Source organism: Thalassospira lucentensis (assembly GCF_050516545.1).
GTDB lineage: Bacteria > Pseudomonadota > Alphaproteobacteria > Rhodospirillales > Thalassospiraceae > Thalassospira > Thalassospira lucentensis_C.
In genome coordinates this window covers 2,145,098-2,337,500 of record NZ_CP191544.1, presented here as the reverse complement: position 1 = coordinate 2,337,500, position 192,403 = coordinate 2,145,098, and the positions used below count along the sequence as shown (strand labels likewise).

The window sequence follows — 192,403 nt, the reverse complement described above, 5'->3', positions numbered from 1 at the left end:
CGAATGATCTCGGACACCCGGCTTGGACGCGGCAACAGAATGGCGATTTGATCTGACACATAAACTGCTTCTTCGATGGAATGGGTCACGAAGATAAAGGTCTTTTTCTCTTCGGCGACCAAGGCCAGCATGTCTTCCTGAAACTTACGGCGGGTTTGTTCATCGACAGCCGAGAATGGCTCATCGAGCAGCAAAACCTGTGCATTCACCGACAGTGCGCGCGCAAGACCAACGCGCTGGCGCATCCCGCCAGACAGTTGATGCGGGAACTTGAGCTCAAATCCGGCCAGACCAACGTGAGCGATATATTTCTCGGCAATAGCCTCGCGTTCGGATTTGGCAACGCCGCGTAGTTCCAACCCGAAGGACACATTGCGCAAGACGTTAGCCCATGGCAGCAAGGCGAAATCCTGGAACACAAAGGCGCGGTCCGGACCTGGGCCGGTGATGGTTTTGCCATCAACCTCGATCGTGCCAGCCGATTGCGGCAACAAACCTGCGATAATCTTTAGCAGGGTTGTTTTGCCACACCCCGACGGCCCCAAGAGTGAGGTCAATTCACCCCGCGGAAAGTCCAGCGATAGGTCTTGTAGGGCCTGCACATCGCCATAGTTTTTGGAAACGTTGCGAACCGAAACGGCGTTGTCCACAACAGGGGCGGCCTCTTGCACGGCAGCTGAATTAATCTGAGACATAGCCACGGTTGTTCCCTTCGAACAGATAGTTTTCCAAGACTTCCAGCAGGTTCAAAAAGACCACAGCCAGAAGGATAATTGAGAAGATCGCCGCATACATGCTGGGATAATCGGCAACGGAACGGCTGAAAGAAATGATGTCACCAACACCGGTCGGTGTGATTTTCAATTCCGACAAAATGGCACCGATGAAACCTGCTGAAACCCCAAGTCTTAGCCCGGAAAAGATGACGGGCGAGGCGGCAGGAACGATGATTTTTGTAAGGATTTCGCGATCAGTGGCCATGAACGATGTTGCCATGTCCTTGATGGAAGCAGGTGTATTGCGCACCGCACTTGCTGTGTTGAGAACGATCACGGGCATTGCCATGATACAAACAACAAATACTTTTGAAGTGAGGCCAATGCCGTAAACCATGACCAAGATCGGGATCAACGCAGCAAGCGGCGCAGCCTGCATAACGATAAATATTGGACTAAAAAGCCATTCAAACCGAGCACTTAACCCGATCCAAAGCCCAAGACCGATTCCAAAAAAAGCCGAGATTGCGACTCCAACAATAAGTGGTTTTAACGTTTCCGCGTAAGCCAAGAAGATCGACCCGTCAAAAGTCATTCGCGCAAGCGCAGACATTGATTCCAAAAAGGTCGGGAAAGCGTAACTCACGGGCACACGACCAGCAATTTCCCACGCGCTAAACACGATGGCTGCCGACAGTAGCTTTAAAAGTAGGGAGCGATTCATCATAGGGTCGTTCCACATAGGTTGTAAGAAGGAAGGGGCCGCCGCCCACCTGTAGTGGGCGGCGCGCATCAGATCACTTTGCCGCAGCATCCAGCGGGGCGAAGTACCAGAAGTCTTCAGGGTTCAGCGTGGCGGGGTCGCCCTCTAGCTGGCCTGCGCCGGCATACCATTCGAGGTCAGCCTTCGCAGCAGCGCGTCCTCCTCCGTTCGGATCATAAAGACCACCTGCGACCGCATCGGTGTAGAACCCGTCAAGCTCTGCCAAAACCTCTGCCGGAAGCTGGCCGATGGGACCGTCCGGATTGGTTTCACGGCTGATAATGGTCGGGTCCTTGGCCATATCTTGCCATACGCTCGCCAGTGACTTGACGAACAGGTCCACATCGTCGGCGTTTTCCCTGATCCAGTCCAAATTGGCAAACAGAGCCTCGTCGCTTGCCTTGACTTCAAACATCGGAAGGGTATGGAAGCGATCACCAGCTTCGGCGATGATCTTGTTCTTGTTGGAAAGATCAAGAATCGTGGCTTTGGCCTGGCCTGCCAACAGGGCAACAACGCGGTTCGCCGACCCCGGAACATAGGATCGTTCGCCCAGTTTGATGCCTTCACGGTCTTCAATTACATTGGCGATGGAGTCCGTGCCACCCCCGCGCGAGTGCAGAAGGATTGGCTCACCATCAAGATCTTTCAGATCTTTGTAGTCCATCGATGTGACCGGAAAGAAGACCAGCTTGGACAGCTGATAAATAATCCGAAGGGGAGCTTTTGACCGCTGCATGGCGGCGTAAGGTGTCCCAAAGCCAATATCCATCTGGCCGCTCAAAACCGCTTGAATTGCGAGTTCTTCGTCTGCAAACGCGGTCCATTCATAGTCAAGCCCTGCTGCTTTCGCGCGTTCGAGTGCGACGAAAAATGCGGCAAGTTCATCTGATGGTGTTTCAGCAAGCGCGATGCGGATGGTATCCGCCTGCGCGGTGTTTGCAAGCATTGACCCGGTGGTCATCAGCATTGACGCAGCCAACGTCATGCCGGCCAGCTTTTTGAAAACTATCTTCATTGTATCCTCCCTGAGATATGAAATAGTATTTTGAATGACGCCGGACTGCATTTTTGTCGCCTTGTTCCGGCTGTAGTGCTTTCTTTGCTTATGTCTCCCCAAATAAGCGACTGGATACAGACAGCAGATGCGCCCTCATGGCGTCATACGCGTCCTGTGGTTGCCGCCCGACAATGGCGGCGGCAATTGCTTCATGCTGGGCAAAGCTGACGTGATCGAGCGACGGGCGAACCGTTTTACGCTCAACGTTGCCCCAGGCGACAGCACGTCGCACTTCGTTCAATTGATCAAACATCGCCATCAGCAGCAGATTGTCACAGGCTTCCGCGACGGACCGATGAAAGGCATCGTCCTCGATTTCGTATGCTTCCCACGTGGTTGCCTTGCGAGAGCGGTCAAGTGCCCGGCGCATGCCTGCCAACGTATCGCCAGAGGCATTCACAGCGGCCTCGCGCGCAATTGATGGCTCTATCGTCAGGCGCGCACGCATCATTTTGAAAGGTGTTAGCTGGCGGCCAAGCTGAACCGTTTCATTGACGGAGCGAGTCTGGCTCTTGTCTGCCATGAAAGTTCCCTTGCCAACGTGACGCCAAATCAGCCCGTCGCGCTCCAATGCATCCAGGGCTTTGCGCAACGTTGTGCGCGTCATCCCCAGTTCATCCGTCAGGTGACGTTCTGGCGGCAACTTAACGCCCTGACTAAATCCACCCTCGGTGATGTAGTTGCGAAGACGCCCGACCGGGTCGGTGAGTTTGGTTTCATTGGTTGAGCTTTGGTTGTTCATATTGGTTGACCAATTTGTGTGTTGTCTTGGGTGATTGCTTACGTTATCTGAATAAAAGTCGTCAATCAATCTTGAATTGGTTTTCATTATGAAAAATATACTCAAATTGGTTGGGATTGATCTTTCGGGATATTTATCCTAAGGTTTGCGCGAATGTCACAGATGATAAATGAGGTGCCCAATGACCGACTACGTGATTCCCCTTCCCTCCATACCGACGATACCGACGAGCAGCGGGGGGGATTTCCCTGTGCGCAGGGTCTACTGCATAGGCCGTAACTATGCAGCGCATGCTGTCGAAATGGGGCACGATCCTGACCGTGAGCCGCCGTTCTTCTTTCAAAAAAACCCGAATAACCTCGATGCATCTGGCGAGTTTCCCTATCCACCTCATACCTCAGACGTTCATCACGAGGTTGAACTTGTGATCGGGCTGAAGAAGGGGGGCACCAATATTAGTGTTGAAGATGCCCTGGACCACGTTTGGGGCTATGCCGTTTCCTTGGATATGACGCGGCGCGATCTTCAAGGCGAAGCAAAGAAAATGGGGCGCCCTTGGGAAACCGGCAAAGCGTTTGAGCGGTCGGGGCCGGTCGGTCCCCTGAAGCCGGTGTCAGAGGTCGGGCATTTGCCGCAGGGGCGAATCGAACTGAAGGTGAATGGTGAAGTTCGACAAGAAGGCGACTTGAACCAAATGATCTGGAAAGTGCCAGAAATGATCGCCTATCTGTCCGAGTATTTTGAACTGCAACCTGGTGACGTGATTATGTCTGGGACACCGTCGGGTGTAGGTGCGGTGCAGCGCGGCGATAATATGGATGCGATGATTGACGGATTGGGAGTATTATCTGTTAAAGTCGTTTAATACTTTCTAGGGTAAGTATTTACTAATTATCGCTTTACCCTGTCTTTTTGACGAAGCATGGCGGGCCCTTAGGGACCCGTCATTGCCTTTTCGATCAAATTAGGGTTGGGCGAAGCCAAACATGATCCAGTAAACCAGATAGAAGAATAGGCCCTCAATGACCGATACAGTATCGCCAGATATCATTTACACCAAGGTTGACGAAGCCCCTCAGCTTGCTTCGGCATCGCTTTTGCCGATCATTCAGTCTTTTGTGGCCCCTGCCGGTGTTTCGGTCGGGGTTAAGGATATTTCACTGGCCGGTCGCATCATCGCGGCATTCCCCGAGAACCTGACGCCCGATCAGCGCCAACCCGACGATCTCGCAGAATTGGGTGCGTTGGTGAAAAAGCCGACTGCCAATGTTATCAAACTACCGAATATTTCGGCTTCGGTGCCGCAGCTTGTGGCCGCAGTAAAGGAATTGCAGTCGCAGGGCTATGCGATTCCTGATTATCCGGCAGACCCGACCACCGATGCAGAAAAAGACATCCGCGCACGGTTTGATGCGATCAAGGGGTCGGCCGTTAACCCTGTGCTGCGTGAAGGTAACTCGGATCGTCGTGCGGCCGAGGCTGTGAAAAATTATGCTAAGGCAAACCCGCATTCGATGGGAAAATGGTTATCTGACAGTAAAACCGTCATCTCGACCATGTCGGCTAATGACTTCTTTTCCAATGAAAAGTCGGCAACCCTTAGCGTGGAGCAGGCCGGCCCGGCGCGGATTGAACTGGTTGCCGATGACGGCAGCGTCACAGTGTTGAAAGACGATGTGAACTATACGGCAGGCACCGTTGTCGATGCGACCTTCATGTCAGCCCGTGCGCTGGATGCATTCTTGAGTGAACAGATTGAGGCCACCAAAGCGGCAGGCACCTTGTTCTCCATCCACCTCAAAGCGACGATGATGAAGGTTTCTGACCCGATCATTTTCGGTCATGCCGTTAAGGCGTTCCTGCAGCCGGTTTTTGATGCGTTCGGTGACAAAATGACCGCCGCAGGCATACATCCGAATTCGGGCCTTGGTGCACTCCTGTCGCAAGTTTCCGACATGCCGGAAGGCGCAGAAATTATGGCCGCGATTGACGCTGTCATGGCAGATCGCCCGCCGCTGTATATGGTCAACTCGGACAAGGGCATCACCAACCTGCATGTGCCCTCTGACGTGATCATTGATGCCTCTATCCCGGCACTGATCCGCGCAGGCGGCAAGGGCTGGGGCCCCGATGGCAAGGCTGCTGACACCAATTGCGTAATCCCCGATAGCTCTTACGCGCCGGTTTATGACGAAGCGGTTAAGTATTTTAAAGAAACGGGTGCGTTAGATCCGCGCACTGCCGGCACAGTGCAGAACGTCGGTCTGATGGCGCAAAAGGCCGAAGAATACGGCTCTCACCCCACCACGTTTGAAATCCCGCATGCCGGGACTGTCCGCATCGTGCTGGCCAATGGCGACATTCTGCATGAACTGGCGGTTGAAGCGGGCGACATCTGGCGTTCTGCCTCGACCAAGCAGGCTCCGATCGAAGACTGGGTGCAGTTGGCGATCAGCCGCCAGAAGGCCGAAGGGTGTCAGGCGATTTTCTGGCTTGATGAGTCGCGTGCACATGATGCCGAACTGCTGAAATATGTCCTGCCGATTCTGGCCGCCAAAGGTGTGACGGACAAGTTTCAGGTTCTGCCCCCGCGGGCCGCGACCCGCCTGTCGCTGGAAACCATCCGCAAGGGTCGGGACTCTATCGCTGTTTCGGGTAATGTCCTGCGTGACTATCTGACAGACCTGTTCCCCATTCTGGAACTTGGCACCTCGGCCAAGATGCTGTCGATCGTCAAGCTGATGAATGGCGGCGGGATGTTTGAAACGGGGGCTGGCGGCTCTGCTCCGAAACATGTGCAGCAGCTGACCGAGGAAAACCATCTGCGCTGGGATTCGCTGGGCGAGTTTTGTGCGCTTGGGGAAAGCCTCAAGTTCCTGGCCGAAACCAAGAAAAATGAGAAAGTTCGCATTCTTGGCGTTGCTGTTGACCGGGCCACGCAGGGCGTGCTCGACCACAATAAATCGCCCGCGGCAAAGGTTGGCCAGACGGATAACCGCAGCAGCCATTACTACTTTGCTCTTTACTGGGCCCAGGCCCTGACCCGCCAGAACGAAGACTCTGAGCTGGTTGAGTATTTCGGGCCGATCGCCAAGGCGCTCGAAGAAAACGAAGCGACAATCCTTGCTGAACTGACCGCGGCCGAGGGCAACCCTGTTGACCTCGGTGGGTACTACCATACTGATCCGGCAAAAACGGGCGAGGTAATGCGCCCATCAGCAACGATGCTTAGCATCCTTAGCTAAGTCGGAAAGCAAGAGAACTCCCGGTTTATTGGACTTTTAGCACTTTGGTGCAGCAATATTCCGGGAGTCTCAAATAACAGGTCTGCTGTCGCGACTTTAATCCGAAGCTTGAGTACGGCGAAGCCGCCGCAGATCGCGTGCAGCCTATTACTCCTGCCTCACGATAAGCAGCAGCAGCTTGGCCTATTCGGTCTTTTAATGTCGGGTAGGCGCGTTAGATGGCCTTTAAAAAGGGATTTCTTTTTGTCCTGTGTCTATCCTTTTTCGCGGGCGAAAAAGTCGGGGCCAGTGTTGTCATAGGTAACATTTACAAATCGATATGTGATCCAAAGGTAGTGCGTCACCTACCCAAAGTATGCAAATCGAAAAGGTTTAATGAAGCAGTGGAGGATAGATGATGAATGCGACAGGGAAGTTTCTTGGTCTTGCGGGCATGATGATGGCCGCAGGTGTGGTTTTTGGTGCATCAGCACAGGCAAGTACGGTTAAGGTTACGCCGCTTGGTGCTGTGGATGGAGAATTTTGCCCACTTGACCGTGCCATGATTTTTGAAGACCCGGACGGAACGCGTATTCTTTATGATGCGGGACGCACTGTAGCTGGGCCGGATGATGCGCGACTTGGTGAGATTGATGTTGTTCTTCTGAGTCACATGCATGGGGACCATCTCGGTGATCGGCATATTGAAGCGGTCAATGCCAGTGAATGTGGAAAACCATCCTTTCCTGTTGATGTGCGCTCGATTTCAAACACCGTGCAGATTGCGAAGGCAAAAGACGCATTGATTGTGACGGGCAGTGAAATGCCACCAATTTTAGGTGGCAAGCTCGAAAGTATCGGTGGCGACCCGAAAAAATCGGTGCTGGTGCGTTTTGGTGCATCGCGCATGGTCGGGGGAGTCAAAATCACAACGGTGCCTGCCGTTCATAGCAATGGTGTTTCGGGGAGCTTCCTTGGTGGACCATTGGGAGAAATGCTCGAGAAGTCTGGGGTGACAGCCTATGCCGGTCCACCAACAGGATATGTTCTGACATTCTCAAACGGGCTTTCCGCCTATCTATCCGGCGATACCGGGATTACGGCCGAACAGGATAAGGTCGTGCGGGGGCATTATGATGCGAAACTTGTGGTGATGAATATCGGTGATACCTTCACGACCGGTCCGAATGAGGCGGCGTATGTCATCAATGATTTGGTTATGCCTGCATCGGTTATTCCATCCCATGCCAATGAATGGGCAACCGATGGTGGGATGGTGCGTGCAGGTACGCGAACAGAAGCCTTCATCAATGCCGTTGATGTTCCCGTGTACCTGCCACTAAGTGGTAAGATCATGGAATTTGATGCCGGCGGCGTTTGTACGATCGGCTGTTAGGTTTTCTATCGTCTATGACGTGTGCCGTCCTAACGTGAATTTACGTTAGGACGGCACAATACGATCAAAGTCTTTTAGCTTCGCGGTTTTAAATTCTCTAGGTCATACAGCGGTTTATAACCAACCCCGACAACTTCTAGCGGATAGATTTCATCGAAGTAAGAGACGTTTAATTTGCGACCTTCCTGACAATAATCCTATGGCAGATAGGCAAGGGCGATGTTTTGCCTATGCTCGGGCCAAAGGCGACTATGCTATTGATATAACTTCGGTCGGAAACCCTTTGCGTATGACGGGCTGTATGATCTGAGAGGCGAGGGTGCTGATATTGCAGGCATGCTTGGGAACGATGTTATCAGCGGCAGTGCACTAGACACCTTCCCATTTTACCGGAAGCGTATCCGGCATTTGTGAAATAACGTGCACATTCGTCTGACGAGAATGTACCGGCAATGAGGCCAACGTGACGCCATGTTTCTTCAAGGTTTCGTTTTTGAGCGGTTCGCATCCAGTGCTTGACCTTGGAGAACGCCTGTTCAATCGGGTTGAGGTCTGGACTATAGGGCGGGAGGAACCATGCACGGGTGCCGACTGACTTTATGACGTCACGCACGGCCCGGGATTTGTGGCTCCCGAGATTGTCCATGATAACGATATCACCAGAACGCAGAACCCGAACCAGTTGCTGTTTTACGTAAGCAAGGAAGCTGGTCCCATTGATCGGACCGTCAAAGACGCATGGGGCTGTCAGCTGGTCATGGCGCAAGGCGGCAATGAAAGTCATCGTGCGCCAATGCCCATGAGGTGCATAGCCGACAAGTCGCTGCCCTTTCATGCCCCAGCCCCGGATCGGAGCCATGTTGGTTTTGATCCAGGTTTCATCGATGAACACCAATCGCTCAGGGTCAATCCTGCCTTGCTAGGATTTCCAGCGTCGGCGCTGTCGGGCAACGCCCTCCCGAACCTGCCCAAGAGCGAACAGAGTTTTCTTGAAGCGTAGCCCCTCATCCCTGAGAAAGCGCCATACCGCCTGATGCGAGACAATCACGCCACGGTCCGCAAGAAGATCCTTCATACCATGGAGTGTCAGATGAGGTGTTTGCTTGATCTGCTCAGGGATGAAATCTCGATGTGCAACCAGCACACGCTTGCGATAACCGCCCATTTTTCCCGGCGCAACACTCCCTGTAGAGCGGTAACGTTGATGCCACTTGACCACAGATGAAACTGCGATTTCAAAACGAGCGGCGACCGCCCGGCAGCTCTCTCCTGCCTGAACTGCCGCGACAACATGGTCACGAAGATCATTCGAATAAGGTCGGGTCATGGAGGCTGGTCTCCTCATCCAGCATCCATCTTGAATCACAACTCAGCTACTTGGGAATCCCCTATCGTTTCTGATAAGGTGTGAAACGCTCTAAATGACACCCTGTCAGGGGATGCTGGCGATGATGTTCTCAATGGTGGTGTAAGGCGACGATACGCTCATCGGTGGAGATGCTACTGATACCTTCGTGTTCGGTTGGTTCGGAAAGTATTGGCAGGTCTTTCGCGTCGTCAGGCAGCGATGCAATTTGATGTAAGTTCGAGCTCCAAAGTAACAAGGGGGCTGTCCTTTTTTCAGAATCCGGGACCCTGCATGGCGGGTAGTTTGACTGGGGCGGTCGCCTCCTAAAGAGTAACGGAGGCGCGCGATGGTAGGCTCAAGCTGGTCGGACATCAGCTTAAGAGTGCAATGGCAAAAGCCTGCCTGACTGCGAGACTGACAAGTCGAGCAGAGACGAAAGTCGGTCATAGTGATCCGGTGGTCCCGCGTGGAAGGGCCATCGCTCAACGGATAAAAGGTACGCCGGGGATAACAGGCTGATACTCCCCAAGAGTCCACATCGACGGGAGTGTTTGGCACCTCGATGTCGGCTCATCACATCCTGGGGCTGGAGCAGGTCCCAAGGGTTTGGCTGTTCGCCAATTAAAGTGGTACGTGAGCTGGGTTTAGAACGTCGTGAGACAGTTCGGTCCCTATCTGCCGTGGGCGTAGGATACTTGAGAAGAGCTGTCCCTAGTACGAGAGGACCGGGATGGACGTACCTCTGGTGTACCGGTTGTTCCGCCAGGAGCATCGCCGGGTAGCTAAGTACGGACAGGATAACCGCTGAAAGCATCTAAGCGGGAAGCCCCCTTCAAGACGAGGTATCCCTATCAGATCCCTGGAAGACCACCAGGTTGATAGGCTGGGTGTGGAAGCGTGGCAACACGTGAAGCTAACCAGTACTAATTGATCGATCGGCTTGATTGATCCCTCTTGCTACTGTCTGCATACGACTTGCGCAGCGGTAAAACCAAGCAAGACCAAATACAACATTCGCAAACATCACGAATATCCGATGTTTTCATCTGCGTTTTCACGGACCGGCACAGCATTCAATTGACCATCATCAAGATTGGATTGCATCGTTGGGTTATGCTGGTTCGCATTAACAGTACATTGCTTTGATGACTCCCCAAATCGTCAATGTATTGCAGGGCTGCACACCAATTGGTGCGCAGCCCTTGTCCTCTTAAGTCATTTGTTCTGGGTCTTGTTTTATTCCGCTCGCCGACCAAGGGTATGGCGGAACTCTGTTCCGGGCGCGCCGTGCAGAAAGCCATCGGCAAAGGCCATCGGGAAGTGTAGCTTCCCAAGGCACAGCCTTAGGTTTTCCGGATCGATTTTGTGATCAAGCACCTGACGATAGAGATCAGCAACCTTGATCATATCCAGGCTGTGTGGAGACAGACGGAATGCCCCGACACCGGCTTTTTGCATTCGGATGATATTGTCGGAAAGTTCAATATAGTGGCTTGATAATGTCTGCAGCCCGTTAACCGCAAGAAATGGCGTATCGTCCAACGTCTCAACATCCATGCCGTCAAGGTGATCGCCGCAAACATACTGGCAACCATCCTTGTGCAGCCCACGCGCACGCGCTGAATAACACCGCGCCGAAATGGCCAAAGGCGCACGACCGAATACTTGCACCTCGATCTCGGCTGAGTCCTGTATGTTGGATAATGTCTTGATCGAGGACATCGGTAATTCCCACGGCAGGGCAACCCGTTTTGCCCCCCTGCTGGCAAAATAGGCAAGTGTGCTTTCATTGTAGGTGTTGATATATGGTCCTATCATATGCGGCCGATCGGCAAACAAGCGAACAACGGAAATATCATTGGCCTCGATTAGAATGTCGGGCATTTCCGCAATTTCACGTATCTGGCTTACTTCGCGGTCATTCATCACTAGGGCCAGTGTTGAAAGAACCACTTCCTTTCCGGCACGCTGAAGCCGTTCAATGACATCTGGCAGATATTTATCGAAAAACGGCATACGCTTTGCGCAAACGACTTCTCCTATATGGACAGTGTCGATGTCGGTTTCATCTGCAATACGGTTATAGAAGTCGTTCTTACGGTTCTCATCCCAATGAAAAAGAACCGGGCCCATGACCAGTCGTGATCTGCTCATTGCCAGCCTCTTCGGTATGCACCCGTTGTTTCGCTTTGACCTTCGCTCAGCATGCGGAGGTTTGATCGTGCTTCAAGTTGTCCCATCGCGATCCGGTCAAGTGACGCACGAAATGTGCTAACAACCTGAGAGATGTAAGCCTTACCACGTTGCCGACCCTCGATTTTAAGCGCCGAGACGCCTGCGTCGGCCAATTCCGGCAACATCGCGGTGACATCCAAGCTGGTGGGTTCTTCAAACAGGTAGCCTGTTTTATCCATCGCGCGAAACCGGCCTTTGCACAGGGTCGGATATCCAACCTTTTCATCACTGTCATAGATGTTGATGGTGAAATCTCCTAGCCTGGAAACTGTTCTGTCTCCGCGTTCTTCGTAATGAACATGTGCGGCGGGTGAGCAGACACCATTCATGTTCGGGCTTTCGCCCGTTGCGTATGAAGATAGTGAACAGCGGCCTTCGGCCATGACGCACATGCCGCCAAACGCGAACACTTCTGTCTCAACCGCGATACGCTGATTAAGGATACGTATCTCTTCCAGCGAAAGGACACGGGGCAGCACAACACGACGGACACCAAATTCCTGATGATAAAAGCGAATGGCTTCTTCATTCGATGCGGATGCCTGCACAGACAGGTGCAAACGTGCGTCGGGGTGATGGTCACGGGCATATCGCAGCAAACCGATATCTGCGAGGATAATGGCATCGACGCCAATCGCCATGGCGTCGTCAATCGCCTTCTGCCAGATGTCTTCAGCCCCGGCTTGCGGATAGGTATTGCAGGCAAGATAGACATGGATCCCATGCTTGTGCGCATGTTCGACTGCATCGCGTAATTCCGCACGCGAAAAGTTTAATCCCGGAAAGTTTCGCGCATTTGTGGCGTCTCTAAAACCGCAATATACGACATCAGCACCGGCTTTTACGGCGGCGTGTAAACTGGCAGGCGTTCCCGCAGGGCAAACGAGTTCCATATTGGACCTGTGACTATTTGTGGATTAAGGGGGTAGCTGGCATCGTGAAGTCATCTTTGGTCGCACCTGATGGTGCGGGCCGCGTATGACGGTTGTGCCTTTGTATTGATTTCTCAATTTTCGACAGTGTGGCGGCCTGTTCGGCTGAGCGTTTTTCCAGACCAAGCAATCGCTTTGTACTTGGTGAGGTCAATGCATCGGCGGAACGGTTCATGTCGTGTTGAAGCTGTTGATAGATCTTTTCCGTAATGCGAAGCGCAATTCTGGCAGCGGGGCCCATCAGGCCGAAGCTTTCACTGATTGCGGAACGCAGATCAATTGCCTCCCCATCCAGGGCATTGCGCAAGGCAACAACAAGTTCTGTGCGTCCTTCAATCCGCAACGTGCGCGAAAAGAATAATGCGTCCCCATCCGAAATCCCTTGAAGCAGTGCCAGCAGTGCGGGCAAAGGTCCGGATATCTTTGCGGCAACAGGTTCTTCGTCTGTCTGCCGCGCCGGGCGCAACGCGGGACGGTTTGCATCTATTCTAAGATAAAAGGGCAAATCCAGATCGGTTGGGGAAATTAGCAGAGCGAATGCCTCTTGCTCAGCCACCCGCTCGAAAACCGGCCTGTATCGCCGATGCATTGTTGCTATCGCATGGCGGCATACCCGTTCGATAAAAAGGTTCGGCGCATTTCGCACGAACGGACTTGCCAGCAAAAATGGCGTAAATGATGGATAACTTCCTGTCACGTGGTGCTCCGGTGTTTTTATACCCCGAAGTATCACAGTGTAAGGCGTATTCGGTTTTGATATCTGTCAAGTCACTGCGAGATTTGAATTACGCTTAGTTGGAATAGTCCACTAGATCTTTGCTTTGAAGGGACAAGCAGAAAAAACCGGAAGCAGCTTTTTTTCGAAAACCCATTTGACCATCGTCAATCTGCCAAATCATGAGGGTGTTATACTCCTGTCTGTTCACAGAACGTCGACCTTGGGGAGGAAACCTTTATGCAAGATGTGTTGAACACGACAGGTGTACAATTCACACCCGCTGATCTTCTTGACCAGAACTTGGGTGGTTTGATCGCCCGTTTTCCCGGTGCCACACTGGTTTTCCGGCAGCACCATGTTGGTTTCTGCTGTCATGCTGAACAGACATTGGCAGAAGTTGCTAAACGTAAGGACCTTGATCCCCGATTGATCGCCGATGACCTCTGCCAGCTTCCCAAAGGACCGGTGCCCTTACCGGATGTAAATGATACCGATGCGTTCATCGATTTCATTCTGTCACGCTATCATGAGGTGCATCGTGATGATCTGGCTGAGCTGATCGCTCTCTCGCGCGAGATCGAAATTGTACATAGTGACCATCCCGAAGCGCCAATAGGTCTGGCTGACGCATTGCTCGAAATGGCGGAGCAACTCGATATGCATATGGCCAAAGAGGAAAATGTTCTTTTCCCAGCAATGCGTGAAATGAGCCGGAGCAAGTCAAACACGACGTTGACCATGCCCATCCATTGTATGCGTGAAGATCATGAGGATCACGGCAAAGCAATCCATCGACTGCAGAAATTGACAAACAACTGTAGCTTGCCCGACGGAGCCTGTGGTTCCTGGCGCAGATTATACAGTGGGACCGCCAAGCTGATCGAAGACCTGGTTGCGCATATGTATTTGGAAAATTCGGTTCTGTTTCCACAGTTCGAATGAGGTCTGGTCAAAATTTGACCGATATGTTTTTCCGGAAGTCATCCGCCCTGCCAATCGGCAGGTTTTTTTTGGGGCAAAGTTTGGCTGGGTCTTTCTGTGTCAAACGGTATCAGTTCGGGTGAAACTTTGATGATCCCAAAGGCTGCTTGATTTGATTGATATGGAACAATTCAATCAGCGCTGTTGAATGTTAGATTTGTTCCAATGCTTAACATCAACTCCGTTTGTCCATGGAAACTTCACGATGAAAGATATTGATCGAATCTCGGGTGTTCTCCAGTCTGGGAGCTATTTTCGAAATTGGCCGCAAGACGACATTCTGGAACTGGCGTCTTTGTGTGAGTGGGTTCGATTTGATGCCGATACAGTGATGGCCCGCGCCGGAAGTCAAGCTACGGCACTGTTTCTGATTGTGAATGGACATGTTGAACTGTCCTACAAGGATGGAGACCACAAGGACGGTGTTATTGATCTGTTCGGTGATGGTCAGCTTGTGGGAGAGTGCGCACTGGCGCCAGAGGCCTGTTATGCCGTTTCGATCAAGACACTGGATACAACGACAGCCATTCGGATTGATGGTGCTGCGTTTTCTACTTTCCTTGCAGCGCATTTTGATCGTGCATTAACAATGATGTCAGTCGTGACCGAAAGATTGTGTCAGATGCTGCGACAGGCAGAAGAACTGAAATGCCGCTCTGCAGCCCAACGCTTGGGAATCTATTTGCTTGCCGATGCGGTCCCGGTTGACGATGTGCATGAAACCCCCCTTACCATCGAAAAATCAGCATTGGCACGCAAAATTGGTATGACAAGCGAGACATTTTCCCGGGCGTTAAAAAAATTGTCGGAGCAAGGTGTTTCCCAATATGCCAACGGGAACATCATCCGTATTTCGAACGCCGAGGTGCTGGCCGAATGGTGCGGTTTATCAAGTAGTGAAGTCAGGGAAGGACAGTCTGATGGTTTCAAGAACTCTGTCTAAAGCAGATCAGGACATCATGTCTAATGTGCCTTTGTTAGCGGCCCTTGGGGTACATCGGTTAAAGGGGTTGATGGAAACATGCAGGGTCGACTGTCACGCGCGGGGAGAGCATCTTTTTCGGGCTGGCGACGTTGCAGAACATTTCTATATCTTGTTGTCAGGCCATTTACGTCTTGTGAAAACCTCATCTCAGGGCGATGAAACGGTGATGCATTTCCTCAACCAGGCTGGGTCGTTTGCGGAGGCGGTTTCATTTGCCGGGCGGTCCTATCCGGTTGAATGCCAGGTTGTTGAAAATTGCGAAATCGTGGCAATTCCGCGCACCGCCTATCTTGGCATACTGAAAAGTGCGCCGGATGTTGTTGGGGACGTTCTGGCAAGCCTGTTGCGCTGGGAACGGTTCTTCCTTGAGGAAATCTACAAACTGCGACATACGAGTCCAATCCAGCGGATTGCGGCGTTCCTGATTGACTTTGAAGACCGCAATGGCGCAATGATCGACGGCACGAACGGCAAGAGTTTTCCCGGAAAGCGCCAGATTGCCAGCCGGATCGGTATAACCCCGGAAACCTTTTCCCGATCCCTGCGCAAACTCGAAGCGTCAGGTGCCATTGCTGCGGGCCCGAAACTGCAAATCCTTGATCGGGCGGCTCTTGTTGAGTTGGCGGGCTAACATTCCGGTGTTCTGAACATGGTGTTGTACCCAAGGCCCAGTCTTGCCATGCCATTCTTTGTGGGTCATTTGCGTCGTTGAAATCGCCAAGTAATGTAAATCAGTGTCGCTGTGAAACCGAAAAAGGCCATCTCCCACAGAATGGCTGAGACCATCAGAAGCTCCGTCGAAGCAACCTCCTGAAATGCGCCCATGCGCGCAAAGGCAGAGCCCAGAAGACACACATTTGAGACGCGCATTGTGACAGGAAGAGAAAGGGAAAAACGTAGGCGCTGCAATACCGTTCGGCACATAACTGTTGTCGAGAGCACAGTAAACCCGCCAATCAGTGCGTTGTGAAAGCCAACTAATCCGGAGGGCTCTTGCGCGATTGTCAGTGCCGTGTTGAAGATCAGGCCGATGGCCAACATCGCATATCCTAGGTGAAGCGACGTAAGATCGAAGGCATCTTTCACCAACCAGACACGCCATTTCCAAAGGCGACAGAAAATAACCGTTGCGGCCAGTGTACTCAGGGCAGCCGGTAGGATTGAAGGGAATTTGATCAGGTCACAGACCGCCGCGGCAATCAGGCTGACAAGGCCATAGCTTTCAAGTCGGCCTTGCGCCATGTAGGGGCGATACTTATTTTGTTTCTGAAGTGCGCCGGATGTGGCTGCGGCGATAATTCGTCCGCCCATCAAAAAAAGCAAGAGGATCAAAAGCCAGATGATCGCGCGCAACGCCGTTTCCTGAAGCACTGGAAGATGACTAATCTCACCTATTAGAAATGCGACTTCCGCCAGCAGAAGAAATAGTATGATTATTCCCGGGACGGCAGATTTCAGGCGCTTTGCCGCACGGAAAAACGCAAGTCCGGCATAAGAAAACAGCATCCCAAACACCGCAATATTGCAAACCGTACCAAGATAGGTGCCGGTTTGGTCCGGAATAAAGATCGCGACGCGCGCGCCAAGCCAAAGCACAATAAAAAGTCTGATGATTGTTTTGCCTGGCCGTGTCAGCAGATATCCACCCAGCACGGTCTGGCTGTACCCGACCAGTAATTCATGTCCATGCCAGAAAGGCCGTTCGGGCATGGGAATAAATGCAAGGATGTCTTGGACATCAGGGAGCCAGAATAAAACCTTAAGCGGCACCGCCAACAGCGCCAAGCATCCCGAGAGCAAGAATAAAAATACAAATTCCGTTCGGATGGTGCGCATGTCTTTGTTCAGGGTCCGCAAGACTGACACAGTCCCGATTAAGGACCGCACCAGCAAATATAGAGTTCAGTTGAGTTACTGAAGCTAGACCATTTTTGCACTTGGGAACTGTCCAAGCAGCTGATCTGCTTTCTCCTTGTCCATCAGGCATATCGCGGTGCTCAACCCGTCTGCCAAGGCCGCTTTGGGTGCTGTGACACTGACGGCTTGACTGCGCGTGGGTGCGGGTTGCCCTGTACGCGGATCAAGGATGTGCCCGACAAGCCCCCCCTGATCAAAGAAGGTGCCATTTGGCAATGATGTTGCCAAGGCATTGCCATGCAGCATGACTTTATCTTTACGGATGCTTGATCGGGTATCAATCGAAACTGCCCAATCTTTGCCGTTCGGGTGGCCGCCAAGTGCTGCGAATTCTCCGGTATTGATCAGAACGTTGGTCAATCCATCGTTTCGAAGCAGTGCGGCAATGCGATCGGCAACATACCCTTGGGCAATTCCGTTCAAGGTCATTGCCATATTTGATTGTTTAAAGGTCACCTGGCTTTGATCAACTAAAACCTTGTCCCAGCCCGTTCTGGATAGGGTTTCTTTGATAGATGCGTTCAGGGGAGCCTGACCTTGTGCATAGCTTTGCGCATAGAGTTGCCAAAGCGATTGAACCGTCGGGTCAAAAAGGCCGGTACTTGCCCGGTTTATGGTCCCGCAAAGTCCCAGACATTCCAGAAACTCAAAAGGCGGTGCATTAATCACACCATTGCGGTTCAGCTGCGCAAGGGTGGAATGATCCCGATAAAGGCTGAAGATATTTTCCAGTCTTTCAAGCTCCTGGGTTGCGCGTGAAAGGATCTTGTCTGCATCGGGATGGGCCAGGCTGATCGAGGCAGCAGACCCCATTGCAACCCCTTTCCATGTTCTGATCGGGTATTGTGCCAGTGACGCAAAAGGAACAGCCGCAAGCGTGCCAGCAGCAGCAAAGATGGTCAGAAACCGACGTCGTGAAATGGCGGGCATGGGAGACCTCATTCTTTGCGAAGTTTTTCAAGACGCGTGCGATAATCATCGTCATCAGGAACAACGGCCGTTTCGCGGGTATCTTTGAGTGGGGTGACAGGGGCGTTGTTTAAAATCATTGCATCACCAACCTCATCAAGGCGCATCACCTGGCCGCCATAGCGGGCGACAAATTTCCTGGCATCGTCCTGATCGGAGAAAGGTACAAGTTCCGGTGCCCCCATGCCTCCGGCCTTGCTGGAAGCCACGACGTAATATGCGGAGATAGCCGGAATCCAGTTTTCGCGTCCGACATTTTCCCAATCACGGGCCTTAGACATGTCACTGACGTAGACTGCGCTGATTTTATAGTTCTGTTCTGGCATTCGTTCATAGGCGATACCATCGCGGACCTGACTGAAGAACAAAGGGTGTGGCAAGCCTTCAAGGTGAATTTGTGCCTTGGGACCAGCATGCTCAAGAATATTCATCTGGCAGAAATGTCCAACAGCTTCCTCGGTCATTGCGATCGGAGGTGGCTGGCTTTCTTCAACCTGCTTTCGACATCCGGCCATGACCATCAGGCAGCCGGCAATTAATATGACCGGAAACGGCTTTACGGGGAATGTCATGGTGTGACCCTCCTGAAAGTCAGCCAGGCAATCGCCGAGGCAATAACCGGCCAAACCAGAATGGAGATCAGCGCATGGACTGCCGGTATGCTGTTGGCGGCTCCTGTAAGTCCGCTGGCCGCTGAGGTCGCATCTGACACAGCAAGGTTATAGATCCGAAAGGCATCTGCCGGATTGCCCAGCAACAACCAAGGGAAATACTGGGTGGTAAAGGTTCCGCCATCATCGGCAACAATGGCTGCCAGAAAGCCAAGATCATACAAAACGATCAGAACCAGCCACAGTCCGATCACCAACCCTGCTGCTGCGCCCGGCCGTCGCGCGAACGCCGATATACCATAGCCGATTCCCAGAAAAGTCGCCCCAAGAAGGAGTGAAGACCAGAACAAACGGACCAATGCAGGGAAGCCGACAAGTGCATTTGGGTCTGTTGCGATAGCGGCTATGGCTGCAATCCCGTACCCGGCGGCAACGGCAATGGCCAGTATCGCAAGATGGGCAATGAATTTGCCAAGAACCAGTTCGCTGCGGGCGATGGGATAGGTCAGAACAAGCGGCAAAGTGCCCCGTTCGATCTCTCCTGCGATGGCATCAAAAGACATCAAAAGGGCGACCAATGGCACAAGATACACTGCAAGCGATGTCAGGCTGGCCACAGTAATTGAAAGCTTATCAACGCCAAGTGCACCGGTCGGCGCGCTGCCGGCTGCTGATAACACAAGCGAGAACAGCACCATCATGCCAACAGAAATCGTAACCCAGCGGTTACGAAGGGCAATGATAAATTCGATGCGTGCCGATGCCAGAATACGGTTCATGCGTCCCCCCTTTTACTGAAATGGCTGTAAATGTCTTCCAGACTTGGTGGAATAACATCGACATCATCAACCAGCGATCCAAGTGCGGAAATGTCACCAAGGCGTGCGAGCTTTTCCTGGGAATTGCAGACCAGATCGACCAGCACGCCGTTGCTGCGTTGACCGGAAAGCTTTCGGGCAACCTCGTCTGCCTTGCCATTTTGGGCGGAAACCTGAAGTCGGATCGGCAAGGACGCCCGTCGACGCAAGTTTGCTAACGTATCGTTTGCCACCATGACGCCCGATGACAGAATGACGATCCGGTCGGTTCTGGCTTCGACTTCTGTAAGAGCATGTGAAGACAGAAGAATGGCTGTTCCTTGTGCGGCAAGTTCATCAAGAATGACATAGAACTCTCGGCGGGAAACCGGGTCCAGTCCGCTAGTCGGTTCGTCAAGGATCAAGAGTTTCGGCTGACCGATCAGTGCCTGTGCCAAACCAACACGTTGGCGCATCCCCTTGGAATAGGTGCCAATTCGTCGATTTGCCGCCGGGCCTAACCCAACCCGGTCAAGCAGCAACCTCGCCTGTTTGGGGCTCTCTTTGCGCAGTCGAAGATAATACCCAAGCTGTTCAATCCCGGTCAGGGCCGGGTGAAAAGACGCATTTTCGGGTAGATAGGCTGTCTGGGTGCGTGCATCGTGACTGCCGGGCACAGCACCAAGCACAGAAACTGATCCCCCATCAGCTGCAATCAACCCAAGGATAATTTTCATCAATGTCGATTTTCCGGCACCATTGTGGCCGAGCAATGCGACACGTTCACCAGCTGCGACATCAAAGCCAACTGCATTGAGAACGGTATTATCGTCGTAGCGCTTAGTGACTTGCGAGAGGGTCAGACACATTTTCAGTCCTTTCACGCAGCCAGACAGGATTGGCGCGAGCAGCTTTTTCAAGGGCGGCGATTTTTTCGGGAACCGGAATGTCAATTGGCGTCATTAGCGGGAAGTTATCGACAACCCCGCCGGGCAAGGTGGCGGGAAAGTGCGCCTGACTCCAGCGGATCAATTGAACCGCTGGTGATCCCAAAAGCATTCCGGCGGCAGGTTGTGACCACAGAATATGGTCCATAAGATCGTTTGGTCGGAACCGGCTGTCGGCAATACCATTGCCATCAAGATCGAATATCGGATGATCCGACCAAAAATTCCCCCGACCATCGAAACTCCATTCCACGTCACGGGTTCCGACATATTTCACCTGTGTCTGATTGGCGATAAAGGCGTTGCCAACGATGGCATTTCTTTCGGAACCGGCGGTGAAATGGATGCCGATCCCGCATCCTTCAAAACGGTTATCGCCAATCAGATTGCGATGGGCGTTATAAATAAACAGGCACTTGTCGCCGGCGCTACGCACCAGATTTCCGACCAAATCGGATTTGTTGGTGTAGTTCAGCATCAAGCCCTGATCGCGATCGGCAAGTGACATATTGTCGCGCACTGTAATGCGGTTTGAATACATCAGGGCAAAACCAAGATGATTGCCAACCGATACGTTCCCCGAGATTTCTGAATCATGTGCGTACATGTAATGCACTGCAAATCTCAGATCGCGCATCAGATTGCCGCGGAAAACCCCGTGATTGGAAGTGTTGACGAAAATCCCGTCACGGCCGTACTGAATGTCGTTCTTCTCGACCAGTATGCGGGGCGCATTCCAGACATAAATGCCATTGCCCCGTGAATTCATTCTGTGATCACGACGCCCAATGATGGTATTGCCACGAACGGTGGCATCTTTGGCCCCGTGAATATCGACCCCATAGAGATTACCAAGGATACGGTTATCTTCGACCACGATGTGCGCGGCTGTTCGGTGTAACTGAATTCCGGAATCAATCGTTTCATGTGATGATCCCGATCCTGCAATCTCCAAGCCACGGATGGTAATATCCGTTCCAGTTACCGAGATAACACTCCCGGTTTCATTGCCCTTGATCGTGGCTTGGCCCTGGCCATCAATCGTAATTGGTTTGTCCAGTTCAATCGGCCCCATATGGGATCCGGGATCAAGCAGCAGGACATCGCCAGGGGAAGACCCGGCGATGGCCGAAATCAGCGCCCCGTCAACTGACGGCACAGATTGGATTGCCGCAAGAACCTGTAGCGGCAAGGCAATCATACCCATTATCATTATGACGGGACGTAACATTACATCTTAGCTCCGCGGTTCAACAAACATACGTCCGCGCATTTCCATGTGCAGGGCATGACAGAACCACTGGCAGTAGTACCAGTAGACCCCCGGCTTGGACGCAACAAAGGTTGCCGATGCGGTTGCCTGTGGGCCCACCTCAAATGCAACGCCGTGATCGCCCATGGTAAAGCCGTGGGTCAGGTCATCGATGTCATCTATGTTGGTAACAATGACTGTGACCTCGTCACCTTCCTTAACCTTGAAGGACTCAAGGCTAAATGTTGGTGCTGAGGAACTCATATAAACACGGACCTTGTTGCCATCACGAATGACGGTGTCAGCCCAGTCATCGATATCGACACCATCGGCCTCGGCCTGTTCGCGGGTTTTGGCCCACATCGGATCCTGACGGTTCCAGACGCTCAGCGGATTGACCACGGAACGGTGCACAATGATCGAGTCATGGGGTTCGGCAAATGTCGGTCCGTCATGCATCAGAACAAGGTCATCGCCCTCCATCGAGAATAGTTGCTCGTTTTCAGGCTTGAGGGGACCGACATTAAGGAAACGGTCCTTGGAAAACTTGTTCATCGAAATGAACCATTTCCCGTCGGCTTCCAGCGTTTCCCCCATGGAAGTGGAGTTGTGGCCCGGCTGGTAATGGACGTCGACCTTTTTGATGATCGGGTCGACCTGTTCACCGGCGTAGGCCCGCACGGCTTTCTCAATGTTCCATTTGACCACCTGGCTGTCGAGGAACAAGGTTGTCAAAGCATTGCCCTTGCCATCAAAGGCGGTATGTAGGGGGCCAAGCCCCAGTTCCGGCTCGGCGACAACGGCAGAACGCGGTTCTGCCCCGTCATAGAACACAGCATCGAGCTTGGTCACATCAATTACCGAAACGGTGGGGGACAGTTTGCCCGCAATGCAAAGATGTTTCTTGTCCGGTGCCATGTTACAGCCATGCGGACTGTTGGGAACCGGAATGTAACGTGTATAATTTTTGTTCTTGCCTTTGCGGCCGTCGATGACTTTGACGCCGTTCAGTTCAATATAGTCGCCAGCGGCGATGCCTTTCTCGATCTCCTTGATGTTGAACACCACCACATGATCAAGCTCAGATGCAGTCATTTCCGCAAGGTTCATGCCCATTTCCGAATTGTAGCTGGTCGAAAAGGCATATTTTCCTTCGTAATCGGCATCGGTGTTATCGAGGTTGCCCGATACCATGACTTGCCATGCAACTTGCATGTTATCAGCGTCGATCGCTGTATAGAAGTTCACATACTGTGATGGGTCATCAAGCACCTTGCCATCATTGACCATCGGCGTTTCGTCTTCGCCATTGGCAAAGACATAATTGGTGCGTGGCCATTTTTGTGGGCGCAGGCCGTGAATGGCCTTGGCGTTCGGAATTTCAAGAATTTTGTCGGTTTTCATGACATCGCAACGCACACGCGCAACACGTGTGTTTGCCTTATCGTTCATGAACAGGAAACGTCCGTCATATTTGCCCTCGGTGAAGGACATATGGACGTGATGCAAGTCGCCGTTATCATGGATCTTCTTGCCGTTTGCAGCGAGATATTCCTTGGTTTTGGGCAGCATGTTCTCGGTAAGAATGTTCAGGCTTTCATTCGTTTGCCCCCAACCGGTTGCCGAACAGCGATTGAAAACAGGCACACGCATGAATTCGCGCATGGACGGAATGCCAAGAATACGCATTTCACCTGTCTGGCCGGATGACCAGAATCCGTAATATTCATCAAGCTGCCCCGGTGCGAGGCTTGCTTCGGATCCGGTTGAAGCTTGGGCGCTTCCGACCGAAAGGGCTGTTGCAGCACCGGTGGCACCGCCGATCATTGCAAGCCGTGCAGCACCTGCCGCACCGGCAAAAGCAGCACCACCTGCGGCAACGCCGAAAAGATCACGCCGGGAAATTCCGGTTTTCGGTGTGTTGTCAGACATCACGATTTCTCCTTGGGATTTTGCTTAGTCGTTTGGGTCCGGTTCAGCGCTTTTTGTGCGCCTTCCGTGCTCGCCAAGAGGCTTTCCTGCCGCTTGAGCTTTTTGATCACGACCGGACAAATTGTTTTGCTTTGATACAGTACTTGGCAGTGAAGGCAGTTGTGACACTCGTTCGGGTTGATTTCTCCTGTCGGATGGATGGCTTGGACCATGCATTCATGCGCGCAGTTCTGGCAGGGGCTGCCGCATTCCTTGTAGCGTTTGAGCCAGTCAAACATTCGGATGCGTGCCGGGATTGCCAGTGCCGCACCGAGCGGGCACAGATAGCGGCAATAGAAACGCTCGACGAAAAGTCCGGCACCAAGAAGCACAAGGACATAAAGAACAAACGGCCATGCCCGATCAAATTTAAGGATGATGGCGGTCTTGAAAGGTTCGACCTCTGCAAGTTTTTCTGCCTGATCAAGGGACGCCAGCATGGTGCCGAAAAGGCCAAGGAAAATGATGTATTTCAACGCCCAAAGCCGTTCATGTAGCCCCCAAGGTACGGTCCATTGCGGCACGTGGAAGAACTTGGCAATCCGGTTGGTCAATTCCTGTAGGGCCCCGAACGGGCACAACCAGCCGCAATACGCTCCGCGTCCCCAGAAAATCAGGGACGCTGCAACCGAGAACCACAAAATAAAGGTCAGCGGGTCCAGCAGGAAGGCTTCCCAGGTGAAGCCGGTAACCAGCGAATTTGTGAGCGCCATCAGGTTGACGACCGAAAGCTGGGCGTTGGCATACCACCCCAGGAACACAAGCGTCACAGTCAGGAAGCAGATACGGAACCAGAAAGTAAACTTGGCCGAGCGTGTCAGCAGTCCCTGGAAGAAGAATGCAGCGGTCAGGACAACCAGCATGATGCTGAGTACAACAATCTCGACAGCCTTGTCGCGCCAGATCCTGTGCCAAAGGGAGGTTTTGGCTGCCTGTTCGTCATTTGCGAAGTCAGCATTCTTAGATGCATCTGCCTCAGACGCTGGCGGAGTTATCTTGGTAAGGTAGTTGGCGGGCGGCTGCCAGCCGATATCAAAAGTGGTGTAGAGACGTTCAATCGCGCCAATATCACGATGGACAAGAAGTTCCAGCCGCCAAGGCTTTGTGGGTTCAAAGCCGCTTCCTGCCGGGATCTTGAACAGATCCATCTCTGTGAGTGCAGGCGCGCCCTCGGCCATGATGTCACCGACACGGCGATGATTACGGTCACGGAAACGGACCGACATGTCGCCCTGAATAAGCTGTATACGATCAAATAATCCGCCGCGGACATATCCTGATCCCTTAAAGGAATACTGCCCCCGCGCAGTCACAAGAATGGCTTCTTCGCCATCCTTCAGCCATGCCTTCAGATTGTTGTAGCCTCGCTCGCCGAGTGTAGCCTTGCCAATTGCAGGAATGCTGACAAGCGCTACATACATGTCGATAAAGGTTTCTTCGGCTGGATCTTCAATCGGTCGCTTAAGCGCTCTTGGGTCGTCCATCGCAGCAAAAGTGTCGTTAACCTGACCAACATCAAGCGACATACGACGCAGCGTGCCGTCACCAACTAGGGTGAACCAGTCTTCCGGGGCCGTTGCGTCTGTTTTGATTTCAAACTGTGGTACGTTTGAGGTTTCCGGGGCGCTCAGTCCTCCGAGGCCAAGGGAACGGGCAACTTTGATGCCTGACCGCAGAATCGAGTCATCAATGACCATAATGGTGACGGTGGCACCGGAAATGATGTTCAGGTCATGATCTGAAACATTTGTTGCCGCAGCCAAATCAAAGCCGACGTATCCCTCGGTCAATGCAGCAATGCGTGCCTCGGGGATACCGATCAGAACAATTGGCTCGGAATGCTTGACCAGTTTGACACCGATGATCCTAGCATCCTGGTCGACAGCGACCATCACATGGATCGGTTTGCCGGAATAACCGGTGGTCCCCACAAAATCAGAAGTAATGAAAGCCCAACCAATCTGGCCACCATTCTTTAGAACCGGTGCGACGGGGGCATCTTTTTGAATGGGGCCATAGCCGTCAGCACCCTCTACCAGTGATGCGGCGGGTACCTTGTCAATGAATTGTGCCAGAACAGGTTTGTTTTGTGCCAATGCCGGGGAAATGGCCAGCAGCAGCAAAAGAAGGACGGCAATTGCGAAAACCAGAAGCCTTGGCAGACTGGAAGTCGACTGGGGCGAAGGGATCTCTATCGGGACATTTGGTTGGAGGAGTGGCGTTTTCATGAATTCAAACCTTGTGCGGAGGCGCGCGTGCCGTCGCAGGTGTGATGAATGATGCACCTGTGATGTCAAATGACTGCGGAATAATGGTCAGGATGACTGTGCAGCCATGTGCGACCGCACCAATAGTGCTGGGAAGTTTGAATGCAGGTCCGGTTAAACAGTTCGTGCAAGCCGGGCAGTCGCATTGAACAGGTTTAGGAACCTGATTTCCGTTCTGATCAATCAATATCGTTTTTGGAGTTTGGTCAGCAGCACAGATCGTGATCTGGAGAATATCGCCACCGACAGAGTGCTTCGCCACTTGCGCAAAGGCCTGATCTGCGCCCGTTCCCGTCAGGGACAGTGCGACCAGAAGTGAGAGAAATATGCGAAGCATTTTTTCCATAATGCTTCTCATATTCCATTGTGGATTCCTGTTTATTGATACTGGTCAAATGGAAATGAATCTGGCGTTGTATCGATTGCGATAATTGAGTCAGTGTTAACGTTGACCCAAGTTGTTTTCTTCATATGTGGCGTGAGAGCGGAATGGAAAAGTCAGAAAACTCCGCAATCTGTGTTTCTTCCAACCGGACTGACGCAAATGTTCTGAAGCCTGAAGTCGTGTTGCCGTGAGGGACTTTGTGCGGTGGCAGCAGCCCGCAGATGCTATGAGATTAGGGTCTGGACTCAATTGGCCCAACATCTGATTGCGAAAATCCGGACCATATTAAGGAAGTTTTCTGCTGACTTTTCGTATCGGATAGTCAGCCGCCTCATATCCTTCATACGGCAGAAGAAACGCTCAACAAGATTGCGTTTGGCGTAAAGACCCGCGTCATGAGGGATAGGTTTTCCAGCATTTGCCTTGGCGGGGATCACCGGCAAGGCACCTTCATCCTCTATCTCCCGACGGATACGTGCACTGCCATAGGCCTTGTCGGCGACAATGGCCAATGGTGGTTTTGACCAATTCAGGAAGCAGTCGATCATCTTGCTGTCATGGAGTTGTCCGCCACTGATCGCAAGGCGTAACGGGCGACCGAGTACATCTACAGCGGCGTGAACTTTACTTGTCCTGCCGCCGCGTGAGCGTCCAATACCCTCTGCCAGTTCCCCTTTTTTGACCCAACCGCGGCGCGGTGAGCCTTCACTATTGAACTGTCGATAAAGACAAGCGCATCTTCATGTTCTGATGCTAGGGCCTCGAATATCTCGCGCCATATGCCGCGCTCTCCCCAGCGGACATAACGATTATAGACTGTCGTAGGCGGACCATATCTTCCTGGAAGATCCCGCCAGGGCGCGCCGGTTCGAAGAATGTAGAAGATGCCATTAAGAACTGTTCTGTCGTCGCGCCGCTTCAGCCCCCGACCGTCAACAGGAAGAAGCGGAGCAATGATCGCCCATTCTTTATCGCTCAAATCAAATCGTGCCATGTAATAACTCCCTTTCCCAAAGGATGAATCACATTCCGACTATAAATTTCAAGCGTTTCAATTGGGTTCAGACCCTAATTAGGCGTGACTGGTCAAAGGAGGAACGGATCAAAGGTACTGATACCCAAAAACACAATTTGCTAGGCGTAGATCCATATCAAGCCTCCTTACAGGCTAGCCGTGCCACAGAACACGTTCAAGACTTGGCATCTAAACTCTATCGGTTGCAAAGTGCGTAGTCTTTGTTCTTTTCTGAAAATCAAGTTTTGGGAGAATGTCACCTTTTCAGAAACCTAGTAGGTGTTTACATTCATTGACAACATTTGAGCGCGGCGACGAGGTTCAGGAACCCCATATAGTTTCTGGAAAGTTTGCCGTAACGGGTTGCAATACGTCTGAAGTTTTTGATTTTGCTGAAGAAACGTTCAATCATATTGCGCTCTTTGTAGAGTTCTCGGTCGAAAGGCCGCCATTGTGCTGTTGTGGTTCGGCGGGGTACGACAGGTTTTTCTCCGGTCGTGGGGATAGCGTTCATGGCGCATTGACCGTCATAACCTTTGTCCGCCAGCACATAATTTGCCTTCAAACCTTCGAGAAGACCTTCGAGAAGACCTTCGATTTGGGTGATGTCGTTGCGCTCACCACCCGTCAGGATGAAACGTACTGAATTGCCCAAGGCATCGGTGGCTGCATGGACTTTGGTGCTCAGTCCACCTTTGGACCGTCCCAGTGCGTGAGCTTCAAACCGATCTTCGGATTGGGGGCACTTGCACTGTGCTGATGGGCGCGCATGATGGTACTGTCGACCAGGATATACTCAAAGTCGGCATCATCGCTCAACGCTTTGAAAAGGTTCTCCCAAACCCCTTTGCGACACCAGCGATTGAAACGCTGGTAGACCGTGTGCCAGCGGCCAAACTCCTTGGGCAGAACAGGCCAATGTGCTCCTGAGCGCGCCAGCTACAGGACCTCCTCCACGAACAGGCGGTTATCCTGTCCCGTGCGTCCGAGGTCTGTTGCTTTGCCCGGTAACAGTGGAGCCATCCGATCGCAAAGCGCATCACTTAGTTCCTGTCGATCCATTCAGGCTGACCTCCATACAGCCAGAAGCTTGAATCATATTCTCGGCTAAATGGGAATCCTGAATGTAAACATCGCCTAGCATTACAGTTGCATTTGTTTCTGATCTCTGAATCAATAGAGCGTCATGATTCCGAGAAGGCTTGATGGAGCCCATTTTCCGCCTTTGGGAAAACCTATGTCTTAGCGATTGAGGTCATCGCAAGTGTGTTCGAGCTTCCGACCTTCTGCATGATATTCAAAAATCTCGCGAATGATCGTGGCTTGCTCTTCGTTAACCTTGCGCTTGTCACGAATGGGCTCGCCAAACTCGTCAAGCGCGTGAAACCAGATCGTACCTGTAAAGCTGGCCGCTTGGTACGCCGCCGCGCAAGACCGCCGCAATCACACCTCTGTGGTTTTTTCTAAAAGGTCTTTGAAATAGAGCGCATTCATCATTTTTTTTCAGGCCACTATGCAGCTCGTCAGGCCTAGTAGCTTGGTCCGAAAAGGTTCAAATCCACCCCCCGCAACCAACTTTAAATAAGCTCGCCCCAGTGGCGGACTTTTTAATGTCTGGTAGGTGGGGTAGGTGGACTTGAAACTTATGTTCAAACCAAGTAAAGCAGAGCTCTGAGCAGGTTCAGCGGAGGGGAAGCCTCTAGCTAAATCCTACAGAGAAAAAACTCAGGATGACTACGTCGCATAGTAATATTTCAGGTAGGAGTAATTAAAAAGGCAGGAATGTTCATTGCAAAACAAGCATTTACCGTCAGGTTTCCTTGACTACAGAAACCAGTTAAGTGATATGGGTATAAATATATCTTCGTGTTTTATTTGCAAAATAGAGTTGCAAGCTTATCGGGAACCTTTTCCCGCTTGACATCCTGTCTAGCAGAACAGTGGAAGAAAGAGTCTTTCATGATCGATAAACTAACCGGTCTAATTTTACGGTCAGCTTTGAGAATTAATCCTCCCCTCTATAAATCTCGTTTAGCAAGATGGGCGCAGGAAAACGATCTGCAGCGACCGGCTGTCGTTCTTTCCTTTGATTGCGACACTGATCGGGATGCTAAGGCAGCGCTTTCTTTGCAAACTGTTTTCTTCAAAGCCGGAATCCCGGCCCTTTATGCGGTTCCAGGTGAACTATTGAGGGACCATTGGAGTATTTACCAACAGTTGCCTCGCCTTGGTGGAAAGTTTATTAATCACGGTTTCCGTCGTCACGCTGCAGTGGATCCAGATACAGGGAGAGTGTATTCAACTTTAAGCTACAAGGGGTTGTCGGAGAATGCTTGGAGGGAGGATATTCGAAAAGGTCATGAAAATATTACGGAACTGACAGGTGAAGCTCCAACCATTTTTCGAACACCACATTTCGGAGAGTTTTGCCAGCCGAAACAATTGAAACTATTATACGATTGGTTGAGTAAATTAGGCTATACCTATTCGAGTTCAGTTACCCCACGTTTTGCGGTGCATCATGGCAGCCAGTATGAACCGACGAATGGGTTGGTTGAGACCCCTCTTTCAGGATGCTTAGCCAAACCAGCTCAACTGATTGATTCATGGGGGTTTGTTTCTGCGCCTGATGCATTAGGGGTCGAACAGCTTGTTCAGGCTTTGCAGCAATATCTTGATTTGTTTGAATGTGAAACTCCTCTTCTACTGAATATCTATTTTGATCCTGCAGACATTGTAGGAGAAACTCAGGTAATTGATTTATTGGTCTCTTTTGCATCTTGGGCCCAACCAGATTATCAAGCAGTGACAGTTGGGTTGAAGGAAAGATCTTTGGTTGAGGTGAAAAGAGGGTGACGCGAAAATTACTGGTCATAGGTTACTGTTTTCCGCCAACAGCGTCACCGGAGGCGTTTGTTACAGCGAAATTGCTCCATCACCTGTCTAGACAGAAAAACATAAGTGTCGACGTTATTTCTTTGGAAGCTCTTGCTGTCGCGGGATACAGTGATTTTGAGGCAGGGCGCTATGCTAAGGAACATCTAAACCATCTTGAAGAAATTGCCCAACCGCAATTGGTTAGATGGATGACGGGACTATCAAGACTGCCGTTACGCCCGGACCGCTGGGTTCTGATGCATTGTGTTGTGAAACGCAGAGCAAGAGAGATGATCTGTGCGAACAATTATGATGTACTAATAACAAGGTCTCAATATCACTCAGCCCATCTTGTAGGGTTAGACCTAAAAAAAGAATTTCCTGATTTACCTTGGATTGCGTGCTTTTCAGATCCTTGGAGCGGTGCAGACCATCAGAAGACGATCCCTTTATTTTCATCTTGGAGTACAAGGCAAGAGAGAAAAGTTCTTGAGGCGGCAGACAGGTTAGTTTTTCCAACTGACGGCTTGCGTGACTTTATGACGAATGCGTTGTTTCGACTTATAAGTAAGTCCATAACGCTTCCGCACAGTTTCGATCCTGCCCTATATGCTGTTGATGAACATTTAGCTAGGTTTGATGGAGCAGAAGAAAATCCGGTTGATGAAGTTATCAGGTTTCGACTCTTTGGCTCATTCTATGGTGCCCGTCATCCCGAGATTTTGCTCAAAGCATTAGATCACATAAAAGTACCGAAGGGTAAAAGGGTATCCTTTGAGATCTATGGAAACCCGCATGAGGCTTATAAAGGGTATAATGGACAGCGTTCATCTGCTTCTAGCGACAAGGTAGAGGTGGGCTATATGGGTATTGTGCCCCATACTGAAGCGTTGCGACTGATGGGTGAGGCTGACTTCCTCGTTACCATTGACGCTCCGCAGGACGGGGTAAGCTTTTATTTACCGTCAAAACTTGTTGATTATATTGGTAGTGGGTCGGCCTTAGTTGCTATTTGTAGTGAGGGCACCGTCGCCAGGTTAACAGAATCTGCAGGGGGCACAGTCATTAAAAACTTCGACCCCGCAGAGATCGCAGACACGTTCCAAAGATTGATTGACTTCCCTGAAGAAGGCAAAAAAAAAGTCAATGATTGATACGCATGTTTTCGAAAGTGGTAATGTTGCTAAGATGATGGCGAAGCAGATTGAAGCTCTGATACAGGATCGCATATGTTCGACATCTGTTTGATCAGAGAGCGGGAACTGGAAAAAGTTCGTCAAGCTGCATGCGATTGGGACACATGTTGGGCGTGGCATGATCCAGTACTGCAGGTTGCTAGGGCGCAATGGCGGAATACAACGGATCTTGGTTTTTTAGTTCTCGACAAGACACGTGGTGATAAAATTTTGGCGATTGTGCCGCTTGTGCTGGTGCTGCCGCATAAATTTTCTACTTTTACAGGTGGATACTTGGAAAGTACAGGGGGACCGGCAATTGACCCAAATTTACCTGCAAAAACAGTTGGGAAAACGTGGCGCACAATTCTTGCTCATTTTAAAGATACGGCGAAGAATTTTGGCAGTCGTCGGTTAGACATATCTTGTCCCCCCCTTTCTCGATCACAGTTGCTTGCCCAAAAGGCTACTGTAAATCCGCTATGTCATCTTCCTGTAAGTGACAGTTCTAGTCAAACTTGGATTCTGCAACTTGACGATAAAAGTGAAGATGACTTGTGGCGAAACCTTGAGCATCGGAGCCGAAAACAAATCAATAAGGGCCTTCGGCAAGAGTTGTCCCATGAATGGATAAAACCGTCGCCAACATTGTTAGAGACCTATATGGCTCTGCATGAACAAACCTGTAAGCGAAATAAAATCCCCTCCCATCCAGAAGAATACTTCCAGCAAATATTCGGTCGGATTTCGCTGGAAGGTTTAGCTAGAACAGGGATCATCCGGCGCAAATCAAAAGTTATTGCCATACAGAATTTTCTTCGGTGGCAGGATACCGCTTTGTACTGGACTACTGCCTGTGAAGATCAAGCTCTACAACTATGTGCCAATGATTTTGGTATGTGGCATGCAATTCTTGCGTTGAAACGTGAAGGGGTGGTTTGGTTGGAATGTGGAGAGGCCTTTCCCGGAGCACAGTCTGGTAAACTTAAAGGACTTAATGATTTCAAAAAATCTTTTGGTGGAACGCTGTATCCTTACTTTCGCGGAACAATGAACACCCGCCCAGTTATTGAGTCAATTTACAATGTCATTCGTCATGTTCGCAAAGGCTGTTAATTATGATGAGTGAGAGAAACGACGCTGCTCATTTTGATGCTCGAGCTGCAAGATATGAAACGGAGATTGGTGAGGATTATCCTCAATGGCTCAAATGGCATTTACTACAGAAATACAGTCAAAGTGGCAGTCTCGTTGCGGATATCGGTGGTGCGAGCGGCCGCCATGCAGTCAACCTCGCAGAAAGTGGACGAAAGGTTTATAGCTTAGACTTGAGTGAGGGGATGTTAAGGCAAATGCAAAAATTACCCGCATGGAAGAAGTTACCAGCTTCAAACCGTCCTCACGCGGTCGTTTGTCGAGGGCAGGATTTGCCTATTTCCGATAGTTCGTTCGATCTGTGTTGTTGTTTTGCCACCTTGCTTCTTATGTCAGACCAGACCCAAGCCATAAGGGAACTGGTACGTATCGCCCGTCCGGGGGGGTACGTCATTTTGGATGTCGGGATGAGGTTCAATATAGGCTGGCTGTATTGGAGACGGTTTTACCGTAAGCAGGGTTTTTCTGGTATTTACCCTTTGTCGATGCAACAGGTTACCAACTTAGCAAGTACAATGAATTGTGACATCGTTGAAAATGTTGCAACAGGTATGTTAAGCCAGATGCTCTATATCCCCTTTTTGGAGCAGCATACGCCATTGCGGAAATGGATACATAAAGAAGGAGATCATCCTGATTTGGATGGTCGTTGTACCCGTTTATTCCCGATGTTCGCAAACCGTCGTTATATTGTTCTGAAAAGAGCTATGGAGTAAGGATGAGAACGTCTCTTATCAAAAAAGTTTTGGCTAGTGATCTTGGCCAACGCTTTCTGGTCGAGGGACTTGCGCGTGGTACGGCATTAATGCTGGTTCCGCTGCTCTCGTGGTCCATGGGGGCGATTGCATGGGGTGGGTATAGCCAAACAATCAGTCTATCTTTTGCTTTTGTTCCGCTTGTGTCTGCGGGGCTCGGTTTTTCCTTGATTCGTAGTTTGGCTGGTGAAAGGAACAGTGTGCATGCGGTGCCTTTGTTATCCCTTTCAATCGGAATTATAACCGCATTATGCTTATTTGTAGCCGCTGCTTTATTATATTGCGGGCCGCAGCTTCTGGCGTGGCTATCCTTTCCTGACTTCTTGGTCTCTTCATTGTGGTTGGGCCTCATCGTTTTATTATCTTGGGTGTCTGCAATGGATGCGGTAATTCAGGAGTTCTTGCGGGCACAACAAAATGTTCCTTTATCGGTCAGACTGCAATTCATAACGGCAGTAGTACATTTGGGATGCCTTGCTCTGCTCTCTTTGTCGGGTAGTGTATCCATACATACTGCTATTGGTGCCTTGCTGCTGGCACGCTTTGCTACGGTGGGATACGGCCTGATGGTTGTATATCGTGTCAAATTTCCAGAGCAGAAACTGCCGGAGAATTGGCGACGATTAGCAATATCGGGTATTCCATTTATGATTGCAGGTCTCGCTGAATGGGCTAGCAATATGGGCGATAGGCTTCTAGTGGGCTATTTTTTGGGGTCAGAAGCTGTTGCGCTATATTCTGCTATTTTGCTGTTGTTATCATTACTGATCGCATGTGGTGCGCCGTTCTGGTGGTTGCTATTTCCTGCAATGGTTTCGGCAGAAAAGTCCACTGGAACTGATCTTTTGATCCAGACTGTAAAAAGGTACAGCCTTGATTACCTGTGTTTGGCGTTGGCCGTGGGGGGGCTTGTTGTTGTTGTCGCGGAACCTTTGCTTTCGTTGATGCTGGACATGAAGATATCGGGAGTGACAAGGCTTGTTCTATTGATGGCCTTGGTTTTGCTGTTGAATCAATTAACCACGGCGTGGGAATATTTTTTGGTGCTAAGAACGGGGGGCAAAAGATTGATGGCAATTGCTTTGCTCGTAAGTCTTTTGGGGCCAGGTCTTGGAATTCTAGTCGCTCCGGTTTGGGGAGTTGAGGGAATTGCCGCTGTTTTACTATTTTCTCGTTTGGTTGCTTCTGCAAGCTTTGGGGGGATTGCTTGGCAGTCAGGTTTTCGAGATTGGCCTCTTGCTAAAGGAGAAGCTTTGTTCTTGCTGCTTGCTGTGACCGTTGCTTCTGCCTGCGCACTCCTGATTTCTCTAGATACTTGGGATCCAGTCGAGTCAATTGCGTTTCGCGCCAGTATTTTTGTTGTGATTTACTGTTGTTTTCTGTTGATATGGTGGAAAATCCTTCGACAGGAGCATGTTGAGCCCGTTAATGCTTACTCCGATGAGACAAAAGACTTCACGTGATGTGCAATTTTTTTGGATGATCGTCCGTTCCCCTGCATATTCTGCCAAACCTTGACTGACTTCTTGTCTACAGGGGTGTTGAGGAAATGTTCAAAGGATGAAAGCAACCCTCGACCATCTGCTCCAGCGAGCAGTCCCAGTCCCAAATCAATAACTTCTTGGCGTTCTGTACAGTCCCTAATGATGATAACGGGAACACCAGAATACGGGGCTTCTTCTTGAAGGCCACCTGAGTCAGTGATAACCATCTGTGCTCCGGAAACAAGAGGAGCAAGTTGGTGGAATGGCAATGGATCACAAAATAGTATAGGTGACTGACCGCGATGCCCCATATGTCTGACGACAGTAGATTTAACGGCAGGATTGGGGTGCAACGGCCATACAACTTGCAAGTCGGGATAGGCAGCCATGGCTGACTTAAGGGACTGACAAAAAAGATCTAGAGCCCCATGTAACGACTCTCGGCGATGCATCGTTACAATCACCCAAGGCTTTGTTATATCAAGGCCAGGGATGTGGAGGGGTTCTGTGCTGTTTTGTTTGAGCGTGTTTACAAGACTATCAATACCGGGATTACCTACAATGTGAATGCGGTCGGCGGAAATACCCTCTTCCAAAAGATTAGTCCGAGATAACGTTGTAGGGGCCAAATGCCAAGTGGCTATCCGGGAAATCATCTGACGTAGGCCCTCTTCTGGCCACGGATTATGGGTGTTATGGGTTCGTAAGCCTGCTTCAATATGGACAATCGGAATCATGTTCAAATAGGCAGCCATGGCTCCGCCAAAAGCTGAAACTGTGTCTCCTTGCACAATGACGAGTTCTGGGCGGTGCTCCTTAAAGGCATGATCGGAAGCTGACACAACCCTTCGCTGTATTTCGGATGCGCTTTGCGCGTGGGTCATTAAGTCAAAATCATAATCTACTCGGACATGCAATGCATTTGTTGCTTGCTGCAATAGGCTTCTATGCTGCCCAGTGGAATAAACACGGACGAAATTGTCGCCAAGAAGTTGACGGATTTCTTGGATCACAGGAGCCAGCTTGATAAATTCTGGACGCGTTCCAGCGATTACTGCTATTGAGGGGGGGATGTGTCTGTCAAAGCAAGAACCGTCGTTAGAGTTGTGAACGACTGGGTGGCGGCTAGGGCCCATATTTAGGATCCTCTGAGAGTGCGCGAGCAGAAGGGTAGAAATTTTGTTCTCCAGTTTCTAGCAAATCGGCCATCGCTACTCCAGCCTTGTTTGGATCAAAATGTTCAAGCAAGGCTGATCGTGTCTGGTCGCCTAAAATTTTCATTCTTTCTGGCTCATTCGTAAGATCACGTAATATGTCCCCATATGAACGACTTGATGTTGTCCATATTATTGGTACTTGGGTTAGTTCTGGAGGAATGGCGATTGGTAGAGGATTCTGGACAATAGGCAAACCAGAAAGGCCTGCCTCTATTAAAGTTTTAGGGATTTCTGCGTAAGCCGTCCAACCCATGTAAATGTTGTAATGATCTAGTTTGCTCAGCAATTGCTCATTATGCATCTGGGGGATATGCAAAATTTGATCGAGCAGTCCATTCTTCGCTGCAAACGCTAGAACTAGAGCGACTTCAGGGCCGTCTCCAACGATCGTTAAATGCCAATTCCGTTCTTTCGCAAGGGCTGAGAGTATAGGGAATGCATTTTTGCCTGGAACCTGCCGACCAAAGGTTATGATTTTGACAGGGGGTCTATCATCAAATTGTTTTTTTTTGTGAGACTTGTTGGTCGCCACTGCGTTGGGGATGACAAAAGTTTTGTGTATATAGGATGCACTTATTGCTGCTAACGCGGGGCTGTAGACTGGTATAAGATAGTCTAGGTGCTGTTGGGCATAAATACGCGCGCGGCCCTCAAATAGATCCATTAGTCGGGCTTTTAGACCTTTATTACGGCGAGCAGGGTCAATTGTGCATGTTGTATGGATGCTGGCAACAGAGCGGCAACCTAAGATGTGCCCTAGAATTACAGCACATTTTCCAGCAAGGCCATCCCCATATGCTCGTACGGCCAAAGGTCTTTGACTGGCTATGTCTGGTGGAATGCATGCTTTCATCAATCTGCGGACTAACAGCGAGTGGAAACCACAAGTTATGAGAAGCGATAGCGGGGTAATTAATTTTGCATTTATATACTCAACCTTTTCCGTTCCAGCCAGCTTGACAAGATCTGCCTGTAACGGATTATCAGGAGCTAATCCAATTATAACAATGTGGTCAAAACGCTTGTCTGGATTAAAATAACCCGGAGTAACTTCCCCTTTGGTAACCCATTCAGATATCCGAGTTGCAAGTACAACGATCAACAGCTTCGTGGTCATCGTAGATTGAGCGATCGATATGAGTGCTTGGCTTTACTTGTCAGCATGAGTGACCTGCTTGCGTAAGGGGGTAGTTTCGTTTTTTTGGCGGCGTAGTATAGCCAGCTGTTCCGAAACTAAACCGAAGCAAAAGAAAATTATTCCTGAAACAGATAACAAAACGCTGGAACCAAAAACCCCACCCTGTTCTTTTATTTGGTAAATACCAATAGCAATCCCAACCAAGAATGTCACAAGTGCCAGCGGAAAGAAAAAACGCTGAGGACTAAACATAATCAGAATGCGCATCATGATGTTGATAAATCTAAAAAAGTCGCTCATTGGGCTGATGCCACTACTGCCGTGCTTGCGGGCTTGGATATTACTGATAGGAACATACTTAACGAAATGTCGCCCAAGGATCAGAGCCATTGTAATCGTTGTTGGATAACTGTAACGCGCCGGGAATAGATGAATGTATTCCAATAAAACCTCTTTCTTAATCGCTCGAAACCCACTTGTTAAATCGTCGATTTGATGTTGAGCAATCCAACTTCCCAAATGGTTCAGAACATAGTTCCCTAAATTGCGAAACTTAGAGGTTTTTGATTGTGTCGTTCGCGCTCCAACTGCCATATCGTACTCATCGAGATAGCTGACCAACTCGGGTATATTCTCCGGTGGATGTTGTCCATCTGCATCAATCATAACTACGACATCCCCGCTGGCATGCAGGCTTCCTGACGTAACGGATGCTCCATTCCCCAGATTATAGGCATGGCGTATGACCATAGCTCCCGCTGCTGCGGCGTTGGTGGCAGTTTTGTCGTTGGACCCGTCGTCAACAACAACAACCTCATAGTCTGGGTTCACGGTTAAAATTCGAGATACAATACCTGCAATCGTCTGCTCTTCATTCAGTGCGGGAATTACTACTGAGACCTTGTACGGATCCTGCTTCATACGCTGCGTCCAATAATGATCAATCCTGAAGCTATCATCCCAATACCAATCCACCGAACAGGCGGGATGGGCTCTTGGAATAGCAAAAATGCGACTAAAACGACCATTACATATGCACAGGCACTTACGCTAATTGCAATGTTCAACGGCGTTAAGGAAAGAGAGATGAACCAAAAAACTGCGGCCAATCCATATGACATCACACCCAAAATGACATTTGGAGAGGTCACAACATGCGACAGAACTTCCTTCTTCCAAGCCAATTCAATTTCGTCGGCCCCTCGTTTCAGAAAAATATTGCCACCAATTGTGAAGACCAAAAAAACGGTCAAAAACATAACTGATTTCATTTTTCCGGGTCCAAATTTCTGAATTGTCATGCTGAGGTTAGGTTCTGCAAGTCCTTCAGGACTTTAGCATTTTCTCAAGTGAAAGGGCAATGCCGTTGATATATATTGATTGGAAAGGTATTACCTTAAACGCGGGATAGATAGCTGTTTTGTGATTGGTGAGGCTAAGCGCTCGTATCTAAGCGTATTTTGAGAGTTCAGGGAAGGAACGACGACAGCTATGTGGAAGATCGCTTTTCCTTTCGTGGGAGACTCTGTAGGTGGATCCCATGTATCCGCTCTTTCTCTCATCCAAGCTTTGCCGACCGATAAGGTTGAAGCCCGGTTGGTCATACATGAGGAAGGTCCATTGACATCATATTGTGATCGATTGGGCTTGCCTTACGAAGTTGTGGATCTTCCGTTTGTTGGTGCAGCTGGCGGACTGAGAGCCCTCCAGCAATTGACTTTTTCAGCGCCGCAGTTGGCCTTGTGGTTGCGCAGCCGCAATATTGATCTGGTTCATGCTAATGATGGCCGAATGATCCATTCTTGGATGCCTGCTGCGGCACTGGCAGGATTGCCAAGATTGGCGCATCGCCGCACGAAATGGGCTCCATCACGAATTAGCGACAGATTATTTGGTTTTGCTGAAAGAATTGTAACGATATCTGACTTTGTTTATGAAACAGTTCCGCCGGCTCTCAAGGCAAAGACTTGTATCATTTCCAATCCTGTCGATTTTCCTGGCTTCGAGAAGGATAAGGGGCAATCTTCGTTGCGGAAGGTCACAAGAAATGATGATCCTGTAGTGATGTTCGTTGGGACCCATCAAGAACAGAAACAGCCGCATATTTTCATTGAGGCCGCAGCCAGAATTGTGGACGAGCGTCCTCGAACAAATTTTGTACTAGCGGGTAGAAAAACTGAACTGACAAGCACACTGGAGGCTCAGGCCCTCAGATTGGGGATCGGGGACCGAGTGTTCTTTACGGGATATAGTGAGCACGTATTGCTGTGGCTTGCTGGTGCGGATGGGTTGATCGCACCGGCCATAAATGAGGGCCACGGACGTTCTTTGCTTGAGGCGATGCAGGCAGGGATACCAGTAGTTGCGTCAAATTCTGGCGGGCATGTAGAAGCCCTGGGAAATGGTCGGTGGGGTGATTTAGTGGATGCCGGTGACAGCGATGCCATGGCGAAGGCTATGCTAGATCGATTGCGGTATTCTAAAGTAAATCTTGCTCGCTGTGAAATGGCAGCTAAACACGCTCGGTGTGCTTATAGCTCAGCCTGTCATGCGAGGCATATGTTCTCGATTTACCAAGAGATGCTGGTATTATGAAACAAGGCGTGACCTTTGTTGTCGAAAGTATGGGCGGTGGAGGGGCTCAGCAGGTAATTGCTCACTTGATCCGCCATTGGTCGGCTAGAGGGGTTGAAGTTGCACTGATTACCTTTCAGGGACAGGAAGAAGACAAGGTTGAATTGCCCAAAGAAATTACACGAGTTATCCTTGATGGGCAGGGTGCCATGAAAAGCAGTAATGCGTTTCAGGCTATTTTTTTCAATCTTCGACGTCTTTGGAAATTGCGTCGAGCCGTAAATTTACTTGAACATCATACCGTTTTCCCCTTTGTCGGAACAACTTTGGTCTTGACGATTTTGGCCCTATTCATGTCTGGAAAAAGGGTGGTTGCCTGTGAACGTAATGATCCGGGCCGACAGAGTTTGGGCAAATCGTGGAATGTGATGAGATGGCTTGTTACTCGCTTTGCCTGGAAAGTGACGGCAAATTCTAGAGGTGCGCTGGAATCTATGAGTGGCTGGGTTCCAGCAAGCAAGCTTGTTTGGGTCCCGAATCCTATTCGTCGTGATAACTCTAGAATGAAATATGTTTCGGACCGTCCATTCGTTCTCGCTGTTGGGCGTTTGAACAAACAAAAAGCCTATGATGTTTTACTTGAAGCCTTTGCAGAGTTTTTGACTGCAAACGCAGAATGGAATTTGGTGATTTTGGGGGAGGGGCCAGAATACTCGCATTTACAGCGCCTGATTTGTGATTTTGGACTTGAGGATTGTGTCTTCATGCATGGATATAAAGATCCATTTGCTTATTATCGAACTGCTCAAATGATGGTGCAGGCCTCTCGTTACGAAGGGTTGCCAAACACTGTGCTAGAGGCGATGAGCTGTGCCTGTCCGGTGATTGTTACGGACAGTCAGACAGGACTGAAGGGGATAGTTACAGACAGAAGAACAGGTTTAGTAGTGCCTGCAAATGATGTCGCAGCACTTGCTGAAGCTATGAAATCGCTCGCTAGTCGATCTGGTTTGGCGCAAGAAATAGGGCAGGCAGGTTGCGCGGAAGTTGCTGTATTTTCCGATGGACATGTCATGGAAATCTGGGATCAGTTGATTACGGTTGGCCCTCAGGTAGAGGAATGAAACAGGATCTTCAGGAAAATTCGTGAGCAAGTTTAGAAAGCCGAAAATTACAATTGTGGTCGGTAGCTTGGAACGCGGTGGATGTGAGACTCATCTACTACAAGTTATGCCAGCCCTTGTTGCTTTGGGATATGAAGTATCCGTCTTCCTGCTCTTTGGGGAGGGGGTTCTTGCTGACGCTATGAGGGCGAGCGGAGTTTATGTTGATGTCGGTCACCCAAAATGGCAGTCAAGGAAGGTGCTGGGGGGGCGTATAATTAAGCTAGCTTCTGCCGTGGCTCGTTTGATCAGGCATTTGGCAAAGCATCGACCTGACATCATCCATTTCTTTTTGCCGGCAAGTTACTTGATAGGAGCCCCAGTTTCCTTGTTGATCCCGGGGTTGATACGCGTGATGAGTCGTCGAAGTCTTAATAAATATATGGACCAAAAACCTTGGGTCGGAGCAATTGAGCGAAAGTTACATGGGCGTATGGATGCGATCTTGGCCAACTCGCAGGCCGTTCTGAGGGATTTAGTGGTCGCGGAGCACGTCAATCCAAGAAAGGTTGGAGTGATATACAACGGTGTTGCAAGAAGTGCTGCGGATTCAGGCCAGAATTTAAGTAATTGGCGTGCGAAAGTAGGGGCCGTTCCCGATAGTTTGTTGATCTGTCAGGTTGCCAATCTGATTCCATACAAGGGACATGTTGATCTATTCAATGCTCTTGAACGACTTAAGGACCGGGATTGGAAGCTGGTTTTGGCTGGGCGGGATGATGGGCATGGAGATTTCTTAAGAAGGCTCGCAACAAATACGGGACTAGTGGATAGGATATGTTTTGCTGGACCTGTGGAATTCATCGGCGAGCTTCTGGAGGAATCGGACATACTGGTTTTGCCTTCTCATGAGGAAGGGTTTTCCAACGCATTGCTAGAGGGGATGTTGGCAGGCCTTCCATGTGTGGCGAGTAATGTAGGTGGTAATGCGGAAGCTCTTGGCTATGGTTCAGCTGGGATATTGGTACCGCCGAAAAATCCAATAGAGCTGTCCGAAGAGCTGGGTAAATTAATGGATGATTCCAGTTTGAGAAGGTCAATTGGTGAGATGGCTAGGAGCAGAGCTCAAAGGAAGTATTCCTTGCAGGCGTGTATCGATCAATATGATGCTTTTTATACAGCAATCTGGCGCAGGGAAGATTTGCATAGATTGGAAGGGTTTAAGCATCATGTTTCTCATGAATAAACTCGTTTCAAGGCAAAGTGAATAAAGAGAAATATTGGAAAAGTTATGCGCCGGTGGTTAGGTTGCTCCATCAATTTATCACCTTTGGTTGCCGAGGAGCGGCTTCTTACCTTGTTAGGGTAATTACCAGCACACCTACCTTGCTCGAAACTATGGGACACAATTTCTATGATCCTTACGGATTTTCCTTATACCAAAGACTATCGATCCCTAAACAATAATCCAGCACGCTATGCGCGTCTTGACAAACGCTTAGAGGAATTGTCAGGCGAACTAATGCCTCTACGAATTGCCATACTGTCTAGCTACACGGCGGACGGCCTGAGACCGTTTTTGCGTGTCGAATTAGCGCGCCGGGGGCTGCTTGCAACATTGTCTGTCATGCCCTTTGGCCAATTTGAAGAGCTGATTCTTGACCCGGCTTCCTTGTTGTACCGCGAAGACCCGGATGTCGTGGTAATTTTGACGCGGCCAGAAGAGATGGCTGCAGATGGGACCGGGCAAGTTCAGGATGACCTGTTGAATGCTAACGTTGCTAGAACCCGACTCTGGATTGAAAATATTCGGCATTTCAGCGATGCTCAAATTCTTGTGTCTAGTCAATCCATTTCGACACCATCACTGTGGCATATCAGTGATGTCATGGATTGTCACTCAGGACCTGAGCTAATGGTCGCGCAAGCAAACAGGCAGTTAGCGACGATTTGTGGAACTGTCTCGGATTGTTATCTATTTGACAGCGATGCTGTGATCAAGACTACAGGTTTGCAGGAATGGTCTGACGAGAAGATGTATTATCTTGGCAGAATACCTCATTCGACGACCGCAAAAATTGCCCTGTCTAATGCTCTCGCACGACACGTTTCAGCGTTGAGAACATTGCCGAAAAAATGCCTAGTGTTGGATGCAGACAATACTCTTTGGGGAGGTGTAATTGGTGAAGATGGTTTAGGGGGAATCAGATTGGGGGGGGCATGGCCCGGCAATGCTTTCCAAAACTTTCAGCGTTACATTCTAAGGTTACGCGAAAAGGGTGTCATTCTTGCTTTGTGTTCAAAAAACAATAAAGAAGATGTCGAGACGGTCTTTTCCGATCATGAAGATTGCTTGCTCAAATTGGAGCACTTTGGTGCCATAAGAGCAAATTGGAATGATAAGGCTAGTAACATTACGGAGTTGGCAGAAGAGTTAAATATTGGTGTCGATTCAATGGTTTTTGTCGATGACAGCCCGGTGGAGTGTGGTTGGGTCCGGGAAAACTTACCTCAGGTAACGGTGGTCCAATTACCTAGTTCTCCACTGGCATATATTGCGACGGTCGAAGCCTTTGAAGCTTTTGATATCTTGCGTTTGACGCAAGAAGATAAGCACAGGGCAAATCAATATGGCGAAGAACGCCAGCGTAAGGTGGCCCGATCAGAAGCAAAATCTCTCGAAGATTTTTTGTACAGTCTAGAAATGAAGTCCCAAATTGAGCCAGTTAGTCCTAGTAGTTTAGCTCGAGCGGTTCAATTGATACACAAGACAAATCAATTCAATCTGACCTTACACAGGCACAGTGAAGCAGAGCTGTGTTCGTTGATGAACAATGGCGCGGTAGCCTTGACCCTTAGACTTCAAGACAAATTTGGGGATAGCGGCATTGTTGGTTTGGCGATTGGAGTTCCTAATGATGACAGCTTTTCGCAAAGCAGGGAATGCCGATGGCACATTGACACATTCCTTTTGAGTTGTAGGGTCTTGGGACGTGGCGTGGAGGACTTGCTGCTAGCCAGTTTAGCTAATTATATTGAAAAGCGGTTAGCGGAGGACAGTCCGTTGATTTTGATTGGCGAATTCAAATCAGGGAAAAAAAATTCTCAGGTTGCGGACTTTTATCCAAATAGAGATTTTGAAGCTGTGGATGGTGAAAAAGGTTTTTGGGTAAGGAATTTAAGTAAAGCTCCACTGGAGATACCTGCATGGTTTGATTTGGAATAGGCTTGTAAACATGGAAAGCGTTGCTCGGATACTAGGTGTTCTTAACGAGATATATGCTTTTGGCGTTGCGTCCATTTTCTTGTTTGCTGCAGGCCGCGTCTTGTCTAATATCAAAACGGCAAGGTCGGAAATTGAATCAGTCACAAATCGAAGTATAACTAGCTCGTTCGCCGGAGCTCTAATCCTTGCGGTACTTTCTGTGTTGGCGCTAACACGCGGTTCTCCAGCTAATAACGGTGCTGTTTACGAGGCCTTCAATGACTTTGGCCTCCTAGGGCTTTTGGGTTGCGGTGCTCTTGTAATTTTCGGGGCCTGTGGACTGACAATGTTTCACCGGCTATCGGGTCAGGATCCGGTGGAAGTGGTTTGTAGGGCTCCAAAATTATTGCTGATTATGTGTGTTTTGTTCGCAGTGTTGGCGGCCCTCCAACCAGTTACTGCAGCGTGGAATGTACCGGGCTGGGGAGATGCTATCTTCTGGGACCGAATTTCTCACACAATTGCACGTGGAGATGCGCCTTCCGGGCATGATTACTATCTGCCTGTTTATCAGTTTGGAACGGCTTTGTTATATAAGGTGTTTGGGCATCAGTTCTTTGTTCAACAGGTGATGAATGTTCTGTTAGCCCCATTCACCATTTTTCTGTTGGCTGCGGCTTTACGTGAACTCACCGGGAAAATACTACCCGTGTTAGGGATTGCGATGCTGGCTGCGAGTCAGGATTACTTGCGTTATGAGCCGCAAATTCAGCAAATTACCAGTTGGTATGTCCCTGCCATCGCTTTAACGATTTATTCTGTGGCTAGAGTTATCAGTCGGCCGGATCAGGTAAGCTTCATTCTGCTGGGGTTGTCGGCAGGTCTGGCTTTTTCCATTCGAAATCAGGGAGCATTCTACGATGTTTTTATTTTGCTTGCGCCTTTATTGGGGAGAAGTTTGACATCTAAAGCTGCAAAAATTCGAGGTTGCCTATTGGCTGGTCTCGTTTTCATCGTAGTTTTAACTCCATGGACCATACGGAACTACTTGGTTGATGGTCGTCTTTCCCCCACAGGGGCACAAACAGGTATCCACATGGCTCTTGGCTTGCACCCTGATGGGTTTCATGGCATCCGGAGAGACTTAGTGGATCCGGAATGGAGAAGACTTATTGGTTCAAACGCCGATTACATGGAAAAAGACGCGGTACAAAAAGAATATATAAAACAACGGCTCATGGAAGATACTGGTTACTTTTTTCAGGGGGTGTTTTGGCGTAGCATTGCCTTTTGGGGATTGTTACCAAACGGAGTTTGGGCGGGAACTGGTCCAATGGAAACAGATTGGCAGGTCAGCGGAAAGGAATGGATTCTAAGTAATGGCATTAAGATATTGTTGTTACTTTCCGTTGTGTTGAGTCTTGTCTCTATTTCTTTTTTAATCTCATGGCCTTTAGCTATAGGGGGAGCGCTCGCAGTATCTGCAAATATGATGGTAGTATTTTTTGCCGGGTTTACAGAAGAGCGGATTCATTATCCTGTATTGCCAATACTGTTTACGATCATTTTTGTAGCGCTGTCGTCCTTAGAAAATAAAAAATTGAACGGAAGAGGGTTATTGGATGTAAGCGTAGCAACTGTGGCTTCTGTTTGTGGAATAGTAATTGTATTTTCTGTAATTTATCACATCAGTATTGGAAAAAATCTGCTTTACAGTCCAATTAAAGCTCAGATTGAGAATAACACTGATGCCACCTTGATTCAGACTGATCTCGATAGATATCCTGTTTTGTCCTCAAAGATGGCACTCGGATCGCTTCGTGTGGGGGAATATGTTAGAGCGAGATTAGCGCTGACTAATCATCATCTGCCAGTGAAGTGGTATGCTCGCGAAATACAAGGTTTTCCGCTTTGGACATTGGACCCTAGTCAGCCGACTGTTTATCGCAGCTATTTCTTACCCAAAGGTGCTAGCGGCTATATTTGGGGACAATCAGAAAAAGTTGGGGTGGTGCTGGACGGGATGCAGGCGCCGCGGCAACCTCTTGAAGACGATATCTGGGATCTGATCCTGGAAATCCGCGAGGTCGAACAGACCGGCATGGTCTTTGCGCGTGCAATAAGCGGGTTACCTCGCGGTAGGGCTGAAGCCAACGAATTGCGCTAAGACCTTGAACGCGTCAGGCCTTCCCTTTAAGAAAGATTTTTGAGTATGGATGACTGGCTTCATCGCTCTGTTTGGATCGGTTTTGAGGACGAAAAGAAAGAAGCGGCATGTATGATTTTGAAAATAGGCTAAAACAGGTGATGGCGGATATCTTAGAAGTTGAAATATCTGATATTGTAGTGGATTCAAGTCCGGACACAATTGAAAGTTGGGACTCTTTGCAGCAATTAAATTTGGTGTCTGCACTGGAAGCTGAGTTTTCAATTGCTTTGACCCCGGATGACATTGCAGACATGCTGTCATATGCATTGGTCCGCGACATTGTTCAGGAACGTTTAGGTGCGTGACGATGTATGAGCTGGGGCAACGATTTACTACGGGTATCGATATTGACCATGCCCTGGTCGCAAAGTTTGCCGAGTTTTCTGGTGACTTGAACCCAATTCACGTTGATGCAGTTGTCGCGCGTGAGTTTGGTCATCCAAAACCGGTTGCCCACGGTGCAATTCTGGTCGCTATTATATCTCGTATGATTGGTATGGAGATACCAGGTCCAGGAGCCGTTTGGCTAAGTCAAAATGTAGAATGGTTGCAGCCTGTCTATGTAGGTGATCGGATTTCTGTGACGTTGGAAATCACAGAATATTCACAAGGGGCTTCACTATTAACGCTGGCAGTCTGTGCTGTAAATCATGACGGAACCAAGGTGATGCAAGGACAAGCCCGAGTTAAGCAAGGGTACAATCTGGCACGCACGCGAGAGAGAAAAATGGACAAAAAAGGTCTGGCGATTCTTACTGGAGGCTCTAGGGGGATAGGTGCAACGATCGCTGCAGTATTAGCCGAAGACGGCTACGATGTTGCATTAATCTTTCGCAGTAATAGGGAAGTAGCGAAAAAGGTTGCAGCATCGGTCCAGTCGTTTGGCAGGAAATGCCATTTAGTCCGTGCTGATTTAACCATCCCTGGCCAAGGGACAGAAGACCTTATCGCTTTAGGACCATGTAATTTGTTCGTCCATGCGGCTTCTGCTGATATTGGAACTGTTCGGATTGATGAAGGTGCATGCAGTAGTCAAGATTTGTACGACTTGCACTGGCAGGTAACCTGTAAAGCCGCTATGGAATTAGTTAGGCTTGTAATGCCCGGTATGGTGGAGGCTGGGCACGGGAGATTGATTTTCATGGGAACTTCTGCGCTGGATAGTTCGCCTCCCGTCGGGTGGTCTCCCTATCTTATGGCAAAACATGCTTTGTGGGGGTATGTTCGTAGCCTAGCCGTTGAGCTGGGGCCGAAGGGAATCACGGCGAACATGGTATCGCCATCGATGATTATTACGGATTTAACGAAAAATGTTCCGCATCGAGCAAAGGAGATTGAAGCACGTAAAAATCCCGTGCGCCGCCTTGCGCAACCTGGAGATGTGGCCGATGCCGTTCGATATCTGGCTTCCGATGGAGCATCTTTTGTAAATGGGCAAAACATTTTCCTGACGGGCGGGATTTAGGGGCAGATGTATAGTGTTGTAAGGGCGACACTAGATGATCAGGAACCGGTGATTTCTTTTTTGTTGCAACATCTTGGTGGTCAAGAAGACTCATACCGCCGTATTTTTCGCTTCAGATCACATTTAGGCATTGATGAAACTAACTGTCCTCCTCCTGGGTTTTGTATCAAGGAGGAGGATGGCTCTATCGCCGGGTTTATTGGTTTTCTGGTATCTCGTCCGGCATGGGTGACTGATCGTTGGCTGGTGAATATGACGAGTTGGGCAGTTTCGGCAAAAGCGAGAGGCCTTAGTTTAAAGTTGTTGCTAGAAGCCACACGTCAGGAAAACTGGATCATCACGAACTATTCTGCAACGGAAGCTGTGCAAGCAATCCTACCACGTTTCCAATTCCACCAGATCGACAATGCCGAAGTCTCAGTTTCTACTGTGGCCCCTAGCCTCTTCGGGGGGGGGGGGGAGCTTTGTTCGTTCGCTTGGGACAAGCGGCAATCGATCATATCTACGACGTTGATGAAAACAGAGTTCTACAGCAACACTTTGATGCAGGTGCCATCATAATGCATGTCCCGGGATCGGGCCGAAGCTATGTTTTCTTTAGAAAAAGATGGGGCCGCATGCATGCTTTGCAGTTCATGCATGCTTCTTTTGGACCAAGTCAGATTTTGCTTAAAGACTGGAAAGCGTTTGCAGCAGTAGCATTGATTAGGTTCGGAGCTGCGAGGGTCATAATGGACGAGCGCTTTCTTCCCATTGGTGTGGTTCCGGCAGAGAGAAAGCCACGAGCTATGTTTGTTAAAGGCCTAGGTGAAGGGGATGCGGTCCCTGATCGGGCGTATAGCGAGCCGATTCAGTCCCTAGGGGTCTTTTAATGTCGCGGCGGTTGGTGCACATTCAGACCGCAGGTTTTGCAACGCCAAACGGCAGGGCCTTTCTTATGCCATTGTTGTTGCATCGGCAATTGCTTTTAGATGCAGGGATCGAATTGAAATTGTTTTCAGCAGAATATGCAAAAGACGATCTTCCAGACTGCGATTATCTGATTGTTGACAGTAAGGCTTTGTCCCCTCGATGGGCCAAAGGGAAAGACCAAATTTTGTCAGAAATGCAAAAAAATCGGTCTAAAGCGGGAGCTTTGATATTCTGCGATATTTCAGATAGTGCATCTTGGGACCATGCTCACATCCTTCCTTTTGTTGACCTGTACTGCAAATCACAGCTTTTGGTTGATAGATCCTTGTATCTACAGCCACTTTACGGCCACCGTTATTACGCAGATTATTATCATCGTTTTTTTGGCATCAATGATGACCAGCACGAGAGTTCGGAGCCGGTTTCAAATCCTGATGACCTTAAAAAACTGTGTGTAGGTTGGAACTCTGGCCTCGCTGATTACAGTTTGTTTGGGCCGTTGCGTATGGCACTATATGAAAAGGCCCCTTTCAAGACTTTGCTACGCTTTCCGTGGAATTGTAAGGCCCCGTCTGTCGGGCGCCGGATGAATGCAAGTTTACGTATGGGGACTAACTACTCGCGCCGTTCTGTTGCATTTCATCGAAGGTATCTCGCGGAAATGCTCGGTTCACGCCTGCAAACAGGAAAACTGTCACGGCGGGCATATTTTAGAGAGCTTAGCCGAAGCAAATTGGTCGTATCTCCTTTCGGTCTTGGTGAAATTACTCTTCGGGATTTTGAAGTCTTTTTGGCCGGTGCGATGCTTGTCAAGCCTGATATGAGTCACATGGAAACTTGGCCAAACTTTTATATGCCGGGAGAGACGTTCCTATCCTATAAACTAGATTTCTCTGACTTTGAAGTAGTCCTTGAGACTGCACTGAGTGATGAACATAGATTGCTTGAAGTTGCTCGGGCCGGACAATCACGTTATCTAACGTATGTGTCCGGCCCGGAAGCGGGACTTCTATTTGTCGATCACTTTAAGGCTATTCTTGATCGTTGCATACTTAGGAAAGGTCATGATTGAAAAAGAAGGACGGTGGTTCTTTCATTTATCAATGTCTTTAGATCGGGTCCAGCCTTACGATGACAGGACGGTCATCTACCGGCAAGGAGGTGTGATACTCTCAGCAGACAACATGCATCCGATTATTCGTCAAACGAGTGTTGTTTTGGCTGGCCAGGGAGAGTTCGAAATATTTCTTATCGGACATCCAGCTGTTGACGATCAAATAAATGATGACGCTGTATTAGCCTTATTGCAACGGGGCCTATCATCCTCGCTTGAAGATGAGTTAGTGCGTCTTAATGGTAGTTTTGCCATTTTAATAGTTAACCATTTACAGCAGCGGATTCTAAGTATTGTTGATAGGTTTTCGTCAATACCCTTGTTCTGGCATTGGCAGAAAGGCCGACTGGATATTGCGAGTAATCTATCTGTGTTGCGGTCGGTATTACCGATGCTTGCCGTCGATGACATGGCGGCAGCAGAGTTTCTGTATTTGCGTCGTTTGATGGGGGAAAAGACACTTCTGAAAAATGCCTATTATCAGCGGAGCGCTAGTTTAGTTCTGTTTGAACCAGATAATGAACCAATTAGCAGTGTCTGGTGGTATCCAGACTTCTCCCTGCCGCCGCTGCCCGATAAGGATTTGCCTGATGTCATAGGAAGTACGTTGCAATCCGCCATGTCCCTGTATCTTTCCGACAGAAAAAAAGTAGGACTGTTACTAAGTGGGGGCTTGGATTCCCGAGCACTTGTTGCTGCATCGCCGACACAGTTATATTGCTATACGACCTGCATGCAAGAAAACAACGAAAGTGATGTTGCTAGAGATGTCGCCGCCACCGCCGGAATGCCCTTCACATTTTTGCCCCGCAAGTCGGGAATTCTAAATGACTACTTTGAGACAGCTGCATTTTTGACTGGTGGACAGCAGATATATAGTGAATGCCAGTTTATGGGCTACGGTGATAGGTTGTCTAGGCAATGCGATGTTTTACTAATCGGGCTTGGCCTTGATATTTTTTTTGGCGGGCTATACCTACCTTCCCGTCTTGGAACTTTGTTTGGTCGGCCCGTTATTCATTCACATCTTCTACCTTTGGGGAGCGATTTACCAGAAACTTATCTTAACAATGTATCCTATCGATTGAAGCAGTCGGATTTCTGGTCTCTTGTCCTCCCAAATAGTCGTCAAAGCATCGAACAGGCGTTGCTTAGGTCTGTTGGGAATATCGAGGAGCGCGGCAGAAGCTTAGGTGCGGAAGGGTATACTTTGTGGGAGTATTTTCATGGTCATAATTTGTCCCGCCACTACTCATTCCCGATGATGATGTCAGTCCGTAGCTTCATGGACTGTAGAGCCCCAGCCTTGGAAAACAATATTTTCGACTTGTCTTGGCGAATGACAGGCCGTCAAAAATTGAATGGAACAGCCTATCAAAAAGCACTTGTAAAATTGGCTCCCGAATTAATGTCAATTCGAAATGCCAACACGAACTATCCCGCAGGTATGTCGTTGTCTAGACAAACTTTCACTAAAGCCATGCAGTTTGCAAAACACAAAGTATTTGGTTCTGATATGCCACGTAGCCCATCGAGAGCAGACAGATCATGGCCGACAGCCAAATCACAGCTTGCAGCATCTCCGCGTCTTGAAGATCGATATAGATTTCTTCCTCAATCAGAAGCTCTTGCTGGCTTGTCCTTTCTGAACATGGATGCAATTTCAGAAATCGTCGCGACCCATGATCGGGGAGCACATGATCACGCTGTATTAATCAACTTATTGCTGTCGCTGGAGTGTTTTTTGCTTTCTTCGCAAGTGAAGCACTGACCGTTCCAATTTCTAAATCTTCCGAAGAGCGTAACCATAACTCTATGTTGACTAGGTGGGCCAATGGAGGCATCCCAGGGGTTTGCGAGCCCCTGCGGAAATTTTCGACCATCGTGCGCAATATCTTTTGATCAGCATATTTTCCAAGACGGGAGGAGCTTTCGGTTAGAAGGGGCAAATAACGTCCTAGTCCTTGTTCGTCTTTCAACCACTCGTCAAGCGGTAGATTAAGGCCAACCTTGCGCCGAAAGACTACATCTTTTGGAAGCCACTTGGCAGCAATCTGTTTCAACAAGGGTTTGGTTTCTCCACCAGGTACTCGTAAGCCCATTCCAATGCTATTTACGATTCTTGCCAGTGGTAAATGTGTGAATGGTACCCTTGCTTCCACACTAGCGGACATAGCCATTTTATCCTGCCGCATTAACAACGATGACAAATAACTGGTTTGGTCTACCGCCATCATACGCGTAGGGAAGTTACTGAAACGACGAGCTGTTTCTTCTCTTGCACCACCTTGCCAATTTAAGTCTGGGAACATGCTTTGCATCTGCATGAAATCGAAATAGATTGATGAAACAATTGCTGCATCGTTGCGGTGGAAGCGATGTAGGAACTTGTAGCGTTGAAGAAAAGGCCAAAGCGTTCTCGGTACAAGCTTGGCAATGCGGTTAAATTTGAGCAATTGTTGCCAGCGAGCATAACGGTCATAACCACCAAAAAATTCGTCTGCTCCTTCACCGGTTAACACAACCTTATGGTTCTGCGCCAGTTCCTTGCATAACAATTTCAGCATTACGCATCCAAAATGAGGAACTGGACCATCCATATACTTTACTGCATCTGGCAAGGCTTCGGCAAAATCCTTGCCGGTGAGGGAAATGTTTTTGTGTCGAACAGGATATTGCTGCGTAACCATGTCACGCCATTTTCCTTCGTCATAACGATCATCATCAATGCTTACAGCATAGCTATCAAGTGGTCGGTTCGCATACTTCGACGTCATGGCCAGAACAAGACTTGAATCTACGCCACCTGATAGCTGTAGAGCATATCCGACATCGCTTTGCATATGATCTTTGATCGATTGACTGATTGCGTTCTCGCATTGAGCAAGAACTGTTTCCTTGTCCAAATTTTCTCTTGGATGAAGGGTGTCGAGGGGGTCCGAAAAGACAGTTTCTGACCATTCTTTTCCACTTAGTCGAAAACGTACGAACCTACCACCAGGCAGCAATTCAATATCTTGGTAGTTTGAAAGGCGTCCGGCAGCAAAGCGATGCATAAGGAGTTCACTAAGGGCATCAGCATCAATTTCTGAACGGTTGATCAAGCGCCGCAAAGGCCGCGCTTCGCTGGCAAATGCCGTGTAGCCATCCTTGCGTGTAATATACAATGGCTTAATGCCGAAACTATCACGTGCAGCGTATCCTTGTTGCAAGTCGTGATCAATGATGACGCAGGAAAACATCCCTTCTAGACGGGCGAAAACATCGGCCCCCCAAATGATAAAGCCTTGCAATAATGCTTCAGTATCGCCTTTGGTGCGGAATACGCAACCCACCCCTTCAAGTTCGGAGCGCAAGGTTTTGTAGTTGTATATTTCCCCGTTAAAAACCAGTTCATAGCGCCCTGTTTCGTCGCGCATCGGTTGGTTGGAGTGAGCTTCGGGGTCAATTATTGCTAGCCGCCGAAAAATCAATGCACAATTTGAATGACAGATGACGCGTCCGTCATCTGGACCGCGGTGATATAGGTCACGGTCAATATCCTCAAGTAATTTGGGGCACCATTGCCCTTCCTGATTATAATTCCCTGATCCAATAATTGCTGCGAATCCACACATTAGGTACTGTCCTTACCGCAATAATGGCTAATCAAGTTTATGTATTCATTGCAAGGCATGACCATAAAGCCTTCCGCCCAAGCTTCGTCGCCGTTAGTGCTTATCCATCTTGAAGTCCATGCATTAAGACCTAATGTAAAATGTACCCAATCACGCGTTTTCATTTGCGATTTGTGAAAGCGAATATAGTTAGCTTTGTCTCGTATGACAGGTGAAATATCTGCTACTACATTGGGAATAATCGCAGAATAGACTTGATAAGCATACACTTCGCTTTCTTTTAGTACTGTCCGGGTGACTTTCCAAGCATCGTGAAATAGTTCATTTGCGTGTCGGTGGTCAGAGTTGTCGTCCAAGACAAAGGGAAGCATTAATATGTCGGGCCGAAGCTCATTGATGATGTCGATGAGGCTGTTTGCCTTCCAAGGATGTTTTCCTGCTGTATTGCGGCCAAAAAACGGTGACCATCCTACTTCTTGGCATAAGGCACGACTTTCAGTTTCGCGGGTCTCAAACTGATCTTCCCGCCCTGATGAGAGATAGAAAATTGAGATTTCGCAGTGTTGTTTTCCGGCCATCAGAAGAAAGCCACCGGGGCCGATTATTTCGTCATCTGGGTGCGGAGCAATGACGAGGATTTTACGGTTTTTTGGAATAGTAGCCGGTAGTGGGCATATATAACTTGTATAAGCCAGACTGGAGATCAGATCGCGTGCTTTTGTTAAATCTTCGACGTCTGTCAAATTGCCGATTAAGAATTTGTATCTTCGCTTGGCCCAGATCAGAGCCTCAAAGCGTGTGATCAGGTTTTTGATCTTGCGGAGCATGTGAGGCAGTCCTTGGGTTCGAAAAAGTCTTGAGCGCCTATAATATTACCCTGATTTCCGAAGTTGCATTGTCCTAGTCAAATTTAGGTCAAGACTATACAGAAACGGAAAAGGAAAATGGCTCGTTTTTTCTAACTTGAAATGCTGTTTCAGTGATTTGCTGATCTTCATGGCTGTATTACAGTGTTCCAAAGCAATGTACTTACGGTAGTCTATGTTATACCGCTTAGACATGGTCCGCTCCGAAGTAAGTTTACGCCCCAACGTCCATCCAAGACCACCTTCGCACGGAATACCAACATGGAATGCGGATTCTGGTGCGAGAATACGGTGAATTTCTTTAATCGCCTCATCCAAGAAGTATATATGTTCTAACGCGTAAATTGAAACTGCACGGGTAAAGGCATTTCCCTTGAACGGTATCGACAGGATATTTCCTTGTACAAGCAAAGCATTGGGAAAATGGTTTTTGATTTTTTCTAAACTCTCCATCCGGATATCCAAGCCGACAAATCGACTGTGATCCTTGATAAATGGCCAGTGATAACCTTGACCTGTCCCGATATCGATTGTCCAGTTGGATGTATTACTGGCTGTACTCCGGTCTTTGCCCTCCCAAGCAGCAATCTTTTTGTGTGATGATTCGTGGATCATCCGAAATACTGGGTTAGATTCGGTGAAATAAGATGACGAATCATCGAATAGGTCGCTCATTTTGAGATAATCCGGATCATTGTAGGTGTCCGGTAAGCTCTTTGATTCAGTTGGTAACATGCAAACTATGCCGTTAACTATGCGGAAATTCCGCGCGCAGCTCTTGCAACTAAGGGCATGCTCGTTGTTTTGAGCAATTTCTCCAGAGCAGTCAGGACATTTCAGGATATTGATAAAATCAGAAGATAGCATGACAAAACCGGACTAGTCTGAGCGTGTTAGGTAACAAGGACGGAGTTTTCTCCGGCCCAACTAGAAGTAATTTTCTTTACCAAAAGGATGTACTTATGTAAGAAAAGCGAAGTACGTTAAGATGTACATTAATGCAAGTATTTTTAGATTTCGTAGCTCAGGGGTAGGCACAGAAAATGAAAATCGCCGTAATCGAACCTTGTTTGGAAAATAAAAAGAATGTCATCAGGGACGTTATTTACGGTTGTTGGTGCGGAGGCAAGCGCATCGGCGGTGCTACGGTCCCGCCTTTCGAGCTGTTAACAGTAGCCACTATCTTGCAACAAGAAGGCCATGAAATTGTGTTTGTTGATGCTCAAGCTGAGCAAATTGAGATTGATGAGGTAAAGAGAAGGATTGCTGGTGCTCGTCTTGCCATCATGTCAACATCGGTGATGACAGCCAATAGTGATACAGATTATCTGCGTGAATTGAAAGCAGCCAACCCGCAGATGTTAACTGCTGTTTACGGGTCTCACCCTACTTTCCAGCCAGAAGCCACCTTAGAAAAAGGGGTGGATTTTGCAATTCAGCGAGAACCTGAGTGGGTGATCCGTGATCTGGCGCGAGCGCTCAATGATAATGACATGGTGACTGCGCGTGCAGTACAGGGCACTGTTTCACGAGATGATAATGGCGAAGTTATCAAGAATAAACGGTATGCTTACATTGAAGATTTGGATCAAATCCCACCGTTGAATGTTAATTTCTTACCCAAGGGTGTGGATTATTTCAACCCGATCGTGAAAAACCTACCTTATATCACAGTGTCTAGCTCTCATGGTTGTCCTGCCAAATGCAGTTATTGCACAGCGCCATTCTTCCATGGCACTCGCACCCGTTTCCAGTCAGCAGGAAAAGTTGTTGAGGATGTCGGCTACTATCTGGAAAACGGGATGAAGGAAATTTATTTCCGGGATGAAACCTTCACTGCAGACAGGCAACGGGTTTTCGATATCTGTGCGGGTATAGAACAGCGAGGTTACAAATTTTCGTGGATTTGTAACGCTAGGGTCGACACCGTTGATTTTGAAATGCTGAAAGCTATGAAAAAAGCGGGCTGTCACCTGATCAAGTTTGGAGCGGAGTCTGGGAACCAAGAGGTGCTGGATGCGGTTAAGAAGGGGATTACCCTTGAACAAACGCGTGAAGCATTCAAGTGGTGTAACGAAGTGGGTATAGCCACACACGGGCACTTTATGGTGGGAATGCCGGGTGAAACCTATGACACCATGGAAGAAACCCTAGATTTAGCCATTGAAATTAAACCGACAACAGCGACTTTTGGTATCTGCACGCCGTATCCGGGAACGCCTTTGTTTCGCGAAGTGAAGCGTATGGATGAGAGTATTGATGACGGTGCTAAAAATGCATCGATGGATCGGTTGCATATTCAGGGATCTTTTAACCATCTTTATTGCGATGTGGATGCCGATGATCTGAGCAAGACCGTCAAGCGCTTCTATCGTCGCTTCTATTTGCGTCCTTCCTATATTTGGCTGCAATTCACCCGGATCCGAAACAGTAATATGCTGCGCAACGTGGTGATTGGCGGCATGAATGTATTCAGCTTTGCAACCAACAAAAACAGTAGTTAAGGTCTCTTCTTATGAGGCAGTTTTTGGACCTTGCATTGGAAACAATACCGAGGGTCTTAGGGGCAACGGACAGGGATTCCTCTGCTGAAAGCTATGGAAGCTGTGACCGGCAGTACTGGCATTATCGACTACATGACATGTCGAATGCCAGACTTCAGGAGGCAGGCCTGCTGTTTGCTTTAGCCTATGGCACGGAGACACAGGACAATCCCTTTTTTCGCTCTGAGAAGTTACTAATGTGGATACAAGGAATTTGGAAGTTCTGGCTTGCTGACCGAAACAGCGACGGTTCTTGCTCGGAAGTTTACCCTAACGAGCGTAGTTTCTGTGCAACGGCCTTTTCCGCAGCAGGGTTTTGTGAAACCATTCGACTAACTGGTGGTTATGCTGGCTGGCAGCGAGAACTAATAGAAGCTAAAAAAACAATTGCGTGGCTGGCAATGAACACTAACCCGGAAGTGGCAAATCAGATGGCCGCTAGTGCACTTGCTCTCCAAGCATGGGGACAATTGACCGGAGATGAAGAATTTAGTGATGTGTCTCACCGGAGATTAAGTGACTGTATTGCGTTGCAGAAGAGTTCAGGGGTCTTTCCTGAATACGGTGGTTTTGATACTGGATATCAAACCATCACTATGTCTGTTCTTACGAACTTGCTGAAATGGCTGCCGAAGAACAGCTTAGAGTCTGAATATGTATCTTCTGCCTTGAAAAAGGCAGAGCAAGCGGTAGATAGGGTTGTAGATGGCAATGGTCGCATTGATTCTTCCGCCAGAAGTCGAAATACTGACTACCTCTATCCTCACGCATTCGCGGCTTTAAAAAGTTCTGTTTTACAACGCATAGGAGCAGGGTTGAGCGGCCGGTTTGTTCTTCGGCCGACATGGATGGATGATCGCTATTGTATCGCCTTGGCGGCGGATTATTTGTATGCCTATAGGGAAATTATGCATGTTGATGACAACATCCCGACTCATTCTACTGCGCCTGTTTAACGTCACATTGGGACGCTCAACTCTAGCGAATAAGATATTGCGCAGGGCTTTAGTTAAGATACTAATCCAAAATCAGGATCAATCAAAAAAATATATGGCTAGTTCGCGGTTTTTCAGTTTTAGCGAGCTGGAATAGAGAAAAATGTGCGGTATTGCAGGGCTTTTTGGACCAGAAGCGTCTGAGAGCGGGCTATATGGTATCATGTCGAGGATGCTTCATCGGGGGCCCGATGGCCAGGGAGTGTGGACTAGGGGCGAAGATAATATTGCTCTAGGGCACGTAAGATTATCAATCATTGACCTTGATCATGGCAGTCAGCCGATGATCAGCCCTGACGGAAGATACGTCTTCGTTTACAACGGGGAAGTCTATAATTACGCGGAACTGAGAGGTGGGTTGGAGCAGCAAGGTTGGCAGTTCCGGACGGACTCGGACAGCGAAGTCTTGATGGCTGGATTGATCCTTGAGGATATTGAGTTTCTGAGTAAAACCATTGGTATGTTTGCGTTTGCCTTATGGGACCGTCAGGAGAGGGAGTTGCTTCTGGCGAGAGATCGTATGGGTATTAAGCCTCTTTATTATACTCTTTCACCTCAAAACGGTTTGGTTTTTTCTTCTGAATTTAAGGCGTTGCTTAATTGGCTTCCTAATGGGGCTAGTCTTAACCCTGCCGCGCTTGACGATTATCTAACCCTACGTTATGTGGCTGGACCGAAAACCATGGTCGAGGGAATTCACAAATTTCCAGCGGGCCATTGGGTTCGGTTGGGTTACGATGAGTTGCTCTCAGGTTCATTCTTGCCTGTACGCTGGTGGTCGGTGCACTTCAATTCGACTGGGCCAGAGTTCACGAGAACTGAGGATGAAGAATTGGAGTTCTTGCTCGATGATGCGGTGCGGCTTTGCATGCGCAGCGACGTACCCTTTGGAGCTTTCTTATCCGGTGGTATCGATAGTGGTGTCGTTGCCGGGTTGATGGCCCGACATCATGGTCATGCCATTCGTACATATTCTATTGGGTTTAAAGGAGAGGAAGACGAGCTCACCGAAGCCGCACAGGTTGCTCGTGCGTTGAACTCCAAGCACAGTGAAGTTGTGATGAAGCCGGAAGATCTAAGGTCTTTGCCTGATATTGTACACCGGATTGATGAGCCGTTTCCTGACCCGATTATCATTGCAATGGATATGTTGTCCGCCCGGGCTGCTGTAGACGTAAAGGTAATTTTGACAGGAGAGGGAGCAGATGAGATTTTTGGTGGCTATGTCCATCATCCCCATATGCAACTTTTTGATGGTATCAGTAAAGTTTTACCGAAATGGTTGACCGGTATGGCCGGTGCCAGCGTAAATTTGATCCCGGTGGCCTTACTGGATGCGATGGTCGATTATCAGGTGAAGCCTGGTAAGCCTGCAAGGGACAGGCTTGCGAAGATTATCGTCAATTTACCAGACAAGGCCCGCCGTTATCTAACTTACGTAGGGCTCTTCTCAGAGGATTTGCGGGAGGTACTCGTTTCGTCCAATTATCATCCCGCTCAGGGAGAAGCCACATTGGATCATGTAAGTCGTACATTGTCAGTTTGTGAGCAGGATGGGATACATAGTTTTCTCGACCAGATAATGACGATGGAGTATGAAACTTGGCTAACCGATAATATATTGTTCAAGCAGGACAAAGTCCTGATGGGACATTCACTTGAGGGGAGAGTCCCGTTCTGTGATCATCGTTTGGTCGAACTCGCAGCAAAGCTTCCGTTGGAACGCAAGCTGAAGAGGGGGCGAAACAAAATTGCTCTGCGAGATATGGCTGCAAATATCCTACCAAGTTTACCTCAGATAGGTAAAAAAAAGGCATTCATGATTCCTATGAACGGTGCTTGGGGAGGAGTGTTGAGAGAAATGGCTGGCGACTATCTGTTGTCAACACAGTTTCGACAAAGCGGTATTTTTTGCCCGAAAACCATAGATAACTTGCTAAGTGGCTTTCCGTCGTCGACCTTATTGGAAGGAAAGCAGATTTTGGCATTAATGATGTTTGCCATGTGGCAGGACAGGGTACTATCTTCGTCGGCTTGAACTGACCTGACGATATGAAACCCCTCATGAAATGACCCACACAACGAAGTTTACAGCAAGGGAAGTTTTGTTGGCCTAAGTCCTAATAGTGGACTGAGAATTGTGCCATTACCCATAATCTCAGAGAACGAATTGGGTGTATGCTGGGTAATTCATTGTTCTAGGGTCTGAACCCAATTGGAACGCTTGAAATTTATAGTCGGAATGTGATTCATCCTTTGGGAAAGGGAGTTATTACATGGCACGATTTGATTTGAGCGATAAAGAATGGGCGATCATTGCTCCGCTTCTTCCTGTTGACGGTCGGGGGCTGAAGCGGCGCGACGACAGAACAGTTCTTAATGGCATCTTCTACATTCTTCGAACCGGCGCGCCCTGGCGGGATCTTCCAGGAAGATATGGTCCGCCTACGACAGTCTATAATCGTTATGTCCGCTGGGGAGAGCGCGGCATATGGCGCGAGATATTCGAGGCCCTAGCATCAGAACATGAAGATGCGCTTGTCTTTATCGACAGTTCAATAGTGAAGGATCACCGCGCCGCGGCTGGTTCAAAAAAGGGGAACTGGCAGAGGGTATTGGACGCTCACGCGGCGGCAGGACAAGTAAAGTTCACGCCGCTGTAGATGTACTCGGTCGCCCGTTACGCCTTGCGATCAGTGGCGGACAACTCCATGACAGCAAGATGATCGACTGCTTCCTGAATTGGTCAAAACCACCATTGGCCATTGTCGCCGACAAGGCCTATGGCAGTGCACGTATCCGTCGGGAGATAGAGGATGAAGGTGCCTTGCCGGTGATCCCCGCCAAGGCAAATGCTGGAAAACCTATCCCTCATGACGCGGGTCTTTACGCCAAACGCAATCTTGTTGAGCGTTTCTTCTGCCGTATGAAGGATATGAGGCGGCTGACTATCCGATACGAAAAGTCAGCAGAAAACTTCCTTAATATGGTCCGGATTTTCGCAATCAGATGTTGGGCCAATTGAGTCCAGACCCTAGTTTGTTTTTACTCTTTGATCGACTTCTCATATTCACTGCGCAGTAAACTCATCATGTATGCATCATAGTAGCGACCGTTGCGATATATTATCTGCCGCCGGACACCTTCTTTTTGAAACCCAACTTTTTCATACGAACAAACTGCCCGTGTATTCTCCGTGTTTACGCCAAGGTAAAGTGTCTCCAAGTTCAGTTTGTCAAATGCATAGCCTACTACTTCTTTAAGTGCTGCGGTGCCAAGTCCTTTCCCTAGGGCGTCTGTCTTGCCAATGAGAATACGAAACTCACCGCGCCGGCAAATCCACTGGATCAAGTATATGCCGCAGAAGCCAACACTTTCGCCGCTTACTTTGTCGTCTATGACAAAAACTACATTTTCAGAGCTGTTAGTGAAGCTGTCATATGCTGCTTCAAGTTCTTTGTCTGGGATAGGGCGCCAGCCCGTTTCCATATAACGGGTGGCTTCGGGATTTTCCATCCAACGTCTAATGTTAAGCAAATCTTCTCGTTTAACGCCACGAAGGCCAATTAGGTTGTTTTCAGCAAAATACGTCATGCACTTTCCTACCTGTCCCAAGAGGGTGCTTTTTGGCCATCGACATAACCGCGTTGCAATATTGATGGTTCCGTTTCGGCGATATCAGGGTTGCGAGATTGTCGTATTGGAAATTGCCAATCGTCACCGCTTGTTTTTAATCGCTGCTCATCTAAGTTGTCGGGCGCGGAAGCGGTAATAGCAGATTCATGTAGATTCCATGCACCCCCTACTGAGCTGCTCCATAAACTCTGGTTTCGATGCTTTTCAAGTTCTTGCATCAAGCTTGGCTCGGATATGCCGAGCCATCGGGCAAAGATGGCACTATCATCAGGGACAATGTCTTGATATTTCGCGACTTGGGAAATGCCTTGCTCTCTCGTCATGCGGCGCAAACGGATTTCTCTACTCGCATGGTCACTGACCTTTCCGTAGCCATGCTTCAACAATTTAATATAATCATGAAGCCCACTATAAAAGGCACAATCTACATGATTATAGTGATCAAACGTACGTTTTTGAGCGCCGGTTTCAAAGCCGTGACGTTGGATCATTTCTTCATGTTGGGCTTTGGAATCCCATCGGATATAGTTACCTAAATAGATGCCGCGCACTCCGACCTGATGTAACTCGTGATCATTAGGGTAGAACAAGGGAGCAAGCATACGTTCAGGTAGGCCGTCGGCTTCGTTTACAAGATCTTCAGCTTCGACCCCCATCAGATCGTGATCTTTACGATACTTCCGAGTCATCTCAACTTCATCGGTATGCGAAAACATACCGACCTGATCTAATCCTTGATGGGCACCCCAGATGATTAGGGGAATTTGGTGACGGACAGCCATTTGAACAGGAAAAACAGAATGCCCCGCAAGGCAATGCCAGTAGATGCTACCTAGTTTGTCAATTGTCTTTTCAGTGATACGCCGAAGAGATTCCTTGCCAAGTATCATTGTATGGCAATCCAAATCGAAGACGGTGCGTAAATAAGACATATTACGATGGCCTCGGTCGACCATGTAATGGGTGTTGTAGGATACGAGCAGCGGGTTGAGTTTTAACTTTCTCCGAATAGTATCTACAATAAACCACGAATCCCTTGCTCCTGAAACAGGCACTATACAATCATACTGCCGGTTGTTACGGCTTCTATAGGCATCGGTGATGCTGCGAAGACGGGCAAACCTTAAATCCCAGTCTAGCTCATCTTTTTCTTCGTGGATACGGCAACCACTACACACGCCGTCAGCGTCAAATATCAGACCAAGAGGATGATTTTCTGGATAGAGGCATCGAGTACAGAACTTCATATCATTTCTTCCGCAGGATGAATGAAGCGCGCCTGCATCAGGCTTTCTTCAGTATATTTTCTAAGTCTGCCGCGTTCTGAAAGGCAGCTTCTATTGTAACTGATTGGTAAGTCTTGACGCAGTTGGGCGTCGCTGTCTAGAAGCATGGAGCGAACGAGAAATAAGCTATGTTCGGTATAGTGGAGCATATTGCCAATAGCCGCGGCGGATACGCCATCAATTGCCAAAACATTCGCTACATCAATCGGTTGTCCTGCTCCACCCATAGCTATTACCGGAACACTAGCTCGTTTAGCCAATAATTTGAGAAGAGAAAGGTCATACCCATTTCTTCGACCATCTCTATCTACCGAATTTATAAGCAGTTCACCTGCTCCGAATTTTTGCAATTGTTCAATATACTCTTCAGGACTGAGTGGCGCGATAGATCCGTCCTTGTCGCGAATGGTATAACTCCCAGTCCTGTCTGCGACGATATCCATGGCTCCAATTACAGCTTGTTGTCCTAGCACGACTGCCGTTTCGGCTATCAGTTGCGGGCGGTCAAGGGCATGTTGGTTGATTGCCACTTTGTCCGCTCCTTCATGGACTGCTCGGATGGCGTCGTCAGCGTTGCGAATGCCTCCTGCATATCCGAGAGGAACAAAAGTTTGTCCTGCGATACGCTGGATCAAATTGAAATCCGGCCCGTTTCCGTGGTGGCGAGCGGAGATATCGACAAGGAAAATTTCGTCAGCCCCCCAGCGATAAAAATATTCTGCTGTGATCACAGGGTCCCCAACGGGAAGATAACGATTGAACCCGATCGATTGGACGGAAAGTCCGTCCTTTACTAGGATTACAGCAATCAAGCGGTTCTTAAGCATGTTCCGGAAGGCTCCCGTTCTCTGCCTCGGTGTGCAATCCATCATTGGCGAATGAGAGGAATTTTTTAACCAGTCTCAATCCGTTTAAATGGCTTTTTTCCGGATGAAATTGAGTTCCAAAAATATTATCTTTCCAGATTGCTGCCGTTACCCGTTTTCCGTAAAGAGTTGTTCCAACAACATGAGCGTCAGTTTCCGAAAACACAAAACTGTGGTCGAAATAATAATGGCCGTCAATAAAAGACAACGTCCTTGGAGCTGTATCGGGGAGCGTCCACTCTACCTCGTTCCAACCAACATGAGGTAAAGGCAGGTTTTGGATGTTTTCCATTCGCGTTACGCTTCCCTTGACCAAACCTAACCCACGGCAAGCCTGAGGCTCCATACCGGTTTCTGCAAATATTTGCATGCCGAGGCATATACCGAATACCGGAATTTTTCTCTGGTTTGCAGCGTGTCGAATTGCGTCCCCAAGACCACTTCTTTCTAGCCGCCGCATAGCTTCTTCAAAAGAGCCAACACCAGCTAGTATCAGAATTTCAGCTTTTTGAATTTGGGGGGCTGTTTCTATGATTTGGCATGGCGCTCCAAGCCTAGCAAAGGCATTGGCCAGCGACGTTATGTTTCCTGTGCCATAGTCAAGAATGGAAACGATTTTCATTGCAGGCTCCGGTTATCACTGTTGATTAGGAATCATTGGATCGATAAATAGTCTCTTTCAATTCCCATTCGCCGTGATTGTTAAGGTGCCACAAGTCCTTGTTACGATATGACGCGATCAGGGCATCAAGTTCTGATCGTGGTATTTCTAAATAATCGGCCAGTTTGCTCATATATATCTCGTTGCATTTTCCGTCATATTTGCGAACGAGCTCAATGCCCTCTTCTCGGCTGATTAGTCCGTGTCGGATCTTAACGCTTGCCTGTTGAGTGACCTTGCCGTAGCCAAGTTTTAAATACTTAAAGAATTGGTTGATATGGACAAACTCTTCATCCAAGGCATCTGCTGGATTGATAGATCCTGTCCATTCCGGGTCGGCGTCTTCAGCAATCCTCGGTTCAAGTCCGTTATTGAGAGCAAACTCGGTATTTGCGATGTCGTTGAAATCACGCATGAAATACCCGAGATATACAATACGGATGTTTGCTTTATCGAACTCCCATTCATCAGGGTAGCAATAAGGGAAAAGCTCGTTTATGCGGACCCCCGCAGGAAGCCAATCTGCGACTTTGGCCCCTCCCAGTGTATTATGGCTGCGCTGGTTGTTGGCGTCGCTGTCAAAGCTACCGACCCTGCCGCCAAAGGTAAGGCTGGGGTTCTCACCAAGAAAAATAAGTGGGATACCATAGGATATGGCTGTCTGGGGTAGGGTCGCATAAAGAGCGAGTTCTGTGGCTCGGAACAGGTTGCCGTGTTGATGTAATGAATAGTTCATTAGCTTCTTAGATACGATGGGGGCAGGCGATACTACATGCAGATCGAAGCCGCATTCGGCAAGGTTTGCTAAATTATGAGCCCCACGCTCCGTCATTTCTTCGGGCGGGTAAGTGCAGCAGACTAGAAGCGGGTTCAGGCCTAGCTCATCCCGGACATAAAATGCCTGCCGAGTGCTATCTTTTCCGCCGCTGACACCGACGATACAATCATAGTGACTGTGGCTGTGGTCCCTTCCCCATTGTCCTATACGGTGAAGTTCTTTCACCCGCTCATTCCAATCAATGTCCCCCATTGTCTCTGCTACGCGGCAGGGGAGGCATACACCTTCTTGGTCAAATACTGCATCTGGCCAAGTGTCGGGGGTTAGGCATCGTTTGCAGTAACCAATCACTTTTGCTCTCTTTATTTTTTTAAAGACTATCTATCAACGCATCAACGGCTTTGCCAACTTGGTCATCGTTGTAGCTTTCAAGATTGAGTGTATCAAATTTTCCCATGTCAATGGAGAGCTGTTCAAGAGCTGAGGCTAATTTAGCACCATCAGTGCGAGCTTTGTCCATATCTATATGCCCGTCAAATATATGAACAAGAAACTCTCGAACTTGACTCTCTCGCTTTACAGTAAGGACGTGGTCAAGAAAGTCATAATTGTTATGTAGCCCAAAGCTTATTACCGGTACTCCGGCCAATGCGGCTTCTAGGTTGGCAGTTCCCGAAATATTTGCAACGGCGTCTGCTTCTTGGGCGACTTTCCAACCTGGTTCGCGAGGGTCCATCAATTCGACATTTTTCAGCAAATCAAGAGTTCTGTAGAAGTCTCGCGGACGGCGACCGTAAGAATACACTGCTTCCTTGACAACCAACGTAACATCTGCAGGCAAATCACGGGATATTTTCGCAATAGTCTCAAGTTGATAAAAGTATTCAGGTGACATCGCTTGTAGAGAATATTCAGGTTCAGTCTGTAATGGAAAGTAAATGAATTTTCTGTTTTTTAAGTCACTTAGCGTCAAGGTATGATTTTTAATTATTTTCTTTTGCGTGCAGTAGTAATTTACGTAGTAATTTATGCGTTCAGATAGATAATATTGGCTTGAGTCGTCGTATTTTTTGTATTTGACATAAATAAATCTATGCAAGGCATTGAAAATGTTTTTTATCAGTAGTATTTCGGGCGATAATGATTTGTAGCGTGTCTTGCTTATGACGTCTTGATAGTATTGCTGGTTCATATTAACATCTTCTGATGTCTTAATCGTTTTATAATGATCTTCAATACGAGGGAACTCAATGAATTCGTTCTCCGCCCAAAAGTAAAAGTTCTTATACCTAGTGGCGTAAAAATACCTAAATGGAATACCGTGCTTACGTGCTACGACAGCTTCTACCTTAAGGTGATTGATGAATAGTGATATGTTCTTTTCTTTGATTTCTTGCTCCCAAAAATCAATAGCTTCACTGAAGGCGTGAAGTGATTGTGTCTGAGTAGCGTGCTTCGCTGCTGGAGATAGGGGGTGGTTCACACCGCCAAGCGAATATCCTAAGCCAGTTTCGCGACGATGCATGTACATGACGCCAAATGGGGTATCGTATTTTTGCTCCTGTTTTTTGGCTCTGTCTTGGACTGCTTGTTGGTTGAGGTTTGTTTTAAGGAGGTTTTTGCCAAAAACATCGTACACGACAATTTCATCAATTAAGTGGTCGTCAACATGCTTGCTATAGGATTTTACGCCTTCTGCTGTTCCTACATAGATAATTGTATAGTAGCCATAGCGCTGTTTTAGATGCCTTAGCATTGCCAAGTTCAGGCGAGAAACTTCGGCCTGCATGAACAGTGCCACTGACTTCTTGTGAAGGTGTTTGTGGGTCATTTAAATGAGCTGTGTCCAGGCAATGATCAGGGGGTGAATCGGGGCAAATCCGTATGACGATATTTTTCTTGCTGTCTAGTTTCTGTAGCACCCGATTTATCGAGGTTTCTAGAATATATAAAGGTATGGGTCAACGATTTATCTTTTACAGTGTTTGTGCCATCTAGGAACAAGATATTCAGGAAATCATCTTGGTCAAATAGGTTGAATTTGATGGCGACACTGCATATTGTCGCTGCTTATGAACAACTTGGTTTAGAGGGGCAACGTCGCCCTTGTTTCATGTGTGTTGTAACAAACATTAGATTTGAGAGTTATTTGTAATGCCGGGTACCATTACTGCCCGATTGCGGCACCTGCGCCATGGAAAGTTAAAGTTCATGTCCCCAGTTTGGCTGGTTATGGGGAAGATGTTTCGATTTGGAGTAAAGAGCTTTGCCGGTAAGGCTAAGGTTAGCCAAATGATCGGAGCGTATGGACCTTTCAAGCTGTCTGCTTATTTCGCATTTTCTAATTTTGAAGCTTGGGGAGGTGGGCATAACAATGGTTTTGTGGCCACTGTCGAAGCTTGTCGAGGTAAAACATGTTTTCTGGATGTAGGCGGACATATCGGTCTTGTTACCTTGCCGGTGGCCAGCGTTTTAGCGCCAGGAGCCAAAATATTTGCCTTTGAGCCTAGTCAGGTAAATGCAGTCTGTTTGCGGCAGCATGCTCAGTGGAATGGTTTTGATAACGTCACAGTTATTGAGGCTCTGGTTGGTGATGAAACTATGCTAATGCGCTTTTTCGAAAGCCCTGAAGTCTCTGGGCAAAATGCGCAGGTTGTGAAAAAGAATCCTGCCGCTTACCAAGAAGTAGAGCGTCAGCAGATAACGCTTGATGACTTTTGTAATGAACGTCGACTTGTTCCGGATGTCATCAAAATTGATGTTGAGGGGGCGGAAGTCAAAGTTCTCGCGGGTGCACGGGAACTACTTCGTAAGCACAAGCCAACGATCCTTTTGAGTGTACATCCTTTTGAAATAGGATTAATGGGGGAGAGTATTGAGAATCTAACGAGTCTTATTGATTCCCTAGGGTACAAATGTACAGAAATTGACGGTGCGCCTGTGCAAGAGTTTCGCCTGTCAGAATATTTGCTAACACCTGAGAAAGTTCCAGAAATTGTTTAATAGTGTTTTTTCCACCCTATCGGATAGGGGGGCTCCTGCTCTAATCCGGGCTGTGTACGGGCATTTTTACAGCCTGTTTTATCGTAAAGTATTGCGTAGGCGATTTGTGTGTCGGCCAGTCTATGATTACCGCATGTGGCTCGACCTAGAGGACAGAGGAATTTCACGGACATTGGTTTTGTTCGGTGAAAGGGAAATCGAACACAAGCGCATGCTTGAAATGATTCTCAAACCAGGTGTCAGGATTTTCGATATTGGTGCTAACATTGGCTATTATGCCATTATGGAAAGTAAGAAAATAGGAGAGGATGGGCACATCTTGGCAATAGAGCCATCTCCCTCCAATGTTAAGCTTCTAAAGCGTAATTTGGAGCTTAACGCGGTCACTCACATAACGGTCCGTGAAGGTGCCGTCTCGGATACTGTTGGTACGAAACAGTTTCACCTTGCCCATCAAAGCAATCTCAATACTTTTCACAATAGTGGTAGTGGAGTAGAGCACCTCAATGGAGAATCTATTGATGTTCAGACCTACGCGTTGCCGCAGTTGGTCGATGAGTATGGTGCTCCAGATTTGATCCGTATGGATGTAGAAGGTCATGAGGTTGCCATCCTGCGCGGATTAGTGGAAACATTGAAGGCTGGTACAGCTAAGCCTCAGGTCATTTTTGAAACTCATTTGTCACGTTATCATGGCGATAACGCCTTTGCTCCTGTGCTGCGAGAGTTGTTTGATTTGGGGTATACTGTTCCGTTGGCGGCATCGTCTTGGGAGGCGGGAAGCAAAATTGTCGATAGTAAAGGTTACAAAGCAATTGAAACTGTAAAATCTGACGCCGTTTCAAGAAATATTTACAAGGACATCTCCTGCGAGGACGCGATCAGTCTGATATGCCACGAGGGGGGCTTGCGTACGGTGTTGCTTGCTCCTTCTGCATTATAAAAAACGTTGGATCGAAAAATGTTCAATAATAAGTCTATTTTGATTACAGGCGGGACAGGGTCATTTGGCAAAAAATATGTGGAAACGATTCTAAGTCGCTATAAACCCGCTAGATTGATTGTATATTCCCGCGATGAGTTGAAACAGTATGAAATGGAGCAGCAATTTAACGACAATTGCATGCGTTATTTCATCGGAGACGTACGTGATGGCGAGCGGCTAGATATGGCAACTCGTGATGTGGATTTTATTATTCATGCAGCCGCGCTCAAGCAAGTCCCCGCTGCGGAATACAATCCGATGGAAGCTATCAATACGAATATCCACGGTGCAGAAAATGTCATCAAATCGTCGCTTAAAAATGGCGTGGAAAAAGTCATTGCGTTGTCAACGGATAAGGCTGCAAATCCAATTAACCTTTATGGGGCGACCAAGTTGGCTTCAGACAAGCTGTTTGTTGCAGCCAATAATCTGAGTGGCTTCAATGGAACCAGGTTTTCTGTTGTACGCTATGGCAACGTTGTCGGTTCAAGGGGGTCTGTGGTTCCATTTTTTCGGAAACTGATTGCGGAGAACACGGACCATTTGCCAATTACGGACAAGGACATGACGCGTTTCTGGATCACGTTGCAAAACGGGGTTGATTTTGTGCTTAAGAACTTCGAGCGGATGCATGGCGGTGAAGTCTTCGTTCCCAAAATCCCGTCTGTTAGAATTAGCGATCTAGCTGAAGCAATGGCACCAAACCTTCCCGTGAAGTTTGTTGGTATTCGGCCAGGTGAGAAATTGCATGAAGCGATGTGTCCTTTGGATGATTCTCATCTAACTCTTGAATTCAAAGATCACTTTGTCATTCAGCCAACAATCCAGTTCTATGGTTCTCCCCACGACTACTCTTTGAATAAACTAGGGGAGAAAGGTCAGCCCGTTGAGCGGAGATTTGAATATGTTTCTGGCAGCAATGACTGGTTCCTGTCAGTTGAGGAGATCGCTCAGCTGAACAAAGAGCTGAACCTATGATCCCATATGGCCGTCATCATATTGATAACGACGACATTGAAGCAGTGATAGCTGCTTTAAAAAGTGATTCTTTGACAGGTGGAGCATGGGTCGGTCAGTTTGAGGAGGACTTGGCTCGTTTCACATCCGCTCGAAATGCGGTCGTTTGTAATAGTGGCACTGCAGCCCTACATTTGGCACTCATGGCGCTGGATATAGGGGCTGGAGATGTAATAGTTGTGCCTTCTTTGACATTCTTGGCAACTGCTAATGCCGGTATTTATGTCGGCGCGGACGTCAAATTCGCTGATGTAGATCCAGAAACAGGTCTTCTTACTTCTGAAACCCTTAATGCAGCCTTGAGGGAGCTTCCTGCCGAAAGGGTTAAAGCAGTATTACCAGTCCACTTGAACGGTGCTATGTCCGATGTGCGTTCCACCAGCTTGCCTTCGGGCATGGGGCATGTCGCTATTGTAGAAGATGCTTGTCACGCAATCGGTGGTACATACTCTGGATCTGATATACTCGTTGGATCCGCGCCTTGGGCAGCGATGACCTGTTTTTCTTTTCACCCAGTAAAAACTATTGCTATGGGCGAGGGGGGAGCGATAACAACAGAATCTGACGACCTCGCAGAACGATTGCGTCTGCTGCGAAATCATGGAATGGAGCGTGATGCCGCACGCTTTGTTATGCCAGACCAAGGTGTCGATTCTGTAGGAAAACCATTTCCTTGGTTCTATGAAATGGCGACAGTTGGTTATAATTATAGAGCCAGTGATCTTCATTGTGCTCTTGGCACAAGTCAGTTGAAAAAGGCTCCGGGTTTCCTCGCAAGGCGCCGAGAACTCGCCTGTCGCTACAATGACTTGATTGGTGAGCTTGCTCCAATTGTCAAGCCAGTTCCGCGATCTGCGCCTGACGGAGATGGGTGGCATCTCTTCTCCGTCCATATTGATTTCCATGCTGTGGGAAAGCCCCGTGAACAAGTAATGCAGGAGCTACGTGAACGCGGCATCGGGAGCCAAGTTCATTACCTGCCAGTACACAGGCAACCATTCTATCAACAAAAATACGGGAAACAGCATTTACCCGGTGCTGACTCCTATTACCAGAAACAACTTTCTTTGCCTCTTTTCCCGGCAATGGAAGACACTGATGTTGATCGTGTTCTGGAAGCCCTTGCTCAGGTTTTGAATCTGCGGGCAGTCGTATGAGCGCAGTGATGGCGATTGGAACAGCGCAGTTTGGTATGGATTACGGTATTAGCAATGAAACCGGCAAGCTTTCGTCCAAGGAGACCAAAGATGTTCTTGACCGGGCAAGAGCAGCAGGTATTGGAATTCTGGATACAGCGCCTGCATATGGTGCAAGCGAACGGATTCTTGCGGGTTTTCGTCTGGACGGCTTTTCCGTCATCACAAAGACGATCCACTTGCCATCTGATGCGGCTAGCCAGTCCGAACTGGAGCTCGAGAAAATCGTACGTGCTGGTTTAGACAGATCCTTGGAGCTATTGGGGGCTGTTGATGGTATGTTAGTTCATCAATACTCTGATCTAATGGGGACCTTTGGTCCACGATTTTGGGATATTTTGACAGAGTACCGGGGAGCAGGTCTTGTCCGGAGGATTGGCATGTCAATCTATGACGGAGAGCAAATTGATCACCTGCTAAGTCATTTTGATGTCGATCTTGTTCAATTACCCTTTAACATCCTTGATCAGCGGTTGCTGCATAGCGGTCATTTGGGCCGTTTAAAAAATGCGAATGTAGAAATTCATGCAAGATCTCTATTCTTGCAGGGGTTGTTGGTTGATCTCAAAAGTCAGGAACTTGAATATTTCCGTCCATGGAGAAAGTTACTTAATGCTTGGAATAGTTTTGTCGCCGATTCTGGTCGTACATCACAAGACATTGCAATTTCTTTTGCTCGAGGTCAGGAAGAGATTGATGTTGCTGTTATTGGCGTGACTAGCTGTGGCGAACTTGAAGAGTGCTTGCAATCTTTCGAGAGGCCCGTGGTGAGTAATGCCGAAAGTTTGGCTTGTGATGAAGCACAATTGCTGAACCCCGGAAATTGGAAAATCTAATGATTGTTCGACTTGGGGTTATCGGTTTTTCAGAGGGCAATGGTCATCCTTATTCTTGGTCGGCTATTTTCAATGGATACGAACCAGAATACATGAAGGATTGTGATTTCCCGATAATCTCAAAGTATCTAGCGGAACGAAAATGGCCTGATGATCAAATTCAGTCGGGCAGAGTTACTCACATCTGGACTCAGTATCCTGTCTTATCGCGGAAAATAGCTAGATCCTCCAAAATTGATAATATTACTTCTACTCCCGAAGATATGATTGGCGAGGTTGACGCTATTTTGCTGGCTCGGGATGACGCACAAAATCATGCCAAATTTGCTGCCCCCTTTCTTGATGCGGGGGTACCTGTATATCTTGATAAACCGATGGCCCTGTCCATGCGTGATCTCGCCACCCTGCAGTCTCTGTGTAAGTTTGACGGGCAAATATTCTCATGTTCAGCACTGCGCTACGCCAACGAACTGCAACTTAGTGAGAAACAACGGAACGAGATCGGCGACTTACATCGGATCGTTGGCAGAACTCCTAAGAGTTGGGATAAATATGCAGTGCATGTCATTGAACCTGGATTGCAGATGTTGGACCCTGCTGATCAACCGATACGGCATGAGAGACGGTACTACAATAAGGATGCTGTGAGATTGACTTCTCATTGGGAGAGTGGAGTGGAAACCGTTTTCGAAAGCCTTGGTTCTGAGAGCAAAGAAGGAATAAGCTTAGAAGTTGAAGGTGGAAACGGGAAAGTAGTTCTAGAGTTTCACGACAGTTTTTCGGCGTTCCGTTCTGCGTTGCTGGCTTTTATGCGTCAGATCGAAGATCCGCAGACTGACAATAATTTCGGCCTTGTATATCGATCAGTTTCTCTGATTGAAAAGGGGCGGCGTCAATGACTGTTCTGGTTACTGGGGGAACAGGTAAGATAGGTCGGGTTCTGGTAAAGGGGCTGATTGAGGATGGATATCAGGTACTGTTTACCGGGCGTCGAAAGGACCGTGTCCGTGAATTGATATCGTCCCTTGCCGTCAGCAATGATCAAGTCAGCGGTTTAGCGGTCGACTTTACGGAACCACATGCCATTAACATAATTCTTGATTATTGCGATCTCAACAAGGTTTCGATTTCAGGGTTGGTCAACAATGCAAGAAGTCTTGAATATCTGACCATTGAGGACGACGGTAATATTCGTCGGGAAAACTTCATAGGTGAATATCTTGTTGACGTAGTTATTCCTTATGAGTTGTCTATGGCGCTAGTCCGAAAGATGCCGAATTCCCTGAAGAATATTGTAAACATTGGCTCCCAATATGGTCAAGTTGCAGCAAGTCCACGTTTGTATGATGACTATGAGCGGCAATCTCCGTTGCATTATAGTGTAGCTAAGGCAGCGCTCGCTCATTTGACCAGAGAGTTAGCTGTTCGATTGGCTCCAAAGGACATTATGGTCAATACAATTTCTTATGGCGGCATTGAAGGTAGAGTTGACCCTGATTTTCGTCAGAGATATGCGAGTCTTGTACCAATTGGTCGAATGTTGCATGAGGATGAAGTTTATGGTGCAGTACAGTTCTTACTTTCCCAACGCAGTTCTGGGATAACAGGCCAAAATTTGCAAGTTGACGGGGGCTGGACCATATGGTGAGAGCAAGGAGAGTTCTTGCCGTGATTCCTGCACGCGGTGGCTCCAAACGAATTCCTCAAAAGAACATAGTTGACTTTTTGGGCAAGCCAATGCTTGCGTGGACTGTTGAAGCAGCTCTTCAAAGCGGTTGCTTTGATAGAGTATTGGTTAGTACAGACGATCAATCTATTGCAGAAGTTGGTAGACAGGCAGGAGCTGAAGTTCCTTTCCTTCGCGCTGCTGCGGTCGATGATCATGCCCATGTATCAGAAGCTACTCTGTTAGCATTGGGGCAAGCGGAGGAATATTGGCAGGTTACATACGACCTAGTCGTGCAGTTAATGCCCAATTGCCCTCTTCGTGACGCGAAAGCTATCAACAAAGCTGTTGATAGCTTCATCCGCGGTGATCGAGATTTTCAGATTAGTTGCTTTGCCTATGGTTGGTCTAACCCTTGGTGGGCAAACACTCTGTTGGCTGATGGTAGCCCGAGACCAAAGTTTCCAGAAGCAGGTCAGTCGCGATCTCAAGATTTGCCTGAATTGTACTGTCCTACTGGCGCCATCTGGATCGCGCGGGTCCCTGCTTTTCGTAATGCGGGAACATTTTATGGGCCCGGCTACAAGTTCGAGCCTATGCCAATTTGGGCGGCTGCGGATATTGATGAGCCGGATGATTTGACTTTAGCGCGTGTTCTGGCCGCAGGCCGTGCTGCCATAGGAACAATATAAGTATGAAGCTCCCCGGTTATTTTCGGAGGGACCTGAATATGATCAGGCAACTAGTTGCGGTTGCGCCATTACGCCTGATGGTATGTGTGGGACTGTTGCTTATTGCGGGACTTGCAGAAGGTGTCGGTATCGTTGCGCTGTTACCTGTGTTGACCATTGTAACGGAAACAGGCAGTCCCAATGGTCCAGCTACGATTGTGATCAACTTTCTTGAACAAATGGGCGTTCGTCCAAGTTTGGGAGTGCTCTTGGCGATTCTAGTGACGGGTATATTGGTCAAAGCCTTTCTCTTGCTATTGTCTCAGCGTATTGTTGGTTATGCAGCAGCGGATTATGCTTATGAACTGCGCGATCGGTTGCTTAAGGCTCTAAGTTCGGCATCCTGGAGCTATTTTGTTCGTCAGAAAACGGGATCTCTGACCAATGCGCTTATAACCGAAACGGCACAGTCTGCATCTGCCTACAATGCATTGAATAATTTCTTCGCTGTATTGATGCAGGTGTTTGTTTTCGTGATGATGGCCCTTTTGTCGTCTTGGGAAGTGACTTTAGTTGGTCTTGGCGGCGGTTTTTTGATGGTGCTGATTTTAAACCGAGCTGTGGGCCGTGCAAGGGCTGCTGGCGCAAGACAAGCTAACAATATGCAGGCGCTGACTACGCAATTCGCGGACAGTTTGCTGCTGGTTAAGCCGCTGAAAGCCATGGGTATGGCCAATAGGTTGAACGAGGTGGTTAGTCCTGACAGCAAGAAAATCAACATTGCACAACGGGACTTGCTTATCGCTGTTGCATCGCTGAGTGTTTTTCAAGAACCTCTTTTCACTACTCTCCTTGCTGTGGCAATTTACGTTGCCATCAATTTTGGAGGATACGAATTATCTGAATTGTTATTCTATGGCATTTTGTTGCATCGAACCGTAGGAAAAATAGGGCAGATGCAAATCCAGTATCAGAAATTAGTTGCTCAACAACCATATTTCTCATCCCTTCAGAGTATGCTCAAGGCCACGGAAGCTCAGGCTGAGCAGCGAGGAGGGCATCTGCTTCCTCCTATTGTATCAAAAGAAATACGATTTTCTGATGTCAGCTTTGCGTACGATGTAGCTCTAGAAAAAAAATCAGTAGTTACAGTTCTGAATCATATCAACATGATCTTCCCAGCCTATAAGATCTCAATGATTTACGGTCCTTCCGGTAGCGGAAAGAGTACTGCTGTTGACTTGCTGCTAGGGCTGTCTCGTCCCCAATCGGGTGCGATTTTAGTGGACGGTCAGGATCTTGCAGATACAGACTTGCAGGCTTGGCGAGATATTATCGGCTATGTCCCACAAGATTTGTTTCTGCTGAATGATTCCGTTCGGGAAAATGTTGCCCTTGGGAACTCTGGATATAGTGACGGTGACATTTGGCAGGCTTTGAAACAAGCCGATGCGCAGTCGTTTGTACAGCAGATGCCTGACGGGTTGTACAGTTCCGTTGGTGAGCGGGGAAATCTTCTTTCAGGTGGGCAGCGACAGCGAATTTCCCTTGCCAGGGCGTTGTTGCGAAAACCCTCTGTACTGATTCTTGATGAACCTACTTCAGCTCTTGATGCGGGGTCTTCACTGCATTTTGCTGAGACGCTAGAAAAACTAAAAAATCTTGCTACTATAATCATTATCTCACATCAGGAAAGCTTGATTCAGATTGCCGATTACCGCCACGATTTTGGTGTAATGTCGCCTGTGCTGAGGGAAAAGACATGAAGGCAATCATTGTCGGCCTTGGTCGCATTGGCAGCGAGAACGATTGTACAGACTGCGGATATTCCCGAAGCCACGTCGGCGCCCTTTACTTAAATGGGGGGTTCGAATTGGTCGGGGCAGTAGAGACTAACTTTGATAGAGCCTCTGCAGCACGTCAGCAATGGTGTTGGCCCTCGGATTTTCCGATTTCAGAAAGTCTGACTACATTTCAGGGGGCTGAGCCAGAACTTGTGGTTTTGGCCACAGGTCCGAATGGCCGGGCTGATCTTGTACGACAGGCAATAGAACTTTCCCCACGCCTCATCCTCATTGAAAAGCCAGTCACAACAAGCCTAGCCGAGGCGGTTGAGATTAACCAACATCTGGAAAAGGCAGGTATTGCAAGTCAGGTGATGTTTCATCGCCACTATGATCCACGACATTTGGCCTTGAAGGCGGAACTTGGCAAAAGTAGACCTCTTTTTGTACAGGCTCGCTACAACAAGGGGCTTTTCAATTATGGTAGTCATATGCTGGATCTATTACAAAGCCTGTGCGGATCAATAACGACAGTTCGTCATATACCTATGGAACGGGACGTTTCGGAAACTATTGATCCGTCTTTGTCTTTTCATTGCAGCTTTGCAGCCGGAGGATCCGCTACGGTGCAAGGTATGGATAGAGTGCCCTATGACCAGTTTGAAATGGATTTATTTTTCAGCGATAAAGTCATTCAGGTTAATAATGGGGGCTGCGAAATCCTAACTAGGCAAGTCACTGCAGATCTTTACTATCCGGGGTATGCTCATATGGCTCATCCTGAAACTCTGCAAACTGTTGCGGACTTAACTTCAGGCCCTGTGAGAGGTTTTGACGGTCTTTATTCCGCAATTGCCAAGTTTCTTGAGTATGGCAAAAGTTTGTCTGGGTGTGATATGGGGGGCGCTGTTATTATTCAAGCAATCCTAGAAGCAGTTAAGGAGTCTGCTAGTCGGAAAGGTCAGGAAATTTCTGTTGAGGACGTTTTGCCGCCGGGTAATCATCATTTTTCGATGTGATGCGGTACAGTTCAAGCTGCTGCAGACGACTGGTAAGTCATGATACTGTGATGTCTGTACAAAGTTCATATTGGTTCAGTCTTCTTGGAATTGAGTATGAAAAAACGTATTTTTGGGCTGGTTCAGGCACGAATGGGTTCCAGCCGATTGCCTGGAAAAGTTATGAAACCACTGCAGGGGAGTCCGTTGATCGGCCATATATTTGATCGACTTGGAATGCTGCAGGGATTGGAAGGCGTCATTCTGGCTACTACGTCTGATCGACGAAACTATCCGCTTGTTAAGTATGCAATGGAACGCGGAGTTGTTGTCCATCAAGAGACAGCAGAAGATGATATTACCGGACGCCTGTATCATGCCGCACACGCCGTCGGTGCAGATGCCATTTTGAAGGTTAACGCCGATTGTCCGCTTGTGGACATTCGTATTATGCAGGACCTTTTGAACAAGTTCTTTGATCAACCGGACATACATTATGTTTCGAACAAAATAGAATGGACTTGGCCAGAAGGTATGAGTGTTGAAGTTATCGCAACTTCTGCTCTTTCTTGGTGTAATGATCATCTTAAAAATGCCGTCGATAGGGAACTGGTTTGCAACTGGATCCGTGATCATAAAGACAAGTTTTCTCAGTTTTCAGTCGTAAGTCCTTTTAATTGGTATACACAGCTTCCTTCATTGGCAGTTGACACTCCCGACGATTTTGTTCTAGTCGAGAAGTTGTTGAAACTTCACGGAAATAGGGGGGAGGCGCTCGCCTTTGAAGCCATTCCTGCTTTGTTGAAAAGAATGAATAGCAAAAACCATGAATAAGCTCAATTTGCCAGCAATTCTAGGCGGCAGCCCGATACGTTCTATTCCTCTTCCGCGTTACAACATGATTGGTGCCGAAGAGAAGGCTGCGGTGATGGATGTTCTCAATAGTGGGGAATTATCCGGTTTCGTTGCGAGTTCAGGTCCTGAGTTCCATGGCGGGGAACAGGTGCAGGCATTGGAAAAGGCCTTTTGCGAGAAGTTTGGCAGTCTGCATGCGATATCTGTAAATTCAGCGACGTCTGGTCTGCATTGCGCCTTGGCGGCCATGGGAATTGGTCCGGGAGATGAGGTTCTCGTCCCTCCATATACTATGTCCGCAAGCGCGACGACTGTACTGTTTACTGGTGCGGTGCCAATTTTTGTCGATGTTGAAGACAGTTATTTCTGTATTGACCCGAAAAGGGTAGAACAAGCGATTACAGCACGAACGAAAGGGATCGTTGCTGTTAATCTTTTTGGTCAATCTGCCAACCTGAATGCTTTGCGAAAGATAGCAGACGAACACAACTTGTTCCTAGTTGAAGACAATGCTCAGGCTCCCGGGGCGTTGCACCATGAAAAGTTCACTGGAACTATTGGCGATGCTGGTGTGTTTAGTTTTAATCGTCACAAGACCATGCAATCAGGTGAAGGTGGTGTAGTCTTAACCAATGATGGCGATCTGGCATTGCGGATGCGATTGATGCGTAATCATGGTGAAGTTGTCGTGGGGGCGATGAATATTTCAAATATTGTCAATACGGTAGGGCTGAATTACCGGATGACAGAAATGGAAGCAGCAGTAGCAAGGGTCCAAGTGTCAAGGTTAGACGCTCTGAATGCACCGAGAATAGCTCTTGCCAACAGGCTTACTGAGGGGCTTCAAACGTTAGATGGCATTATGCCTCCGCAGATTGCCGAGGGTAATACCCACGTTTACTACTTTTATCCGCTGTTATTTGATGCGTCCCAGACAGCCCTTTCAAGAGAACAATTTTGTAAGTCAGTAGAAGCCGAAGGTTTTACCCTAAGAGCCGGTTACGTTAAACCATTGTATCTTGAGCCATTATATCAGCAAAAGATTTGTTTTGGACGAGAAGGTTTCCCATTCTCCGCTAACACAGCAAACAGAGATCTAGTGTATGAAAAGGGGATTTGTCCGGTTGTCGAAGATCTTGCTGAAAACCGGTTGATGGTTACGAACATAACTTATCCGCCGCTAACGATCTCGGATATGGACGATTTCGTCGAAGCTTGCCGACGGGTTCTGGCCCATGCTGAAGAAATTATTGATGCCGGGATTACTTAATGAAACCTATTCTGTTTGTTGTTGGACAGGCTGCTACAGCCGCTTATCTGTTGCCGCTGTGGCGGCGATGGATGAGAGAGGGGAAAAACCGGGAACAAGACTTGGCATGGAACATTGTCATTAATGACGTCGTGGCCAGATACCTTGAACGAGAGAATGTCTCTGACATGCCGATTATTCTTGATCACGCGGACCTGTCCTTGCCAGAAATGTTCTCTCCAAGTGAATATTGTATGGTTATGTCTGCAAGTTTTGCCCCCATCGAACAAAAATATATAAGACGTGCTCGTAAGGAGAACATACCGGTCGCCCGGATCATTGATACTTGGTACGGATATCATCGTCGACTAGTGGAAAGCAGTGAAGAACTTTCCTCTGGGGATAAGGTTCTTGTTATTGACGAATTTGCATTCCAAGAAGCTCTGGCAGAAGGGATAGCTCAAGAATATCTTGAAATAGCGGGACAGCCTGCTTGGGAGAGCATTGTTGAAAAACCGCCCCAGAATATGCGTGATATCCTGTTTATCAGTCAACCAGTAGAACGTTTCTATGGGCAAAGCCTTGGTTACACTGAAAAAAGCGCATGGGAGGAATTTCGAAAGGCAGTCTCGGATTACCCCAACCTTTTTGACAAGGTCTATTTCGCACCTCATCCCGATGATGATATGCAGGCACCTGTGCATGACGACAGAGTTATTGTGGTAACCTCTGGTCTTCAAGCCCTCAACCATGTTGGAACTGTGGTTGGTATGTTTTCATCTTTAGTAACAGATGGCCTTTTGGCAGGGAGGAGAACTATCAGTTTTCAGCCAGATGCTACTGGACTTGATCTTTGCGCGATGGGTCGGGTAGGTATCATCACAAGGGCGACAACCACACAAGAGTTGATTAAAGCACTACAACATAGAGATAATACTCATCTGGAAAGTCTGAAGTCTGTCCTTGTTGGCAGTACAGATCGGCTAGCGGATTTTTGCCGTGAGTTCATCAAAACGGACATGAAGAAGCCATGAACAATATTGCTAACTACGATATTTCAACTATGGTTTTACGTCCGGATGGAGTGGAAGGTTTTTACTGGCCAATTCGGAACGACGAGCTGGTTATTCTTCGGGACCATTTCCTCCAAGGTCTAACTGAATTTGTGCACGGGAATAGTCTTTCGCAAGAAGAGAAAGAAATGGTGATTTGTTTTTTCTCTATCGTAGGAGAAGTAAGTAAAGTTTGGAAAACTCAAACTTTGATCCGCCGTGCAGAATCTGATGGAAAAACGCCTGTCTTTCCGAGCGTCGCAGCATTTTCAAATGCATTGAATTGCGGCCAGAAATTTCATTCAAACAGCGTCCATCAATTGCTGGTAAAAGGTCTTCCTGAACAGCCTGAATGGAAACAATGGTTGCGTTGTTTTCGCAGCATGTGGAAACGTGAACCTCTTCCCCAGTCCTGTCTTTCCTTTGTCGACCTGAAACAGGATACTGTTTCGATTGCAACGGGTCAAACCATAAGACTTCATGCCGAAAAGACTGATGAGCCGGTGAAATACTTGCCGTTGCGATATTGGTTTAGTCCGCTCACAGCACAAGAACTCAATTTTGATAATGCTCGATATAAGGACATTGCAGAATCTATTGTCAATATAGCTTCAAAGTCCTTTGAAGAAACGGGTGAAGCTCTTTCTGAGACTGGGCGTGACTACTTACTATGGTGGTTGTGTCAAGTATATGCCTATGGTCAGGGGTATCTGAACCGCATATCGCGCAAACCCGACACCATCCCTTTGAAACTCTGGCGCGGGACAGGAGGCTTGTTTTGGGGGCGTCTGTTAAGTATTGCAACACGCAGGGCAGGCGGCACGGTCACGGGGCATGATCATTCTCATGGTCAAGGAGCTTGGAAAAGTAGCAGTGATAGCTTAGTAGAATATCCATTTTGCGATGAGTTCTATGTGCATACTGATTTGCAAGTGGAAATGTCTAAGCGAAATTTGCGCGAAGAATATTGTTTCCCTGTTGTTCCTGTTCTCAAATCATTGGCGCCAAGTGTATCGGTCAATAAAGGCTACAACAAATACACGAAGCGGAACCCTTCCCCGAGGAAAGTACTGTCGGAGATTAAACATCCTAAGATTATGTATGTTGCAACGTTATATAATCCAGAGATGGTGAATTTTTCTCCTTTGGTACCTATGCAGATAATGGTTGATTGGGAAGCACGGCTTTTTGCGAAGTTTGTATCGTGGGGGTGGAGGGTTATTTATAAGCCTCATCCAGAGAGTAGTATAATGCCGTCCAATGTACTTTGGGAGCATCCCATGATTACTTTGGAAAATCGAAGATTTGAATCTGTCTGCAATGATTGTGACATGTTATGGTTCGCTCAGTCTAATTCATCTTCATTCTTACATGCTTTATACAGCGATAAACCTATTACCATAGCAAATACCGATCACAATCCTTGGCACGAAGAAGCCAAAAATTTGGTTGAGAAACGGTGTGTTCTGGCAAGCATTGACATGGATGAGAGTGGTCGCTTTATGACGGATTGGCACCGACTGCGCCAGGAGATTGAAGACAGCTTTAGTCGGACAGGTAATTTGTTCCGTGACGCGTTTTTTTTACGATAAATCAGGAAAAGATGATGACCGGAAACGGGAATGATCGCAAAAATTCATTGCTGAAAAGATTTAGCAATCAATATATTAAATCGAAAACTGGATCAGTGTTAACCACATTGCCGCCAGTGCCAAAAAACATGATGGTAGAGCTGTCAAATGCTTGCAATCATGCGTGTATTTTTTGCACTAGTCCAAACATGACCCGAAAGATTTCCCGTATCAATAGTGGGTTGCTGGACGACATTATGCGCCAAGGGCGTGAAATCGGCGTTGACGAAATCGGGTTCTATACGACGGGTGAGCCTTTCGTGCACAAGGATCTAGAAAAATTCATCGCGCGGGCTAGCGAGTTGGGATATCGGTATATTTACATATCCACCAATGGTGCCCTAGCGACACCTGACAGGGCAAAGAAAGCGATTGATGCAGGGTTGAACAGCATTAAATTCTCGATCAATGCGGGGACAAAAGAGGCGTATAAACTCGTTCATGGATATGACGACTGGGACAAGGTCATGTCCAATCTGAAGTTCATTTCATCGTATCGGAAAGAAATAGACCGTCCTTTAAATTTGTTCGTAACGTATATTGTTACCAAGCAAAGTGCCCCCCAGATGGAGGTGTTCAAAGAAGAAGTTTCCCATCTAGTTGATGAGATACTTTTTCACCCAGTGCATAATCAATCCGGCCAAATGAATGATACTAAAGATAAACTGAGCGTTGAACAGGCTCAAAAATCATTCAAAACGGACAATATATGTATGATGCCTTTTAATCGCCTGCATGTAACATGCGAAGGTTTTCTTACGCTTTGTTGTGTGGACTACCAAAACTACTTGGTCGTTGGTGATTTGCAAAAACAGAGTCTTCTGGACGCTTGGAGTAGTCCTGTTTTTCAAGATATGCGGCAGCGTCATCTGGATCAGAATCTAAAAGGAACTTTGTGTGGAAATTGCTGGCTCGGTTGCAAAGATAAAATCGATCCGGTGACACCAGAAGCCGCGACCATTCTTGAAATGCCGAACTTTTACGAGGAAACGGCGGAAAAAGTCCAGGAACGCATTGAAGGAAAATCGAAAAAATATAGCTAAAGATATTAATTAATTTGGTGAGTAGAAACATTTACTTGGTAAATCTACTCTACATATTCTTTCGGCACTGAAAAATGAGCCGGATTGTTTGGATACACAGGCAATCAGGTTTTCGTTGCTGTTTAGCAATGGTCCGTCCCAGTGGAACCATCTGAGTCCTTTGTTAAAAGGGGAAGCTACCCCAAAATCAAAAAATAGTTGTCCGGTGCTGGCTTGGCTCAAAGATTCTTTTGATGCGACATGCTTATGTAAGCCATTCACAAATTCTGTCGGTGTGATGTTCTCAGAAAAGGGCCATGTATCATCACTTCCTTTGGTGAGGTTGAGGGCCAATGTTCCTGTACGTGGGGAGATCCATACAGGTTCAGAAGTGCCTACGCAGGGATTGTGGTAATAGGAACCTGGAATAGGAGTAGCTCGACGGTCACCAGATTGAATTAGAAATGTTACACACAAAATCATTGCAACGGCAGCAACTAGTGGAATTTTCCAAGCAAAGTTTGTCGTGAACTCGCCTTCCTTTTCTTTGCCAAAGAAAACCCAAATTTGTTTGGTACCGGTAGCTACCAAAAGAGCATCTACCGGAATGGTGACAGCAAATATCCGGTTACCACCAAAAGGACTTAGGAAAGGAGAAGAAATTAAAATACCGGCTGTTGACCAAGCTAGTAGACCAAAGTGGGGGCGACGGAAATGGCGAATAGAAGACCCAATACCTACGAACCAAGCTAGAATAAAAAATGCCCTTAGTGGTGTCAGCGCTGACTGATCTTCATCGATATAATGCAGCAACAGCTGAAGATGATTAATTCCCCCTTTTATATAGTTTTGTAAAAAGGTGATCGGGTTAGCAACGATGTTGTCGATTGCGATGAGGTAAGCTGCCTTAATTGCATCGACGGTAGCGCCATTTTCAAAAATCTCCGGATGTTCGTTAAATACCCGCAAATAGTTCATCGGCGTTCCCTGAGCATTGCTGGAAAGTGCATAAAGTATATAGGAAAAATTGGACTGTGACTGTTCTACCCCCCCATCTACTAGCCAAGCAATCAATGGAATAAAGGCAAAAGCTGTAGCTATTCCTACTGTGGCTGCAGTTAACACTTTCCAGCATCTGTCAATATTAGTGGAGATCAACCATCCGATCAGTGCCGGGAAAATGAACATTGCACCGCTGCGGGCTTGCATACCAAGGCACAGTAGGAAAAAGACGAGAGCGAGGCACGAAACCTTTGGTCTTTCAGCTTGCTGCCACATTAGTGCGAAGGCGAGGCAACCCAAAATCAAACCGATGTTTTCCGTGAGAGTAAGTCCGTTGCAATACTGTGCCGCAAAAAGGAAAAGTACTAACCATGCTGATATTGTCGCGCTAGTGCCACAGCTACGCCAAATGTGTGAGGTAAAGTACATTACGGCAAGAGATAAAATCACAGCCTGAGTGAGCAATGCCGATGCAAGGTTAGTATTTGAAAGCCAGAGTAATATAGAGAGAAAGACTGAGTAGAAAGGACGCATTGTGCATGCTGGATTGATCGCATCGGAATGAATAAATTCCAGTGCACAAGTATAGTACCCACCTGCATCATTCCAAGGAATTAAGCCGGCGAGAGCATTTGGGTGACTAAACCCACTCCATGATGGGATGATTGTGGTGATTGGGAATGCAATGATCGCTATAGCGACAATCGCCAAACGTTGGGGATAGCTCTGTTCTAAGCTTAAAGCTAGTGTTTCCCGCAAGGAAATGACAATGGCAAAAATTACGCAACCCCAAGATATCAAAACAATAAATGGGTTAAGGATGTTGTCAAAATTTCCCAAGGCGCAGCACATTCGTAGTGTTTATGGTAGGAGAGATTTGATACATATCATAGAATAAACTCTAGGCAATGTGCATTTAGGAGTTCATCCAAATAATTGGTAACGTATGTGTCAATTGATTCTGTGTGTTCAATGTCTATTAAAGATAATTCGTTTTAGAGAACATACAGTTTCCATAAACATTTTACAGCGACGGAAATCATGATTACAGGAACCGAATATTACGTTTTCGATAAAAATGCGTCAGACTTCTCTCTCGACGCTGCGCTTGAGCAGTTTAAACGAGAAGGATTCGTAGTTCTCCGCAACAGCTTTCCCGCTGAGCAACTGATCGAACTGCAGCAACAGGCAGAATTGGTTATGTCACGGCCTGCTCTCAATGGCACCCGGGGATATTACTGGAAGCATCAGAAAAAGGTTTTTGATGCATTCATGTTGGGTCGCTCCGCAGTGCACGCGATTTTGAATGAAGATATCATTCATCTTTCAAAACGTTATCTTGGTAGTGAAATTAATCTAGTTGAGTGTTTTCTGAAAAGGGACGAGTCGTCAGGAGAGGTTTACTTCCCTTTCCATTCTGACTTCCATATTGGATGGAAGGCGAAGGATATTGTAGGCCCCTTGGAACAAAAAGACTTTGACAAACCGTTTGCTACAGGCGCAATGGTTTATTTGCATGATACAGTTGATGGTGCCTTTTGTTACGCAAAGGGAACTCAGCATCTGCCACCGGTAGAGCAGTCAACGCTTGCTTGCCGAACAGCTGAAGAACAACAATTCATCATGGACAATTTGGTTCGAGTTGAAGGTAAAGCTGGCGACATAGCCATTTTTGATGACCGCGGCTTTCATGGCCCTGATCAACCCTACATATCCGATAGAACTGTACTCATTTATGACTTCTACAGTCAAAATTTCTTCGGAGATTTTGTCAAAGCAGAAATGCCTATATTTGTGAGTGATCTAGGTGGTCTTTCCGACTTGCAGAAAAGTGCATTGGGCTTTGATGCCTCAGTTGCTTTTGAGTATGACGATTATCATGTCCATCTGTTCCCCCGCTATCATCCTCGCACATATAAGATGTTGACACTTGTGATGAACATCTGCAGAAAAGTGGCCCGCCTGCGGCGTCAATTTTCGTTACGCTTGAGCAGGTTGCGAAACTGAGAAAAAGAGTCCAAGCAATGTCAATGGCACGTAAGTTGTCAAAGTTTCTTCCAGCGGGAAGGCGGGAGCAATTACGCCAAAAATGGCACCGTTGGCAAGCTGACAGGAGGTATTTCCAAAGCGGTGGTACCTTTTCTCATGATGTCATTTTGCAGTGCGACATTGCTGAAAAGACAATCAGTGTTAATGGTAGGTCACTGCGTGTTTCGGGTACGGTGCGATCTGAACGCGAGCGAAAGCGCTGGATTGGTTTCGCCGAAGACAAGAATGACTTCTGTGTCGATTGGTACGGTCAGCTGTCTACGAAAAGTATGTTGTGGGATATAGGGTCTGCTAACGGTCTTGAGGGGTTTCTGGCTTGGCAAGCGAGTGGTTGTAAGGTTGTTTTCTTTGAACCTTTTACCCCGAGTATTGAGAGTATATTGAAAACGGGATCTTGGTTGGCTCGAAAATACGGTAGAGACACGCTGTTTGGGGCCAGTGGGGATATTGAAGTGGTTCAAGCAGGCGTTGCTCCTGTTAGTAAATATGACAGGATTGAAACCCACGGCTTGCCAGTTGCGGGGACAACGAACAATTCTCTGGCAGACAGTAAAGACCTATACTGTTATGGCGGTCGACAGGGTGTTAAATCCAGTGTGTGCCAATGGTTACCTTTTGTTGCTCTTGATGATATGGTTGCTCTACACGGATTTTCTTTGCCTACCCACATGAAGATTGATGTGGACGGTTTAGAGTTAGGGGTTCTAGAGGGGGCTGTCGATATTCTGAAAAGTGGCTCGATCGAGAGTTTAGTTGTCGAAGTAAATGGACGGAACAGGGAAAAGGTGCCTGAGTTTCTAGAAAGATATGGATACCACAAGACAAGCGAGTACCGCCATATTACAGGTGAATTTTATACTGCAGATTATCTTTTCGAGAGATAGTCACTGAAACTTTGCGATTTTTATTGCTGAAGCCATGTTTCAATGGTCTTGGCGACTAATGAATAACCCTCTACAGAGTAGTGCGATCCCTGAAATCGGAAAAGGCTGTCTCGGTTATCCGCTTGGCGTAATGCTGGCCGAAGGTCGAGAAGCTCAAAACCGGACTCTCGCGCTAAATTCAGTGCCAGATCATTGTTCCGTTGATGATAGCTTGGTTGTGCCTCAAATACAGTTTGCCAGCCGGGCTGATAGACAAAAACTAATCGAATGCCATGTTGTCGAGCTGTGGCAACAGCCTCGTCAAATACGCGTTTCAATAATGTGAAGTCGGGAGTTCCTGTAGGGTTGGTAGCTCCAAGTTGATACCGCAATAATCCAAGTGCAAGCATTTCACGGAAGTTAAACTCATTAATGAAGCTGTCCTTCAAGGGGGTCGTGCCTTCCTGAGCCTCTTTCGCTTGAAGGTAGCCGTCTTCTGAGAACTTCAATAGGAACTGTTGAATTGTATCCTGCTTCTGCAATAAGTTCTGTGAGAAAGAGGGGGTCTCAACATACCTTCTTAGAATTGAGTTTTGCTTCTCCCAGTTCAAATCTGATGGGAAATCGTTGCCGTCATAATACATCCATAGAGCGGTTTGGGGACGGTGGGGTACGACATACTCCTTTAGCGTAGCCAACTGCAGGAGCGGACCGTCTCCATACTGTCCAAAATTAAGAACAGATAAGCCGAAGCCACGTAACTTTCCGGCCGTTTCCTGACCGTCGGGAACACAGGAGCCTATGGTAAATGAATCTCCTACCATGGCAATATCGAGATCGGTTACAAGATAGTCTTGTTCGCTATTTCTAAAACCAAGGTGATCGGCCTCAAAGTTGATCCAGTAACCTCCTTCCCGACAAAAAACAACTTCACGATTTGCAACCCCGTTGATGGGAAGTAGTATTTCTCCTCCAATCTCAAAGCCACCGCCAGAGTTTGCCTGAGGGTACCAGTTGTAAGGGGATGCATAGCGCATCGCTGCGGGATTGGTTTTCCTTGCCCGTGCAATCGCGTCTACTGTTGTCAATCGCTCTACGCTATGTCCAAGTTGTGTATCGAGAATGTCGAACTGTTCTGTAACGGTGGTCGGACGCGCAGAGTAGCGCAAGATGTGTAAGCCGAATTCGAGGGTAAAAAGCCCTACAACAGAAAAGAATGCCACCAGAATGATGTTAATAGCGATGTCTTTCCTGCCGACAAATAAGGTTGAGAAAGCTAATAAAGAAATGATTAGAAAGACGCCAAAATTGACAAAAAAAGCGTATCCGTCAAACAGATAAATTTCTGGTTTCAACGTTGATCTGACAACAAGCAATCCTGACCAACCGATAATCGCAGCCGCAACGAATATCATTCCCCATCTTGATTTAATGTATTCAATCATTACCAATTACTTTATTGAGCCAAGCGACCGAAAACAGCTTGTAAACATTAGCTGGAAAGTCGTTAAATGTAACTTCTATACCAAATTTTTATCGTGCACTTGTGATAGGCACAAGAGATTTCTATCCACGATACCAATGGTCAGATTCTCGGGCGGCTGGCATGAGAGTGATTGATCCTTGAAACTTTCCTGTGCTGGATGGTATACAGCATCCGATTGTCAAACACCCTCCTTTATCCCATCTCATGGGATTTGCCGGAAAGTCCGTAATATGCATGAACATCAACAAGAATTCTCTAGGCATAAGGCTCCGGGCAATAGAAACTTCGGCTTTACTGTTGGCGGTATTTTTTTACTGTTGGAGGTTTGGAGATACTGGTCTTCCGGTGATGTAGATCTCTTTGGTATGTTTTTGTTGGGTATAGGCGGGGTTCTTGTCGTTGCAGCCGGTTTGGTGCCGCGAATTTTAACTCCGTTTAACCGAGCTTGGATGAGGCTTGGAGACGTTCTGTTCAGGTTTGTCAATCCAGTTGTCATGTTTCTGATGTACAGTGTTGCTATTGTACCAGTTGCGCTGATTGTGCGTTTTGCAGGTAAGGATCTGTTGAATTTGAAACGGGATGATGAAGCCAAAACTTACTGGATTGAACGGAACCCTCCGGGGCCAGAACCCGACAGCATGAAAAATCAGTTTTAGGAAAACTTGATGTCTATTCTTAAAGAGCTCTGGGCGTTCATGCGCCATCGGAAGAAATTTTGGCTTATGCCTGTGGTGCTGATCATGGTCTTGTTCGGTGGGTTGATTGTCCTTGCGAAGGGGACAGCAGTAGCACCTTTTATCTATACGTTGTTTTGATCAAGTTTGAGCCTTTGCGAGCAAGGACTGCTTTATCCTCAAGAGAGAAAAAATGAAGATACTGGGTATATCTGCATTCTATCATGACAGTGCTGCAGCCATGCTTGATAACGGACAGATCGTTGCTGCAGCTCAAGAAGAGCGGTTTACTCGGATAAAGCACGATGCAGCCTTTCCTGCAAATGCCATTGATTATTGTCTGGATGAGCTGGGCATAAGCCTCAATGAGGTGGACTATGTAGTTTTTTATGACAAACCGTTCCTGAAATTCGAGCGCTTACTGGAAACGTATCTCGCCTTTGCGCCAAGGGGGTTCCAATCTTTCAGAAAGGCAATCCCTATTTGGTTGAAAGAGAAACTCTTCCAAAAGGACTTGCTGCGTAAGGAGTTGCAGCGGCATGCTCCGGACTTTGACTGGGAGAATAAGCTGCTTTTTGGTGAACATCATCAAAGCCATGCTGCCAGCGCCTTCTATCCATCGCCTTTCACCGAAGCAGTTGTTCTGACTATGGATGGTGTTGGGGAATGGGCAACGACTTCCGTTGCGATCGGGCGCGGCAACAAATTAGAGATGATGAAGGAAATCCATTTTCCGCATTCTCTTGGTCTCCTTTATTCTGCTTTCACATACTACACTGGATTTCGAGTCAACTCTGGCGAATATAAGCTCATGGGGTTGGCTCCATATGGAACGCCAAAATATGTAGATGTGATTCTGTCAAATTTGGTGGATGTAAAAGATGATGGGACTTTCCGGTTGGATATGTCCTATTTTGATTACTGTACCGGACTAACGATGACCAATGGGAAGTTTAATGCGCTATTTGGTCGTCCCGCGCGTAAACCTGATAATGATCCACTTGAACAGTTTCATATGGATATTGCATCATCCATTCAGGCTGTTACAGAAGAAATAGTTCTTCGGTTGACGCGTGACTTGGCAAATCATTACGGGATAGAAAACCTCTGTCTGGCTGGCGGTGTAGCATTAAACTGTGTTGCGAATGGAAAGGTGCTGAAAGATCGCGCCTTCCAGAATATTTGGATTCAGCCTGCTTCTGGAGATGCCGGAGGTGCTTTGGGAGCTGCTCTGTGTGCAAACTACAGGTTCTTGGATAAAGAACGGTCAACAGTTCCTGAAAAGGACAGCATGGCAGGTAGCTACCTTGGACCTGAATGGAGTGATGAAATTATTTCTCAACGTTTAGGTGCGGTTGGTGCTGTGTTTACTCGTTTTGATGACGTCCCATTGATTGACATGACAGCGGATGCTCTTGCTGAGGAACGAGCAATTGGATGGATGCAGGGGCGTATGGAGTTTGGGCCACGTGCGCTTGGTGCGCGTTCCATCTTGGCAGATCCGCGTTCTCCGAAAATGCAAAAAATGCTGAACCTAAAAGTAAAGTACCGGGAATCCTTTAGGCCGTTTGCTCCTAGTATCTTGATTGAGGATCTTCAAGATTGGTTCGAGCTCGATACGGCAAGTCCTTACATGCTATTGGTTGCGGAGGTTAATGAAAAACATCGCAAGAATATGAGTAAGGAAGAGGAAGCCCTGTTTGGTATCGAGAAATTAAACGTGTCTCGTTCCGAAATACCAGCAATCACACATGTCGATTATTCAGCTCGTGTTCAGACTGTGCATCAAGATACAAACCCTCGTTACCATCAGTTGATTTCGGCGTTTAAGGAACGAACTGGTTGTCCCGTGTTGGTGAACACGAGCTTTAATGTCAGGGGAGAGCCAATAGTATGTACACCTGATGATGCTTTCCGCTGTTTCATGGGGACAGACTTGGACAATCTCGTTATAGGAAATTATTTCTTGAGAAAGGAAGATCAGGATCTTTCCTTGGGGTCTGATTACAAGAATACCTTTAAACTTGATTGAGCATTTTCCAATTGAACAGGATATCTAATTTACAGGGGCAATATCCCGAGAGGTTCGGCGGCCTATTGGCAACGCTGTTGCTAGTCCCCTTTTTTCAACTGACAATCAATAATGTACAATGGGACCTTTCAAGTAGCCTGCAATGGATTTTTGTGGTTGTAGTCTTGTGTCTTATTGTTGCCCCCAGCCTCCATAAGCCTGTGGACCATCGACTTGACGCTGTGACAGTGTTTTTAGTTCTGTATGCTGTATGGTTGCTGCTTACGTCCACCTTCTCTGAATATACTCAGCAGTCCCTCAAAAGAGTCTTGCTTTTAGTTGTTCCGACGGGAATTCTTTATTTGGGACTTTCCAAGTGGAGTAAATTGGAAAGAATATTCATCGGTTTTTCCTCGGGAATTATTCTTATTTCTGCCTTTAATTCAGGACTTGCGCTGTTGTTCGCCATCAAGGTTTATTCCGACACAGCCCGTGACAGTCTTGCGCTATTTGATTTTGGTTTTCTGACAATTAGTCAAATGGGGGCGGGGCGAACTTTCGAACTGGCGTCAGGGGATGAGCTCTACATCTTGCGTTTCTCGGGACTGATACCCAATGCTAACGGTTTGGGTCTTCTTTCTGTCCTTTCTCTTTCTTTATTACCTTTTTGGCCAGTCAACTGGCGGGCCTATAAGAGGTTGCTCGTGTTATTACTGTTGACTGGCGTTGTCATCAGTTTCTCACGTATGGCTTTTGTGATGGCGATTGGTATTCTAATTTATCATGGCGTTGTCCGTTTCCGGAGGCAGAGACTTCTTCATTGGGTTCTTCCGTTCATTCTTATATCCCCGCTGATTTTAGTTGTCGCATTTCAATCGAATTTGATGCCTCAGAGCGTCTTTGGTGAACATCATGAAGTCTTGCAATTTAGGGAGCGGGCTGAAACTTGGTTTCTGACACTGGGTACTATAATGGAAAGACCTTGGATTGGAACAGGCTATGGTTTGGCAAGTGATCTCCTGTTTTCTGACCAAGAGAATAGAGCCATACATTCAGTTTTTTTGAATGCGTTGGTGGAAACAGGGATTATTGGTACTATTCTTCTGATCTGTTTTTGTTTGAAAGCAATAACAAGCTCTGGAAGTAGAGATAAAAAAATATCGGCTATTATTTTTGGTTTTTTAATAGCGGAGGTGTTTGATCTAAGCTTGGGACGTTTCCACTATTTGCATATGATTTTCATAGTTCTGGCAGTTGCGAATGTTCTTACGTTTCCCAAGAAGAAACAAAACTATTTTGATGAAGGCTTGTCTTTAAAATAAAAAATTTAATAGTTATATTTTGTGATCAATTTGAATAGCCCCTGGAATTGTAGACACCCGGTTTGATCAGATTTGTCGTCTTTCGAATTCGACGGGTGACAACATCCCGTTGGTACTATGTTTACGCTTCGGGTTGTAGAACATTTCTATGTAGTCGAAGACATCCTGACGTGCCTCATCCCGTGATTTATAAACCCTGCGGCGGATACGTTCGCGTTTGAGCAAGTTGAAGAAACTTTCGGCAACAGCATTGTCATGACAGTTCCCGCGGCAGCTCATACTATGTTCCAGATTGTGCTGACGAAGGAAAGCGGCCCAGTCGATGCTGGTATATTGGGAACCCTGATCAGAATGGATCAGCACCCTGTTCTTTGGCTTTCGCCGCCACACGGCCATCAGCAAGGCTTGCAGAACAACCTCTGTATCTTGTCGCTGCTTGAATGCCCAACCAACCACCATGCGGGAATAAAGGTCAATTACGACGGCAAGATACGCAAATCCTTCCTGTGTCTTGATATAGGTGATATCGGTCACCCAAACAGCATTTGGTCTAGGGGTATCAAACTGCCGATCCAGTTTGTTGTTAGCGACGACAGCTGGTTTGCCGCCATATTTTCCGGGACGCTTCTTGTAACCGATCCGGGCGCGTATGCCTGCATTGCGGGCCAGTCGAGCCACACGGTTCGGACTGCAACGCTCTCCCATATCCAGCAGATCATCATGGATTTTGCGGTAGCCATATACCTGACCGCTGTCTTCCCATATCTGGCGAACAAGAGCGGTCTGCCTTTGGTCTTCCAGAAACCGGGCGCTGTGTGGTTTCTTCTGCCAAGCATAAAAGCCACTGGGATGAACCTGCAAACACCGGCACATGGTGCGCACCGAATGGACCCGGCGATGCTGGTCAATAAACGCGTACCTCATTTTGCATCCCTGGCGAAGTACGCGGTTGCCTTTTTTAGAATATCGCGCTCCTCGGTGATCCGAGCGAGTTCTTGCTTCAGGCGGCGTATCTCGGATGATTGTTGATCAGCTTCAGTAATCGCATCAGGGGATTTGCTGAACTTCTTCTTCCACACATACAGGGAATGTGTGCTGACACCGAGACGAGCAGAAACTTCCGCTACTGAGTAGCCTCGTTCTGTAATCTGGCGAACGGCATCAATCTTGAACTCATCGGTAAAATGACTCTTGGGCATCGTAAACTCCTTGCCTCACTTTATAAGTGATGGGGTGTCTACAATTCCAGGGGCTATTCAAAGTGCTTTCCCCAATCCCGTGACGTCGACATACATCCGCCGTCGTCCCGTTAGCCTCCTGTTCTTTCAGGATTCTGATGATTTGTTCCTCGGTAAACCTGCTCTTTTTCATTCGTCCGCCTCCTGATAACAGACTCTACTTTCTTTTGGTCGGGTTTAAAGGGCTCAGGTCATCTCGAACGGCTTTGGTTTACGTAGGGTGAAGAACAAAACACCCCCGCCCAAAAGGACGAGGGTGTTCTCATCTCAGAGCCCAAAAGCCCCAAATTTTCTTAAAGTCGCAAAGCCTTAAGCGAGATCAAACCGATCCGCATTCATCACTTTGGTCCAAGCCGCGACGAAGTCTTTGACGAACTTCTCGTGGTTGTCGTCCTGGGCATAGACTTCGGCATAGGCGCGCAGGATCGAGTTCGATCCAAACACCAGATCAACTCGGGTTGCGGTGTATTTGGTGGTGCCGATTTTGCGATCAACGATGTCATAGCTGTTATCGCCGGTTGGTTTCCAGCTATAGCCCATGTCGGTCAAAGTGACGAAGAAATCGTTGGTCAATTTGCCCGGCTGGTCGGTGAAGACACCGTGTTTTGACCCACCATAGTTGGTGCCAAGCACACGCATACCGCCGATCAGAACGGTCATTTCCGGTGCCGAGAGACCCAAAAGCTGTGCGCGATCAAGCATCATTTCTTCCGGGCTGACGGTATAGTCCTTTTTCGACCAGTTGCGGAAACCATCGGCCAATGGTTCCATTGCATCAAAGCTATCGGCATCGGTCATTTCGTCGGTGGCATCCCCACGGCCCGGTGCGAACGGAACCGTGATGTTAACGCCCGCATCACGGGCAGCCTTTTCAACCGCAGCCGACCCACCCAGCACGATCAGATCGGCAAGGCTGACTTTCTTGGCCAGACCGGCCTGAAGGTCTTCAAGGGTTTTAAGAACCTTGGCAAGACGGGCTGGTTCGTTGCCTTCCCAATCCTTTTGCGGGGCCAGACGGATACGCGCACCATTGGCACCCCCACGCATGTCCGATCCACGATAGGTCCGGGCACTGTCCCATGCGGTTGCAATCAGCTCGGCCGAGGTCAGACCGGCATTGAGCAGTTTGGCCTTAAGATCGGCGATCTCGGCATCGTTCAGGGTGTAATCAACACTTGGGATCGGGTCCTGCCAGATCAGGTCTTCTGCCGGGACGTCCGGGCCGATATAGCGAACTTTCGGGCCGAGGTCACGGTGGGTCAGTTTGAACCAGGCGCGGGCAAAAGTGTCGGAGAAATATTCCGGGTCCTTGATGAATTTCTGACAGATCGCGTTATAGATCGGATCAACCTTCATCGCCATGTCGGCATCGGTCATGATCGGCATGCAACGGATGGACGGGTCTTCAACGTCAACCGGCATGTCTTCTTCTTTGATGTCGACCGGCATCCACTGCCATGCGCCAGCCGGGCTTTTTTTCAATTCCCATTCATAGCCAAACAGAAGATCGAACCAGCCCATATCCCACTGGGTCGGGTTTTTGGTCCAGGCGCCTTCGATGCCTGATACCACGGTGTCGCGGCCAATGCCACGGCCCTTGGTGTTCATCCAGCCCATGCCCTGTGCGGTGACATCGGCGGCTTCGGGTTCGGCGCTTAGATCGGCGGCATCGCCATTGCCGTGACATTTACCAATGGTGTGACCACCCGCCGTCAGGGCAGCGGTTTCTTCGTCATCCATTGCCATGCGGGCAAAGGTTTCGCGCACCTGAAGGGCGGTTCTGGCCGGGTCTGGCTGGCCATTCACACCTTCGGGGTTTACATAGATCAGGCCCATCTGAACCGCGGCCAACGGGTTTTCCATGGTGTCGGGTTTGGAAACATCGCCATAACGGCCGTCACTTGGGGCGAGCCATTCTTTTTCGGCACCCCAGTAGGTGTCTTTTTCCGGATGCCAGATATCTTTACGACCAAAGGCAAAGCCGAATGTTTTAAGACCCGCGACTTCATAGGCAATGGTGCCTGACAAGATCATCAGATCGGCCCAGGAAATTTTGTTGCCATATTTCTTTTTGATCGGCCACAGCAGACGGCGGCCTTTGTCGGTGTTGACGTTATCCGGCCAAGAATTGAGCGGGGCGAAACGCTGATTGCCTGTTCCGCCACCACCACGGCCATCGGCCAAGCGATAAGAACCGGCAGAGTGCCAGGCAACGCGGGCAAACATGCCGACATAGCTGCCCCAATCGGCGGGCCACCAATCCTGACTTTCTTTCATCAGGGCGCGAAGATCATTTTTCAGCGCTTCGACATCAAGCTTTTTAAGTTCTTCGGCATAGTCAAAATCCGCGCCAAGCGGATTAACCTTGGTGTCGTGCTGATGGAGAATGTCAAAATTAAGGGAGTTGGGCCACCAATCGGTGACTGTGGTGCCAAGTGCGGTTTGACCGCCATGCATTACCGGACATTTCCCTGCGGTATTTTTTCCGTCCATTTTCTCTCTCCGTCGTGGCTGAGATGTTTTTAAACAGCTCTTTGATCCATATCGTGCTGCGCTAAGGCGATATGGGAACAAAATGACAAATCCCGATTGCTATTTTGTAGCGCCTTATGGTTGAGGTTCTTTGATGTCGTTGATTTAAACAAACCCGGTTTGATTGCGCCAGTATTTCTACGTGAAGCTTTCATGTTCAAGGTAATGTTCAACTTAAAGAACGCAACAAAACATGGTCACAAAATTCGATGCGCGGGTTTCCCCATCGCTTTAAAGAGGCTACCAAGTCTGAATAAATAGGGGAAATAGTTATTTTATGTATTTTTGATAGCTTTAATCGATAAGTTGACAGGGGAACTTTGTGCGGGGCATGGGGCCGTTACTTTTGTGCACAGCCAACAGGCAGTTCCGAGACATTCGAACAGCGCGGATTGACCAAGTGCCTTGCGAATAGTATGAGGAATAAAATCAAAATCGATCATGTCGATATTTAACGGTTGGGAGCCGCGTCATTTATGGAACAAAAGACCTTGCCAACATGGGTCGCGGTTGATTGGGGCACGTCCAACCTGCGGGTCTGGGCGATGGATGATAGCGCTAACATCCTTGGCACTGTTGAAAGTCCGCTTGGCATGAATGCGATTGCCGATGATCCCGAGCTTGGCTTTGAAGGCGTTCTCATCAACCTGATTGAAAGCTGGCTTGTGGACGGTGCTGCACCTTTGCCGGTTGTGATCTGTGGCATGGCCGGGGCGCGGCAAGGGTGGCTTGAAGCACCCTATTGCGAAGTCCCCGCGGCGCCTGCCGATCTGGCGATGGGGGCGGTTCATCCGGATGTGAGCGATCCGCGCATTTCGGTTTCAATCCTGCCCGGCCTTTGTCAGCGCGGGGATGCCGATGTCATGCGCGGCGAAGAAACCCAGCTGGTCGGCTTTATGGCGCAGAACCCGGATTTTTCCGGCTGGGTCTGTTTGCCCGGAACCCATTCGAAATGGGCGCGGTTATCCGGTGGTCAGATTTTGGCATTTCGCACCTATATGAGCGGCGAGGTCTTTGCCCTTTTGTCGCAAAATTCGATCCTGCGTCATTCTGTCGATGCAACCTGGGATGATGTGGCCTTTGTCGACGCCGTGCGATCGGCCAATGCCCAGCCAAGCGGTTTCTTGCACAGCCTATTTACGGTCCGCGCTGGGGCGCTTGTCGCCAAGGATGGCGCGGTTGTTCCGCCCGGCGCGTCGGTTCTTTCGGGGGCTGTGATCGGGGCTGAAATTGCCGATGTGCTCAGTCTTTTGCGCGCAGGCGACGAGATTGCCCTGATTGGCACGGGGAAGCTGGCATCGCTGTATCAGGCGGCCTTGGTGGTGCATGACCATAAGGCAACTCCGATGGACGGGGCGGCAATTACCTTGGCCGGATTGGCCCGCGCGCACAGCGTTGTTATTGGCTAGCCAACCTTCGTTGCCGTTGGGGCTGTTCCCCGATATGTTCGCAACAGATTAAAGGCCCGGTTGACGGGCATGACAGACAGGATCACCAAAATGGCACTCCCAACCCCGGTCAATTCACAGATCACGGACACCGCAACGCCAAACGGCCATCGCAAACTGATTGCGATTTTGCGCGGGGTGGAACCCCATGAATCCGCCGATATGGCGCGTGCCTTGGTCGCGGCCGGGATCACGATGATTGAAGTACCGCTGAATTCGCCTGAACCGTTTAAAAGCATTACCTTGATGAAAGACGCGGTTGGCAATGCCGCCATGATTGGCGCAGGCACGGTTTTAACTCCGCAAGATGTCGTCGATCTGAAGGCTGCATCGGGTGAATTTGTCGTCTCGCCCAATTGCGATGTCGAAGTGATTGCCAAGACCAAGGAACTTGGCTTGGGCTCATGGCCGGGGGTTTTGACCCCAAGCGAATGCTTTGCCGCGATCAAGGCCGGTGCCGACGGGCTTAAAATTTTCCCCGCCAGCATCATTGGTGCAGACGGGATCAAGGCGATGCGCGCCGTCCTTCCCAAAGACATGCCGGTTTATGCGGTTGGCGGGGTCGGGGCAGATGATTTTGCCACCTATGCCAAGGCCGGTTGTGATGGGTTTGGTCTTGGATCAGGGATCTATAAACCGGGCATGAGTGCCGATGATGTTTCCAAAGCCGCACGGACCTATGTCCGCGCCCATGATGCGGTCTTTGCATGGGTTTCGTAAGCGTGCTTCAAAATGTAATTGCTTGAAAACATTTTCAAAATAGTGAATTTTGATCGGGTCCTAGTTCATCAGCAGCAACGCACACTGTAAAAACGGGTGTTGTAACTGGACAGCTCTTTGGGGGAAGAGTGTAACTTCTGGGGGCATCCACAGTGAGCTATCTTGTCAATCATCAGGTGTTTGCATCGCAAGATTTGCATCAGGCGCGTGACGTTCTGTCTGATCTTAATAGCATTGAGAAACTTGATGTTGTCGGCAAGAACAGCGAAGTGGATATCGCCATCCATGCCGCAGAACTTGGCAAGATCGGCCTGCTATACGCATCCTTGGGGGCCCGGCGGGTTCGTATCCAAACACCTTCCATTGATGATGAAGACCTGTTCTTTATGTTCGTCACCAGCGGTTCGGCGCAGGTAAAGCACGGCTCGCATGAATGCGCGGTTTCGACTGAGCGTGGTCTGATCCGCAATATGCAATTGCCGGTGTCAAAGCTGCGCGCACATGCCCATGCTTTGATGGGAGCCGATATTGCCCGTGGTGATCTGGTGTTTGATCCGACGCTGGATCTGGCGCGACCGGAAACCCAACATGTTCGCGATACGTTGGAATATGCCACCAATGCACTTGACGGTCCGCTTCGGCACTTAGCCAGCCCGCATCTCCGCCGTGAACTGGAAGACCTCCTTTTGACAAACATCTGAACGATGTTGCCGAACTCTTATTCGGATCGGCTGAAAGACAGGCCTATATCCACAGCGATGCCCTATTACGTCAAACGTGCGCGCGATTATATTCATGATCATGCCGATGAACCGATTAGTCTGGATGATCTTGTCGCATTCGCGGGCTGTAGTTATCGGACATTGCAACGTGCCTTTGGGGATACATTGAATATGGCCCCGATGGCGTATGCAAAACAGGTTCGTCTAAGCCGGGCACATGATGATCTTTTGATGGCGGGTGACGAGGATACTGTTGCCACCATTGCCCGCAAATGGGGATTTGATCACGTTGGCCGCTTTGCCCGCATCTACGCCGAGAAATACGGCGCTATGCCATCAGAAGCTCTGCGCCGACGTTTGTGATATATCGGCTGTCTGGTCGCGCAATGCTCTTTCACGTCTATCAAGGGCAGCTAATTGATCCAAAGCCGACCGAGCCAGTCGGTGCAGTGAAGAAATTGCACGTTCCGCTGCTGGCGGTGTTACCTGTGGAGGCAGCGTTGAAGGATGTCCCGTTGTTACCTTGAAGGACATATTTAACGGCTCCGGCGGTTGGCAGCGAGATTGAATTGTCCGCAATGGTTATGTTTGTTGCGTCTTGCGCGCGCATGCCAATTGCGTTTGCTGCGGATGATGACGCGGTAACCGTATTTCCACGAATGACAGCGTTGGTTGATGAATAAGCATCAATTCCGAAACCAGTACCGGAATTCCCATAACTGGTAACGGTGCTGTTTTCGATCGTAACCCCGGTTTTATTCTGTAAGTTAACGCCGTAAGCATTGCCCGCACCGCTGCGATAATTGGTTACCGTCATATTGCGCAGGGTCGAATTATTCGCCATAACCACTGTCGAGGAAACTGCGGTGTCTTGTGCTGCAATGGTTGCGCCGGGAACGATCAGGGTGGCTGTCTTCCCGGATGGCGATTTCACTGTCATCGTGCCGCCGCCAACAAGCGTTTGACCAGCAGCCACTTGGACCGCCGCATTGGTACTGAAGGTGCCCGAAAGAATGACTGTCGTACTTCCGGCATTGCTCAAAGCCGTATTCAGTTCAGCAACCGTCGTGGTCGATGAGCTGTCAACAACGGTGAGGGCTTCTCCGTCGGCGGTTTCAGTCGCTGTTTCCGTTGCGCCAAATGCCCCGGCCTGACTGACGACATCAATGTCGCGGATGACAGGATCGGTCATGCGGCGTTCCATGGGTGTCAGGGACCGCGAAGATGTGTTCCCGAACATCTGTAACGGGATACGCAGACGCGCGGTGACAAAACCCTGTGATCCGCGTGGATCATCATGTTGCCATTCAGTGCCCAAAGAAAAGCGGGACCCTTCCCACAACCAGGGTGTTTCATCAAAGGTCAGCTCGCCGCGAAAGCGTGGCCCGGTGATGTTTTCAACATCATCGCCGGTGAAATGATAGCCACCGGCAAACAGACGAAACTGTTTTGGGCCTTCTGGTTCATAAACCGGAAGGCGCCAGCCGATTTCGGCATCAAAACCCGACAGGCTTCGTTCTTCGCCAGCGGTAAAAATGACGGATGTACCGGTAATGGTTGCTGTGTTCAGGGCATCAACTTCATGGCTGCGACGTCCCTGTGGCAGATAGGCATTGGCGCGAACGTCCCAGTCGGTCGACAGGGCTTCAACGCCAAGCGTGACCTGATTGAAATGGTTTTTCCATTCCGTTTCCCGACGGTCGAAATAGGCAATACCACCAAGGTTCCAACCGCTTTCAAGCATGTGGCGCAAGCCCAGCCCGAAGTTGCCTTCGTGGCTGTTGCTGTCATCCATGCGGGCACGCATGTTGGTGAAAAACAGGGTGTCGTCATTCTGCAAAAGAGGAATGAACAAATCCGTTTCACCGAGATTGCGGTCCGTACCTGCTTTGCCCTCAAGGTCGATATGCGAACCCCATTTGTTGCTGGTTGTAGCTGTGTCGGCATAAGCGACTGACGCCGTCATCATTGTGCTACCAACCAGAATGCCAAGCAGGAATTTGTTCTTCATCTGTCCAATAATACCCATTCACGACAGCACGAATGCGCCGCATGGGGGATGGCGACATGGAACGTGGTGTGTTTGTTGTTCTCTTGGGAGGTGGCTTAATCTTGTTAAGGGTTTTGCGCCAAGCCTCTGTTTGCTCAAGATGAATCTACTGAAAATGAGCAACCCAAACCACGTGCGTGTTTTATCAATTTCGCAAAAGTTATCATTTTCCTCCCGTAGCATGACTGCAAACTGATGATGGGGAGTCCGTAAATGCGAAACCGGAGTTGGCAGTTTAAAACATATTGCTTGTTTGCGACGAAGAAGGCGGGCTGTTGCTGTTTTGGAATAATCGTTTCCAGATTGTGGAACGATGTTTGACCCGGCGGTCAAGTGCGGGCTAAATTCCTGCCATTGCAAGAACTCCAAGAACAGGAGGATCCATTGGATCTGGGAATTAAAGGCCGTAAGGCAATTGTGTGTGCTTCGTCAAAAGGGCTTGGTCGCGGGTGCGCGATCAAATTGGCTGAGGCCGGTGTTGATCTGGTGCTGAATGCGCGTTCCGAAGGGCCGCTGAATGAAACTGCGGAATATATTCGCGATACATATGGCGTGAATGTCATCGCAGTTGCCTGTGATATCACCACCGAAGAAGGCCGCAATAAGGTTCTTGCCGCCGTCGATGCGCCGGACATCCTTGTCAATAATGCCGGTGGCCCGCCCCCCGGTGTTTGGTCCGATTGGGGACAGGCCGAATGGGAAGCCGCCGTGCAGTCAAACATGCTGACCCCGATCTTGTTGGCAACCGCAGTTCTGCCGGGCATGATTTCCCGTAAATGGGGCCGGGTGGTTAACATCACGTCTGGTTCGGTTAAATCACCGATCCCGCATCTTGGTTTGTCCAACGGCGCACGTGCCGGTTTGACCGGGTTTGTCGCGGGTACGTCACGTCAGGTCGCCAAGGATGGCGTGATCATGAATAACCTTCTGCCGGGACAGCATGATACGGATCGTATCAATGCACTGATGACCAACAAGTCCAAGAATGAAGGCATCAGCCTTGATGAAGCACGCACCAAAACACAGGCAGGTCTTCCGACCGGTCGTTTTGGTGACCCGCTTGATTTCGGTGCGACCTGTGCCTTTATGTGCAGCGAACATGCCAAATTCATGGTTGGGCAGAACGTATTGCTCGATGGTGGGGCGTTTAACTCCACAATGGGCTGATATGTCGCCTTTCGGCACAGGTTGGTCTGCAAACGTCCGTTTGCTGTGCTTCCGGTGCTCACGTACGCAAGTACGCTGCGCGCCGGTTCTCGCAACCAGATGTTTTCGACACACCCTGTGCCGAAATCCAACACATCACTAGGTGCCCAAAGTAAAACTGTATACGTGCATGGCGTCGTTTACTTTTGTCTATGTATTGCGCGAACTGGGGTTTGACCCGGCGACAAGCAAGGCAAAGCTGCCCCGGACCTATGTCGGGTGGTCAACGGATGTGGACGCCCGGCTTGCAACGCATAACAGCGGCAAGGGGGCCAAGACCACGCGCGGGCGGCAGTGGGAACTGGTTTATGTTGAACGGTTTCGAACCTTTGGGCAGGCCATGAGCCGCGAATGGCACCTTAAGCGTGATCGCAAACTGCGGAAGGCTCTGGCCGGGGAATAAATAGGCCGTGGACAGGCAGATTTGATCAAAACAGGGCTTGCATCAAAGTGCTAAGTAACAGATATGTCCTTGCAAATATCTTCTATAAACCGGGGTAACACCAGATATGGCATTCGTTCGCAAAAATCCGCTGAAACTCAATAAATTACAGCTTCGCACGCTTGTTCTTGCTCAGATCATCGCCAATGATCCGAATTCCGGGCAGGTCGATGACGAGACTGGCGAAGGGACTCTTTTGCGCGTTCCACATGCCCATGGTGATCACGTTCATGTCGGTCAATTCACCGTTGCCGCACGCGACGCCAGTGGGTTTGAAAACCCGTCCGTCTGGGTGGTTCTGACCCGCAAAGGTCTGGTGAAGGAAGGCTATCCGGCGACTGTGGTTCTGACCAAGGAAGGCATGGCGTATGATACCGGTCTTGGCGATCATTTCCTTGAGGAAAGCGATCACTAGGCGGCAGATAAACGTCCAATAGACATCGCGCCGATATAAGCCCTGCAAACGCAGGGCTTTTCTTTTGGCATAGGGTGTCGATTATTCCACGCGAATGAACTTACCATCTTGAATGGTCACGAAATAACTGCTGCGGTTACCATCGCCAAACTGGTCAAACACCAATTCCTGATTCAGGCCCATTTGCGGGGGCAGTGTGGCAAGCGCGTCGTCAAGCCTTTGGTCCGGATGTTTGGTTTTAAGAGCCGTAAACAGAACCGTTGCTGCGTCATAGGTCAGGACCGCAGAATAACCGGGCGTTTCATTAAACATTGCGGTGTAGTCGGCAACGAATTGCTGAAAACGCGGATTATCGTCATAGCGATCATAGGCCTGTACCAGTTCCATGCCTTCAACCGCAGCGCCGCCCAATTCAATCAGCGTTTCTGTTCCGGCCCATTCAGCTGATGCCAACGGAATATCGGCAGACAATTTCCGGATTTCCCTGGCTAGTTCGGCGCTATCGGTGCTGTTGGTGATCAGGACAATTCCGTTGGGAGAGTTTTCCATCAGTTGGGCGGCGGCATCGGCAAGTGAAATGCCGTCAACATTGATCCAGACCTTGGAAATAACCCGCCCGTCAAACTCGTCAAATTCCAAAAGAAATTCGCGATACCAGCTATCGGTGAAGGCTTCGTTCTCGCCGTCAAGGGCAATGGAAACCGTGCTGTGGTTAAGGTCTATACTGCGTTTGGCATATGCGCGTGCATTCTGACGCGTCGTTGTATTCATGCGAAACAGATAATCACGGAAACCGGCAAACTCGGCGGCTGACACGGTCGGGGATACGGTAACAATGCCAAGATCATTGATCACCGGCAGCATTGCCATGCCAATTGAACTGATGATGGGGCCGACAATGGCGTCAACGCCAAGTTTATCGAACTCCCGAACATGGTTTTGCGCGGTTTCGGGTGATTTTTCGTCATCCCGTGGAATGATTTCGATCATGCGCCCATCAATGCCGCCGTCGTCATTGATTTGTTGGGCGGCAAGTTTTAGCGCGTTGAGCGATGCGGTTCCCGCATCTCCCCCCGGTCCTGAGAGGCCAGCAATGAAGCCGACTTTTATCGGTCCTGATTGATCACATGCGACAAGAAAAAAACATCCAATAAGGAGTAAATATAGAACCCTGTTTGACCGCATATTCTTCCTTGCCTGTTCTCATTTACGCTCTTGCGAGGCTTTTGTTGTTTTTGGCACATCTGTACCCAGATGTGGGCCCGATCCTTTCGATATGGCGTCAGAGGCACGTAGCTTCAAGCTGTTAACGACGTTTGGTGTGTGTTATCCAAAATCCCGTCGGGCTTGAAGGACCCGGCCAAAGGTGGTGATCAGGCACAATGCGCCAAAGATTGCTGCGATTTGTGTAAACCAGCCGGGAAACAGGCATATCAGGCATAGAACAACGATTGTTTCGCTGCCTTCGGTGATGCCGGTCAGGTAGTAGAAACTTTTCTTGCCCTGCTTGTCGTGATTGCGATTTTGCTTGGTTGCAATGATTGCATAAGCCAGAAAACTTGACCCGGTGCCGACAAAACAAAAAATCAAAAATGCCGCCATCAAAGCATGTTCAGGTCGCCCGATGGCAAAGGCCAGAATGATGCCAGCGTAAAACAGGAAATCGGCGACGATATCGTAATAGCCACCCAGGTCGCTTTCCTGTGTTTTGGCATTGGGATGTCGCGAACGCGGGGCCGCATGACGGGCAACTGCCCCATCAAGCCCGTCCATCACCCGCGATGCAAGGATCAGTACAAGGGCTGCGTAATCGAGTTGTAAAACAAGGCACCCCGCAGCCAAAACACCCAGGAAAAAGCCGAACCCGGTAATGATGTTTGGCGTGATTCCGGTGCCTGACAGGGTTTTGGCAACCGCATTGAGCGGCTTGTCAATCAATGGGCGCAGGCGGGCATCAAACATTTGGGATCCATCCGGTTAAGCTGTTGTGATCGCGACTATAAACCTAACGGCGGACAATTGATAATCACCAGTTCGTATATGCGAACCCGGTTGGGTATGGGGGATTATTCCGCTTCCGGGATCAGGTGGTAATAGGGGCTTTCTTCCAGCACAGCATCATCGGCATGAACAAGTTTGTTCTGGCGAATGACAGCCTGGATTTCTTCGGTATAGACGTGCCCGCGTTCGGAATAACGTGTCAGGGTTTCGGCCAAAATCATGCCCGACAGTGGTTCGTTGTTGGCGAGCATCTTTGCCCGCAGATCGCGGAATTCCTGATAGGCAGATCCGGTATTAAGGTTCATCATATAGGCCCGAACCGACCCGAACGGCGATTTGAAAGCAGCAATTTTGTAATCGCCAAGATGGCTGCGCTGTTCTTCGGGGGTGATGCCTTCGCCGTCATATGTCCATTGGCCAAACAACGCATTGCCCGCAGCGGCAAAGCGCGAAGTTCCCCATCCGCTTTCAATCGCCATTTGCGCCATGGCAAGGGATGGCGGGATCGGGCCGATGCGGCTTTGAAGCTCGGTGACGGTCGCCGGATCATCCGCATCTGTGCTGATCCGGTATTGGGTTGCCAGCTCGGAAATGACTGCACTGTCATTGTTGCTGATCGCCGTTTTCAATGCTTGTTGCTGAAAGGCGATTTCGTCATTTGCCAGAACCGTCAACGGGCCAAGGGTGCGAAAGAAAATGCGTTTCTTGGCGGTGACGGTGATCTGATCGGCGATTTCGTCGCGCCAGGCATTGGGGATGGTTTGCAGGAAAAGACGCGGGATTGTGCGTTCCCCCGCATCCCATGCTTCTGGCGTATAGCCCAGATCATCAAAGAACTTTTCCAACTGCTCATAACCGTGAAGCTCGACACGTATGACGTCGCTTTTTTTCGGGACGGGCAGGGTGATGTCGGCGTGGGCCAGGTTTGTAAGAAAGCTGCTTGCCAAGAGCGCGAAGATGACCGTCGCACCAAGTTTATACCTTAAAGCGGTGTATGGCATGGTGTTCTCCCCTTGCCTGTTCCAGCAGATTGCAAGACAGGGGAAGATTACCACGGTTTGTATAAACCAATGAAATCACAAAGAAGCTCAGTGGCGAAAATCTTGCAACCGGGTGCGTTGTTTGCCGGTTTCATCAAAGTTTCCGGGCGATATCCACGCTTCGAACGCGGCTTTGATCGCGGGCCATTCTTCGCTGGTGACGGAAAACCACGCGGTGTCGCGGTTGCGGCCCTTATAGACCATGTGGTTGCGGAATGTACCTTCATAGCTAAAGCCATATCGCGCCGCGGCGGCCCGTGACGGCGCATTTTGATCGTCGCATTTCCATTCATATCGCCGATAGCCCAGCTCATCAAAGGCACGCTTCATCATCAGATACATCGCCTCGGTCCCGCCTATGGTCTGCGAAAGGGCTGGGGCATAATTGATGTTGCCAATTTCAATCACCCCATGTGTCGGGTCCATTCGCATGAAGGCAGCAACGCCGACTGCCTTTTTGCTGATCACATCAATGATGGTGTGAAGCATAGGGTCGCTGGTCGCAGCCATCCCGTCCAGCCATGCTTTGTAGGCATCAAAATCATCAAAGGCATGAGTAAACAGATAGGTAAAACGCGACCCGTCAGAAGCCGCGTGATTGGCGTCAAACAGGTGTCTTGCATCACGGGCAACGTCAAGCGGGCTGATAATCACATGCTGACCGATCATGTCGCTGCGCGGCGGCAAATCACACGGGGTCCAGTTTTCAACTGGACGGCCAACAGGTTTGCCAAAGGCGTCTTTGTGGGGCGATGTCATAAGGGCATCCTGATCTATGTGGCATATGGCACATAGAATGAGAATAATTGGTTCTGTAAGAAAGGGCCAGTTTGGCGAATGTGATGGGGCCAATTCAGGTCATTGTGACGGGGCGGCCTGATCGACCCTTTCAATGATGCCCCGATTGGCAACTGTGTCGTGGCACAGCAATGGCACTTCAATGCGTTTGATCGCGGGTAAGTTGGCCTGAACGATGTCGCGTGTATCACTGTTACTGTCAGGAGTATATTGGACATGTGATGGCGCGGCGAGGAGTGCGTCAATGCGTTTGGCACGCAGTAAATCAAACCCTTGTTGCAGATTTTGCAAAGGCAGCCAGTCAACCATTGTGTTTTCCAGTGGGATGGCAGGGGGCGCGAACTGCTTCATCCGCCCAACCAGAATCTGATCCTTTGCCAAAAGGTCTGTGTTGGAAAGGATGAACAGCCGGATCTCAAAGACAAGTGTCTGTTGTGACCTTAACTGCGGATCATTCGGCGGCCAGCCCCCGGTTAGAATACAATCGAGCTTTTTCGTGCGATAAAGATGGTACAATCGATCATTGGGAAGCGTGTCGATGGAGCCCGTGCCTGTTTGAGCCCGCAAAACCTGCACAAAGGCACGGTTTTCTTCCGAGGCGAGCTGTGCCCACTGGTCATCAAGGACAACATGCGCGCCAATCCGCGCATCTTCTTGGGCAGTTGCGGGTGATCCTGATCCGGCACAAAGCAGCGCAGATAACGCCAAAAGGCTGCTTATGGTTTTAACCGGTGGGAGTCCGAACGGCATTCATCTCTCCTCCTTGTACCACTTTTGATTTTAGGCCAATGCAGATGATTTACAAGGTCATGGCGGAATGGTGGTGGGATAATTTGGTGTTGGGTTGGGTAATTTAAGCAAAAGGTTTGCTTGTTGGGGCCTCCAAAACGGAGTGCCAACCACAGCTTTGGAAACAAAAGAACCCTCGGCATGGAATATACCGGGGGTTCTTCATATTGGATCTGATGAGGGATCAGATCGAAAGATCAGATATCGGGGTACCACGCGCCCAGAACGCCGAATTCTTCGAGTTTGGCGACGATGGCTTCAGCGGCCTTTTCGGCACTTTGATTTTCCGTACTTACCACGATCTCGGCATTTTCAGGCCGTTCATACGGGCTGGAAATACCTGTGAAGTTTGCGATCTCGCCCGCACGGGCCTTTTTATAAAGGCCCTTTACATCGCGCTGTTCACAGACTTCAAGCGGGGTGTCGATAAAGACTTCGATAAACTCGTCTTTTTCAACAAGGCTTCGCGCCAACTGACGTTCACTTTTGAACGGCGAGATGAAGGAAACCAGCGTGATCACACCAGCATCAACAAACAGCTTGGCGGTTTCACCCACACGGCGGATGTTTTCCACCCGGTCGGCATCGCTAAAGCCAAGGTCTTTGTTTAGGCCATGACGAACATTATCCCCATCAAGGGTGTAGGTATGTTTGCCCATCGCATGGAGCTTTTTCTCCACCAGATTGGCAACGGTTGATTTCCCCGCACCCGACAGGCCGGTGAACCACAGAATGGCCGATTTCTGACCTTTCTGATAGGCGCGCGCACCCTTGTTGATATCCATTTCCTGCCATTTGATATTGGTCGCACGACGCAGGGAATGGTTGACCATGCCCGCACCAACAGTCGCATTGGTAAAGCGGTCAATGATGATAAAGCGGCCCGAATGACGGTTTTCATCATAAGGATCAAAAGCAAGCGCCTTATCAGACGAGATATTGGCAATCCCGACTTCATTTAGCTCAAGCGTTTTGCCAGCCATATGTTCAAGCGTATTGACATTGACCTTGTATTTAAGCTCGCTGATTTGCGCGTTGGTCACCTGTGCGCCCATTTTGATCAGATAAGGACGACCGGGCAGAAGTTGATCTTCATGCATCCAGATGATGCGGGCTTCGAACTGATCGGCAAAATCCGGCTTGGCATCAGATGCGGCCAGAATATCCCCGCGCGAAATATCAATTTCGTCTTCAAGGGTCAGCGTAACCGCCTGACCGGCAATCGCTTCTTCAAGGTTGCCATCAAAGGTAACGATGTCTTTGACCTTGCTGGTCTGACCTGATGCGGTGACGATAATCTCATCACCCGGTTTGATAGTGCCCGATGAAATTGTGCCGGAAAAGCCACGGAAATCAAGGTTCGGACGGTTGACCCACTGTACTGGAAGACGGAACGGTTTTTCAATCGCGTCTTGTTCGACCTGTACGGTTTCAAGATGTGAAAGCAATGTCGGGCCGTCATACCAAGGCGTATTGGCACTGGCTTCGATCATGTTATCGCCGCGCAGGGCCGATAGCGGAATTGCTGCGATCGAGCGATATCCAAGGTCTTTGGCAAAGGTGTGATAATCGGCGACGATGGCGTCAAACTTGGTCTGATCATAGTCGATCAGATCCATTTTGTTGACCGCAAGAACCACGTGTTTGATGCCCAAAAGCGACGTGATGAAGCTATGGCGGCGGGTCTGGGTCAAGATGCCTTTGCGGGCATCAATCAGGATCACGGCAACATCGGCGGTCGATGCACCGGTTGCCATATTGCGGGTATATTGTTCGTGGCCCGGCGTATCGGCAACGATGAATTTGCGCTTGTCGGTCGAGAAAAAGCGATAGGCAACATCAATGGTGATGCCCTGTTCGCGTTCGGCCTGCAACCCGTCAAGCAGAAGGGCAAAATCAATCTCGCCGCCTTGGGTGCCAACCTTGCGGCTGTCGGCTTCAAGGGCGGCCAACTGATCTTCGAAAATCAGTTTGGAATCCCAAAGCAAACGGCCGATCAGGGTCGATTTACCGTCGTCAACACTGCCACAGGTGATGAAACGCAGCAGGCTTTTTTCTTCCTGAGACTTCAGGTAGCCGAGAATATCATCAGCAATCAGGTCGGATTGGTGTGCCATTAGAAATATCCTTCCTGCTTCTTCTTCTCCATCGATCCAGCCTGATCGTGGTCAATCATGCGGCCCTGACGTTCGCTCGATCGGGTCAGAAGCATTTCCTGAATGATGTCGGGCAGGGTGGCGGCTTCGGATTCAACAGCACCTGTTAGCGGATAGCAGCCAAGCGTTCTGAACCGCACCGACTTCATTTCCGGCTTTTCACCGGGATTAAGCGGCATGCGGTCGTCATCGACCATGATCAAGGTGCCGTCACGCTCAACCACCGGGCGTTTGGCCGAATAATACAGCGGCACAATCGGGATTTGTTCAAGATAGATATATTGCCAGATATCAAGCTCGGTCCAGTTCGAGATCGGGAAAGCACGGATGCTTTCACCCTTGTTGATCCGGGCGTTATAAATATCCCACAATTCCGGGCGCTGATTTTTCGGATCCCAACGGTGGGTTTCGGTGCGGAAGGAAAACACACGTTCCTTGGCACGGGCCTTTTCCTCGTCACGCCGCGCACCGCCAAAGGCTGCATCGAACTTATATTTGTTCAGCGCCTGTTTGAGCGATTCCGTCTTCATGACATCGGTATGCATGCTTGATCCATGGCTGAACGGACCAATGCCCTGATCAACGCCGTCCTGATTGATATGAACAATCAGGTCAAACCCGTATTCCGCTGCGACCTTATCGCGAAACTCGATCATTTCGCGGAATTTCCAAGTCGTATCGACATGCATCAATGGAAAGGGCGGCGGGGCCGGATAGAATGCCTTGCGCGCGAGATGCAGCAGCACAGATGAATCCTTGCCGATGGAATAAAGCATCACCGGGCGTTCAAACGATGCCGCAACCTCGCGGATGATATGAATACTCTCAGCCTCTAGCTGGCGGAGATGGGTCAGATTAGGCTGCATTCTCTTTCCTGACAATTAATCAACACAATTTATTGTGTTTATAAATGTATTTCACTTGGCTTTGATGGGTAATATGGAATCGCCCAGATGGCAAGTGTGATTTCGATTTTTACACAAATTTTTGTAGTCGTTTGAAATTGAACATTGAAATATGTGTTTAATATGTCCGAAAAAAGGCTGCAAGCCTAATCCTCGAAGTTTGCAATCATCGCTTCCTGACCTTTTGGGGTGGTGGTTCCCCCTGACGGATAAGTGTGACAAGCGTCACAGGAAAGTCGTGTCGCCAAAAAGTAGTATTAGATTGATGTAATTCACTTTGATCTGGTTTGGGGGCAGGCATGAAATTCGACATCACCATTTGGGGCGAGGCCACCGAGGTTATTCGCAAAAACCTGACGATCTTTGCGGTTGTTGTCGGGACATTGTGGCTATTGGATAGTGTCATTTATGCCATCAAACCCGAAGCCGATGCGTCGCAAGCGCCAACATTTATTGTCGGTATGTATCTGGCCATTGCATGTCATGTGACGGTTTTGCGCAATATAAGCGGCTTTAAGGCAGTAGGCTCGCTTGAAAAGTGGGCTTTCTTTCGGTTTTGGCTCCGCGGCTTTGCCGTTGCCATGGTCAGCCTCATTCCGGCACTTTTCATTTTGGTACCAGTCCTGAGCATACCTGAAGTCAAGGCAGCAGATGAAACTGTCAGATACGTCTTTGTGATGGTGGTTACGCTTGCATTTTATGGGGTGTGTACGTTGGTGATGCTTGGTCTGTTCGGAACCTGGATGCCCGCAGCGGTTATGGCAGATGGCTCCTCGATAAAGCGTGCATTTGCACGCGGGCGCAAAACAATCGGCTATGTGATGTCGCGACTGATCATTGGCCCGGGGGCAAATATCATCCTGTTTCTTGCCACGATTTTTCTCCTGCCCGCGCAATTTTCCGAAGCAATCCGGACCTACACCATCCAGGCGGGCAATCTGAAATTCGTTCCCTTTGATATGGCGATGAACGGGTTGGGATATCTGGTCTGGGCGACGGGTATTGTTCTGGTTGCTGTTGTCTTGTCACGTGCCTACCAGCTTGGTGAGGCACGCTTGGCAGATGGCAACAAGCCGGAAGGCGAACTCACAGAAGCGGAGGCAATTTGATATGACCGAAGATAGTAACATCGCGCAGCCAGAAACGAAACAACCCGGCATCTGGAAAGCCAGTTTTCAGCTTCTGTGGCAGTGCCGGACGAGTTTCCTGATTGCGATTGTGCTGATGCTTGGTTTGGTTTTCTGGCAAATGACCGGCAGTTTCGCAGGGCAGGTTTATGTTGTTTACCTGCTTGGCTTTGCCATATGGGGATTTCTTGCGCTTTCGCTGTTTAACGCGACGATGAACGGGCGCAGGGAAATTACCGCACTTAAATTCATAGACAAGCCGCACCTAAAACTTTTTGCGGGGCGTTACCTTTTGCTTCAAGTCCTTGTCACCTTGCCCTCATCCCTGATTCTGTTTGTCATGACCGGAAGCTTTATGCTGTCGGTCCAGGAGACGACGAAGGTCGAAAATCTGGTTGCTTTGGGGATAACGGCTCCTGTCACGTTTGTCGCCCTTTGGATTGCCATTGTGTTTTTTGCCACCTTGTTGCCTGCCGCACTTGCAGACGATAGCAGTGGCATCGGCCGCTCCTTCGCGCGTGGCAGAAAGACAGTCTGGTATGTGACCGGTCGTGTTTTGATTGGTCCTGTCGTCTGGCTGTTTCTCACCTCTATTATCGTCAATATTGTTCAGACCGCAGGTGGAGAACCCCTTATCTCGTCTGATGGCGTGTTTCAGACCAATATGACAACGGTGATGACCTTGGCGATATCAAGCCTGCAGTATGTTTTCATTGGCGGGATGCTCGCCGTCATCGTGACGCGCGCCTACCATCTTGGTGAAAAGCGGTTAGCTTCCCGGGATATGCCTTCCCTCGAAGAACCCGCCGAAGCATAGGCAGGGGTGTGACACATATTGTCCTTGTTCATAACTTTGCCGCCAGTGGGTTGAAGGCTGCTCTGTAAAGATGCCCAAGCATTTTGATGCCCTCATGGAAAAATCCCTTCCAGGTTCGGTCACCCGCATCTGGAAGGGAACCTATGTCGCCCTTCGCAAGAACTGGCGGGTTTTCGCCCTGCTTCTTGTCGCTTGTGTCGTCGTCACGTTGCCGACGGTCTTAATTAAGGGGCAGATTGCAGGATGGCTCAAAGGTACGATGGTACTTGGTTTTGAGTGCATTACGCTTTACGTCATTTGTTCTTGGGCGATGCGTGGACATGCTGAAATTGCGCAAAAACGACTGTTAAATTTTACGCTCCGCTTTGTGGTTCTGAAGTTGTTGATCACTCTGCCAGCTCATTTGTATTTCTTGTTCAACTTCGGAGACATCATTTGGACAGCCCGCGATATGGCGGCTGTTTCAAATGGCAACGTCGCGACTGAGCGATCCATCATTTGGGCGCGGGCAATGATCACGTATCCGATGGCAGCTTTTGTGTACCTGTTGGCGTTTACGTGGCTTCCTGCCTCTCTTGTTTCTGACGGCGGTAGATTTTTAGATGCAGTGAAGCGGGGCCGAGTTGTTTTTGGCCATAACCTTGTATGGTTCATCGCAGGGCCCTTCGTGCTTACACTCATATTTGAGCTTACCAGTGTTGGGCTGGGGGAACTGGGGGTGAGCATTCTGGTCGCACTGGGCGGCGCGGGTGAGGGCCTGTACCGATTATATCTGTTGTTTTTTGTGGGCGCCGTTTGGGGAGCCGCGAAGATTTTATGCGTAAATACAATGATCGGGATCGTTATCTCGCGGGCATATTTGATTGGAGAGCAGCGCCTGGAAGCGTCGGTTTGATGTCAGAATTCTCCTTGCGCGAAAATGCGCAACTGCTGTGCGCTCTTGTGTCTTCCGAAAATGGATTGATCGGATCATTGTGGCCGCGAACGCCCGCTTGGGGCGATGATTAAGCGGTTCTTGAGGTCACAGTGTTTCGTTTCTGGTTTCGGTTCAAGCAGGCGTTCGGTCTGTTTTTACATCTTGCCTATTTGCCGAGGTTAAAGCGTGTGATCGCGATTACCGCCAGTGTGAACCTTGTGTTCGGGATCACGCTTGGGACATCGGCTGCGATGGTGACCGGGCTTTATGGCCAGAGTGACGCGCATTACGCCCTTCTCCAGACCATCAGTGCAGGTTTTACGATCTTTGTTCTGATGCTTGTCGGAGCCAGTCGCCTGTCGGTCGGGATGATCGGGTTGGTGTCGTTTTCCGGCGTGTTTCTTGGCGGTGTAATCACCGCACTCAGCCCGGATTACTGGCTTTACATGGTGGGGTTCGCCGTGGTCCTTGGCTTTGACGGGATGTTTAACATCTATATCCGCACTATCCGGCAAAAGCTCATCCCGGCAAAGGATTACGGCAAAACAACCGTGTGATTATTTTGTTCAACAACATGACACAACCTTTGGCGGGCCAGCTGGTTGGCTTGACGGCAAGTCTTGAGCAAACCAACTGGCTTATCCTTGTGCTATGCGTGGTGATGGGGCTTGGTGGTGTTTTGACGTCGTTGCCAAGGTTTCAGGCCCACACATCCGCATAACTCTGATCTTAACTTGTCGAGGCCTGAGAGTTCGCCTATTGGTTGTGCTTTGGGGTGATACTTCAGCGAATTGAGGGCGTTGTGGAAACAGATAGCATCGAGGATAGCGGAAAATCAGCAGATCCAAAGTTTGATAACTGGATCCTTGTTGAGAGCTTTCATGTCATCAAAAAAAGCAAATTCGTTTTCTTGACGCTTTTGCCAGTGCTGTTTTTAGTGATATTGGCTGACCAGTATTTATCCCGTGCATTTTTGATCGATGGTGGTGCTGTTACCCAAGGCGCAATTGTCCGCATGGCATTACGGGACGTAGCGCTTTCACTGGTGTTTGCGGTCCCTATGTTGGTTCTTGCATTCGTCGTACATGCCAGCGTGCTGCGCCATCAGTTTTCTTGGCAGGTATTCCAAAATATCGAACGTTCAAAGCTTCGCGCATTCTTTGAACGCTCCATCCTTGTTCTGGCGATGTGTGCTTTTGTTAGTCTTGTGCCAACGATACTTTTCATTTTCGATGTGGTCTATATCGACGGCAAGCTGACAGTGAAGCCAGAGCTTGTCTCGACTGTTACGGTCATAACGTTTTTGACGGCCGGATGTGGTTTCTTAATTTTGATTTGGACCATCACTTGGCCAGTGTCGGTAATCCTTGATGGCGACAATTCCATTCAACGGTGTTTCCGGCGTGGGAAGAAAACATTCTGGTATATCATTGGCCGTGTTTTGCTGATTTCACCGGCTTTGTTGGTGATTTCGATAGCTGCTAGCGCTGTGGTCGTGCCGGTAGCTAAGGCGCTGGTTGAGGCGGGCGCAACATTCTCTGCGTCTCCATTGGGGCTTCCAATTTGGCTTGCCGTGCCTCTTGGTCTGATCAATAGCGTTCTATACGCAATATCAACTGTGATTGTTGCCGTAATTATATCGCGCGCATTTTTGATTGGTGAAGCGCGCCTCAATAACGACCGCTCAGGTGAGCGATCTTCAAGCTGAGCAAGGGATGATTGCCTTCCGGTCACGATGGCTTGAGAGAATGTTGTTTGGTAATTTTATTTCAAATTTTAATCACACATTAAAATAAACTTGATTTAGGTCAGTGTTCCTTGCCAAATAAGGGCAATGTTACTGACCTAAAGAGAGTTGCCATGACCATCCAATGGAATGAAATGATCGTGCCTGATGCCCGTGCCCTGCGCACATCTGAAATCCGTGATCTGTTGAAAGTGGCCGAGCGGCCAGAGATTATTTCATTTGCCGGTGGGGTGCCGGACCCGAAGCTTTTCCCGCTTGCGACTTTTAATGCGGTCTATGGCGATCTGACGGGGGATGAGGTTGCCGGTCGGCGCAGTCTGCAATATTCGATTAGCGAAGGTTTGCCGGGTTTGCGGCAATGGATTGCCGATGATTTGGCTGCCGCCGGGGCTGCGCGTGACATCGAAAATATCCTGATCACCTGTGGCGCACAACAGGGGCTTGATATGCTTGCTCGTCTGTTTCTGGAACCAGGGCGTGAAATCGTTCTTGAAAAGCCAAGCTATCTTGGCGCGATGCAGGCCTTTTCCATGCGCCGTCCAAGCTATGTCGGTGTGAATATGGATGATGACGGGCCGATCATTGCCGAACTTGATGCGGCTTTTGCAAACGGTGCGCGGATTGCCTATCTGTCGCCAGATTTTCAAAACCCGACCGGACGGTCTTATTCCCTAGACCGCCGGTTGGCCGTGCTGGAAACCGCGCGCAAATATGGCGCGATCATTCTTGAAGACGCCGCCTATTGCAAATTGTCCTATGAGGGCGAAATGCTGCCATCGCTTTTGGCCCTTGATGAAGTTAATGGGGATCGTGATGCCGGTACGGTTATTCAATTGGGTACGTTTTCCAAAACAATGGCACCGGCCTTGCGGATTGGCTGGATTACCGCGCCACGTCCGGTGATCTGTCAGCTTGTTTTGATGAAGCAGGCCGGGGATTTGCACGTTTCAACGATCAATCAGGAAGTCGCTTTGCGCGCAGCAACCGCGCTGTTCCCGGCACATATTGAAACCCTGCAGGATGCTTATCGGGCCAAGCGCGATGTCATGTCGGCCGCACTGGATGAAACCATGCCCGAAGGTGTTTCTTGGTCACGGCCACAAGGCGGGATGTTTATTTGGCTCACTTTGCCCGAAAACATCGATAGTCGCGCATTGCTGGCCGAGGCGATGGAAGATGCCCATGTCGCCTTTGTTCCCGGTCAGGCATTTTTCTGTGATCAAAGTGGCGGCAATACCGCCCGTCTAAGCTTCGCGACCGAAAGCACGGAACGTATCGTTGAAGGTATCAAACGACTGGCTGATTTGATTGCGCGCAAAGGCAATCAATAGACCGAAAAAGCCCGGCAGCGGGTGGGGGGGATGTGCTGCCGGGCAAGGTGCCTGCCGGCAAGAGGTTGGCAGGCATGTTTTGGAAAACGGTATTTTAGGGGTAAGCAGTCAGGCCTGCCCCAGTAGCGCCTTAAGAAGCATTGCCGCTGCGCCAACGGTTATGATCCCGGCAATATAAAGGGCGGCGAACCATAAAAGCCGTCGGGTTTTTTCAGATCGGATAAGGGGCATTAATGATACCCCTCGTCACTGACCTTGCCGCGAAATACCCAATAGGCATAAGCGGTATAGCCAATGATCACCGGAAGCAGGATCGCCGCCCCGACCAGCATGAAGGCAAGGCTGTTTTCCGGGGCGGCTGCGTCGCGGAATGTGATCATTGGCGGGACAATATTGGGGTAAAGCGTGATGCCAAACCCGATATAGCACAGCAAAAAGATGCCAAGCGTAATGCCAAAGACGGTCTTCTCGCGGTGTGATACAGCCCGCCACAGCCAAACCAAAAGACCTGCTGTAATGATCGGGATCGGGGCTAGCATCAATATATTGGGCATTTCAAACCAGCGCGACGCGTAGGTCGGATTCACATATGTCGTCATCAGCGATATCACGCCAAGATTAGCCGCCATCCAGATCACTGCCGGTTTGGCAAGGCGGCGCAAATTACCCTGAAAATCGCCTTCCATTTTCATAATCAGCCAACCCGTGCCAAGCAGGGCATAGCCAACCACAACCGCCGTTGCGCAGAAGATCGAGAACGGGCTCAGCCAATCCATTGCGCCGCCGACAAAACGCCCGTTTTCAACAGAGATCCCTTCGATAAACCCGCCAAGCATCGCACCTTGCATGCTTGCAGCAATGATTGATCCCGCCGAAAAGGCAAAGTCCCAGTGTTTTTGATGGTTCATGCTTTTAAACCGAAATTCAAAGGCAACACCGCGAAAAACAAGCGCCAATAGCATGATGAAAACCGGAATGTAGAAGGCGGTCATCAGCAATGAATAGGCCAGCGGAAAGGCGGCATAAAGTCCACCGCCGCCCAGAACGAGCCAGGTTTCATTGCCATCCCAGATGGGGGCGACGGTATTCATCATGCGCCCGCGTTTGGTCGGGTCCTTGATCAGCGGAAACAGAATACCGATCCCCAGATCAAAGCCATCCAGCGTGACATAGGCAAAGACAGCAACCGCAATCAAAAGAACCCAAATCAGTTGATAATCCATGCTCATTCTCCTGCTTGCGGGGGATTGTGGGCGGCAAGGGGGCGACCACCCGCACGAAGGACTTCGCCCCGGGGGACATGGGCATCACGCGGGTCAAGATTCATCGCGCGGATGATATAGGCCGTGCCAACGCCAAAGACGATGGAATAGACAATGACAAAGGCCAAAAGCGACCCGGCAATGGCGATGGGGGCAACCGGTGATCCGGCCTCTGATGTCCGCATTACGCCATAAACCACCCATGGTTGGCGACCAACTTCGGTGGTGAACCAGCCCGCCAAAATGGCGACAAAGCCACTTGGCCCCATGATCAGGGCAAAGCGATGCAAATATTTGCAGCTATAAAGCTTATGACGCCAACGCGCGATGAGACTAGCAACGCCCAAAAGCGCCATCAGCACACCCAAACCAACCATAATCCGGAATGACCAGAAAACGATGGTGGCATTCGGGCGGTCTTCAGGCGCAAAATCTTTAAGCCCGACAATCTTGCCATCCCAGTCATGAGTCAGGATCATGGAGCCAAGTTTTGGAACTTCCAATGCGTATTTGGTTTCCTCGGCATCCATGTCCGGCCAACCAAACAGGATCAGCGGTGCGCCATTCTGGGTTTCAAAATGGCCTTCCATCGCGGCAACTTTGGCCGGTTGATGCTCAAGGGTGTTAAGCCCATGCATGTCCCCGGCAACAATCTGGATCGGGGCAACGATGGCCGCCATCCACATCGCCATGGAAAACATGATGCGCGCAGCCCGGTTTTCCCGATCACGGATCAAATGCCAGGCCCCCACAGCACCAACGACAAAGGCTGTGGTTAAATAGGCGGCCAGAACCATATGGACCAAACGATAGGGGAAGCTTGGATTAAAGATCGCATCAATCCAACTTGTGACAACCGCCCGACCGTTTTCGATGGCATAGCCATCGGGTGTCTGCATCCAGCTGTTGGCAGACAAAATCCAGAATGCTGAAAACAGCGTGCCAATCGCAACCATGGTGGTGGCGGTGAAATGTAATTTTGGACCAACACGGTTAAGACCAAACAGCATGATGCCAAGAAAACCGGCTTCCAGGAAAAAGGCGCTTAGAACTTCATAGGCCATAAGCGGGCCAATCACCCCACCAGTGAATTCCGAAAATGGCCCCCAGTTTGTCCCGAATTGATAGGACATCACAATCCCGGAAACGACCCCCATGCCAAAGGCCAAGGCAAAGATTTTCAGCCAGAATTTATACAGGGCAAGATAGGTATCATCGCGCGTGCGCAGCCACAGGGCTTCAAGCACGAACAGGTAACTTGCCAGCCCGATGGTAAAGGACGGGAATATGATGTGAAATGAAACGGTGAAAGCGAATTGTATGCGTGCCAATATTTCTGCATCAAGCATTGGCCTTGTTCCTCTAAGTCGTCGCAGTGTCGATCCAAAGCTTACGTCTAAGGTAGCACAGATCGTTAGAGGAAGGCGATAAAGCACAGGGTGGTTTTGTGCATTGCGCAATCGCAATTCAAATTAGAAAATTGCTAAACTTACGTGGCGTAGAGATTTTCACATCGGTTCTAAGCATAGCTTCTCAAGCGCCAACGAGCTTTGCGTCTGTTTGCGCTCTTTATGCCTCAGAACCATGAATTTGCGTGGCGGGATCGGGAAGCTGGCACGCGCCAGACGGCCGTGGGCGATCAGCGAACTTACCGCGAATTGTGAAACGGCGGTGGCCGCTTGGCCGCTTTCAACGGCGGTGATGACCGCTTCGTTACTGGGTAGGATCAATGCGGTTTTAAGGCGGGTTGGATCAACGCCAAGATCACGCAATGCACTTTCAAATTCCGACCTTGTGCCAGATCCGGCTTCACGCAAAATCCAGTCGGTTTGCGTTACCAATGCTTGCGCGGTGAGCGGGCGGCCATCCGCCCATGGATGTTTGGGGCCGACCACGACAACAAGGGCATCTTCGGCAACTTCGCGTTTGGCAAGGGCCGGTTCGTCAATGTCACCTTCGATAAAGCCAATGTCCGCTGCCCCGCCGCGCACGGCATCCGATACGGTTTTGGTGTTGCCGATTGTCAGATGGATTTCAATACCGGGATATTGGTCGTGGAATTTCATCAAGAATGGCGGCAACCAGTAACTGGCAATCGTCTGACTGGCATAAACGTTGAGATCACCGCGCTGCATCCCGCCGAGTTCAGCCAGTGTCAATTCCGCGGCCCGCGCACGGGCAAGGGTTGCTTTGGCTTCATCAAGGAACAGTCGCCCGGTCTGGGTCAGTTCGATCCGGCGGCCCACCCGGTTAAACAGCGCGATGCCATAAAACCCTTCAAGATTTTTGATGGCTGAGCTGACCGCCGATGGGGTCAGGCCAATCGCCTCGGCCGCGCGGGTCAGGTGTTCGCGTTCGGCAACCGCGACAAAGATATGCAACTGTTCCAGCGTCATCATGGCAAAAGCCCAATCATTCGATTTAATCGAATAAAATATGAATTTTTATTCGATGGAAGTAAATGGTTGAGCGTGAGATTTTCCGATTGTGATCAAAACACAGGAAAATCATGTTTTTTAACGCACGCATCAAACCAATCTTGCCGGGGCTTGTCGTTACCTTGCTGGTTGCACTTGCCGCCAAGCTGGCCGAACAGGCCGAGCAGATGTTGCTTGGCCGGGGCTGGGTTGAAAGTCTGGTTTTTGCCATCCTGATCGGGGTGGTGGTACGATCCCTATTTGGCTTGGCCCCGCGTTATTTTGCCGGTGTGCGGTTTTGCGGCAAGACGGTTTTGGAAGTCGCGATTGTATTGCTTGGCGGATCGATCAGTGCGCAGGCGATTGGCAGTGCAGGCGGTGGCTTGATTGTCGCGATCATTGCCGTGGTCTGCGCCAGCCTGTTTGTCAGCTATCACATTGGCCGCGCGCTTGGCCTTTCAAAACATCTTTCGATGCTGGTTGCGTGCGGCAATTCGATTTGTGGCAATTCGGCAATTGCCGCAACCGCACCTGTGATTGATGCCCGGTCTGATGATGTTGCGGCATCCATATCCTTTACCGCCGTTCTGGGCGTGCTGTTTGTTTTTGTCCTGCCGATGCTTCATGCCGGTCTTGGCTTGTCCGCCACCCAGTATGGTATTTTTTCCGGGCTAACGGTTTATGCCGTGCCACAGGTGTTGGCGGCAACCGCCCCAGCAGGCGCACTAGCCGTGCAAGTCGGAACCTTGGTCAAGCTGATCCGGGTTTTGATGTTGGGGCCGGTGATCTTTACCCTTGCCGTGCTGGGCGGGCGGGCCCGTGAAACCAAACTTCCCATCGCACAGGTCGTGCCATGGTTTATCATTGGGTTTATCGCCATGATGGCAGCCCGGTCATTTGGAGTGTTGCCGGAGTTCGCCTTGGGCGGGATGAAAACCGTGTCGTCGTTCCTGACCATTCTGGCGATGGCCGCCCTTGGACTAAGCGTTGATATCCGCAATGTCATGCATGTTGGCGGGCGGGTTGTGATGGCGGCCCTGTTGTCGCTGATATTCCTGTGTGTGCTAAGCGGTGTGGTTCTGGTGATTTTGGCCTGAATCCGAACAAAAAAGCCGACGCCAGTTAACCCGGCGTCGGCCATTTTTTCATCGTCAGGTGACAGTTCCCTTTACCGGGTTACTGCATGTAAGTGTTGCTGTCATTCATGACGACAATCGAGGATGCAACAAGCTCGCGTTTCGTGAACAGACCAGCTGCATCCATTTCCCCGGCGACCGAAACACGATCCCCGGTCTTGATTTTCTGGCGAACCTGCTCATCGGCACTGTTTTCCGGCACGTCGCTCGTATCGACGGTGATCGATGTGTTGCCGGTATTCAGGGCAATTTCATCTTCGCGAACTTCTGTCACCTCGCCGGTGAATGTCACCCATTCGTCACCTGTTGGCAGACCGCTGTTATTTACAAAACCGGTGCGATCTTCGCCGTTGGTGTAATAGGCACCGCGTTCGGGAAGGAAGATCGACGTGGCGACAATCCTTTTATCGGAAAAGAAACCTTCGGAAACTTCACCATTTACGCGAACTTTGTCGCCTTTGTTGACAAAGCCCTGATCGAGCCAGCCGTAATCGGACATGTCGACAGCAATTTCGCCATACCCATAGCTCATCGTGAACTGATCATCGGTAATTTCTTTTACCGTCCCTGACAGTTGAACCGATTCATGGTCGTTCAGGGTTGCAGGGTTTTTTTGCATCGACTGCTGTGTCGTTTCCGGAACCTGTGGGTTTTCTTTCTGCTGTCCTGCAGCCATTGCGGGCGCAGTCCCCAAGGCAATCGCGGAAAGAGCGGTCAGTGTAATCATTGAGCGTCGCATAATGTGATGCTCCTTTTTTATGTTGGAATTCAGTTCCGGGCGCGATGCGTCCCGGGATCGCTTTCCAATTGCAGAACACATGCAGCGGGGGTGTTGTTCCAGATTTTTTCGCAAAAAATTTATGTCTGCGAGAAGCGAAATGCACAAAAAGCCCGCTGTCACATCGGGGGCAAGGACAGCGGGCAAGGAAGAAGAGGCTGTGCAATCCAATGGACATGCCAGCAGCGTTTTCTGGAGGCGGAAATGTGAGATCATGGGAGGACTTCACACGCCACGAAACGTCACGGGTAGCAATGTATTAGGTCTTGACTCTAGAGGCTTAGTCCTATGGCCCGGTTGATTATCTGTCCCGCATTCACCGCCTGATAGGTCGGAAACGGTGTGCGCTGTGACACATCAATTTCACGCCGAAGCCACTCCCGTTCTTCGAGCATTCCCAGTGACTTGGAAAGTGCACGATCGGTAATCGCACCCAGACCGGACCTGATGGTTGAAAATCGGCTGGGAGCTTCCGTCAATGCTAGGATCGGTACAGACCAGCTTCGTTTCAAAATGTCAAACCCGTCCTCTCCCGGTGCTGCTTCCAGGATGCGGTGGGCCATTGCGGCAACCACCTTGCCTTGCTCCGTCAGACGGAATTCCGGCCGGAGCGGGTGGCCATGGCCCGGGTTTCTCTCAAGCAGTTCCAGTTGGATCAGGTGCTCCAGGCTGGCGGCAAAGGCACTGCGCGACGCCGTGGTAGCTGCGATCAACGGTGCCTGCCGGCCCGGAACGCCGGAATGCAGCAGCGCCAGAGTTTTCAAAGACCAGGCTTTCGATGTGAGCTTGACAAGTAACGGGATATCCATGAATTATAGTTACTATATTTTTAAGGCAAAGGAAAGTGTCATGTCTGTCGTTTCGTTGGAAAACACCATCACCCTCGCCCTATCGGTGCGTGACCGCCATGCCAGTGCGGAATGGTATGAAAAGAATCTGGGCTTCCAGCTGCTAATGCACATTGACGCCGCCGGTTGGAGTGAAATGCAGACCAAAACGGAAGGCGTCACTCTGGGATTGGGCGAGCAGATGGAACCGTCTCCGGGCAACCTGGTGCCCGTTTTCGGCGTTGCGGATATCGCGTCGGCCCGTGCGGCCCTTGAAAAGGTGAACGTGAAATTCGACGGCGAGACCGAAACCATAGAGGGCATGGTCAGTACGGCCACATTCTACGATCCGGACGGTAATGCGTTGATGCTGGCGCAGGATCTGACAAAATAATAGCTTTCGACCGGACCGGAGGCGTAGGACGAACGCGCCCGCTTTCCTGTTAATCCGCAAGGGTTTGTCGTTCAGACAGACTCTGGCACACGCATAAAAAAGCCCGCTGCCTCATCGGGGGGAGGGGCAGCGGGCAAGGAAGAAGAGGCTGCGCAATCAAATGGACATGCCTGCAGCGTCTTCTGGGGTTTCGGAAATGTGAGATCATGGGAGGAAATCACACACCGCGAAACGCCACGGGTAGGCAATGTCTTAGTTAGCTGTCGCTGGTGATCGGGGCTTTCTCCTCAGCCGTCTTAAGGGCATTCCATTCATCGTCGCTAAAGATGCGGGATCGGGTCAGGAAGCGCTTGCCTTCTGGTCCTTCAAGAGAGAACATCCCACCCCGCCCATCAACGACGTCAATGATCAGTTGCGTGTGACGCCAATATTCAAATTGTGCACGACCCATAAAAAACGGACTGCCTTCGATTTCCCCTAAAAGCACGTCCTGATCACCGGTTTTAAATTCCCCGTCGGGAAAACACATCGGCGCGCTGCCATCACAACAGCCCCCCGATTGATGAAACATCACCGGCCCGTGGATGGTTTTAAGCTTCCTGATCAGATCAATAGCCGCACTGGTTGCGGTGACCCTGTCAGGGACGGTTTCTGATCCGGTCATGGGTACCTCCTGCAAGATGAAGGATGAAAGAAAGCCGGACGCATGAGGGAGGATATGCGCCCGGCCGCGATCATCGTTCGATCAGAAGAAGCCCATCGGTTTCGGATCGTAGGAAACCAGAAGGTTCTTGGTCTGCTGATAATGGTTCAACATCATCTTGTGGTTTTCACGTCCGATACCAGACTGTTTATAACCACCAAAAGCAGCATGGGCAGGATAGAGGTGATAACAGTTGGTCCAGACACGACCGGCCTTGATTTCCCGGCCAAAGCGATAAGCACGCGTGCCATCACGGGTCCAGACACCGGCACCCAGCCCATAAAGGGTATCATTGGCAAGATGAAGGGCTTCGGCGTCGTCCTTAAAGGTTGCGACCGAAACGACAGGGCCAAAGATTTCTTCTTGGAAAATCCGCATACGGTTATGGCCCTTGAAGATGGTCGGCTGGATATAGAAACCATCCGAAAGATCACCGCCGAGTTCGGCGCGGCCACCACCACAAAGGGTTTCTGCCCCTTCCTGTTTGCCGATATCAAGATAGGACAGGATTTTTTCCATCTGTTCGGAAGATGCCTGTGCCCCCATCATGGTGTCGGTATCAAGCGGGTTGCCCTGTTTGATATTGGCAACGCGGGTCAGGACATTATCCATGAACTTGTCATAGATGGTTTCCTGAATAAGCGCACGCGACGGACAGGTGCAAACTTCACCCTGATTAAGGGCAAACATGGTCAGGCCTTCGGCGGCTTTCTGGCGGAAATCATCATCGGCTGCCATGATGTCATCAAAGAAGACGTTTGGCGATTTGCCACCCAGTTCAAGTGTCACCGGAATGATGTTTTCCGATGCATATTGCATGATCAAACGCCCGGTGGTGGTTTCGCCGGTAAAGGCGACCTTGGCAACACGGTTGCTTTGCGCAAGCGGTTTACCGGCTTCCACGCCAAAGCCCTGAACGACGTTCAAAACGCCCGCCGGGATCAAATCGCCAACCAGTTCAAGCAACACACAGATCGATGCCGGGGTTTGTTCGGCCGGTTTCAACACAATACAGTTGCCCGCGGCCAATGCCGGGGCCAGTTTCCACACAGCCATCAGAATCGGGAAGTTCCATGGGATGATTTGGCCAACCACGCCAAGTGGTTCATGGAAGTGATAGGCTACCGTGTTGTCGTCAATTTCACCTAACGATCCTTCTTGCGCACGGATAGCACCGGCGAAATAACGGAAATGATCAATCGCCAAGGGAATGTCGGCGGCCATGGTTTCGCGCACGGCCTTGCCATTGTCCCATGTTTCGGCAACCGCAAGCATTTCAAGGTTGGCTTCCATGCGATCAGCAATTTTATTGAGCATATTGGCCCGTTCAGTCACGGACGTTTTGCCCCAGGCCGGAAAAGCTGCATGGGCGGCATCAAGTGCCTTTTCGATATCTTCGCTCGATGAGCGAGGCATTTCGCAGAAAGTCTTACCGTTTACCGGCGAGACATTTTCAAAATACTGGCCCTTGGTCGGGGCGACCCATTCGCCGCCAATATAGTTCTCATAGCGGCCCTTGAAACTGACGACGCTGCCGGTGTCATTCGGGTTTTTATAGATCATTTTGCTTCCTCCGAGATCCACAGGCGATTTGTTCGCCCGTTTTTGATTGTGACGCTGCCGTATCCGCAAAGGTCATGCCACTTTTGATCGGGCAGGGGGCGTTGCACACTAAGGCCGCATTTTCAGGTGGTTGGGGCAATGGGGATGGTGTTTGACGCTGTGCCGACGGATCGGTTGGAACAGGGCAATTGGCGCAAATTGTTCCAAAAATGGAACATCTCAGATTGTGCGGTGATTTTGCGGTGAAACTGTTTGGCGTGCAGGGGGGGCGTTATGGTAGGATCAGGGCTGTGATCGGACGGGGCATAAGCTCCACACCGGAATTTCCGGGCTAAAATGCCGACACAAGGGAGATAGCGTCTATGTCAGGAAATATTCCCGGCGGACGGATAGAAGCAGCACTGCAACTCAGCGGTGGTGCGCAAAATCGTGCGGTGCTTGAAAGCTGGCAGCGGTGTGAAAACCGTTTCGGTCTGGCCCATGACACCTTGCGCCGTCCCGAAGTTATGCCCGAAAGCCAGACCCGACAATTGCGGGATCGCAACGGGCGGCTTTATCACCATGCCCACGATCTTGTGCGGACCCTGTATCGCAAGATTGATGCGTCGGGCTATGCCGTGTTTCTCACCGACAATAGTGGCGTGATCCTTGATAGTGTCGCGGCCCATTCATTACTGCCGTCATTTCGCACCAACGGTCTTTTACTCGGTGCGGTCTGGAGCGAGGAGCGTGAAGGTACGAACGGCATTGGCACCTGTATTGTTGAAGGTCGCCCGATCACGATCCACAAGGACGAACATTTCCTGGCCCAGCATTCGGTCCTGACCTGCACAGCCGCCCCGGTTTTTGATCCGGATGGCAAAGTCTGTTCGGTTCTTGATGTGTCGGCGGTACGTGATGACATCAAGCGGACCGATTGTTTGCGTGTTCGTGGCATGGTGGCAGACTATGCCGATGCGCTTGAACGTATCTTGTTTTTTGACGAGCGATCCGGCGATGTGATTTTGCATCTGCATCCTGAATCCCAACATGTCGGAACCACCCGCGATGCGATGATTTCGATAGCGCCGGATGGCTCGATCAGTGGTGCAACGTCAACTGCACGGCGCATTTTAACAGCGGCCAATGCTTCGACTGATCTCGCCGATATGTTCGAGATGGATGTCGATGATTTACTGTCAAAATTCAGCCAGACAGACGGCCAAAATCAGGGCCGTGCCTCATCGGCAATGGCGCTTAATATTGCTGGTGGTGGGGTATTGTTTGGCAGTCTGACGGTTCCTGAGCGGATGCGCCGGAAATATATCGGGCGCTCCACCCCGGTTGCCCACAAAGTCAAACCACTGGCCAAGCCCGTTGTCGAGATCGCCGATCGCGATCCGGCACTTCGGCGCATTTTTGATATTGGATCACGGCTTCATGCCCGCGATATCAATGTGTTGATGTCGGGTGAAACCGGCAGCGGCAAAGAATATCTTGCCCGTCATATCCATGAGGCAAGCTTTGGCAAATCGCGAAACTTTGTCGCCATCAATTGTGCGGCCTTGCCCGAAGGATTGATTGAAAACGAGCTGTTTGGTCATGCCGGCGGCGCCTTTACCGGGGCGGCGCGCGATGGATTTGGCGGGCGTATCCGCGAAGCCAATGGCGGCACACTTTTCCTGGATGAAATCGGAGACATGCCGCTTGCCGCGCAAGGACGTCTGTTGCGAGTTCTTGAAAGTCGGATGATCGAACCACTTGGCAGCACAAAGTCGATCTCGGTCGATTTTCGTCTGATCTGTGCCAGCAATGTCGATTTGACCGCGGCCGTGACAGACGGGCGGTTCCGCGAAGATTTGCTGTATCGGATCAAGGGCGCAAGGCTCGCCGTGCCGCCCTTACGTGAACGCAGTGACCTTGTTGATTTGATCGGAAGGCTGTTGGCCGGGCTATCTGACGATCATGTGCAGTGCCAGGATGACGTATTGACCCTTTTGACCCGGCATCGCTGGCCGGGCAATGTGCGCGAACTGATCAATATTTTACAATATGCCAGCGTCTTTGCCGAAGACGGTGTAATTGAACGCCATCACCTGCCAGATGATTTCCATGTCGAGACCATCAATGATCAACCATCCGCACGCCAAAGCATTGAACGCGCCGAAGGTGCCGCCCTTCGTGATGTGCTTGACGAACATCATTGGCATATCAGCAACACCGCCAAGGCATTGGGAATCGGGCGCAATACGCTCTATCGCCGTATGGCGCGGTTGGGAATCGAACGGTCAGGTTAAAGGCCTGACCGTTCGATTCCCATATTGGGTAAATTTAAGCGATATCACGCAGGAACTGCTTTACGGAATGATCAAGCTTCTGAGCGCGTTCTTCCATGCTTGCTGTTGCGGCTCTGACATCACCCGATGCAGCATCTGTTTCATCTGCCGCATCCATCGCCTGTTGAATGTTGCTGGCAACGTCCCGAGTGTTCTGCGCGACTTGGGAGATTTTTGATGAAATCTCTGTGGTCGTGTCGCTTTGTTGGTTGATTGAACCGGCAATGTCCGCTGTATCTTCGTTAATCACGCCAATCGTTTCAACAATTTCACGGATGGCGGCAACAGCTTCGCGGGTTTCTGTCTGGACTGTCGAGATCTGCTCAGAGATTTCATCCGTTGCACGTGCCGTCTGTGAAGCAAGGTTTTTGACCTCGTTTGCGACAACAGCAAAACCCTTGCCGGCATCGCCCGCACGTGCGGCTTCGATCGTTGCGTTCAGTGCCAGCAAATTGGTCTGACCGGCAATATCAGTGATCAGTTTAACAACTTCCCCAATCTTGTCGGCAGAGGTTTCCAGCACGGACATTTTGTCATTGGTGCTGTTGGCTTCGCTCTGCGCACGCGACATGGTTTCGCGAGATTGAGCAATCCGCTGGCTGACCTCATAGACCGATGCCGTAAGTTCTTCTGCTGCGGATGCAACAGATTCTGCGTTGTGGGCGACTTCGGACACAACAGACGCTGCATCGCTTGCGCGTGCCTTGCTCGTTTCAGCTGTCCGCCCCAACGTGGAGGCCGAGCTCCGCAATTTTTCAAGTGCCTGTCCAACATCGGCCAGGAGATCACCAGTTGTCTCCTCAAAACCCTTGGTAAGTTTTTCCATGAGTTCAGAACGTTGCGCCTGAGCGCGTTGAAGCTCTGCCTCCTTTGCGCGCATTTCACGACGCTCAATCGCGTTTTTCTGAAATACTTTAACGGCTGTTACGATATCGCCGACTTCGTCACGCCGGGTGATTTCCGGAATGGCTGTGTCGAGCTTGCCTTCGGCAATTTCAAGCATACCGGTGGTCAATCCACGCAGCGGGGCAATCGCCCGGATGTTCCAGATGATCAAGCCGATACTGATCGCTAGCGACAGAACCAGCATGCCGATCATGACGATCGAAAAGTTGCTGGCGACCGTTCGTGCCGACACAGAGGTCAACTGGCTTTTGGCTTCTTCATATTCGATCAGTGCATCGATACTGGCGCGCCAGTCGGCAAAGGCCGGTGCAGCTTCGGCGTTGATCAGGTTGATCGTAGAGGAGAATTCACCTGCCGTGCGAAGGCTGATGACCTTTTCGATGATTGGCGCAGCACGTTCTTCAACCGCCTGAATTTCTGCAAAGAGTTGTTGTTCTTGATCCGATGATGTTTTCGGGGCGGACAGGATTTCAGCCATGCCTTGTGCCGCGTCGGCGTAAATGGTGGCCTGTTCGTTGATAATGCTGATTGTGGCATTAACATCATCCTGACTTGCGACCAGCGCCATGTCGCGGACTGCAATCGCGCGGTCCTGGACACTACCGCCCAAATTAATGGCGTAGCGTTGTTTAACGCCATTGATGTCGGTGATCTGGGTGAAGGAAGTGTTGATCTGATTTACAAGAACAACGGAAATCGTCGCCAAAATACTCATCAGCGCGAGGATCGCGACATAGCTGATGATTTGTTTTTGGCCAAGTGAAAGTGATACCTGTTTTTTCGAAGCGTTCATCCGGACGTTACTCCCTGAACTGCTATCTCTGCCGGGTCGTCTTGTTTTTCAGGCTTTGATTCTATGAACACGAGACCACGTGCGTTTGGATGGCAGTATATTATTGGTTGTAGGTCTGGTAGTGGTAGCATAACTCCGCGTTGTTATTGCATAGTCTGTTTTGCCGTTTTCACCATGTGGAATAGGGCGGCATGGTAAAAACGATTTTGGCCGATCATTTCCGGTCATTGATCAAAGGTTTTGATTGTAGGGCAACCCGTTATTGTTTTAAGTAACGGCAGGTCTTTACAGGATATTTTTATGTGTGGAATTGCTGGTTTATGGCTGTCGGGACAGAGTGACGCAACGGGTTTGGGCGATACTGTTTCGCGCATGAACGAAGCGTTGCACCATCGCGGCCCGGATGGCGGTGATGTTTGGGTTGATCCACCGTCAGGTTTGGCACTTGGTCAGCGCCGCTTGGCGATTATTGATCTGTCAGATGCTGGCAAGCAGCCCATGCATTCGGCCAATGGCCGCTATGTCATAGTGTATAACGGCGAAATTTATAATGCGCCGGAACTGCGCGAAAAGCTTGCCTGTGCCAACATTGCTTGGCGCGGCCATTCCGACACTGAAGTCATCCTTGAATGCATTGCCCATTGGGGTGTTCGCGAAACGGTAAAACGCCTGATTGGCATGTTTGCCATCGCCCTTTGGGACCGCGAAGCCAATAAACTGACCCTTATCCGGGATCGGTTGGGCATCAAGCCGCTTTATTGGTCGCGCTTTGAAGGCAATATCGGCTTCGCATCCGAGGTCAAAGGCCTTCTGGCGGGCAATGTCATTTCGCGGGAAGTCAATCAGACCGGGCTAGAGGCCTACTTACGGTTTGGTTATGTGCCGTCCGGTCATTCGATCTATGCCCACGCCAAGATGCTTAAGCCCGGCCATATTCTTGAGATTACATCACACGATCAGGCGACAGAAACCGCCTATTGGTCGGTTGAGGATGCTGTTCTCAATGGTCAGAAACACGCATGGAGTGGCGATGATCAAAGTGCGATTGACGCGCTTGAAGAATTGCTGCGCGATGCGGTTCAGCGCCGCATGGTTGCCGATGTGCCGCTGGGCGCTTTTTTGTCTGGCGGAATTGATTCTTCAACCATCGTTGCCCTGATGCAGTCGGTATCAGACCGTCCGGTGAAAACATTTTCGGTCGGGTTCGAAGATGCCGCCTTCAACGAGGCGGCCTTTGCCGGTGAAGTGGCAAAGCACCTTAAAACCGATCATACCGAACTGTATGTTACCCCGCAGGACGCGCTTGATCTGGTGCCAAAGCTTTCAGAAACTTTTGACGAGCCGTTCTTTGACAGTTCTGCCATCCCGACCTATCTGATTTCTGCCCTGACCCGTAAGGAAGTCTCGGTTGCGCTTTCGGGTGACGGCGGAGATGAAACATTTGGCGGATATACCCGCTATCTGTGGGCAAAGCAGTTGAGTGCCGCCGCCAGCAGCATTCCGTTTGGCGCGTCGTTGGTTGCCAAGGGCCTGACCATGCTATCGCCCGAACAATGGGATAATCTGGTCGGGCTTGTGCCCGGTAAGATGTCGACCAGTGCTATTGGCGATAAAATCCATAAGGCCGCACCGCTGTTGGCGATCAAGGATGATCTGGATCGCTATCACGCGCTGCTGTCGCTGTTTGATGCCGATAAGCTTTTGGGAAGCCGGTCGTCGCGCAAGAAATTCCGCGTGCCGGGCGAAAAGTTTTGCCGCAACCGTAATCTTGATTATGTTTCGTCCATGCAGGTCATGGATACGATGATGTATATGGTTGATGACGTTTTGACCAAGGTCGACCGGGCATCAATGGCCAATTCACTTGAAGTACGTGTGCCGCTTATTGATCACCGGGTGATTGAATTTGGCTGGCGGATGCCCGCACGCCTTAAAATGAACGGGTCGATTGGCAAGCATGCCTTGCGTCAGATCCTGTATAAATATGTCCCGCGCGAATTAATTGATCGGCCCAAAACCGGCTTTGGTGTGCCGCTGGCCCAATGGTTGCGCGGGCCTTTGCGCGAATGGATGGGCGACCATCTGGCCAATGATGCGCTCTATAATGATCTTGGTCTGGATCGTAAATATATCGCCCGGCTGCATCAGGAACATATGTCGGGTAAGCGCAACTGGGGGCATCAGCTTTGGACAATTTCCATGCTCTCGGACTGGCAAAAACGCTGGCTGGCCTGATCCGCCACCCGGACCAGATACAGCCCTGATCATAGCCCCCGTGATGAACGCCCCGCCTAAATATCAGGCGGGGCTTTTCTATTTATTTCACTAATGAAATTTTCGAATGGAGTCGTTCATGCGGCTTCTGGTCGAGCGAAGCGTTGTCTTCACGGCATATCTGCATCAATAAAATGTCACAAATTGAAACTTGAAAATTTTCGAAAATGAACTATTTGTCTTGGCAAAGAGAAATTCCTTTGGCGAGAGAGGCCCACATGGCTGGCACTTCAACCTACGATCTGATCATTATTGGCGGTGGCATTAACGGTGCCGGCATTGCGCGGGATGCGGCGGGCCGTGGCCTTAAAGTTTTGCTGTGTGAAAAAAATGATCTGGCCAGTGCGACCTCATCGGCCAGCACCAAGCTGATCCATGGCGGGCTGCGTTACCTTGAGCATTATGAATTCCGCCTTGTCCGCGAAGCTTTGAGGGAACGTGAAGTTCTTTTGGGCAATGCCCCACACATCATTTGGCCGCTGCGCTTTGTCTTGCCGCACCGTCGCGATCTGCGTCCGGCATGGATGATCCGGCTTGGTTTGTTTTTGTATGACCATTTGGGCGGGCGCAAAAAACTGCCAGCATCCAAGGGAATTTCATTTGCCAATCATGTGTCGGGTGAACCGTTGCGCGAAGGCGTAACCAAGGGGTTTGTTTATTCTGATTGCTGGGTCGATGATGCGCGGCTTGTGGTGTTAAACGCACGCGATGCCAAGGCCAACGGGGCTGAAATCCATACGCGCACCGAATGCGTTGGGGCCAAGCGGGTTGATGATCTGTGGCAAGTGACCTTGCGTGATCAGGAAAATGGTCAGGACCGCGCTGTTTCGGGCCGTATGCTGATCAACGCGGCTGGTCCGTGGTGTGCTGATTTGATCAACCCGAAAACCGGCGTTGTTGCATCAAACACCAAGGCAAACATCCGCTTGGTCAAGGGCAGCCACATCGTCGTGCCCAAGCTATTTGACCATGACTATTGCTATATCTTTCAGAATGGCGACGGCCGCATTGTTTTCGCCATTCCCTATCAGGATGACTTTACCCTGATCGGGACCACGGATGTTGATTTTACCGGTGATCCGGCCAAGGTCAAAATTGATCAGGATGAAATTGACTATCTTTGCAAACTTGCCAGTGGCTATTTCAAAAAGCAGGTGGCATCAGATGATGTTGTCTGGACCTATTCCGGGGTGCGTCCGCTATATGCCGGGAATGAGGGAAGCGAAAATGCATCCAAGGTATCGCGTGATTACACCCTGAAACTTGAAGACAATGATGGGGCCGCCCCGGCATTGCATGTGTTTGGTGGGAAAATTACCACCTACCGCAAACTTGCCGAACACGCACTTCAGATCATCTCAAAGGAACTTGGTGCCAAGGATGTACCGTGGACCGCGAGCGCACCTTTGCCTGGCGGGGATTTTCCCAATGCATCGTTTGAAGATGCGTTTGTCGATTACGCCCAGCGTTATGACTGGATGGATCGTGCGATGCTCAAACGTCTTTTACGCGCCTATGGCACCCGGATCGAGGACGTGATTGGCACGGCATCAAAGGTTGCTGATCTCGGCACCTGTTATGGTCATGATTTATATGAAGCAGAACTGCGCTATCTGATTGATCAGGAATGGGTGCGCGGTATAGATGATGTGATCTGGCGGCGTTCCAAACTTGGCTTGCGCTTGGACGGTGATCAGATCGCGGTTTTGAAAGCACGCTTGGAACAAGAAAAAACTGATAGGAATGCAGTCGCTGCGCAGTAGCTTTGGGAACAGCCAAAAGTAGCAGTGAATATGCTATGGCCTATTTACTGCTACTTGCGAGTTCCCGGCGCAGGCCGTCCAATATTGCACGAAGTTCGGCTTTGCGGGCGGGGGTGATGTCGCGCCAATCGTGGTCATGTATCGCCCCTTCAAGCGCATAAAGGTAATTCACACTGATCTTCTTCTCGCTGCCAAAGCGAAACAAAAGGCGGCGCGTGGTTTCTTCGATGCCCGATTGCGCAAGGTCATCGCGGGTTTCAATGCCGATTTCACGCAGTTCACGCGATGATTTCGGGCCAATATTGCGCAGTTTTTCCATGCTTAGGGCCGATCTGCGGGCGGGGTGTCGATATCCTTTTGCATGACCGTGACATCGCAGGCGCGATAGCCAAGATGGGCATAGAAATCCTGCGTTGCTTTGTTCTCGGAACGCACCATCAACTGCATCCGCCAGACACCCTGATCGCGCAGCCAGTTTTCCCCGACCTCGATCAATTTGCGGCCAAGGCCTGATTTCTGAAGATCAGGCGCAACCGCCATATAATAGATCCAGCCGCGATGCCCGTCATGTCCGGCCATGACCGAACCAACGATGTTATCACTGTTATCTTCCCAGACCAGAAGCGTCGCCTCATCTGAAGACAGGGCAAATTTCACATCCCATTCTGGCGGGTTATAAGGGCGGTAAAGCCCGGTTTCCTGCCAAAGCCGGCTTAAGGCTGGAATATCATTCAGGGTGGCGGTTCTGGGCGTTGATTTAATGTTTGGGGCTGTCATTGTTCAGATCACTTTGGGGCGTTGCGTTTAAAGCGATCTGGCAGAATGATAAGTGTCTGTATCGGCGTCAAACCAAAAATCACGACAAATCAATGATCTAAAGATAACGCCCCCAAGGGGGAAACCTTGGGGGCGCAGGGGTTGGTCCGGAGTATCGGTTGGGAGAAATTCCCCGGACCGGGTGGGGACGGTGTCAGATGTGCGGTCTCATCCAATGCTGAATTAGCTAATTGGGCGGCCGGTCACACTGCTGAGTTCCATTTCGCGAACAATGTCACCGGCATTGTTGGTAACTGTCGCGCTATAGGTGCCACGCGGGGTTTGCGCGATGTCGCCAAGTTTAAGGTCCCCGTTGCCAAAACGGATCACCATGGCATTGGCAAGCAAGCTCATCTGATTGGCATCGAACTTGCGATTATAACGTTCAGCCTTATCGGGACGGGGCAGGAGTTTGCGCAAAGTACGGCGTTCATCCTTTTCCATACGGCCGGTTTTGGCGTCAAACTTGATCACCTCAACAACGCCGCCATCGGCATTGACCAGAAGAACATCGATCTTGCCGGGCTGTTCCGCCAAAAGCGCATCGCCGGTTTTAAGATCAGACACATTGGTTTTCAAAAGCATCGCATCAATCAAAATGCGGGCTTCTGCCGGGGTTAGGGGAACTGCGCGTTCGCGATTTTGACGATCATGTTTGTCACCTTTGCCGTGCTCGCTACGCGGGCCGTCATTTTTTGATCCACCGTGATGGCCGTCAAACATTGCCCATTCACTTTGTTTTCCGTGCCCGCCTTGACCGGCATAAGAAGCTGCAAACGGGGTGGCAATCAAAGTGGTGGCAATCAGGGCTGCCGCGATTTTAAGGTGGGTTTTGCGTTTCATCGTGAACCTCAGTTTGGTTGTGGGGACTGTTTTCGTTGAGGTCGGTTATCGCCTATGATTGTCGCGAAATGATCCCGAAGAACCGGCAAAATGGTCGCAAGATTTGGCAAAATGCCCAAATGCGACAATTTGATACAAATTGCCGTTTCTGCCCCGATTACCAACGCGCTAGGTTAGGATGAGAAAACCGTTTCAGTTACAGGACCATTTATGAGCGACCAGCCCCACATTCTTGTTGTCGATGACCACCGTGATATTCGCGATCTTTTGGGGCGTTATTTGCGTCAGCACGAATACCGCGTGTCATTGGCATCGGACGGGCGCGAATTGCGCCGCATGATGGCCGATGATCTTTCGCCCGATCTGATCGTGCTTGATTTGATGATGCCCGGTGAAGACGGGCTGAGCCTATGTCGCTGGCTGCGCGAAAATCATGATGTGCCTGTGGTGATGCTGACCGCCCTTGGCGAAGAAACCGACCGGATCATTGGCCTTGAAATGGGCGCGGATGATTATTTGGCAAAGCCGTTTAACCCGCGTGAATTGCTTGCGCGGATCAAGGCGGTGATGCGCCGTGCGCAAAGTTTGCCCGTCGGGCGCAAAGGACCACTGCCAAGTGGCGAAGTCCATTTTGATCGTTGGGTTCTCGATCGCACGCGCCATGAATTGCGCGATGGCAATGATGTTGTCTTGCCGCTCAGTTCCGGGGAATACGGGTTGCTGTGTGCCTTTGTCGAACATCCCAATATGGTGCTTAACCGTGATCAGTTGCTTGACCTTACCCGTGGGCGCGAAGCCGTCCCGTTTGATCGCAGCATTGATAATCAGGTCAGCCGTCTGCGCAAAAAAATTGAACCTGATGCCAAGAACCCGGTTTTGATCAAAACCGTGTGGGGTGGGGGCTATATGTTTACCTGCGAGGTGGTCGAAAAATGACCAGGCGCCGCTTGATCAAACGCCTTTGGCCACAAAGCCTGACCGCACAGCTTGTCTGTCTGTTGCTGGGGGCGATTATCCTGACCCATATTGTGTTGGGCGTGTTGCTGGCCGAAGAACGCCGGGATGCGTTGGCGTCTGAGCGGCGCGGCAATGCCTTGACCCGTATTGCTGCGATATCGCGCATTCTGACTACGACGCCACAGGAAAACTGGCACGATGTATTGCGTGTCGCGCAATCGCCGCAAACTCGTCTGCGCCTTGTTGATACGCCAAGCTTTGAAATCAGGAACGGCTTGAATTCGGATAGGCTCACAGGGCGTCTGAACGATTTCCTTGCAACATCGGTTGATGTACCGGGATGGGTCAATATTCTCTCGGAAGATGCCTGCTGGGCGGAAAGAAAATCGCTTCGCAAGGCGCAGAAGGCCCATCTCGATGGTCTGAATGGACAGCCTGAACCACAAGTGGAATCTCAGTCCGACGTGGCCGATCATGAAGATGCAGAAGACGCCCTTGAAGACGCGATGGAGACCCGACAAGAATCCTTGTCCGCACGCGGGCGCGATAAGCCACACCATAAGGGCGAAGAAAAAGCGCCTTGGTCTTTGCGTTATCTGGAACGATTTGATTGCCATGCAGCACCTGTGATGCAGCTTGTTGTTCCAATTACCTCGACTGTGTCAGGGGTGGATGCCCCCAATTCTGATGCGGCCAATGCGGGCCCGACAATCTGGCTTGAGGCCGTGATTGGCGGGGTTGTTCCGCCGCCGTGGTTTGTGTTTGATAATTTGCTGCGCGTACTTTTATCGGCCCTTGTAATTGCTGTTATTGCTTTCTTCCTTGCGCGTCGAATTTCGCGGTCATGGGGAGTATTGGCACGTGCCGCAGACCGGGTCGGGCGTGGGGATTATCCTGAACCGGTTCCTGAAACCGGGGCGATTGAAATCAGACGTGCGGCCAAGGCCTTTAACCGGATGACCGCGCGTTTGAAACGATTTGTCGAAGACCGCACCCGGATGTTGGCCGCGATCTCACATGATCTACGCACGCCGATCACGTCCCTTCGGTTGCGGGCCGAATTTGTCGATGATCCGGAAAACCGTGCGCGGATTATTGAAACGCTCAATGAAATGGAACAGATGGTCGAAGCGGCCATGGCTTTTGCCCGTGAAGAAACGGCAAATGAAGAAACCCGCAAGATCAATATGACGGCCTTGGTTGAATCCGCTGTTGAAGACCTTGCCGAAACCGGACGCCCGATTTCCTTTACCGGGGATGGCGATGCGCGGGTCTATCCATGCCGTCCGCTTTCGGTCAAACGGGCATTTGGCAATCTGATCGCCAACGCCCTTAACTTTGGCAACCATGTTGAAGTTGCCGTTCGCGATGCCGATGATGCCGGATTATGGATCGAAATTGCCGATGATGGTCCGGGCATTCCGGTTGATAAACGCGAACAGGTGTTTGAACCATTCTTTAGAATTGAAGAATCACGCAATCGTGACACCGGGGGAATTGGTCTTGGGATGGCGATTGCTCGAACCGCCATTCGCGCCCATGGTGGGGAAATATACCTTGAAGACGCGCCGCAGGGCGGGCTTTTGGCCCGGATCTATCTGCCGCCAGCGGGGCATTGATAGGGGTTTAAATCACGGTTGCCTTTTTAGGGTCAGGACCTATTAATTTGGTTTGAATGGTCACCCGGATTTGTGCGGATAGGCGAAGCAAGACCGCAGGAAGATATACATCTTTCAAGGTTTTGCGACAAAGTAGCCCGTACAAATCCGGGTGATCCGCAGGACAGGTGTTATATTTGCAAACTCCTGCGTTAAACCCTTTGCTCGGGGATTACCCCGCGCTGCAGGCTTTATCCTTGTATTTCACAAATATAACGCCTGCCATTCAAACCAAATTAATAGGTCCTGACCCTAAGGTTATCCAAGATTTCAACGGCTTATGATTTTTTGTCAATTGGGCCTTGCAAATTTAATGACCAATAGTCATTTGTGGGCCGGGAAATAGATTGTTTCCAAATCAATAATTGCGAAATGGCATTGCTGTTCTATCTAGGGTCAGAACTTATTAATTTGTTTGGAATGGTCAATCAGATTTGTGCGGATACGCGAAGCAAAGCCGCAGGAAGATGTGCATCTTTCAAGGTTTTGCGACAAAGTAGTCCGTGCAAATCCGATTGATCCGAAGGACAGTCGTTATATTTGCGAACTCCGGCGTCAAATCCCTTGTGCGGGATACCAACCCGCCCTACGGGCTTTTTCTAGTGTTTCACAAATGTAACGACTGCCATTACAATCAAATTAATGAGTCCTGACCCTCGGCAATGCAACAATTCAGCATGAAAATGGACGGAGCATCCAATGAGCAATTCTGAAAACCAAAGCGCAATCGTCACGTCGTTACCCGGGACCAATAATGCCCAGGCTGCGCGCGGTTTCGTGCGCTCGGTCAATGACTGGCTCATGGAATGTGCGCTTGATGATACCGATATCAGCGAACTTCTGTCGGGCATGGTCAGCCGTCTTGTCGCATCGGGCATTCCGGTTGACCGGGTGATGGTGGCGTTTAAAACCCTGCATCCGCTCTATGAAGGCGTGTCTTATATCTGGTCAAAGGAAGCCGGTGACGTCGAACGTTCCACCCATATGGGGGTCGGGGATCAGGACACGGACTGGACCGAAAGCCCGATGAAATGGATGCTCGATAATGATGTCAGCTTCATGCGTCGTCATTTGATTGGTCCGGGGGCTGTTCTTGATTTCCCCGTGCTGGAAAGTTTCCGCCGCAATCGCGGGACCGACTATTACGCGCTGATGACGCCGTTTGTGACCGACCGTGACAGCACGCTTGATAGCAACCGCATCTTCATGACCTATCTTACCCGTCGGCCAAGTGGCTTTTCCGACGAAGATCTTGCAATCCTGTCGGGCATTCAGCGTCGCTTTGCCGTGTCGTGTAAAATGCGGATCAACCACGAAGAAACCAGCACCATTCTTGAAACCTATCTGGGATCAGATGCCGGAACCCGTGTGCGCAATGGCCAGATCAAGCTGGGCGACAGCACCAAAACACGTGCGGTGATCTGGTTCTCGGACATGCGCAATTCCACCTCGGTTGCAACCCATGTTGGCGATGATGCATTTCTGGGTGAAATGAACGATTTCTTCGCGGCAACAGCCGGGGCCGTGCTGAAACATGGCGGGCAGGTGCTGCGCTATATCGGTGATGCGACCTTGGCGATTTTCCCGATTGATGATGATGAAAACAATCTGGAAAATGCCTGTATCTCTGCACTCTATGCCGCAGCAGAAGCACAGCTAAATATCGACGATCTCAATGCCAAACGCGAAGAAGAAGGCAAGCCGCCGTTTGATTACGGGCTGGGCATGCATGTCGGCGATGTGATTTACGGCAATGTCGGGGTTTCGGAGCGCGTTGATTTCACGGTGGTCGGTCAGGCCGCCAACGAAGCCGCCCGGATCGAACAACTCACCAAGCAGCTTGGCAAGCGCGTTCTGGTCAGCCAGACCGTCGCCAGCTTCATTTCCTGCCCGACGGTCGAGATGGGCGCTTATGAACTGCAAGGAACCGGTGTCAGCGTCAAACTGTTTGCCCCGGACTTCTCCGAAGCCTGCCACCGGATCGAATTGATGCGCGCGGGTTAGGGTCCAAAGACTTCCAGAACCAACAAAGGCCAGATCACAGATTGTGATTCTGGCCTTTTTCATGAAACATTGATGTTCACTCAAGCGAGATTGTCAAAATCCTTCACCACACTGCTGGCCGATGTACCGACATTGGTGAATGTTTTCTGCGCATCGGTAACGGCCTGTGTCGCTGCCTTGATGATGTCCGCATACGGATCGACTTCTTTTTTCACCAGCATCTGTTGCATGGCAACCCCGGTGGTGGCTGAAGCCATTGACATGATATTGCGCAGATAATCGGTGGAATCCTGAACGGCATAGGCCGCGGCCTGCGCAACCTTTTGATAGGCAACCCCGTTGGCGCCTGGAATAGCACCATTCAGAACCGCATGGTTGGTGGTGCCGACCGCCTGAACAATTTGCGGGTTAAGGGCGGTGCTAAGCGGTGGGGTATTGGCCGGGCCGGGCGGGCTGACATCCGGATCACTTGCCGATGATCCATCCGATGCGCTGTTGCTGTCAGCATTCGAACCAGAAGCACCAGACGCAGCAGAAGCACCATCTGCGCTGCTATCACTGTCCGCGCTGCCGCTATCGGCACTTTTGGCATCATCGCCACCCCCGGATGCGCTCGCATCACTGCTTTTATCATCGGTACTGGCATCCGGGCTTTCAGGTGCTTCTTTTGCGGTATTGTCTTCGTCTGCCATCTTAAACCTCATGCGGGGTTGGTGGATGTGTCCGTGCACGTGATGCTGCTGCCGTGATCATAAGAATGGCAGGGCGGGTTGTGGCAGTGCGCTATTTGGTGCCGCCACCACCCCCCATGCCACCACCTGAACTGTCCAGGATCATTTTGCACGCACTTGATGTAACGGCATTGCCGATCTGTTGCAGGCCGCCTTGCGTTTGCATGGCGTTTTGCATCGACAGACTGATGGAATGTGCCATCGTCTGATACACAAGCCCCATGGCTTGTGCTGGCGCCTCGCCAAGGACCTTGACGTTGGTCTGTGTCACGGCGTCGGTTATTTGTGAATTTACAGGGGTGTTGTCTGCCATTTCACGCCCTCGCGTTTGTGACCATTGCCCGGCGCAGAAATACCGGACGGGTCAGGTGCCTAGCGGCGGGTTGCTGCCAAAATAACCAAGAGTGTCAATAACGTATCGGCGTTGTCAGATCGGCCAAGCTTGGCCGTTGCCTGTGCGCCGGCCATGGTATTGACCGAGTAAAGCTGCATCACGCCCTGATTGGTTGCCGCCTGCGAACAAATCGATGCCTGCTGTTGGGCCTGAACCGCGTTCTGGAACAGGATCGATGTTGAATGTGCGGCACTTTGATAAATCGAACCCATTGCATTTGCGGGTGCGGAAGCAAGTACGCTGACCGAAGTCTGTGTAACTGCGTCGGTAATCTGACCGTTCACCGGGGTTGGAATAGCCATGATATCCTCCGAAAAGGCGGTCCGGATGACCGCACATCTTAAGACGCATAATGCGAAGAATTGTGATCAAATTCGTTTGCTGTCCTGCACCTGCTCGGTGCGACTGGCCTAACCCGCTTGGGCTGTGATCATCGCGACGAGTTTGGATGTCGATGTATTGACGACTTGCTGCATATTGCCCTGGGTCAGGGTTGCGTTTTCCATGGCAAGCCCGGTGGCATGGGAATGTGATTGCAGGGCCATCGACACCGCCTGTGCCGGGCTTTCACCCAGAACCTTGACGTTGGTCTGGGTGACTGCATCGGTGACTTGTGGATTGACGATGTTGCTCATGTTTCGCCCTCTGTCATCTCACCGCCCTCGTCATATGGCCCGTCGCCCTGCGCATTAAGGTCATCGGCGGTTTCATAGCCATCGGCAAGAAACTGCTTGTCGATATTGCCCCAGGCACTTTGATACCAATGTTCTTCATCCGCGGGCGGCGCGCCGGTGCCTTTTGCCTGGCTTGCCAATATGGCGCTCAGGTCGGGTTGTGGTTCGGATCCGGCTTGGCCGGTGTACCCGGTGTCCCCGGTGCGCTCTGCGGGGCCATATTCTGCATGGCTCTGGTAAAAAAATTTGGTTTGCTGTCCTGAACGGAAAGTGTCGATTTCGCACATTCCATCGTGGTCGCAAGGCTGGCAACCGACAGCTGTTGCTGTTCATTGACCATGTTGGCAAACAAGATGCCCTGTGCCTGTGCTTGCGACAAATAGGACTGCATGGTGCCCATGGCCGGGCCATTGCCAATCACGGATGTATTGGTCTGGGTGACGCTGTCGGTGATTTGCGCGTCCACTTCGTTGGGATTGCTCATCGCTGTGATCCTTACTGGTTACGACGATTCATGATTTGCAGAACGCTTTGGCTCATGGTGGTCATGCCGATCATTGCGTTTTGCTTTTGCGCGGAAACCATATTTGCCATCAGGACATTTTGTGATTGTGCCTGACCAAGCATTGACTGCAGTGCCGCATAGCCCGGACCAACACCAAGGGTGGCGACATTGGTCATCGAGACACTGTCGGTAATCTGGTCGGAGACCTGCTGATACGACTGTTCGGCGGTCGGACTGGCTTGGGCCTGTTGGGATTGCGTACCGTCTTGCTCAGATGGTGCCGATGGCATGTCCGTCTCCTTGGATAGCGGTTTGGGAACTTACCGGTATGACGTGGGGAAAAAGGGTTTGTGAAAGAAAAAGCCCGGCAAGCTTTTGCATGCCGGGCTGGTTCGGCGGCGAAACCAATCTGGTGTTACGACACAGAAGTGCCGGTCGTTGCTTTGAGCGCCGACAACAGCGAAAGCATATTGTCGGGAACGTCGCTGTTTGCAAGCTTGGATGTGGCCACTGCACCAGCCATGGTGTCGACAGAGTAAACCTGAATGACGCCCTGATTGGTGGCTGCCTGAGAAGAAATGCCGACCTGTTGCTGGGTACTGACAGCGTTCTCATAGAGAATGCCATGAGAATGCGCCAGCGACTGGTAAAGCGAGCCCATGGCCATTGCCGGCGCATCGCCCATGACCTTTACATTGGCCTGGGTGACAGCGTCGGTAATCATGCCATTGACCGGAGTGTTATCAGCCATTGTGTATCTCCTGGTTGCCTAAAGAAGTGCCGGAATCCGGCCCTTTTCCGCGTGGTTTGCGGGATCAGTCAAATGACGGGGGGCCTGATTGGTTGTGACGGAACTTGTGCAAAAACATGGGCGGCGTAAGGGCTTGTGCGCCTTACATAAAATCGGGCGGTCGCTGATGGAAACGACCGCCCGATTTGAAAGTGACCCGATGGGCAAGATCCTGAAGATGGATCAGCCTTTGGTCGCCTGAAGTGCGGTCAAAAGCGAAAGCATATTGTCGGGCACGTCGCTTTTGGCAATTTTGGAGGTCGCAACAGAATCTGCCATCGTGTCGACCGAATAGATCTGGATGACGCCCTGATTGGTGGCGGCCTGCGAGGTGATGCCGATCTGCTGCTGTGCGCTGACGGCGTTTTCATAAAGAATGCCGGTGGAATGTGCGAGGGACTGGAAGATCGAGCCCATTGCCATTGCCGGGGCTTCGCCCAGAACTTTCACGTTAGCCTGGGTGACTGCATCAGTGATCTGACCATTTACGGGGGTCGGAATCGCCATTGTAAAGTCTCCTTCGTGTGCTTGTACTATGTGCTGCTTGCTGTTGTGATCCTGACGGGGTTTCGCCGTCCCGTTTTCAGTCTAAAGACGTCGGTGCTATGGGGTTGTGACGCTTCTTTTCGATTTATTTGCCGATTTTTTCTTTTAAAAACGGCATGTCGTTGGCCGATATTCTGGCTATTGAATGCCGGACCCTTTCAGGTGTTCTCGCGCCAGTTGGACGCGTTTGCGCACGGCGCAATTGCTTAGGCCCAGCGCCTGTGCAATTTCGTCATAACTGCGATCCTGCACGCAGCGCATCAAAAGCGGTTTGCGCAGTTTTTCCTGCATCGCCAGAAGAACTGTTTCGAGCTGATCCATGCGCTCACCCGTCAAATAAGATTCTTCCGGGCTCGGAATGGTCGGGGCCGTCATCGGGGATGCCGGGGTATCGGCGCTGCTGTGGGTTTCTTCGTGATATTCGGCTTTGCGCCGGTTCTGGCGATGCAAATCAATGCAGGCATTATGGACAATCCGCGACAGCCAGGCGCGGTGGTTGCGGATTTCATCCATCGAATCTTCAAATTTGACAGATGCCTTTACCATCGCTTCGGACAGCGCATCCTGTGCGTCATCCATATTGCCCGACATCAGTTTCAGGCATTGTTTTAAAAGATTGTCCTGCTGATCAATCCACAATGGCCAGAAATTCGGCGCTGCCGGACCGGTTTGCGGATGAAGGTCGCTTGGAACCTGCGCATCGGCATGTTGGTCATGTTGATCAGGATGACTGGACGGGGTGGGCCAGACCGGTGCTTCGGGAAATGCCGGGGCCGGTGTTGGGATTGGCGCTGGTGTCTCTGGCGCGCCCGGTGTTGGCTGGCGTAAATTCGTTCGTTCCAACCCGTTTGGCAAAATACCCCGCAGGATATCAACCGGATTTACGCCGGGCGGTGTGCCAAATCCCGGCAACGCCCCTGCGATAATGTCTTCGGGGCGTGGGCCTGTGGTCGATGGCTCCAATCCCGGGAACCCGGCAAGCGGATTGAAATCCGCAGGATACCCCGGTGGGGGGCTGTAGGGATGCTCCGCCCTGCTTGGCCCGGGATTTTGGTTTGATCGGTTGGGTTCGCTGGCCGGAGCGTGTTGCTGCAACGGGGGTTTTCCCGATGGCTGGGTGAGAAAGCCCGCATCCAGATCGGCATATCGATCAAAACCGTCCTGCAGAAAACTCGCGGCAGTGCCGCTGACGTCCGGGCTGGCACCGGTTTCTTGCAGCTTTGCCAGATAATCTTCGGCGATACGTGCGCGCTGATCGGGTTTTAACCGCGACCAGATCGATGTGACATTATCGCCATCACCCAAGGCCTGATTCAGGGTTTGCTCAAGGCAGTGTGCGAATTTAAGTTCGGTCTCAGTCAGGGTAGCCGCATCTTGTTGGGTGTTCTTTTCGTTCTGCACTATAGACCCCTCCAGTTGATGGAATGCAACCTTAGGCTGATTAAGTTCACGGCGCTTATTATGACGCACTTTGAAAAAGATTGTGAAATAAATAGTTTCTACATCTTTAAGTTGTGTCATGACGCACGTCGTTGCAGCCTGCTTGGTATGGCTGTGGGCACGAATGGGACGCTAAACTGCACGTTTTCGCGCTTTTTATTGGTCTTGGGCGGTGTGTTCGATCTGTCCTTGTTTCTCAGGGCAGATGTGCCTGATGTCATGTCAGGCGGGCCTCAGTGGGCAACCAATTCAGATTGTTTAAGGTTTTTTGGCTGAACGGTTGCCGCCTGTTGTGCGTTTGCTGTGTGCCGGATCGGATGTTGCTGCGTGGTCTTGTGCTGGAAAGGCATTGGCAAGTGCGGTTTCCACCTTTGCTGACAATACCTGCATGCGTTGATCAATTTCACGGGTGATGAGATTGCGAATTTCAGTGGCAATATCAAACATCACCTGTTGATCCCCGTGCCGGTTCGGATCGGACGCCATATGCGGCGCACCTTTTTGCCGGCCAATCGGGGGCTGCGGGGTCTTGGTTCCGGCTTTGACGTCTTCGGCATGGTTGGCAATGGTATGTCGCTGTTCCAGGACTTGGGTGCGCGCACGTTCTGCGGCCTCGGTCATGGCCTGCTGGGTTGCCATATATTCCTGATTGAAGGCCTTTCTGACAGCATCCTTGCGGCCGCTGGCGGTGGCCTTGTCATTTGGTGCCTGACCCGACATCAAGCATCTCCTTTGGTACTTGCAGCACCCTTGGCGGGTTTGCTTGCGCTTGCCGTGCTGCTGGCCTTGGAGCTTGCGCCCGACGCCTTGCTTGGAGCCTGTGCTGATGTGTCGCTACCTTTTGTGGGATCAGCCGCAGCATCCTCAGAAGATGCATCTTGATCCGCAGTGCCGGTTGCGGTGCTGCCTGATTGCGGTTTTGCATCCGTTTGCGCATCCGCCGGATCTGGTGGCAGAATAAATCCGTATGTCGCAAGCCCGGCATCATCGGGGATCTCGGCCAGTCCGGTCAGGCTGGTTTCCAGACGACCATTGGCATTGGCAACCATGCTTGCCGCGCGACAGGCGGCATTGTCGCCTTGCGCCACACAGCTCAGAATGGCGGTTGGTGTGGTGGTTTTTGTTTCGGTCAGAAGTTGGGCTGTGACGTTAAAGCTGGTTTCCTGATTATATTGCACCAAAATCACAAGCCCCGCCCCCTTGTCGCCGTCGCTTGGCGGGGTGATCTGGGCCCGGAACGGGATGCTGTAATTTGGCGCAACCATAATGGCCCCGCCAATAATCGGGCTGGGCAGGGTGCCAATATATTCAAGCTGGGCCGGGATCGGCGCACGATCGGCAAAGACCAAACGGATCAGGGCCAGATTGGGCACAGCTTCGCTCGATATTGATCCAATCGATTGTTCAAGATGAAGCGCAAAGGGGCCGCCGCCATAGCTCGGAACGTCGGACAGTTGCGGGCTGCTGTCATCGGTTGCGGTTGTGTCACACAAAAGCGCGCGCAATTGCGATGGTGCAGATGTCGGCAAGGACACCGAAAGTTGGCTCTGCGCATCCGGTGACGGCCCCACGTCAACGCGCCATTTACTTAACGTCGCGGGAATGTCCGCAGCACTCAGCTTTGCGCCAATCGCACTTTGGGCATTTGTGCGGCCCGGCGATAACGGCAATCCTTGCGTCATCTTGATCGCCCAGTCGGGCGTATCTGCATCCGCCGTGGCATTGCCCTGTAAGCATGGCATGGCGGTGCGAAACATATCATCCTTGATCACCGGCCCGCTCATATCCGTCGTGCTGCCGTCGCGATGGCTGGTGCGAAGCCCCCATTGCGCTGTTGTGCCCTCGGTGGAGGTTTCAGAAGTCTCGGAATTAAGAGTGCTCATTGTGGATGCCTCGCTTTTATCAGGGGCGGACGGAAAGTTAAGACCGGTCGCTCTGGCGATGATGTTTGCCGGATCAGGGATGCTGTCATTGAAATTCGGTGTCGGTGCGGTGTGTGCGGTTGATCCTGTGCCTGCCGCGCCACCCGTGCCACCCGCGCCGCTTTTGCTCTCACCGTCAAACAGGAACCGCTGAATGATTTCAAACGCGGTTTCGCTCGGCGCGTCCTGCGACCCGCCTTGGGAAGCCGGGGAAAACAGATTGTCAGACGCATCGGATGGCAAACCCGCCAGACCAAATTCCCGACACAGGGCGGCCATGACTTCCAGCGCGACCTGCGGTTCATCTGTTTTCGCAGGCGTGCTCGGGGATCCCTGCTGGGTGTCGCCCGTATCAGGTGTGCTGGTGTTGCTCTTGGCCTGATCTGGTTTGGGCGCGTCACTGTCTGTCATGCATGCATTCCCCAGTATTGCTCTTGCAGCAGACAAAGGGGCGAAGTTTTCAGCCGCAATTGATCTGCAAGGATTTAAACGGTTCCTTGCAAAAAGACGCTTCGCACGCGGGAATGTGAAAAGATTGCGCAAACGGGGGCAGCGCAATCAGCGATTGCGAATTCGGAATGCATTTGGAAATGGGGCTCATTCCAAGCCAACTTGGCGCATATTCGACACCCTGGGTCCTGAGCCTGGAAACACAAAACCCGCCGAAAGAACAGCACGCTGTACCTTGGCGGGTTTTTGCATCTACAAAATGGTGCTGGCGATAGGATTCGAACCTACGGCCTACGCATTACGAATGCGTTGCTCTACCAGCTGAGCTACGCCAGCACGATTCATTTTGTGGCGCGGAAAATACGGTCAATCACCGGGGTTGGCAAGTGGTTTATTGTTCTTTTTGCGAACAGGGTCCTTCGTTACCGCCATGTCTTAAAATCAGCGGCAAGAAGCATAATATCACATTGACCATACTGTATTAATCCGGCTTAGATGTGCGCCGTCAGAATTAATGCTTCGGGGGGCAGAATATGTGTCGTTGGCTGAGTTACGTCGGTGATCCGGTTTATCTTGAAAAACTGGTGTTTGAACCACGCCATTCACTGGTCGATCAAAGCCTGCATGCCGAACAGGCCAAAACACCCACCAATGGCGATGGTTTTGGCCTTGGCTGGTATGATGAACGCACCACCCCGGGGCTGTACCGGGAAATCCTTCCGGCATGGAACGATCCGAATTTACGTTCCCTTGCCCATCATATTCGATCCGGGTTGTTCTTCGCCCATGTCCGCGCATCAACCGGCACCCACACCAGCCGGACCAATTGCCATCCGTTTGCTCATGACAATTATCTGTTCATGCATAACGGTCAGATCGGCGATTACCCGTTGGTACGCCGATCGCTTGAAGGCATGGTGTCAGATGAATTTTATGACGGTCGGCAAGGATCAACCGACAGCGAACTTATTTTCTGCCTGATGCTGACCCTTGGCCTGAAAGACGACCCGCACCGCGCCATCCGCCACACCATTGAAGTCGTGGAAAATGAAATGAAAATCCGCGGCGCAAAAGCCCCGTTTCGGTTCACCGCCTGTCTTTCAAATGGCAAAAGCATCTGTGCGATCCGTCATGCCAGTGACGATAAACCACCATCGCTTTATTGGCGCAAACGCGATGATCATGTGATTGTCGTCTCCGAACCACTCGATACCGACGCCGATAGCTGGACCGCCGTTGCCCCGAACCATACGCTGCATGTCGATGGGGATATGGTCGTCAGCGAAGATGCGACGCTTGTATGTTAGAAATTTACAGTAGCAGTCCCCCAGTTCCTGTGGCTGGAGCAGCAGGAGCATCTTTTTCTGCCAAAACCTCAGCCCAGAGACCATAAGTTGTTGCGGCCATCTTTTCTAATTCTTCCATAGACAACAAGTCCACAGAATGGTCGAAATATACTCGAGTGGAGCGAGTTTTTTCACCAGTGTCGGGGTTCTTACTGGGCTTGCCGAGTTGGAAAATAGTAAAGCCGACATCCGAGTAGTCGGGGTCTGACGCCCTAATGTGCTCGTGCATCATTGAGAAAGCGAAAACTCGCCCGTCATTAGATAGGCCATACGAAGTGCGGGGTTCGATAAACGGAATAAATGGTTTCCCATCAATCAGTATAAGCATTTGCTGCCAAAAGCGAACTTCTTGATGTATGCCAAGGCGAAGGGGTGGAAACTCTTGCTTTAGCGCATGTATGCCTTCCGAATTAGCATACTGATAAAGGCTTTTGGCTGCTCGTAAATTTGCTTCAAGCTCAATGCCCCTACGGCATTTTTTTTGCAGCCGTTTAGCTATGAATTTCCAAGGGGATGGCTTTGATGGACCAAGCAAATCTGATCCCATATTGAACAACTCTGGAAGCACGCTTCGCAGTTGTTGATACGACATGCGAATTTCTTTCTCGCGTATCAACCTGAGTTGTTTAATTTGTTCATCTAAAGTAAGTGGGGCAATTCGTGCTAGGTCGGTATCCGGCAATCGGCTTATCTTCAAGTGGTTCTCCTACATTTGGCTCTGTCCCTACACGCACCTTATGGTGTCTAAAATTAGCTGAAATTAAAGTATCCGGTATTCTAAGGCCAAATGCAACGTCTGTTCTGCTTTTGTTTTTCACAATATCCCACGGAGAATTTGGTGCGTGGGAGATATCTACAAGCATTCCGGGCGATAATTGACCGTAACTCTTTGTGATCGCAGATATTACCGAGTTAACGGCGTTATCATCGGGTAGAGTTAGCGCGTAGCGCCCACCTGTAACAATATTTTTCCCTTCAGCTCTGAATTCGATAGGGGACGACCCTGCAGACTTGAAGGACTTATATACGGCGGGATGAACTGGCCCATATGTCCAAGCTTCAAAGTATCCTGAAACTAGAGGTTTTTTCTCTCGAATCAAAAATGCGCCATGGGCGAAATAGAGGAGCTTCTGTAGGGCCAAGTTTGTTACTTGGACTCCAAAAGTTTCTGCTTGGTCCAGCAGTAAGTTCGCGACAGATCTGGGATCGTAAGATGACACTGACCGTTTACCTAAGTATGTGATTTTCGAAATCATCTTGATGATCGTGAAATAGTAATCAGGGGAGATAGCGATTAACGACAGATTAAAGAAAATTAAGCAAATGTTAACAGCTCGCTGCGATGGGGTGCTTTTTATTGGCTATCTATCTGATTTTATAAAGATATTTATTATTCGAAACGGAGCCAGTAAATTGCATTGGTTGGTTGTGAATTCGCTATAAAATTGTCCGAGGCTTATTTTCGAACTTCAATTTGTGCGATTCGACTGCAGAGTGGTCATCTCACAACCACAATCTGACTGCGTGCCTTGACCAAGGCACGTTGCAGCGCATCGCCCGGTGCGGTGTTTAGAAGGACGGTCTGGTAATCGCTGGCGTGGCCATCACGGCACAGCGCCTTGCGGCCAACCTTTTTCTCGTCGATCATCAGGATCGCGTGATCGCAACAGGCGACAAGCGCCCGGCGTGCGCGGACTTCATCCATATTGAAGTCAAGCAAATCACCCTCATCTGACATCCCCCCGACACTGACAATCCCGAAATCGGCCCGCATGCTGCCAAAGAAATCGGCACTATCGGCCCCGATGATATCAAGATCACGTGTGCGCACCGTCCCACCCGCCATACGCAAGGTGACATTCGGCGCGTTTTGCAAAGTCATCACCACATGCAGATTATTGGTCAGCACGGTTAAATTGCGGTGCGATGATAAATGCTGTGCTGCCAGTTCGGCGGTGGTGCCGGTGCCAATCGCAATCGTGCAGCCCTCGGGGACGAGTTCGGCAATCTTGGCCGCAATCGCCATTTTGCCCGACCGGTTCCAGACTTCGCGTTTTTCATAGGCCGAATTATCCGGATCGGGGGCGGGACCCGCCAGACCATGGCGGCGAAACACGCGCCCCTGTTCTTGCAGATCACGCAAATCGGTGCGGATGGTCTGGACCGATACGTTAAATCGGCGTGCAAGCTCTTCGACTGCCATAAAACCACACGATTTTACAAGCGCAACAATACGGTCACGGCGGCGATCAAGCGGCACGGCATCGGGCGTTTCAGTCACAACAAATACTTTCGTTCGAAAGGTGTGGTTTCGTTTGGTGCCGGAGTATAGACAGGCCTGATTGTGGCTGGAAAGCCCGTTGCACCTGTTGAAACATTTAATTCTTGGTGTTGTCACACAACTGAAATCGAAATCCCGATAGCTTCCCGATCGAACAGTTTTCGAACGAAACCTCAATTTCAATTAGGGATGCCGATCATGCGTAACGTTCTTCTTGCCGCGGTGGCCTCTGCCGCAATGATGCTGCCGATTGTTGGTCAGGCTGCTGAAAAGCTTGTTGTCTATACCAGCCAGCCGACCCAGGATGCCCAGACCACTGTTGATGCCTTTATGGCTGCCAACCCGGATGTTGAAGTTGAGTGGGTCCGTGACGGCACCACCAAACTGATGGCGAAATTGCGTGCTGAAATTGCCGCAGGCGATCCGCGCCCGGACGTGCTTCTGATTGCCGATACCGTAACGCTCGAAGGCCTTAAGCAGGAAGGTCAGCTTCAGGCTTATAAATCCGGCGAAGCAAAATCATATGAAGACGCGCTCTATGATGCCGAGGGATATTATTATTCCACCAAACTGATCACCACCGGTATCGTTTACAACACCGCGGTCAAAGCCCCGACTTCCTGGGCCGATCTGTCTGATCCGGCGGTTAAAAACCAGCTTGTCATGCCAAGCCCGCTTTATTCCGGTGCGGCTCTTATTCACCTTTCCACCCTGACCGAGAACAAAGACCTTGGCTGGGATTACTATCAGGCACTGGCAGCCAATGAAGCCCGCGCACAGGGTGGTAACGGCGGCACGTTCAAGGCCGTCGCATCGGGTGAAAAACCTTATGGCGTGGTTGTCGATTTCCTTGCCATCCGTGGCAAAGCCAAAGGATCGCCGGTTGATTTCGTCTTCCCGAAAGAAGGTGTGACCTATGTGACCGAACCGGTCGCGATCATGAAAGACGCCAAGAACGTTGATGCGGCCCACAAGTTTGTTGATTTCGTTCTCTCGGATGCCGGTCAGAAACTGGTGCTTGATATGGGCTATATCCCGGCCCGTAATGACATGGCGCTTCCAGAAGGTTTCCCGGCCCGTAAAGACATCAAACTGATGGCTTTCAATCCGGCGATTGCCCTTGAACAGGCCGAAGCGAACAAAAAGAAATTCGCTGATATCTTCGGGGCTGAGTAATGCAGGCAACAGGTCGCCTTCGCGGCTTTCTGCCCGGCGTAACCGCCCGTAATCAAGGCAACCGGTCATCCGACCGGTTGCTTTACGGGTTGTTGGTGCCGGTCTTTGTGATTTCCATTCTGCCGATTGTCCGGCTTGCCTTTGAAGGTGTTGTCATCGGCGGGGTGCCGTCCTTTGACTATGTCCGCGATGTCCTGGGATCAGGCTCAACCTGGCAGGCCACGGGCAATAGCCTCTATACCGCCGGTCTTGGCACGATCATTTCGCTTTTGATTGGCGGGGCGTTTGCCTTTCTGGTCGCCCTGACGGATGTTCGGGCCAAGGCCGCACTCGTGTTCTGTTTCATGATCCCGATGATGATCCCGCCACAGATCACAGCACTCAGTTGGGTGCAACTGACCGGGCCAAGCAGCGCGCTTTTAAACGCCTTTGGCATCGCACCGGCCATGGGATCGCCCCAGCCGCTTTATTCTGCCGAAGGCATCGCATTGCTGTTGGGGATCCAGCATGCATCGATTGTGTTTCTGACATTACGGGCGAATTTGCGCATGCTCCCGCGTGAACAGATCGAAGCCGCCCGTCTGGCGGGTGCGCGCGGTGGGCGTTTGTGGTGGCAAATCATCTTGCCGCTGACCAGTCCGGGATTGATTGCCGGAACCGCGATGGCCTTTGTTACCGCCCTTGGCAATTTCGGCATTCCGGCCATGCTGGGCATTCCGGCCAATTATCCGACCTTGCCGACCTTGATCTATCAAAAGCTTGCCGGTTTTGGCCCGTCGGTTCTGGGTGAAGTTTCCGTTCTTGCCATGCTGATCGGGGCGATTGCGATTTGCGGTGTTGCCCTGCATCACCGGCTATTGTCCAAACGCGATTACCGTTTGATGGGCATGGTTGGACGCCCGCTTGATATCCGGTTGGGCGCACGGCGGAACCTGATTGAAACCGTTCTTTGGACGGTGCTTGTGGTCATTCTAGTCGTGCCCTTGATGGCATTGATTGCAACCTCGCTGGTTCCGGCCTTTGGCGTGAAACTGAATTTCAGCAATTACAGTTTTGCGGCCTTCTACGAAATCCTGTTCGTGCAGCCCTCGACCATCCGGGCCTTTCAAAACAGCTTTGTGCTCTCGGTCAGCGCGGCGGTGACTTTGGTTCTGGTCTGTTTGCCTTTGGCCTATGTGATGGTCAGACGGCCATCGAACCTGACCAAACTGATCAATCTTCTGGTCGAAGTGCCCTATGCGCTGCCCGGTGTGGTGTTGGCGATTGCCTGCATCTTGCTGTTCATCCGCATTCCGCTTTTGGATGTCAGCCTGTATGGCACCCTTGGCATTATCTTTATCGCCTATCTCGCACGGTTCCTGGTGATTGCCCTGCGTCCGGTGATGAACAGCTTTAGCCAGCTTGACCCCGCCCTCGAAGAAGCCGCCCAGGCCTGCGGCGCAGGGTTGTTGCGCCGGTTGCGCGATGTCCTTTTGCCGCTGGCGGCGCCGTCGGCGGCAGCGGGGGCGTTGTTGGTGTTTTTAACCGCGTTTAACGAACTGACCGTTTCGGCCCTTTTGTGGTCGTCGGGCACTGAAACGCTGGGTGTTTTGATTTTCAATCTTGATGACAGTGGCGACACCGTTCTGGCCTCGGCCGTGGCGGTTCTGGTCGTGCTGGTGGTGATCGCGTTGATGAGCTGTTTTCAGTTGGCTTCGCGTCGTTTGCCCAAGGGAGTTGTGCCATGGCAGACATAAATCTTTCGCGCATTACCAAATGCTTTGGCGATTATCGTGCGGTCAATCAGGTATCCCTTGATATTGCCGATGGTGAATTCGTTGCCCTGTTGGGGCCGTCAGGATGTGGCAAAACCACATTGCTGCGTCTTCTGGCCGGGTTTGAAGAACCCGATGGCGGGGTGATTTCGCTGGGCGGGCAGGTGGTGGCAAGCCCGCAAGACGCCATCATGATCAGCCCCGAAGATCGCAATCTGGGGATTGTCTTTCAATCCTATGCCCTGTGGCCGCATATGTCGGTTGCGCGCAATGTCGGCTATCCGCTTGAAGTCCGCGGCGTTGGTCGGGCCGAACGCGATCGCCGCATTGCCGAAGCCCTTAACATCGTTGCGCTTGAACCCTATGCCGATCGCAACCCTTCGGAACTTTCCGGCGGGCAACGTCAACGTGTGGCACTGGCGCGGTGCCTTGTGATGGAACCGCGTGCGGTTCTGCTTGATGAACCGTTGGCCAATCTGGATGTGCATTTGCGTGAAACCATGCAACAGGCATTTCTTGATTTCCATCGCCGTACCGGGGCAACCATGATTTACGTCACCCATGATCAGGCCGAAGCCATGGCGATGGCTGACCGGATTGCCGTGATGGATAAGGGCCATATTCGCCAGATGGCCGCCCCGGAAACGCTCTACCGCGAACCCGCCGACTTGATGGTGGCCGGGTTTGTCGGGGCGGGGGCGGTGTTGCCGGTGCGCGACGTCGCACTTCAAACCGGCGGGACATGTTCGGTGCGCTTGGGCGATGCCGAAATTGCGGCACGCATTTGCCCGAAACTGGCCGGTGGGCATATTAACGGGCAGGCGGGATTGTGCCTGCGCCCTGAAGATGTCTGGGTCGAAGATGGCGCGCCGTTGCGGGGATTGGTTGAAGATTGCGTTTATCTTGGCGGGCGGTTCCGGTTGTCCGTCCGGGTCAATGATCATCAAACACTTCCGGTATATGCCACCCGCCGTGCCCGCATTGGCGAACAGGTCGGGTTAAAGGTTTCCGATGGTTGGGTTTTTGACCGACTGCAAGGTGAGGCCGCCTGATGTCTGCCCGCATGCGTGTTCTTTCAGGCCTTGGCGAAAAAGGCCCGGCTTGTTTACGGCTTGAATTTTTTAACCGGCGCTGGCTGCTTGATTGCGGGGTGGGGCCGGAAAGCGATCAGGGGTTTGATCCGGCGTGGCTCAATAAAGTTAACGCTGTTTTCATCACCCATGATCATATCGATCATATCGGGGCGGCCGATGAAATTGTTGCCGCCGGTCTTCCGATTTATTGCACCGAAGTCACCGCGAAATCATTGCCCAAGGGGGCCAATGTCATTCCATTGCCGCCCGTTGGGGAAATTCAGGTCGATGGTGTGACGGTGACAACCGGACGCACCGGTCATTCCTTTGGCGGGGTGTGGTTGCATTTCGAACTGGGTGGCGGGGTACTCTATTCAGGTGATTTCTGTCAAGAATCGGATTATTTCCTCTATGACGCGCCGCCCGATGCCGCAACGGTTCTGCTTGATGCGTCTTACGGGATGGAACAACTGACCCAGCAGGTCCGCATCGATAGCCTTCTGACCACCATGACCAAACTTGAAGGCCAAATCCTGTTTCCCGTACCACCCAGTGGACGGGCGGCAGAAATGGCGTTGTTGTTTGAACGCCATGGCCTGACCGACTGGTCGATGGATGATCGATGTTACGGGCAGGTCAAACAGGTGCTTGATGCCCATGGATCTGATTATGTTGATGGGGATGCGATCCGGCGGTTGCGAAACCTGAAAGACAAGGCAAAGCATTTTAATCCGGATGCCCGGCTTTTGCTGTGTCATGCGCCCTGTGCAACTTTTGGCAAGGCGCGGGAACTGATTGATCTTTGGCGTGATGCCGGGCGGATGGGATCAAGTGCGCATGTGATTTTCACCGGGTTTATGCCGATTGAGGCCCGGAAAATGGTTGAAAAGGGCCATGCGCATTTCCGGCGCTGGAATGTGCACCCATTGGCAAATCATGTGATTAAACTGGCCAATGAATGTCATGCGATGCAGGTTGTGCCGCTTTTTAACAGCCGGCCAGAGGATTTTGGTCTTGTCGACGGGTTTGATGGACGGTTACAGCTCGCCGATCGGTTCTATTTGTAGTGCGAGTTCTTTTTCCAAAAAACGGTGATGCCCGGTCATGATTTATGCCCCTGAGAAGTTCGACTTTCCCAAGGTGCCCTTTGTTTTCATTCGCCACGGCGAAACCGGTGCCAACCGGGCTGGCATCATTGCCGGTTCCAGCGAGCCACCCCTGAATGAAACAGGTCGTGCGCAGGCAAGTGCGATTGCCCCCTTGATGGCGCAGGGAACTTGGCAGTCGGTCTATGTCAGCCCGCAGGACCGCGCACGCAAAACGGCACAATTAGCTTTGCCCGATTATACCGCCCACGTTCTGGACGGATTGCGCGAACGCCATTGGGGCGATCTCGAAGGACGCCCGGTTGGTGAACTTTGCCCGCGGTTTGAAACCCCGCCAAACGGCGAAGGGTTCGATGCCATGTGTCAGCGGGTTTCCTTTGCCATGCAACAGGCCCTGGCCGAAGTCAGTGATGAACTGACCGTGATTGTCGCCCATTCCGGTGTGGCGCGCTGCATTCTCTATATGACCGGCTTTGACGCCGATGGCCCGCGTGTGCCAAACGCCACCCCGATCCTGTTCCGCCCGGCACAGACCGGCTGGGAATATGACTATTTGACCGAAACAATGATCAAGGAGATTTCCGCGTGACCAAGCCCGAAGCCGATGCGCAAAGCACCCCTCAAACCGCGCAAGATATGCGCGATGCGGTGGTGTTTGACATGGATGGAACACTTGCGCATTTCGACGCCGATGCTTTGGGGCATCTGGTTCATGGTGTGGAAAAACAATGGGATGCGTTTTTTGACGCCATGGATCTGGCCAAGCCGATTGAAAATATCGAACGGTTGCTGCGCATCCTGCACGCATCAGGCCACGCGATTGTGATTTGTTCAGGCCGTCCGGCCGGTTGGCAACATCGATCCGAAGCATGGCTGCGCGCCCATGATATCCCGTTTGATGGCATGTATCTGCGCCCCGAAGATGCCGATCATCGCACCGACGAGGAAGTCAAAGAAGACCTTCTGGCGCAAATCATATCAGACGGGTTTAACCCCTGGCTTGTGGTTGATGACCGTCGACGGGTTGTCGATAAATGGCGCGACATGGGTCTGACCTGTTTGCAATGCGCGCCGGGTGATTTCTAGGTGTGATTTTTTTGGGTGTGATTTCTAGGCGTGATTTTCAGGCGTGATTTTTGGGGATAATGTTCAAGCGTGATTTCCACGTTGTAATTTCGACGCTGTAATTTCGACGCTGTAATTTCGACGCTGTAATTTCCACGGTGGAATTTCGACGCTGTAATTTCCACGGTGGAATTTCAAAGGTGGAATTTCTAAAGCGTGATTTTTAATCCTCATACAAATAAAAACACGCACAAAAAAGACCGGCGATGAAATCTCATGTGCCGGTCTTTTGATTGTTCAATGAAAGTGAATAATCACGCGTATTATTCAAAAAATTTTATATATTCACCATATCCTTCGGCCTCAAGATCCGCGACCGGGATAAAGCGCAGCGACGCGGAATTGATGCAGTATCGAAGACCGCCGCGATCCTGCGGACCATCGGGAAAAACATGGCCCAGATGGCTATCCCCGTGCTTGGATCGAACCTCGATCCGGCGCATGCCATGCGTGTTGTCTTCTTTGGCAATGACATGTTCGCTATCAACCGGTTTGACAAAGCTTGGCCAGCCACAGCCGGAATCAAACTTGTCATGGGATGTAAAAAGCGGCTCGCCAGAAACGATATCGACGTAAAGCCCATCTTCCTTATGGTCCCAGAAATCATTGCGAAACGGCGGTTCTGTGCCGCTTTCCTGTGTGACGTGATGTTGTTCGGGGGTCAGGTTCTTGATGGCGTCGGGGTCTTTGCGATACTGGGTCATTCGGATCACTTCACATCCTGGATAAACACGGGCTAAATTCCTTGTTCCCAAAGATGGTCGGATTGCGCCAGATGTCCAGTATCTTCACATCAAAGTTATGTGTGGAATCATCCCTGACACCAAGGCGCGCGTTTTGTTTTGCCGTCATAGGCACGGGCATAGCCATTATTGATCAGATCGAGATCAAGCGGGCTGCCATCAATGCGAACCGATGCGACCACACGACCGCCATAACGCCCCCATTCCGGTTCACAAAATTCAACTGCCTTGGCTGATTTCAAACGTGCTCGCGCATAGTCGCGCGCCTGCTGGGCCAGTTGCTTTTCGCTGTCACATTTGCCGCGAATTTCAGGTGTATCAACCCCGCGCACCCGAACCGACATATTGGCGATTTCGCCGGGAAGACCGGGGATGGCGACATAGATCGTATCGCCGTCATAGGCAAATTCCCCCTTATATTCACGCAAAGGCCAGCCATAGCAGGCCGCATAGGATGGCAGGGCGGCAAACAGTGTTGCGGATGTTGCTGCGAAAATGATGGTCTGGCGGGTAATGTTCGATGTCAGGCGGGCAAGTCTGGTCATGGGAGCTGCACTTAAAGTTTGAGGCGTGAAAGGATCTGGGCAGCGCGCTGTTCGACCGGACCTTTGCGAATTTCGATCAGATCGTAACCGCATTCGTGATAGGTCCGGCACAGCACTACATATGTTCTGACGGCCTCGGAGAAGCTTTGTGTGCGCGCAGTATCGGTTTTATAGATGTCCGCCCATGGCGGAAGGACAAAGGCGGTTCGGCGATAGCGATATGTTGTGATCGCATTTAACAGCCCCTTGTCTTCAGGCAGGTTTGACAGACGGCGATGGGCCAATGTGTCGGGCAATCCGCGGTCACAGAACACAGTGCGGGGATGGCATTCCATCCCGGTTTGCCACGCCCGGATTGATCTGCGGGCCATTAACCCGGCATAGGCGGCGTTATCTTCCCATGGCAGGGCATTGCCGCCGCGCTCGATCTGTTCTTCGATCACGGCACGCGCAACTTCCGGGCTGGTGTCATAGCCGCGCTGGTGAAGATGATCGATCAATGTGGTTTTACCAACACCGGGACCGCCGGTGATGATGACAAGATTGGATGTGTAAGGCGTTTGCATTCATGTTTCCTGCACAATGCGCCGATATGAACGGGCTTTGCGGCAAGGGGATGGCATTTCTGTTGCTGGTTTTAGGCATGCACAAGGATGTGCAAGGACGCGCTTTTTATCGCCTTGGCAAAGCTTGTCAATCGCAAAGGAAATCGTCTGACGCCAGGGTTGAGAAGCGCGTTGGAAAGACACGCTTTGTTTAAGAGCAACCTTCAAGAAGCGTGATGGCATCGCTGCCGGCATGGATGGCGGTGACGAAGCCTTCTTCATTGATTTCAAACCGGATGCCGCGTGTTTTTTGCGCATCACGCCACCAGGTCACATAGCGCCCATTTGCACCAAGATATTCGTGGTCTTCTTCGATCAGGGGTTGGCCATCAAAGGCGGCGTAAACGTCTTCTCGTGACGCACCCAGCGAAATGCCGTTGGCGGTTTTAACAAGACTGGTCGCGACATCATACTCGTCCGCATAGATGGAAATGCGGGCCAATACGTCATCCAGAATCAGATATCCCAACCCGGACGGATCAGAGTTGCTTTGTAAAAACGTACAGCTTTCATCATCACCTGAGATGAACTGATCAAGCTGATCGCCGATAATTTTCCGAAGACCAACTTTGTCCAAGCCAATTTTGGCCGGGCCATATCCCTGTTCTGATAATGTCGCAAGGCGGGTCGTGATTGCATCGGTAACGGTTAGATCAATGGTCGCGGTATTATCGCGACGGCGAATTTCACCAAGGGATACCGTTTGATGCAAATGAAGCTGCGCCCATGGTCCCCCGTTGACCCAATCATTTGGCAACATCAAACCGGTTGCAGGCTCCAGGCACAGTTGATTGCTGTTGCCAAGAAGGTTTGCGTGGCGTGCGCTGATATCGGCGGGGATATCCATGCAAATTGTCTGCGGGATATTTTCCATCCAACCAACAGGAATGCCCGGCCCGTCGCAATTTTCCGGGTCAGGGCGCAATTCGCACAATGGCGGCACGATATTGTCCATCACGAAATCAAGCCGCATCGGATCACCACCGGCAGACGTGATCAGTGTATCAAGCATATCGATAGTGGGTGTCAGCGATCTATAGGAAAAAGCGTCCCACGCCGTTGTGGCGCGTAGATCAAATAACGCGAAAGCAGGGCTGTCTTGTTGCGTTTCATCAAGCTCGGTTGCCTGTACATCCATCGCGATCAGTGCGCTGGAGACGGTCAGAACTGAACCAATATATCGGGAGGTGCTGGGCACGTTTCATTCTCATTTGGAAAATGTCTTTGTTGTATGACAGTAGTTTACGCGAGTTTTGCTGTAACGCACAGATATAAACAGATATAAACCGAACGCCCTAATTCAAGGAGGGGTACTTTACGGTAAGGGCCGCTCGATCCGTGCCAATACGTGATCAGAGACAAGCTGTGCCGATGGCGACAGGCGATGTCCACGCGCCGTAATCAGGCTATAGGGTTTAATTTCAATCACGCCGTCAAACGGCAATTCCGTGATCAGTCCGCCACTTGCCAGAAGACTTGTGACTTCCTCGGCCATCGGGGCTATTGCGTCGGTATCGGCCAATGTTGCCAATGTCACCAAAAGGGATGCCGAATTCAGACTTGAATGGGGCAAGGGCAAATGGCGTGAAATAAACGCATCTTCAATCGTGCGCCGCATCAGGTTGCCCGGCGGGGGCAAAATCCATTCAAATTTGGCAAGACGGGCAAGCGTGATCGGTTTGTTTCCAGCCAAAAGCGGATGGCCGGAACGCACCATAAGGCGGATTTTTTCGCTTCGGATTTCGCGGATGTTAAATTGGCGCGGGTCCATGTCTTCGGGCACACGGCCAATGACAAAGTCATGATCGCCCGCCAGCAAATCCTTGATCAATAAATGCGATGGCCCAACCCCGACATGGGCTTCCAGTAACGAATTGACGGCTTGCACACTTCGGATCGCAGGCACGACAAGATCAACTGCCGCTGCCGTCACTGCGCCGACAAAAACCGTACCGCCACCATGTTTGATATCTTCGATCTCGCGTTCGGCTTCGCGGATTTCAATCAGCATGCTGCGCGCACGCCTGGCCAACGCACGTCCGGCATTGGTCATTTCAATCCCGCGGGGGCTGCGCACACATAGTCTGGCTTCCAGAATGCCTTCCATTTCCGAGAGCAATCGCGATGCTGCGGGCTGCGATGTTTTGAGCATGTCAGCAGCAAGACTGATTTGCCCGGTTTCTTCCATCGCAACAACCATGCGCAGGTGGCTTAGCTTCAGACCGCGCTGAAACAGGTTGCCGGATCGAAAAAGAAGTGATTTGGCAGAGCTGAGCGGTTGGTTGTTTCGGATTGCGGTCATTGGGTTTCCTCCCTTGGTGAGGATTGTATTATATCAATTTTGATATGCAAGTTTTGAAATTGCTTATTTGATTGTTATGTAACGCATCTGAATAATGTCGCCGTGCCCTTTGGGAAATGGGGCACTTTATTAATTGAAAACAAAGACACGACATATGCGGGCTATAAAGCCTGATAAAGTCGGGCGACATAAAATGGCGAATATGCCGTGTCTTGTAGGGAGGATAGCTATGAAACGTCTCAGTGCCGTAATGGCAGGGGTCGCCTTTGGCGCGGCCGCAATGATGAGCCCGATGCTTTCGGGTGGTTATGCACATGCGGCTGATAAAGGGTATGTCGGTATCGCAATGCCGACCAAATCTTCGGCACGTTGGATTTCTGACGGCAATTCAATGGTCAAGCAGTTCGAAGATGCCGGTTACAAAACCGATCTTCAATATGCAGAAGACGACATTCCGAACCAGCTTTCCCAAATCGAAAACATGATCGTCAAAGGCGTTGATGTTCTGGTGATCGCAGCAATCGACGGCACCACTCTTTCGAATGCGCTGGCAAATGCCCAGGCTGCTGGTATCAAGGTCTTTGCTTATGACCGCTTGATCGTTCAGAGCCCGGATGTCGATTACTATTCCACATTTGATAACTTCAAAGTTGGCGTTCAGCAAGCAACTTCGCTGGTTGATGGTCTGCTTGCAGCAGGCGAGCCACCTTTCAATGTTGAACTGTTCGGTGGGTCACCGGATGATAATAACGCATACTTCTTCTATAATGGTGCAATGTCGATCCTGCAGCCGCTGATTGATGAAGGTACGGTTGTTGTTAAATCCGGCCAGATGGGCATGGACAAAGTCGGTACCCTTCGTTGGGATGGTGCGGTTGCACAGGCCCGTATGGATAACCTTCTGTCGGCTTATTACACGGATGAAAAAGTTGACGGTGTTCTGTCGCCATATGATGGCCTTTCGATCGGTATCCTGTCGTCGCTTAAAGGTGTCGGCTATGGTTCCGGCGACATGAAAATGCCGGTTGTTTCCGGTCAGGATGCTGAGCTTCAGTCGATCAAATCGATCCTTGCTGGCGAACAGTATTCCACGATTTTCAAAGACACCCGTGAACTTGCACGTGTCACTGTTTCCATGGTTGACGATGTTCTTGCCGGTCGCGAGCCGACCATCAATGACACCAAAACCTATGACAACGGTGTGAAGGTCGTTCCTTCCTATCTGCTTGAACCGGTTATGGTTGATAAATCCAACTGGGAAGAAATCATTCTTGGTTCTGGCTACTACACCGAAGATGAAGTGAAGTAAGCCAACGCTTTAGCAATGGAACCCGGAAGGTGTACCATCTGGCATGTAAGCTGGGTTCCATTGCCTTAATTGCTGTCTGATATGGGCCTAACCTGCCAAAAGCAGGGCATAAACCCGACGGGTTTTCCCAAGACAACAAAGACCAAGTGGATAAAGACGCCGTCACCCCCCGACGGCAGTGGGAGGACCGGATGGATACCATCCTGGAAATGAAGAACATCACCAAGACCTTTCCCGGTGTGAAAGCGTTGGATGATGTCAGCCTTAAAGTCGAACGTGGAGAAATTCACGCGCTTTGTGGCGAAAACGGTGCTGGCAAGTCCACCCTGATGAAGGTTCTGAGTGGTGTTTATCCACACGGCACCTATGAAGGCGACATCCTTTATGATGGTGGCGTTCAGGAATTCAAAGATATCCGCGATAGTGAAGAACGCGGCATTATTATTATTCACCAGGAACTGGCGTTGGTGCCACTCCTGTCGATTGCCGAGAACATCTTTCTGGGCAATGAAATGAGCGAAAACGGCATTGTAAACTGGCCTGCGACCTTTGCGCGCACGGGCGAGTTACTGTCAAAAGTCGGCCTGAAAGAAAATCCGGCGACACTGGTAACCAATATCGGTGTTGGCAAACAGCAGTTGGTTGAAATTGCCAAGGCGCTTTCGAAAAAAGTCAAACTGCTGATCCTTGATGAGCCGACCGCAAGCTTGCAGGAAAATGACAGTCAGAAGCTTTTGGATCTTCTGCTGGAATTCAAGGCGCAGGGCATTACATCGATCCTGATTTCGCATAAATTGAACGAGATCAACCGGGTTGCGGATCGCATTACGGTTATCCGTGACGGTAAGGCGATTTCGACCCTTGATGCGCGTGCCGGTCAGATCACCGAAGACGATATCGTCAAGGACATGGTCGGGCGCGACATGGCACACCGGTATCCGGAACGCACGCCAAATATCAGCAAGGATAAGCTGATGGAAGTGCGCAACTGGTCGGCAACCCATCCGCTGCATCCTGAACGCAAAGTCGTTGATAATGTCAGCATTGATGTTGCCGCAGGCGAGGTTGTCGGGATTGCCGGATTGATGGGGGCAGGACGTACCGAACTTGCCATGAGCATCTTTGGTAAATCTTACGGTACGGAAATTTCCGGTGAAGTTCTGATCAATGGCAAAGTGGTCGATGTTTCAACCGTTGAAAAGGCGATTGCATCGGGGCTTGCCTATGTCACCGAAGACCGCAAGGAAATGGGTCTGATCCTTGATGAAAATATCACGACCAACATTACCCTGGCCAATCTTGGGGGCGTTTCGGAACGGGGTGTCTTGAACGATGGTGCCGAACGTTCCGTTGCCGAGGAATACCGGGAAAAGATCAATATTCGCACACCCAATGTCGGGCAAAAGGTCGTCAATCTTTCAGGTGGCAACCAGCAGAAAGTTGTTTTGTCCAAGTGGCTGTTTGCGGCACCGGAAGTCCTGATTTTGGACGAGCCGACCCGTGGTATTGATGTTGGCGCGAAATACGAGATTTATACGATTATCAACCAGCTGGCAGCCGATGGTAAGGGGGTCATCATGATCTCGTCGGAAATGCCGGAGCTTCTGGGCATGTGTGATCGCATCTATGTGATGAACGAAGGTGAGATCAAAGGGCAGCTTGCAGCAAAAGATGCAAGCCAGGAAGCAATCATGCGCATGATCCTGAAGGCGTGAGGAACAGACAATGAGCGATACTGATAACAAATCAATTGGTTACTATCTGCGCACCCATATCCGTGAATACGGCATGGTTGTTGCGCTGGTCGCCATTCTGGCTTTCTTCCAGGTTCTGACCGACGGCATCATGCTTAAACCGGTGAACCTGACCAACCTGTTCTTGCAGAACAGCTATATCATCATCATGGCCGTTGGCATGTTGCTGGTGATTGTGGGTGGGCATATCGACCTTTCGGTTGGATCGGTCGTTGGTTTTGTCGGCGCGCTTGCCGCTGTCATGATTGTGCATTGGGATTTGCCGACGGCCTTTGTCGTCCCGGCATGTCTGGTCGTTGGTGCGGTCATTGGTGCCGCCCAAGGGTACTGGGTGGCTTATTGGCGCATTCCGTCCTTTATCGTCACACTGGCGGGGATGTTGGTATTTAAGGGCCTGACACTTGCCCTTTTGGGTGGGGCATCGGTTGGTCCGTTCCCACCTGAATTCCAGGCCATGTCGTCGGGCTTCGTACCGGACTTCTTTGGCGGGTTGATCGAGGGACGGTTTAACGTCTTTTCGATGACGCTCGGTGTTACCTTGGCCGCATTGCTTCCGATCCTTGGTCTGCGTTCGCGTGCCAAACAGGCGAAATTTGCTGCTGTTGACGAACCGATGGCGGTCTTTATCATCCAACATGCGGTCGCCGGTTTGGCGATCCTGTTTGTGACCTATCTTCTGTCGACCTATCGCGGGTTGCCAAACATCTTGATCATTATGGCGGTGCTGATCGCGATCTTTACCTTTATCACCAACTCAACGACCCTTGGTCGTCGCATCTATGCACTTGGCGGGAATGAAAAGGCAGCCAAGCTTTCAGGGATCAATACCAAACGCCTGACCTTCTTTACCTTTGCCAATATGGGCATGCTGGCCGCCCTTGCCGGGCTTGTGTTTGCCGCACGTCTGAATACGGCAACGCCAAAAGCCGGTCTTGCGTTCGAGCTTGATGTGATTGCGGCCGTCTTTATTGGTGGTGCATCCATGTCAGGCGGGGTTGGCAAAGTGATCGGTGCGGTTGTCGGTGCGCTGATTATGGGTGTCATGAATAACGGTATGTCGATCGTTGGTGTTGGTATCGACTGGCAGCAAGTGATTAAAGGTCTGGTGTTGCTCGCAGCCGTGATCTTTGACGTCTACAACAAAAACAAGGCGTAACAATACGATGACGCGGAACGACACAATTATGGGTGAAAATAGCCAACAAAGCCGGTTGGGTGCCATTCTGTGTCGTTCAGAGTCCCCTGTGCGGACGTCCCAGCTGCACACAACCGGACCCGTCTCGATAATAAGTAAAAAAGGAAAACGGGCATGACAAAGTTTAAACCGGCACCTTGGCCGCGCACATTGCGGTCACAAGAAGGTTGGTTCGGCGGAACCAGCAAAGACAATATCTATCACCGCAGCTGGATGAAAAATCAGGGCTTGCCGTCTGACCTGTTTGATGGTCGTCCGGTGATCGGCATTTGTAATACGTGGTCGCAATTGACCCCGTGCAATGCCCATCTGCGCGATCTTGCCGAACGGGTTAAACACGGCATTTACGAAGCAGGCGGCTTGCCGCTTGAATTCCCGGTTTTCTCGGCTGGTGAAAGCACGCTGCGTCCAACGGCCATGATGTTCCGTAACCTTGCGGCCATGGATGTTGAAGAAGCCCTTCGCGGGACCCCGCTTGACGGCGTGGTTCTGATGGTGGGTTGCGATAAAACCACCCCGGCACTTTTGATGGGGGCGGCCAGCGTTGATATCCCGGCCATCGTGGTCACCGGTGGGCCGATGCTTAACGGTAAATGGCGGGGGCAGGATATCGGGTCGGGTACGTCGCTTTGGCAGCTTTCCGAAGACCGCAAAGCTGGCAAGATCAGCACCGAAGATTTCCTTGAAGCCGAAATTGCCATGTCGCGTTCGCCCGGTTCGTGCAACACGATGGGCACGGCATCAACCATGGCCAGCATGGCAGAGGCGCTTGGCATGGCGCTTTCGGGTAATGCCGCGATCCCGGCTGTTGATAGCCGCCGTCGCGTGATGGCCCATATTACCGGTCGCCGGATTGTCGATATGGTCAAGGACGACCTTAAACCGTCTGACGTTATGACCAAGGAAGCGTTTGAAAACGCCATTCGGGTCAATGGTGCGATTGGTGGTTCGACCAATGCCGTGATCCATTTGCTTGCGATTGCCGGACGTGTCGGCATTGATCTGACCCTTGATGATTGGGATCGCTTGGGTCGGGATATTCCGACCGTTGTTAACCTGCAGCCATCGGGCAAATACCTGATGGAAGAGTTCTTCTATGCGGGTGGTCTGCCGGTTGTGATCAAGGCACTGGGGGAAGCGGGTAAGCTTCACAATGATGCCCTGACGGTGTCGGGCGAAACCATGTGGGATCAGGTCAAGGACGTGCGCAATTGGAACGATGACGTTATTCGTCCGTTCGAGAACGCATTGACCGAAAGCGGTGGTATCGCCGTGGTCAAAGGCAACCTTGCACCAAATGGTGCGGTGCTTAAGCCATCTGCAGCAACACCGGCACTTCTGACCCATCGTGGCCGTGCGGTGGTGTTTGAAGACATCGATGATTACAAGGCCAAGATCTATGACGAGGCGCTTGATATCGATGAAAACTGCATCATGGTTTTGAAAAACTGTGGGCCAAAAGGTTATCCGGGCATGGCCGAGGTCGGCAATATGGGCTTGCCGCCAAAAGTATTGCGCAAAGGCATCACCGACATGGTGCGTATTTCCGATGCGCGGATGAGCGGCACGGCCTATGGCACGGTTGTTTTGCATACATCACCAGAAGCCGCAGCCGGTGGGCCGCTTGCCGTGGTTCAGAATGGTGACATGATCGAGCTTGATGTGCCGAACCGCAAACTGCATCTCGACATCAGCGATGAAGAACTCGCCCAGCGTCTGGCGAATTGGAAAAATACCGTTCCGGTCCCGGTCAGTGGCTATGCTTCGCTATACTACAAAACCGTTATCGGGGCGGACAAAGGTGCCGATTTCGACTTCCTTGTCGGCCATCGTGGCAACGAAATTCCTAAAGACAGCCACTAACGCTTATCTGAACGCATCCAAATATCCTTGGATAGATGCATTCAAGACAATCAAAACCGGCCAGCAAGTATATTGCTGGTCGGTTTTTTTCGCAACCCTTAGAAGAGCAATGCAATTGGATGCGATCAATCAAAGATTGAAATTTTCGCTGGAAAGACCATACTCCCATCAGGGTTAATGTGCGTTCGGGACAAACGCAATCTGGGGAGAGAGTTATGTTTAAGCGGTTTGCAACGATGCCTTTGCGTGCGCTGATCTTGGCAGGGATCGGGTGTAGCATGTCTGGTGCTGTTTGGGCGCAATCGTGTTCCGCTTTGCGCGATCAAGCACTTATCCCGACAGATCCCGCGTTATGCAAATCGCTGAGTGCCACGGTGGCTGATCCATCTGCCTTGCCGCTTGACCAGTATGAAACTGCTCTGTCAAAATTTTTCGATAATTGGTGTCATCGCGATACAGATGCCGGGTGGGTGCGCGACAAGTTTGTCCGCGATACCGGACCTTTTACCGCCAGTCGGGATACGATGGGCCATGAAGGACAGTGGGTGGGCACCTATCACGGGACACATTCGCCCGTCGTGATCTGGTATTCCCCCGATATGGTCAATTGGCTGTCTGAAAACCGGGGTGCAGAGGGCAGCCGACCCAGTGCTCCTGCGGACATTCCAGACGGTGCGATCATGGTCAAGGAGATGTATCCGCAACCAGCTTCGGCTTGCGCGGGGGAGGATCCCACGCACCTTTGGCCAACCAGCGGTGCCGCGATCATGGTGCGCGATAGCCAAGCATCTTATGATGGATGGTTCTGGGGATGGTATGGTTGGCCGGGATCGGGTTGGAAGGTTGATTGGCCCGCCGGGACCAGTAACGGTCCGGCCAATATGGGCTTTGGGCAATATTGCGTGAATTGCCACGGTTCTGCCCGTGATATGACCTTTGCCGAGTTAAAAAACCTCGAAGGTCATCCGGGGCAGCCGGAAGTGTTCTTGTCGCAGGATTTCTTTGCCGGTCAGTATCTGGGCCAAGATGGGGGTGTTGCCCCGTCGGTCAAGAAGAACGACCCGTCAAGCGGGGCACCGGCGGATATTCACAGCTTGCGTGCGCAACATGAAAAAGTTCCTGATCCGCTGGGCACTGCCCGTAAAAACGCACATCCTGACATGGCGGCGATTTTAACTGCCTTTGCCAAAACGGGCAGTCCGTTTGACTATAATCTGGCACTGCCAAGCAACATGCCCTCGCAAAGCTATGACACGGTGTGGATGGGGGCGGACGGGCCAGCACCGCATAATCAGTTCATGACAAGCGATCAGTGTGTGGGGTGCCATGATGCGGGTAGCACAGGCTTGCAGTTTGATATGACAATGCCGGACCCGGACGGGGATCTTTTGCTGAATATGTCGCCTTACGCGACATGGCGGTCATCCCCGATGGGGTTGGCGGGCCGTGACCCGATATTCTTTGCCCAAGTGGCAAGCGAACTGCAGACCTTCCACAGCGATCAATCCGATTTGGTTCAGAATACATGCTTTGGCTGTCACGGGATCATGGGGCAACGCCAGTTCCAGATTGATCATAATATAGCGCAGCAGGCTGATGCGGATTCAGGTGTTCAAATGGCACTCTCCTGTGGTGATTTTGACAGATCCATGGTGAATGCCATTCCGTATCCGGCGAACAATCTCGCTGCCGGTCATGCATCTTATGGTGCCTTGGCACGTGATGGTATTTCCTGCATGTCGTGCCATCAGATGGTGCTGGGTAAGGATGCTACGGAAAAGTTCAAAGACGCACCACAGAATGCCTGTGTGCTACAGCGTCAGGAAACGCTTAACCCCGACAATACAGGCTTTGCCAAAACCTTTACCGGCAGTTTCCTGGTGGGGGATGCGGATACGCTTTATGGGCCGTTTGATAAGCCACAAAAACACCCAATGGAATATACCCTTGGCATTACGCCGGCCAAAGGGGGCGCCATCAAGACATCGGAGATGTGCGGCACATGCCACACAGTCCATCTTCCGGTTCTTAAAGACGGCAAGCAGGTTGGGACTGTTTATGAACAGACAACCTATGCCGAATGGGCGTTCAGTGATTTTAGAACCGGCTATACCATAGATGGAGCATTGCCCGGTGGTGCCGGGGCGATGGCGCTGAGCTGTCAGGAATGTCATATGCCATCGGGCGATGACAAAGCCAAATTCCGCAGCAAGATTGCCTCTATTCAGGAATATTCAAACTTCCCGGCTTCGGCCAATACGTTTGGGCCGGAGCTTCTTGATCTTGAAGTCCGTGAAGGTTTTGCCCGCCATACACTGGTCGGGTTGAACCTGTTTCTGGTCGAAATGTTCCAACAGTTCCCTGAAATTATGGGCATTCCAACAGCTGATCCTATGTTAGGTGCCAAAGGTGTTGATCCGCTGGCCTATACCGAACGTGCCATGATCAAGCAGGCGCGCAGCGACACGGTCAATATCAAGATCAAGGGTTCAGAAATTCAGGATGGGCTTCTGACAAGCGAGGTCGCCATTGCCAGCCTGACCGGGCACAAATTCCCTTCGGGCGTTGGTTTTAGACGCGCCTTTGTCACGTTTGAGGTCCTTGATCAGAATGAAAAGGTGATTTGGGCATCTGGCCGGGTTAACGGGGCCGGGGTTATTGTTGATCAAGGCGGAACACCTGTTGAGGGTGAACTATGGTGGGACAATCAATGCAGCGCGCGTATTGATCCGCTTAAACGGGCCCATCAACCGCATTATCAGACGGTGCGTGCACAGGATCAGGTCCAGATTTATCAGGAACTGGTCAGCACGCCGCCGCTTGACGGAAGTACGAATTATAGCTGTGGGCACAATGTCGCGCCCAAAGGCCAGTTAACGACAAGCTTCCTGTCGATCTGTGCCGAGGTCAAAGACAACCGTCTGCCGCCAGCAGGGTATCTTCCGTTAGCTGAACGCATCAAGATCGCCAATGCGATAGGGGCAGGAGAAGATCTTGCCGAAGACGCAGGCTTTACTGCAATTGACGCCGATCCTGATTATCTCCAGCCAAGTGCGACGGGGGGCGATCATGTGACATATGAAGTCAAGCTGTCAGACATGACCGGTACCCCGGCATCGGTACGGGCGAAGCTGTCCTATCAGGCGACACCGCCATTCTATCTACAGGACCGTTTCTGCACGGCGAAAGGCGATGATACAGAACGCCTTGCCTATCTTGTGGAGCACCTTAACCTTGATGATACAGCAGCCGAGGATTGGGCATTTGAAATCGTCAATACAGGGGCCGTGCCAATCAAGTGAGGCGACGTGTTTCCTAAGGGCGAGGATGTTTTGAGTTTTGTGAGTTACTTGTTCCAGCCCGAGTGGTCATCGTTGCATGTAAATGTTTGGGGGGAGGGGGCTGTGCAATAGACCAATTTACTCTTGGAAACACATTTTTGCCAAAAGGTGTTGGACTGAGGCGTGCTCTTTCTTGAACCCGCGGCAATTTGTTTGCTGGCTGGTTCGGCCGTTTAGAAAGGAATATCTTGATCATCCGTTGAGTTGCTAACGTGCTCATTCGGACCAGTGATTTTCTTTGTTTCCTTCCAAGGAGGGAAAGCAACAAAAGCCTTCTTAGCTTTGTCAAACAAAGAAAAGACGCGTTCCGCTGACTTCAATATTGGTTGTATTTCTTCATTCTCTTCTCGCCCTGCCCTGCTTGCTTCAATAACAAACTGGTAGAACGCTTCAGTTCTGGTTCGAGTGAGGTCGAGTTCCAGTTCAAACGCAGATAGCTTTTTCATCAAAGAGGACATTTTGTTCTCGTTGATTGAAAGGTTAGCTAATTTTTCTCGGATTGATGTCACAAATGAACGAATAGCGTCTTTTGCAGACTGATCAAGCTCAAGAACAGAGACTTCTGTCAGTTTTACCCTGCGTGCGTATTCAGCCAAAAGCCTCTTAGAAGTGAAAGAGGCATGGAAACGAAATTTAGAGAAAAACTCGGAAAACTCTGTGTCCGAGTGGGGTATGTCGTGGAAGTCTGACAGAAGTCCAAGGCCGTTGACTCTGTCATAAATAACAAGTGTTTCCACATAATTTCGTTCTGGGTTCCAGCCTTGGTTCTGCAAGTCCCAAGACTCTTCTAGTTTCGCATATTGTCGCTGCTGAAGGATTGCGAACCCATGCTCCGAGTCATCCGGGAGATTCAGAAAATCGTTTTGAACGTCGTAAGGCTCTTGCATATTCAAACAGCGACCTCCAAAAAGTTATGGCTGAATAGTGTGACCTGAAGTCTCCGTAGTCAACCTATTGGTTTTGGTGTGATGCGGCTTTCCTCTATATGTTTCTTCATCTACAAAAAATTGCGCAAACTCGATAAAAAGAACGAATTTTACTTTTGTGGTATTTTATGGTTCTGGGTGGGTTGAATTGGCGTAAGGTTATGTGTGAGGGCGAGAACGATACTAAACGCCTTAATAGGGCAACTTGATCAGTGAACTCTACAAGTACATCTTTTCCGTTTTGAGGAGGTCGTACCGGGTCAATGAACACTAACTCTCCAGGCCGAAACCGTGGCGACATGCGTTCACCATGAACATATACGGCAAACATGTGCTCATTTTGCCAATTGCCGCACCATCCGGAAACATACGCGACAGGCGTTTTTGTAACTTTAACGCCTTCGTCAAGGCCGTGCCATAAACCCAAAACTGGTATCAAAGGTGTATGTTCCACAGTTTGATGCCCCAAATTTGTTCGTTCAAAAAACACATTTGGGGAGGCATTCTAGGGGCTGGACTCAATTGGTCCAACATCTGATTGCGAAAATCCGGACCATATTAAGGAAGTTTTCTGCGGACTTTTCGTATCGGATAGTCAGCCGCCTCATATCCTTCATACGGCAGAAGAAACGCTCAACAAGATTGCGTTTGGCGTAAAGACCCGCGTCATGAGGGATAGGCTTTCTAGCATTTGCCTTGGCGGGGATCACCGGCAAGGCACCTTCATCCTCTATCTCCCGACGGATACGTGCACTGCCATAGGCCTTGTCGGCGACAATGGCCAATGGTGGTTTTGTCCAATTCAGGAAGCAGTCGATCATCTTGCTGTCATGGAGTTGTCCGCCACTGATCGCAAGGCGTAACGGGCGACCGAGTACATCTACAGCGGCGTGAACTTTACTTGTCCTGCCGCCGCGTGAGCGTCCAATACCCTCTGCCAGTTCCCCTTTTTTGACCCAACCGCGGCGCGGTGAGCCTTCACTATTGAACTGTCGATAAAGACAAGCGCATCTTCATGTTCTGATGCTAGGGCCTCGAATATCTCGCGCCATATGCCGCGCTCTCCCCAGCGGACATAACGATTATAGACTGTCGTAGGCGGACCATATCTTCCTGGAAGATCCCGCCAGGGCGCGCCGGTTCGAAGAATGTAGAAGATGCCATTAAGAACTGTTCTGTCGTCGCGCCGCTTCAGCCCCCGACCGTCAACAGGAAGAAGCGGAGCAATGATCGCCCATTCTTTATCGCTCAAATCAAATCGTGCCATGTAATAACTCCCTTTCCCAAAGGATGAATCACATTCCGACTATAAATTTCAAGCGTTCCAATTGGGTTCAGACCCTAGTCTTTATGAAGGTGGGATTTTCACCGCTTGGGAAATTGCGGTGGCAGCAAAAATCGATGAGCAAACATATCGGGATTTAGTATGTGTCGCAAAAGGTGCGGTTAGTGCTGAATGTGGCCTTGGCTTGTCCTCGCTGAAGGCCATCTACTACGTCGAAACCGTCGTCTTTCATCTTTGCATGCTGTTTGTTGGATGGCTTTTCTTTGGCCGGAATTTGTTTGCTGGTTGGTGCTGTGTTATCGCGTCGTTAGCATTCTACGACACGTTTCTCTACGCATCTTCACCTTTGAGTGAATCCGGGTATCTCATGCTTGGTGGTCTGTTCATGGCGTTATGGGCCTATGCGTATGAACGGGCGTCACAATGGTCGGTATGGGCTGGCAGGTGTATTTGCTGGGTTGCTTGTAATGGTTAAACCAGCCTGGCTGTTGTTGCCAGTCGGGCTGCTCATAATACCGGTGGCAGCATTTTTCCGGTATCGAGAAAGTCGGCTTTTGGTTCTTAAATCCGCTGCAATATTCTTGCTGGCGTTCATTCTGGTCGTTTCACCGATGATGGTACGTAACGTCATCGAACTCGGCACGTTTTCACTAAGTGACACCAGTTATCTGGTTTCTTCTTTGTCGCACCGGCTTGCTTTCAACCGAATGAGTTGGCAAGAGTGGTTTATTGGGTGGATTTACTACCTGCCTTTGTCCGGCGCCCGGGTATTGTTCGGTACTGAGGCCCTTTTGCCCCTTGGTTGGGGCGAGCAGAGCTATTACCAGTATGGGCACGATACATTAGATGCTCTGGTAAATAATGGGCGCACTGCGCCAGAAGCACGAGACTATCTGATTTCCCAGTATGTCTTTGCAATGCCGGTCAAGTTTATTGCTGTCAGTCTATTATTGTTGTGGCGTGGGATATTTGTTGGTCATCTGGTTGGCATGGTTGCTGTGCCATCAGTTGCGGCCTTTATGTTGTTTGCTCGAAACGCCTTTTTATGGCGGTGGGCATATATTTTCCTGCCTGCCTTGTTCATGGCATCAGTAAATGCAGCTCTGTCGGTAAGCCTTTATCGCTATAATCTTGCGATCATTATTCCCTATTGCCTTGCGATGACTTGGGTCGGCTTTGCTGTTTTAAACTACCTGTTGGCGAAGTTTGATCATTCTGGCTTTCGTGCAATGGCGAGAAGGTTTTTGCCAGCTACCCGATGAGTAAGCCTGTCAAGAGTCCGACTTAACGGGAAGGCGTAACGGTCATATGCGACCAAGCCGGACCGTGAAACATCCCCGGATTTGCTACCAACTAATTTGTAGAGCAGGGTGGCGAACACACCAAGGATGTCGGCATATCGACAATCGAGAACATCAAAACCTGATGCCTCAAGTTTGTGAATAAGCTCTTTGCGCGTGTAACGACGATAATGTTCGACTTTTTCATCCATTGAGGAAAACAGCATTGGCATGGCTGGAACATAGATCACGCACGTGCTTGTGGGCTTTAGAACCCGATGAATTTCTTTCATTGCAGCGGTGTCATCTTCGATATGCTCAAGGACATTCAGGCTGTAGGAAAATTCGACACTTTCGTCGGATAAGTCTTGGGACTGGCCATAAGCTTGAAGGCCGGTCGATGAGATTATCTCGGCCTGCTGTGTGTCGGGTTCAACACAAAGAACTGTTCTTTCGGGGGTCACAATGCGCTGAGCAAAGAATCCGGTACCTGCGCCAAAATCAAGAATAGAACCGGATTTAGGTGCATGGTGATTGACCAGATTTGTCAAAAAGGCGTTATAGTTTTCAGCAAGGGACATAATGTCTAGGTTGTCTTTGCCCGTATAATCAAAATTCTGCGTCTTGTTCAAATCTTTTTCGACGCCCCGTCTATAAAGGCGTCTCCCCCAAAGTATTTAAATTGATCCCCAGCGTATCAATCGTGTTTAGAGATCGTCTAACCAAATGTCACGAAGTAAAACCTTTATGTGCCCTGCTTGATGTGTTGTCTTTTGAGATGATTGTTTCCATCGCATTGATCAGATCGCGATAGTCTGTGATGACAGCATCAGCACCAAGTGAACGCGCGCGCCCATCACTGACTTCCAGTGCAACCGCAATGGCATGGATGCCTGCTGCGCGGGCGGCGTTTACATCGTTTGCGTGGTCCCCAACCATCAGGGCGATGTCATTGCTGTCTGGGGTATGGCCCAGTTGATCAAGTACATGGCGCAGGAAACGGCCATCGGGTTTTTTGACGTCGAATGAATCACCACCGGCAATCACGGTAAACAGATCAGAAATGCCCAGCTTTTGCAGGATCGCCTTGCAGGGGGCTTCGGGTTTGTTTGATGCCAGCGCAATCGTCCAGCCATCTGCTTTGAGATCGCGCAGGACATTTTCCGCATTTTCATAAAGACGGGTATCGGCGTAATTGGTTTCGCCATATCGCGTGTTGAAATCGCCATTCAGCTCATCAAGCGTTGCGTCATCGGGTGTTTGCCCACGGGCGGCAAAGGCGCGCTTGGTCAGCATCCATGTGCCGTCGCCCAGCATGGCCTCGATATCATGGCGGATGAGTGGGGCATGTCCATGGGCGGCAAGCAATCCATTCATCGCAAACAGGATGTCATCGATCCCGTCAATCAATGTGCCGTCGAGGTCGAACATGATGAATTTTGCCATGATGTGGGGCTCCTGAAATGGATTTCGAAATTGGTGTTGGTGACTTTAGGAGAACTTAACCGAGTTCGTGCCATTAACAAACGGTAACATCCGCTAACAGGCGGTAACAAAACGTGATTCTTTATGGGCTTTTGCTGCAAAAGAATATGTTCTAAGACTTGCTGCAATTGTGATCATCAGGGGTGACGCAGATACTGCGCACCGCGTCAAAAGGGGATGCTGCACGAAAACTGCAGCAAGCGGATTGATAAATGTCACTTGAGTTAAGTGTTGTTGTTTTGGCTGCCGGTATGGGCACGCGCATGAAAAGTGCCTTGCCCAAAGTGATGCATAAGGTCGCTGGCAAGCCGATGGTCAATCATGTCATTGATACCGCCGCCAAGCTTAATGCCGGGAAAACCATGATCGTGGTCGGCCCGGACATGCCCAAACTGGTTGAGGCGGTTTCACCGCATCCAACATTTGAGCAAACCGACCGTCTGGGAACGGCACACGCGGTTTTGGCCGCGAAAGAAGGCCTTTCGGGGCTTTCGGGCAATGTGCTGGTGCTGTATGCGGACAGTCCACTTTTTACCGCCGAAACGTTGGAACGATTGGTTGCCGCCCGGGAATCCGGGGATCATGCGGTTGCGGTTCTGGGCTTCCGCCCGGATGATCCGACCGGGTATGGACGTTTGGTCACCGATGGCGCGGATGGTGAACTGGTCGCGATTGTCGAAGACAAGGAATGTAACGCGCAGCAGCGTGACATTGATTTTTGCAATTCCGGTGTGATGTGTTTCCGCGCAAAAGACATGATCGCAACCCTTGAAGCGATTGATAACGCCAATGCCAAGGGTGAATATTACCTGACCGATGCGGTTGCCGTGGCGCGTGCCAAGGGGCACAGCTGTGCGGCGATCGAAGTCGATGAAGAAGAAACACTTGGTGTGAATTCACGTGTGCAACTGGCTGTCGCCGAAGCCATCATGCAGGACCGTCTGCGCGATGCCGCGATGGTTGATGGCGCAACCCTTATTGACCCTGCATCGGTATTCTTGAGTTCTGATACCAAACTTGGCCGCGATGTGATTGTCGAGCCGAATGTCGTGTTTGGTCCGGGCGTTGTTGTTGGCGATAACACCGTTATCAAAGCGTTCAGTCACCTTGAAAGTTGTCACGTTGGTGAAGGTGCCGATATTGGCCCCTATGCACGGTTGCGGCCGGGGGCTGTGATCGGCGCGGGGGCGAAGGTTGGTAACTTTGTCGAGATTAAAAAGGCCATCCTCGAAGACGGGGCCAAGGTCAATCACCTGAGCTATATCGGCGATGCCCGTGTCGGGGCGAAGGCCAATATCGGGGCGGGCACGATTACGTGTAACTATGACGGTTTCCGTAAACAGCATACAGACATCGGGAAAGGCGCGTTTATCGGATCAAACTCATCGCTTGTTGCGCCGGTTGAAATTGGCGATGGCGCGATTGTGGGCGCTGGCAGCACGATTACCGGCAAGGTTGCCGCGGATGCGTTAACCCTGACCCGGGCTGAACGCGTTGAAAAAGCGGGATGGGCCGCAAAGTTTCGCGAAAAAATGCGGGCTTTGACCGGTAAGAAATAATCCGACAGACGGAATTTGAATTTGAATTTGCCGCCTGACGCTGTCGGGATGGCGTAAGATGACAAGCGATTTGAAGCAGGAAAATAACCAGTATGTGCGGCATTATCGGGATTATCGGCAAGGACAGTGTGAGCGAGCGTATTCTGGAAGGGCTTAAGCGCCTTGAATATCGCGGCTATGACAGTGCCGGCATTGCAACATTGGTTAATGGCGATATCGAACGTCGCCGTGCCGAAGGAAAGCTGATCAATCTTGCGACCCGCCTGGGCGAAAGCCCGCTTTCGGGCGATGTCGGCATTGGTCATACTCGTTGGGCAACCCACGGGGTTCCAACCGAAAATAATGCCCACCCGCATACCGATGGCAAGGTTGCTGTTGTTCATAACGGCATCATTGAAAACTATCAGGACATCAAGGCCGAGCTTTCGGGCAAAGGACGTGTCTTTGCCACCGATACTGATACCGAGGTTGTTGTTCATCTGGTGTCTGATTTCCTCGATCAGGGAAAATCCCCGCGTGACGCGGTTGCGGGCACTCTTCATCGGATAGAAGGTGCTTTTGCGCTGGTGATTATGATTGCTGGCCGTCATGACGTGATTTTTGGTGCCCGTCGGGGAACACCACTTGCCGTTGGTTTGGGCGATGGCGAGATGTATCTGGGATCAGATGCAATGGCACTGTCGCACCTGACCAACAAGCTGATCTATCTTGAAGAAGGCGACTGGGTCGAAATGACCCGTGAAAGCGTTCAGGTCCGCGATGAAAATGATGTGGACGTAATCCGCGAAACCAAATTGTCGGCCGTTTCGGGCGCCATGATGGGCAAGGGGAATTATAACCACTTCATGCAAAAGGAAATCTTCGAACAGCCTGCCGTGATCGGTGATACTTTGCATGCCTTTATCAATCCGGCGACCCAGACGATCAAACTGCCGGATATGCCGTTTTCCTTTGCCGATGCGTCGCGCCTGACCATTGTTGCTTGTGGCACGTCATTCTATGCCGGGCTTGTGGCCAAACACTGGATTGAACGGTATGCCGGGCTTGGTGTTGATGTTGATGTGGCATCCGAGTTCCGCTATCGCTGTCCGCCGCTGCCCAAGGGCGGTGTTGCGCTGTTTATTTCGCAATCCGGTGAAACGCTTGATACGCTGGCAGCCCTTCGCTATGCCAAATCCAAAGGCCAGAAAATCGTTTCCATCGTCAATGTCGCCGAAAGCACCATTGCGCGGGAAAGTGATGTGGTTCTTTTGACCTATGCCGGTCCTGAAATCGGTGTTGCCTCGACCAAGGCATTTACCACCCAGCTGACCGTTCTTGCCTGCCTGGCGGTGACCATTGGCCGTGAAAACGGGACGCTGAACAAGGACGAAGAAGCGGCGATTGTCAGTGCGCTGACCGAAGTGCCAAAGCATGCCGCCGAAATCCTGCATCATGATGAAGCCTTGAAAAAGCTGGCACTTGATATTGCCGATGCCCGTGATGTTTTGTATCTCGGTCGTGGGCTTGGCTATCCGATCGCGATGGAGGGTGCCCTTAAGCTTAAGGAAATTTCCTATATCCACGCCGAAGGCTATGCTGCGGGCGAAATGAAGCACGGCCCGATTGCGCTGATTGATCAGTCGGTTCCGATCATTGTCATTGCACCGTCTGATGAACTGTTTGAAAAAACCGCATCAAACATGCAAGAAGCCGCTGCACGCGGTGGGCGCGTGATCTTTATTTCCGATGCGCAGGGTCTTGCCAAACTTGGTGATATGGCATCTGCCACGGTGGAACTGCCAAAGGTTGCCGATTTCGTCGCACCGATCCTTTATACCATCCCGGTACAGATGCTGGCCTATCACGTGGCCGTGCATAAGGGGACGGATGTTGATCAGCCGCGGAATTTGGCGAAGTCTGTGACGGTGGAATAAAAAACAGTCCGAAGGTTTCATTGTGGCCGCCTGAATGTTGATAGGCATTCAGTGCGGCCACAATTGTTTTCGCCAGCCTGTTTTGCCAGCCATTGGGCGATCACAGGATTTTGCCCCAAAGACGACATATCAACGACAAAGTTGCAAACCAGTAATTGATTGTACTGTTGGCGGCGCCTTTTGGCGTCGGCTGCCGGGTGTTATTTCGCGCGTCCGGAACACAGAAATCGAAAGAGTTTGCGATGAAGGTTGCGGTGACAGGTGGGGCAGGGTTTATCGGATCAGCCGTTTGTCGGTTTTTCGCCGGACAAAAAGGCTGCGAGGTGCTCAATCTCGACAAGCTTACCTATGCGGCAGATTTGCGAACGGTTGAGGCTGTTTCCGCGTTACCGAACTACAACTTTGCCAAGGTGGACATTTGTGACAGGGCCGCGGTTGAGCAGGTGTTTTCGGACTTTCAGCCTGATGCGGTGATGCATCTGGCAGCCGAAAGCCATGTGGATCGATCCATTGATGGTCCTGCGGCGTTTATCCAGACCAACCTTGTCGGGACGTTCACCTTGCTTGAAGTGGCGCGGGACTATTTCAATGGTCTTGACGAGGCCAGAAAGCAGAATTTTCGGTTCCATCATATTTCGACAGATGAGGTGTATGGCAGCTTGGGTGATGAAGGGCTGTTTACCGAAGAAACACCCTATGCGCCTAATTCACCCTATTCAGCCAGCAAGGCGGGGTCGGATCATCTGGTGCGGGCCTGGCATCATACTTACGGCCTGCCGGTGATTATCAGTAATTGTTCAAACAATTACGGACCCTATCAGTTCCCTGAAAAACTGATCCCGCTGATGATCCTTAATGTTCTGCAAGGTAAAAAGCTTCCCGTCTATGGGGATGGTCTGAACACCCGTGACTGGTTGCATGTCGAAGACCATGCCAAGGCGCTGTTTGCCATTCTGACCAAAGGCAGGATTGGTGAAAAATACAATGTAGGTGGCTGTAACGAGGTCACCAATCTGGACGTGGTTCGCAGCATCTTTGACGCCGTCATGGCCCTTATCCCAAAGGCAGGTGGGCGGAAATTTGAGGATGTCGTCGCATTTGTGTCCGACCGACCTGGCCATGATTGGCGCTATGCGATTGATCCGTCAAAAATGCGCGACGAGCTTGGCTGGAACCCTGAATACAGCTTTGAAACCGGCCTTGCGCAAACCGTTGAATGGTATGTTGAACATCGCGATTGGTGGGCGCCGATCCAAAAAAGCAAATATGCCGGACATCGGCTGGGACAAGGAGCCAGCACATGATCAATACGTTGGTGTTTGGCAAAAACGGTCAATTGGGCAGAAGTCTTGCCGCCTGTAGCGCGCAGTTTCCCGAAACGACAGTGCAGTTTCTTGATCGCAGGGCATGTGATTTATCAAAGCCTGCCAAAATTACAGCGCTGATCGATCTTTATCGACCGGATGTGATCATTAATGCCGCAGCCTATACCGCCGTTGATCAGGCAGAAAATGAACCTGATCTTGCCCATAAAATAAACTGTGATGCTGTTCAAACCATGGCCGAAAGGGCTGCGGGTCTGTCCATCCCCCTGATCCATGTTTCAACCGATTATGTGTTTGATGGGCAAGCAGAAAAACCTTATCGGGAAACGTATACTGTTGCGCCACTCGGGGTGTATGGCGCGACCAAGCTGGCAGGAGAAGAAGCCGTTCGGGCGATCAGCGACAAGCATCTTATTTTACGAACGTCGTGGGTCTATAGCCCGTTTGGCAAGAATTTCGTTAAAACCATGCTGCGGTTGTTAAGCGAAAAAACTGAAATAGGGGTTGTGGATGACCAACAGGGCTGCCCGACCAGCGCGCTTGATCTGGCGACGGCGATTTTGCGCATTTTGCCCGATGTAACCCGTGGGGATTTTACGCAATTTGGTACCTATCATCTGGTTTCGGATACGCAGATGACATGGTGCGCGTTTACCCGGGAAATACAGGCAAAAGCGACCAAGCTGCTTGGCAAGGAATGGTCAGGCGCAGCGTGCGAGATTAAAGCTGCGACCAGTGCCCAATTCCCGACGGTTGCGCAGCGACCCGCTTATTCTGTGATGTCGACTGAAAAATTCATGACCCATTTCGGGTTTGGCTTGCCCCAGTTTGATCGCAGTTTGAGTGCAGTTTTGCAGAAACTGGCAGGAGGGGCATGAATATGCGGAAGGGAATTATCCTTGCCGGTGGCACCGGGTCACGTTTGCATCCATCGACACTGGTTGTCTCCAAACAGCTTCAGCCGGTTTATGACAAGCCGATGATCTATTATCCGCTAACGACCCTTATGCTGGCAGGGATCAAGGATATTCTGATTATCAGTACACCACGCGATGTGCCGCTTTTCCGCGAGCTGTTGGGCGATGGTACGCAATGGGGATTGCGTCTGGAGTATGCCGTTCAGGCGGAGCCACGCGGGCTGGCAGATGCGTTTGTTGTTGGTGCCGATTTTATTGGTGATGCCCCCTGTTGCCTCATTTTGGGGGATAACATTTATTTCGGGCATGGCTTAACCCAATTGCTTGGCAATGCGATGCGGCAAACATCCGGGGCAACGGTCTTTGCCTATTTTGTGCAGGATCCCGAGCGCTATGGTGTGGTTGAGTTTGATCGCGCAGGAATGGCGCTTGATATCGAAGAAAAACCAACCGAGCCCAAATCAAACTATGCGGTAACGGGATTGTATTTCTATGATTCCGACGTTGTCGAAATTGCGAAGTCAATCAAGCCATCGGCGCGCGGGGAGCTTGAAATTACGGATGTGAACAAGGCGTATCTGCATCGCGGTACCCTTCGTGTGGAAAAGATGGGCCGGGGGTATGCCTGGCTTGATACCGGGACGCATGGGGCGATGCTTGATGCCGCCGATTTCGTCCGTACTGTCGAAAACCGGCAGAGCCTGAAAATTGCATGTCCCGAGGAAATCGCCCTTCGAACCGGGATGATTTCCATGTCCCAGTTTGAAAAACTCATTGCCGGTTTTGGCGCAAGCTCCTATCGCGGATACCTTCAGACGGTGTTGCGGACATTTGATCAAATATGATCAATGATCAAAAGGCAGGGGATCGGCAATAGTCGGCAAAGCTCATGGCCTGTGCGTCTTTGGGTGACAGGTTGACGGCATCTCTAGTGAGCGGCCAGCCTATGCCAAGGTCCGGGTCATTCCACATGATGGAGCATTCAGAGTCCGGAGCATAAGGTGCCGATACCTTATAGTGAACTTCGGCATCAGGGGTGAGAGTCATAAAGCCGTGGGCGAAGCCTTTGGGAATGAAAATCTGGTTCCATTCATCCGCACTTAGTTCGGCAGAGACCCATTTCCCGAAAGTTGAAGACCCGGCACGTAGATCGACAGCGACGTCAAAAATGCGTCCGTGAGACACATAAACAAGCTTGCCCTGGGCAAAGGGCGCACATTGATAATGAAGCCCCCGCAAAACCCCGACAGGATTTGACAGGGAATAGTTGTCCTGAACGAATGTTGAGGTAATTCCGGCACTTGCATATGCCGTCTGGTTATAGGTTTCAGAAAAGAACCTACGATTGTCGCGAAACTTTTTCGGGAAAAGCAGTTTGATGTCAGGGATCGCGAGGGTTTCAAACTTCATCATTAAGACCTGATGCGCAGAAATTGAACCAGCAGTAAAGAGGGTGGAAACCAGACGAAACGGCTTATCGTATTTTGATAAGACATTAAAGGTGTAGCTGCTGAACGGCTATGTTTCGGCACTGGTTGATCAATCGGTGCCGTTCGCTGTCATTGCACCCATCTGATGAATTGTTTAAAAACTGCTTCAAACATGCAAGAGGCCGCCGCACGTGGTGGGCGTGTTATCTTTGTCTTCGATCCGCAGGGCCTAGCCAAATTTGGCGATATAGCATTGGCCTCGGTGAAGGTGGAATAAGAACAGTCAACGCTGTTCTAATGGCGGCCAAGGAAATTTAACTTCCTTGCGCGGCTATTCTCTTTTCTGAAGAAAGCTCTGAGAACGGGTCATGTTCGCGCAGATAATCTGAAAGCCTGTACATGAACGGTGTAAACTCCCTGCCGAGGAAATGATAAAGCGGCCCTGACATTGAAGATGTCAGTGGGATAGGTTCGTTCCCATCTTTAAATGCACCCTCGTTGATTGCTTGCTTAATCATGGAATCTTCGGCCAAAAAGCGATCGATAGTACCGTTATTGTAATGTAAAATCAGGTCGCCAATGTCGAGATGCCCGCTTTTGGGAAGGTCGTTGATTCTAAGGTAGTTTTGCTGCCAGACGATACCAATCATGTATCCTATCGGGTGGGTAGATGAGATTTCACTTCCTGGCGCAGCCCAAAGGCTGTTGGAAATTTCAAACAGTGGTATGTCCGATCTGACGTAAGGGCGGTTGTAGTTGTTTGCGCCAATAGGAAAACGGAAGAGTTCGCCATCGATCTCGCCTGTATTAAAGGCCACAAAGCCCCTTTTCCGGGGAAGTTTGACGATTTCAACCGGGCAATCAAGCGCGTCATAAACTTCCTTCATGATTTGCGCTGCATCGTTTGACAGTTTGTCATTACCGATCATACCGACACGCGCAGGGCACGCTTCTTTCTGTTGAGAAAATGCAATGCTTGGCAATGTAAGCATGTAAATGGATGATAGAGCATATATTAAAAATGCCTTTGTTTTGATCATGGCTACAACTTTTACTATAAAATCAACAAGATAAGATAATTTGGTAGATTGTGCCTTCGCAAAGACATGACAAGAGTTAAAGTCGCAATAATCGCTGTTAAATGTCGAAAGCTTACGGAATGATGAAAATCTCCTTTTAAATTAAGGGCTGCGGGCATGTGGGTGAGAGCTGCGACAAAAAAGACTTTGCTCATGACGATGGCTGTTAGCAGCTTGGCCGCATGTGTCGGTACAATGCCTGCTATTACGCCAATGTCTGATCTGTCTTGCCGCGATCAACTTACACATGTGGATGGGCTGATTGAAAAGGCGGGAGTGCGCAATGCAGCAGGGACACCTGTTGTAGGGTATCCGTTTTTGCGGGCGAACCGTAATTCTGTTGTGATGGGCAAGCAGGTCGCGGAACGTGATGACCAAGGCTTGAACGATAAGGGGCTGTTTAAAGACTGGATTGCGCAAATGCGCCAGCTTGATCGGCAAGCACGGGCGAGTGAAGTGCAAAACCTTCCGGTGGGGCATGGCATATCGATTGATGCGGTTGAAAATTGTGCCAATCAATTGGTCGTGGATTTAACCCTACCTGACTTTGCGCCGATCTCAACTGCTGTATTCATTCCTGACGACTATCTTGATTTTCAACGCATCGCCGGGCTTTACCCGCTTCCCGCCTTTGCCGCCCATTTCGGGTATGAGGGCTGGAAGCGGGAGAATTTACAAAGTTTTGGGCAATCGCCGTCGGTCTTTGCATCATCTGGTTTCTGGCGCGGCTATGTGGCTTCAAATCAGGGTGTTAAGGCGGATGCCGGATTCATAGCCGATTTGCCGCGTGACGGTTTTGGGCGGTTGGTACCGACATCGGTAGAGCTGGAAAAGATTGCGCAAACCTATGCGCCAGAATTGCGGGTGCGAGAGGCTTCGGACAGTGACAGGATCGGACGTCCGGTCTTGGCCACGCGGGACGCCATTTCAGAAATTGATACGACCCGGCCCACCATTTTTTACCGGCTAAACCATGGATATTTTAATGGCAACTGGTATCCGCAGATCGTTTATAGCGTCTGGTTCCCGGAACGTCCGGAGAATGGGATGTTTGATATTCTGGCCGGGCACCTTGATGCGCTGGTTTGGCGGGTAACGCTTGACCATGACGGAAGGCCGTTGATTGCCGATAGCATCCATGGATGTGGCTGTTATCACTTGTTCTTTCCCGGCAATGGTTTGAAACGCATTCAGGCACCCGAAGATGGAGATATCCGCGAGACAGCGGAAAGTCCGGCAGGGTTCGTTGATGGCGATATTCTAACCCACCCGGTTTTGTGGGTTGATGCAATGAGCCACTATCTGATGGCGGTTACTGCGACAGAGAATACTCGGCAACCTGACGCCACAAGTACCGCAGAGCTAATCCTGGAGCAGTCACTGACGAGCGTTAAGCTTGACGATGGTACAGGCTATGCGAGTCTGTATGACGAGGACGGATTTGTCCCTGGTACAGATCGGCTGGAGCGGTTCATTCTGTGGCCGTTGGGGATAGAGCGTCCCGGTGCGATGCGCCAATGGGGGCATCACACGACAGCCTTTGTTGGACGGCGTCACTTTGACGAACCCGGCTTAATCGGTCGTTATTTCGCGCCGCGTGATCTGCCGTGATGCACCGAAACCGGTAGTATCTTTAAATATAGCTTCGGGCTTGCATGTTCGGGGCGAAAATGGTGTGATCGGCTCGCCTTGTTGAACGGCGTTTGCGCCCGGGCACTCTCCGCGCCTGAAATCAGCAGAAATCGTGACATTTCTGCGTCTTTTTGTATCTTCCTATTGACTTTGAACAGGCACTCCAATAAATGCTATTAGCACTCGCCGGGGGTGAGTGCTAATACGGGCTCATCCCGGTTAGTCGTAGTTTTAAACGAGCCTTAAAATTTAACACGGAGTTGTCTAAAATGAAGTTCCGTCCGTTGCATGATCGAGTACTGGTACGTCGTGTCGAGTCTGACACCAAGACTGCCGGTGGCATCATTATCCCGGATACCGCGAAAGAAAAACCGCAGGAAGGCGAAGTCGTCGCTGTGGGTTCTGGCGCGCGTAAAGAAGACGGCTCGGTCGTCGCTCTTGACGTCAAAGCAGGTGACAAGGTTCTGTTCGGCAAATGGTCGGGCACCGAAGTCAAGGTTGACGGCGAAGAGCTGCTGATCATGAAAGAGTCCGACATTATGGGCATCATGGAATAAGTCAGCCCTTTTTGGGTGATTTAAGTCCACGTTCATCCGTCTCATAGAGAGGAAAGAATATTATGGCTGCTAAAGAAGTAAAATTCTCCACCGACGCACGCGCTAAAATGCTGCGCGGTGTCGACATCCTTGCAGATGCTGTCAAGGTGACCCTCGGCCCGAAAGGCCGTAACGTTGTTATCGAAAAATCCTTTGGCGCACCGCGCGTAACCAAAGACGGTGTTTCGGTTGCCAAAGAAATCGAACTTTCAGACAAGTTCGAAAACATGGGCGCACAGATGCTGCGCGAAGTTGCGTCACGCACCGCCGATATGGCTGGTGACGGCACGACCACCGCAACCGTTCTGGCACAGGCTATCGTTCGTGAAGGTAACAAATCTGTTGCTGCCGGCATGAACCCCATGGACCTGAAACGCGGTATCGATCTTGCGACCAACAAAGTCATCGAATCGATTTCTAGCCGTGCACGTAAAGTAACCGGCCGCGATGAAATCGCACAGGTTGGTAACATTTCGGCAAACGGTGACCGTGAAGTTGGCGATATGATCGCTGAAGCCATGGAAAAAGTTGGCAACGAAGGTGTTATCACCGTCGAAGAAGCCAAAGGCCTGCACACTGAACTCGACGTTGTCGAAGGCATGCAGTTCGACCGTGGTTACCTGTCGCCTTACTTCGTGACCAATCCTGAGAAAATGGTCGTTGATATGGATGCTCCTTACATCCTTCTCTTCGACAAAAAAATCTCATCGCTGCAGCCGGTTCTTCCGTTGCTCGAAGCAGTTGTTCAGACCGGCAAGCCGCTTCTGATCATTGCTGAAGACATCGAAGGCGAAGCATTGGCAACCCTGGTTGTCAACAAGCTGCGCGGTGGTCTGAAAATCGCTGCTGTTAAAGCACCGGGCTTCGGCGACCGTCGTAAAGCCATGCTCGAAGACATCGCCATCCTTACCGGTGGTCAGGTTGTCTCCGAAGATCTCGGCATCAAGCTTGAAAGCGTGACCCTTGATATGCTTGGTACCGCGAAATCGGTTACCATCACCAAAGAAGAAACCACCCTCGTTGATGGTGCTGGTGAAAAAGCACAGATCGAAGCACGTGTCGGTCAGATCCGCGCTCAGATCGAAGAAACCACCTCTGATTACGATCGTGAAAAACTGCAGGAACGTCTGGCGAAACTCGCTGGCGGTGTTGCTGTGATCAAAATCGGTGGCGCTTCGGAAATCGAAGTTAAAGAACGTAAAGACCGCGTTGACGATGCTCTGCACGCAACCCGCGCTGCTGTCGAAGAAGGCATCGTTGCTGGTGGTGGTACGGCTCTGCTGTACTCTGTCCGTGCGCTTGAAGGTCTTGAAGGTGAAAACCACGACCAGACCATCGGTGTTGACATCGTTCGTCGTGCACTTCAGGCACCGGTTCGCCAGATTGCTCAGAACGCAGGCGTTGACGGTGCGGTTGTTGCCGGCAAACTGCTTGAGCAGGATGACGTCGAGTTCGGTTATGACGCCCAGAAAGGCGAATACACCAACCTGATCAAAGCTGGCATCATCGACCCGGCCAAAGTTGTTCGTACTGCTCTGCAGGACGCAGCATCGGTCGCAGGTCTGCTGATCACCACCGAATGCATGATCGCTGACAAACCGGAAGATAAATCTTCTGGCGGCGGCGCACCTGACATGGGTGGCATGGGCGGTATGGGCGGCATGGGCGGTATGGGCTTCTAAGCCTTACCAACCAAACCGACCTTTTCCCTACAGGAAGGGCCCCGCAATTGCGGGGCCCTTTTCTGTTGTGCGTCCCTGTTTGGTTGAATTCAAATAGATCAAAGCCCGGCAATTGATGTGCCGGGCTTTGATGTGTCGTCTTATCCAAACAGCTTTTTCAATGTCCGGGGCTGACAGCGCAGATATTGCGGGGCGGCTTTGACTTCCGCGCCAAGTGCGGCGGCCGCATGCCAGGGCCAGCGTGGGTCATATAGAATACCACGGGCAAGGGCGATGGCATCGGCCTGACCGGTAAAGGTAATGGCTTCTGCCTGTTCGGCTTCAGTGATCAGGCCGACCGCAATGGTGGTCATGCCGGTTTCGGCTTTGATGCGGGCGGCAAACGGCACCTGATAATTCGGGCCAACCGGGATTTTCTGGTCAATGTGAAGACCACCCGATGACACATGGATAAAGTCGCAATTGCGGGCTTTAAGGCCCATTGCAAGCGCGACACTTTGATCAATGTCCCAGCCATCCGCGACCCAGTCACTTGCCGAAATACGCACGCCAACCGGATAGTTCGGGCCAACGGCGTCCCGGATGGCATCATGAACTTCAAAAACGATCCGGGTGCGGTTTTCAAATGATCCGCCATATTCGTCATCGCGCTTGTTGGCGTGGGGTGAGAGGAATTGATGGAGCAAGTAACCATGTGCCGAATGAATTTCAATCGCGGCAAGGCTAAGGCGCACCGCACGTTTGGCACTTTCGACAAAGGCCTGCACAATTTCTGCGATGCCGGCTTTGGTCAGGGATTCCGGGATCGGATCGCCTTCGCGGAACGGAACAGCAGACGGGGCGCGTACCTGCCAGCCATTGGCGTGATCAGGATCAATCGCACCGCCACCATCCCAAGGCTTTTCACAAGATGCCTTGCGCCCGGCATGAGCCAGTTGAATGGCGACGGGCATATCAGAATGGCTGCGTATGGCGGTCAGGGTCTTGGCAAGGGCTGCTTCGGTTTCATCATCCCACAGGCCAACATCGCCATAGGTAATGCGGCCTTCGGGGGCGACCGCTGTGGCCTCGATAATCAAAAGGCTGGCGCCCGATTGGGCAAGATTGCCAAGATGCATGTCATGCCAGTGGGTGGTTTTGCCGTTATCAGCCGAATATTGGCACATCGGGGCAATGATAATGCGGTTATCAAGGGCAAGCTTGCCCAGCGAGAAGGGGGAGAAAAGCGTGCTCATCTATCATCCTTGTTATGGCGGTTGGCGGCAATGCCGCCAGACAATGAAATGAAGCTAGTCTGAAGGTGATCCTCGCGCCAGTGTCGTGGGGGCTGATCCTTGGTTATTCCAAAAGATGGAATGCCAAATCCTAATGATCACAAGGGTTTTCAAAAAAGTTCGGGAAAAATTCAAAAAAATGATCCGGGCTACTTGCGGAAATTTCCCCCTGATCTATCTCAAGGGTGCAAAGGGGCATGGTGCCCTGATACGCGTCAAGGTTGCAGCCTGGTCTGGACTGATGGCGCAAGATTGCTCGTCTGTAATGGAGGGTACTATAATGACTGGTCTTCAGACTCTTAACGGATCCCGTCGTCTGTCTTCTGCACCGACTTACGGTGATCCTTTCACGTTTATTGCCCGCGATGTTGATCGCATGATCGGCTCGATTTTCGGTCATCATGCAACGCCGTCCAAGGCGTCAACCGAAGGCGGAGATGTTGCCGAAAACTGGCTGAGCCCACGCATCGACGTGTTTGATGCCGAAGATCACATCGAACTTTCTGCCGAACTTCCCGGTGTCGAACAGGACGATGTTGATGTGTCGGTTCTTGACGGTGTTTTGACCATCACGGGTGAAAAGAAATCCACCCGTGAGTCCGCTGAAGGTGCCCGTGTTGTTGAACGCAGCTTTGGCAGCTTCAAACGGTCCTTCCGCCTGAACGATACGATTGATGCAGAGAATATTACGGCATCATTCAAGAACGGTGTTTTGCTTCTTACTCTTCCCAAAGTAGCAGAACAGAAACCTGAGCCGCGCAAAATCGCGATCAGCGGCTAAGCTTTTTCTCTCCTCCCTTGAGAATGTCTCCCTAGTGTTGCCTGACGGGCGGTTTTTACCGCCCGTCTTTTTTATGATTAACGCCCGGCATAGCCGATGCAGTGATCAAGCGGCATATTCAGCAACCCGGTCTCGTCAAACCGGTTAAGGGCATCAGTCCAGGGCGCAAGGTCGATATTTTGCGCCTTGATCCAGTCGGGATTGTAATAGGTATCGCAATAACGATCCCCGCCATCACACAGCAATGTCACCACGGATCCGGTTTGACCGGCCTTCTTCATTTCCGTAATCAGCGATAGGGTCGCGATCAGGTTGGTTCCGGTCGATCCACCACAGCGACGGCCAAGGTGCTTTGTCAGATAATGCAAGGCGGCAAAGCTTGCGGCATCGGGGATGCGATACATGCGGTCAACAACGGTTGGGTTAAAGCTTGGCTCTACCCGTGGACGGCCGATACCTTCCACCCGTGATCCTTTGTCCCCGGTCACCGAACAGTCGCCGGTTTCATAGCCGTTATAGAAGACCGAGTTTTCCGGATCCGCGACGCACAATTCACATCCTGCACCAAGAATGCGTCCATAGCGGATGTAGCGGCCAATGGTCGATGAAGTGCCACCCGTACCTGCGCCAACAACGACCCAGCGGGGCACGGGGTGGGCTTCACGTTTGAGCTGATCGAAGATGCTTTCGGCAATGTTGTTATTGCCGCGCCAATCGGTTGCCCGTTCGGCATAGGTGAACTGATCCATGTAATGGCCGCCAAGTTCACCGGCAAGACGTTGGGATTCTTCGTAAATCTGACCGCTATGATCGACCAGATGGCTTTCACCGCCATAAAAGGCGATCTGATCTATTTTTTGCTGAGAGGTTGATTTCGGCATCACGGCAATGAAGCGCAGACCCAGCAATCGGGCAAAATAGGCCTCCGATACTGCTGTTGAGCCACTTGATGCCTCGATGATCGGGGTGTTTTTATCGATCCAGCCATTGCAGAGCCCATACAAAAACAATGACCGTGCAAGGCGGTGTTTCAGGCTGCCCGACGGGTGGGTCGATTCATCTTTCAGATACAATCCGATGCCATCAAGTTTTGGCAGATCAAGGCGAATTAGATGGGTGTCTGCGGATCGATTGAAATCGGCTTCGATGATGCTGATGGCTTCAGCCACCCATTGGCGGTCATATGTCATGAAACGTCCTGATGATCGGTTATTTCTGTCTGGTGCGATGGGCGTTAGCCCCGTCTGGCAAAGGTGTAGGGGATTATAATACAGAAAACTACAGTGAAATTGTGTCGATACATTTTGCCCGATAACAGGGGCAAGGGTGATGCATACGGTGAAATTAAGCTAATTTTTAAGAGATAAGGCTTGCTAACACTTTTTTCAAAGCTAACCTCTAGGATACAAGGTTGATGATTCTTTCGATCTTATTGGATGGCCCGAACATTATGGCTAAAGACGACAAAGATCCGTTCCATACGCGCCATGGTGCATCAGAAATTGGTGCGGCCTATGACGTGCCCGTGCGTGTTTCAACGGTGATTGGCAAAAGCCAGATTCAGGTGGCTCAGTTGATGCGCCTGACACGCGGGGCGGTTCTGGAGCTGGACCGTCGTGTCGGGGAGCCGGTTGATATTTACGTCAATAACCGTCTGGTCGCCCGTGGGGAACTGGTGGTGGTGGATGAAAACCTTGGCGTGACGATCACGGAAGTGGTCAAAACCGGGACGATCATTGAAACCCATCATTGATCATTCATTGTCGATGAAAAAATTCAAACCACCGTGTCGCACTGGCCGGTGGTTTTGTTTTGGGCCCTCTGGAACTTTAAGACGCGCCAAACGTTTGGCGGGGAAAGTCCTTTAAAATGCCACATTGCAGCCAAAGGCTGTGACGGTGTTTCCTGACCTCAGTTAAAACGAGGGCGAATTCCATGCTGAATTTCCTGACATCGGGTCTTCTGACCCTGATCGGTCTTGCGCTTGCTATGGGCGGTGCTTGGCTGATTTCGCTTGGTGGCAGCTGGTACTATGCGCTGGCAGGGCTGGCGTTTCTGGTCGCGGCCTTCTTGTCGTTCAAACGTAAACCGGCACTGCTGCCGTTTTACGCGGTGTTTCTGGTCGCCAGTCTGGCGTGGGCCGTGTGGGAAGCTGGGTTTGACTGGTGGCAGCTTGGTCCGCGTGGCGGGCTTACCGTCCTGATTGGTTTGTGGCTGATCACA

Annotated in this window: 173 protein-coding genes, 1 tRNA gene, 6 pseudogenes and 1 other annotated feature (2 of these 181 cut by a window edge); of the genes and pseudogenes, 92 read left to right on the top strand and 88 right to left on the bottom strand. The window is 50.3% G+C overall.

Annotated elements, in window-relative coordinates:
• The 4 genes from ACQ0MK_RS10850 to ACQ0MK_RS10835 all read right to left on the bottom strand — a co-directional run.
• A protein-coding gene (locus ACQ0MK_RS10850) for an ABC transporter ATP-binding protein (RefSeq protein WP_430472597.1) crosses the window boundary here: on the bottom strand, nt 1–695 show its 5' portion. 106 nt of this gene lie to the left of the window's left edge; the window shows 695 of its 801 coding nt (coding positions 1–695); the start codon lies at nt 693–695; its stop codon lies beyond the left edge, outside the window.
• On the bottom strand, nt 682–1,509 hold the full coding sequence (locus ACQ0MK_RS10845; protein WP_430472596.1) for an ABC transporter permease: 828 nt from the start codon (nt 1,507–1,509) through the stop codon (nt 682–684). Before ACQ0MK_RS10845 ends, ACQ0MK_RS10850 begins: the two co-directional genes overlap by 14 nt.
• 4 nt (nt 1,510–1,513) lie before the next feature.
• Nucleotides 1,514–2,497, bottom strand: coding sequence for an ABC transporter substrate-binding protein (locus tag ACQ0MK_RS10840; protein ID WP_430472595.1), 984 nt, complete (start codon nt 2,495–2,497; stop codon nt 1,514–1,516).
• An 88-nt stretch (nt 2,498–2,585) separates the two neighbouring features.
• Nucleotides 2,586–3,281 carry a FadR/GntR family transcriptional regulator gene (locus ACQ0MK_RS10835; RefSeq protein ID WP_430472594.1) on the bottom strand — a complete coding sequence of 232 codons (696 nt, stop codon included), beginning with the start codon at nt 3,279–3,281 and terminating at the stop codon, nt 2,586–2,588.
• A 181-nt stretch (nt 3,282–3,462) separates the two neighbouring features.
• Between ACQ0MK_RS10835 and ACQ0MK_RS10830 the strand changes: the two genes are divergently transcribed.
• The 3 genes from ACQ0MK_RS10830 (at nt 3,463) to ACQ0MK_RS10820 (ending at nt 7,901) form a co-directional block, all read left to right on the top strand.
• Nucleotides 3,463–4,146 (top strand): fumarylacetoacetate hydrolase family protein, encoded by a 684-nt coding sequence (locus ACQ0MK_RS10830; RefSeq protein ID WP_430472593.1) that lies wholly within the window; start codon nt 3,463–3,465, stop codon nt 4,144–4,146.
• A gap of 157 nt (nt 4,147–4,303) precedes the next feature.
• Nucleotides 4,304–6,526 carry an NADP-dependent isocitrate dehydrogenase gene (locus tag ACQ0MK_RS10825; protein ID WP_430472592.1) on the top strand — a complete coding sequence of 741 codons (2,223 nt, stop codon included), beginning with the start codon at nt 4,304–4,306 and terminating at the stop codon, nt 6,524–6,526.
• Between the two features lie 394 nt (nt 6,527–6,920).
• A complete protein-coding gene (locus tag ACQ0MK_RS10820; RefSeq protein ID WP_430472591.1) occupies nt 6,921–7,901 on the top strand; it encodes an MBL fold metallo-hydrolase in 981 nt (326 codons plus the stop codon).
• Nucleotides 7,902–8,256: 355 nt separating this feature from the next.
• Here the strand turns inward: ACQ0MK_RS10820 and ACQ0MK_RS10815 are convergent.
• The 4 genes and pseudogenes from ACQ0MK_RS10815 to ubiT all read right to left on the bottom strand — a co-directional run bounded on the left by ACQ0MK_RS10815 (nt 8,257) and on the right by ubiT (nt 13,062).
• A pseudogene (locus tag ACQ0MK_RS10815) lies at nt 8,257–9,228 on the bottom strand (IS630 family transposase).
• 120 nt (nt 9,229–9,348) lie between these two features.
• Nucleotides 9,349–10,197: a sequence feature (23S ribosomal RNA rRNA prediction is too short), on the top strand.
• Between the two features lie 288 nt (nt 10,198–10,485).
• Nucleotides 10,486–11,403, bottom strand: coding sequence for a ubiquinone anaerobic biosynthesis protein UbiV (ubiV, locus tag ACQ0MK_RS10810; protein ID WP_430472590.1), 918 nt, complete (start codon nt 11,401–11,403; stop codon nt 10,486–10,488).
• The gene (gene ubiU / locus ACQ0MK_RS10805; RefSeq protein WP_430472589.1) at nt 11,400–12,377 is read right to left on the bottom strand and encodes a ubiquinone anaerobic biosynthesis protein UbiU; all 978 of its coding nucleotides are present in this window, start codon (nt 12,375–12,377) and stop codon (nt 11,400–11,402) included. Before ubiU ends, ubiV begins: the two co-directional genes overlap by 4 nt.
• A gap of 13 nt (nt 12,378–12,390) precedes the next feature.
• Nucleotides 12,391–13,062, bottom strand: coding sequence for a ubiquinone anaerobic biosynthesis accessory factor UbiT (ubiT, locus tag ACQ0MK_RS10800; protein ID WP_430476022.1), 672 nt, complete (start codon nt 13,060–13,062; stop codon nt 12,391–12,393).
• Between the two features lie 309 nt (nt 13,063–13,371).
• Here ubiT and ACQ0MK_RS10795 point away from each other — a divergent pair, with 309 nt between their 5' ends.
• The 3 genes from ACQ0MK_RS10795 to ACQ0MK_RS10785 all read left to right on the top strand — a co-directional run bounded on the left by ACQ0MK_RS10795 (nt 13,372) and on the right by ACQ0MK_RS10785 (nt 15,731).
• On the top strand, nt 13,372–14,076 hold the full coding sequence (locus ACQ0MK_RS10795; protein ID WP_430472588.1) for a DUF542 domain-containing protein: 705 nt from the start codon (nt 13,372–13,374) through the stop codon (nt 14,074–14,076).
• Between the two features lie 244 nt (nt 14,077–14,320).
• Nucleotides 14,321–15,058 (top strand): Crp/Fnr family transcriptional regulator, encoded by a 738-nt coding sequence (locus tag ACQ0MK_RS10790; RefSeq protein WP_430472587.1) that lies wholly within the window; start codon nt 14,321–14,323, stop codon nt 15,056–15,058.
• Nucleotides 14,943–15,731: a Crp/Fnr family transcriptional regulator gene (locus ACQ0MK_RS10785; protein WP_430476021.1), complete on the top strand. Its 789-nt coding sequence runs from the start codon at nt 14,943–14,945 to the stop codon at nt 15,729–15,731. Before ACQ0MK_RS10790 ends, ACQ0MK_RS10785 begins: the two co-directional genes overlap by 116 nt.
• 65 nt (nt 15,732–15,796) lie before the next feature.
• Here the strand turns inward: ACQ0MK_RS10785 and ACQ0MK_RS10780 are convergent, their stop codons facing one another.
• The 12 genes and pseudogenes from ACQ0MK_RS10780 to ACQ0MK_RS10725 all read right to left on the bottom strand — a co-directional run bounded on the left by ACQ0MK_RS10780 (nt 15,797) and on the right by ACQ0MK_RS10725 (nt 28,674).
• A complete protein-coding gene (locus ACQ0MK_RS10780; protein ID WP_430472586.1) occupies nt 15,797–16,936 on the bottom strand; it encodes an NnrS family protein in 1,140 nt (379 codons plus the stop codon).
• A gap of 84 nt (nt 16,937–17,020) precedes the next feature.
• Nucleotides 17,021–17,947, bottom strand: a complete 927-nt coding sequence (locus ACQ0MK_RS10775) for an FAD:protein FMN transferase (protein WP_430472585.1) — start codon at nt 17,945–17,947, stop codon at nt 17,021–17,023.
• Between the two features lie 8 nt (nt 17,948–17,955).
• A complete protein-coding gene (locus ACQ0MK_RS10770) occupies nt 17,956–18,558 on the bottom strand; it encodes a nitrous oxide reductase accessory protein NosL (RefSeq protein WP_430472584.1) in 603 nt (200 codons plus the stop codon).
• Nucleotides 18,555–19,376 (bottom strand): ABC transporter permease, encoded by an 822-nt coding sequence (locus ACQ0MK_RS10765; protein WP_430472583.1) that lies wholly within the window; start codon nt 19,374–19,376, stop codon nt 18,555–18,557. The genes ACQ0MK_RS10770 and ACQ0MK_RS10765 overlap by 4 nt, the downstream gene beginning before the upstream one ends.
• Nucleotides 19,373–20,263 (bottom strand): ABC transporter ATP-binding protein, encoded by an 891-nt coding sequence (locus ACQ0MK_RS10760; RefSeq protein ID WP_430472582.1) that lies wholly within the window; start codon nt 20,261–20,263, stop codon nt 19,373–19,375. The genes ACQ0MK_RS10765 and ACQ0MK_RS10760 overlap by 4 nt, the downstream gene beginning before the upstream one ends.
• Complete coding sequence (locus ACQ0MK_RS10755) at nt 20,235–21,542, bottom strand: nitrous oxide reductase family maturation protein NosD (protein WP_430472581.1); 1,308 nt, start codon at nt 21,540–21,542, stop codon at nt 20,235–20,237. The genes ACQ0MK_RS10760 and ACQ0MK_RS10755 overlap by 29 nt, the downstream gene beginning before the upstream one ends.
• Nucleotides 21,543–21,578: 36 nt before the next feature.
• The gene (gene nosZ / locus ACQ0MK_RS10750) at nt 21,579–23,525 is read right to left on the bottom strand and encodes a TAT-dependent nitrous-oxide reductase (RefSeq protein ID WP_430472580.1); all 1,947 of its coding nucleotides are present in this window, start codon (nt 23,523–23,525) and stop codon (nt 21,579–21,581) included.
• Nucleotides 23,525–25,792, bottom strand: a complete 2,268-nt coding sequence (locus ACQ0MK_RS10745; protein WP_430472579.1) for a 4Fe-4S binding protein — start codon at nt 25,790–25,792, stop codon at nt 23,525–23,527. The genes nosZ and ACQ0MK_RS10745 overlap by 1 nt, the downstream gene beginning before the upstream one ends.
• Before the next feature lie 4 nt (nt 25,793–25,796).
• Nucleotides 25,797–26,177, bottom strand: coding sequence for a hypothetical protein (locus ACQ0MK_RS10740; RefSeq protein ID WP_430472578.1), 381 nt, complete (start codon nt 26,175–26,177; stop codon nt 25,797–25,799).
• Nucleotides 26,178–26,461: 284 nt separating this feature from the next.
• Nucleotides 26,462–27,210 (bottom strand): annotated as a pseudogene (locus ACQ0MK_RS10735) (IS5 family transposase).
• 310 nt (nt 27,211–27,520) lie between these two features.
• Nucleotides 27,521–28,293 (bottom strand): annotated as a pseudogene (locus ACQ0MK_RS10730) (IS5 family transposase).
• A gap of 180 nt (nt 28,294–28,473) precedes the next feature.
• Nucleotides 28,474–28,674, bottom strand: coding sequence for a hypothetical protein (locus tag ACQ0MK_RS10725; protein ID WP_430472577.1), 201 nt, complete (start codon nt 28,672–28,674; stop codon nt 28,474–28,476).
• Nucleotides 28,675–29,190: 516 nt separating this feature from the next.
• Between ACQ0MK_RS10725 and ACQ0MK_RS10720 the strand changes: the two genes are divergently transcribed.
• The 5 genes from ACQ0MK_RS10720 (at nt 29,191) to ACQ0MK_RS10700 (ending at nt 34,656) form a co-directional block, all read left to right on the top strand.
• Nucleotides 29,191–30,087 (top strand): polysaccharide deacetylase family protein, encoded by an 897-nt coding sequence (locus tag ACQ0MK_RS10720; RefSeq protein WP_430472576.1) that lies wholly within the window; start codon nt 29,191–29,193, stop codon nt 30,085–30,087.
• On the top strand, nt 30,084–31,262 hold the full coding sequence (locus tag ACQ0MK_RS10715) for a hypothetical protein (RefSeq protein WP_430472575.1): 1,179 nt from the start codon (nt 30,084–30,086) through the stop codon (nt 31,260–31,262). The genes ACQ0MK_RS10720 and ACQ0MK_RS10715 overlap by 4 nt, the downstream gene beginning before the upstream one ends.
• Before the next feature lie 75 nt (nt 31,263–31,337).
• Complete coding sequence (locus ACQ0MK_RS10710; protein ID WP_430472574.1) at nt 31,338–32,399, top strand: GNAT family N-acetyltransferase; 1,062 nt, start codon at nt 31,338–31,340, stop codon at nt 32,397–32,399.
• Nucleotides 32,400–32,401: 2 nt separating this feature from the next.
• Nucleotides 32,402–33,154: a class I SAM-dependent methyltransferase gene (locus ACQ0MK_RS10705; protein ID WP_430472573.1), complete on the top strand. Its 753-nt coding sequence runs from the start codon at nt 32,402–32,404 to the stop codon at nt 33,152–33,154.
• A gap of 2 nt (nt 33,155–33,156) precedes the next feature.
• Nucleotides 33,157–34,656, top strand: coding sequence for a lipopolysaccharide biosynthesis protein (locus ACQ0MK_RS10700; RefSeq protein ID WP_430472572.1), 1,500 nt, complete (start codon nt 33,157–33,159; stop codon nt 34,654–34,656).
• Here ACQ0MK_RS10700 and wecB read toward each other — a convergent pair.
• From wecB to ACQ0MK_RS10680, 4 genes are read right to left on the bottom strand one after another with little or no spacing between them, the layout of a single operon-like run.
• A complete protein-coding gene (wecB, locus tag ACQ0MK_RS10695) occupies nt 34,626–35,813 on the bottom strand; it encodes a non-hydrolyzing UDP-N-acetylglucosamine 2-epimerase (RefSeq protein ID WP_430472571.1) in 1,188 nt (395 codons plus the stop codon). The genes ACQ0MK_RS10700 and wecB overlap by 31 nt on opposite strands.
• A complete protein-coding gene (locus ACQ0MK_RS10690) occupies nt 35,803–37,011 on the bottom strand; it encodes a glycosyltransferase (RefSeq protein WP_430472570.1) in 1,209 nt (402 codons plus the stop codon). The genes wecB and ACQ0MK_RS10690 overlap by 11 nt, the downstream gene beginning before the upstream one ends.
• 33 nt (nt 37,012–37,044) lie before the next feature.
• Entirely contained in the window at nt 37,045–37,953 is a 909-nt protein-coding gene (locus ACQ0MK_RS10685; RefSeq protein WP_430472569.1) for a glycosyltransferase family 2 protein, read from the bottom strand.
• On the bottom strand, nt 37,950–38,333 hold the full coding sequence (locus tag ACQ0MK_RS10680) for an EamA family transporter (RefSeq protein WP_430472568.1): 384 nt from the start codon (nt 38,331–38,333) through the stop codon (nt 37,950–37,952). The genes ACQ0MK_RS10685 and ACQ0MK_RS10680 overlap by 4 nt, the downstream gene beginning before the upstream one ends.
• 190 nt (nt 38,334–38,523) lie before the next feature.
• On the opposite strand from ACQ0MK_RS10680, the gene ACQ0MK_RS10675 reads away from it, so the two are divergent.
• From ACQ0MK_RS10675 to ACQ0MK_RS10630, 10 genes are all read left to right on the top strand, one after another.
• Nucleotides 38,524–39,627, top strand: coding sequence for a glycosyltransferase family 4 protein (locus ACQ0MK_RS10675; RefSeq protein WP_430472567.1), 1,104 nt, complete (start codon nt 38,524–38,526; stop codon nt 39,625–39,627).
• Nucleotides 39,624–40,730 (top strand): glycosyltransferase, encoded by a 1,107-nt coding sequence (locus ACQ0MK_RS10670; RefSeq protein ID WP_430472566.1) that lies wholly within the window; start codon nt 39,624–39,626, stop codon nt 40,728–40,730. Before ACQ0MK_RS10675 ends, ACQ0MK_RS10670 begins: the two co-directional genes overlap by 4 nt.
• Nucleotides 40,731–40,752: 22 nt before the next feature.
• Nucleotides 40,753–41,955, top strand: a complete 1,203-nt coding sequence (locus ACQ0MK_RS10665) for a glycosyltransferase (protein ID WP_430472565.1) — start codon at nt 40,753–40,755, stop codon at nt 41,953–41,955.
• Nucleotides 41,956–42,123: 168 nt separating this feature from the next.
• Nucleotides 42,124–43,935 (top strand): HAD-IIIC family phosphatase, encoded by a 1,812-nt coding sequence (locus ACQ0MK_RS10660; protein WP_430472564.1) that lies wholly within the window; start codon nt 42,124–42,126, stop codon nt 43,933–43,935.
• A 10-nt stretch (nt 43,936–43,945) separates the two neighbouring features.
• Complete coding sequence (locus ACQ0MK_RS10655; RefSeq protein ID WP_430475996.1) at nt 43,946–46,081, top strand: ArnT family glycosyltransferase; 2,136 nt, start codon at nt 43,946–43,948, stop codon at nt 46,079–46,081.
• Nucleotides 46,082–46,188: 107 nt separating this feature from the next.
• A complete protein-coding gene (locus ACQ0MK_RS10650; protein ID WP_430475995.1) occupies nt 46,189–46,428 on the top strand; it encodes an acyl carrier protein in 240 nt (79 codons plus the stop codon).
• 2 nt (nt 46,429–46,430) lie between these two features.
• The gene (locus ACQ0MK_RS10645) at nt 46,431–47,588 is read left to right on the top strand and encodes an SDR family oxidoreductase (RefSeq protein WP_430476020.1); all 1,158 of its coding nucleotides are present in this window, start codon (nt 46,431–46,433) and stop codon (nt 47,586–47,588) included.
• A gap of 6 nt (nt 47,589–47,594) precedes the next feature.
• A complete protein-coding gene (locus tag ACQ0MK_RS10640; protein WP_430475994.1) occupies nt 47,595–48,149 on the top strand; it encodes a hypothetical protein in 555 nt (184 codons plus the stop codon).
• Between the two features lie 310 nt (nt 48,150–48,459).
• Nucleotides 48,460–49,572 carry a glycosyltransferase gene (locus ACQ0MK_RS10635; protein ID WP_430475993.1) on the top strand — a complete coding sequence of 371 codons (1,113 nt, stop codon included), beginning with the start codon at nt 48,460–48,462 and terminating at the stop codon, nt 49,570–49,572.
• Nucleotides 49,565–51,385 (top strand): asparagine synthase-related protein, encoded by a 1,821-nt coding sequence (locus tag ACQ0MK_RS10630; protein WP_430475992.1) that lies wholly within the window; start codon nt 49,565–49,567, stop codon nt 51,383–51,385. The genes ACQ0MK_RS10635 and ACQ0MK_RS10630 overlap by 8 nt, the downstream gene beginning before the upstream one ends.
• Here the strand turns inward: ACQ0MK_RS10630 and asnB (ACQ0MK_RS10625) are convergent.
• Genes asnB (ACQ0MK_RS10625) through ACQ0MK_RS10615 form a run of 3 tightly spaced genes read right to left on the bottom strand, consistent with a single transcriptional unit; the run spans nt 51,330 to nt 54,964 of the window.
• A complete protein-coding gene (asnB, locus tag ACQ0MK_RS10625; RefSeq protein ID WP_430475991.1) occupies nt 51,330–53,231 on the bottom strand; it encodes an asparagine synthase (glutamine-hydrolyzing) in 1,902 nt (633 codons plus the stop codon). The genes ACQ0MK_RS10630 and asnB (ACQ0MK_RS10625) overlap by 56 nt on opposite strands.
• Complete coding sequence (locus tag ACQ0MK_RS10620; RefSeq protein WP_430475990.1) at nt 53,231–54,058, bottom strand: PIG-L deacetylase family protein; 828 nt, start codon at nt 54,056–54,058, stop codon at nt 53,231–53,233. The genes asnB (ACQ0MK_RS10625) and ACQ0MK_RS10620 overlap by 1 nt, the downstream gene beginning before the upstream one ends.
• Before the next feature lie 45 nt (nt 54,059–54,103).
• Entirely contained in the window at nt 54,104–54,964 is an 861-nt protein-coding gene (locus ACQ0MK_RS10615; RefSeq protein ID WP_430475989.1) for a methyltransferase domain-containing protein, read from the bottom strand.
• 176 nt (nt 54,965–55,140) lie between these two features.
• Between ACQ0MK_RS10615 and ACQ0MK_RS10610 the strand changes: the two genes are divergently transcribed.
• The 4 genes and pseudogenes from ACQ0MK_RS10610 to ACQ0MK_RS10595 all read left to right on the top strand — a co-directional run bounded on the left by ACQ0MK_RS10610 (nt 55,141) and on the right by ACQ0MK_RS10595 (nt 60,660).
• A complete protein-coding gene (locus ACQ0MK_RS10610) occupies nt 55,141–56,601 on the top strand; it encodes a B12-binding domain-containing radical SAM protein (RefSeq protein WP_430475988.1) in 1,461 nt (486 codons plus the stop codon).
• Nucleotides 56,602–56,624: 23 nt separating this feature from the next.
• The gene (locus ACQ0MK_RS10605) at nt 56,625–57,596 is read left to right on the top strand and encodes a hypothetical protein (RefSeq protein WP_430475987.1); all 972 of its coding nucleotides are present in this window, start codon (nt 56,625–56,627) and stop codon (nt 57,594–57,596) included.
• Between the two features lie 142 nt (nt 57,597–57,738).
• Entirely contained in the window at nt 57,739–59,673 is a 1,935-nt protein-coding gene (gene asnB, locus ACQ0MK_RS10600) for an asparagine synthase (glutamine-hydrolyzing) (protein WP_430475986.1), read from the top strand.
• Nucleotides 59,674–59,911: 238 nt separating this feature from the next.
• Nucleotides 59,912–60,660: pseudogene (locus ACQ0MK_RS10595) on the top strand (IS5 family transposase).
• Nucleotides 60,661–60,680: 20 nt separating this feature from the next.
• On the opposite strand, the gene ACQ0MK_RS10590 reads toward ACQ0MK_RS10595, so the two are convergent.
• The 6 genes from ACQ0MK_RS10590 to ACQ0MK_RS10565 are packed head-to-tail and all read right to left on the bottom strand — an operon-like array spanning nt 60,681 to nt 66,651.
• Entirely contained in the window at nt 60,681–61,229 is a 549-nt protein-coding gene (locus tag ACQ0MK_RS10590; RefSeq protein ID WP_430475985.1) for a GNAT family N-acetyltransferase, read from the bottom strand.
• A gap of 8 nt (nt 61,230–61,237) precedes the next feature.
• A complete protein-coding gene (locus ACQ0MK_RS10585) occupies nt 61,238–62,518 on the bottom strand; it encodes an N-acetyl sugar amidotransferase (protein WP_430475984.1) in 1,281 nt (426 codons plus the stop codon).
• Nucleotides 62,515–63,384: an imidazole glycerol phosphate synthase subunit HisF gene (hisF, locus tag ACQ0MK_RS10580; protein ID WP_430475983.1), complete on the bottom strand. Its 870-nt coding sequence runs from the start codon at nt 63,382–63,384 to the stop codon at nt 62,515–62,517. The genes ACQ0MK_RS10585 and hisF overlap by 4 nt, the downstream gene beginning before the upstream one ends.
• Nucleotides 63,377–64,045, bottom strand: coding sequence for an imidazole glycerol phosphate synthase subunit HisH (gene hisH / locus ACQ0MK_RS10575; protein ID WP_430475982.1), 669 nt, complete (start codon nt 64,043–64,045; stop codon nt 63,377–63,379). Before hisH ends, hisF begins: the two co-directional genes overlap by 8 nt.
• Nucleotides 64,046–64,070: 25 nt before the next feature.
• Nucleotides 64,071–65,213, bottom strand: coding sequence for an N-acetyl sugar amidotransferase (locus tag ACQ0MK_RS10570; RefSeq protein ID WP_430475981.1), 1,143 nt, complete (start codon nt 65,211–65,213; stop codon nt 64,071–64,073).
• A 19-nt stretch (nt 65,214–65,232) separates the two neighbouring features.
• On the bottom strand, nt 65,233–66,651 hold the full coding sequence (locus ACQ0MK_RS10565) for a hypothetical protein (RefSeq protein ID WP_430475980.1): 1,419 nt from the start codon (nt 66,649–66,651) through the stop codon (nt 65,233–65,235).
• A gap of 422 nt (nt 66,652–67,073) precedes the next feature.
• Between ACQ0MK_RS10565 and ACQ0MK_RS10560 the strand changes: the two genes are divergently transcribed.
• From ACQ0MK_RS10560 to ACQ0MK_RS10490, 15 genes are all read left to right on the top strand, one after another.
• Nucleotides 67,074–67,865: an FkbM family methyltransferase gene (locus tag ACQ0MK_RS10560; protein WP_430475979.1), complete on the top strand. Its 792-nt coding sequence runs from the start codon at nt 67,074–67,076 to the stop codon at nt 67,863–67,865.
• A gap of 133 nt (nt 67,866–67,998) precedes the next feature.
• Entirely contained in the window at nt 67,999–68,808 is an 810-nt protein-coding gene (locus tag ACQ0MK_RS10555; protein ID WP_430475978.1) for an FkbM family methyltransferase, read from the top strand.
• Between the two features lie 18 nt (nt 68,809–68,826).
• The gene (gene pseB / locus ACQ0MK_RS10550) at nt 68,827–69,828 is read left to right on the top strand and encodes a UDP-N-acetylglucosamine 4,6-dehydratase (inverting) (RefSeq protein WP_430475977.1); all 1,002 of its coding nucleotides are present in this window, start codon (nt 68,827–68,829) and stop codon (nt 69,826–69,828) included.
• Nucleotides 69,825–71,024 carry a UDP-4-amino-4,6-dideoxy-N-acetyl-beta-L-altrosamine transaminase gene (pseC, locus tag ACQ0MK_RS10545; RefSeq protein WP_430475976.1) on the top strand — a complete coding sequence of 400 codons (1,200 nt, stop codon included), beginning with the start codon at nt 69,825–69,827 and terminating at the stop codon, nt 71,022–71,024. Before pseB ends, pseC begins: the two co-directional genes overlap by 4 nt.
• An 8-nt stretch (nt 71,025–71,032) precedes the next feature.
• Entirely contained in the window at nt 71,033–71,899 is an 867-nt protein-coding gene (locus tag ACQ0MK_RS10540) for an aldo/keto reductase (protein ID WP_430475975.1), read from the top strand.
• Complete coding sequence (locus ACQ0MK_RS10535) at nt 71,899–72,798, top strand: Gfo/Idh/MocA family oxidoreductase (RefSeq protein WP_430475974.1); 900 nt, start codon at nt 71,899–71,901, stop codon at nt 72,796–72,798. Before ACQ0MK_RS10540 ends, ACQ0MK_RS10535 begins: the two co-directional genes overlap by 1 nt.
• The gene (locus tag ACQ0MK_RS10530; protein WP_430475973.1) at nt 72,795–73,547 is read left to right on the top strand and encodes an SDR family oxidoreductase; all 753 of its coding nucleotides are present in this window, start codon (nt 72,795–72,797) and stop codon (nt 73,545–73,547) included. The genes ACQ0MK_RS10535 and ACQ0MK_RS10530 overlap by 4 nt, the downstream gene beginning before the upstream one ends.
• 20 nt (nt 73,548–73,567) lie before the next feature.
• A complete protein-coding gene (locus ACQ0MK_RS10525; RefSeq protein ID WP_430475972.1) occupies nt 73,568–74,257 on the top strand; it encodes a cytidylyltransferase domain-containing protein in 690 nt (229 codons plus the stop codon).
• Nucleotides 74,258–74,295: 38 nt separating this feature from the next.
• The gene (locus ACQ0MK_RS10520; RefSeq protein WP_430475971.1) at nt 74,296–76,002 is read left to right on the top strand and encodes an ABC transporter ATP-binding protein; all 1,707 of its coding nucleotides are present in this window, start codon (nt 74,296–74,298) and stop codon (nt 76,000–76,002) included.
• Complete coding sequence (locus tag ACQ0MK_RS10515) at nt 75,999–77,039, top strand: Gfo/Idh/MocA family protein (RefSeq protein ID WP_430475970.1); 1,041 nt, start codon at nt 75,999–76,001, stop codon at nt 77,037–77,039. The genes ACQ0MK_RS10520 and ACQ0MK_RS10515 overlap by 4 nt, the downstream gene beginning before the upstream one ends.
• Before the next feature lie 96 nt (nt 77,040–77,135).
• On the top strand, nt 77,136–77,852 hold the full coding sequence (locus ACQ0MK_RS10510) for a cytidylyltransferase domain-containing protein (RefSeq protein WP_430475969.1): 717 nt from the start codon (nt 77,136–77,138) through the stop codon (nt 77,850–77,852).
• Nucleotides 77,845–79,143: a DegT/DnrJ/EryC1/StrS family aminotransferase gene (locus ACQ0MK_RS10505; RefSeq protein ID WP_430475968.1), complete on the top strand. Its 1,299-nt coding sequence runs from the start codon at nt 77,845–77,847 to the stop codon at nt 79,141–79,143. Before ACQ0MK_RS10510 ends, ACQ0MK_RS10505 begins: the two co-directional genes overlap by 8 nt.
• Nucleotides 79,143–80,156, top strand: a complete 1,014-nt coding sequence (locus ACQ0MK_RS10500; protein WP_430475967.1) for a hypothetical protein — start codon at nt 79,143–79,145, stop codon at nt 80,154–80,156. Before ACQ0MK_RS10505 ends, ACQ0MK_RS10500 begins: the two co-directional genes overlap by 1 nt.
• The gene (locus ACQ0MK_RS10495) at nt 80,153–81,766 is read left to right on the top strand and encodes a hypothetical protein (RefSeq protein WP_430475966.1); all 1,614 of its coding nucleotides are present in this window, start codon (nt 80,153–80,155) and stop codon (nt 81,764–81,766) included. Before ACQ0MK_RS10500 ends, ACQ0MK_RS10495 begins: the two co-directional genes overlap by 4 nt.
• Before the next feature lie 11 nt (nt 81,767–81,777).
• Nucleotides 81,778–82,848 carry a radical SAM/SPASM domain-containing protein gene (locus ACQ0MK_RS10490; RefSeq protein ID WP_430475965.1) on the top strand — a complete coding sequence of 357 codons (1,071 nt, stop codon included), beginning with the start codon at nt 81,778–81,780 and terminating at the stop codon, nt 82,846–82,848.
• A 9-nt stretch (nt 82,849–82,857) separates the two neighbouring features.
• On the opposite strand, the gene ACQ0MK_RS10485 is transcribed toward ACQ0MK_RS10490, so the two are convergent.
• Nucleotides 82,858–84,669 (bottom strand): hypothetical protein, encoded by a 1,812-nt coding sequence (locus tag ACQ0MK_RS10485; RefSeq protein ID WP_430475964.1) that lies wholly within the window; start codon nt 84,667–84,669, stop codon nt 82,858–82,860.
• 201 nt (nt 84,670–84,870) lie between these two features.
• Between ACQ0MK_RS10485 and ACQ0MK_RS10480 the strand changes: the two genes are divergently transcribed.
• Nucleotides 84,871–85,836 carry a phytanoyl-CoA dioxygenase family protein gene (locus ACQ0MK_RS10480; RefSeq protein WP_430475963.1) on the top strand — a complete coding sequence of 322 codons (966 nt, stop codon included), beginning with the start codon at nt 84,871–84,873 and terminating at the stop codon, nt 85,834–85,836.
• A gap of 17 nt (nt 85,837–85,853) precedes the next feature.
• Nucleotides 85,854–86,762 (top strand): FkbM family methyltransferase, encoded by a 909-nt coding sequence (locus tag ACQ0MK_RS10475; protein ID WP_430475962.1) that lies wholly within the window; start codon nt 85,854–85,856, stop codon nt 86,760–86,762.
• A gap of 20 nt (nt 86,763–86,782) precedes the next feature.
• On the opposite strand, the gene ACQ0MK_RS10470 is transcribed toward ACQ0MK_RS10475, so the two are convergent.
• Nucleotides 86,783–88,186 carry a hypothetical protein gene (locus ACQ0MK_RS10470; protein WP_430475961.1) on the bottom strand — a complete coding sequence of 468 codons (1,404 nt, stop codon included), beginning with the start codon at nt 88,184–88,186 and terminating at the stop codon, nt 86,783–86,785.
• Nucleotides 88,187–88,457: 271 nt separating this feature from the next.
• Between ACQ0MK_RS10470 and ACQ0MK_RS10465 the strand changes: the two genes are divergently transcribed.
• The 4 genes from ACQ0MK_RS10465 to ACQ0MK_RS10450 all read left to right on the top strand — a co-directional run bounded on the left by ACQ0MK_RS10465 (nt 88,458) and on the right by ACQ0MK_RS10450 (nt 92,234).
• Nucleotides 88,458–88,883, top strand: coding sequence for a hypothetical protein (locus tag ACQ0MK_RS10465; protein WP_350045386.1), 426 nt, complete (start codon nt 88,458–88,460; stop codon nt 88,881–88,883).
• Between the two features lie 9 nt (nt 88,884–88,892).
• Nucleotides 88,893–89,042 carry a DUF5989 family protein gene (locus tag ACQ0MK_RS10460; protein WP_350045387.1) on the top strand — a complete coding sequence of 50 codons (150 nt, stop codon included), beginning with the start codon at nt 88,893–88,895 and terminating at the stop codon, nt 89,040–89,042.
• 52 nt (nt 89,043–89,094) lie between these two features.
• The gene (locus ACQ0MK_RS10455; RefSeq protein ID WP_430475960.1) at nt 89,095–90,933 is read left to right on the top strand and encodes a carbamoyltransferase family protein; all 1,839 of its coding nucleotides are present in this window, start codon (nt 89,095–89,097) and stop codon (nt 90,931–90,933) included.
• Between the two features lie 65 nt (nt 90,934–90,998).
• Nucleotides 90,999–92,234 carry an O-antigen ligase family protein gene (locus tag ACQ0MK_RS10450; protein WP_430475959.1) on the top strand — a complete coding sequence of 412 codons (1,236 nt, stop codon included), beginning with the start codon at nt 90,999–91,001 and terminating at the stop codon, nt 92,232–92,234.
• A gap of 66 nt (nt 92,235–92,300) precedes the next feature.
• Here the strand turns inward: ACQ0MK_RS10450 and ACQ0MK_RS10445 are convergent.
• The 3 genes and pseudogenes from ACQ0MK_RS10445 to katG all read right to left on the bottom strand — a co-directional run bounded on the left by ACQ0MK_RS10445 (nt 92,301) and on the right by katG (nt 95,965).
• Nucleotides 92,301–93,433, bottom strand: a protein-coding gene (locus tag ACQ0MK_RS10445) for an IS3 family transposase (protein ID WP_430475495.1) whose coding sequence is annotated in 2 segments (ribosomal slippage) — nt 92,301–93,190 and nt 93,190–93,433 — 1,134 coding nt in all. Because the reading frame shifts where the segments join, the coding sequence is not laid out codon by codon here.
• Between the two features lie 61 nt (nt 93,434–93,494).
• Nucleotides 93,495–93,605, bottom strand: a pseudogene (locus ACQ0MK_RS10440) (transposase); the annotation flags it as partial.
• A gap of 176 nt (nt 93,606–93,781) precedes the next feature.
• Nucleotides 93,782–95,965 (bottom strand): catalase/peroxidase HPI, encoded by a 2,184-nt coding sequence (gene katG / locus ACQ0MK_RS10435; RefSeq protein WP_430475958.1) that lies wholly within the window; start codon nt 95,963–95,965, stop codon nt 93,782–93,784.
• Between the two features lie 515 nt (nt 95,966–96,480).
• On the opposite strand from katG, the gene ACQ0MK_RS10430 reads away from it, so the two are divergent.
• From ACQ0MK_RS10430 to ACQ0MK_RS10415, 4 genes are all read left to right on the top strand, one after another.
• Complete coding sequence (locus ACQ0MK_RS10430) at nt 96,481–97,413, top strand: 2-dehydro-3-deoxygalactonokinase (protein ID WP_430475957.1); 933 nt, start codon at nt 96,481–96,483, stop codon at nt 97,411–97,413.
• Between the two features lie 90 nt (nt 97,414–97,503).
• A complete protein-coding gene (locus ACQ0MK_RS10425) occupies nt 97,504–98,172 on the top strand; it encodes a 2-dehydro-3-deoxy-6-phosphogalactonate aldolase (RefSeq protein ID WP_430475956.1) in 669 nt (222 codons plus the stop codon).
• Nucleotides 98,173–98,324: 152 nt separating this feature from the next.
• Nucleotides 98,325–98,873, top strand: coding sequence for a hypothetical protein (locus ACQ0MK_RS10420; RefSeq protein ID WP_430475955.1), 549 nt, complete (start codon nt 98,325–98,327; stop codon nt 98,871–98,873).
• A 57-nt stretch (nt 98,874–98,930) separates the two neighbouring features.
• Nucleotides 98,931–99,257 (top strand): helix-turn-helix transcriptional regulator, encoded by a 327-nt coding sequence (locus ACQ0MK_RS10415; RefSeq protein WP_430475954.1) that lies wholly within the window; start codon nt 98,931–98,933, stop codon nt 99,255–99,257.
• Nucleotides 99,258–99,297: 40 nt separating this feature from the next.
• On the opposite strand, the gene ACQ0MK_RS10410 is transcribed toward ACQ0MK_RS10415, so the two are convergent.
• A complete protein-coding gene (locus tag ACQ0MK_RS10410) occupies nt 99,298–100,905 on the bottom strand; it encodes an inverse autotransporter beta domain-containing protein (RefSeq protein WP_430475953.1) in 1,608 nt (535 codons plus the stop codon).
• A 423-nt stretch (nt 100,906–101,328) separates the two neighbouring features.
• Here ACQ0MK_RS10410 and ACQ0MK_RS10405 point away from each other — a divergent pair, with 423 nt between their 5' ends.
• The 3 genes from ACQ0MK_RS10405 to ACQ0MK_RS10395 all read left to right on the top strand — a co-directional run bounded on the left by ACQ0MK_RS10405 (nt 101,329) and on the right by ACQ0MK_RS10395 (nt 103,007).
• The gene (locus ACQ0MK_RS10405) at nt 101,329–102,111 is read left to right on the top strand and encodes an SDR family oxidoreductase (RefSeq protein WP_430475952.1); all 783 of its coding nucleotides are present in this window, start codon (nt 101,329–101,331) and stop codon (nt 102,109–102,111) included.
• A gap of 169 nt (nt 102,112–102,280) precedes the next feature.
• Nucleotides 102,281–102,553, top strand: a complete 273-nt coding sequence (locus ACQ0MK_RS10400; protein ID WP_430475951.1) for a GIY-YIG nuclease family protein — start codon at nt 102,281–102,283, stop codon at nt 102,551–102,553.
• 106 nt (nt 102,554–102,659) lie between these two features.
• Entirely contained in the window at nt 102,660–103,007 is a 348-nt protein-coding gene (locus tag ACQ0MK_RS10395) for a hypothetical protein (RefSeq protein ID WP_430475950.1), read from the top strand.
• Nucleotides 103,008–103,088: 81 nt separating this feature from the next.
• On the opposite strand, the gene ACQ0MK_RS10390 is transcribed toward ACQ0MK_RS10395, so the two are convergent.
• The 7 genes from ACQ0MK_RS10390 to cysD all read right to left on the bottom strand — a co-directional run bounded on the left by ACQ0MK_RS10390 (nt 103,089) and on the right by cysD (nt 110,645).
• Nucleotides 103,089–104,192, bottom strand: coding sequence for an ABC transporter substrate-binding protein (locus ACQ0MK_RS10390; RefSeq protein WP_430475949.1), 1,104 nt, complete (start codon nt 104,190–104,192; stop codon nt 103,089–103,091).
• Nucleotides 104,193–104,333: 141 nt separating this feature from the next.
• Nucleotides 104,334–104,969, bottom strand: a complete 636-nt coding sequence (locus ACQ0MK_RS10385; protein WP_430475948.1) for a CDP-alcohol phosphatidyltransferase family protein — start codon at nt 104,967–104,969, stop codon at nt 104,334–104,336.
• A gap of 104 nt (nt 104,970–105,073) precedes the next feature.
• Nucleotides 105,074–106,009 carry a glucosaminidase domain-containing protein gene (locus ACQ0MK_RS10380; RefSeq protein WP_430475947.1) on the bottom strand — a complete coding sequence of 312 codons (936 nt, stop codon included), beginning with the start codon at nt 106,007–106,009 and terminating at the stop codon, nt 105,074–105,076.
• 87 nt (nt 106,010–106,096) lie between these two features.
• On the bottom strand, nt 106,097–106,807 hold the full coding sequence (locus ACQ0MK_RS10375) for a GNAT family N-acetyltransferase (protein ID WP_430475946.1): 711 nt from the start codon (nt 106,805–106,807) through the stop codon (nt 106,097–106,099).
• 99 nt (nt 106,808–106,906) lie between these two features.
• Nucleotides 106,907–107,596: a hypothetical protein gene (locus ACQ0MK_RS10370; RefSeq protein WP_430475945.1), complete on the bottom strand. Its 690-nt coding sequence runs from the start codon at nt 107,594–107,596 to the stop codon at nt 106,907–106,909.
• A gap of 236 nt (nt 107,597–107,832) precedes the next feature.
• Nucleotides 107,833–109,752 (bottom strand): sulfate adenylyltransferase subunit CysN, encoded by a 1,920-nt coding sequence (cysN, locus tag ACQ0MK_RS10365; protein ID WP_430475944.1) that lies wholly within the window; start codon nt 109,750–109,752, stop codon nt 107,833–107,835.
• Nucleotides 109,752–110,645 carry a sulfate adenylyltransferase subunit CysD gene (gene cysD, locus ACQ0MK_RS10360; RefSeq protein WP_430476019.1) on the bottom strand — a complete coding sequence of 298 codons (894 nt, stop codon included), beginning with the start codon at nt 110,643–110,645 and terminating at the stop codon, nt 109,752–109,754. The genes cysN and cysD overlap by 1 nt, the downstream gene beginning before the upstream one ends.
• 350 nt (nt 110,646–110,995) lie before the next feature.
• Between cysD and ACQ0MK_RS10355 the strand changes: the two genes are divergently transcribed.
• The 6 genes from ACQ0MK_RS10355 to ACQ0MK_RS10330 all read left to right on the top strand — a co-directional run bounded on the left by ACQ0MK_RS10355 (nt 110,996) and on the right by ACQ0MK_RS10330 (nt 116,634).
• Nucleotides 110,996–111,805 (top strand): hypothetical protein, encoded by an 810-nt coding sequence (locus ACQ0MK_RS10355; RefSeq protein WP_430475943.1) that lies wholly within the window; start codon nt 110,996–110,998, stop codon nt 111,803–111,805.
• 1 nt (nt 111,806) lies between these two features.
• Nucleotides 111,807–112,640, top strand: a complete 834-nt coding sequence (locus ACQ0MK_RS10350; protein ID WP_430475942.1) for a hypothetical protein — start codon at nt 111,807–111,809, stop codon at nt 112,638–112,640.
• A 70-nt stretch (nt 112,641–112,710) separates the two neighbouring features.
• Nucleotides 112,711–113,535 (top strand): hypothetical protein, encoded by an 825-nt coding sequence (locus tag ACQ0MK_RS10345; protein ID WP_430475941.1) that lies wholly within the window; start codon nt 112,711–112,713, stop codon nt 113,533–113,535.
• A gap of 209 nt (nt 113,536–113,744) precedes the next feature.
• Complete coding sequence (locus ACQ0MK_RS10340; RefSeq protein WP_430475940.1) at nt 113,745–114,113, top strand: hypothetical protein; 369 nt, start codon at nt 113,745–113,747, stop codon at nt 114,111–114,113.
• Nucleotides 114,114–114,358: 245 nt separating this feature from the next.
• Nucleotides 114,359–115,264, top strand: coding sequence for a hypothetical protein (locus ACQ0MK_RS10335; protein ID WP_430475939.1), 906 nt, complete (start codon nt 114,359–114,361; stop codon nt 115,262–115,264).
• Nucleotides 115,265–115,416: 152 nt separating this feature from the next.
• Nucleotides 115,417–116,634, top strand: coding sequence for a PLP-dependent aminotransferase family protein (locus ACQ0MK_RS10330; RefSeq protein WP_430475938.1), 1,218 nt, complete (start codon nt 115,417–115,419; stop codon nt 116,632–116,634).
• Between the two features lie 108 nt (nt 116,635–116,742).
• Here the strand turns inward: ACQ0MK_RS10330 and ACQ0MK_RS10325 are convergent, their stop codons facing one another.
• The 4 genes from ACQ0MK_RS10325 to ACQ0MK_RS10310 all read right to left on the bottom strand — a co-directional run bounded on the left by ACQ0MK_RS10325 (nt 116,743) and on the right by ACQ0MK_RS10310 (nt 120,295).
• Nucleotides 116,743–116,865: a hypothetical protein gene (locus ACQ0MK_RS10325; RefSeq protein ID WP_430475937.1), complete on the bottom strand. Its 123-nt coding sequence runs from the start codon at nt 116,863–116,865 to the stop codon at nt 116,743–116,745.
• Complete coding sequence (cydB, locus tag ACQ0MK_RS10320; RefSeq protein WP_430475936.1) at nt 116,865–117,857, bottom strand: cytochrome d ubiquinol oxidase subunit II; 993 nt, start codon at nt 117,855–117,857, stop codon at nt 116,865–116,867. The genes ACQ0MK_RS10325 and cydB overlap by 1 nt, the downstream gene beginning before the upstream one ends.
• A gap of 2 nt (nt 117,858–117,859) precedes the next feature.
• Nucleotides 117,860–119,245, bottom strand: a complete 1,386-nt coding sequence (locus ACQ0MK_RS10315; RefSeq protein ID WP_430475935.1) for a cytochrome ubiquinol oxidase subunit I — start codon at nt 119,243–119,245, stop codon at nt 117,860–117,862.
• A gap of 159 nt (nt 119,246–119,404) precedes the next feature.
• The gene (locus tag ACQ0MK_RS10310) at nt 119,405–120,295 is read right to left on the bottom strand and encodes a LysR substrate-binding domain-containing protein (protein WP_430475934.1); all 891 of its coding nucleotides are present in this window, start codon (nt 120,293–120,295) and stop codon (nt 119,405–119,407) included.
• Nucleotides 120,296–120,405: 110 nt separating this feature from the next.
• Here ACQ0MK_RS10310 and ACQ0MK_RS10305 point away from each other — a divergent pair, with 110 nt between their 5' ends.
• Entirely contained in the window at nt 120,406–121,410 is a 1,005-nt protein-coding gene (locus ACQ0MK_RS10305; RefSeq protein ID WP_430475933.1) for a YeiH family protein, read from the top strand.
• A gap of 79 nt (nt 121,411–121,489) precedes the next feature.
• Here ACQ0MK_RS10305 and ACQ0MK_RS10300 read toward each other — a convergent pair whose 3' ends face one another.
• Nucleotides 121,490–122,188: a NirD/YgiW/YdeI family stress tolerance protein gene (locus tag ACQ0MK_RS10300; RefSeq protein WP_430475932.1), complete on the bottom strand. Its 699-nt coding sequence runs from the start codon at nt 122,186–122,188 to the stop codon at nt 121,490–121,492.
• Nucleotides 122,189–122,499: 311 nt separating this feature from the next.
• Entirely contained in the window at nt 122,500–123,036 is a 537-nt protein-coding gene (locus ACQ0MK_RS10295; protein ID WP_430475931.1) for a winged helix-turn-helix transcriptional regulator, read from the bottom strand.
• 40 nt (nt 123,037–123,076) lie between these two features.
• Here ACQ0MK_RS10295 and ACQ0MK_RS10290 point away from each other — a divergent pair, with 40 nt between their 5' ends.
• Nucleotides 123,077–123,448 (top strand): VOC family protein, encoded by a 372-nt coding sequence (locus ACQ0MK_RS10290; protein ID WP_430475930.1) that lies wholly within the window; start codon nt 123,077–123,079, stop codon nt 123,446–123,448.
• Between the two features lie 256 nt (nt 123,449–123,704).
• Here ACQ0MK_RS10290 and ACQ0MK_RS10285 read toward each other — a convergent pair whose 3' ends face one another.
• Together ACQ0MK_RS10285 and adh are read right to left on the bottom strand one after the other, a co-directional pair.
• Entirely contained in the window at nt 123,705–124,112 is a 408-nt protein-coding gene (locus ACQ0MK_RS10285) for a DUF779 domain-containing protein (protein WP_430475929.1), read from the bottom strand.
• Between the two features lie 81 nt (nt 124,113–124,193).
• The gene (adh, locus tag ACQ0MK_RS10280) at nt 124,194–125,714 is read right to left on the bottom strand and encodes an aldehyde dehydrogenase (RefSeq protein ID WP_430475928.1); all 1,521 of its coding nucleotides are present in this window, start codon (nt 125,712–125,714) and stop codon (nt 124,194–124,196) included.
• Nucleotides 125,715–126,076: 362 nt separating this feature from the next.
• Between adh and ACQ0MK_RS10275 the strand changes: the two genes are divergently transcribed.
• Entirely contained in the window at nt 126,077–127,990 is a 1,914-nt protein-coding gene (locus ACQ0MK_RS10275) for a sigma-54-dependent Fis family transcriptional regulator (protein ID WP_430475927.1), read from the top strand.
• Between the two features lie 34 nt (nt 127,991–128,024).
• Here ACQ0MK_RS10275 and ACQ0MK_RS10270 read toward each other — a convergent pair whose 3' ends face one another.
• Nucleotides 128,025–129,728 (bottom strand): methyl-accepting chemotaxis protein, encoded by a 1,704-nt coding sequence (locus ACQ0MK_RS10270; RefSeq protein ID WP_430475926.1) that lies wholly within the window; start codon nt 129,726–129,728, stop codon nt 128,025–128,027.
• Between the two features lie 300 nt (nt 129,729–130,028).
• On the opposite strand from ACQ0MK_RS10270, the gene asnB (ACQ0MK_RS10265) reads away from it, so the two are divergent.
• A complete protein-coding gene (gene asnB / locus ACQ0MK_RS10265) occupies nt 130,029–131,963 on the top strand; it encodes an asparagine synthase (glutamine-hydrolyzing) (protein ID WP_430475925.1) in 1,935 nt (644 codons plus the stop codon).
• 257 nt (nt 131,964–132,220) lie between these two features.
• The gene (gene glpD, locus ACQ0MK_RS10260) at nt 132,221–133,765 is read left to right on the top strand and encodes a glycerol-3-phosphate dehydrogenase (RefSeq protein ID WP_430475924.1); all 1,545 of its coding nucleotides are present in this window, start codon (nt 132,221–132,223) and stop codon (nt 133,763–133,765) included.
• A gap of 40 nt (nt 133,766–133,805) precedes the next feature.
• On the opposite strand, the gene ACQ0MK_RS10255 is transcribed toward glpD, so the two are convergent.
• The 3 genes from ACQ0MK_RS10255 to ACQ0MK_RS10245 all read right to left on the bottom strand — a co-directional run bounded on the left by ACQ0MK_RS10255 (nt 133,806) and on the right by ACQ0MK_RS10245 (nt 135,424).
• Entirely contained in the window at nt 133,806–134,084 is a 279-nt protein-coding gene (locus tag ACQ0MK_RS10255; protein WP_430475923.1) for a TfoX/Sxy family DNA transformation protein, read from the bottom strand.
• A 2-nt stretch (nt 134,085–134,086) separates the two neighbouring features.
• A complete protein-coding gene (locus tag ACQ0MK_RS10250) occupies nt 134,087–134,542 on the bottom strand; it encodes a GNAT family acetyltransferase (RefSeq protein ID WP_430475922.1) in 456 nt (151 codons plus the stop codon).
• 222 nt (nt 134,543–134,764) lie between these two features.
• Nucleotides 134,765–135,424: a hypothetical protein gene (locus ACQ0MK_RS10245; RefSeq protein ID WP_430475921.1), complete on the bottom strand. Its 660-nt coding sequence runs from the start codon at nt 135,422–135,424 to the stop codon at nt 134,765–134,767.
• A gap of 210 nt (nt 135,425–135,634) precedes the next feature.
• On the opposite strand from ACQ0MK_RS10245, the gene ACQ0MK_RS10240 reads away from it, so the two are divergent.
• The 3 genes from ACQ0MK_RS10240 (at nt 135,635) to ACQ0MK_RS10230 (ending at nt 140,043) form a co-directional block, all read left to right on the top strand.
• Entirely contained in the window at nt 135,635–136,360 is a 726-nt protein-coding gene (locus tag ACQ0MK_RS10240) for a response regulator (protein ID WP_430475920.1), read from the top strand.
• Nucleotides 136,357–138,000, top strand: a complete 1,644-nt coding sequence (locus ACQ0MK_RS10235) for an ATP-binding protein (protein WP_430475919.1) — start codon at nt 136,357–136,359, stop codon at nt 137,998–138,000. The genes ACQ0MK_RS10240 and ACQ0MK_RS10235 overlap by 4 nt, the downstream gene beginning before the upstream one ends.
• 738 nt (nt 138,001–138,738) lie before the next feature.
• Nucleotides 138,739–140,043 carry an adenylate/guanylate cyclase domain-containing protein gene (locus tag ACQ0MK_RS10230; protein ID WP_430475918.1) on the top strand — a complete coding sequence of 435 codons (1,305 nt, stop codon included), beginning with the start codon at nt 138,739–138,741 and terminating at the stop codon, nt 140,041–140,043.
• An 80-nt stretch (nt 140,044–140,123) separates the two neighbouring features.
• Here ACQ0MK_RS10230 and ACQ0MK_RS10225 read toward each other — a convergent pair whose 3' ends face one another.
• The 13 genes from ACQ0MK_RS10225 to ACQ0MK_RS10165 all read right to left on the bottom strand — a co-directional run bounded on the left by ACQ0MK_RS10225 (nt 140,124) and on the right by ACQ0MK_RS10165 (nt 147,831).
• On the bottom strand, nt 140,124–140,735 hold the full coding sequence (locus tag ACQ0MK_RS10225) for a hypothetical protein (RefSeq protein WP_430475917.1): 612 nt from the start codon (nt 140,733–140,735) through the stop codon (nt 140,124–140,126).
• 91 nt (nt 140,736–140,826) lie between these two features.
• Nucleotides 140,827–141,087, bottom strand: a complete 261-nt coding sequence (locus ACQ0MK_RS10220) for a RebB family R body protein (protein WP_350045420.1) — start codon at nt 141,085–141,087, stop codon at nt 140,827–140,829.
• A gap of 59 nt (nt 141,088–141,146) precedes the next feature.
• The gene (locus tag ACQ0MK_RS10215; protein ID WP_350161394.1) at nt 141,147–141,470 is read right to left on the bottom strand and encodes a RebB family R body protein; all 324 of its coding nucleotides are present in this window, start codon (nt 141,468–141,470) and stop codon (nt 141,147–141,149) included.
• Between the two features lie 108 nt (nt 141,471–141,578).
• Nucleotides 141,579–141,803: a RebB family R body protein gene (locus ACQ0MK_RS10210; RefSeq protein WP_350045422.1), complete on the bottom strand. Its 225-nt coding sequence runs from the start codon at nt 141,801–141,803 to the stop codon at nt 141,579–141,581.
• On the bottom strand, nt 141,800–141,982 hold the full coding sequence (locus ACQ0MK_RS10205; protein WP_430475916.1) for a hypothetical protein: 183 nt from the start codon (nt 141,980–141,982) through the stop codon (nt 141,800–141,802). Before ACQ0MK_RS10205 ends, ACQ0MK_RS10210 begins: the two co-directional genes overlap by 4 nt.
• A gap of 8 nt (nt 141,983–141,990) precedes the next feature.
• On the bottom strand, nt 141,991–142,326 hold the full coding sequence (locus tag ACQ0MK_RS10200) for a RebB family R body protein (RefSeq protein WP_430475915.1): 336 nt from the start codon (nt 142,324–142,326) through the stop codon (nt 141,991–141,993).
• A gap of 11 nt (nt 142,327–142,337) precedes the next feature.
• Nucleotides 142,338–142,637 carry a RebB family R body protein gene (locus ACQ0MK_RS10195; protein WP_430475914.1) on the bottom strand — a complete coding sequence of 100 codons (300 nt, stop codon included), beginning with the start codon at nt 142,635–142,637 and terminating at the stop codon, nt 142,338–142,340.
• Between the two features lie 125 nt (nt 142,638–142,762).
• Nucleotides 142,763–143,098 carry a RebB family R body protein gene (locus ACQ0MK_RS10190; RefSeq protein WP_350045426.1) on the bottom strand — a complete coding sequence of 112 codons (336 nt, stop codon included), beginning with the start codon at nt 143,096–143,098 and terminating at the stop codon, nt 142,763–142,765.
• Between the two features lie 222 nt (nt 143,099–143,320).
• Nucleotides 143,321–143,644, bottom strand: a complete 324-nt coding sequence (locus ACQ0MK_RS10185) for a RebB family R body protein (RefSeq protein WP_350045427.1) — start codon at nt 143,642–143,644, stop codon at nt 143,321–143,323.
• 177 nt (nt 143,645–143,821) lie between these two features.
• Nucleotides 143,822–145,084: an RNA polymerase sigma factor gene (locus ACQ0MK_RS10180; protein WP_430475913.1), complete on the bottom strand. Its 1,263-nt coding sequence runs from the start codon at nt 145,082–145,084 to the stop codon at nt 143,822–143,824.
• A gap of 297 nt (nt 145,085–145,381) precedes the next feature.
• Nucleotides 145,382–145,843, bottom strand: coding sequence for a hypothetical protein (locus ACQ0MK_RS10175; RefSeq protein ID WP_430475912.1), 462 nt, complete (start codon nt 145,841–145,843; stop codon nt 145,382–145,384).
• Nucleotides 145,843–147,456, bottom strand: a complete 1,614-nt coding sequence (locus ACQ0MK_RS10170; protein WP_430475911.1) for a hypothetical protein — start codon at nt 147,454–147,456, stop codon at nt 145,843–145,845. Before ACQ0MK_RS10170 ends, ACQ0MK_RS10175 begins: the two co-directional genes overlap by 1 nt.
• A gap of 299 nt (nt 147,457–147,755) precedes the next feature.
• Nucleotides 147,756–147,831, bottom strand: a tRNA-Thr gene (locus ACQ0MK_RS10165).
• 197 nt (nt 147,832–148,028) lie between these two features.
• Here ACQ0MK_RS10165 and ACQ0MK_RS10160 point away from each other — a divergent pair.
• Complete coding sequence (locus ACQ0MK_RS10160; protein ID WP_430475910.1) at nt 148,029–148,802, top strand: class II glutamine amidotransferase; 774 nt, start codon at nt 148,029–148,031, stop codon at nt 148,800–148,802.
• A 4-nt stretch (nt 148,803–148,806) separates the two neighbouring features.
• On the opposite strand, the gene socB is transcribed toward ACQ0MK_RS10160, so the two are convergent.
• The 3 genes from socB to ACQ0MK_RS10145 form a co-directional block, all read right to left on the bottom strand.
• Complete coding sequence (gene socB, locus ACQ0MK_RS10155; protein ID WP_430475909.1) at nt 148,807–149,538, bottom strand: type VI toxin-antitoxin system SocB family DNA replication inhibitor toxin; 732 nt, start codon at nt 149,536–149,538, stop codon at nt 148,807–148,809.
• Nucleotides 149,477–150,097, bottom strand: a complete 621-nt coding sequence (socA, locus tag ACQ0MK_RS10150) for a type VI toxin-antitoxin system SocA family antitoxin (RefSeq protein ID WP_430475908.1) — start codon at nt 150,095–150,097, stop codon at nt 149,477–149,479. Before socA ends, socB begins: the two co-directional genes overlap by 62 nt.
• 242 nt (nt 150,098–150,339) lie before the next feature.
• Nucleotides 150,340–151,122, bottom strand: a complete 783-nt coding sequence (locus ACQ0MK_RS10145; RefSeq protein WP_430475907.1) for a DeoR/GlpR family DNA-binding transcription regulator — start codon at nt 151,120–151,122, stop codon at nt 150,340–150,342.
• 198 nt (nt 151,123–151,320) lie between these two features.
• Here ACQ0MK_RS10145 and ACQ0MK_RS10140 point away from each other — a divergent pair, with 198 nt between their 5' ends.
• The 6 genes from ACQ0MK_RS10140 to ACQ0MK_RS10115 are packed head-to-tail and all read left to right on the top strand — an operon-like array spanning nt 151,321 to nt 157,317.
• Nucleotides 151,321–152,298, top strand: a complete 978-nt coding sequence (locus ACQ0MK_RS10140; RefSeq protein WP_430475906.1) for an ABC transporter substrate-binding protein — start codon at nt 151,321–151,323, stop codon at nt 152,296–152,298.
• Complete coding sequence (locus tag ACQ0MK_RS10135) at nt 152,298–154,034, top strand: ABC transporter permease (RefSeq protein WP_430475905.1); 1,737 nt, start codon at nt 152,298–152,300, stop codon at nt 154,032–154,034. Before ACQ0MK_RS10140 ends, ACQ0MK_RS10135 begins: the two co-directional genes overlap by 1 nt.
• Entirely contained in the window at nt 154,022–155,104 is a 1,083-nt protein-coding gene (locus ACQ0MK_RS10130) for an ABC transporter ATP-binding protein (protein WP_430475904.1), read from the top strand. The genes ACQ0MK_RS10135 and ACQ0MK_RS10130 overlap by 13 nt, the downstream gene beginning before the upstream one ends.
• Nucleotides 155,104–156,192 (top strand): MBL fold metallo-hydrolase, encoded by a 1,089-nt coding sequence (locus ACQ0MK_RS10125; RefSeq protein WP_430475903.1) that lies wholly within the window; start codon nt 155,104–155,106, stop codon nt 156,190–156,192. The genes ACQ0MK_RS10130 and ACQ0MK_RS10125 overlap by 1 nt, the downstream gene beginning before the upstream one ends.
• A gap of 37 nt (nt 156,193–156,229) precedes the next feature.
• Entirely contained in the window at nt 156,230–156,820 is a 591-nt protein-coding gene (locus tag ACQ0MK_RS10120) for a histidine phosphatase family protein (RefSeq protein WP_430475902.1), read from the top strand.
• Nucleotides 156,817–157,317, top strand: a complete 501-nt coding sequence (locus ACQ0MK_RS10115; RefSeq protein ID WP_430475901.1) for an HAD family acid phosphatase — start codon at nt 156,817–156,819, stop codon at nt 157,315–157,317. Before ACQ0MK_RS10120 ends, ACQ0MK_RS10115 begins: the two co-directional genes overlap by 4 nt.
• A 302-nt stretch (nt 157,318–157,619) precedes the next feature.
• On the opposite strand, the gene msrB is transcribed toward ACQ0MK_RS10115, so the two are convergent.
• The 5 genes from msrB to ACQ0MK_RS10090 form a co-directional block, all read right to left on the bottom strand.
• Nucleotides 157,620–158,060, bottom strand: coding sequence for a peptide-methionine (R)-S-oxide reductase MsrB (gene msrB, locus ACQ0MK_RS10110; RefSeq protein ID WP_430475900.1), 441 nt, complete (start codon nt 158,058–158,060; stop codon nt 157,620–157,622).
• Between the two features lie 107 nt (nt 158,061–158,167).
• Nucleotides 158,168–158,644, bottom strand: a complete 477-nt coding sequence (locus ACQ0MK_RS10105) for a thermonuclease family protein (RefSeq protein ID WP_430475899.1) — start codon at nt 158,642–158,644, stop codon at nt 158,168–158,170.
• An 11-nt stretch (nt 158,645–158,655) separates the two neighbouring features.
• Entirely contained in the window at nt 158,656–159,210 is a 555-nt protein-coding gene (locus ACQ0MK_RS10100) for an AAA family ATPase (RefSeq protein ID WP_430475898.1), read from the bottom strand.
• Between the two features lie 190 nt (nt 159,211–159,400).
• Nucleotides 159,401–160,447 (bottom strand): hypothetical protein, encoded by a 1,047-nt coding sequence (locus ACQ0MK_RS10095; protein WP_430475897.1) that lies wholly within the window; start codon nt 160,445–160,447, stop codon nt 159,401–159,403.
• A 117-nt stretch (nt 160,448–160,564) separates the two neighbouring features.
• Nucleotides 160,565–161,551: a LysR family transcriptional regulator gene (locus ACQ0MK_RS10090; protein WP_430475896.1), complete on the bottom strand. Its 987-nt coding sequence runs from the start codon at nt 161,549–161,551 to the stop codon at nt 160,565–160,567.
• A gap of 229 nt (nt 161,552–161,780) precedes the next feature.
• On the opposite strand from ACQ0MK_RS10090, the gene chvE reads away from it, so the two are divergent.
• The 5 genes from chvE to ACQ0MK_RS10065 all read left to right on the top strand — a co-directional run bounded on the left by chvE (nt 161,781) and on the right by ACQ0MK_RS10065 (nt 170,974).
• A complete protein-coding gene (gene chvE, locus ACQ0MK_RS10085) occupies nt 161,781–162,860 on the top strand; it encodes a multiple monosaccharide ABC transporter substrate-binding protein (protein WP_430475895.1) in 1,080 nt (359 codons plus the stop codon).
• 191 nt (nt 162,861–163,051) lie between these two features.
• Nucleotides 163,052–164,575: a multiple monosaccharide ABC transporter ATP-binding protein gene (gene mmsA, locus ACQ0MK_RS10080; protein ID WP_430475894.1), complete on the top strand. Its 1,524-nt coding sequence runs from the start codon at nt 163,052–163,054 to the stop codon at nt 164,573–164,575.
• Between the two features lie 10 nt (nt 164,576–164,585).
• A complete protein-coding gene (gene mmsB / locus ACQ0MK_RS10075; RefSeq protein ID WP_430475893.1) occupies nt 164,586–165,770 on the top strand; it encodes a multiple monosaccharide ABC transporter permease in 1,185 nt (394 codons plus the stop codon).
• Between the two features lie 153 nt (nt 165,771–165,923).
• Entirely contained in the window at nt 165,924–167,672 is a 1,749-nt protein-coding gene (araD, locus tag ACQ0MK_RS10070) for an L-arabinonate dehydratase (RefSeq protein ID WP_430475892.1), read from the top strand.
• 215 nt (nt 167,673–167,887) lie between these two features.
• Entirely contained in the window at nt 167,888–170,974 is a 3,087-nt protein-coding gene (locus ACQ0MK_RS10065) for a hypothetical protein (protein WP_430475891.1), read from the top strand.
• A 212-nt stretch (nt 170,975–171,186) separates the two neighbouring features.
• Here ACQ0MK_RS10065 and ACQ0MK_RS10060 read toward each other — a convergent pair whose 3' ends face one another.
• The 3 genes and pseudogenes from ACQ0MK_RS10060 to ACQ0MK_RS10050 form a co-directional block, all read right to left on the bottom strand.
• On the bottom strand, nt 171,187–171,906 hold the full coding sequence (locus ACQ0MK_RS10060; RefSeq protein WP_430475890.1) for a hypothetical protein: 720 nt from the start codon (nt 171,904–171,906) through the stop codon (nt 171,187–171,189).
• Nucleotides 171,907–172,006: 100 nt separating this feature from the next.
• The gene (locus ACQ0MK_RS10055) at nt 172,007–172,393 is read right to left on the bottom strand and encodes a S24 family peptidase (protein ID WP_430475889.1); all 387 of its coding nucleotides are present in this window, start codon (nt 172,391–172,393) and stop codon (nt 172,007–172,009) included.
• Nucleotides 172,394–172,460: 67 nt separating this feature from the next.
• Nucleotides 172,461–173,179 (bottom strand): annotated as a pseudogene (locus ACQ0MK_RS10050) (IS5 family transposase); the annotation flags it as partial.
• A gap of 145 nt (nt 173,180–173,324) precedes the next feature.
• Here ACQ0MK_RS10050 and ACQ0MK_RS10045 point away from each other — a divergent pair.
• Together ACQ0MK_RS10045 and ACQ0MK_RS10040 are read left to right on the top strand one after the other, a co-directional pair.
• Nucleotides 173,325–173,699: a hypothetical protein gene (locus ACQ0MK_RS10045; protein ID WP_430475888.1), complete on the top strand. Its 375-nt coding sequence runs from the start codon at nt 173,325–173,327 to the stop codon at nt 173,697–173,699.
• Nucleotides 173,692–174,486 carry a hypothetical protein gene (locus ACQ0MK_RS10040; RefSeq protein WP_430475887.1) on the top strand — a complete coding sequence of 265 codons (795 nt, stop codon included), beginning with the start codon at nt 173,692–173,694 and terminating at the stop codon, nt 174,484–174,486. The genes ACQ0MK_RS10045 and ACQ0MK_RS10040 overlap by 8 nt, the downstream gene beginning before the upstream one ends.
• On the opposite strand, the gene ACQ0MK_RS10035 is transcribed toward ACQ0MK_RS10040, so the two are convergent.
• On the bottom strand, nt 174,435–175,085 hold the full coding sequence (locus ACQ0MK_RS10035; RefSeq protein ID WP_430475886.1) for a class I SAM-dependent methyltransferase: 651 nt from the start codon (nt 175,083–175,085) through the stop codon (nt 174,435–174,437). The genes ACQ0MK_RS10040 and ACQ0MK_RS10035 overlap by 52 nt on opposite strands.
• A 148-nt stretch (nt 175,086–175,233) precedes the next feature.
• Nucleotides 175,234–175,950 (bottom strand): HAD-IA family hydrolase, encoded by a 717-nt coding sequence (locus tag ACQ0MK_RS10030; protein ID WP_430475885.1) that lies wholly within the window; start codon nt 175,948–175,950, stop codon nt 175,234–175,236.
• Between the two features lie 251 nt (nt 175,951–176,201).
• Here ACQ0MK_RS10030 and glmU point away from each other — a divergent pair, with 251 nt between their 5' ends.
• The 5 genes from glmU to rfbA all read left to right on the top strand — a co-directional run bounded on the left by glmU (nt 176,202) and on the right by rfbA (nt 182,551).
• Complete coding sequence (gene glmU, locus ACQ0MK_RS10025) at nt 176,202–177,548, top strand: bifunctional UDP-N-acetylglucosamine diphosphorylase/glucosamine-1-phosphate N-acetyltransferase GlmU (protein ID WP_430475884.1); 1,347 nt, start codon at nt 176,202–176,204, stop codon at nt 177,546–177,548.
• A gap of 92 nt (nt 177,549–177,640) precedes the next feature.
• Nucleotides 177,641–179,464 (top strand): glutamine--fructose-6-phosphate transaminase (isomerizing), encoded by a 1,824-nt coding sequence (gene glmS, locus ACQ0MK_RS10020; RefSeq protein WP_430475883.1) that lies wholly within the window; start codon nt 177,641–177,643, stop codon nt 179,462–179,464.
• Nucleotides 179,465–179,706: 242 nt separating this feature from the next.
• On the top strand, nt 179,707–180,768 hold the full coding sequence (rfbB, locus tag ACQ0MK_RS10015) for a dTDP-glucose 4,6-dehydratase (protein ID WP_430475882.1): 1,062 nt from the start codon (nt 179,707–179,709) through the stop codon (nt 180,766–180,768).
• Nucleotides 180,765–181,667 (top strand): dTDP-4-dehydrorhamnose reductase, encoded by a 903-nt coding sequence (gene rfbD / locus ACQ0MK_RS10010; protein WP_430475881.1) that lies wholly within the window; start codon nt 180,765–180,767, stop codon nt 181,665–181,667. The genes rfbB and rfbD overlap by 4 nt, the downstream gene beginning before the upstream one ends.
• A gap of 2 nt (nt 181,668–181,669) precedes the next feature.
• Nucleotides 181,670–182,551, top strand: a complete 882-nt coding sequence (gene rfbA / locus ACQ0MK_RS10005) for a glucose-1-phosphate thymidylyltransferase RfbA (protein ID WP_430475880.1) — start codon at nt 181,670–181,672, stop codon at nt 182,549–182,551.
• A gap of 7 nt (nt 182,552–182,558) precedes the next feature.
• Here the strand turns inward: rfbA and rfbC are convergent, their stop codons facing one another.
• Both rfbC and ACQ0MK_RS09995 read right to left on the bottom strand, forming a co-directional pair.
• A complete protein-coding gene (gene rfbC / locus ACQ0MK_RS10000; protein WP_430475879.1) occupies nt 182,559–183,116 on the bottom strand; it encodes a dTDP-4-dehydrorhamnose 3,5-epimerase in 558 nt (185 codons plus the stop codon).
• A gap of 334 nt (nt 183,117–183,450) precedes the next feature.
• Nucleotides 183,451–184,176, bottom strand: a complete 726-nt coding sequence (locus ACQ0MK_RS09995; protein ID WP_430475878.1) for a hypothetical protein — start codon at nt 184,174–184,176, stop codon at nt 183,451–183,453.
• 192 nt (nt 184,177–184,368) lie between these two features.
• Here ACQ0MK_RS09995 and ACQ0MK_RS09990 point away from each other — a divergent pair, with 192 nt between their 5' ends.
• The 3 genes from ACQ0MK_RS09990 to groL all read left to right on the top strand — a co-directional run bounded on the left by ACQ0MK_RS09990 (nt 184,369) and on the right by groL (nt 188,125).
• Entirely contained in the window at nt 184,369–185,826 is a 1,458-nt protein-coding gene (locus tag ACQ0MK_RS09990) for a hypothetical protein (protein WP_430475877.1), read from the top strand.
• 290 nt (nt 185,827–186,116) lie between these two features.
• Entirely contained in the window at nt 186,117–186,404 is a 288-nt protein-coding gene (groES, locus tag ACQ0MK_RS09985) for a co-chaperone GroES (protein WP_430475876.1), read from the top strand.
• A gap of 62 nt (nt 186,405–186,466) precedes the next feature.
• A complete protein-coding gene (groL, locus tag ACQ0MK_RS09980) occupies nt 186,467–188,125 on the top strand; it encodes a chaperonin GroEL (protein WP_430475875.1) in 1,659 nt (552 codons plus the stop codon).
• Nucleotides 188,126–188,265: 140 nt separating this feature from the next.
• Here groL and ACQ0MK_RS09975 read toward each other — a convergent pair whose 3' ends face one another.
• Nucleotides 188,266–189,360: an NADH:flavin oxidoreductase/NADH oxidase gene (locus ACQ0MK_RS09975; protein ID WP_430475874.1), complete on the bottom strand. Its 1,095-nt coding sequence runs from the start codon at nt 189,358–189,360 to the stop codon at nt 188,266–188,268.
• Nucleotides 189,361–189,679: 319 nt separating this feature from the next.
• Between ACQ0MK_RS09975 and ACQ0MK_RS09970 the strand changes: the two genes are divergently transcribed.
• Nucleotides 189,680–190,180, top strand: a complete 501-nt coding sequence (locus ACQ0MK_RS09970; RefSeq protein WP_430475873.1) for an Hsp20/alpha crystallin family protein — start codon at nt 189,680–189,682, stop codon at nt 190,178–190,180.
• Between the two features lie 77 nt (nt 190,181–190,257).
• Here the strand turns inward: ACQ0MK_RS09970 and ACQ0MK_RS09965 are convergent, their stop codons facing one another.
• Entirely contained in the window at nt 190,258–191,370 is a 1,113-nt protein-coding gene (locus ACQ0MK_RS09965; protein WP_430475872.1) for a PLP-dependent cysteine synthase family protein, read from the bottom strand.
• Nucleotides 191,371–191,630: 260 nt separating this feature from the next.
• On the opposite strand from ACQ0MK_RS09965, the gene fliN reads away from it, so the two are divergent.
• The gene (gene fliN, locus ACQ0MK_RS09960) at nt 191,631–191,933 is read left to right on the top strand and encodes a flagellar motor switch protein FliN (RefSeq protein ID WP_350044226.1); all 303 of its coding nucleotides are present in this window, start codon (nt 191,631–191,633) and stop codon (nt 191,931–191,933) included.
• A gap of 182 nt (nt 191,934–192,115) precedes the next feature.
• Nucleotides 192,116–192,403, top strand: partial view of a glucose/quinate/shikimate family membrane-bound PQQ-dependent dehydrogenase gene (locus ACQ0MK_RS09955; RefSeq protein WP_430475871.1) — the 5' end (the start) only. It continues 2,052 nt past the right edge of the window; 288 of the gene's 2,340 nt are visible here — the first part of the coding sequence; its start codon is at nt 192,116–192,118; its stop codon lies beyond the right edge, outside the window.

Bases quoted from the DNA above. Each gene is read 5' to 3' on its own strand.
- ACQ0MK_RS10495 (WP_430475966.1), top strand. From the start codon at position 80,153: ATGAACAATATTGCTAACTACGATATTTCAACTATGGTTTTACGTCCG.
- ACQ0MK_RS10845 (WP_430472596.1), bottom strand. From the start codon at position 1,509: ATGCGCGCCGCCCACTACAGGTGGGCGGCGGCCCCTTCCTTCTTACAA.
- ACQ0MK_RS10035 (WP_430475886.1), bottom strand. From the start codon at position 175,085: ATGTCCCTTGCTGAAAACTATAACGCCTTTTTGACAAATCTGGTCAAT.
- ACQ0MK_RS10065 (WP_430475891.1), top strand. From the start codon at position 167,888: ATGTTTAAGCGGTTTGCAACGATGCCTTTGCGTGCGCTGATCTTGGCA.
- ACQ0MK_RS10230 (WP_430475918.1), top strand. From the start codon at position 138,739: ATGAGCAATTCTGAAAACCAAAGCGCAATCGTCACGTCGTTACCCGGG.
- ACQ0MK_RS10040 (WP_430475887.1), top strand. From the start codon at position 173,692: ATGGTTAAACCAGCCTGGCTGTTGTTGCCAGTCGGGCTGCTCATAATA.
- ACQ0MK_RS10285 (WP_430475929.1), bottom strand. From the start codon at position 124,112: ATGACCGGATCAGAAACCGTCCCTGACAGGGTCACCGCAACCAGTGCG.
- ubiV (WP_430472590.1), bottom strand. From the start codon at position 11,403: ATGAGCAGATCACGACTGGTCATGGGCCCGGTTCTTTTTCATTGGGAT.
- ACQ0MK_RS10505 (WP_430475968.1), top strand. From the start codon at position 77,845: ATGAATAAGCTCAATTTGCCAGCAATTCTAGGCGGCAGCCCGATACGT.
- rfbB (WP_430475882.1), top strand. From the start codon at position 179,707: ATGAAGGTTGCGGTGACAGGTGGGGCAGGGTTTATCGGATCAGCCGTT.
- cysN (WP_430475944.1), bottom strand. From the start codon at position 109,752: ATGGCACACCAATCCGACCTGATTGCTGATGATATTCTCGGCTACCTG.
- ACQ0MK_RS10305 (WP_430475933.1), top strand. From the start codon at position 120,406: ATGTTTTTTAACGCACGCATCAAACCAATCTTGCCGGGGCTTGTCGTT.
- ACQ0MK_RS10375 (WP_430475946.1), bottom strand. From the start codon at position 106,807: ATGACATCGCCCCACAAAGACGCCTTTGGCAAACCTGTTGGCCGTCCA.
- ACQ0MK_RS10370 (WP_430475945.1), bottom strand. From the start codon at position 107,596: ATGCCGTTCGGACTCCCACCGGTTAAAACCATAAGCAGCCTTTTGGCG.
- wecB (WP_430472571.1), bottom strand. From the start codon at position 35,813: ATGGGCCCTAGCCGCCACCCAGTCGTTCACAACTCTAACGACGGTTCT.
- ACQ0MK_RS10455 (WP_430475960.1), top strand. From the start codon at position 89,095: ATGAAGATACTGGGTATATCTGCATTCTATCATGACAGTGCTGCAGCC.
- ACQ0MK_RS10200 (WP_430475915.1), bottom strand. From the start codon at position 142,326: ATGAGCAATCCCAACGAAGTGGACGCGCAAATCACCGACAGCGTCACC.
- ACQ0MK_RS10295 (WP_430475931.1), bottom strand. From the start codon at position 123,036: ATGGATATCCCGTTACTTGTCAAGCTCACATCGAAAGCCTGGTCTTTG.
- ubiU (WP_430472589.1), bottom strand. From the start codon at position 12,377: ATGGAACTCGTTTGCCCTGCGGGAACGCCTGCCAGTTTACACGCCGCC.
- asnB (WP_430475991.1), bottom strand. From the start codon at position 53,231: ATGTGTGGATTCGCAGCAATTATTGGATCAGGGAATTATAATCAGGAA.
- ACQ0MK_RS10780 (WP_430472586.1), bottom strand. From the start codon at position 16,936: ATGCGCACCATCCGAACGGAATTTGTATTTTTATTCTTGCTCTCGGGA.
- ACQ0MK_RS10185 (WP_350045427.1), bottom strand. From the start codon at position 143,644: ATGGCGATTCCGACCCCCGTAAATGGTCAGATCACTGATGCAGTCACC.
- rfbC (WP_430475879.1), bottom strand. From the start codon at position 183,116: ATGAAGTTTGAAACCCTCGCGATCCCTGACATCAAACTGCTTTTCCCG.
- ACQ0MK_RS10100 (WP_430475898.1), bottom strand. From the start codon at position 159,210: ATGCAAACGCCTTACACATCCAATCTTGTCATCATCACCGGCGGTCCC.
- ACQ0MK_RS10540 (WP_430475975.1), top strand. From the start codon at position 71,033: ATGGCGATTGGAACAGCGCAGTTTGGTATGGATTACGGTATTAGCAAT.
- ACQ0MK_RS09990 (WP_430475877.1), top strand. From the start codon at position 184,369: ATGACGATGGCTGTTAGCAGCTTGGCCGCATGTGTCGGTACAATGCCT.
- ACQ0MK_RS10235 (WP_430475919.1), top strand. From the start codon at position 136,357: ATGACCAGGCGCCGCTTGATCAAACGCCTTTGGCCACAAAGCCTGACC.
- ACQ0MK_RS10500 (WP_430475967.1), top strand. From the start codon at position 79,143: ATGAAACCTATTCTGTTTGTTGTTGGACAGGCTGCTACAGCCGCTTAT.
- chvE (WP_430475895.1), top strand. From the start codon at position 161,781: ATGAAACGTCTCAGTGCCGTAATGGCAGGGGTCGCCTTTGGCGCGGCC.
- ACQ0MK_RS10760 (WP_430472582.1), bottom strand. From the start codon at position 20,263: ATGTGTCTGACCCTCTCGCAAGTCACTAAGCGCTACGACGATAATACC.
- ACQ0MK_RS10130 (WP_430475904.1), top strand. From the start codon at position 154,022: ATGGCAGACATAAATCTTTCGCGCATTACCAAATGCTTTGGCGATTAT.
- ACQ0MK_RS10490 (WP_430475965.1), top strand. From the start codon at position 81,778: ATGATGACCGGAAACGGGAATGATCGCAAAAATTCATTGCTGAAAAGA.
- mmsA (WP_430475894.1), top strand. From the start codon at position 163,052: ATGGATACCATCCTGGAAATGAAGAACATCACCAAGACCTTTCCCGGT.
- ACQ0MK_RS10510 (WP_430475969.1), top strand. From the start codon at position 77,136: ATGAAAAAACGTATTTTTGGGCTGGTTCAGGCACGAATGGGTTCCAGC.
- ACQ0MK_RS10330 (WP_430475938.1), top strand. From the start codon at position 115,417: ATGACCATCCAATGGAATGAAATGATCGTGCCTGATGCCCGTGCCCTG.
- ACQ0MK_RS10245 (WP_430475921.1), bottom strand. From the start codon at position 135,424: ATGAAACGCAAAACCCACCTTAAAATCGCGGCAGCCCTGATTGCCACC.
- rfbA (WP_430475880.1), top strand. From the start codon at position 181,670: ATGCGGAAGGGAATTATCCTTGCCGGTGGCACCGGGTCACGTTTGCAT.
- groES (WP_430475876.1), top strand. From the start codon at position 186,117: ATGAAGTTCCGTCCGTTGCATGATCGAGTACTGGTACGTCGTGTCGAG.
- ACQ0MK_RS10615 (WP_430475989.1), bottom strand. From the start codon at position 54,964: ATGCTATCTTCTGATTTTATCAATATCCTGAAATGTCCTGACTGCTCT.
- ACQ0MK_RS10470 (WP_430475961.1), bottom strand. From the start codon at position 88,186: ATGATTGAATACATTAAATCAAGATGGGGAATGATATTCGTTGCGGCT.
- ACQ0MK_RS10630 (WP_430475992.1), top strand. From the start codon at position 49,565: ATGATTGAAAAAGAAGGACGGTGGTTCTTTCATTTATCAATGTCTTTA.
- ACQ0MK_RS10220 (WP_350045420.1), bottom strand. From the start codon at position 141,087: ATGGCAGACAACACCCCTGTAAATTCACAAATAACCGACGCCGTGACA.
- ACQ0MK_RS10755 (WP_430472581.1), bottom strand. From the start codon at position 21,542: ATGATTGCCTTGCCGCTACAGGTTCTTGCGGCAATCCAATCTGTGCCG.
- ACQ0MK_RS10820 (WP_430472591.1), top strand. From the start codon at position 6,921: ATGATGAATGCGACAGGGAAGTTTCTTGGTCTTGCGGGCATGATGATG.
- ACQ0MK_RS10240 (WP_430475920.1), top strand. From the start codon at position 135,635: ATGAGCGACCAGCCCCACATTCTTGTTGTCGATGACCACCGTGATATT.
- ACQ0MK_RS10640 (WP_430475994.1), top strand. From the start codon at position 47,595: ATGTATAGTGTTGTAAGGGCGACACTAGATGATCAGGAACCGGTGATT.
- ACQ0MK_RS10520 (WP_430475971.1), top strand. From the start codon at position 74,296: ATGATCAGGCAACTAGTTGCGGTTGCGCCATTACGCCTGATGGTATGT.
- hisH (WP_430475982.1), bottom strand. From the start codon at position 64,045: ATGAAAATCGTTTCCATTCTTGACTATGGCACAGGAAACATAACGTCG.
- ACQ0MK_RS10670 (WP_430472566.1), top strand. From the start codon at position 39,624: ATGAAACAAGGCGTGACCTTTGTTGTCGAAAGTATGGGCGGTGGAGGG.
- ACQ0MK_RS10560 (WP_430475979.1), top strand. From the start codon at position 67,074: ATGTCCCCAGTTTGGCTGGTTATGGGGAAGATGTTTCGATTTGGAGTA.
- ACQ0MK_RS10425 (WP_430475956.1), top strand. From the start codon at position 97,504: ATGGCACTCCCAACCCCGGTCAATTCACAGATCACGGACACCGCAACG.
- ACQ0MK_RS10795 (WP_430472588.1), top strand. From the start codon at position 13,372: ATGCAAGATGTGTTGAACACGACAGGTGTACAATTCACACCCGCTGAT.
- araD (WP_430475892.1), top strand. From the start codon at position 165,924: ATGACAAAGTTTAAACCGGCACCTTGGCCGCGCACATTGCGGTCACAA.
- ACQ0MK_RS10710 (WP_430472574.1), top strand. From the start codon at position 31,338: ATGTTCGACATCTGTTTGATCAGAGAGCGGGAACTGGAAAAAGTTCGT.
- ACQ0MK_RS10745 (WP_430472579.1), bottom strand. From the start codon at position 25,792: ATGAAAACGCCACTCCTCCAACCAAATGTCCCGATAGAGATCCCTTCG.
- ACQ0MK_RS10385 (WP_430475948.1), bottom strand. From the start codon at position 104,969: ATGTTTGATGCCCGCCTGCGCCCATTGATTGACAAGCCGCTCAATGCG.
- ACQ0MK_RS10175 (WP_430475912.1), bottom strand. From the start codon at position 145,843: ATGTCGGGTCAGGCACCAAATGACAAGGCCACCGCCAGCGGCCGCAAG.
- ACQ0MK_RS10675 (WP_430472567.1), top strand. From the start codon at position 38,524: ATGTGGAAGATCGCTTTTCCTTTCGTGGGAGACTCTGTAGGTGGATCC.
- ACQ0MK_RS10835 (WP_430472594.1), bottom strand. From the start codon at position 3,281: ATGAACAACCAAAGCTCAACCAATGAAACCAAACTCACCGACCCGGTC.
- ACQ0MK_RS10680 (WP_430472568.1), bottom strand. From the start codon at position 38,333: ATGACAATTCAGAAATTTGGACCCGGAAAAATGAAATCAGTTATGTTT.
- cydB (WP_430475936.1), bottom strand. From the start codon at position 117,857: ATGGATTATCAACTGATTTGGGTTCTTTTGATTGCGGTTGCTGTCTTT.
- ACQ0MK_RS10255 (WP_430475923.1), bottom strand. From the start codon at position 134,084: ATGGAAAAACTGCGCAATATTGGCCCGAAATCATCGCGTGAACTGCGT.
- ACQ0MK_RS10310 (WP_430475934.1), bottom strand. From the start codon at position 120,295: ATGATGACGCTGGAACAGTTGCATATCTTTGTCGCGGTTGCCGAACGC.
- ACQ0MK_RS10415 (WP_430475954.1), top strand. From the start codon at position 98,931: ATGCCCTATTACGTCAAACGTGCGCGCGATTATATTCATGATCATGCC.
- ACQ0MK_RS10700 (WP_430472572.1), top strand. From the start codon at position 33,157: ATGAGAACGTCTCTTATCAAAAAAGTTTTGGCTAGTGATCTTGGCCAA.
- asnB (WP_430475925.1), top strand. From the start codon at position 130,029: ATGTGTGGAATTGCTGGTTTATGGCTGTCGGGACAGAGTGACGCAACG.
- ACQ0MK_RS10830 (WP_430472593.1), top strand. From the start codon at position 3,463: ATGACCGACTACGTGATTCCCCTTCCCTCCATACCGACGATACCGACG.
- glpD (WP_430475924.1), top strand. From the start codon at position 132,221: ATGGCTGGCACTTCAACCTACGATCTGATCATTATTGGCGGTGGCATT.
- groL (WP_430475875.1), top strand. From the start codon at position 186,467: ATGGCTGCTAAAGAAGTAAAATTCTCCACCGACGCACGCGCTAAAATG.
- rfbD (WP_430475881.1), top strand. From the start codon at position 180,765: ATGATCAATACGTTGGTGTTTGGCAAAAACGGTCAATTGGGCAGAAGT.
- ACQ0MK_RS10170 (WP_430475911.1), bottom strand. From the start codon at position 147,456: ATGACAGACAGTGACGCGCCCAAACCAGATCAGGCCAAGAGCAACACC.
- ACQ0MK_RS10345 (WP_430475941.1), top strand. From the start codon at position 112,711: ATGCCCAAGCATTTTGATGCCCTCATGGAAAAATCCCTTCCAGGTTCG.
- ACQ0MK_RS10480 (WP_430475963.1), top strand. From the start codon at position 84,871: ATGATTACAGGAACCGAATATTACGTTTTCGATAAAAATGCGTCAGAC.
- ACQ0MK_RS10380 (WP_430475947.1), bottom strand. From the start codon at position 106,009: ATGCCATACACCGCTTTAAGGTATAAACTTGGTGCGACGGTCATCTTC.
- ACQ0MK_RS10785 (WP_430476021.1), top strand. From the start codon at position 14,943: ATGCCAACGGGAACATCATCCGTATTTCGAACGCCGAGGTGCTGGCCG.
- ACQ0MK_RS10190 (WP_350045426.1), bottom strand. From the start codon at position 143,098: ATGGCTGATAACACTCCGGTCAATGGCATGATTACCGACGCTGTCACC.
- ACQ0MK_RS10705 (WP_430472573.1), top strand. From the start codon at position 32,402: ATGATGAGTGAGAGAAACGACGCTGCTCATTTTGATGCTCGAGCTGCA.
- ACQ0MK_RS10775 (WP_430472585.1), bottom strand. From the start codon at position 17,947: ATGCCCGCCATTTCACGACGTCGGTTTCTGACCATCTTTGCTGCTGCT.
- ACQ0MK_RS10210 (WP_350045422.1), bottom strand. From the start codon at position 141,803: ATGAGCAACATCGTCAATCCACAAGTCACCGATGCAGTCACCCAGACC.
- nosZ (WP_430472580.1), bottom strand. From the start codon at position 23,525: ATGTCTGACAACACACCGAAAACCGGAATTTCCCGGCGTGATCTTTTC.
- ACQ0MK_RS10195 (WP_430475914.1), bottom strand. From the start codon at position 142,637: ATGCCATCGGCACCATCTGAGCAAGACGGTACGCAATCCCAACAGGCC.
- ACQ0MK_RS10390 (WP_430475949.1), bottom strand. From the start codon at position 104,192: ATGCGGTCAAACAGGGTTCTATATTTACTCCTTATTGGATGTTTTTTT.
- ACQ0MK_RS10655 (WP_430475996.1), top strand. From the start codon at position 43,946: ATGGAAAGCGTTGCTCGGATACTAGGTGTTCTTAACGAGATATATGCT.
- mmsB (WP_430475893.1), top strand. From the start codon at position 164,586: ATGAGCGATACTGATAACAAATCAATTGGTTACTATCTGCGCACCCAT.
- ACQ0MK_RS10350 (WP_430475942.1), top strand. From the start codon at position 111,807: ATGACCGAAGATAGTAACATCGCGCAGCCAGAAACGAAACAACCCGGC.
- ACQ0MK_RS10660 (WP_430472564.1), top strand. From the start codon at position 42,124: ATGATCCTTACGGATTTTCCTTATACCAAAGACTATCGATCCCTAAAC.
- ACQ0MK_RS10720 (WP_430472576.1), top strand. From the start codon at position 29,191: ATGATCGATAAACTAACCGGTCTAATTTTACGGTCAGCTTTGAGAATT.
- ACQ0MK_RS10355 (WP_430475943.1), top strand. From the start codon at position 110,996: ATGAAATTCGACATCACCATTTGGGGCGAGGCCACCGAGGTTATTCGC.
- ACQ0MK_RS10765 (WP_430472583.1), bottom strand. From the start codon at position 19,376: ATGAACCGTATTCTGGCATCGGCACGCATCGAATTTATCATTGCCCTT.
- pseB (WP_430475977.1), top strand. From the start codon at position 68,827: ATGTTCAATAATAAGTCTATTTTGATTACAGGCGGGACAGGGTCATTT.
- fliN (WP_350044226.1), top strand. From the start codon at position 191,631: ATGGCTAAAGACGACAAAGATCCGTTCCATACGCGCCATGGTGCATCA.
- ACQ0MK_RS10825 (WP_430472592.1), top strand. From the start codon at position 4,304: ATGACCGATACAGTATCGCCAGATATCATTTACACCAAGGTTGACGAA.
- ACQ0MK_RS10650 (WP_430475995.1), top strand. From the start codon at position 46,189: ATGTATGATTTTGAAAATAGGCTAAAACAGGTGATGGCGGATATCTTA.
- ACQ0MK_RS10475 (WP_430475962.1), top strand. From the start codon at position 85,854: ATGTCAATGGCACGTAAGTTGTCAAAGTTTCTTCCAGCGGGAAGGCGG.
- ACQ0MK_RS10105 (WP_430475899.1), bottom strand. From the start codon at position 158,644: ATGACCAGACTTGCCCGCCTGACATCGAACATTACCCGCCAGACCATC.
- ACQ0MK_RS10465 (WP_350045386.1), top strand. From the start codon at position 88,458: ATGCATGAACATCAACAAGAATTCTCTAGGCATAAGGCTCCGGGCAAT.
- ACQ0MK_RS09965 (WP_430475872.1), bottom strand. From the start codon at position 191,370: ATGACATATGACCGCCAATGGGTGGCTGAAGCCATCAGCATCATCGAA.
- ACQ0MK_RS10530 (WP_430475973.1), top strand. From the start codon at position 72,795: ATGACTGTTCTGGTTACTGGGGGAACAGGTAAGATAGGTCGGGTTCTG.
- ACQ0MK_RS10270 (WP_430475926.1), bottom strand. From the start codon at position 129,728: ATGAACGCTTCGAAAAAACAGGTATCACTTTCACTTGGCCAAAAACAA.
- ACQ0MK_RS10555 (WP_430475978.1), top strand. From the start codon at position 67,999: ATGTGGCTCGACCTAGAGGACAGAGGAATTTCACGGACATTGGTTTTG.
- ACQ0MK_RS10585 (WP_430475984.1), bottom strand. From the start codon at position 62,518: ATGAAGTTCTGTACTCGATGCCTCTATCCAGAAAATCATCCTCTTGGT.
- hisF (WP_430475983.1), bottom strand. From the start codon at position 63,384: ATGCTTAAGAACCGCTTGATTGCTGTAATCCTAGTAAAGGACGGACTT.
- adh (WP_430475928.1), bottom strand. From the start codon at position 125,714: ATGATCTATAAAAACCCGAATGACACCGGCAGCGTCGTCAGTTTCAAG.
- ACQ0MK_RS10120 (WP_430475902.1), top strand. From the start codon at position 156,230: ATGATTTATGCCCCTGAGAAGTTCGACTTTCCCAAGGTGCCCTTTGTT.
- ACQ0MK_RS10315 (WP_430475935.1), bottom strand. From the start codon at position 119,245: ATGCTTGATGCAGAAATATTGGCACGCATACAATTCGCTTTCACCGTT.
- msrB (WP_430475900.1), bottom strand. From the start codon at position 158,060: ATGACCCAGTATCGCAAAGACCCCGACGCCATCAAGAACCTGACCCCC.
- ACQ0MK_RS10515 (WP_430475970.1), top strand. From the start codon at position 75,999: ATGAAGGCAATCATTGTCGGCCTTGGTCGCATTGGCAGCGAGAACGAT.
- ACQ0MK_RS10840 (WP_430472595.1), bottom strand. From the start codon at position 2,497: ATGAAGATAGTTTTCAAAAAGCTGGCCGGCATGACGTTGGCTGCGTCA.
- ACQ0MK_RS10125 (WP_430475903.1), top strand. From the start codon at position 155,104: ATGTCTGCCCGCATGCGTGTTCTTTCAGGCCTTGGCGAAAAAGGCCCG.
- pseC (WP_430475976.1), top strand. From the start codon at position 69,825: ATGATCCCATATGGCCGTCATCATATTGATAACGACGACATTGAAGCA.
- ACQ0MK_RS10090 (WP_430475896.1), bottom strand. From the start codon at position 161,551: ATGACCGCAATCCGAAACAACCAACCGCTCAGCTCTGCCAAATCACTT.
- socA (WP_430475908.1), bottom strand. From the start codon at position 150,097: ATGATTTCGAAAATCACATACTTAGGTAAACGGTCAGTGTCATCTTAC.
- ACQ0MK_RS10620 (WP_430475990.1), bottom strand. From the start codon at position 54,058: ATGCTCCGCAAGATCAAAAACCTGATCACACGCTTTGAGGCTCTGATC.
- glmS (WP_430475883.1), top strand. From the start codon at position 177,641: ATGTGCGGCATTATCGGGATTATCGGCAAGGACAGTGTGAGCGAGCGT.
- ACQ0MK_RS10225 (WP_430475917.1), bottom strand. From the start codon at position 140,735: ATGGCAGACGAAGACAATACCGCAAAAGAAGCACCTGAAAGCCCGGAT.
- ACQ0MK_RS10250 (WP_430475922.1), bottom strand. From the start codon at position 134,542: ATGACAGCCCCAAACATTAAATCAACGCCCAGAACCGCCACCCTGAAT.
- ACQ0MK_RS09975 (WP_430475874.1), bottom strand. From the start codon at position 189,360: ATGAGCACGCTTTTCTCCCCCTTCTCGCTGGGCAAGCTTGCCCTTGAT.
- ACQ0MK_RS10140 (WP_430475906.1), top strand. From the start codon at position 151,321: ATGCGTAACGTTCTTCTTGCCGCGGTGGCCTCTGCCGCAATGATGCTG.
- ACQ0MK_RS10535 (WP_430475974.1), top strand. From the start codon at position 71,899: ATGATTGTTCGACTTGGGGTTATCGGTTTTTCAGAGGGCAATGGTCAT.
- ACQ0MK_RS10645 (WP_430476020.1), top strand. From the start codon at position 46,431: ATGTATGAGCTGGGGCAACGATTTACTACGGGTATCGATATTGACCAT.
- ACQ0MK_RS09995 (WP_430475878.1), bottom strand. From the start codon at position 184,176: ATGATCAAAACAAAGGCATTTTTAATATATGCTCTATCATCCATTTAC.
- ACQ0MK_RS10770 (WP_430472584.1), bottom strand. From the start codon at position 18,558: ATGACATTCCCCGTAAAGCCGTTTCCGGTCATATTAATTGCCGGCTGC.
- ACQ0MK_RS10740 (WP_430472578.1), bottom strand. From the start codon at position 26,177: ATGGAAAAAATGCTTCGCATATTTCTCTCACTTCTGGTCGCACTGTCC.
- ACQ0MK_RS10215 (WP_350161394.1), bottom strand. From the start codon at position 141,470: ATGGCTATTCCAACCCCGGTGAACGGTCAGATTACCGACGCAGTTACA.
- ACQ0MK_RS10400 (WP_430475951.1), top strand. From the start codon at position 102,281: ATGGCGTCGTTTACTTTTGTCTATGTATTGCGCGAACTGGGGTTTGAC.
- ACQ0MK_RS10030 (WP_430475885.1), bottom strand. From the start codon at position 175,950: ATGGCAAAATTCATCATGTTCGACCTCGACGGCACATTGATTGACGGG.
- ACQ0MK_RS10160 (WP_430475910.1), top strand. From the start codon at position 148,029: ATGTGTCGTTGGCTGAGTTACGTCGGTGATCCGGTTTATCTTGAAAAA.
- ACQ0MK_RS10635 (WP_430475993.1), top strand. From the start codon at position 48,460: ATGTCGCGGCGGTTGGTGCACATTCAGACCGCAGGTTTTGCAACGCCA.
- ACQ0MK_RS10410 (WP_430475953.1), bottom strand. From the start codon at position 100,905: ATGAAGAACAAATTCCTGCTTGGCATTCTGGTTGGTAGCACAATGATG.
- ACQ0MK_RS10690 (WP_430472570.1), bottom strand. From the start codon at position 37,011: ATGACCACGAAGCTGTTGATCGTTGTACTTGCAACTCGGATATCTGAA.
- ACQ0MK_RS10135 (WP_430475905.1), top strand. From the start codon at position 152,298: ATGCAGGCAACAGGTCGCCTTCGCGGCTTTCTGCCCGGCGTAACCGCC.
- asnB (WP_430475986.1), top strand. From the start codon at position 57,739: ATGTGCGGTATTGCAGGGCTTTTTGGACCAGAAGCGTCTGAGAGCGGG.
- ACQ0MK_RS10460 (WP_350045387.1), top strand. From the start codon at position 88,893: ATGTCTATTCTTAAAGAGCTCTGGGCGTTCATGCGCCATCGGAAGAAA.
- ACQ0MK_RS10395 (WP_430475950.1), top strand. From the start codon at position 102,660: ATGGCATTCGTTCGCAAAAATCCGCTGAAACTCAATAAATTACAGCTT.
- katG (WP_430475958.1), bottom strand. From the start codon at position 95,965: ATGGACGGAAAAAATACCGCAGGGAAATGTCCGGTAATGCATGGCGGT.
- ACQ0MK_RS10685 (WP_430472569.1), bottom strand. From the start codon at position 37,953: ATGAAGCAGGATCCGTACAAGGTCTCAGTAGTAATTCCCGCACTGAAT.
- ACQ0MK_RS10610 (WP_430475988.1), top strand. From the start codon at position 55,141: ATGAAAATCGCCGTAATCGAACCTTGTTTGGAAAATAAAAAGAATGTC.
- glmU (WP_430475884.1), top strand. From the start codon at position 176,202: ATGTCACTTGAGTTAAGTGTTGTTGTTTTGGCTGCCGGTATGGGCACG.
- ACQ0MK_RS10590 (WP_430475985.1), bottom strand. From the start codon at position 61,229: ATGACGTATTTTGCTGAAAACAACCTAATTGGCCTTCGTGGCGTTAAA.
- ACQ0MK_RS10290 (WP_430475930.1), top strand. From the start codon at position 123,077: ATGTCTGTCGTTTCGTTGGAAAACACCATCACCCTCGCCCTATCGGTG.
- ACQ0MK_RS10300 (WP_430475932.1), bottom strand. From the start codon at position 122,188: ATGCGACGCTCAATGATTACACTGACCGCTCTTTCCGCGATTGCCTTG.
- ACQ0MK_RS10565 (WP_430475980.1), bottom strand. From the start codon at position 66,651: ATGCAGGCCGAAGTTTCTCGCCTGAACTTGGCAATGCTAAGGCATCTA.
- ACQ0MK_RS10790 (WP_430472587.1), top strand. From the start codon at position 14,321: ATGAAAGATATTGATCGAATCTCGGGTGTTCTCCAGTCTGGGAGCTAT.
- ACQ0MK_RS10430 (WP_430475957.1), top strand. From the start codon at position 96,481: ATGGAACAAAAGACCTTGCCAACATGGGTCGCGGTTGATTGGGGCACG.
- ACQ0MK_RS10325 (WP_430475937.1), bottom strand. From the start codon at position 116,865: ATGCCCCTTATCCGATCTGAAAAAACCCGACGGCTTTTATGGTTCGCC.
- ACQ0MK_RS09970 (WP_430475873.1), top strand. From the start codon at position 189,680: ATGACTGGTCTTCAGACTCTTAACGGATCCCGTCGTCTGTCTTCTGCA.
- ACQ0MK_RS10275 (WP_430475927.1), top strand. From the start codon at position 126,077: ATGTCAGGAAATATTCCCGGCGGACGGATAGAAGCAGCACTGCAACTC.